Raw genomic sequence first — 208371 nt, 5'->3', positions numbered from 1 at the left:
GTGGTGACCTCATGGAAGAACACCCGGTTTAAGTCAGCACCAGCAGCAACCAGGCGCGGCTTGACTACCTGTTCAATAGAGTCTTCGGAGGCGAGGTAGACCACGTTCATTTTCTCTCCGTACTCGCCACGGGTACACCTGGCACACAGATCCGCGGCGATGGTGGATTTACCGATACCCTCACGTCCAGCCAGCAGGGAGAACATCGAGCGTGGCAACCACTGGTCAATCAACCACACCACCGCCTGCATGGTGTACTCAGTTGCCGGCTTGAACAGCACTCGTCGGCGGGCGATGGGTTCACCTACCGGAATAAGTTCCTCGATGGTCTTACCCGCTGCGATGTGATCTGAGAGATCCTTCCCAGCCGCGGCTTTCGCCATGGTGATTGATGCCGGCATATCGGCCAGGGACTGGAGGTGAGCCATAACCTTCTTGGCGCGCTTTTCTCCCGGCGCGTCATCGTCTTGGACCACGATGGCATCCCTGCCCTTGAGAGCGGACCAGTCGGCCTTCTCCGGGGAGTTAGAGGCACCACCGGCCTGTGAGACCGCGGCGACACCGCAGACGTTCTGGGCGGTGAGCTGATCGTTTTCGCCTTCCACGATGTAAACCGGGCCCGGCGCGACAAGGGAGGACAGTCCGAACAGGGCGGTTCCCTGTTTGTTGCCGTCTTGGCGGAACTTCTTGTCCACGGTGCGGAACACCACCCGGCCGTCGTCGTAGCGGTACTCAGACCCGCGTGGATGGTCAAACAGATCCCGGTGGGTGAGTCCTAGTTCGGCCAGGACGTCATCGACGTCGCCGTTGTGGCAGTAGACCAAGGTGCGGTCCTGGTTGTAAGTCGCCGATGTTCCCAGATCACGTGGTGAGTGTCCTGGTGTTTGGATACTGGCTTGTTTGCCCTGGGTGGTCTCCCTGACGGTCAGGCCGGCGCTCTCGGCGGCGTGGATGAAGCGTTGGTAGGAATTCTGGGTGTTCAACCCCATTCCCCTTTCGTGTGTGATCGTGAACGCCGGGGCACATGTCAACGCGCCCCGGCGTGTGGGTTAAAGCAGAATCAAGTTATCCAGGAGGTCCTGGGCGTCCTCGGTGAGGATGCGGTCAGCTTCTTCGAGGAGATCAGTGACCAACATGTGACCACCTCCTCATCGGGAGTTCTGCGAGGTGTTGCCACCCCAGGGCGAGGACCAGGGGCCCGATGAAGAACACCAGATGGATGATGAACTCACTCAGGGTCATGGTTTCTTTCCCAGGGTTTCCAAGACGGCATTGACCTTCTTGTCGATCTGTTCGTAGATCACCGTGGCCTGGGCGTCGAGGTCGGCGAGCTGTTCCTCGAAACCTTCTTCTTCGGTGATCCGGTCAGAGATCCTCCGGCGCAGCTCGGCGCGCTCTCTACGTTCCTCTTCTTCCCGGACTTTGCGGACCGCGGCGGACTGGGCAGCGACACACTCAGGGTTCAGTGCCACCAGCTGCGGACCATCAGCGAACATGGCCTGAGCGGCCTCGAAGGGGATGATGATGGTGATGTGGTCATCCTGTGGAATGGATTTCCTTGACCAGGTGCCGTACGTGTGGCGGGTGTTGTCGCCGTGCTTGGCGAGGTATGCTGTGGTCACTGAGTGCGCTGCAATGTGCTTAGTTCCCTCGTTGACTGTTGGCGCAGTCACGGGGGTTTTTCCGTCGTGGGTAGTCATGGCTTAGTTCTCCTCTTGAATGTCTGCGAGGTACTGGGCGGTAATTTCGATTTCGTAGTTCTGGGCCCAATGCTGAATATCAGCGGCTGTGAGATTACGAATGAGGGTGATGTGAATCTCCTCGGTTTCGGGATTCTTGACCTCAAGGGGGAGATCAAGAAAGTCGGACCAGTTCGGCGGCAACGCTCCGTGCTGGGATTGGTACCTCGCCATGTAGAGCCACGCCTCACGGCCCTGGGCGAGCTGGTCACCTGTATGAGTTGTGTTCATCATGTGGTGCTCCTATCGGAATGCGGGGTGGTTGTGGTGGCCGTCGGGGTACAGGCCGTAATGAACGTCATGCATCACCAGGCGGGTAGTTCCGTCATCCTGCGGTTCCCTCCCCGGTTCCTGCCGCACCTCACTGGTCGGGGCCCCGGTGCTGTAGGTGGTCTTGTTCCGCGCACCATGCAGGCCGGCTTCCATGCGAATCAGCTTGATCGCGGTCTGGATCATGGAGACAGCATCTTGGACATGATCGGGCAGGTCCGGGGTGTCAACCATCGACAGGGTGGAAACCCCGTGGATCTCCTCGTCGGCGGCTTCGAGCAGTCCGACGGCTTCCCGGTCCAGGAACGTCAGTGAGTCCTCGGCGGTGTGCGGGGGTTCCACCTCGTACCTGTTGAGGTCCAGGCCGGCGAGGTCTTCGAGGACTCCGGGAACAAGATCATCAGCCAGGGCCACGACTGCGAGGTCGTCATCTCCGGTGAACTCGAGAAGTGCTTCACCCATGGCTGAGACGAGATATTCCTCCAGGGTGATGCCGTCCTTCTCTTTCTCGAGGAGATCACGGGCGGCGGTAGGTGAATACTTGGACATGAGAATCAGTTCCTATCTGCGAGCTTTTCGAGCTGGCGGTCTGTGAGGATGGGGCGCTTGAGTGTGAGGGCGTAGTCATCGAGATCGAACATCGCGGCCAGGCGGGTGAAGTTCTGGGCCATGTCCGCGGCGATGAGATGAAAGTGCACATCCTCGCGGTCTGGGTACTGCCGGCGCAGATCTTTAGTGAGATGCGCGGTGAGTCGCTCCTCCGGGGTGGTGGAATGCGTGGCTGGTCGGACTTCGGTGAAGTCGAGGTTGGTCATGTCATCTTCTTCCGGTAGTAGTCCAGGTCATAGGTGCTGGCGATTTTCACCAGATCAGCGGCGAGATCCCGGGCCAACTTCCCGTAGAGCAGGGTGCGGTCCTTCGGGAGGTGGCGCCTGATCTCACAGGTGAGGTTGGCGCGGATGCGGTCCTCGGCGGTGGTAGAGAAGTCCGGGGACTGGGCGGAAAGATCAATCCCGTTAGACATCTCAGGCCACCGCCGGTTCATCATCGGTGCGGGTACGGATCTGGGATTCCTCGAAATCAAGAACATCTTGGACCCTGTACAGGACAGACTTTCCAATCTTCACGAAGCGGGGCCCATCCCCGCGGTAACGCATCTGGGCCAGGGCCTGGCGTGTCTTTCCCCAACGCTCTCCTAGCTGGTCAGGGGTGAGTAAGTCACTCATTTCTTCCTCTCTATCCACAGTGTTTCATTACTCGTAAACTGTGAATAACCCTAGATAACCATGGAGGTTGAATGTTGTCAAGCATTAATGTCTGTAAACTGTGGTCATGACAGAATCACTCATGACGTTGTCGCAGGTCATAGGTCAAAACGTCAGGAATATTCGAGCTGAGCACACACTTGAAGAACTGGCTTCACACGGGCGCGCTTTAGGGACCACTTGGTCAGCTGCAAGCATCAGCGCCATTGAACGCGGGGAGTTTAGAGCCACCATCGAAGCTGTCTCAATGCTGGCACTGTCCTTGGATCAGCTGAGAGGTGAAGGAACTCTCAAGGGCGAGGTGACCTCGCGAGATCTTTTCCAAACGGATAAACCCATTGCGCTCGGCAAAAAACTCGTTACGAGCACGGACCACCTTCTGCAATTCCTGGGTGGTGATACCTCCGGCACTGTCCTGGACACCTCGCACATGATGAAGAACATTCAGGAGGGAATGAGGGAGTGGGTCGAAGGGTACGAACGCTTAAACCTCCCGAACGACAGCATGGATCTCTACTTTCGGGTAGAGGAGTCAGGGCCTCAGACACCCGCTGAACACCGGTTGGCGAAAAAGGTTGGGATTGATGTCCAGGAACTCAGGACATGGGCCGTGCACCTATGGGGGAAATCCTTTGAAGACCACCGCGATGACATAGCTGGGCCGGACGCCACTCCCCAGAAAAAGGGCCGCGTCTCCCGTGAACTCCTCAATGAAATTGAAATTGCCATGAAGGATCGAAGCAGTGGCGACGATTGAGCCGTACGAAACTAAGGCCGGCAAGCGGTACATGGTTCGATACCGCACCCCAGACCGAAGAACCACCATGAAACGCGGCTTCACATCCAAGCGACAAGCCTCGGACTGGCTGGCTGAGAACACCGTCAAGGTCAATACCGGCGAATGGAGACCAGCGGCCGCGGGAAGAACCACCGTCAACGAGGCGGCGAAGACGTGGTTCGCGGCCAAGAAACCCACCGTGGCGGTGAAGACTGCTGCTGGTTATGAAGACTCCCTTCTCCACATCGAGAAGATAGGCACCCTGGGAAACACCCGCTTATCTGCCCTGACATCAGAGTCCATCGAGCAGTGGCTTAACGCGATGTCCCAGCACCAGACCAGGGCGGGGAAACCCCTGTCAGCCAAGACCATCAGAAACAGTTTCGCCGTTCTCAGCCAGGTTCTTAAGCGCGCCGTCCGGGACCGGCGTATCCCAGCCAACCCGTGCGACGGTGTGGATCTGCCCCGGGTGGAGAAACGCGACCAGCTCATCCTTACGGCGAGCGAGCTCGAGGCCGTGGCCACGGCGGCGGGGGAGTACCACGGGTGGCACATCAGGGCCCTGGGCATGGCTGGGTTGAGGTGGGGAGAGCTGGCAGGCCTCCAGGTCCAGGACGTCAATCTCGATTCCCGGCGGCTCCATATCCAGCATCAGATCACCGAAAGTAACGGGAAGTTGATTCATGGGCTACCGAAGTACGGGAAACGCAGGATTGTGCCCATCATCGAGCCCCTGGCGGACATCCTCGAGGAGCGCTGTCACGGGAAGGCGTCGACAGACCTGGTGTTCACCACCCCGGCCGGGGGAGTGCTGAGAAACCAGAATGCCCGGCGCGATTGGTTCGACCCCGCGGCCAAGCAGGCCGGCTTCCCGGACCTGACACCGCATGATCTCCGGCATACTTTCGCCTCGGTGGCCATCAGTGCCGGCGCGAACGTCAAGGCCCTGCAACAGGCACTTGGTCATCATTCGGCCGCGTTCACGTTGGACCAATACGGGCATCTCTTCCCCGATGATCTAGGCGGATTCACTCACGTCATGGGGCAGTCATTTTCCACCAAATGTGCTCAAAATGTGCTCACAAACAACGATCAGGGCACCCCTTCAATCTGAAAAGGTGCCCTGAACTAGTCAAACGTTGTGCCCCCAGCAGGATTCGAACCCGCGACCAACCGGGTAGAAGCCGGTTGCTCTAATCCACTGAGCTATGGAGGCATTGGGTAGTAGCCAGGACTGGAGAAAGACCCGGTCAGCGTATCCAAGAAATACACTATATAGGGTGCATTCGGCAGAAGGTTATTGACCCTCCTGTGTGAAACCCCACAAAACAGTCCGTGGTGGAACTCTAGCGCACACCCGGGTTCGGCTACCAGCCTGATCGGCCAACCTGTGGAACTAGGGATACCGGTGGGGGCGGGGTTACATTAGGGGGCATGGATGAGCAGGTCGCAGTCAGTGGCACTCCGGGGCGTCCCCAGGGTGCCTCTACCTCAAGTGCCCCTGGTGTTGGAAGTGAATTGAATCAACCCACCGTAAACCCAACCGCCGCTGATAAAGCGTCGACAAGCACCGCCCGCAACCGTCGGGTGCGGCCCACCTGGCCGCTCTACGTCCTCTTTTTTGTGGTGGCGGGCGTGGTCGGTGGCACGATCTCGTGGGGGTTCCTCTCGGATTCCCTGGCGGCCCTCGGTATTCCTGATCCGGGGTTTGTCACCACCGCTGGTCTGCCGTTCCTGCGTGCCGCGGGGTGGATGATCGCGGCGTTGTCGGTGGGTGGTTTCCTGGCGTCGACGTTCCTCATCAGCCCGCGCACCGTGGATGGGGTCAATGATCTGCGTAGGGCGGTGCTCAATGTGGATGGCACGCTGGCCGCCCGCACGGGTGCGGTCGCCGCGCTCTGTTTCGGGCTCGTGGGCATCCTCATGATCCCCCTGGTCATGTCCGATCTGTCGGGTCAACCCTTCTCGGTCGCGGTGCAGCCGGCGAACTGGCTGGTCGCCTTCGAGCAGGTGGCGGTGGCCAAGGCGTGGCTGTGGTGTTCGATCTTCGCCTTCATCACCGGTATCGCCGGGTTGCTCACCCACCGGTGGTTGGCCCAGCCGTTGTTGTTCATCGGGTCGATCGCCATGATCGTCCCGCAGGGCCTGGAGGGACACTCCGCGGCCGGCGGTAACCATGACTACGGCACCAACTCCCTGCTGTGGCACCTGCTGTTCATGGTGTTGTGGGTCGGTGGTCTGATGGCACTGATCGCGCACTGCAGGCGCCTGGGGCCGGACCTGGATCTGGCCATCAGGCGGTATTCCACCATCGCCACCTTCGCCCTGTTCGGTATCGCCGCGTCCGGTGTGGTCAACGCCGCGATCCGCATCGAATGGTCCGACTGGTTCACCACCCGTTATGGCCTCATCGTGGTGGCCAAGACCATCGGCGTGATTGTGCTGGCCGGTTTCGGTTTCCTCCACCGTGCCATGGTCCTCCCGAAGATCCGGAAGGATCCCACCAACTCCCGACTGTTCGCCAGCGTGGCCATCGTCGAGGTGCTGGTTATGGCCGCTGTCGTGGGCATCGCGATCTCCATGGGGCGCACCCCGCCACCGCCGCCACGTGATCCGAATATGTCCTACATGGCCATCGAGATGGGTTACGACCTCTATGAGGAACCCACCCTGACCTCGGTGTTCACCATGTGGCGTTTCGATATCATGCTCGGCACCATCGGCATCCTGCTCATCGCGTTCTACCTCCGTGGCCTCTGGGCGCTGCACCGCAAGGGCAAGACCTGGAACCACCTGCGCACCTTCTGGTGGATCCTGGGGTGTGTCACCCTGGTGGTCACCGTGTCCTCCGGTATCGGCATGAACATGCCGGCGACCTTCTCCATGCACATGGTCGCCCACATGCTGCTGTCGATGGTGGTGCCGGTGTTCCTCGTGCTCGGCGCCCCGCTGACCCTCATCCTCGAATCGGTGGACGCGGGCGAGCCGGGACGACCCACCATGCATGACTGGGTGAAGGCGATGGTGGACAACCCGCTGATGGACTTCATCATGCACCCGGCGGTCAACACCATCCAGTTCATCCTGATCTTCTACTTCCTCTACCTCACTCCGCTGTATGACCTCATGGTCTCCGAGCATGCGGGCCATCTGATCATGAACTTCGTGTTCGTCATCTCCGGCTATATCTACTACTGGGAGATGATCGGGCCAGACGTGACACCGGTGCAGCGCACCCACGTCTCCCGCCTGGCGTGGTTGACCTTCTCCATGCCCTTCCACCTCTTTTTCGGTGTGTACCTCATGCAGCTGCAGGAGATCCTCGCGGAGGATTTCTACACCCGCCTGGACCTGCCGTGGGAGGTCGATCTGGCCTATGACCAGCTGGTCGGTGGCGGTATCGCGTGGGCGTCGGGGTCCTTCCCGCTCATCGTGGTCTTCGGTTACCTCTTCCGCGGCTGGCTGCGTGAGGAGCGCGTCGTGGAGCAGAAATATGAGCAGCGCGCCGTGGAAACCGGGTTCGCCGATATGGAGGAGTACAACCAGATGCTCGCCCGCCTCAACCAGGGCCAGGACATGCACCAGGACTACTACGCTGCGGAATTCGAGACAGAAAACGAGCCCACCCGGGAACAGCGCAAACAACAAGAATAAAGGCGCTTGTCGACGCCTTGTCAAGCCCGCCCCACCCGCGCCGGCGTCAGCCTGTGGATAGGCCGAAACGATCCACAGGCTGACGCCTGTGGTGTTTTACGGGGTGCCTGATTGCTGCCAGACTGCGCGGTGAGAACACACACTGACAACGAAAGGCACGACAACCATGTACAACTCACCCGTCACCATCACCGGCCGCATCGTCGACGACCCCGCCTACCACCTCACCCCGGAGAAGAAGGATGGGGTCATGCGCATCCGTGTGGCCTCCTCACGCTCCTATCTCAAGGACGGTGAATGGAAGAACTCCGACATCCTCTACGTCAATGTCGAGGCCTGGGGCCGCCTCGGGGTCAACGCCCACCAGGCGCTGCTCAAGGGCACCGCCGTGATCATCCAGGGCATCCTGTACACGAATACGTGGGTGATCCAGGAGGGGAAGGACACCCCGGACGGCAAGGACGTCATCCGCCAGGACAACCGCCTGCGGGCCACCTCGATCGGCGTGGACATGAGCTTCTACAAGGTCGGTTACAAGGACGCCCGTCCGCAGCTGGCGAGCAATCTCAACGAGGTGGAGCTTGCCGACGGGACCGCTGCCCACTACCCATCCTTTGATATCCGCGGGAAGGCCGTCCAGGAGACCCCATCCTCCGAGACCGTCCCGGAGCAGGACAGTCAGGAACAGCAGGGAGACCAGCAACCCGACCAGCAGCCCGACCATGAACAGGACCGGGAGCGTGAGCTCGTCGGCGCCACAGCCGGTGCCGATCAGGAGGAGGCACCCTTCTAGACGGCACCCCCTGGCCGGCGACCCCGGGAAACCCCCACTGCGGGTTATCCGGGGCCCGGTTTCATGCCCGGTTTTATGCGAGATCACTTTCTGGGGCGCGCTCATGTAATCTGATGCGTTGAGTACTCAAACGCAATACGCATAAAAGGGGATACATTGGCCGAGTTCATCTACACGATGAGAAATGTGCGCAAGGTTATCGGTGAGAAGGTCATCCTTGACGATGTCACCATGGCTTTCTACCCGGGCGCCAAGATCGGTGTTGTCGGCCCGAACGGTGCCGGTAAGTCCTCGATCCTGAAGATCATGGCAGGCATGGACCAGCCGTCCAACGGTGATGCCTTCATTGATCCGGGTGCCACCGTAGGTATCCTGCTGCAGGAACCACCACTGAACGAAGAAAAGACCGTCCGCCAGAACGTGGAGGAGGGGCTCGGCGAGATCTTCGAGAAGAAGCAGCGCTTCGAGGCCATCGCCGAGGAGATGGCCACCAACTACACCGATGAGCTCATGGAAGAAATGGGTGTGCTCCAGGAGGCTCTCGACGCGGCTGACGCGTGGGAGATCGACTCCAAGATCGAGCAGGCCCTGGAAGCCCTGCGCTGCCCTCCGGGCGATGAGCCGGTCACCCACCTCTCCGGTGGTGAGCGTCGCCGTGTCGCACTGGCCAAGCTCCTGCTCTCCGAGCCGGATCTGCTGCTGCTCGATGAGCCCACCAACCACCTGGATGCCGAGTCCGTGCTGTGGCTGGAGAAGCACCTGGCTGACTACAAGGGTGCCGTCCTCGCGGTCACACACGACCGTTACTTCCTCGATCATGTCGCGCAGTGGATCTGTGAGGTCGACCGCGGCAAGCTGCACCCCTATGAGGGCAACTACTCCACCTACCTGGAGAAGAAGGCCGATCGTCTCGAGGTCGCCGGCAAGAAGGACCAGAAGCTGCAGAAGCGTCTGAAGGACGAACTCGCCTGGGTCCGTTCCGGTGCGAAGGCACGTCAGGCCAAGAACAAGGCCCGTCTGCAGCGCTACGAGGAGATGGTCACCGAAGCCGAGAAGTACAGGAAACTGGACTTCGAAGAGATCCAGATCCCGACCCCGCCACGCCTGGGCAACAAGGTCGTCGAGGTCGAGGACCTGTCCAAGGGCTTCGATGGTCGCACCCTCATCAAGGATCTGTCCTTCACACTGCCCCGCAACGGCATCGTCGGCGTCATCGGACCGAACGGTGTGGGTAAGACCACCCTGTTCAAGACCATCGTCGGTCTTGAGGAGCCGGATTCCGGCAAGGTCACCGTCGGTGACACCGTGAAGCTGTCGTACGTGGACCAGAACCGTGCCAACATCGACCCGGAGAAGACCGTCTGGGAGGTTGTCTCCGACGGCCTGGACTACATCATCGTCGGTCAGAACGAGATGCCGTCGCGCGCCTACCTGTCCGCCTTCGGTTTCAAGGGCGGGGATCAGCAGAAGAAGGCCAAGGTGCTCTCCGGTGGTGAGCGCAACCGCCTGAACCTGGCGCTGACCCTCAAACAGGGCGGCAACCTGATCCTGCTGGATGAGCCGACAAACGACCTCGACGTGGAAACCCTGAGCTCCCTGGAAAACGCCCTGGTCAACTTCCCGGGTTGTGCCGTGGTCATCTCGCACGACCGTTGGTTCCTGGACCGCACCTGTACCCACATTCTCGCGTGGGAGGGCAACATCGCCGAGGGCCAGTGGTACTGGTTCGAGGGTAACTTCGAGGACTACGAGAAGAACAAGGTCGAGCGCCTCGGTGCTGATGCCGCACGTCCTTCCCGTGTCACCCACCGCAAGCTGACCCGCTAGGGTCTGACCTCCGCGGTTCACACCACCCGCATCCACCTCCCCTCACCGGGGGAGTGGGGATGCGGGTGGTGGTGTTTCCGGGCCCGCCCGCCGGGCAGGCGACTATATGTCCGCGGTGAGTACCCGCTTGCCCACGCGGTCGGTAGAATGCTTCCAGACGCACGAACACCCCTATAAGAAAGAGGCCGAGGCTAAATCCATGGCAGCCAGCGAAGAGAAGAACCACAAGTCCCTCCACACCGCGGAGGTTGAGTTGCGTTGGTCTGACTTTGACCGTTTCGGGCATGTGAACAACGCCGCATTCATCGAGATCGCCCAGGAGGCGCGCCTGGCCTTCGCGGAGGATCAGTTCCGCGAGCGCGGATACGAGATCCCGGCGGTGTTTGTCCGCCACCTCGAGGTGGACTACCTGCGGGCGATCCTGCCGGACACCACCACCGCGGTCGTGGAGACCGTGGTCACCCACCTCGGCAACACCTCCTTCACCACCCGCCAGGAGGTCAAGGACCGCACCGGCCGTGTGTGCTGTGTGGTGGAGTGCGTGCAGGTCACGGTGAACATCCAGACCGCCGCGCCCCGCGCGATCAGCAAGACCGAGCGCAAGGTCCTCACCCGCGTCGCCAGCTCCGAGGTGCAGGAGAAGGAAGCACTCGAAGCCTAGTGGTTACACAGGAGACCTTCACCATCACCGCCGGCGCTGCGGGTCTGCAGGCGCTGCTCGCCCGTGCGGTCGGCATTGACTCCGGCGCGAGTGTGCGTTTCCGGCAGCTCGACCAGGACACCGTCGATGTCTTTGTCACCACCCCCTTCGATGTGACGGTGTCCAGGCGCGTGCAGGGTGTGGTCGGGCGTGACGGTGCGACCGTCGGTGCGCAGGACCTGCTGGGGGCGCTGACCGATAACCGCGCGGAGATCGGTCCGGCGCGCGACGCGAGCTGGCCGGGGTCGCTGCCCCCGGCCCACGGCTTCACGCTTGTCGACGACATCCCCGTCACCGTGGTCCGCCAGCTCGCCGACCAGGGCCAGGCCCTGGCCCGACAGTTCTCCGGACCGCTGGGCCCGCCGTCCTCACTGATGGATCAGAAGGTGATCTCGGTGGAGGGTAACGGGCAGACCGCGCAGATCCCGATGCGGACCATCTTCACATGCACCTCACTGGGCCTCATCCCGGGGTTCTCCGCACCGGATCATATTCCGCGTCACCTGCGGGTCTCGGTCAACGGCCGGTGGACCCGGGTGGATGCGCCCTTCGGCACCGTCTACCGGTCCACGGGTCTGGGCCTGAGCGTGTTCTAACCGCCTAGAGCAGTACCCACCCCGCCAGGGCCGCACCCACTGCGACGGCCCATGGTGGGGTCTTCCATTTCGCCAGGCCCAGCCAGCACACCGCGGCGATCGCCAGGGTGGGTACGCCGGTGATGCCGTGGGTGAACACCGGATCATAGAGGGCTGCAGCCAGCAGGCCGACCACACCGGCGTTGATGCCCCGCACCGCCGCCTGCAGGGTGGGCTGGGTGCGCCACTTCCCCCAGAAGTACAGGCCACCGAGCATGAGCAGCGCGCCGGGCAGGAAGATCAACACCGTCGCGATGACGGCACCCAGCACCCCACCGTGCACGGCACCGAGGTAGGTGCCAAAGGAGAACATCGGCCCGGGAACCGCCTGCGCGGCGGAGTAACCGGCGAGGAAATCCGTCTGGTTGATCCAGCCTGGCACCACCACCAGCTGCTCCAGCACGGGCAGCACCACGTGGCCACCGCCGAAGACGACGGAACCCGCCTGGAAGAAGGCGGGGTAGAAACCACCGACCACGACCGCGGCGACCAGGCCCACGGCCAACAGCACCAGCGAACCCACCCCGGCCCAGGCCGGGACCGGTCGGGTGCCGGTGGCCTGCTCCGCGGCGCCATTGGTATCTGACCGCAACAGCAGGGCACCCAGCACACCGGCGACCACGATGATGAGCAGGTGCGTGACGGTGGAGGGGACAGCCAGCACCGCGATGCCGGCGGCCACGGCGATGGTGGCGGTGATCGCGGTGGCGGCCATGGACCGGGCCATGCCGCTGACGGCGTGGAACACCACGGCGACGGCTGCCGCCAGGAGACCCTGGGTCCAGCCGGCGTCCGGCGCGTCGATAAGCATCGCGAACGCAGTCATGAGGACGGCTGCGGGCAGAGTGAAGGCGAACCATGCCGCCAGCAATCCACCGAAACCGGCGCGGTGATAACCCAGCGCCAAGCCGACCTGCGAGGACCCGGGGCCGGGCAGCAGCTGGCTGATGGCCACCACCTCGGAGTAGTCGGTGTCGCTGAGCCATTTGCGACGCACCACGAACTCCTCGCGGAAATAACCCAGGTGGGCGGTGGGCCCACCGAAGGCCGTCACACCGAGTAGCCCGAAACTACGTAGCACTTCCAGGATTCGAGTCATGATTCATGACTCTAAACCCGTTAGATCAATCCCGCTGATGGGGATCGGGATTGGAGTTGATGAGCATATCGGCCGCGCGCACCATGTGATCCCAGATGGCGGTGCGCTGGTCATCGGTGAGCATGCCCTCCTCCAGACTGTCGAGAGCCCTGGTCATCAGCTCCAACCAGCGTTCGGCGGCGGTGACCCCGATGGGGAAGTGGGCATGGCGCATGCGCAGGCGCGGATGCCCCCGCTGCTCGGCATAATCCTTCGGACCGCCCCAGTACTGGACCAGGAACATCCGCAGACGCGCCTCCGCACCCTCCCAGTCATCCTGCGGGTACATGGGCCCGAGGATGTCATCGGTGCGCACCTGCTCGTAGAAGCGGTGGACGATGAGCTTGAAGGTGCCTTCGCCGCCCACGCTGTCGTAGAAGTTCTCCGTGCTTGTCATGCCGTCAAGTCTAGGCCCGGAGCCCGCTGGCGGATCCCGCGGTGTCCGGATTGTAGGGTGGGTTCCATGCCAGTCGATGCTCAGCGAGAAAACTGCCTCGCCTTCACCAACGTGACCGTCCGCCGGGGTCCCACCCGCCTGGTGGAGGGCATCACCCTGGAGTTCCCACGGGGTTCCCACTGGGCGGTGCTGGGGCCCAACGGTGCCGGTAAGACCACCCTGGTGAAGATGGCCGGCACGCTGCTCTACCCCTCAGAGGGGACCGTCGATGTGCTCGGTCACCGGTTCGGGCGGGTGGATACCCGCATGCTGCGCCGCCACATCGGTTATGTGGATCCACGGCAGCGCCTGGATGACATCCCGGTCCATGAGGCCGTCCTGTCTGGTCTGACCGCCTCGAACGGTCTGTTGGAGCGGTGGGAACCCACCCGGGCCGAGCTGATCCGGCGTGATGAACTCCTGGCGCTGGTCGGCATGGAGGACCGCGCCGACCGTCGCTGGTCCGCGCTGAGCCAGGGGGAACGCGCCCGGACCCTGATCGCCCGCGCGCTCATCCCCTCACCCTCCCTACTGCTTCTCGACGAACCGTGCACCGGCCTCGACCTGCCCGGGAGGGAGGTTCTCCTGAGGGTCATCGACACCCTGCGCCGGGAGACGGAGGGCCTGAGCACCATCATGATCACCCACCATGTGGAGGAGATCGCGGCCACCACCACCGATGTGCTCATGATGCGTGATGGCCGGGTGCTGGCCGCCGGTCCGGTGGGGGAGATCCTCACCTCCACCAACCTCAGTGAGCTGTACGGCATGGAGGTTCACCTGGAGCAGATCCGGGGACGGTGGTTCGCGTTCGGGGCGGGGGAGGAGGCATGAATCTAATGCCCGTGGGTTTGCCCTGAAATGGACAGCTTGGTCTATTATTGCCCACAGCCCCGCAGTATATTTTTTTCAGGAGTTGATCCAGTTGTCCCACAAGCCCACCAACCAGGGTTTTTCCACCGCCTCGATTCACGCCGGATACGAGCCGGACGAATACTATGGTTCGATCAACGTCCCGATCTACGCCTCCACCACCTTCGCGCAGAACGGCCCCAATGAGCTGCGCCGTGGATATGAATACACCCGTGTGGGTAACCCCACCATCACCGTGCTGGAGCAGACCGTCGCCGCCCTCGAGGGTGCCGAGTACGGTCGTGCCTTCTCCTCCGGCATGGCGGCCACCGACATCCTGTTCCGCATCCTGCTCAAGCCAGGCGACCACATCATCCTGGGCAACGACGCCTACGGTGGCACCTTCCGGCTCATCGACACCGTCTTTGTCGCTTGGGGTGTGGAATACACCGTGGTGGACACCTCCAACGTCGATGAGGTCAAGGCCGCCATCCGCGATAACACCAAGCTGATCTGGGTGGAGACCCCCACCAACCCGGCACTGGCCATCACCGACATCGAGGCCGTAGCCAAGGCAGCTGAGGGCACCGACGCCAAGCTCGTGGTGGACAACACCTTCGCCTCCCCCTACCTGCAGCAGCCGCTGACGCTCGGTGCCTACGCCGTGCTGCACTCCACCACCAAGTACATCGGTGGACACTCCGATGTGGTCGGTGGCCTCGTGGTGACCAACGACCAGAAGCTGGATGAGGAACTGCTGTTCATGCAGGGTGGCATCGGTCCGATCCCAAGCGTGTTCGACGCCTACCTCACCGGCCGTGGCGTCAAGACCCTCGCTGTCCGCATGGACCGCCACTGCGATAACGCCGAGAAGATCGCCGAGTTCCTCGATGCCCGCCCCGAGGTGTCCACCGTGCTCTACCCGGGCCTGGAATCCCACCCGGGACACGAGGTGGCCAAGCGTCAGATGAAGCGCTTCGGCGGCATGATCTCCGTGCGCTTCGCCGGTGGTGAGGAGGCCGCGAAGAAGTTCTGCACCTCCACCAAGCTGATCTGCCTGGCGGAATCCCTCGGCGGTGTGGAATCCCTGCTGGAGCACCCCGCCACCATGACCCACCAGTCCGCTGCCGGTTCCCAGCTGGAGGTGCCCCGTGACCTGGTGCGCATCTCCATCGGCATCGAGGACATCGAGGACCTGCTTGCCGACGTCGAGCAGGCCCTGGATCAGCTGTCCCAGTAGTCCTCCGTTTGTTCCGGGAAGGGGCATGGGCGGGGCGCAACAACATTGCCCCCGCCCCCGGAACGCAGGTGGGCCGTCTGGTTCAGTTCCAGTTCTGACTCGTGCCCAGCGCTTTCACTGCCAGCGCCACGCGGGAGTCCACCTCAAATTTCCGGAGCATAGCCGACACCTGCTTTTTCACCGCAGCCTCGGAGTAGTGGAGTTTCCTGGCGATCTGCGCGTTGGTGAGTCCCTGACACAACAGGTCGAGGGTTTCCCGCTCACCCCTGCTCAACTCAACGCTGAATTCCCGGGGTCGGGGAGGTACTCCCCGCCGAATAGTCGCGTCCACCAACCGGGATGTGGATGCTGCGGAGAGCGCAGTGCCACCCTTGATCGCTTCACGGACAGCCCATATGACGGACTCCGGCGGGTCACTCTTGGCGATGTAGCCGGCGCTGCCCGCAGAGAGCACACCGAGCATGGCCCGATCCGTGTCGAAACCAGTCATCGCGATGAAAATCGGTGGGTTGTCCAGCTCCTTCACCGCTGACAACAACTCGATACCGCTCATGCCGGGCATGGAGAGATCAGACAGGATGACATTGCACGAGGTGTGCTCCATAAAGGCCAGTGCGTCCCGGCCGCTTGCCGCGGTGCCGACAACGGTGAGGTCCTCGGCCATGGTGAAGAACACCGGGAGGTTCCGGAGAATGATGGGGTCATCGTCGACGATGAGGATCCGGTGTGTCATCGGCACCAGGGGCGTTGTGGGTTCCGATCGCAGCTGAACCAGTCCCCGATGCTCTGGATGGCAGCTACGGGTTCGGTCACCACGGGAGTGGGTGCAGGGGGAGAGATAACCGTCAGGGACAGGAGGACGGGGATGAGCATGTTCATGTTTCCAGGGGGCCTTTCGCAAAAGGGGTCGAGGTAACGTCAGCGTGGTGGGGGATCACGTAGATGGAATGGAGATCACCACCGTCCACACCCGCCCGCTGTCACTGATGTGGAGATCACCACGTTCAGCGGCGAGATGACGCTGCATGGTTTCAATCCCAAGCCTGTTCGACCCGGTCCTCGACTCCTCATCAGTGTAGGAATTCTCGATGGTGATCTCTGTTCTCCGCGGTGAACAGTCCGCCACGATCCGGACCTGCTCATCTGGATCCCCATGCTTGGCGATATTCGCCAGTGCCTCGCCGAGAACCTTGTCCACTGAGGCACTGATGAGAGGAAGCTTTGTGGTGCTTCCCGATCTGATGTCACAGTTCACGTCGAAGCCCTGCCTCCGTAACGAGTCTGCACCGTGCATCAGGGAGGGAACGAGTGATGTTGTCCTGGCGTCCGCCACCGCGTCGACGGGGGAGCTGAGGTTGTCGATCAACATGCGTAACGACGCCAATGTGGTGCGCACTGCCAGCGCCGAGTCTGTCAGGTCAGCGACAAGGGCGGGATTTGTGTCGGCGGACCTGATCCCGGCGGCCTCAAGCTGAACAATGACCGAGCTCAGGCGTGTTGCGATGTCATCGTGGAGGGTATGGGACAGCTCTTCCCTCCTTTCCCGGATTCTTCTCTGTTCCGCCTCCCGGGCACGGGCTACAGCACCGAACCAGATGCCACCGCCGAGGGGAAGAAGGAACATCAGGAGGCTGATTAGGAAGGACTCGGCATCGACAACGAACCGGCCTTCAGACGGTTGATGGAAGCCGGACAGCATGGCTGTGCCCAGCGGTAGGAGTGCCCACCACCAGTGGCGTCGAAAAGCAAGGACCCCCACCACACAGGGCGCGATGAGGAACAGCAGACCCGGGCGGGCGTCGGCAGCGATCACGCAGAGATAGGCAATCGCCAGCATGACTGCGGTAGCCCGGGGGAAATGGACGGACAGCGGCAGTGAGCTCGCAATGACGAGGAACAGGATCAACTCGATGACCGACCACGTCGGATCCTCCGTGAACCATTGGAGAGCGAAAATGAGGAAGGCGAGGAGGGCGAAAGCCGCCGTGAGCGATGGCGTACCCGGAAACCGGGAAGTGGGAACGAGCCGGGACGTGCCCAGTTCTTGCATTATCGTGGTCCTCGCATCTGTTTTCACACTCCCGCTGCCGTCTGCCCTGATCAGAGTGCTGCCGTCGCGAGTGATCTGATCATCAGAAAGCGGACAACAACAAGGATAATTCCGATGATCAGCGCTATGTTACCGAGGACAGCACAGGCACCATGATGCGCGTTCAACTCGGCTCCTTCGGGTTGGTCACTCTCGCGTAGAGATACGGCATTTGAGTTTAATGCCCTGGTCCACGCCAGCAGCGGAATCGGATCGAGAAGTAGTCTTTCGGATACCGTAAGCGTAAAGGGCTGGACATATCCCCTCGAAGGGGTTAATCCTTGCGGTATAGCGCGGAACACCAGGGTGGTGCGTGTGCCATACGAGTAACAGAAGATCAACGGCTTTTACTATCCAGTAGTCGAACGGATACAGATGAGCCCCGGAAGACGACATGGCACGGTGGAAAAGCTAGGGTTAGAACTACAGGAAAACCCCGTGGCTTTAGTGCCGTCGGCAGGTGAAGAGTGCGGAGCTGGCATCTCCATACTCTCAGCCTCTGATGCCGGGGCGATGAAGAAGTTTGTTGTGGAGACCGCTGGGGATGCACTCACATGTGGCAGTGGAATCTTGAAGGAAAGGGCAGTATGTCATCGACCCACAACGTCGAACGCAGGGAACCGCACTCCTCCCGGACTCAGAAGTATTTCGGTGGTCCGGGAATCGTCGTGATGTTTCTTGCAGCAGTCGTGGTCATTGGCTCCATCATCCTCGATGCAACGACGGGCATTGAGTCTTCGAAGTACATTGCCACGGTTGTCGGCATTGTCTTTTTGGGTTCTGTGGCCTGGAAAGCGTTTCGAGCAGCTCCCAAGGCCGATCAGCGATAGCTCTCCGCCGAAGCTCAAACGTTCACGGTTACCACCTCGCCCGATGCCACAAGTGATGGGCAGCATCGGGCAAGAGACGGACATCCATCTGCCGGGACGTTGCCCGTACTGTGGCCGCGAACCAACTGAACCACGCTCTACTGGTGGGAAAGCCTAAAGCTCAGTCCGTCCCTCGAGGACCTTCTCCACATAGGCGATGCGGGCCTCCACGATGTAGTTGAACAGTTCGTCAGAGGTGGTGACGGCCTCGTCGACTGCCTTCCGGGTCAGGGGCGCATCCACATCGGGTTCCTCATCCAGCCAGGGCTGGGGGATCGGCGGGAAGGTGTGCGCCCGGGTCTCTTCATCCTGCCGGTCGTAGTTGTAGTCCGCGTTGAGGGCGAAGTTGAACAGGTCTGCCATGAGCATCTCGCGGATGACCACTGCCTGTCGTAGGGTCAGGCCGATATCGACGAAGAACTGTAGGGTTTTCTCCACCAGGCCGATACCGATGGGGGAGGTCACAGAGGTGGTGATCGTTTCGTCCTGGGCAATGAGCAACAGACGGGGGTGTTTCCGGAACTGCTGACGCAGCGATCCCCACAGCTCGTGGAAGGAGTCACGCCAGTTCTCGGGGTCGAGATCAGGGATCTCGATCGCGTCGGTGAATCGTATCCAGACGCGGTCGATGATCTCCTGACGGTTGGCCACATGGTTGTATAGGGCCCTGGGGGTCACGCCCATCTCGCGGGCGAGACGGTTCATGGTGACGGCCGCGAAGCCCTCCTGGCCGGCGATGGTGAAGGTACGGTCGATGATGGAGTCGACCGTGAGGATTCGTTGCGTTGGTCGTCCCGGGCGACGACCTGTGGAACCGGTGACGGGGGATGCAACGGGCTGTGAGTTTTCGCTTGGCATGATTCAAGAGATTACGCCGTGCATACAATTAAATCCATAGGATTGAGATAATTAATATCGCAGTTCCTACAGCTACACCTGTTTTCAGGTAGAAACTATTTCTCGAGGAGTAACCATCATGAGTGAAACAGTGGCAGTGGTCACCGGGGCGACCGGTGGAATGGGCGTGGAAATTGTCCGAGATCTATCCCGTGACCATAGGGTTTATGCACTCGGTCGTAATGTCGAGGTGCTCGCCCAGCTGGAGAAGTTGGACAATGTCGTGACGGTGGAGGCAGATATGGTCTCCGATCTCCTCCGCGGTGACGGGGCTGGAATCGACGCGCTGCGCGATCTTAAGCGTGTGGATGTCCTCGTCCATGCCGCGGCGATCGCCCACAACCGGAGCGTGGAATCCGCCACGGTGCGGGACTGGCACGACCACCTGGATCTCAACGTGGTGGTGCCGGCGGAACTGACCCGCCAGCTGCTGCCGGCGGTGCGTGAGGCACAGGGGCAGATCGTGTTCATCAACTCCGGCGCGGGCACCGGCGCCCACCCGGGCAACACCATCTACTCAGCGAGCAAGCACGCCCTGCGGGGTCTGGCCGATGCGCTGCGCAGGGAGGAATCCACCGCCGGGGTACGGGTATCCACCGTCAGCCCCGGACCGACCGACACCCCCATGCTGCGTGGCCTGGTCGAGGACAAGGGAGGCGAGTACCGGCCGGAGTGGTACATCGAGCCGGTGGAGGTGGCCCGCGCGATCCGCTTTGTGGTGGATTCGGGGGAGACCACCCAGATCACCAATGTGGATGTGCGTCCACGGGTGGAACTGGCGGACCGGGGCTGATCACGGTTCCTAACGCGCCAGGGCGAAGATTTCCGCATCCACGGCGGCGGCTGCCGCGTCGATGGCCTCCAGCAGCTGCTCCAGCTGGTCCTCGGTGGTGATCAGTGGTGGTGCGATGTGGAACCGGTGGCCGGAGACCATCGGCCACACGCCGTGTTCCTTGAGGGCGGCGGCACCGGCGGCCATGGCCTCGGCACCAGCCGGGGTCTTGGTCCCGGCGTCGCTGACGAACTCCAGGGCCCAGAAGAAACCAATGCCTCGCACATCGCCCACGGAAGCGTATTTCTGCGCGGTCTCGGCCAGGCGGGGGCCGATGAGGCTTTCGCCCAGTGAGGCCACACGCTCGAAGATCTTCTCATCCTCATAGACCTTCAGTGCGGCCAGCGCCGGGGCCACAACCAGGGGATGGCCGGAGTAGGTCAGTCCACCGGAGTAGGCCTGCTGGCCGAAGGTGTCGCGGATGGCGCGGGTCATCACCACACCACCGAGTGGGGCGTAACCGGCGTTGATGCCCTTGGCGAAGGTGATCATGTCCGGCTGGACATCCGCACCGGCGTGCTCATAGGCGAAGAACTTACCGGTACGGCCCAGACCCACCATGACCTCATCGGCGATGAGCAGGATACCGTGCTGATCACACAGCTCGCGGACACCGGCGAGGTATCCGGCCGGTGGGACGATGATGCCCGAGGAACCGACGACCGGTTCGATGACGATGGCGGCGATCATGCCCGGGCCCTCGAAAGCGATGGTCTCCGCGAGGTGTGTCAGGGCGCGCTCGCACTCCTGCTCCTCGTTGTCGGCGAAGAAGGAGGAGCGGTAGAGGAACGGAGCCCAGAAGTGGTAGATGTCGCCGTCGGTGGTGGGGTTGCCCAGGCGACGGTGCTCGCCGGTGAGCATCATCGCGGATCCGGTCGCGCCGTGGTAGCTGCGGTAGGCCGACAGGATCTTGTTACGGCCGGTGTGCAGGCGGGCCATACGGATGGCGTGTTCGATGGCGTCGGCACCGCCGTTGGTGAAGAACACGTGGGAGAATTCCCCCTGCGCGCACGCGACAATCTGGTCGGCCAGTTCGGAGCGGATGTCATTGGCGAACGCCGGGTTGAGGTTGGTGATGCGACCGGCCTGGGTGCGGATTGCCTCCACCAGCGCGGGGTGGTTGTGGCCGAGGTTGGCGCTGACCAGCTGGGATCCCATGTCGATAAAGGCCCTGCCCTCATAGTCATAGAGGAGCGCACCCTCCGCGGTGGCCCACGCCTTCGGGGTGATCTTGTCCTGGGCGGACCAGGAATGGAAGACGTGTTCCTTGTCCAGTGCGGTGGTGCGGGCCTCCTCCGCGAGGGCCTCGGGAGAACCGAATTCAATAAAGTCGCCGTTGAAATTGGTGTACCCGGTGGGTGCTGTGGACATGGCTATCACTCCTGGGGGAATCGGTTGGTTGTTTGTGAGGCTGTCTGAGGCCCAACCCCCGACTCTATCCCGGCGGTTACGCCAGGCCCACCCGGCGCAGCAGATCCACCGCTGTTTTATCTGTCTCCTGCAGCATGAGGGGATCGGTGCCGGGCATGGGGGAGATGGTGGTGTCGGCCAGCTGGGCGTAGGTGGGGATGCCGATCAGCTGCACCCGTGGATCGAGGTCGCCGTTGGGGTGGACGAGCAGGCGGGTGTCGGGGTCCACCTCGGGGGAACCGGAGGGGGCTTCGGTGCCGTCGGAGGTGTAGTTGGCAAAGGGGCGCACGCGACCGTCGGCCATGAGTGCCTGGCCGAGTGGGTCACCGGGGACGCGGATGTCTGGGCTGTGCATCCAGGCGTCGATAAGCACCCGGGAGCGCAGTGGCGTGTCGCCGGTGGTGGGGGAGGTGAGCTGCCACGTGGCCGTCTTTCCTGTGTCCCGTGCCGTCTGGACGCTGACCTGTGGGCGGGCGCCGGCGAAGGTGGCCAGGCCGGCGTCGACAAGCGCGAGCAGTTCGCGGGTGCGGAACAGTGGCGGGCCGGACCCGACCATCTGGCCGATCGCCATGACGGCGGCGAAGCGGTTGCGGCGGGATTCGAAGGTGAGACGGCCCTCCGCGCCGAGGATGCTGCTGGGTTTGCGGGACGCGGAGATCGACCACAGGGCAGATTTCAGCGGGCTGTCCCACGCCAGTTCGGCGTGCCGGACGTCCTCGGCCATGCTCGCGGCGATGCGCGCGGTGACATCCTCGACGGTGCCGTTCACCCCGGCCAGGGGGTATTCCCACGCGTGCAGGTCGAAGACGTGGTCGGGGGAGGTGACGTGCGGGCGCAGCGCGGTGGGTAGCTTGTCGACGTCCACAGCATCGATCGTCTCCGTGATGGCCTCCAGCGAGGTGGCGATGGCCTCCGGGTTCACGCGGTGGAGGTTCTCGTAGTAGGCCTCGTAGGCATCACGGGCGACCGCCGGCCACACCTCGGTGTCGTAGTTGATGGAGGCGACGCCGCGGTTCTGGGCCTTGAGCGCACTGATGACAGCCTTGAGGCGGGCGAGTTTCGCGGACGGCGGCAGCGACTTGTAATCAGATTTGGGCAGGTAGGGATAGCCACGCCCGGAGGAGATGACGAAGTGGGGTTCCCGGCCGGTGGGTTCATAGCGCAGGCCGGAACGGGTGGTGGGATCCTCGTGGAAGATGCCGCCGCGGTCAATCGTGGTCAGGGCCATGATGTCGAAGAACCCCATGCCGAGTCCGCGGACCAGCACCGTCTCCCCCTCGGGGATGTCCCGGTGGTTCTGCTCCACCGGGTTGCCCGGGCGGATCCAGATGAGCTCGGGGTGCTCCTCGACGGCCTGCGCCAGGGACTGCTCCTCGGCGTTGGGGGCCGGAGTCTGCCAACCGACGGCCAGGACGGTGGCGTCGGTGGTGACCATGCTGGCATCAGAAAGGGTGATCACATCCCGGTCACCGTCCTCGCGGATGGTCACCGCGCGGGCGTGGTGCTGCTCCACCTGCACCCAGTCCGGCAGCAGGGCGAGTGCAACATCGAAAGCCCACCGCAGGTAGGCGCCGTAGAGGGCCCGCGAAGGGTTGGACTGCGGGACGGTCTGGTCGATCTCCTCACGGAAATCCTCGGCGACCTCCGGTGCCGGGGGATGGGCGCGGAAGAGCTCGATGGCCTGTTCCGGGATATCGGTGAGGGTGTCGTCGGCGTCACCACGCAGCAGACGGATCCAGTCGTACTGGGTGGGGCCCTCCACCACCGGCGCGGTGACGGTGGATCCGGGTTCGGTGAACAGGGTGACCGCACCGGCCAGGGTGTTCATGCACAGGGTCCGGGTCTGGTCGGTGCGCCAGATGTTGCCGGCGCCCATCTGGGAGTCCTCAATGAGGTGGAGGACCAGGCCGCGCTCCGGGTCTTTCTGCGCGGAGGTTGCGGTGAGCTGGGCGGCGATCCGTTCGATGACGGAGATGCCCCGCGGGCCGACACCGATGATCGCGACCTCTGCCGGGGGCGTGTGCGGGGACTGGTTCACGGGAAACTCCTGCTCAGAAAGAAATAGTGCCTGTGCTAGACAAGTTGGTCTACTGCAATAGTACCGATCAGTCTAATTATGTGTTAACTTCTAAGTCTACTCAATGAATGACGAGGAAAGTAAATGTCGAATCCAGAAGGGAAACGCCAGTGTTAGCACAGCACATGCGGGGCCGACGCCCACTGCAGGCGAATGGACTGACCGGTCGCGGAAAGCATACCGCCCGGTTCACCAAAGTGGCGGGATCAGTCGCCGCGATGGTCACCAGCCTGGCGGTCCTGGCCGGTTGTGCCACCGCACCCGCCGAGGAGGGGGAACGCAACAGCCTCACCTACCTGGAGCCCGGATTCTTCGCCACCCTCTACCCACCGTCAGCCGGTTTCTACCCCAATGGTGCCGTGGTCAACAACATCACCGACCGCCTCCTCTACCAGGACCCCGAGACACTTGAGCTCAAGCCCTGGATCGCCACCGAACTGCCGGAGATCAACGAGGACGCCACCGAGTTCACCTTCACCATCCGCACCGATGTCACCTATTCGGATGGCACCCCCCTGACGGCCGAGAACGTGGTCAAGAACTTCGATCTCTACGGCAAGGGCGACAAGGACCGCCGCCTAACCACCTCCGAGCAGATCACCAGCTATGACTACGGCGAGGTCATCGACGAGAACACCGTCCGCTTCCACTTCACCGAACCGGCACCGGGTTTCGCCCAGGCCACCAGCTCCTTCAACGCCGGCCTCTACTCCGATGCCACCCTGGACCTGAGCACCGAGGAATTCGCGCCGGGCAACGCCGTCAACATCATCGGCTCCGGGCCCTTCGTGATCACCTCTGAGACCCTTGGCACCAACCTCACCCTTACCCGCCGTGAGGATTACAACTGGGCACCACCGTCGCGTGACCACCAGGGACCGGCCAAACTCGAGGAGATCGAGTACGTCCTGGCCGCCGAGGAGTCCGTGCGCACCGGCGCGCTGGTCTCCGGGCAGGCCGACATCGCCCGCCAGATCGAGGCACCCGTGGAGGCACACCTTATCGACGAGGGCCTCAACGTGGTCTGGAACTCCACCAGTGGTGTCAACAACGGTTACTTCTTCCGCTTCAAGCACCCCCTCCTCCAGGACATCCGCGTGCGCCAGGCACTGATCCGTGGCGTGGACCGCGAGACCATCATGGATGTGCTCTTCAGCCCCTCCTACAAGCTCGCCACCTCGACCCTGGCGTCCAACGCCCTGGGTTACAAGGAGCAGGAAGGCGCCTACGACTACGACCCGGCGGAGGCCGAACGTCTGCTCGACGACGCCGGCTGGGTCATGGGTGACAGCGGCTGGCGGGAGAAGGACGGCCAGATCCTCGAACTGACCTTCAACGAGGCCGTCCCACAGCCACGCTCCCGCGAGGTGACCACCATGGTCCAGGACCAGCTGGCCGCCATTGGTGTCAAGATCAACCTCAACCCCGGTGACCACGCCACCCAGACCGCGGACTCCCTGGACATGGACAAGATCCAGGTGCGTCACTCCATGGTCGGCCGCGCCGACTACGACGTGTTGAAGTCTAAGTTCTACTCCACCAACCGCAACGCCTTCCTCAACTTCACCACCTCCGAGGACGGCACCGAGGACATCGGCGATCCGAAGCTGGAGGAGTTGCTCTTCGCCATCGCCTCCAGCCCGAAGGAGGAGGACCGTGCCGCAGCGTCTGCCGCGGCCCAGGATTACATCACCGAACAGGCCTACGCGCTGCCCCTGTTCGAGGAACCCGTCGTCTACGGCCTGCAGCCGTATGTCCAGGGTTTCGCCCCGGAGGTCATCGGCCGACCGGACTTCTACGAGACCTACCTGGATTTCTCCGTCGAGGATGACGGAACCGGTGAGGTTGAGGGAGACACCGACACCACTGACCCTGACGGAACCGCTGATGCAGCAGCCCGCAAGAAGGAGGACTAGATGACCACCGCACAGATTCTGCGTCGCATCGGTCAGGCGGTGGTGGTGCTTCTTGTCACCTTCGTCCTGGCGTTCATCCTGCTGTCCGCGCTGCCGGGTGATGCCGTCAGCGCACGGTATGCCAGCCCCGACCTCGGTCTGTCACCTGCCCAGCTGCAGGACATCCGGGAATCCTATGGTGCCGATCAACCGCTGATCGTCCAGTTCTTCCTGGCACTGGGAGGCTTCCTCACCGGTGACTTCGGGTACTCCGTCCAGTACGGCACCCCGGTGGCCACCATGATCGCCGAGGCCTTCCCCGGCACCCTCACCCTGGCCGTCCTGGCGTTCAGTCTCGCGGTGATCCTCGCACTGGGTATCGCCATCCTGGCCACCCTCGACCGGTTCGCCTGGCTGCGTGCCTTCTTCAATGCCCTGCCCCCGTTCTTCGTCTCGCTGCCCAGCTTCTGGCTCGGCATCATGCTCATCCAGGTGGTGTCCTTCCGCCTGGGGTGGGTCCCGGTCATCGGTGCCAGCACCGGCCAGGCCCTGATCCTGCCGACCATCACCCTGGCCATCCCGATCGCAGCCCCGCTGGCCCAGGTGCTCATCCGCTCCATCGAAGAGGTGAAGAACCAGCCGTTCATCGCCGCGGTGCGCGCACGTGGTGCCAGTGAGATGTGGGTCTTCTTCCGCAATGTGCTCCGCAACGCCCTGCTGCCCACCCTGACCATGGCGGGCATCCTCTTCGGCGAACTCGTCGGCGGTGCCGTGGTCACCGAGACCGTCTTCGGTCGCGCCGGCATCGGAGCCATGACGGTCAACGCCGTGGCCAACCGTGACACCCCGGTCATGCTGGCCATCGTCGTCATCGCCGCCGCCATCTACGTCCTGATCAACCTCATCGTCGACCTGCTCTACCCGGTCCTCGATGCACGTCTGCGCCACAGGGAGAGGGCATAACCCATGAGTAACGCACAGATCCCCAAGAAGCTGGTGCTCGGCAACCCGCGCACCGGTACCGCCGATGTCGCCCGGAAACGTCGCACTGCCACCAACCCGTGGACCCGCCCCGGCGCGATCCTGTCCATCGTGGTGCTGGCCCTCGCCGTTCTCATGGCGCTGATCCCGGGCCTGTTCACCTCCCAGAGCCCGTTTGATTCCCAGACCACCGCGCTGCTGGCCCCCAGTGGTGAGCACTGGTTCGGTACCGACTCGGTGGGCCGTGACCTCTACGCCCGCGTGGTCTACGGTGCGCGTGAAACCCTGCTGGGTGCGCTCATCGCGGTGCTCGTCGGCCTGATCGTGGGCACCCTGATCGGCCTGCTGGCCGGTTCGCAGCGTGGCTGGGTGGATACCCTGCTCATGCGTTTTGTGGATGTCCTGCTGTCCATCCCGGCGCTGCTGCTGTCCCTGTCGGTGATCATCCTGCTGGGATACGGCACCATGAACGCCGCCATCGCGGTCGGTGTGACCTCCGTGGCCACCTTCGCCCGCCTGGCCCGCTCCCAGGTCATCACCGTCGCGGGTTCTGATTTCGTCGAGGCCGCCTACGGTTCCGGTGGCACCCAGGTGCAGGTGCTGTTCCGCCACATCCTGCCGAACTCCCTGACCCCGGTGCTGGCCCTGGCCGCCTTGCAGTTCGGGTCCGCCATCCTGCAGCTGTCCATCCTCGGATTCCTCGGTTACGGTGCACCGCCACCGACCCCGGAGTGGGGCCTGCTCATCTCCGATGCCCGTGACTACATGGCCACCTCCTGGTGGCTGACGGTCCTGCCAGGTCTGGTTATCATCGTCGTCGTCCTGTCCGCCAACTACCTCAGCCGCATCATCCGAAAGGAGGCGTAACCCTGATGAGTACCCCACTGTCTGCCACGAACTCCGCAGCGAGCTCCCCAGGCCAACCAGCAGGTGCCACCCAACCTCTCCTCGAGATCGAGGACCTGGTCGTCTCCTACGGCACCGCCAAGGGTGTCGTGCACGCCGTGAACAACGTCAGCCTCACCGTGCACCCGGGCCAGATCACCGCCATCGTGGGTGAGTCCGGTTCCGGTAAGTCCACCACCGCGCAGGCTGTCATCGGTCTGCTGGCCGATAACGCCGAGGTGGATTCCGGCCAGATCCGTTTCCAGGGAAAGTCCCTGGTGGGTCTGACACCGCGTGAGTGGCGGGAGATCCGCGGCACCAGGATCGGTCTGATCCCGCAGGATCCTAATAACTCCCTCAACCCGGTCAAGACGATCGGTGCGTCGGTGGGGGAGGGCCTGGACATTCACCGTCGCGGAACCACGGCGGAGCGCAGGAAGCGGGTTATTGAACTGCTGGAGCGCGTGGGTATCGACAACCCCGAGGTCCGCTACGACCAGTACCCGCATGAGCTCTCGGGCGGTATGAAACAGCGTGCACTGATCGCCGCGGCCATCGCCCTGGAACCGGACCTGATCATCGCCGATGAACCCACCTCTGCCCTGGATGTCACGGTGCAGAAGATCATCCTGGATCTGCTGGAGGAGATGCAGGCCGAACTCGGTCTGGGCATCCTGTTCATCACCCATGACCTGGCTGTCGCCGGTGACCGTGCTGATCAGATCGTCGTCATGCAGCAGGGCGAGGTCCGCGAACATGGACACGCCGCATCGGTCCTCACCGACCCCCAGCACCCGTATTCCCGGCAGCTGCTGGCGGATGCGCCATCGCTGAGCATCGGTGATATCGCCACACGTGTGCCGGCCGTCGACCCCGCTGAGGCCCGTGCCAAGGGCCCGCTGCTGGTGGTGGACAACCTCCGCAAGGAATACGCCCGCGGCAAGGACGAGGTCTTCGTCGCCGTCAACGATGTCTCCTTCGAGGTCCTGCCCGGAACCACCCACGCGGTGGTCGGCGAGTCCGGTTCCGGCAAGACCACCATCGGCCGTGCGATCTCCGGGTTCAACACACCCACCTCGGGTTCCATTACCATTGCAGGCCGTGACACCACCACGCTCAACAAGACGCAGCGTCGGGAGTTCCGCCGCGAGGTGCAGCTGGTCTACCAGAACCCGTACTCCTCCCTGGACCCGCGCCAGACCATCGGTGCCACCATCGGGGAGCCGCTGCGCAACTTCACCAAGTTGTCCAAACAGGAGATCAACGCCAAGGTCGAGCACTACCTCGACCTGGTGGCACTGGATCCCAGGATGACCTCGCGTCGCCCACGTGAGCTCTCCGGTGGCCAGCGGCAGCGTGTGGCCATCGCCCGCGCCATGATCCTGGAACCCGAGCTCGTTGTCTTCGATGAGGCGGTGTCCGCCCTCGATGTCACCGTCCAGGCGCAGATCCTGCGACTGCTCGATGATCTGCAGCGGGAACTGGGGCTGACCTATGTGTTCATCTCGCATGATCTCGCGGTGGTTCGTGAGATATCCGACACTGTTTCCGTTCTGAGCCGGGGACAACAGGTTGAATACGGTCCTACGATGGATGTGTTCAACAATCCGCAGTCCGATTTCACCCGCCAGCTCATCGACGCGATCCCGGGATCCCGGTACCGTGGCGGTGACCTCAACCTCGGCCTCTAACACGCCGTTCAACAGGAGATATTTTCATGGCAGACATCATCGACATGCTTGTCGGCACCGATCTTCCACACCTGCGTGACAACCGTCCCCAGGCGCGCGACAACGCCCAGAAGAGCTTCGAGGCACTCCTCGAGCCCATCAATCCGGGCACCTTCAGTTTCGGGGAGCGTTATGCCGTGGCCACCTACGTGGCAGGCCTGCACCAGTTCACCCCCGCGGTCGAGCTCTACTCGGATCTGCTTCTCGACGACGCCCCCACCACCCTGGCCCACGCCGTCACTGACGCCATCGACGCGACCCTGTCCGCCGGACCCTACGGCACCTACCGTGAGCCGGGCCTGGCCGCCGAATCCCAGCCGGGTGGTTCCGTGCGCACCGACGCCTCGGTGCTCGGAGAGCGCCTGGCCGCTGCCTTCGATTACGCCCATCTGCTGGTGTTCCACCCGCGTGATTCCCGCCCCGAGGTGCTCGGTCGACTCTCCGAGGCCGGTTGGAGTGCGGATGACACGGTGTCACTGTCCCAACTGATCAGCTTCCTCACCTTCCAGCTGCGCGTGGCCTACGGTCTGCGCACCCTGGGTGGCGAGGACATCAAGGTCAGGATCAAGGGACGCCTCGCCGTGCCGGAGGTCGAGTGGACCCTGTCCGACAAGGGTTTCCCTATCACCACGTATGAGGACATCAACCGCCCCGAGGCGTTTGTCAACCACGCGCTCGGCTGGAAGCCCTGGGTGGAGCCGGTGGCCAAGGCAGATCTCACCGAGGAGCAGCTCGATTCTCTTATCAAGCCTGAGCGCGCCGACATGCCGTACTTCCGTCTGCTCGCCCGCGACCCCCAGGCGCTGAAGGCCCGCACCCTGACCGACCTGGATATCTTCTACAACACCGACGGTGAGGGGGTGGGGCGCGCCGAGCGTGAGATCGCCGCCACCGTTACCTCCCGGTACAACGGCTGTGTCTACTGCGCCTCCGTGCACGCCGGCCGTTCCGTCGAGGAGGCCCCGGAGCGCCTCGATGATGTCAACGCCCTCATTGACAACGGTGTCGACGCCGATCTCGGTTCCGATCAGTGGAACGTCATCCGCGACGCCGCCCGCGCCCTGACCGCCACTCCCATGGCCTTCAACCAGCAGTCTGTGGAACAACTCCGCAGCGCCGGGTTCACCGACCTGCAGATCGTCGACCTGATCAATTCGGTCGCCTTCTTCAACTGGGCCAACCGCCTCATGCTCTCCCTCGGGGAGCCCGAGGTGCCGAAGCGCTTCCTCTAAGCGCTTATCGACGCCTTAACCCCAGTCGTACCCGGTCATCCAGGGTAGGTCTGGGGTTTGGGTTTTAGCTTTTCCGAAGCCCGCATAACTGGTTAACTTCAACGGAAGGTCTCCTCCTCCGGTGGTGAGTTGTGGATAGGGATATGAGAGATCAACAATACGGAAGTGGTCGGTTATATGGATTCACCTCGACTTACCTTGCTGTTTATATCCGAAAAGGAAACCGGGGTGGAATGCTGCGTCGGATTACTCCGCGGTACCTCGCGCATAAAGAAGCTCTTAAAATCACTCGGGAGGTTGGAGGAGCACTTCCTGGAATGGGAGGAGATCACCAGCCGGGAACCGGGACTGCAAGATGCAGCGGAGGGGGAGACGGTGCATCTCGTGTTCCATGGTGCACTCACCGATCCCGGCCCGATTTCCTTCGTGTTCCCAGGCCAGTCCCTGATTCTGGCTACGCTGGATCAGGAGATGGCACACCTGTTCCTTGAGGATGAACGGGAGAGAATCAGGCCTGAATGGGTCCAGATGTGGTCAGTACCTGTTGGATGGGAGGCCCCCGGGCTGGAGGAATTTCTGGAACAGGTACACCAGGGCGGATGAGACCCCAGTGGGTGACCACGACCATAAGTAGAGTGACCGTATGCCCCTTGGCCAGAAGATTTCCGCAACGCTCGCAGTGCTTGGGCTTCTTGTTGCCTTCCAGCTCGAAGCCCCGCATTATGTGGCGTGGTTACTCGCGGTACTCTCCGTGGTTCTGATTCTGATGCCTTTCACCAGGAGTGCCCCTCCGGGTAACCGTTGAGGAGACAACTGGGTGACTTCACTTTGATGCTCATGATAACCGTGAGTGCGTTGTGCTATTTATCTGCATGTATCGGGGCGAAACTGCGTGCAGCACGGCATTATGCGTGTGTTTATATTTGTTGAGATTATCTGTAATCGGGTTTCTTGCAATGCTCTGGGGTGGGGTCTGTTCAGCCGTGAGGCTGCTGTCATGGCGGTTATCGTTCTGGTCGCGGGGGACGGGGACACTCACCAGCCGTGTGGCCAACGTGAAAGATCGCAAAATATGTCAGAACGTTACTCACCTTTAGAGCACTTTGTCTCGGTAGTGAATCAGCCCCGGGGGCTTCATCAGTAGTCCCGGCGCCCCCTCGAAAGGACAGTAACATCTGCACCCCAGCCTCGGTGCCGGGTTCCGTTATCCTCCGGCGCGCGCAGATTAACCGGATGTTTACTCAGGGCTGGGCTCAAGGTGGATGGCCGCATGTCAGTGCCCCTGGGGTAGTGGGGCCGGGGTATCTTGACCGCACGGATGTGGGACAAGTCAGTTCATGCTTTTCACAATAACCCCAGATTGGGGTGATTTGCGTACGTCTGCAGTGTCACCACCTGCATTTTCCACAGACCATTGGACACTTGTCTAGTGATTGTGTTGAATGTGTTCCACAGCACACGCACCGATGGAGGTTTCATGGTTCACAGCAATGCAGGTTCACTCAACGGTAGGGTCGCCGTGGTCACCGGAGCAGGATCGGGCATGGGCCTGGCCACGGTGAAGGCGTTCCTCGAGCAGGGCGCGTATGTCTACGCCCTCGACATCTCGCAGGACAACCTCGAGCGCGAACTCGGTTCTGAGGACAATGTCACCGTCATCGCCCTGGATATCTCCGATTCCGCAGCGGTCAATGAGGCATTCGACAAGGTCCGCGAGAACCACGGCAAGCTGCACGCCCTGGTCAATGCGGCCGGCGTGAGTGTTCCCACCCGTCGCGCGGTGGAGTGGGTCGATGACATCAACCACCGCATGGTCGAGGCCATGAAGAAGGGCGAGCCCTTCGCACCGGAGTTCCTCAGTGAGATCCCGGATGAGGACTTCGACCGTGTCATGAAGATCAACCTCTACGGCACCTTCTACACCACCCGCGCCGCAGTGCCCCTGCTCAAGGCCGCCGGTGGGGGAGCGATCACCAACTTCGCCTCCATCGCAGGTCTGGTCTCCCTGCCGATGCCCGCCTACTACCCGGCATCCAAGGCAGCGGTGGTCGGTATGACCCGCTCCAACGCCGGCGAGCTGGCACCGTTCAACATCCGCGTCAACGCCCTGGCCCCGGCGGGCATCAACACCGCCATGATGAACCAGTCCGGTGACGACCACGTCCAGGCACTGCTCTCCCTGCAGCCCCTCAAGCGTCTGGCGGAACCCGAAGAGGTCGCCCAGACCCTCGTGTTCCTCTCCTCCGACGCCGGCGCCCACTACACCGGACAGGTCTTCTCCCCGTCCGGCGGCGCGTACCTCACCTAACAACACTCACCACAAAACATCTTCAACCCGAAGGAAACACACACCAACATGGCTTTGAACCCAGCACAGCTCAAGCGCATCGAAGAGACCATCCAGGCAGATATCGAGCGCGGCGATTACGACGGCGTCAACGTCATCATCGCCCAGCACGGTGAGATCGCACTCCAGGGAACCTACGGTTTCTCCGAGCGCGCCACCGAGCGCCCCTCCAAGCAGGATGACATCTACCGCGTCCTCTCCCTGTCCAAGGCATTCACCAATGCCCTGGCCTACCGTGCACTCGGTGAGGGCAAGCTCGCCCTGTCCACCCGCGTCGTCGAGATCGTCCCGGAGTTCCTCGGCACCGATCCCTTCCGCATGATGCGCAAAGACAAGATCAACCTGTGGAACCTGCTCACCCACACCTCCGGCATGCCGGCCACCCCGAACCCGGGCATGCCCATCCAGGATTGCGTGAAGCTCCCGGAGATCGCCACGGCCATCGGCACCGTTGATGTCATCCATGAGCCAGGCACCCAGGTCAACTACTCTCCGGCGATCAACCACGCACTCATCGGTGAGATGGTCCGTCGCGCCTACGGTTATGACAGCTTCCAGGACATGGCCCGCGAGCTCATCTTCGAACCCCTCGGCATGAAGGACACCAACTTCGGTCTGCCGAAGGAGAACGAGGACCGCGCCGTCCCGATCAAGGCCTATGTCCCTGACACCGGATTCCTGCGACCCGAGGACATCGAGGGCCTCAACGAGGTCATCACTGAAGAAGCTGAACTGCCCTGGGTCGGCGCCACCACCACGGTGGATGATGTGTTCAAGTTCGTCGAGATGCTGCGCCGCAAGGGTGAGGTCAATGGTGAGCAGCTTATCGGCAAGGCCATCATTGAGCAGGCCACCACCCTCCAGACCGGTGACATGATGAACGACCTCTACACCATGGTCAACTCCGAGATGGGCTGGGCAGCGCCGAAGGGCAACATCGGCCTCGGGGTCATCCTGTCCGGAACCGGCCCGGTCCCGAACTTCTTCGGACCGTTCACCTCCCCGAACGCCTTCGGCAACAACGGTGCCGGATCCACCCTCTTCTGGGTCGACCCGGACAACCAGGTCTCCTTCGTCTTCCTGTCCGCAGGTGTCATGGATGAAGCCAAGAACGTCGAGCGTTTCCAGCGCATCTCCACGATGATCTCCGCAGCGATCGTCTAAAAAACCACCACCCTCACACCCAAGACCCCACCCACCGTTTCCCCCGAGACCTTGAGGTGGGGTCTTGTTTCCCTACCTGAAAACTCCCCTAGAAGGACACCCCAGCCATGACTTCCACCCAGTCACCGCCCATGGGCAAGTGCCCAGTCGCCCATGACTTCAACGCCATGTCCGATGCCTACTTCCTCGATCCGGCGAAGTACATCGACCCCTTCCGCAACGACAACCCCACCTTCTTCTACCCACTCATGAACGCCTGGGTGGTCACCGGACGTGAGGACGCCATCAAGGTGCTCTCCGACTGGAAGTCATTTTCCTCCACCTCCAACTCCGCGCAGATGGATGTGCCGGAGAAGTACCGGGATGTGATCACCCCGGAACTGATGTCCCGGATCCTGCTCGGCTCCGACCCGGAGGGTCACACCAGGGCCCGCGGTGTGGCGCAGCTGGGATTCCTCGAGGAGGACATCCGTGAGCTGCAGCCGGAGATCGAGGCCCGCGCCCACCGTCTCATCGACGCCTTCGAGGAGCGCGGCGAGGCCAACCTCATCGAGGAGTACCTCATTGAGCTGACCACCCAGACCATCATGGCGCACATGGGGTTGGGCTATGAGTACACCGACTTCATCAAGCAGCTGCGCGATGACTTCTTCAGCATCCTCTCCTCCGCCCACGAGCCGGTGCCGGAAGAGGAGCTCGCGGTGGTCTGGGACCGCTATATCACCGCCAACCTGGAACTGCGTGAACTCATCGAGTCCCGCCGCGAATCAGAGGCCCGTGACCTGATCTCCATCATGGCCTCCCAGAAGGATGCCGAGGGGGAGTACATCCTCGGCTCCGATCAGATCGCCATCCACCTCACCGAGTTCGCCGCGGCCGGCACGGATACCACCGCCCAGGCCATGGCGAATGCCATCCTCTTCCTCCAGCAGAATCCGGAGGCCAAGGAGGAGGCGATCATGGAGGCCGAGCTGTGGCCACGGGTGTTCGAGGAGACCATCCGCCGCCGCAACTCCTCCACCTTCACCTCACGTCTGTCCAATGTGGACATCGAGATCGGTGGCGCGCAGATCAAGAAGGGTGACCGCATCCAGGTGTCCCTGACCTCTGCCAACACCGACCCCAACTTCGTGGACCGTCCCTTCGAGTTCGATATCCACCGCCCGGATTACCAGGACCACCTGGCCTTTTCCACCGGCCGCCACAAGTGCCTGGGCAACCCCCTGGCCCGTGTCCAGGCACCGACCGGTCTGCAGGTGCTCTTCGAGCGTCTGCCGTCGATCACCGTGACCGACCCGGATTCGGTGGACTTCCTGCCGATGGCGCTGCTGCCCGCGCGCCGCTCACTGCACGTCACCTGGGACCTGGAGGATATTGAACGGTCCAAGAGCACCACCGTGCGGACGCTGGAGCTGGTCGTCGACAAGCGCACGACCGAATCCGACGGCGTGGTCTCCCTGACGCTGGTGCACCCCGACGGCGGCGAGCTGCCCACCTGGAAACCCGGCGCGCACATCGATCTGCACCTGCCCGGTGACATTGTGCGCCAGTACTCCCTGTGCGGTGACCCATCCGACACCACCTCCTACCGCGTCGGCGTGCTGCGCGAGGTCGCCAGCCGCGGCGGGTCGGTCGCGGTCCACGACACGCTTGTCGACGGTTCCCCCATCACCGTCTCCTGGCCCCGCAACAACTTCCGCTTCACGGAGGCGGACAACTACCTATTCATCGCCGGCGGCATCGGCATCACCCCGATCCTGACGATGGTGCAGGGCGCGGAACGTCGCGGCAAGAACTGGAGGCTCATCTACGGTGGGCGCACCCGTTCCTCCATGGCTTTCCTCTCCGAACTGGAGCAGTACGGCGACCGCGTTCAGATCGTGCCGCAGGATGAACTGGGCCACCCGGACCTCAAGGGTCTGCTCACCGAGGTGCCCGAGTCCACCCTCATCTACTGCTGTGGTCCGGAAGGCCTGCTGCAGGCGGTGGAGGCGAGCTCGGCGCACTGGCCGAAGAACAGCCTGCGCCTGGAGCGCTTCGCCCCGAAGGTGGTCGAGCGTGACTACGACGACGAGCCCTTCGAGGTGGAGTTCGCTGATTCCGACACCACCGTCACGGTCGGTGCGGAGGAATCCATCCTCGATGCCGCCGCCCGCGTCGGTCTCAGCGTCATCTCCTCGTGCAAGGAGGGCACCTGCGGTACCTGTGAGACCCCGGTGGTCTCAGGCGCCGTGGATCACCGCGACTCCATCCTCACCGCCGATGAGCAGGAAGCCAATGACACCATGATGATCTGTGTGTCCCGCGCCGCCCGTGGCTGCGGGAAGATCGTCCTGCAGGCCTAGGAACTCAATGGCCGGGCTTGGGGAACAGTGCCAGCCACTGCCCGGCCAGGGAGTCGAGCATCTGGTCCTCATGTTCGGTGTGGCCCCGGCCGTAGACGAACTGGAAGGTACGGTCCAATCCCATCCACAGGGTGATGAAATGCATCCTGCGGGTGGGATTTGCTGTCAGCTCGGGCAGTGAGTGGGCGACCCGCTGCACCATGGACCACCATTCGGTGGCCACCTCCTCATCATCGCCCATGGCCTGTTCAATGGCGGAGAACTCCACTCGGCCCTCCATCCAGAGGTTCTTCATCGTGGCGAGCCACGCGAGGGCCCGCGTGTGGGTGGCGGGTGGTTCGTCGAAAAGCGTGGTGAACGGTGCTGCGAAGGTGGGCTCCAGGTCGCGCATCCGGGCGAGCACGATATCGGGTTTGTTCCTGAAGTGCAGGTACAGGTTCGCGCGGCTGCCGCCTGAGTGCCGGGCGATCTCATTCATCGAGGTTGCGCGGTACCCCTGCCGGGTGAACAGCTCGAAGGCGGAATCGATGAACCGCTGCCGGGTGTCGGCGGCCTTCCTGTCATAGACGTGCATGGTGTCCTCCCTGACTGAACACACCACACTAGTTGGAGAACGCCGTGGACACGCGCACCGCCGCCGCATCCGAGCGCAACACATCCTCGGAGTACTCCAGCACACGGTGGTTCTGCAGTTCGGTGACCCGCTGGATGCGCAGCAGCGGCATGGCGGTGCTCACGCCCAGGTGTTCCTGCTCGAAGGGGGTGGCCACGCCCGGGGCCAGGGTCTCCTCCTTGCGCGCCGGGGCCAGGGACCAGTGACGGTCCAGCAGCTCCGCCAGGGACCCGTTGAGGTCCATGCTGGCGATGCCGGGCACCAGGTGGGCGGGGAAGTGGGAATCGCTGATCAGCACCGGGGTGTCCGCCGCATGGTGGACCCGCACGATCCTCACCACCGGCTCCCGGAAGGGCACGCGCAGTTTCGCGGCGAGTGTGGCCGGGGCGTTGAATTCCTCCACCGTGAGCACCTCGGTCATCACCGCATGCCCGCGGGCATCGAGCTGGGGGAGAATACCCCGACGGTGGGTGAGTTCCACCACGGGGCGGTTGCCCAGGACGAAACTACCCCCCGAACGCCCACGTTTCCGGCCGATGACCCCATCCATCTGCAGCTGGTCCAGGGCCTGTCGCACCGTCATGCGGGCGACGCCGAACTCCTCGGCGAGGTCACGTTCCGCCGGCAACCGGTCGCCGGGGGAGAGCGCATTGGCCTCGATCCGGGCGATGATCTCAGCGGCGATCCGGGCGTAGGCGGGACCAGAACGGGAAGTCATGTTCCTTATAGTGCCGTCAACCCGGAGGTTGCGCAGCGCAAGTGGAGGGGGCGAACCCCCATCCGGCAGCCGGGTACGTTAGCTGGCGTCGACCTCCCGGTTGCGCAGCGCACGGGCGACACGGTCACGTTCCTCCGACACCACGCGCTTGAGGCCCGCGGAGTGCTCCCCGGCCAGGAAGTCATCGGCCAGGGCCAGCGCCTCGGCGGTGACATTCCACGACGGGTACAGGCCGGTGAGGATCTGCATGGCGATCTCATTGCTGAACGCCTCCCACACCGTCGGGGCGATCTCGAAATAGGTGCCGGTGTAGTTGTTGAGTAGCTCGGCGGACCCGGTGAAGGTCAGGCCCTCGATGGTGTGGCGCAGCTCCAGGTTGCTGAAGGTGTTGTCGGCGGAGACGGCCTCCCCGTAGATGCTGGCCTTGTTCTCCGCGGTGTTGACCGCGGCCCGGGCACGCAGGGCCGACAGGTTCGAGGCAGACGAACGGTCACGGGTGAGTTCCTCGGCGATGGCCGCGTCCGGATCCTCCACCGCGCCGTGGGCGATCAGGGCAGTCAGCGCCCACCAGCGCAGGTCGGAATCCACCTCGATGCCGGCCTCGGACCCGTCGAGCAGACCACGGAAGAACGCCACCGCGTCCTCGTCCAGCGCCGTCTTCGCCAGCGCCTGGATGAAGGCGAGCTGGGTGTCGGTGTTGTCACCCGCGTGGCGCACCCCATCAAGCAGGAGCTTTGCGACGACCGATTCACCCTCAGCCGTCACCCACGCCGGATCTGCATAGTTCTTCAACGCGGAGACAGCCTGGGCCAGGATGCGTTCCAGCACGGCGATCTCGGTTTCCGCGGAGGCACCACGGGCCACCAGCGCGATGAAATCACGGGCCTTCATCTGACCCGAGCGGGTCATCTCCCAGGCAGCCGACCACGCCAGGGTGCGCGGCATCGGATCGACGAACTTGTCGATGTGGTTGATCACGAAGTCCAGGGACCCCTGATCCAGATCCAGCAGCGCGTAGGTCAGATCATCATCATTGACCAGAACGACATCAGCCTGGTCCACACCGATCAGCTCCGGCACCGCGGTGGAGGCACCGTTGATGTCCAGTTCGACCTGTTTGAAGCGGGTGAGTTGGTCGTCGATAAGCGTGTAGAGCCCCACCGCGATGCGGTGGGTGCGCAGCTCACCCGCGCCGGGGACGGCACCGGTCTGCAGGACGTTGAAAGAGGTGTAGGCGCCGTCCTCGACGGTGAAGTCGGCGGAGAGGGTGTTGATGCCGGTAGTCTTGAGCCACTCGCTGGCCCATCCGGACAGGTCACGGCCCGAGGCGTGCTCGAGGGCGGACAGCAGATCATCGAAGGTGGCATTGCCCCACGCGTGGTTGGCGAAGTGGGTGCGCACACCGGCGAGGAACTCCTCCCGGCCGACATAGGCCTGCAGCTGCTTGAGCACCGACGCACCCTTGGCGTAGGTGATGCCGTCGAAGTTCTGCTCCACCGTCTCGATGTCGTGGCTGTCAGAGGACACCGGGTGGGTCGAGGGCAGCTGATCCTGCTGGTAGGCCCAGGACTTCTCCACATTGGCAAAGGTCACCCACGCGCTGGTGTACTCGGTCTCCTCTGCCTGGGAGATCACCGCGGACCAGGTGGCAAACGACTCATTGAGCCACAGATCATCCCACCAGCGCATGGTGACCAGATCCCCGAACCACATGTGTGCCAGCTCGTGCAGGATGGTCTCCGCGCGACGCTCATAGCGGTAGCGGGTGGCCTTGGAGGCGAAGACATACTCATCGCGGATGGTCACCGCACCGGCGTTCTCCATCGCACCGGCATTGAACTCCGGCACGAAGATCTGGTCATATTTGCCGAACGGATAGGCCACACCGAAGTTGCGGTGGTACCAGTCAAACCCCTGCTTGGTCTCGGTGAACAGACGCTCCGCATCCAGGTGCGGGGCCAGGGAACGACGGCAGAACAGACCCAGCGGGACGGTGAGCTCGGTGGGCTGACCGGCGGGGGTCTCGGGGTGGTGGGTGAGCTGGTCGGCCCAGGTGTCATGCACCTCGTGGTAGCGCCCGGCGCAGACAGCCACCAGGTAGGTGGAGATGGGGTAGTCCACCTCGGAGACATGGGTGTCATACTCCGGGTGCTGGGTGGACACCTCCTGCTCCGCATTGGAGATGACCTTCCAGCCCTTCGGGGTGGTGATGTGGAAATCATAGGTGGATTTCAGATCCGGCTGGTCGAAGCAGGCGAACACCCGCTTGGCATCGGCGGTTTCAAACTGGGTGTACAGGTAGACCTCATTGTCGGCCGGATCCACCATCCGGTGCAGGCCCTCACCCGTGCGGGAATAGGGGATGGTGGCTGCGACCCGCAGGGTGTGCTGACCCGGTGTGAGATCACGCAGGGCGATGCCAGGGGTCTCGTCATAGCCGTTCACACCCAGGGTGATGGCCTGATCGCGGATGTCCACCCCATCGAGATAAACCTCATCCACGCTGGCGGCACACAGATCGATGAAGGTGTCACCCGGTTCACGGACGGTGAAACTGACCACGGTGATGGAGGTGAACACATCCTCCCCGGTGAGATCCAGGGAGATGGAGTAATTTTCCACACTGAGCAGATGTGACCGCTCGGCCGCCTCGGTCCTCGTGAGATTGATTGACGTCATGTACTGCTCCTGGTGGTTGGGGAAACTTCGGGGAGGTGTCGGCGTGACGACGAGAGATGGTGTCCCATTCCCCGAATACAACCCGACATCTGTAATGACACCACGATACTTCCGGCCTAGGCTTGGGTGCCACGTACCCACGTTCTAAACAGATTGGAAGAAACCACCCATGGCTGAAAAAGTCACATTCTGGTTCGACACGAGCTGCCCCTTTGCCTGGGCCACCTCCCGCTGGATCAAGGAAGTGGAGAAGGTCCGTGACATCGAGGTCACCTGGACCCCGATGAGCCTGGCCATCCTCAACGACGGCCGTGATATCCCTGCCGAGTACGCCGACCGGATGAAGGCCAACTGGGGGCCGGCCCGCGTGTTCGCCGCAGTGGCCACCAAGGAGCCGGAGAAGGTCGGCGATCTCTACACCGCCATGGGAACCCGCGTCCATAATGAGGGCAGGCCTGAGGTGCGCAACGATTACGGTGCCTACAACGAGGTTATCGCCGAAGCTCTCGCAGAGGTCGGCCTGGATGCCTCCTACGCCGAGGTTGCCGATACCGAGGAATGGGATGACGCACTGCGCGCCTTCCACCAGTCAGCCATGGACGAGGTCGGCGATGACGTGGGCACCCCGGTTATCAAGCTGGGCGACACCGCCTTCTTCGGACCCGTGATCACCCGCATCCCGCGTGGTGAGGAAGCCGGGGAGATCTTCGACGCCTCCGTCCGCCTGGCCGCCTTCCCCTACTTCTTCGAACTCAAGCGTTCCCGCACCGAGAGCCCACAGTTCGACTAATCCATAGGTGGTCACCCACCGTGGTTGTGCTCCAGTAGACTAATCGGCATGCGCGTATACCTTGGAGCAGACCACGCTGGTTTCGAAACAAAAAATGCAATTGCAGAGCACCTCAAGGCCCACGGCCACGAGGTCATCGACTGCGGAGCCCACACCTACGACCCCGACGATGACTACCCGGCCTTCTGCATCGAAGCAGCCAACCGGACCGTCAACGACCCCGGTTCCCTCGGCATTGTGCTGGGTGGATCCGGCAACGGTGAGCAGATCGCCGCGAACAAGGTCAAGGGCGCACGCTGCGCACTGGCCTGGTCCGTGGAGACCGCCCGCCTGGCACGTGAACACAACAACGCGAACCTGATCGGCCTCGGTGGACGCATGCACTCCACCGAGGAGGCACTCGAGATCGTCGACGCCTTCCTGGATCAGGAGTGGAGCAACGCGGAGCGCCACCAGCGTCGCATCGACATCCTCTCGGATTACGAGCGCACCGGTGTGGCACCGGTTGTTCCCAACGAGTAGGAAACCGGGTAGGAAACAGGCACGACAGTTAGTCTTGGCATAGTTGAAGGCCGGAGGGAATGTTCCCTCCGGCCTTCACTTATGTGTTCGTGGCATCAACCGCGTCCCGTCGTGATGGGACGCGGGGAGTGCGGTGACAGGGCGTTAGAAATCGAAGTCGAATCCGCCGCCGTCGAAGAAGCCGCCGCCGTCGTCGCCGCCGAAGAAGCCGCCGTCACCACCCATGTCGCCACCGGCATCGCCCATGTCTCCGCCGGCATCTCCGGCGTCTCCGGCATCTCCACCGGCATCGGCCAGACCGTCTTCGTACCCTTCGCCATAACCGCTCTCGAAGGCCTGGGCTGAGTAACCAACACCAGCCATGCCACTGAACAGGGCGGAGAACATGAAGACCGAACCGGCGGTCCAGATACCCGTGCGCAGGGCGCTGGCCCACCACGGCTCCGAGTACCAGCCCGCGGGAACCGGCCGGCCTGCAACATTGCCACCCGGGTAGTAGTTCGGGGTGGCATCCGTAGCCACCGGGGACGCCGTGATGGAACGACCATCCTGCTCGATGGTGCGGGCCTCGGTCACACGGCCTGCATTGCGCTGGCCCTCCAACGGTGGCAATTCAGGCCCCGCTGGCATGCCCATGATCTCACGGGCCGCATTCATGTAATGGAGGCCCTCAAGTGCGGATTCCCTGGCCAGCTCGGCCTGGCGCACCGTCTGGGCGGTACTGATCTGGGAGGATGCGGCGTTGTAGCGCTCGGAGGCATCCGCGACGGCCTGGGTGGAGGCTGCATCACTTCCGGCGATGGTGAGCACCTGTGAACCCAGACGCTCAATCCACCGACGCGCATCAGCCTGAGCATCCTCGAACTTCTGTGCTTCCTGCTTCTTGGTGTTGTTGCCCGACATCTTGGAGGCGATAAACACACCACCACCGACGACGATTGCAATTAGGAGTAGTGCTTCCACTAATTCTTCAACTCACTCAGATCTCCTGGCCGACAGGTAAACGATCCCACATGCAACCGCACACCATCGGCGAAATGTTCTTTACACCCTGCCCAACGAAGAAAAGTACCGGATAGTTCCCTACGGTTCGCCCTGGTTCCCCCGGGTGGGGCCCACCGTGGATGCCGTGGACCGCTTATTGGCTGCGATACTGGCGGGGAGGTACTGCGGGGTCCGGGGAAGGGAAAAACCACCGCATTCACCTGGGCGAATGCGGTGGTTTGATCATGAACCCCCCGGGGGGTTCTACTGGGCGACCGAATCTTCGGAACCGACACCGACTGTGGTCAGACCCTTGTTGCCTGCAGCACGTTCGTCGACCCATTCGCGAATAGTCTGTGAATCCCACAGAGTTAAGCCGTGGAGCTTAGCGACAGGCTTAGGTGCCCGTCCGCGCCCGGCGTAACTGGTGAAGGTGCCGCGGGCGGTGCCGGAAAACTCTGCACACTCGATGGCGGTCCACAGCTCTCGTCCTGATTCAGCATCAATGATGGTTGGCTTCATGACCGATAGATTACGCCACCAATGGCCGTTGTGTCGAAAACGTGAGCGTAACGCAACAATGATGACAGTGATTGGTTTGATTATCGGTGCTACAAAGTAAATACATGGTCTGAGCAGTGAGTATAAACCGATAATAATATCCCAGTATGCGTCCAGGCTTCTAAGGTAATTTGCAGAAATGACAGTGCCGAAGGGTTGGCCTGACGTGATCTGCTCGCCTGATGGCCGTAGTGTCGGGTAGCGCACACGAAAATTGGAAAGCGGGAATGTGATCTTTGACACCGTGGGGTGGTAGGGGGTCTATGGGCTATATATGTGTGAATCTACTACCACCTTATTGGCCCTTTTGTGGTGACCCTAATCATGGGGGTTGTCCTGGTGGGGTGGTAGCAAACTTATATTCCCCAAAGAACATTTTAAGGAAATGTTGTATGTGCTTTGACAACTTCTTGTCGGCAGCTCGGGGCTCGGGCCTCCATTGCACAATGAGAGGAGGAGCCGGTGTGTTGGGGGGGGTTGCCGGCGGGGCATCACGGTGTGGCCTGCAGATTTTTACCTGCCACGATTTTGGGCTAACATGATCCCAGACCGAAACGGCTATGCCAATATTCGGTAGCGGGAATGTCGTATAATGGCTATTACCTCAGCCTTCCAAGCTGATGACGCGGGTTCGATTCCCGTCATTCCCTCAGAGTAAATCCCTCAGGTCCTCCCGGCCCGGGGGATTTCGTGTTTCCGGGGTGTGGCCGGGGCGTCCGGGTGTGATCGCCCCACTGGTGTGCTCCAGTGCAAAATCGGCCGGCGGTGCTCCCTATCTATAGGGGCCGTGCGCGCGAAGGGGTCCACTGTGGTGGTGTGGGCTCGCATTGTAGGGTCTTTTTGTGGCGTTTATGCCCTCTGAACTGCTCGTTCCTTCACTGGTGGGGGACCGTTTAGGTGAAACCAGAGGGAGCATGTAGACTTGCAAATCGAACCACGGAGCGCATCAGGGTTTACCACCGCCATGTATGGGGTGGGATTCATTGTGTGTTGTTGTGGGGAAAAGTTAATATCGGGGCGTGGCGCAGTTTGGTAGCGCACCTGCTTTGGGAGCAGGGGGTCGCAGGTTCAAATCCTGTCGCCCCGACTTGAGGACGAGCCCGGTTTCGGACGAACGCGAAGAAAATCGCAGATCGTCGGAAACCGGGCTTGTTTTTGAATTTACTGAGTTTTAATCGTATCCGACCACCCAGGAGATTTCCTCGTGAAGAGTTCCGTCGAGCAGCTGAGCGACACCCGTGTAAAGATCACCGTTGAGGTTCCCTTCGAGGAGCTCAAGTCTGAACTTGATCAGGCTTATGACGCACTCGCACAGCAGATCCAGATTCCTGGTTTCCGCAAGGGCAAGGCTCCCCGTCAGCTGATCGACGCACGCTTCGGTCGCGGTCCGGTTCTGGAGCAGGTCGTCAATGACATGCTGCCGTCCCGCTACGGCCAGGCCATCGAAGAAAACGACATCAAGGCCATCGGCCAGCCTGACGTTGAGGTCACCAAGATCGAGGACAACGAGGTCGTTGAGTTCACCGCTGAGGTTGATGTCCGTCCGGAGATCACCCTCCCCGACTTCTCCGCCATCAACGTCGAGGTCCCTGCAGTCACCGTCGATGACGCTGCTGTCGACGAGGAGCTCGAGAGCCTCCGCGCACGTTTCTCCACCCTCAAGGATCACAACCACAAGCTGAAGAAGGGTGAGTTCGTCACCCTGAATCTGTCCGCATCCGTGGACGGCGAGAAGGTTGAAGAGGCCACCACCGAGGGCCTGTCCTACGAGATCGGCTCCGGCGATCTCATCGACGGCCTCGACGATGCTCTGCTCGGCCAGAAGAAGGACGACTCCGTCGAGTTCACCACCGAGCTCGCCAACGGTGACTACCAGGGCAAGGAAGCCGTGGTCACCGCCGAGATCACCGCCACCAAGCAGCGTGAGCTGCCGGCGCTTGACGACGAGTTCGCACAGCTCGCCTCTGAGTTCGACACCATCGAGGAGCTCCGCGAGTCCACCAAGACCCAGGTCGAGTCCCGTCTGAAGAACGAGCAGGCCGCCAACATCCGCGACGAGGTTCTCAAGGCCGCACTGGAGTCCTCCGACTTCGCCCTGCCGAACTCCATCGTTGAGGAGCAGGCCCACTCCCAGCTGCACCAGCTGCTCGGTGAGCTCGCACACGACGATGCCGCACTGAACTCCGTCCTGGAGTCCCAGGGCACCACCCGTGAAGAGTTCGAGAAGCAGAACCGTGAGGATGCAGAGAAGGCCGTCCGCACCCAGTTGTTCCTCGACGTGCTCGCTGAGACCGAAGAGCCTGAGGTCTCCCAGCAGGAGCTGACCGACCACATCCTGTTCACCGCGCAGAGCTACGGCATGGACCCGAACCAGTTCATCGGCCAGCTGCAGCAGTCCGGTCAGATCGCCAACCTCTTCGCTGACGTCCGTCGTGGCAAGGCACTGGCTCAGGCCATCTGCCGTGTCAACGTCAAGGACTCCGAGGGCGCTGAGATCGATCCCAAGGCCTACTTCGGCGAGGAAGAAGTCGACGAAGAGGCCACCGAGGAAGCAGCTGACCAGGAGTAGAATCCCCCAGCTCTAAAGCCCAGCAGACTACCGTGTGCTGGGCTTTTCCCATGCCTGGATGCACCATCGGAACCACCCCAAAACGCTGTTAGCGAACAGAAGCGGTGTCCCGGAAATACGCGGGTAGTCTGGTGACATTGAAACTGACGTACCCAAAAACAATTCACTTGTAGGAGTTGACACATTCATGAGCGATAACCTCAACATGACGGCACCGGGCGCAGGGGCCGGTTACAACGGCGATATCTTCGACCGTCTGCTGCGCGAGCGCATCATCTTCCTCGGCAGCCAGGTCGACGATGAGATCGCCAACAAGCTGTGCGCCCAGATTCTGCTGCTGTCCGCCGAGGACCCGACGAGGGATATCTCGCTGTACATCAACTCCCCCGGTGGTTCTGTCACCGCCGGCATGGCCATCTACGACACGATGAAATACTCCCCGTGTGACATCGCCACCTACGGCATGGGTCTTGCTGCCTCCATGGGACAGTTCCTCCTCTCCGGTGGAACCCCGGGCAAGCGCTACGCCCTGCCGCACGCCCGCATCATGATGCACCAGCCCTCCGCCGGTGTCGGCGGTACCGCCGCGGACATCGCGATCCAGGCTGAGCAGTTCGCCCAGACCAAGCGTGAGATGGCCAAGCTCATCGCCGAGCACACCGGCCAGACCTTCGAGCAGGTCACCAAGGATTCCGACCGTGACCGCTGGTTCACCGCCGAGCAGGCGAAGGAATACGGACTCGTCGATCACGTGATCACCCTCGCCGAGGGCCCGATCAGTAACTAGGCACACGGAAACTACAAGGAGAATATTCAAATGAGCAACGGATTCCAGATGCCTTCGTCCCGTTACGTGCTGCCTTCCTTCATCGAGCAGTCCGCGTACGGCACGAAGGAGACCAACCCCTACGCCAAGCTGTTCGAGGAGCGCATCATCTTCCTGGGCACCCAGGTCGATGACACCTCCGCCAACGACATCATGGCCCAGCTGCTCGTGCTCGAGGGCATGGACCCCGATCGCGACATCACCATGTACATCAATTCCCCGGGCGGTTCCTTCACCGCGCTCATGGCGATCTATGACACCATGCAGTACGTCCGCCCGGATGTTCAGACCGTCTGCCTGGGCCAGGCGGCCTCCGCCGCGGCTGTCCTGCTGGCCGCAGGTGCACCGGGTAAGCGTGCGGCGCTGCCCAACGCCCGCGTCCTCATTCACCAGCCGGCCACCCAGGGAACGCAGGGCCAGGTGTCCGACCTGGAGATCCAGGCCGCTGAGATTGAGCGCATGCGCAAGCTGATGGAGCACACGCTGTCCCACCACACCGGCAAGACCCCGGAGCAGATCCGCATCGACACCGACCGCGACAAGATCCTCACCGCGGACGCTGCGCTTGAGTACGGCATCATCGACCAGGTCTTTGATTACCGCAAGCTCAACACCTAAAACCCCTCTCGACGAACTGCCCCCAGATGTTGGACTGAGCAATCAGACACCAACACTGGGGGCAGTTTCATGTCAACCGGTAGGTCCGGTTCCCAGGGAGGTACACCGGACAACGAGGCCCGGCCCCATGCATGTGCAGGGGGCCGGGCTTCTCATGGCTGGTCAATCAGTGTGGCAATCAGCTCTGTGGCTGGGGGGTGCGACGCGGTGCGACTGGCTCGGTGGAGGTGCTGGGCACCGTGGAGATGGTGACCTCGGCAGGGGAGCGCGGGATCAGGGCGGTGCAGATGGCACCGAGGACGGCGGCACCGGCGAAGATGAAGAAGGCGATGGTCGGTCCGAAGCCCAGACCGATGATCAGACCACCGACGGCTGGTCCGACGATGCCACCGAGGCGACCGAAGCCTGCACACCAGGCCACACCGGCGGCGCGGCAGGCGGTACCGAAGTAGTTGGAGGTGAGGCCGTAGGTGAGCACCTGGGTGCCCAGCACGCCGATGCCGGCGAGTGCGATGGCGGTGTACATGAGAGGCCAGGCGGAGATGAATGGCAGGGCGCCCAGGCAGAGTGCGGCGAGGAAGAAGGTGGAGGTGATGATGGTCTTCGCCCCGATGCGGTCGGCGAACCAGGAGGCGATCAGACCACCGACCACCGCGCCACCGTTGAGGAAGAGCAGGGAGTAGAGGGAATCGTGGGCGCTGGCGCCGTTAGACTCCATGATCTTGGGCAGCCAGGTGTTGAGGCCGTAGGTGGACAGCAGTCCGATGAAGCTCATAGCGCCGATCAGCATGGTGCCGGGCAGGTAGGCACGGGAGAAGATACCGGCGAAACCGGTGCGCTCGACTGCGACGGGGGTGACAGCTGTGGCTGCGGTCGTGGAGGAGACTGGTGCGGGGGCGACGGGGACGAAATCCGCAATGGGCAGACCCTTGCGCTCACACAGGGCGATGGCCTCTGCGCGACGGCCACGGGCTGCCAGCCAGCGTGGGGATTCCGGCAGGAAGAACAGTGCCAGTGGGAACAGGAACAGCAGTGGAGTGGCGCCGATCAGGAACAGTCCACGCCAGCCGAGGTAATCCTCGAAGAGCAGGGCGAAGATGGAGGCCATCACACCACCGGCGGGGACACCGGAGTAGACGATTGCGTTGAAGAGGTTACGGCGGTTACGTGGCGCGAATTCCGCGATGATCGCTCCACCGGTGGCGACGATCATGCCGACACCGAGGCCGGTGAGGAAGCGCAGGAAACCGAACATGACGATGGAGGTGGACATCGCGGTCAGCGCCATGCCGACGGAGAACCAGACGATCGCGGTGAGCATCACCTTGCGACGTCCGACCCGGTCGCCGATGGCGCCGGCGGTCAGGGCGCCGATCATGACACCGATCATGGCGTAGGAACCCAGGGTGCCGGCGACTGCCGGGCTGAGGGCACCGATGTGGGATGGGTCGTTCAACAGTGTGGACAGGACCGCGCCGTAGATGACGAGATCATAACCATCGAAGAGGATGGAGATGCCGACGACGGCGAGAACGAGGTAGACGGTGCGACGATGCTTTGGGCTTTGCCAGACATCGGGGGAAGAGGTGGCCATGACGCCCTCCTTTGGACTGTGAGTGATCTGATCATCACCCTGGGCAGGTGATCTGATTCACAAGTCAATCCTGTGGCACCATCTTTATAAACTAGGGAACCCCCTAAAGACTTCTAGGGGGTCATTGTCCGTTGCTGTTTTTGCTGATAGGCAGGGTGCGCAGTGTAGGTAACAGATCGTCTCCCAGCCCATTTGCGCCCGTTAACTGGGATTATCCGGCGGGATGAATGGAAAGCGGATGCGGTTGGGCGTCGATAAGCACCCGGTGCGACGACCGCCCACTAAAGGGTGGCCCGGTACTGCTCGAGGGCGTCCCGGAGCTCCATGCGGGTGCGGATCTGCAGCTTCCGGTACACGCGGGTCAGGTGATACTCCACCGTCTTGGGGGACAGGAAGAGCTCATGGGCGACCTCACGGTTGGAATTGCCATCGGCGACCAACAGCGCGATCTCATACTCCTGCGGGGTCAGACCACCGGCCTTGCCGGACCGCGGGCCGAGACCGCCGACGCGCCGTTCCCGGTTGGCCATGGACACCAGCGCATTGGCCCCCATCTCCTGGAACATCGACGACGCCCGGGCGAAGATCTCATCGGCGCGCCGACGCTGCCCCTGCCGACGCAGGGCCTGGCCGTACTCGAAGAGGATCCGCGAACGGTAGAACGGCAGGGTCAGGCCATCAAGCATGTCGAGGGCCTCCTCGAAACGCGCCAGGCCCTTGCTCACATCTCCGTGATGGATCATCAACATCGCCTCAGGGACGGCGATCTTCGCCTTGACGGACATGATGTCGGTGGTGCGGTAACTGTCGATGGTGGATTCCACCAGCTCCGTTGCACGCTCAATATTGCCCATGCGGATGAGGTTGGTGGCATGGATATCCTCCCACGGCCAGAAACCTGGCTGGCTGATGTTGTGGTTGGCGGCGATCTTCTCCAGGGTGGCGCCCGCGATCCGCGCGGCCGCCATCTCATTACGACGCGAATACACCCACATCCGGCACATGGCCGACGGGATGGACTGGACGATGAAGGAATCCTGATCAGAGCTCAACCGGCTGAGGTAATGACGCGCCAGATCGTTGTTGCCCTTAGCGGTGGCCACGGTCGCACCGGTCCACAACAACAGGGGTTCGAGGAACCGGATGCCGAACTGCTCGGCGCGGGCCAGACCCACCTCCACGGTCCGCAGGGCTGATTCCCACTCACCGAGGATGAGCTGCGCGCGGGCCAGCCACGCATCCTGCCACAGACTGATGCGCTCGGAGCCACTGATGAAGGTGCGTCGCTCCAATTTCTGGCGCGCGGTGACCGGGTTGTCATGGATCAGGTTCAACCAGCCCATGGCCATGTGCCGGCGCTGGGCATGCAGGGTGGTCTCACCGGCGATGGGTGCGTCCTCGGGGAGCTCGCCGTCGAGGATCGACTGGCCGATCAGTGAGATCGCCTGGGCCTCAACCTTCTCGCCGGCATCCTCATCAGACCAGTCGATGGCCCGGTTCGCCCAGAGCAGAAGCTCCTCGGCATCCCAGTCGAGGAGGTTGAGCAACACCTTCCTGGCCGCCAGACGGGGGCCGTGGATTGGGTCGATGGGGTCCCGCGCGAGGATCGACTTCGCGGTCCGGTCCAAAAGGCTGCGGGCCTCCGACTGCCGGCCCTCATGGATGGCGAGGTAACCCAGCATGGAATCCTGCTGGATGCCATGTTCACCCAAGTCCAACGTCGCGGCCCGGATACGCGCCTGGGGCAGGTCGGAGGCGGAGATCAACGCGTCGATAGATTCCAGCATGTAGCGGTCCGACTCGTCGGAATAGGCGGTCCGGTTCGCCGCCAGTGACAGCGCATGGGCCGCCTCCATCCACCGTCCACTGCGGCCCAGTGCCAACCCGCGTTCCGCCAGCGCCTTGACCGCCGGGCTGTCCGGTTCGGTGGCGGCGAAGGCCTCGTGCTGGAGGGCCTGGTCGATCTGGTCGAAGGAACGGTAGTACTGCGCCGCCTTCAGGTGCAGATCGGTGAGCACCTTCAACGGAGTCCTGGAACGGATCACCGCCCGGTCGGTGGGCAGCGCCAGATCCAGTGTGGGCGGACCATCGAGCGGCAGGATGGTCAGGAGGTTATGCCTGACGGCCTCATCGCAGGCGGTGCCCTCGGGATCATCGGCCAGTTTCTTGATCAGGTCGATGGTGCCACCGCCCGGCAGCACAGAGGTGGCCAGCAGCACGGGCCACAGATCCGTCCCCTCGATGCGGCGGGAGAGATTACTCCACCAGCTCTCCGGGATGGGCACATTCGGATTGGTCTGTTTCCAGTGATCGGGGGAGACGGCGTGCAGGACCTCCTGGACATACCCGAAGACACCACCGGTGATGCGCTGGATGTCCGTCGCGGTGGAGGCGGTGATACGACCACGCACGGTGGTCAGCGCCACCTGCCGGATCTCCTCGATGCTCATCGGGGGCAGAACGTAGGTGACATCGGCCAGATCCTGGAAGTTCAGGGGACTGCCGTCCAGGTTGGGGGTCTGCCCCTCCAAGCCGATGAGGATGAGGACGAACCTGCCGGAGACCATCCGGCGGCTGAACTCGATGAGTTTGTGCAGGGATTCCTGGTCCGCCCAGTGGACATCATCGACGATGACCACCGTTGACGCCCCGCGGCGATCGATCACACCGCGGATGGCATTGGACGACGAAGCCCCCAGCTTGTGTCCGATGTGGGTGAGCAATGACCGCGGGGAGTCCTGCAACCAGGACAGCGCGGACACCTTCACCACGGACCAGCCGGGGAGCAGTTCGGTGAGGCTCGTCGCGAACTCGGATTTACCCGCGCCGTGCCGACCCCCGATATAGAACAACCTGCCCTCGCAGTCCGGGAGCTTCAGGATGGCAGAGGACATCTGCTCCAGAATGATCGAACTGCGTGGCAGGAAGGTCTGGGAGAACGAGGGGGTGAACGGCACGGACGAAACCATGCCTAGATTCTAGCCCTGGTCACCTCCACCCACGGGCAGCACGCTGCCGGTGATGTAGGAGGCTTCCTCCGAGGCGAGGAAACAGATCGGTGCGGCCTGTTCCTCCAGGGTGGCGTAGCGACGCATGTGGCTGGAGCTGATCGTCTGGTCAACGATCTCCTGGTACCACTGCTGCTGCTTCTCACCCTCCGGACCCGGACCGCGCTTGACCTTGCGCTCCGGGGCCAGGGTGCCACCCGGGGCCGTGGCGACAACGCGCACATTGTGGTGCGCGGCCTCATGCGCAAGCGCCGATACGATGCCATTGACCCCACCCTTGGCTGCCGCATACGGCACCCGGTTGACACCACCGGTGGCGATGGACGAGACGTTGACGATGGTGCCACCACCATTCTTGATCAGGCACGGCAGGGTGGCACGGCACATCCACAGGGTGGGGAAGAGGCTGCGCTGGATCTCCTTGGTGATCTCCTCCTCGGTGTACTCCTCGAAGGGTTTAGCCCAGATGGTGCCACCGACATTGTTGATCACGATGTCCAGGTTCTTGAACTTCGTGCGCGCGAAGTCAATCGACTGCTGGGCCCCTTCATAGGTTTCCAGATCCGCGGTGACAGAATCCACGGTGCCCTTACCCACGCCGCGCAGCTGCTCCGCGACATCATGCACGAGCTCGGAGCGGTCGACGAGCACCAGGTTGCCGTCCTCGTAGGCGATGCGGTGGGCGACGGCGAGGCCGATGCCCTGTGCAGCACCCGTGACGATGATGCTCTGGCCGAAGAACCGCTCAGCCGTGACGTGGGTGGGCCGGCCGGAGATGCCCTGTCCTACTGGTGCGTTCATTCAGACTCCGCCTTCCGCATGGTCTCGATGCCGTGCTGGGCGTGGGTACGGATGAGCTCACGGGCCTTCTCGATGTCCTTGGCGGCGACGGCGTCGACAAGCTCAAGGTGCTCGGTGGCGATGTTGGGATCGATCCACTCCGCGCCGGGCAGGACCTTCTTCATCTCGGTGACCACGGTGAGGTTCTGGTAGGCACCCATCAGTGCGGCGTTGTCCGCACGACGGAACAGGAACTCGTGGAAGTCCGCATTCGCCTCGGTGAACTTTTCCGCGTCGATGATGCGGTCGCCATTGATGAAGGAGTTCGCGGTCTCAGCGAGGGTGCGGAAACGTTCGATGTCGCGGTCGCCCAGCTTGCGGATCGCCAGCTCCAGGGCACCCAGTTCGAGGGCCATGCGGGCCTCCAGCTGGGACTCGGAGTCCGGACGTGCCACGTGGACCTCACCGGTGGACATACCCGGGGTGGAGACCTCCACCAGGGAACGCTCCTCACCGCCACGGGGAGCCTCGACGGTCTCGGTGGTGACCTCAACCTCGGTGTTGCCCGGGGTACCGGCCGCGGAGGTGAACTTCTCATAGTAGAAGTCCAGTGGCGGGTTCTCCAGCGTTCCGAAGAACTGACGCACAGCCTCCACCATCGGTGGCGGACCACAGAGGTAGACATCGGTGTCCTCGTCCGGCTCGTACTCGCCGGTCAGGTGAGCCGGGACGAAGCCCTTGCGCTCGTGGCTGGACTCCTTGTCGGAGATGACCGTGATGTAGTCGAAGTCCTTGATCTTGTCCTTGAAGGCCTCGAGGCGCTCGAGCTCCACCAGGTCATGATCGAAGGTGGCACCGTAGACCATGCGGATCGGGACGTCGAGAAGCTCATCGGTGGCGAGCTTCTCCAGGATCGCCAGGATCGGGGCCAGGCCGGTGCCGCCGGCGAGCAGCAGGATCGGACGGACCGGCTCACGCAGGAAGAACGACCCCATCGGGCCGGTGAGCTCCAGTTTGTCGCCGACGGCGGCCTGCTCATCCAGGTAGGTGGTCATGAGACCACCCGGGGTGTTCTTGATGAGGAAGCTGACCTTGTCATCCTCGGTGGAGGAGGAGAAGGAGTAGGAACGGGTCTGGCCGGACCCCGGAACCTCGATGTTCATGTACTGACCCGGCAGGAAGGCGAGATCAGAACGGTTCTCCAGCTCGATGGTGATGCCGAAGGTGGAGTCGGACAGGCGGTTCAGTTCGACCAACTCACCGGTGAAGGTGGCGGCGCCCGTCTTCGCCAGAACCGAGGTCGTGGCGATCTGGAGGATCAGATCGGTGCGGGGGAACATCTGGCAGGGCAGGCAGTAACCCTGGTCAGCCTCGTCCTCGGAAAGGGCATCCTCGATGTAGTCGCCCTCTTCGTAGTCGCCGGACTCGCAGAACGCCTTACAGGTTCCGCAGGCGCCATCGCGACAGTCGAAGGGAATGTTGATGCGGGCCTGGTAGGCGGCATCGGCAACAGTCTGCTCGTCTTCGCATTCGATGAAACGAGTGATTCCGTCTTCGAAAGCCAGTGCAACTTGGTGGGACATGGGGTGGCTCCTAGACGTGATAGATGTCGATGACGTGGTGGATGTAGTCGTTCTGGAGAACGACCTTCTTCTTGACGATCTTCATGGACTCACCACTGGTGTCGATGGTCAGGAAGGTGTTTCCGTAGTACATATCGGTGTGGTTGTAACGGAAGTAGTTGGTGATCCAGTTGAAGCGGATATCCACCTCACCGTCACGCTGCTCCAGGATCTCCACGTTGGAGATGTTGTGCACGGTGCGTGGCTCCGGCAGGGAGGTGGCGGAGGAACGCTCGGTGCGGATACGGAACACACGGTCCTCGAGGCCACCGCGGTTCGGGTAGAAGATCAGGGAGATCTCGGACTGGGGGTCTTCGGTGATCTCACCGTTGTCGTCCCAGGCCGGCATCCAGAATTCCGCGTCCTCGCGGTAGCACTGCAGCCAGTCCTCGAAACGGCGGTCGTCGAGGAGGCGGGCTTCGTAGTAGAGGAAATCTTCAATGTCGTTGCGGGTGACCTGCGCAGCAGTGGTGGTCATGGGTTTCTCCAATGAAAGTCGGGATAAGAGAGGGGAATCAGGAAATCCGCGAGGGATTAGCCGCGGGAACGGCGGCGACGGCGGGGCTGCTCACCGGAGCTGGCCTTGGCTGCGGCCTTGGCTGCCTCACGGGCCTGGGCTGCTGCGCGGGTGACCTCGGCGGTGGCGAGGTCGTCGTTGGCTTCCTTCGCCTGGATGCTCTGGGCGTTGACGGCCTTCTGCATGAGGTCGTGCCAGTAGTGGTGCTGGATCGGGTAGAGCCCCTCATCCTCGGTACGGGCACCGGAGGAGAGCACCTCGTTCATGCCCAGGCCCTTGGCGACCTCGTTGGGGCCCTCGATCTGGTGGCCGAGTCCACGGGTCATGTCGTTCCACGGGAAACCGGTGGCCAGGTAGGTCTTCTGGCAGGAGCGGAACTCCTCCAGGTCATCCGGGGTGGCCATGCCGGTGGCGTTGAAGAAGTCCTCGTACTGGCGGATGCGGTTGGCGCGTGCCTGTGCGGACTCACCCTTGGGGGCGATGCAGTAGATGGTCACCTCGGTCTTGTCCACGGAGACGGGGCGGAAGTGGCGGATCTGGGAGGAGAACTGGTCCATGATGTAGACGTTCGGGTACAGGCACAGGTTGCGGGATGCGCCGACCATGAACTCGCCCTTCTCCTCGCCGAACTTCTCCTTGAGCTCGTCACGACGATCGAACAGTGGGCGATCCTCTGGGTTGCCCCACCACATCCAGAGCAGCATGTGGCCGTTGGGGTAGGAGAAGTAACCGCCACCCTGCTTGCCCCAGGTGCCGGCGTCCATGGCCTTGGTCTCGTTGGCGGACTCACCGGTGCCACGGCGGGAGGTGGTGGCTGCGTAGTTCCAGTGGGTGGAGGAGACGTGGTAACCGTCAGCGCCGTTCTCGGTCTGCAGCTTCCAGTTGCCGTCGTAGGTGTAGGTGGAGGAACCACGCAGCACCTCGAGGCCGTCCGGGGACTGGTCGACCAGCATGTCGATCACGGTGCGGGTGTCACCGAGGTGCTCCTCCAGGGAGACCACGTCGGGGTTGAGGGAGCCGAAGAGGAAGCCACGGTAGGACTCGAACTTGGGCACACGGCGCAGGTCGTGGGAACCGTCCTTGTTGAAGTTCTCCGGATACGCGCCGTCCTTCTCATCCTTGACCTTGAGCAGGGCACCGTCGTTGGAGAAGGTCCAGCCATGGAAGGGGCAGGTGAGGGTGGTGCGGTTGTCGGTCTTGCGGCGGCAGAGCATGGCACCACGGTGGGAGCAGGCGTTGATCAGGCAGTTGAGCTCGCCGTCCTTGGAGCGGGTGATCATGATCGGCTGGCGGCCGATGTAGGTGGTGAAGTAGTCACCCGGGTTCGGGATCTGGGACTCATGTGCCAGGTAGATCCAGTTGCCCTCGAAGATGTGGCGCATCTCCAGCTCGAAGATCTCCGGATCGGTGAAGATGTTGCGGTTGACGCGAACAATGCCCTCCTCGGGGCGGTCCTCGAGTGCGCGGTCCAGGGTGTTCTGGACGCTTTCAAGGTTAACGATAGGGGTGGACATGATGTACCTCCGTGAGTTGCTGATGAGGGGATTGCCAACCGTTTTCCCGTGTGTCGCGTCAGGCTCGTTGTCTCCAGCGGCAGGTGACGGGGTGGAAATGAAGATGGTGTTCTGGTGGCGTAGTACCCACTATGCACCACCCATGAGCTGAATCACATTAGGGGAAGACCTAGGGTTACCTCAGGCCTCGATGTTCGCATGACGAACAAGTGCGCGAAGAGCGCTTCTGCGACCAGCGATAATGTCATATAGGGCCTGTCAAATGATCTAAAAGTGTCATGTAGGGCCAAAAGTCGTCTCTTGACTCACCGCATGAATGGGGACACAGTAGTGTTATCCAGTTGAACCGATCACATGACGGGTTGAAGCGCCATGTGAAACGAAAAGGCCACTGGACCTCAACTCGCCAGGTGACTGGGCGGGAACGGATGTTAGCATCCTGCCACCCCCACCTTGCCCCCGCACTAAGGAGTATCAAGATGACTTCGGTCGAGAACCAGACTGTTGATCCCACCGCCCACGACTCGGGTAACAAGGCTACCGAGAAGTTCAAGGCAAACCGCGTTTCCTCTGACACCTCCAAGGAGCGTGCCAACGCGATCTACACCGATCTGCTGGCCGCCATCGCTGAGGTCGCCCACAAGCACGAGATCACCTACGAAGAGTACGCAGTGCTCAAGCAGTGGATGATCGACGTCGGTGAGTACGGCGAGTGGCCACTGTGGCTGGACGTCTTCGTCGAGCATGAGATCGAGGAGATCAACTACAACCGCCACGACTACACCGGCACCAAGGGTTCCATCGAGGGCCCGTACTACGTGGAGAACTCCCCGAAGCTCCCATGGGACGGCGAGATGCCGATGCGCGACAAGGACAAGGCCTGCACCCCGCTGATCTTCGAAGGCCAGGTAACCGACCTCGACGGCAACGGTCTCGGCGGCGCCGAGATCGAGCTGTGGCACGCCGATGAGGATGGCTTCTACTCCCAGTTCGCACCGGGCATCCCGGAGTGGAACCTGCGTGGCACCATCGTCACCGACGAGGAGGGTCGCTACAAGATCAAGACCCTGCAGCCTGCTCCGTACCAGATTCCCCACGACGGTCCGACCGGCTGGTTCATCGAGTCCTACGGTGGACACCCATGGCGGCCAGCCCACCTCCACCTGCGCGTCTCCCACCCGGGTTACCGCACCATCACCACCCAGCTGTACTTTGAGGGTGGCGATTACGTCGAGAACGACGTCGCCACCGCTGTGAAGCCTGAGCTCGTCCTCCACCCGGAGGCGACTGGGGACGGCAACCACGTCCACTACCCATTCGTCCTGGACAAGGAAAACTAGAACTCTCCGCCCTTGCTTTAAGTCCCGATCACCGGTTTTCTGGTGTCGGGACTTTGGCCGTAGTGAAAGTGATTTGATGGCTGACCTGACTATCAACCGAGTTGAATCCCGCATCCTCGATGTTCCCCTCATCCGTCCCCATGGTTTCGCCACCACCACCTCCACCGTGCAGCACATCCTCCTGGTGAGCGTGCACCTGGACAATGGTGTGACCGGTTACGGCGAGGGCGTTGTGCCCGGCGGCCCCTGGTGGGGCGGCGAGTCCGTTGAGACCATGAAGGCACTTGTCGACGGTTACCTCGCCCCCGTACTTGTCGGCCGCGAGGTCTCCGAGCTGGCCGGCATCATGGCCGACCTGGAGCGCGTCGTCGCCCGTGCACGGTACGCCAAGGCCGCCGTGGACGTCGCAATGCACGATGCCTGGGCACGCGCCCTGAACGTGTCCGTCCGGGACCTGCTCGGTGGCACCGTGCGCACCGAACTCGACTGCACCTGGGCACTGGGTGTCCTGCCACTTGAGGTGGCTGTCGAAGAGATCGAGGGGCGCATCGCCACCTGGGGTAACCGTTCCTTCAAGCTGAAGATGGGTGCCGGTGAGCCCGCCGAGGACACCCGCCGTGTGGCCGAGCTGGCCCGCGAGGTCGGTGACCGGGTCTCCCTGCGCATCGACATCAACGCGCGCTGGGACCGCCTCACCGCGCTGCGTTACCTGCCCGAGCTTGCCGACGCCGGCATCGAACTCTTCGAGCAGCCGACCCCCGCCGAGGACCTGGATACCCTGCGCGAGATCACCCGCCGCACCAACGTCTCCGTCATGGCGGATGAGTCCGTCTGGACCCCGGCCGAGGCACTCGCCGTGGTCAAGTCCCAGGCCGCCGACGTCATCGCCCTGAAGACCACCAAGCACGGTGGTCTCCTGGAGTCCAAGAAGATTGCCGCCATCGCCGAGGCCGGCGGACTGGCCTGCCATGGTGCCACCAGCCTCGAGGGCCCGATCGGTACCGCTGCCTCCCTGCAGTTCGCCGCCTCCACCAAGGCCGTGTCCTACGGCACCGAGCTGTTCGGTCCGCAGCTGCTCAAGGACACCTACGTGGTCCAGGACATCGAGTACCGCGATGGCCTGGTCATCGTTCCGCAGGGTCCGGGTCTGGGCGTTGAGCTGGACATGGACAAGGTCAACTTCTACACCCGTAAGTAAGGAGCTTCAATGCTGTTTCTGGCACGTATGGACGTCCACTTCCCCGAGTCGATGACCCAGGAGGTCATGGCTGATTTCCAGGTTCGGGAGAAGGCCTACTCCGGCGATCTGCAGTCCCGCGGAATCATGAAGGCCATCTGGCGCGTGGTGGGGGAGTATGCCAACTACTCCATCTTCGATGTCAGTGATCATGATGAGCTGCACTCCATCCTCAGCGGCTTCCCCATGTTCAAGTACATGGATGTCAAGATCACCCCGCTGGCCAAGCATCCCAATGCTCTGGAGTACTACCTGTTCGACTAGTTCCCGCAAGGATATGGCCGGGGGAGGTGTCACCACGTGGTGGTGGCACCTCCCCTTATCTTCTCCCTTAACCCTTATGCACACCCCTAGTTAACCCCTTGGTGTCTCGAAAGCTGCTGGTGGCCCCGGCGGGCACCTAAGCCCAGGTGTTCGACCTGCGAACCCCTTGTCTGGGCTGTGCAAACCCTCTACTTTGAGATCTACATCACTGGACAAGAAAGGCCCCCGTAATGGAGATTCCACATTTCGCGCCGACGGCCGGGCAGTACTCCCCCCTGCACTTCCCCGAGTACCGCACCACCATCAAGCGCAATCCCAGCAATGATCTGATCATGATCCCCAACCGCCTGGGTGAGTCCACCGGTCCCGTCTTCGGTGATCGTGACCTCGGTGGCATCGACAATGACATGACCAAGGTCAACGGTGGCGAGGCCATCGGCCAGCGCATCTTCGTCCACGGCCGCGTCCTCGGCTTTGACGGCAAACCCGTCCCCCACACCCTCGTGGAGGCCTGGCAGGCCAACGCTGCCGGACGCTACCGCCACAAGAACGACTCCTGGCCGGCACCCCTGGACCCACACTTCAACGGTGTGGCCCGCACCCTGACCGACAAGGACGGACGCTACAGCTTCTACACCGTCATGCCGGGCAACTACCCGTGGGGCAACCACCACAACGCGTGGCGCCCGGCGCACATCCACTTCTCCCTGTACGGACGTCAGTTCACCGAACGTCTGGTCACCCAGATGTACTTCCCGAATGATCCTCTGTTCTTCCAGGACCCGATCTACAATGCCGTGCCCAAGGGTGCCCGCGAACGCATGATTGCCGTCTTCGACTACGACGAGACCCGCGAGAACTTCGCCCTGGGATACAAGTTCGACATCGTCCTGCGTGGCCGCAACGCCACCCCCTTCGAATAGCAGCCGCCCCTTTCAACAGAAACAGGAATCACCGCAATGATTGACACCGGGAAGAACGGCGAGTTCCGTTACGAACAGTCCACCATCACCGACCAGGATGAAGCCGAGTTCGGCATCACCCCGTCCCAGACCGTCGGCCCCTACGTCCACATCGGACTCAGCCTGGAGGACTCCCACCTCATGGTCGAACCGGGCACCGAGGGCGCGATCGAACTTGAGGTCGCCGTCGTTGACGGCAACGGCGATCCCATCGCGGATGCCATGTTCGAGATCTGGCAGGCAGGTCCCGACGGGGTGCACAACTCCGACCTGGACCCCAACCGCACCACCCCGGCCACCGCCGACGGTTTCCGTGGACTCGGTCGCGCCATGGCGGATGCCAACGGTGCCGCCACCTTCACCACCCTGACCCCGGGTGCGGTGGGCGAGGAAGCCCCCCACTTCAAGGTCGGCGTGTTCGCCCGTGGCATGCTGGAGCGTCTCTACACCCGCGCCTACCTCCCGGGTGCAGACCTCAGCGCCGACCCGGTGCTGAACGCCGTGCCGGAGGATCGCCGCGACCTGCTGGTCGCCACCGAAACGGGCAACGGCTACCGTTTCGATATCACCATCCAGGCCGAACAGGGCGAAACCCCGTTCTTCGCACTCTAGGATCCGCCCTTTAGGACCCCGCAGGAGACCACCAACCCGATGACCCGCTCCCTCTACTCCGATCTCGCCGGCGAATCCGCCGCGCACCGACACCTCTCCGACGAGGCCTTCCTGACCGGTCTGCTCACCGTCGAATCAGCGTTGTCGGTGGCCGCGGCCCGCGCCGGGGCTCTCAGCGATGCCGAAGCCGCCACCGCGGTGGAGACCATCCGGAACTACCACCCCGACCTCGAGGAGATCTCGCGTCAGTCGGCGGAGGGGGCGAACCCGACCATCCCGGTGGTCAAGGCCCTGAAAGCCATTGACCCGACCGGAATCCACCCGGGTGCGACCAGCCAGGACATCATCGACACCTCCCTTATGCTGTGCCTGAGGGATGCCACCGGTGAGATCATCGCGGAGCTGGGGGAGCTTGCCGACCTGTTGGCGGAGCTGACCCGTACCCACCGTGACACCCCGATGATGGCGCACACGCTCGGGCAGCAGGCCGTGCCCACCACCGTCGGGTGCATCACCGCGGGGTGGCTCCAGGCTGTCCTGCGGTCCAGGGCGGCCCTGCAGGAGCTGCGCTTCGAGGTCTCCTACGGCGGTGCCGCCGGCACGATGACCGCCACCCACCCGCACGGGTTCGCCATCCAGGATGCGCTGGCCGCGGAACTCGGTCTGCACAATTCGGGCCTGGTCTGGCACAGTGACCGCATCCCGGTCACCACCATCGCCGCGGCCCTGGCCACCGCGGCCGGGGCCGTCCGCAAGATCGCCGGCGACGTCATCTTCCTCTCCGCCTCGGAGATCAGCGAGCTGCGCGAGGCCCAACCCGGCGGCAGCTCCGCCATGCCCCACAAGGCGAACCCGGCGGCGGCCATCGCCTGCGACGGTTACGCCCGCCGCGTCCCCGGCCTCCTGGCGACGCTTTTCGACGCCCTCGACTGCCGCCTCCAGCGCGGTACGGGAAGCTGGCATGCTGAATGGCAGACCATCCGGGAGCTCGCCGCCGCCACCGCATCCGCTGTCGGCAGGTGTCGACGCAGCATCGATGGCATCGTGGTGGACACCGACCGCATGGAACAGCACCTGACCGGCACCGATGTCGGCCATGCCCCGGAGATCGCCGACCGGGTACTTGAACTCTACGAAGGGAAATAACCGATGAGCCTGTATGACCAGGGCCGCGAGGCCGCCTACGAGACCGGGATGAAGAACCGCCGTGCCGTCCTGGGGGACGCCCACGTCGATGCCGCACTGGCGAAACAGACCGATGTCACCCGGCCGTTCCAGGATTTCATCACCCGCACCGCCTGGGGGGATGTGTGGGAACGCGAGGGCCTGGACCATACCCAGCGTCGCCTGCTCACCATCGCCATCCTCACCGCCGTGGGCAACCACGGTGAATTGGACATGCACATCCGCGCGGCACTGCGCGCCGGGGTGGATTCCGAGACCATCGGTGAGACCCTGCTGCACACCGCCATCTACGCCGGTGTGCCCAATTCCAACCACGGTTTCAAGTTGCTCAATGATGCCGTTGAGGAGCTCGGGGGCAAGTAACGCCTGACTTTTTCGACACAACCGGGCCATGGGGGAGGGGTTGTGTCGAAATAATCGCGTGTCGGCGGGGTTGGCCTTCGACTTTTTCGACACCGATGCTCCCCGGGAGCGCCGGTGTGTCGGGATCCTAGATGGCCTCCAGTGCCGTGCCCAGGGCCGCACGCCCATTGACGCCGAACTTCTTGTACACGCGTGTGAGGTGGTACTCCACGGTCTTGGTGGACAGGGAAAGTTCCCGGGCCACCTCGGCATTACTGGCACCCTCGACCACCAGGGCGGTGATCTGTTCCTCCTGCGGGGTCAGTCCCTGCGGGGAGCGGCGGCTGCCACCGAGACCACTGACCCGGCGCTCACCGGCGCAGCGTGCGGCCATGGTGACCGCGCCCATGGCGGTGAAGACCTCCTCGGCGCGGGTGAACATCTCGGCGGCCTGACTGCGCCTGCCCATCCGGCGCAGCACCAGCCCGAATTCGAAGAGGATGCGGGCCTCATAGGCGGGCATGGTCACCGAGGTGATCGCATCGACAGCCTCGGACAGCATCTTCACACCCCGGGCGGCGGCACCGCGCTGGATCTCGATGATCGCGGAGGGCACCAGGTTGCGGGCCCGCAGCGACAGGATCCCGGAGTCCTGCTGGCGCTGCGCACTCTCCTCCATCACCAGCGCCGCAGTGTCCACGCGCCCCGACCGGATCAGGGACAGCGCGTACATGTCCTCCCACGCCCAAAATCCGGGCTGTTGGGTGTCGGTGTCGTAGACGATGGAGGCCAGGTTGTCACCGGCTGTCGCGGCGGTCCGGGTGTCATAGACCATGGCGGCCACGATCATCCGGCCCATTGCGGCGGGCAGTTTCTGGATCATGAAGGCATCCCCGGGTACTGCGATCCTAGACAGGTAGTGCCGTGACAGGTTTTCCTGCCCACTCAGTGCCGCCACCTGCGCGCCGGTCCACAACAGCACCGGCTCCAGGAGTGGGGTGCCGGTGCGGTCGCCGGTGGCCAGGCTCCGTTCGACCACCGCGGCGGCCTGGGGGAATTCACCGAGCACGTAATGCGCACGGGCGAGGAAGGCGGACTGCCACAACCCGATGAGTTCGGAATCACCGTGCCGTCGGCGGGACAACAGTTGTCTGGCCTGGGTGGGATCGTCATAGACCAGCGACAACCATCCGGTGATGAAATCACGCAGCTGCTGTCCCGTGGCGGTGTGGGGTGTGGGCAGCGTGCCGACGCGTGGCCTGGTTCCGTGCTCGAGGGCGTCGGCAAGCAGTCCGAAGGTCGCGGCATCAGGGGAGCCACCATGGCTGGCGAACTCCCGGATCCCCCGGGGATCCCAGCGCGCCACGCTGTGCATGGCGGTCAGGAGTGAGGGAGGGGAACCGTCGAGAAGCTGTGCGGTGGCGCGGGATTGCCCCGCGTACAGGCGCAGCTCGGCGCGGTCGCCGGGCAGATGGTGGGCGTGGATCCGGGCCAGGGGGAGATTGCCACGGGCAATATGCTCATCCACCACGGTCTCCGAGGTACGCCACCCGCTGGTGTCCAGATGATCGGAGAGCTGACGGGCCACACCCGGTGGGGTGGCGGACCGGACCGCGGCGCGGTGTTCCGGACGGGGGAAACGGACATGATCGGAGTTCACGGTGAGCAGTCCCGCCGCCACCTGTTCATCCAGTTCGGCAGCGAGGTGGTCGGGAATCTCACCCAGCGGGGCACCGTCCAGGGGGTAGGAGGCCACCACCTGGAGTACCTCCCCGGTGTGGCGTTCCCAGTGCTCGGGGATGATGATGGCCGGTTCGTCCTGCGACCAGTGATCGACGGGGGCGGCGTCGACAAGCTCCCTAACCAGATCCGGGAGACCCCCGGAGGCGTCGTGGAGGCGGTGGGCGGTGACCGGCGTGCAGCGCCCCACGATCTGCAGCACCAGTTCGTAGACCTCATCCACCGTCAGCGGTGGCAGGGGCACCACATCGGTGGCCTCGGCCAGTCGACGTGTCGAGGTGCCCAGGATGATCACCTGCGGGGTGCCCGGATCGTGGAGCGCGGCCAGGACCTCATCGAGGTTGGTGGCGCGGTCCACATGATCCGCCACGATCACCGTGGGCGCGGCCGGGATGGTGAAACCGGTTAGCGACGGCAGCGTGAGCACCTGGTGCTCGGTCAGCTGCCGGGCCAGCTCACGGGTGAAGTGCTCCCTGTTCACACCAGCCGGGCCCGTCACCAGGATGAAACGACTGCGGTCCGAGGCCGCGATATCCGCCAGGATCCGCTGCCGCAACAGAAGACGCCTGGGGAGGAGACCGGTGGTGAGCATGAACTGGGGCACTTCCTAACTATGGAACTGGATTACTTGAAATGTGCGGCCAGCAGTGCGCTGACCTCCTCCGGACGCTCGAGGGTGGGCACGTGCGCGCCGGGGGAGAGCACCTCGGCGGTGGCGGGTCCTGAGACACCGTCGGCGATGATCTGCAGGGTCTCCGGCGGGGTGGAGGGATCATCGGCGCCGGCGATGGTGAGTACCGGAACGGTGATCTCGCCGAGGCGGTCGGTGAAGTCCCAGGTGGCCAGGGCCTCACAGGCCAGGGCGTAGCCTTCTGCGGGGGTGTCGATGATCATGTGCTCGTAGTTCTCGCGCGCAGCCGGGTGGGTCTCCAGCCAACCCGGGGAGAACCACCGCTCAATGACGGCCTGGGACAGCGACGCGGTGCCGTTCTCGCGGGTGGCGGAGGCACGGTCATACCAGCCCTGTGGCTCACCGAACTTCGCGGCGGTGCACAGGAAAGCGGCGGCGGTGACACGGTCGGAGGTGGCGGCCAGGTACTGGGCCACGGCACCGCCCAGGGACAGACCGATTACGCCGAACTTCTCCACGCCCAGGGAGTCGAGGGTCTCCAGGACGTCGGTGGCCAGGTCGGCCACGGTGGGGGTGACGTTGACCAGGGGGGAGCTGCCGTGTCCGCGGTGGTCGACGGCGATGACGTGGAAGTCCTTGTGCAGGGCATCCAGCTGCGGCACCCACATGGCGGTGGTGGACCCCAGGGAACCGATGAACACGAGGGTCTTGTCATTATCTTCGCCGTAGGCGACGTGGTGCAGGATGGTCATGTTTAGTTCTCCTTCTCAAAGACTGCTGCCAGGCCCTGTCCGCCACCGATGCACATGGTGCACAGGCCGTAACGGGTGTCCTCGCGCTGCATGCGGTGGGCGAGGGTGACCACCATGCGGGCACCGGTCGCGCCGACGGGGTGGCCCAGGGAGATGCCGGAACCCAGTGGGTTGAGGCGTTCGTCCTCCCAGGTGATGCCCCATTCATCGAGCACGGCCAGGGCCTGTGCGGCGAAGGCCTCGTTGAGTTCGATGGATCCGATGTCGTCCAGGGTCAGGCCGAGGCGGTCGAGGACCTTGCGGGTGGCGGGGACGGGGCCGATGCCCATGGTCTCCGGGGGCACGGCGGCCAGGGCCCAGCCGGCAAGGCGGATCATGGGGGTCAGGCCGAGCTCCTCGGCCTTGGCACGGGTGGTCACCACGACGGCTGCGGCGCCGTCGTTCTGGCCGGAGGCATTGCCGGCGGTGACGGTCGCGTCCTCGTCCTGGCGTCCCATGACGGGACGCAGTTTGGCGAGCTTTTCGACGGTGGTATCAGGCCGCGGGTGCTCATCCCGATCGATGACAATCGGGTCGCCCTTGCGCTGAGGGATGGTGATTGGCACGATCTCATCGGCGAAGAGGCCGTTTTCCTGTGCGGCACCGGCGCGCTGCTGGGAGGCGGCGGCCATCTGGTCCTGGGTTTCGCGGGGGATGTTGTATTCGCGGCGGAGGTTCTCGGCGGTCTCGATCATGCCACCGGGGATCGGGTGGTTGCGGCCACCGGCGGTCTCACGGGCCTCGGCGAGGCGGTCACGCAGCTGCATGTCGCCACCCTTGACGCCCCAGCGGATGTCACCGGAGACGGTGTACTCGGTGCGGCTCATGGATTCCGCGCCACCGGCGATGATCAGGTCGGCAGCACCGGCGGAGATGTGCGCGCCGGCGGTGACGATCGCCTGCAGGCCGGAACCACAGCGACGGTCCAGCTGCAGGCCGGGGACGTTCTGACCCAACTTGGAGTCCAGTGCCACGACGCGGCCCAGTGCCGGGGCGGAACCGTTGGGGGAGCCCTGGCCGAGGATCAGATCATCCACGTCATCACCGGTCAGGCCGGTCTTGTCCACGATCGCATTAACCACCGCGGTGGCCAGTTCCTGGACAGGGACGCCGGTGAAGACGCCACCGTAGCGGCCAACGGGGGTGCGCAACGGGGAACAGATGACAATATCTTGGGGATTCATGAAAAAGTATCCTTAAGGTTTTGGGTTGTCTAGATAGTTGCGGCCAGGTCCGCGGAGATGGCCCGCGCGGTGTCCAGCAGATGGGGCAGGAACTCCCGGCGGACATCCTCCACGGAGTTGGAGGCCGACTGGGTGGAGATGTTGATCGCCGCGACCGCCTCACCGTGGGCGTTGGTCACCGGCGCCGCCAGTGACCGCAGACCAGGTTCGAGTTCCTGATCCACCAGTGACCACCCTCGTTGGCGGGTCGCCTCGATCTCATCCCTGATCGTCTCCGGTGGCAGTGCCCGGGCGGTCAGCTGGAGCGGCGGTGTCCGGGTGAGGATGGATTCCATCTCCTCGGGGTCGAGTGCCGCCAGCAGCACGCGCCCCATGGAGGTGGCATAGGCCGGGAACCGGGTGCCCAGGGTGATCGATACCGTCATGATACGCCTGACCGGCACGCGGGAGACGTAGATGATGTCGGTGCCGTCCAACACCGACATGGAACTGGATTCACCGACCTCACGCGACAGCGCCTCCAAGCGGGGCTGAGCGATGGCAGGCAGGGTCAGCGCGGAGAGGTAGCTGGTGCCCAGTTCCAGCACACGGGGGGTGAGCTGGAACTGCGTACCGTTGGTGACGGCGTAGCCGAGATTCACGAGGGTGTGGAGGAAACGGCGTGCCGTCGCCCGGGAGAGCCCGGTGGCGGTAGCGACCTCGGAGAGGGATTGGGAGGGGGAATCCGCGCTGAAACTGCGGATGACGGACAGTCCTCGGGCAAATGACTGCACGAAATCCGGGGAGGTTGGGATCATTCGATCAACTCCTTCTTGTTCGCTCAGCGAACCCTTGTGCATTGAATGAACATTACGATAGCATGGTCTGCATGATTGACAAGACCTTTTCATCCACAGCTGAAGCCGTGGCCGATATCCCGGACGGTGCCTCCATCGCCGTCGGCGGGTTCGGCCTCGTCGGTATCCCCACCCTCCTCATCAACGCACTGCGTGACCAGGGCGCTGGTGAACTGACCATCATCTCCAACAACTGCGGTACCGACGGCCAGGGCCTCGGACTGCTGCTGGAGGATGGCCGGATCGTCAAGACCATCGGCTCCTACATCGGCGACAACAAGGAGTACGCACGTCGCTACCTCGAGGGTGAGCTCACCGTCGAGTTCACCCCCCAGGGCACCCTCGCCGAGCGCATGCGCGCCGGTGGCGCGGGCATCCCCGCCTTCTACACCACCGCCGGTGTGGGCACCCAGGTCGCCGAGGGCGGTCTGCCCCAGCGTTACAACAAGGACGGCTCCGTCGCCCTGGCCTCCAAGCCGAAGGAGACCCGTGAATTCAACGGGCAGCTCTACGTCATGGAGGAGGGCATCCGCGCCGACTTCGCCCTGGTTCACGCGCACAAGGCCGACCGTTTCGGCAACCTGGTCTTCCGCAAGACCGCCCGCAACTTCAACCCTGATGCCGCGATGAGCGGAAAGATCACCATCGCCCAGGTCGAGCACCTGGTCGATGACCTTGACCCCGATGAGGTGCACCTCCCGGGCATCTACGTCAACCGTGTGGTCCATGTCGGCCCACAGGAAACCGGTATTGAGAACAGGACGGTGTCTAACTAATGACTTGGGACCACAACCAGATGGCTGCCCGCGTAGCCCAGGAACTCGAAGACGGCCAGTACGTCAACCTCGGCATCGGCATGCCCACCCTCATCCCGGGCTACCTGCCCGAGGGCCTTGAGGTCATCCTCCACTCCGAGAACGGCGTCCTCGGTGTCGGACCGTACCCGACCGAGGACGAGCTCGACCCCGAGCTCATCAACGCCGGCAAGGAGACCATCACCGTCAACCCGGGTGCCTCCTACTTCTCTTCCTCCGACTCCTTCGCCATGATCCGCTCCAGGTCCATCGATGTCGCCGTCCTCGGCGTCATGGAGGTCTCCCAGTACGGTGACCTGGCGAACTGGATGATCCCCGGCAAGCTGGTCAAGGGCATGGGAGGGGCCATGGACCTGGTCCACGGTGCCTCCAAGATCATCGCCATGACCGATCACGTGACCAAGAAGGGTGCCCCCAAGATCCTGGAGGCATGCCGTCTGCCCCTGACCGGTGCCAAGTGCGTCGACATGATCGTGACCACCCACGCCGTCTTCGACGTGGATCCGGAGAAGGGTCTCACCCTGGTGGAATGTGCTGACGGTGTGACCGTGGCCGAGCTGCGTGAGATCACCGAGGCCGATTTCGCACTCGGTGAGGGCGTCACCGAATAGTCGGATGAACGTCACACGCTGGTGTGATGAACCGTCCAGTGGCCCGCACCCCTCGCCGGTTGCCCCGGCGCGATAAGATGGAACAACCCCTCGCCAATATTGTTGGTTAGAGTTGTAGGCAGTAAATCTTTCGATGTGGAAGCGGGTCACACAGTCTTATGGCACGAATGCAGGAAAGCGCCGATCTGCTCAAATGCTCTTTCTGTGGCAAGAGTCAGAAACAGGTTAAGAAGCTCATCGCGGGTGGCGCGGTCTACATCTGTGATGAGTGCATTGAGCTCTGCAACGAGATCATCGAAGAGGAGCTCGGACAGACTCAGGGGCAGGAGGAGGAGCACAGCGAACTCCCCAAGCCGTCGGAGATCTCCGCGTTTCTGGACAAGTACGTCATCGGCCAGGATCACGCGAAACGGATCCTCTCCGTGGCGGTGTACAACCACTACAAACGTCTGCGGGCACATGAGCAGATCGGTGGTCGTCGTCGCCGCGATGAGGAGGACACCGAGCTGATCAAATCCAACATCCTCCTGTTGGGCCCGACCGGTTCCGGTAAGACCTACCTCGCCCAGACGCTGGCGAAGCTTCTCGACGTCCCCTTCGCCATCGCCGACGCCACCTCCCTCACGGAGGCAGGCTACGTGGGCGAGGATGTGGAGAACATCCTGCTCAAGCTGCTGCAGGCCGCTGACTTCGATGTGGAACGCGCCCAGCGGGGCATCATCTACATCGATGAGGTGGACAAGATCTCCCGCAAGTCGGAGAACCCTTCGATCACCCGGGATGTCTCCGGTGAGGGTGTGCAGCAGGCACTGCTGAAGATCCTCGAGGGCACCGTGGCCGCGATCCCACCCCAGGGTGGGCGCAAACACCCCAACCAGGATTTCATCCAGCTGGACACCACCAACATCCTCTTCATCGTTGCGGGTGCCTTCTCCGGTCTGGAGAAGGTCATCGGTGAGCGTCGCGGTAAGAAGGGCCTCGGCTTCGGTGTGGAGGTCGCCTCGAAGAAGGATGAGGAGAAGGAGGACATCTTCAAGGATGTCCGTCCGGAGGACCTGGTGAAGTTCGGTCTGATCCCTGAATTCATTGGCCGCCTGCCGGTGGTGGCCACCGTGGCGAACCTGGATCAGAAGTCCCTGGTCAAGGTGCTCACCGAACCGCGCAATTCCCTGGTCAAGCAGTACAAGCGTCTGTTTGAGATGGATGACACCCTGCTGACCTTCACCGATGACGCCCTGGATGCGATCGCTGATCTGGCGCTGGAGCGCAAGACCGGTGCCCGTGGTCTGCGTGCCATCCTGGAAGAGATCCTCGTACCGATCATGTACGACATCCCCGACCGTGATGATGTCACCGAGGTGATCATCACCGGTGAGGTGGCCCGTGGTGAGGCGGAGCCCGAGCTGGTCATCCTGGCCGCGGAGGAGAAGACCGCCTAGGTGTTGCCCTGACGGCCGCCGGTGCAGACTTTCTGCGTCGGCGGCCGTTTCTGCGTGTCCGGGGTGCATAAATCCCGGGGTAACACCGTCTCCGACCGGGCAAACCCTGTACGGTCATACCAGTGGCATCGCCCGCCGGAACCCTGATCACCTCAGGTGGAGACCCCCGGGCGGCCCAGAGACCCCAGTGACACCGGTGTCCGGTACAGGTACAGCCCGCTATCGCGGGGTTGGTACCCCGGTCACCTGTTCCCCGCGCACGAACCCGTACGAACCCAGGAGAAACCGTTGTTAGATGTCATCACCGGATTGCCTATCCTCGCGAATTCTCACACTAGTCCAGTGTTAGTCCAGGCTGCGCTACCGTGATGAGAATGACTGGCCAGCCCGACATGTCCCGAGGATTCGGCATCGAAGACCTCGACCTGTCAAAAATCGAAGAGGCTTTGACCCCTCGGCTCAACGGTTTTATCTCCTCGGAGAACCTTTACTCGCACGAAGGGACTCGGAAAGAGCCAAAGTTCACCGTTGTCGCTATTTTCAGGCATGAACTGGCCATCGATACTGTCCTCGCCATTGAAACTGACTACGACCCAGGAATCGCATTTGCGGGTTACCAAGTGGTGGGGGCAAGAACACGTTTCCACCGTGATCTCAGTACCTCCGATCTCTACCACGCAGTCGCTGCAGAGCTGTGGGTCGATCAACTGGCAGGAGATTATCCGGTGGGTAAAGTCGATTTCGATAATCCTTGTAAGATCACCTGGCCCTTCCATGACGATCATGAAGTTCACCTAGGGACGCTGGGAGAACTAATCGAGTACAGCCAACCCCTTATCGGCAGTGACGACCTTTGGCTGAACGTCGCTTTCGTTGAAGGAAAAGCAGCACTTTTGAAAGACGATGAGTAGACAACATTGTTAAACGTCATCACCGGCTTCGCCATCATCCTCTCCGTCATTGGGGTGGGACTGCTGCTGGCCAAGGCCGGGGTCATCTCCGACGATAAACAGCGCCTGGTGCTCAACCGCATCGCCTTCTATGCCGCGACCCCGGCCCTGTTGTTCTCGGTGGTGGCCAATTCGGACCCGCAGCACCTGCTGTCGCCGGTGATCGTGGTGACGTTCATTGCCACCCTGCTCACCGCCGCCCTCTACTGCGTGATCTCCGCGGTGTTCTTCAAGAAGGATCTGGCCACCACGGCGATCGGTGCGGCGGCGGCCTCGTATGTCAACTCCAACAACATCGGGCTGCCGGTGTCCATCTACGTCCTGGGAACCGGTGCCTACGTGGCCCCGGTGCTGGTGATCCAGATGGTGATCTTCGCGCCCATGATCCTCGCGGCCCTGACCACAGGAGAGCAGGGTGGATCGCGGGGAGCGAAGATCTGGGCGGCGTTCCGCGGGTCCATACTCAGCCCCGTCGTGTTGGCGTCCATCGCGGGACTGATCGTCAGCCTGACACGGGTGGAGGTCCCGGCGGCCATCATGGAGCCTACGGTGATCCTGGGCGGGGCGTCGATCCCGTTGATTCTCATCAGCTTCGGAGCGTCCCTGCCGTCGACCAATGTATTGTCATCCCGCGCCGATCGGCCCAGCGCCATCACGGCCACCGCCATCAAGATCGTAGGCATGCCGGTGATTGCCTGGCTCGTCGGTCTTGCCTTCGGGTTGGAGGGCGATGAGATGTACGCCGCAGTCATCCTGGCTGCCCTGCCCTCAGCCCAGAATGTGTACAACTATGCGGCCACCTACCGCCGGGGTGAGATCCTGGCGCGTGACACTGTCTTCCTCACGACATTCCTGGCCCTGGGAGGCATGCTCGGGGTGGCCTTCCTCTTCGGGCGGTAATTCGCCCTATTCCTCGAACAGGTCGGTTTCGAAGGCGTAGATGTCGGTGTCCTGGGTCGGGGCGGTGGAGCTTTCGCGGGTGGTCAGGTAACTGGCTGACTCGGCATCGGGCAGGTTTGAGGTGAGGAAGGCCAGGACCGTGTCCACCACCAGGCGGCGCATGCCCTCAACATTGGATTCGCTGGTGAGGTCCACATCGTAGATCTGGTCCATGGTCAGCTGGTTGGAGATGCGGAAATACCCCAGTGAACTGATGAGGACCAGGACATCCTCGGCGGAGATGCCGGGGCGGAATGCGCCGGCATCCTGACCGAGCATGAGCAGCTTGTCCAGGTTGAGCAGGAGGTTGCTCTCATCATTGAGGGCTGCCGCGCTCTCCACACCACCGTGGTTGTGGAGGTTTTCCATGAGGATCAGGCGGATGGCCTCGGGGTTGTTGATGATGGCGTTGTAGATCGCCTCCACGATCTTGCGGACACCCTCGACCGGGACTGCGGATTCCAGCTGCATGGCCTCCGCATCGGGGCGCAGCATGTCCAGGGCGTGGGAGATGGTCTTGACGTACAGACCCTTCTTGTCACCGAAGTAGTAGTGGATCATGCGCTTGGACATTCCGGACGCCTTGGCGATCTTCTCCAGCTTGGTCTCGTTGAATCCCTGCTCGGCGAAGTGGCTCAGTGCGGTGACCACGACATCATCCGGTGTCGCCGCGTGTGCGCTGTCCGGGGTGGTGAAGTCGTGGTCATCAGCATGGGGGTCTGCTGAGCCTCGGTCGGAAACGGCCATGATCTCTTCGGTCCTTTCGGGTGACGTGGTTGAGAGTGGCCCGCGTTCAGGTAGGAATGCGGAACGGGACGTGGCAGGGTTCACGCCACTGGCGATAAAGGTCATATCTTTGAATGAAACCCAACCAACACTATCAAATGGTGCCCGAAACTCCGTCGAAATGCTCGTGTACGCCAGCGTCATCCCACTTTCCCCCGGGAATCCCCGGTACAGGGGTACAGGAAAGCGGTGAACGGGGGTGATTATCACATCAGCTTATGCGGGGTTACTGCACGCCCAAACACTGGTAGGAACCTGTAACCGTCGATAGCATGGGGGGCATGGTGATTGCCCTGACCCCCAGGGGTGTGATGTTGAAGGGAATCACTGAGAACACTGAAGGTACTGACAGTACTGATAACGCCACGTTCAACCACACAAGGATTGAGGATCATTAATGAATTCCCCCAAGAAGATCACCGTGACCGGAGCCGCCGGTCAGATTGCCTACTCACTCCTCTGGAGGATCGCCAATGGTGAGGTGTACGGCGCAGACACCCCGGTTGAACTCAACCTCCTGGAGATCCCCGACGCACTCGGCGGTGCTGAGGGGGTGGCCATGGAGCTGGCCGACTCCGCCTTCCCGCTGCTGCACAACATCAATATCACCGCGGACCTGAACGAGGCCTTCGACGGCGCGAACGCCGCCTTCCTGGTCGGCGCCAAGCCACGTGGCAAGGGTGAGGAGCGCGCTGCGCTGCTGTCCAACAACGGCAAGATCTTCGGCCCCCAGGGCAAGGCCATCAACGACCACGCCGCCCAGGACATCCGGGTGCTGGTGGTGGGCAACCCGGCCAACACCAACGCGCTGATCGCCATGTCCAACGCCCCGGACGTTCCCCAGTCCCGTTTCAACGCCATGATGCGCCTCGACCACAACCGCGCGATCTCCCAGCTGGCCACCAAGACCGGCCGTCTGTCCTCGGAGTTCCAGGATGTCGTCGTGTGGGGTAACCACTCCGCGGCACAGTTCCCGGACATCACCTACGCCACCGTCGGCGGCGAGAAGGTCGCTGACCTGGTGGATCATGACTGGTACGTCAACGAGTTCATCCCGCGCGTGGCCAAGCGTGGCGCGGAGATCATCGAGGTCCGTGGCAAGTCCTCCGCCGCTTCCGCCGCGTCCTCCGCGGTTGATCACATGCGTGACTGGATCCAGGGCACCGAGACCTGGGCCTCTGCCGCAATCCCGTCCACCGGCGCCTACGGCATCCCCGAGGGCATCATCCTCGGCCTGCCGACCGTCTCCCGCAACGGCGAGTGGGAGGTCGTCGAGGGCCTGGAGATCAACGATTTCCAGCGTGCGCGCATCGACGCCAACGTCGAGGAGCTCCAGGGCGAGCGCGAGGCCGTCAAGGACCTGCTCTAAACCTTCGTGAACTGACGTAAAGCTCAACCCCACCTCTTCGGCGAAGAGGTGGGGTTGTTGCCTTCCGCGGCCGGGGTTGCTTGTCGACGCCCGACCTACTGCAGCGCCAGCGTCACCTTGGGGGTGTGCTCGACCACCACGCCACCCTGCACCGCGATGCGGATGGAGGCGATACCGTCGGAATTGACCATCACGGTCTCCTCGATCTCCGGGCCGTCGAAGCGGGTGATCTCGACTGCATCCACATCGATGATGGAGGGGTCGAAGGGAACCTTCATCTCACCCAGCAGGGAGATGTCCCCGGGGCTGCCATCCTCCTCGTTGAAGCTGTCATATTCCACGAACCGGAACCAGCCGACATTGTGCGCGGCGCGGTAGCGGCGGGTCACCGTGATGCGACCATCCGCATCCGGCTTGGTCTCCCGAGTGATCAGCGGATCGAAGCTCACGGCACGACCGTCGTCGAATTCGCGGAACACACCGATGCCACGGGAGAGTTTGTCACGCAGGTGGAAACCCGAATCCGGGTCAGCGGCGATAGCCAGTCCCACGGCGGTGGCCCCGGCGGTGAAGGGTGCGCGGTGAACCCGTCGGCCGAAGCGTTCACGCAGCACCCGCGAGATCAGTGGCAGGGAGGATGCCCCGCCGACCAGGTAGATACCGGCGATCTCGGATTCGCGGAGATCATCGGTGCCGATGAGTGGGGTCATTACCTCGATGGTCTGTTCCACCAGTGGCATCGCGGCATCGTAGAAGTCGGTGGCCGGGACAACAACATCCTCGCCCTCGACATCGATCACCAGACGACGGGACTGGGGCACAAGGGACTCCTTGGCACTGCGGGCTTCGTCGATAAGCGTCCGGCTGGGAACGCCGGGTTTACCGGCGGCCCGGAGCGCGCACTCGGCGAGGATCACATCGAAGTCATCGCCGCCGAGGTGGGAGATGCCCAGGGATCCCATGACCTCATGGGTGGTGCCGTCGACGCGGATGAGTGAAGCGTCGAAGGTGCCGCCGCCGAGGTCATAGATGACGATGCCGGAGCGCCGGGAGTTCAGGGTGCGCGCATGGCGGTGGGTGTACTCGAAGGCCGCCGCACTCGGCTCATTGATCAGGCCCGCGACCTCCGCACCGGCCTCACTGAACGCGGAGAGGGTGAGCAGCCGCTGGGCGGTGTGGGCGTTGGCGGGGATGCCAAGCACGACCTCAATGGGGGAGGAGTTATCCAGTGTGGCCTGGAAATCGCGCAGTGTGTTCACCACGGTCTCGGCGTACACGCGCAGCACGTCGCCGAGCGGGCGGGTGGCGTGCCCGAGCTGGACCGGGGTGCCCGCGGTGACGGAGTGGTCCGACATGATCCGCTTGAAGGAACGCACCAGACTGGGGTCATCGGGCCCGAGCTTCATCGCCTCCCAACCAGCGACGAGTCGATCCCCGTCCAGTGCCACCACTGAGGGGATGTATTCCTGTGCATCGCCGAGATAGTCCTCCACGGTCACAACTGGATAGTTTCCGCGGTCGACTACGGCCGCAATTGTGCGCGTCGTTCCGACGTCGATCCCAAAACGCATGAGTATGACCCTAGCAGCATTTTCAGCTCGCGCAGGGGAAAGAAAAAGATGCTTTCCGCAATTGTTGAAATGAGATGACCGTGGACTGTCCAGGATGGACGGGCATATCAGACAACTTGAAGCAGATCCCATAGCATTGCCAATATTGCCTGCACGTTCCGGCTTTCAGCGTACTGAAGCAAGATATCCGTCCCAGCGGAAGTCGCAGAAGAGAAAACAGGACATAAAACTCAGGGAGAACCCTTCCGCAGCCAGGTACGGAGAGTCGGATGAAACCCATGGCTGCTGTGCAGAGGGGCGACGCTGCGTCCAGGGTGGGTCCGGATCTTCTCCCCATCCCGGGTTATCTGGTGGGCGACCTCAACCCTGGGACAGACCACCGTGCTTCAACTGATGGTTGTGAATGCTGAACAACACCACTTCCGGCAGCGCCATGACGATGAAGAGAAGGTAGGCATAAGCACCCCACTGGTCGCTGAGCATGAGAACCGCAAAAATAGAGGAGCCATAACCCACCGCCTGAAGCAGGATGATCGGCAGGGGCCGGTCTCGGGGAGGGCAGATGAGGGGGATACGGCGGTGGGGGTTGGCCTCCACGGTTTTCCAGGCACCGATTCCCAGCGCAACCACGCCGATGGCAGAAAACAACAGGAACGGACTCATATATTGAGCCTAGGTGCTGAACACTGGACCTGCAGTGGGAATGCGCAGGCCATCCAGGGCGGCTGCCGGGGATAAATGACAGAAACACCTGCATATAGAAAGCTGCACCCCAGGGGTTATGATGGTCTGCGTGACTGACCAGAATAATGAGAACCCAAGCCAGAACCGCGCAGACAAGCTACCCAAATCCTGGGATCCGAAAGCCGTGGAGGCGGATCTCTACCGGGGTTGGGTGGATGCCGGTTATTTCACCGCCGATCCAGCTAGCGAGAAGCCTGGCTACTCCATTGTTCTACCACCGCCTAATGTGACCGGCCAGCTGCACATGGGCCATGCACTTGACCACACCCTCATGGATGCCCTGGCGCGCCGCAAGCGCATGCAGGGGTTCGAGGTGCTGTGGCTGCCGGGCATGGACCACGCGGGCATCGCCACCCAGACCAAGGTGGAGGAGATGCTCAAGGAGACCGAGGGCAAGTCCCGCTATGACTACTCCCGCGAGGAGTTCATCGAGAAGGTCTGGGAGTGGAAGAAGGAATACGGCGGCAAGATCGGTGAGCAGATGCGCGCCATCGGTGATTCCGTCGACTGGTCCCGTGAGCGTTTCACCCTGGATGAGGGCCTGTCGCGTGCGGTGCAGACCATCTTCAAGAAGCTCTATGATTCCGGCATGATCTACCAGGCCAACCGCCTGGTCAACTGGTCCCCGGTCTTGGAAACCGCCGTGTCCGACATCGAGGTCGTGTACAAGGACGTCGAGGGTGAGCTGGTCTCCATCCGTTACGGTTCGCTTAACGACGACGAGCCACACGTGGTCGTCGCCACCACCCGCGTGGAAACCATGCTCGGCGACGTCGCCGTGGCCGTCCACCCAGAGGATGAGCGTTACCGTCATCTGGTGGGCACCACCCTGCCGCATCCGTTCCGCGATGACCTCACCCTGCAGGTGGTCGCCGATGACTATGTGGATCCGGAGTTCGGTTCCGGAGCGGTGAAGATCACCCCGGCACACGACCCCAATGACTACGCCCTGGGCCTGCGCCACAACCTGGACATGCCGACCATCATGGACAAGACCGGTCGCATCAGCGACACCGGCACGCAGTTCGACGGCATGACCCGCGAGGAAGCCCGCGTCAAGGTCCGCGAGGCACTCGCGGAGCAGGGTCGCATTGTCAAGGAGGTCCGCCCCTACGTCCACTCCGTCGGCCACTCCGAGCGTTCCGGTGAGGCCATCGAGCCACGCCTGTCCCTGCAGTGGTGGGTCAAGGTCGAGGAACTGGCCAAGATGTCCGGCGACGCCGTCCGTGCAGGCGACACCACCATCCACCCGAAGTCCCTGGAGCCACGCTACTTCGACTGGGTTGATGACATGCACGACTGGTGCATCTCGCGTCAGCTGTGGTGGGGCCACCGCATCCCGATCTGGTACGGACCGGACGGCGATGTTGTCTGCGTCGGTCCCGACGAGCAGGCACCCGAGGGCTACACCCAGGACCCGGATGTCCTGGACACCTGGTTCTCCTCCGCCCTGTGGCCGTTCTCCACGATGGGTTGGCCGGACAAGACCCCGGAGCTGGACAAGTTCTATCCCACCTCCGTGCTGGTCACCGCCTATGACATCCTGTTCTTCTGGGTTGCCCGCATGATGATGTTCGGCACCTTCGCCGCGAAGGAGACCCCGGAGTTGCTCGGTGAGGGCACCGACGGCCGCCCGCAGGTCCCGTTCACCGACCTGTTCCTCCACGGCCTGGTCCGTGATGAGCACGGCCGCAAGATGTCCAAGTCGCTCGGCAACGGCATTGATCCCATGGACTGGGTGGACAACTACGGTGCGGATGCCCTGCGCTTCACCCTTGCCCGTGGCGCCAACCCCGGCGTGGACCTGCCGGTCGGTGAGGACTCCGCACAGAGTTCCCGCAACTTCGCCACCAAGCTGTTCAACGCCACCCGTTTCGCCCTGATGAACGGTGCGGTGTCCGAGGGGCTGCCCGAGCGCGCCGAGCTGACCGACGCCGACCGCTGGATCCTCGACCGCCTCGAGGAGGTCCGCGGACACGTCGATGACTACCTGGACAACTACCAGTTCGCCAAGGCCAATGAGGAGCTCTACCACTTCGCGTGGAATGAGTTCTGTGACTGGTACCTGGAGATCGCCAAGGTCCAGATCCCCCGCGAGGGTGTCACCGAGCGCGGCCGCAACACCCAGCAGGTGCTCGGCCACGTCCTGGATGCACTGCTGCGTCTGCTGCACCCGGCCATGCCGTTTGTCACCGAGGTGCTGTGGAAGGCCCTGACCGATGGCGAGTCCATCGTCACCTCCTCCTGGCCCACCCCGGCCGACACCAACGGTGGCGCCGCCGTGGATACCGAGGCCGCCCGCCGCATCGCGGACGTCGAGAAGCTCGTCACCGAGATCCGTCGTTTCCGCTCCGACCAGGGGGTCAAGCCCTCCCAGAAGGTGCCGGCCCGCCTAGACTTCGCCGCGTGTGACCTCACCGAGCTCGAGGGTGCGGTGCGTGCCCTGGTGCGCATCGAGGAACCGGCTGAAGATTTTGAGGCGTCGGCAAGCCTGGAGATCCGCCTGAGCACCGCCACCATCACCGTGGAACTGGACACCTCCGGCACGGTGGATGTGGCCGCGGAGCGCAAGCGTCTGGAGAAGGACCTCGCCACCGCCAACAAGGAACTCGAGACCACGGCCAAGAAGCTGGGCAACGAGGCCTTTTTGGCCAAGGCGCCGGACGCGGTGGTGGAGAAGATCCGCGGCCGCCAGCAGGTGGCCCGTGAAGAAGTGGAACGCATTACCAAACGACTGGAGGAACTGGGGTAGTGGCAACACAAGATGAGCGTGAATACGGCGAATTCGGCGACGTGACGCTCAATGAGGCAGGGCTGTCCCTGCCGTTGGATCTCACAGGCGACCTCGACGAGGAACGGCAGAACCCCGCACCCCTGGAGATCACCCCGGAGGAACTGGCCGAGCTGGCGATCGTTGAGGCGGAACTCGATGAGCGCTGGCAGGAAACCAAGATCGACCCCACCTTCAGGCGCATGTCCTATGTCATGGACCTGATGGGCAAGCCACAGGACACGTTCGCCGCCATCCACATTGCGGGCACCAACGGCAAGACCTCCACCACCCGCATGGTGGAGTCGCTGCTGCGTGCCTTCCACCGGCGCACCGGCCGGACGACCAGCCCGCACCTGCAGCTGATCACCGAACGCATCGCGATCGACGGCCGTCCGATCCACCCCCGTGACTTCGTGCGCATCTACAACGAGGTCAAGCCGTACCTCGAGATGGCCGACGCGCATTCCCTCTCCGAGGGTGGCCCGCGGATGAGCAAGTTCGAGACCCTGATCACCCTGGCCTATGCCGCCTTCGCGGATGCACCGGTGGATATCGGTGTCATCGAGGTCGGCCTGGGTGGTCGCTGGGATGCCACCAACGTGATCAACGCGCAGGTCGCAGTGATCACCCCGGTGGGCATGGACCACACCGACCGCCTCGGCAACACCATCGCCGAGATCGCCGGGGAGAAGGCCGGCATCATCAAGGCCCGCCCGGCCAGCGATGATGTTAACGCCCCGGAGGAGAATGTGGTCATCGTGGGCAAACAGGACCCGGAGGCCATGCGGGTCATCCTGGAGCAGGCCGCCGAAACCGGTTCCGCCGTGGCTCGCCTGGGCATGGAGTTCGGTGTGGTGGAATCCACCATCGCTGTTGGTGGCCAACAGCTGATCCTGCGCGGTCTGGGTGGTGAGTACACCGATATCTTCCTGCCGCTGTCCGGTGCCCACCAGGCCGACAACGCCGCAACCGCACTGGCCGCCGTGGAGGCGTTCTTCGGTGCCTCCGCGGACCGCCCGCTTGATATCGACACCGTCCGCCAGGGGTTCGCCCAGGTGGAGTCACCGGGTCGTCTGGAGCGTCTGCGTTCCGCCCCGACCGTGTTCATCGACGCCGCCCACAACCCGCACGGTGCCGCGGCCCTGGGTGCGGCCCTGGACCGGGACTTCGATTTCCGCCGTCTCATCGGTGTCATCGGTGTGCTGGGGGACAAGGACGCCCGTGGCATCCTGGAGAGCCTCGAGCCGTATCTGCATGAGGTGGTGTGCACCCAGACCACCTCGGATCGTGCATTGGATGCCTATGAGCTGGCCGAGTACGCCCGCGAGATCTACGGTGATGAACGTGTGCATGTTGCTGACACCCTGCCGGGTGCGGTGGAACTGGCGATCGAACTGGCCGAGGACACCGATGTCCAGTCCGGTTCCGGAGTGGTGATCACCGGATCCATCGTCACCGCCGGTGATGCCCGCACCCTGTTCGGAAAGGAACCTGCATGAGCCCCCGCGATGAGCACCGGGACCGTGGCAAGACTGTAGAGTACGGACCCCTCGGCCCGGGCCATGAACCGGCGAAGGATCCCATGAAGGGCATCCGCGGGGTGATGGCCGGCACCCTGGTCATGGAGTCCATCACCATCGCGCTGGTGCTCACCGTGATCCTGCGTGTGGATGGTGGCGCCTACTGGACCACCTTCAACTGGGTGTACGTCACCGCCGTGGCGGTGGCCATGTTCGTGGCGGCGTTCCTCCAGCGGTTCAGCTGGTCGATCCCCCTGAACATCGCCCTCCAGGTGTTCGCCCTGGCCGGTGTGTTCATCCACTATTCCATGGGTATCGTGGCCTTCATCTTCATCCTGGTGTGGGCGTATCTGCTCTACCTGCGCAAGAACATGATCGAGCGCATGCGCCGCGGTCTGCTGCCGACGCAGCACACCTAGAACGCTGCTTTGCTGCTGCTTGACTGCTGCTTGTCGACGAACAACCCCGGCGCCCCACTTCGGTGCGCCGGGGTTGTGTCATTACTGTTAGCGCCGTGGTTAGCGCTGCATCTCCTTGACGAAGGCCTCGTCCTCCGGGGTGCCGGCGCGGTAGCCACCGTCGTAGCCGTTCTTTTCCACATATCCGCTGACGAACGGGCACACACCGACCACGACCTGGCCGGTGGGGAAGGTGTCCTCGATGGCCTCACGGATGAGGATGGACGCCAGGCCCCGTCCGCCGTAGTCCTCGTCCACCTTGGTGTGGTAGAAGATGCGGTCATTGTCATTGATCACGTAGTCGGCGAAACCGACCACCTCGTCGCTGTCGGCGTAGGTGATCTCGTAGCGGCTGTCCGCCTCGTTCCTCTTGACCCGGACCTCGTTGTCCTGCTTATCAACCAGAGTCATATTCTTGTCCTCCTTTAGTGATGTGATGGGTCCCACTGTATGGAAAAGTTTCCCGGCCCGCCGTAACGTGCTGGGTATGAAAAACCCCATGACCAATCTGGCTTTCTCGGTGGCGGCACTGTTCTGCGTGGTCGCGTTGATCACCAGGTTCGCAGGGTCCCCGGTGATCGTGCCGATCCTGTCCATCATCGTCGCGGCCATCGCCCTGGTGGTGGGCATGCGCACCCGCGCCGCCGGGCTGACCGTGGACCAGCCGGTGGTGTTCACCGCGGACCAGGTGAAAAAGATCCAGGAATTAAAGAGCCAGGGGCAAGAGGGTTCAGCCATCCGTCAGGCACAGCTGTGGAGCAGGGGAGCATCCGCGGAGGCCGTCGCCGAGGCTGTTCGTAAGCTCTAGATCACATTCGGTGACCTCGTTGCGACAGGACCGGGGTCGTTCTGTAGACTCTGCGAGCATGACTGAACGTACTCTCATCCTCATCAAGCCAGACGGCGTCACCAACGGCCACGTCGGCGAAATCATCGCACGCATCGAGCGCAAGGGCCTCAAGCTTGCCGCGCTTGACCTCCGCGTCGCTGACCGCGAGACCGCAGAGAAGCACTACGAGGAGCACGCTGACAAGCCGTTCTTCGGTGAGCTCGTCGAGTTCATCACCTCCGCACCGCTGATCGCCGGCATCGTCGAGGGCGAGCGCGCCATCGACGCATGGCGCCAGCTCGCCGGTGGCACCGACCCAGTGTCCAAGGCCACCCCGGGCACCATCCGCGGCGACTTCGCCCTGACCGTCGGCGAGAACGTCGTCCACGGTTCCGACTCCCCGGAGTCCGCTGAGCGCGAGATCTCCATCTGGTTCCCGAACCTCTAGGAATCAACGTCAAAGGCACCCACCGACCGGTGGGTGCCTTTTTTGCTTGTCGACGCAGGTTACCGCAGGCTACAGCAGCGGGTGGCCACTGGCGATCGAGATCCTGTTATAGGCGTTGATCATGATGATCGCCCACTCCAGGGCGGCGACCTGCTCCTCGGCGAACATGCTGCACGCGGTCCGCGCGGCCAGGTGGCCCTCATGGCGGTCCAGCACGGTGAGCGATTCCGCGAGCTGCAGAGCGGCCCGTTCCTCGGCGGTGTAATCCTCGACCATGCGCCAGGCCGGCAGGGCGTCGATCTTCTTCTCCGGGACACCGGCGCGCCGGGCCGCGGGAACGTGGATGCTCAGGCAGGTGCCGCAGCCGTTGATCTGGGAGACCCGGACACTGACCAGTTCGATCAGGGATTCCGGCAGGTCCACCTCGGGGTAGATCTTACGCAGGGTCTTGTTGACCTCGTTGAGCTGTTTATAGGGTTCGGGGAAGAACTTGTCGATGTAGGGTCCACGGACGGTACGCATTTAATCAATCCTCAAATCTGGTCGTGCGGTTGGTTCTGGATTCACCCTCGGCTTGATCACCGAGTTCGGCAGCTTTGGTGCCGGTAGCCGGTACAGGCCGTCGGGGTCATGGCCGATATAACCACGGGTCACGCCGAAGCGTTCGTCATGGGCCTCCCACTGCTCGCGGAACTTCTCGATCTCCGCATGGTCGCGTCCGATGAAGTTCCACCACATGACGATGTCCTCGGTGAAGGGTTCACCACCGATGAGGATCAGCAGCGCCTGAGTGTCACCGGTGTTGCGGAGGCGCAAGGTGGTCTCCCCGGTGCCGGTGTAGGCGAGTTCACGGGGTGCGACGGTGACGCCCTCGAGCTGGATGTCACCGGAATCCACCAGCAGACCGTGCTCATGGTCCGGGTTGACCTCAAGGGTCATGGTCTCGCCGGGGTTGACGCGCAGCTCGGCGGCCACCAGCGGGGTGAAGGTGGACACCGGGGAGGACTGACCCAGCAGCTCGCCCAGGAAGACGCGTGCGCGCCCGCCCTCCACGCTGATCTGCTCAGGCTCATAGTGGTCGAAGCGGCGTGGGCCGTTGCGGTCTTTATCCGGCAGGACGGTCCACAGTTGCACGCCGTGCAGGGTGGTGACCGGGGTGGCGGAGACCTCCGAGTGGCAGATGCCGGCACCGGCGGTCATGAGGTTGACCTCGCCTGGGACCACCACCGCGTGGTTGTCACCGGAATCGTGGTGGGTGACCTCGCCCTCGAAGAGCCAGGTGACGGTCTGCAGCCCGGTGTGGGGATGGGGAGGTACATCCATGCCGCCGGTGACCGAGACATCATCCGGGCCGTAGTGGTCCACGAAGCAGAAGGCCCCGATGAGGCTGCGCTGACGCTGGGGGAGGGTGCGGTAGACGGTCATGGCACGTGGTCCACCGAGCGGTACCTCACGGGCGGTGATGATCTCGACGTCGGCACCGCCCTCGCACTGCGGATTCATCGGCGTGCCGGGCTGATCACTGGGTAGGTCGTACTCAGGGGGATTGGGGTCAAGATTCGACATGGGTGTAGCTCCTGGGCTCACGGGCTGATGTGTGACACCAGTATAAACACCAAACTTGTTGATGTATCTACAAACTACCGTCCCTGGTGGAGTTCCCGCAGCAGGACCACGCCCTTCTCGGTGAGTTCCACGTAGACCTTCGCCGGATCCCCACCCGACATGATGGCAGACCGGCTGATGATGCCCCGCTGGTCCAGGGGTCGGGCGGTGGCATGGACCTGTTCCACGCTCCAGTCCAGGACCCTGGCGAGCTGACGGGCCATCACCCGTGTGCCATCGATGGCACCGTGGGCGAGCAGGCCCCTGGCCAGTGTCCGCGCCCCCGGTTGATCGAGGGCCTCCAGATCGGAGGTGGTCACCTCATCGAGGGAGGCATTCTCGACGATCTGCTGGATGAGCTCCCTCTTCCTCCGGTGGGGCAGCATGGCCTGCCGTGAGAATCCGTAGGTGACAGCAGATCCGAAAGCCACACCGTAGATCATGGTGGACCACTCAGGGGGAAGGCCGAGGAGGGAATCGCCCCCGAGGATGTCGATGGCCATCACGGTGGCTGGGGCGGCCACAGAAACCAGGGCACGGCGTTTATCCCCCTCGGTGGTGTGGATCTTCCACCCGTCGACATCCCGGGTGGTGTTCCCCGGCGGAAAGGGGAGGAAGGCGGCCAGGGCGCCGAGTATGAACAGTGGCACAGCCACCCACGGTTCAACATCCAGGAAGATCCTGCCGCTGCCCAACAGGACCGCCATGGGGATGAATTTCCAGAAATCGGGTGGTCCCGCCCCCGCACGCCGTTCAATTTCACCCATGGCCGGGATTGTACGTGGCGGGATACAAGCCTCAACCCGCGAATGTGGAACAATGGTTCACAGGGTTGTTAGAGAACCGCCCGAATATTTTTGAAAACCTGCACATAGACGTCGAGGATCGCGCCACCACCTGTGCGGCGGCGGCAGTGGAAGACCGGTTGGATGACCGGGTCACCTGCCAGCGCCCGGGTTCAGCGAGTGCGATCAAATGATAAGAAAATAGGAGTCCGCCTTGGCAAAGAAGAAGGCATCCGCAACTGCACATGACACGGACGTGTCCCCCTCGGCCGTGCTGGCCGCGGATTTTGACCGTTCGCAGTTGGGGGAGAAGACCCGTGTTCACCAGCTGGCCAAACAGCTCGGCCTGACCTCCAAGGACCTGGTGGTGGCACTGGATTCCATCGGTCTGGTCAAGGTCGCCCAGTCGACCCTGAGCCGTGAGGAGGCCACCCGTCTCCTCGATCTGCTGGCCAAGCCGGTGGAGGAGGCCCCGGCCGAGGTCGTCCCGGATGTGGAACCGGTGGAGAAGATCCGTCGCCGCGTGGAGAAGAACGTGGCCAATGAGATCCAGCAGATCGAGGAGAAGGTCGAACGCGAACTCGCCGACGCGGTGGAGGACACCTCGGAGGACTCTCCAGAGGACACCCCGGAACAGACCACTCCTGACACCGACGCTGTGGACCCATCCGAGGACGAGGAAATCCGTCGCCGCGTGGAGAAGAACGTGGCCAACGAGATCCAGCAGATCGAGGAGAAGGTCGAACGCGAACTCGCCGACGCGGTAGCCCAGGCTCAGGATGAACAGCACTCAGACGAGCCGGTTGATCTGGTGGCCGCAGCCCAGGCCGAGGCCTACGCGGAACTGCTGGAGGACATCATCCCCGAGATCACCCCACCGCCGGCGGAAGCACCGGTGTATGCACCGATCTTCGTCGCACCCGCGATGATCCCCACCGAGGACCTCAATGACACCGATGATCCGGATGCGCAGGAACGCGTGGCCCGCAAGCGCCGTGGCCGTCGTGGTACCGGACGTGGCAAGGGTACCGGGCCGGCATCGGGTTCCGATGCTGAGGCTGTTCAGCATGATGTGGAGGATGAGGCGTCGACAAGCACCGTTGACACGCCGGACACCGAGGTGGTCGACGAGCCCGTGGGCATCAAGGGCTCGACCCGCCTGGAGGCGCAGCGCCGCCGCCGCACCGAGATGCGCGAGGAGGGCCGCAACAAGAAACGCCACGTGGTGAGCACCCGCGAGTTCATCGAACGCCGTGAATCCACGGAACGCCGCATGATTGTGCGCGAACGCCAGCGCACCGACGGCACCGGTCTGGTCACCCAGGTCGGCGTGCTGGAGGATGACCTGCTGGTGGAGCAGTTCGTCACCTCCGATTCGCAGTCGTCGATGGTGGGCAACATCTACCTGGGACGCGTGCAGAACGTGCTGCCGAGCATGGAGGCCGCCTTCATTGATATCGGTAAGGGCCGCAACGGCGTGCTCTACGCCGGTGAGGTGGACTGGAAGGCCGCCGGTCTGGGAGGACGCGGAAGGCGCATCGAACAGGCCCTGAAATCCGGTCAGAAGGTCCTGGTCCAGGTGTCCAAGGACCCCGTCGGACACAAGGGTGCCCGCCTGACCACCCAGATCTCCCTGGCCGGCCGCTACCTGGTCTACGTGCCGGGCGGTCGCAGTGCCGGTATTTCCCGCAAGCTGCCCGGACCGGAGCGCAAGCGTCTGAAGGAGATCCTCGGCCGCGTCGTGCCACCGCAGGGCGGCACCATCATCCGCACCGCCGCGGAGGGCGTCTCGGAGGAGAACATCGCCGCCGACGTCAACCGCCTGCACACCCTGTGGGAGCAGATCCAGGAACGCACCAAGCAGGAGAAGAAGTCCCGCAACACCCGCCCGGTGACCATGTATGAGGAACCGGACATGCTGGTCAAGGTCATCCGTGACCTGTTCAATGAGGATTTCACCTCCCTGATCGTCGACGGCGACCGCGCCTGGAACACCGTGCGCGCCTATATCCAGTCCGTGGCACCGGACCTGGTCAGCCGCGTCGAGCACTTCGACCGCGCCGACTACAACGGCAAGGATGCGTTCGAGGCCTTCGGTCTCAACACCCAGCTGGAGGAGGCGATGTCGCGGAAGGTGAACCTGCCGTCGGGTGGTTCGCTGGTCATCGACAAGACCGAGGCCATGACCGTCATCGATGTCAACACCGGCCGGTACACCGGCAAGGGTGTGGGCAACCTCGAGGAGACCGTCACCCTCAACAACATTGAGGCCGCCGAGGAGATCGTCCGCCAGATGCGTCTGCGCGACATCGGCGGCATGATCGTCGTCGACTTCATCGACATGGTCCTGCCCGAGAACCGTGACCTGGTGCTGCGCCGCCTCACTGAGGCACTGGAAAACGACCGCACCCGCCACCAGGTCTCCGAGGTGACCTCGCTCGGCCTGGTGCAGATGACCCGCAAGCGCATCGGTGCCGGACTGCTGGAGACCTTCTCCTCCGAATGTGAGCACTGCGCCGGCCGCGGCCTGGTGATCCACGAGGACCCGGTGGACAGGGTGGAGGAGCGCGTGGAGGCCAAGGCCGAGGAACGTTCCCGCCGCCACAAGAACCAGCAGGAGGATTCCCGCCCGCAGGAACCTGTCCGGGATCCGGCGCAGCACCCGATGGTGGTGGCCATGCAGGACCTCGTCGATGATGAGGACCATGACCTGGACAAGGAATTCGAGGACCTCGCCGCATCGGTGATCATCACCGATGATGCCGAGGACACCGAACCCGAGATCACCGCCGATGAAGTCGTCTCCACCGTGGAGCCGGAGGAGGGGCCACGACGTCGTGCGCGCAGGCGCCGGGGCCGTCAGCAGGAGACCCCGGCCGAAACCACCGCCGACGACATCGCCGCGATCGCCGCCGCAGCCGTGGACATCGCCAATGCCGAGGATCCGGACGAGCCCTCGGGATCCGACTACGTGTCGGAGGCTGCGTCGGAAGGCTCCTCCTACGAGCAGGCACTCGCCGAATTCGAGGCCAACCCACGCCGTCGCCGCGCCACCCGGGGCAACTCCCGGTCCGACCACGCGCCGAAGCCGGAGGACTTCAAGTCTGAACCGGCCCGTCGTGAGGTTGAGCCGATCCCGGTGGAGGAGGTCGAGGCAGCCGAGGAGAAGCCACGCCGCCGCGACCGTGGTCGTGGACGCAGCCAGCGCCCCGCACCGGTCGTTGAGACCACCGTGGAAGCCGCCGTCGAGGAGGCCCCGGAGGAGTCACCCCGTCGTAACCGTCCGAGCGAGGTCGCAGCCAGCGCCCCATCGCGCCCGGGACGTGGGCGACGCCGCGCGGTGCGCCGGTCGAGCGGTCACATCGAGACGCTTGACGACGCAACCCCCACCCCCATCACACCGGCCCCAGCCGAGAAGGCAGGGGACGGGGAGCGGGAGGCGTCGCCAAGCGAGGGCCGTCGACGTCGCCGTCGCGCGGTCCGGGTGTCGGGTGAGGCACTCTCCCAGCCAAATGCAGAGAAGCAGCCCGAACCCGCCGCACCCACCAGCGGCGGGCGCCGACGCAGGGGAACCCGTAAACCCCAGCGCGGTTAGTGACTGGGATAGGGTATAGGCGCGGTTTGTATTTGAGCCGCGTTTAGCGGTAGTCTTGGACAGTCGCTGTTTTAGGCTATGACCGTAATGCCCATTAGCCCATTTCACGGCGAATGAGTGCGTGATATGGGCTCTTAGTTGGCCCATCATGCCTGAAACGCAATTGTAAACGTAAGTCCATTCAGGCGCTCCCCAACTATGGGAAAGCGCCTGAGCTGAGAATCAGATAAGGGGTAGCCCTCTATGTACGCGATCGTCAAGACCGGCGGAAAGCAGTACAAGGTTGCCGAAGGCGACCTCGTAAAGGTCGAGAAGATCGAGGGTGAGCCGGGTGCCTCCGTGGCTCTCACCCCGGTTCTCCTCGTCGACGGCGCCGATGTAACCACCGCTGCTGACCAGCTTGCTTCTGTGAGCGTCAACACCGAGATCGTCGAGCACACCAAGGGCCCGAAGATCAAGATCCTGAAGTACAAGAACAAGACCGGTTACAAGAAGCGCCAGGGACACCGTCAGAAGCTGACCGTCCTGAAGGTCACCGGAATCAAGTAAGCCTGTCGGCTTCCTGAGTTTTTCCTTTTGAAGGAGGGAGAATCACATGGCACATAAGAAGGGTGCATCAAGCTCCACTAACGGTCGTGACTCCGAGGCCAAGCGCCTTGGCGTGAAGCGATTCGGTGGCCAGCAGGTGAACGCAGGAGAGATCCTGGTTCGTCAGCGCGGTACCAAGTTCCACCCGGGCGAGAACGTCGGTCGCGGTGGCGACGACACCCTCTTCGCCCTGAAGACCGGAGCTGTTCAGTTCTCCACCAAGCGCAACCGTCGCCTGGTTAACATCGTCGAGAACGAAGCTGTCGACGCTTAAGTCATCCACAGCGCAGACACTGCCCGTCACTCCCAACCTGGTTGGGGGAGGCGGGCAGTTTTTGTCTGCCCTGTTGGGGGCTCAGCTGTTGGTCTGTGAGCGGCCTTGTGCTCACAGGACAACAGGTGGGGTTGCCGGGCTGGAAAGTGGCCCTGGGGTGGGCAGTTTGTTGGTCTGTGAGCGGCCTTGTGCTCACAGGACAACAGGTGGGGGTTGCAGGGCTGGAAAGTGGCCCTAGGGTGGACAGTTTGTTGGTCTGTGAGCAACCCGCGCTCACAGGACAACATCTGTCCCGCCACCCAGCCCGAAAGGACCTATGCCCCGGCCCACTGGTCCAAGCTGGGACAGCCCTATTCCTCCACGTCCGCCCACTCCCGGTCATTCCCGAAGCCCTCGGCACCGTCAAACCAGTCCCTGATCAGGCTGATGACATCCTTCGGGGTTTTCACGATGGTGCCCTGCGCGGTGCTGCCGGCGCCCGCGCGGTATTCCACCAGCCAGTTCTTCTCCCCGGGCCGGTAGAGGGTCTGGATGAAGTGGGCGTCGTCGGCCGCCCGGGTGACCCGCAGGTAGGGCACCTTCGAGTCCTTGAGGCGCAGCACCTCCAGCAGGAGGTGGGGCAGGCCGTAGGCGGAGAAACCGGGGGAGAAGAAGGAATCGGTCTGGACCACGGCGTCGGTGTCCTCGTCACCGAAGAGGAGGATGGCGTCGGAGTTCATGTCGGCGAGACCCAGGCCGTAGTCGATGGCCACGGTGGTGAGCCAGGCGGCGGTGGCATCGGCGTCGTTGTAGTTGGTGGCTACGTAGAGGCAGCGGTCGCCGGTGAGTTGGATGGGGGAGTCGTCGTCAAGCGTGATGCCGTCGGGGAGCTCGTCGGCAAGGCCCGTGGCCAGGGATTCCAGCACCGGGGTGGTGGCGGGGTCGGCGTAGTCGATGCGCTCGGTCAGCGGGGATTTGGAGATGCGGGCGTTGCCGGGGTCGCCGTCGGTTTCGAAGAGGACGAAGTCATAGCTCATGGTGTCCAAGCATAGAGCTGCCGTCGTTGGTGCCCACACCGGCCCGGCATTCGGTCATATAGTGGGGCGGATAGTTTCTGCCCGCTGATCTGAATGCAAGGAAGTACGTTATGTCGATTGTTGGTACCGGTAGTTTCTTCGGTTCGCCCGAGGAGGAGCGCGACAGGTTGATCCAGGCCCTGCAGGGCGGGAAGCGGCAGACCACGAAGCCTGCGGAGATCCCAACGGTGAGGCTGAATGACGGCAACATGATCCCGCAGCTGGGTTTCGGTGTGTTCAAGGTGGACCCGGCGGAGACGGAGCGGGTGGTCAGCGAGGCACTCGAGGCGGGCTACCGTCACATCGACACCGCGGCCTTCTACAACAATGAGGAGGGCGTTGGCCGGGCGATCGCCGCATCCGGCATTCCGCGGGAGGAATTGTTCGTCACCACCAAGCTGTGGCCGACCCGTTTCGATGACGCTGAGGCCGGTTTCAACGAGTCCCTGGAGAAGCTCGGCACGGAGTATGTCGATCTGTTCCTGCTGCACTGGCCGGCGCCGCGCAACAACAACTTCGTGCAGGCCTGGAAGGTTCTGGAGCAGCTGGGGGAGCGCTCGCGCTCGATCGGTGTGTGCAACTTCCTGCCCGAGCACCTGCGCCAGCTTATCGACGAAACAACCATCGTCCCGGCCGTCAACCAGTTCGAACTCCATCCAGCCCTGCAACAGCGGGATATCCAGGAGGCGTCGAAGGCCGCGGGCATCGCCATTGAGTCGTGGGGTCCCCTCGGTCAGGGCAAATATGACCTGTCCAAGGAGGCACCCATCGTGGCGGCCGCCCAGAACCACGGTAAGTCCCTGGCTCAGGTGGTGATCCGGTGGCATCTGCAGCACGGGTTCATCGTGTTCCCCAAGACCGTCAATCCGGATCGGATGCGCGAGAACCTTGACGTCCTCGACTTCGAACTGACGGCGGAGGAGATGGTGGCCATCGACAACCTGGAACGTGGTGCGCGGGGTGGGTCTCACCCAAATGACATCAACTAGCTCATGAAGTCGGTGTCGGTGAACTTCCGGTCGAAGGCGGTGCGGGCGGGGTTGGCGTCCTCCAGGACGATGTCGAAGCGGTCGTTGGCGATCTCGATGATCTCGCTGAGCGCCTGACGGTGTTCCTGTTCATCGGAGTTGTCCAGGCGGCGTAAGCCCTCGGCGACGACGTCATCGACGGTGTCGGTGGTGTCGAAGTACGCCACATAGGGCATGCCGAAGCGGTCGCGGTAGTTGCTGGTGACGGTGAGGAGTTTGTCGCGATCGACGTCGTCAAGCTCCTCCAGCCCGATGGAACCCCGGTCGCGGGAGATCTCGGCGGCCTCGTCCTGGTCGGCCAGCAGCAGCTGTGCCATGTCGGGGTAGTCGTGGATGAGGTCCTCGCGTGCCTCGAGCGGTGCGGTGAGCACGGAGATCTGGATGGCCTCGCGCAGCGCGGTGACGTTGGCGAACGGGCGGGATTCCCAGGCGATCTCGAGCGGCCAGGTGCGGCTGTTGAACAGCGGGGAGAGCGTGTCGACGAACTGCTCACGGTCCATCGCGTTGATCTGGTCCAGGGTCAGTTTCTCACCGGAACCCGAGGTGGCCACATTGGCCCCGGTCTGGCGGCCGATGTGGAAGAACAGCAGGTTGAGGATGATCGCGGTGATCGCACCCACGGACATGCCGGAGGAGACGAAGATCCGGGCCCACTCGGGGAAGGCCTGGGCGATGTCGGGACGGAAGGTGACCAGCATGGCCAGACCCAGCGCGGAGGTGACGATGACGGCATTGCGGCTGTCCCGCAGATCGGACTTGGCGATGGTCTGCAGACCCACCCACGCAACATTGGCGAACAGTGCCAGGGAGGCACCGCCGAGGACGGGGGAGGGGATGGACGCGACGATCGCGCCGGCCTTGGGCAGCACACCCAGGATGATCATGAACACGGCCGCGGAGGCGGCGACCCAGCGTGACTTCACCCCGGTGATGCGGACCAGGCCGACGTTCTGGGCGAAGCAGGTGTAGGGGAAGGAGTTCATGATGCCGCCGATGAAGGTGGACAGGCCGTCGGCACGCAGGGCCCGGGTGATGTCGTAGCGGCGGGTGCGTTTGCGCACGATCTCACCGGTGGCGAAGACATCGCCGGTGGTTTCCACCATGGTGATGATCATGACGATGATCATGGAGAAGATCGCCACCAGGTTGAACTCGGGCAGGCCGAAGTAGAAGGGGGTGGTGATCCCGAAGGCGTCGGCGTTGGAGACTTCGTCGAGGTTGGCGTCGCCAAGTAGCAGGGCGGTAACCGTGCCCACCACCAGACCCAACAGCACCGCCAGGGTGCCCAGGAACCCGCGCAGGAAGCGCTGCGCCAGGATGATGATCAGCAGGGTGCCGAAACCGTAGGCGAGGTCACGGGCTGCGGGCACACCGTCGGCGTAGTTGACGAAGTCATTGGCCGACACCGACAGCAGGGACGTACCCATGACCAGCAGCACGGTGCCGGTGACCACCGGTGGGAAGAAACGCAGGAAACGAGTGAACACCGGCGCGGCGAAGAAGGTGAACAGGCCGGCGACGATGACGGCACCGTAGATGGCGGGCAGGGATGCGACCCCGCCTTCCCCGTCGGTGACACCCAGTCCGATCGCGATGATGGGGGCCACCGCGGTGGTGGTCACACCCTGGACGATGGGGAGCCGCACACCGATGTGCTTGCCGATGCCGACGGACTGGATCAGCGTGGCGATGCCACAGGTGAGCAGATCGGCGTTGATGAGGTGGATGGTGGTGGCGGCATCCAGGTTCAGCGACTGCGCAATGAGCAGCGGAACGATGACCGCTCCGGCGTAGAACGCCAGAACGTGTTGCAGGCCCAGGGCGGCCAGTTTGGGTGCTGGTGGCACCTGATCAACCGGATGTACAGTCCGGGTGGGGGTTTGAGTAGTCACGGCGGTTCGGGGGTGTCCCTTCGTCCAGGTTAGGTAATTTATCCTCCGCTATTGTGCTCCCATTCGTGGGGCCAGCAAAATAACGGCCCGGGTCAGGCCTTCCTCAGCTGTTAAATGTGGTATGAGCACTGGTAGGATCGAAGAACCTTGAAGCGCAAGTTGGTCAGCACCATGCTGACGCGCTCGTTTTACCTTGATCAGGAGTGACACCGAATATATGAACCGCTTTATCGACCGCGTTGTTCTTCATCTCGCCGCAGGCGACGGAGGCAACGGCTGCGTCTCGGTGCACCGTGAGAAATTCAAGCCCCTGGGCGGCCCCGACGGCGGCAACGGTGGCCATGGTGGAGACATCATCCTCGAGGTCAGCCCCCAGGTCCACACCCTCCTCGACTTCCACTACCACCCGCATGTGAAGGCCCCGCGTGGCACCAATGGCTCCGGTGATCACCGCAGTGGTGCCCGCGGCGAGGACCTCATCCTCGAGGTGCCCGCCGGCACCGTGGTGCTCAACTCCAAGGGTGAGACCCTCGCGGACCTGACCACCGTGGGCATGAAGTTCATCGCCGCCGCCGGTGGCCAGGGTGGTCTGGGCAACGCGGCCCTGGCCTCCCGTGCCCGCAAGGCCCCGGGTTTCGCCCTCAATGGTGAGCCGGGTGAGCAGCATGACCTCATCCTGGAACTGAAGTCCATGGCCGATGTCGGCCTGGTGGGTTTCCCCTCCGCCGGCAAGTCCTCGCTCATCTCCGTGATGTCGGCGGCCAAGCCGAAGATCGGTGACTACCCCTTCACCACCCTCCAGCCGAACCTCGGCGTGGTGGAGGTCGGACACCAGACCTTCGTCATGGCCGATGTGCCCGGTCTGATCCCCGGCGCCTCCGAGGGCAAGGGCCTGGGCCTGGACTTCCTGCGCCACATCGAGCGCACCTCCGTGCTCGTGCACGTGGTGGACACCGCCTCCATGGATCCGGGCCGTGACCCGATCTCCGATATCGAGGCCCTGGAGGCGGAGCTCGCCGCCTACCAGTCCGCCCTCGATGAGGACACCGGTCTGGGGGACCTGGACAAGCGCCCCCGCGTGGTGGTGCTCAACAAGGCTGATGTCCCCGAGGCACTGGAACTGGCTGAGTTCCTCAAGGGTGATATTGAGAAGCAGTTCGGGTGGCCCGTGTTCATCGTCTCCGCGGTGGCGCAGCGTGGCCTGGACCCCCTGAAGTACCAGCTGCTGGAGATCGTCCAGAAGGCGCGTAAGAAGCGTCCGAAGGACAATCTGGCGGAGAACGTCATCATCAAGCCGAAGCCGGTGGATGGTCGTCGGCGCCGCGAGGAGTTCGAGATCAAGAAGGACCCGGACAACCCGGGTGGTTTCCTGGTTGTCGGCGACAAGCCGGAACGCTGGATCCTGCAGACCGACTTCGAGAACGACGAGGCCGTGGGCTACCTCGCCGACCGTCTGGCCAAGCTGGGTGTGGAGGACAAGCTCCGCAAGGCCGGCGCCCAGACGGGTTCCGAGGTCACCATCGGTGGCGTCACCTTCGAGTGGGAGCCGATGACCTCCGCCGGCGATACCGCCGCCTCCCCACGTGGCACCGACATCCGTCTGGAGAAGAACGAGCGTATCTCCGCGGCCGAGCGCAAGCGTGCGTCCCAGGTCCGTCGTGGGCTTATCGACGAGTTCGACTACGGCGATGGGGAAGAGGCCTCCCGCGAGCGCTGGGAGGGTTAAAACCCACTGCCCTCACTTAGCTCCGTCCGCGGGGTGCGCATTGCACCCCGGGACGGAGCTTTGTTCGTTTGTGCCCGTTTGTGTCCGTTTGGCCAGGTCGCGGGCATCCGAGGCTGAGCAGCTGGTGGGAACGTGACCGGTAGCACCTTTCATGTTCACTGATGGCGAATACGGGCAACATTATCCACAGAAACAGCCTCGGCGTGTATACGATGGAATCGCTATGAATCACGTGACATCAGCTCAGCCAGAATCCGAACCCCCCACTGACGTACCGGACGCGGTCAAGCTCCGCGATGAACTGCCCACCCCCCACCCGGTGAGTCCGGTGACGGGTCTGCCCGTCACCCCCTACAAGCAGGAGGACAGCATCGGCGCCAGTTTCCCTGCGCCGTCACCGGGGACCGAGGACAGTGCAGCCTTCGGACACGAATCGAATATGCGCGAGCGTATTGCCACGGCGAAACGTGTGGTGGTTAAAATCGGATCCTCCTCGCTGACCAGCGATGAAGATGGTCACACGGTGGATCCCAATAGCATCAACACCATCGTCAACGCACTCCAGGCCCGCATGGAGGCCGGCTCCGATGTCATCGTGGTGTCCTCGGGCTCCGTCGCCGCCGGCATGGCGCCCCTGGGCCTGACCACCCGTCCGACGGATCTGTCCATGAAGCAGGCCGCGGCCGCCGTGGGCCAGGTCCACCTCATGCACCAGTGGGGACGGTCCTTCGCCCGCTATGGGCGCCCCGTCGGGCAGGTCCTGCTCACCGCGGGTGATGCGGGCCAGCGTGACCGCGCGAGAAACGCCCAGCGCACCATCGACCGTCTGCGCATGCTGGGTGTCATCCCGATCGTCAATGAGAATGACACCGTGGCCACCACCGGTGTGAACTTCGGTGATAATGACCGCCTGGCCGCGCTTGTCTCCCACCTGGTCAGTGCCGACGCCCTGGTGCTGCTCAGTGACGTTGACGGACTCTTCGACAAGAACCCCGCGGATCCCACCGCCCGGTTCATCTCCGAGGTCCGTGACGGCAATGACCTCAAGGGTGTGCTCGCCGGCGACGGCGGCAAGGTGGGTACCGGTGGCATGGCCTCCAAGGTCTCGGCTGCGCGCCTGGCCTCCCGCAGTGGTGTGCCCGTGCTGCTGACCTCCGCGGCCAACATCGGCCCCGCCCTCGAACACGCCCAGGTGGGCACCGTGTTCCACCCCAAGGAGAACCGGCTGTCGGCCTGGAAGTTCTGGGCACTCTACGCCGCGGACACCGCCGGCAAGATCCGCCTGGACCAGGGCGCGACGGAGGCGGTGACCTCCGGTGGCAAATCCCTCCTTGCCGTGGGCATCACCGAGGTCATCGGTGACTTCCGCGCCGGGGAGATCGTGGAGATCCTCGGACCCAACGGTGAGATCCTCGGCCGTGGTGAGGTCAACTACGATTCCGAGACCCTCATGCCGATGCTGGGGATGAAAACCCAGGAACTCCCTGACGACATGCAGCGGCCCGTGGTCCACGCGGACTACCTCTCGAATTACGCCAGCCGGGCGTAGGCGGATAGGGGGTGGGGGTTCGTCGGCAAGCTCCCTTGGCTACCGTGGTGGAAACCGTAACCGCAAAGGAGTACCCCAGATGAAGTTCACCTTCGCCCCCCATGTGTGGGAGGAAACCGTCGCCGAGATCGAGGCCGCCGGGCACGAGTACGTCGACGATCTTCAGGAAGCCGAGCTGTTGTTCTACAACGGTTCCGCCCCGGAGTTCCCCGACCTGCCCGACAACATCAAGATTGTGCAGGCCTCCATGGCAGGCATCGACGCGCTCGTGCGCCGCGGCGTGGTGACCGACAAAGCGCGCTGGGCGAACGCCGGTGGCCTGTACGCCGACACCGTCGCCGAGTCCACGGTAGCGCTCCTGCTCGCGCAACTGCACCGCCACAACGTCACCGCGCGCCGGAAGACGTGGGCGCGCGGCGAGGTGCAGAGCACCAAGCAATGGCTTTACGACGGCAAGACCATTGCCATCATGGGTGCCGGAGGCATCGGGGTTCGACTCATTGAACTGCTCAAACCCTTTGGCGTGCGCATCATCGCCGTGAACAATTCCGGCCGCCCGGTCCCGGGTGCCGACGAAACCCTCCCCATGTCCGCCGCCGACCACGTCTGGTCCGAGGCCGACTACTTCGTCCTGCTCATGCCCCTGACCGAGGCCACCACCGGCATCGTCAACCGTGACACCCTGGCGAAGATGAAACCCAACGCCGTGGTGGTCAACGTCGGCCGTGGTCCCCTCGTGGTCACCGACGACCTGGTCGATGCCATCCGGAATGGCACCATCGCCGGCGCCGCCCTGGACGTCACCGACCCGGAACCCCTCCCGGACGGCCACCCACTGTGGGACCTGGAGGATGTGGTGATCACCCCGCACACCGCCAACACCTACGAACGCATCCGCTCCCTCACCGGTGCCCTGACCGTGCGCAACATCGAACTGTATGAGGCCGGTGAGCAGATGGACACCGAGGTGGATGTGGTGGCGGGATACTAACCCGCTGACCCGGTGTCGCTGTTGGCGTCCTCATCCGCCCCTGTGTTCAGGATGCCGCGGGTGCGCTCGACGGCGGGCCGGGCATGACCGGTGGCGGCTGTCGAGAGATCCTCGACCATGGTGTCCAGCAGCTTCGGAATCATCATGGAATCCGACCCATAGAAATGGATCTCACGGACCACCTCATAGAGCATGTCACCGATACGTTGCGGGTGATGCACCACCCGGACCTGACCATCGGCATCGGCGATGTAGGGGCTGGGTTCGGTGACGGTCACCAGATAGCGGAAGACCCGGTGGATCTCCTGGACACACTGGGCCGCGGTGGCCGGATCGTTGATACTCGGGGACAGGGCACGATCGGCGATGTCCACCAGCTGACGCAGCCCGAAGGCCAGGTCCTGATGGAGTTCCCGTTCCGTTCGCACCTGGACAGCGGAATGCAGAACGCGCACATCCCGGTCGCTGAGTTCCCCGTCCCACCAGACCCGCAGCAGCGGCTGGCCCTCAATGAGGAAATCACCTATCGACCGGTCGACTGTGATCACAGCCTCGTGTTCCATCGCCCAGGACAGCAGCTTCCGGTAGTTGATCCACACCAGTGAACCGTGTCTGTCCGACCGGACCTCCTGCCGCGGGTCGCCGGGTCGTGGCGACCAACCCGGTCCCTGGACCGGGCCTGTCTCACTGCTCTGCACAGGGTAGAGGCGTTCCGCCAGATCCAGTGTCTCCTCACCGATCTCGGAGATGGCGTTGGCCACCCGCATCGAATAGGTGATCAACCGGATAAACGCCAGGAATAACCCCAGACACCCCAGCACCAACAGGAACGCCACCGACACGGACGCATGGGGAACGAATCCTGTGAGGTCATCCTCATCGCTCCACACATACCGGATGACCGTCAGGGAAAACGCGAACGTTCCCAGGAACATCCCCAGAGTGGCCTGCACGATACGGTTGCGGAGAAAGCCATTGAGCATTCTCGGACTGAACTGGCTGCTGACCAGCTGCAGAACAACCAGGGTGATGGAAAAGATCAGACCGGTCACCGAGATCGTGGAGGACGCAATGGTGCTCAACACCTCGCGGGCGGCGGTGGGGCCACCGCCGAAGAAGAATCCCAATGCAGGGCTGGAGACCCCACGTTCCCAGGCGGGAAGCAGGAAGCCGAGAATCACAGCGGCCACCACACTGATGGCTGGAATCATCCAGAAGGGTCGCCAGATCCGGTCCCATAACCTCTCCCGGGGAATTTCCGGGATGGACCCGCGCACCCGGAAACTTTCGGAGGCCTTGCCATCAGTGTCATCAGGGTCGACGTTTTCGGTGCTGTGATCAGTTTTCTCCACCACCCCATTGTGGCATCGATCACTTTTTCCGGGGCGTGGCTGGCTGTCTGTTCCGGGGGACGCCTTTCACGGCTGGGTCAGCTTCGGGTCAGCCCGGCCTGACCGGGGATGGATACCCAATAGCAATCCCTACTAGTAGGCGTACACCGCTGCGTTGTTGCCACCCGTGCAGCTCATGAGGATCTGATCCAGCTGCCTACACGTCAGGTCATAGGTCAGTCCCGTTGTCGGACTGGTCACCCGGATGCGTTGTTTCAGGTGGGCGCGGAGATTGTCATACGTGGGGTTGAGACCACGGGTGAGCTCCTCATGCACCGCAATGACAAATCCACAGCTGGTCTGAGCATTACCCGCCCAGACATTGGTGCCCCACCCGTCACCGTAGATACAGACGGTGGAGGGTTCGCCGTTGATGATCACCTGCGCACCCAACGGGTCCTGAGGCAGTTCACTCCACTGCGGGACCAGAGGTGATGCGGGTGACCGCGCCGGTGGGGCAGAGGGAAGGAACCCGGAGCTCAGGTTGCTCAGATCGGTGGATGCCTGAGCGTAGTCCATCTCCGCGGTGGGGGTCGGGGTGGTGGGTTCAGCAGGTGCCGTGGACCTGGTGGCCGGTGCGATCAGGGCAATTAACAACACCGCGACCGCGATGAACACCACTGTGGCTCGGGCGATGCCGGTGCGTGTGGAGACCATGTCAGGCTCCTTCGTGAAGAGGGGCTTTCTCGACGGAATTTTTACGTATAGCTGCAGCCTAATCCACGTAAAGAAGGCATGGTAGAGGGTTACCCAACCGTGAGCGCTGTGAAACCTCGGCGCGACCTGACCCCGGTGCAGGGGCGTGTCTTTGGGTCTGTTTGTTGTTCTGTGCGCAGCTGGGTGCACCCAGGACAACAACTGTGGGGGTTTCGGGCCCAGGAGTCGTGGTTTCAGTCCCATCTGTTGTGCTGTGGGCGTCTGCCTGCTCACAGCACAACAAACAGACCAGCTGCCGTTACCATGTAAGCCACCAGCGATCCGGGTGATCGGGTGTGCTCCCGTCTGTATGCTAGGAACATATGACTGCACAGACCTCTTCAGATATAACTGACCAGAAGACCGACATGACCCGTCAGAGTGAGCGGGACGAGGTTTTAGCCAAGGCGACCCTCGCAAAGAAGGTTGCCCCGGAGATCGCCCAGCTGGGGACCGGTGTGAAGAACCAGATCCTCCTCGCTGCAGCCGAGGCACTCCTGGAGCGTTCCGCAGAGATCATCGAGGCCAACAGCCGGGACATCGCTGCTGGCAGGGAGAGCGGAATGGCGGAGTCGCTCATTGACCGCCTCGCACTCGACGAGGATCGCATCGAGGGCATCGCCGGTGGCCTGCGCCAGGTTGCGGGTCTCACGGATCCGGTGGGCGAGGTGCTGCAGGGCCGGGTCATGGAAAATGGCATCCAGATGCGCCAGATCCGCGTGCCGCTTGGTGTCATGGGCATGGTCTATGAGGCCCGCCCCAATGTCACGGTGGATGCGTTCGGCCTGGCGCTGAAGTCGGGCAATGTGGCGCTGCTGCGGGGATCGTCAACCGCGGTGCATTCCAACACCACCCTGGTGGACATCCTGCAGGATGTGCTGGCCAGCTTCGATCTGCCACGGGAGACCGTGCAGCTGCTGCCGTGTGCCACCCGCGATTCCGTCCAGGATCTCATCACCGCCCGCGGTCTGGTGGATGTGGTTATCCCCCGCGGTGGCGCGGGTCTGATCAATGCTGTGGTCATGGGTGCGACTGTCCCCACGATCGAGACCGGCACCGGCAACTGCCACTTCTACATTGATGGTGATGTGGATGTCGATTCCGCGATCGCCATGCTCATCAACGGCAAGACCCGCCGTTGCAGCGTGTGCAATGCCACGGAGACGGCGTTGATCGACAGTGCACTTCCGGACGTCGACAAGCTCAGGGTTGTGCGCGCGCTGCAGGACGCCGGGGTCACCGTGCACGGTCGCGTCGCGGAGCTCGAGGCGTTCGGTGCGACGGAGGTCGTCGAGGCCACCGAGACCGACTGGGATTCCGAGTACCTCTCCTTCGACATTGCCGTCGCGGTGGTCGACGGCGTGGATGCGGCGATCGAGCACATCGAGAAGTACAGCACCCACCACACCGAGGCCATTGCCACCAACAATGTCTTCACCGCCCAGCGCTTCGCCGACCGCGTGGATGCCGCAGCCGTCATGATCAACGCCTCCACCGCCTTCACCGACGGTGAGCAGTACGGCATGGGCGCGGAGATCGGCATCTCCACCCAGAAGCTGCACGCCCGCGGCCCGATGGCGTTGCCGGAGCTGACCTCCACCAAGTGGATCCTGCAGGGTACCGGCCACACGCGTCCGTAACACCCTGCTTATCGACGCCCCCCTCACGCCGTAGCCCTACGGTGCGGGGGGGGGTTCTTTTCTACACTGGTCGCCATGGTTAACCCCGCGCGCCTGATCGCCAGCCTGACAACCGCCGCACTTGGCTCGGCCGCCCTTGTTTCCGCCACGCTGCCGGTGGCCCACGCCGGTGATATGGGGGACTGCCCGGCCACGGTGATCGTCGCGGCGCGGGGAAATGACGCGAGTGAGACCGTCAATCCGGTTCGGTACAGCGAAGAATCCGACGCTGTCTCCAACGGCTGGGAGGGCCTCAACATCCGGGCGTTTCTGCAGTATGCGGAGCAGCGCCACCTTGACCAGCACGGTGAATCCTTACTGCGCGATATTCCGGTGCTGGGCCTGAGCGGGGAGTATCACCCGGCTGATATCCCCATCCCGGAGATCACCGACGGCGCCGGGCTGATCGACGTTCTGCCCCGGGCAGGTGAGGTGATCACCAGTACCGTGGACGGATTCAGACGCACCATCGATGTGGGGATTCCGGGGGCGCGTCTGGCCATCGAGGACTACGAGGCCGCGACCGGTTGCGCACCCCGCTACATCCTCATCGGTTACTCCCTCGGTGCCAGCATGCTGTCCCTGCAGGAGGACTGGCTGGCGCAGAAAGGCCAGCTGGGAGGCACCTTCTATTTCGGTGCCGGACACCAGTCCCCCGGGGATCCCGCGGCGGTCGGCGCCACCGTCAACGGCGGGATACTGGGGCGGCTGCCCTCCAACTCGTTGGACACCGCCCGCACCCCCAACCGGATGATCTACTGCATTCCCCACGACTTCGCCTGTGATTTCACCCCGACCGCGGTACAGGTGGGCCTGGATGAAGGCACCCAGGGACCACATGCCCGTTATTTCCTTCACCCTGACACCGAGCCCCACAGTGCAGAGGTGGCTGACCGGTTCAGCAGCTGGCTGGGGTAAGGGCAGGGCACCCGGGAGTCGGTTGCTCTGCTCCGGGGGTGTGGTGTGGGGTGTGTTTGTTGGCTTGTGAGCGGGTGGGTGCTCCCAGGCCAACAGCTGTGGTGGTTTCGGGCTCTGAGGGGATGGTGTGGGGTGCGTTTGTTGGCTTGTGAGCGGGTGGGTGCTCCCAGGCCAACAGCTGTGGGGTTTCCCAGCGCGACACCGGCCGGCAGGATAAATTAAAAGCCATGTACCGACGAGCGCGTAGGGCAAAGAAGATGGCCGCGGCTGTGGCGGCAGGTCTCATGCTGCTCAGCCCCCTGCTGGCAAGTCCAGCTGTGGCATTCAGCAGTGGCTCGTCCGGGTCTTCCGGTTCGTCGGGGTCCTCGGGCTCCTCCTCCGTGGTGGTCAGCTCCGAACCCGGGCAGCTGAGCAGTGCCGGCAGCAGCCTCATCGACCGGCTCTTTCCGGAAAGTGAGGAGGAGTTCCTGGAACGGATCACCAACCCGCTGGATCCGGATTACATCCCCCTGCACCCCGCGCTGCAGAGCGATCTCTATGAGGCGGTCGTGGATCTGCCGCAGCCCGGGGAGTGCCCGGCCGTGACTGTGGTGGCGGCGCGGGGCAGTGAGCAGAACACCCAGATCCGCCCGGCCCGGTACAGCCCGGAGGCACCGTGGACCTCCAACGGGTTTGAGGAACGGAATATCCGGATGATGTTCGGCCGTCTCGAGCAACAGCATGTCCGCGAGACCGGTGAATCGCTGATGAAGGATGTCTACGTCATGGGGCTGACCGACAATGACTATCCCGCGCTGTTGCCGTTGTCCTCCGACGGGTCCTCAGCCATCGACTTCGGTTCCTCCCTGCTTGCCGGACGCGAAGGCGTGTTGGCGGCCATCGACCGTTTCGAGGCCGAGACAGGATGCAGATCCCAGTACCTCCTGGTGGGGTACTCCCAGGGTGTGTTGGTGATTGATGGTCAGGAACAGGAACTGATTGACCGCGGCCAGTACGTCGGCTCGGTGTTCATCGCCAACCCCAGCCTCCACCCGGATGACACCACCGTCATCGGACACCAGCCGACCACCGGTGGGCTGATGAGTTCCGTGGTGCCGCCACCCCTGGTGCACCCCAACCGCATCAACTACTGCCTGCCCGGTGACATCGTGTGTGACCGGTCCGCCGAACAACTGTCCACCAGTGGATCCTCCGCCGCCTCGGCGCAGCTGAGCACCGGCAACATCCGCGCCGGGCGGATCCACTCGCAGTACTTCACCACACCCCGGGCCTGGGACGGGGAGGTGCTGTCCACCGTGGCCGGGTGGATCACCGGTGTCACCGACCCCGCCGGGGCACCTGTGGATATACTTCCCTGATATGACTGCTCCCGAGGCACGCAATCGCCAGCAAATCGGCATCATGGGTGGCACCTTCGATCCGATCCACCACGGCCACCTGGTGGCGGGATCGGAGGTGGCGGACCGGTTCGGCCTGGACATGGTGATCTATGTGCCCACAGGCCAGCCGTGGCAGAAGGCCGACCGGGTGGTCAGCCCCGCCGAGGACCGGTATCTGATGACCGTGATCGCCACCGCCTCCAACCCGCGGTTCCACGTCTCCCGGGTGGATATTGACCGTGGGGGAGACACCTACACCGTGGACACCCTCAAGGACATGCGCAACCAGTACCCGGATGCTGATCTGTTCTTCATCACCGGTGCGGATGCCCTGGCGCAGATCGTCACGTGGCGGGACTGGGAGAGCATGTTCGGCCTGGCGCACTTCGTGGGTGTCACCCGGCCGGGGTATGAACTGGATGACGATATCATCCCGGAGGTGCACAAGGACCGCATCTCACTGGTGGACATCCCCGCCATGGCGATCTCCTCGACGGATTGTCGTCAGCGTGCGGCCGAGGGCCGTCCGGTGTGGTACCTGGTGCCTGACGGGGTGGTGCAGTACATCGCCAAGCGTGGGATGTACCAGGCGCACCCCGGCAGCTAGGCTGGGGACGCGCACCCGGGTGGGCGTCGACAAGCAAGGCGACAAGCACGCTGGCGGGACGACCGTCAACTTAACCCCTAAAGTAGGTGAAACCGCCCGGTTCGTGGAAAACTGGGAGAGGTTGACGCTCAGGACGATACCTGAGCGTCGGTTCTCCCTGTTCGGGGTGGGACTACTACAGCAGTTTTAAGGATTTTTGTGTCTGCAACTAATGAGTCAATTCGCCTGGCCACCATCGCGGCCATGGCAGCCGATGAGAAGAAGGCCGAGGACATCGCTGTCCTCGATGTCTCCGACCTGCTCGCGATCACCGATGTGTTCGTGCTCGCCTCCGCCGATACGGAGCGTCAGGTGGCGGCCATCGTCGAGGAGATCGAAGCCGAGCTGACCGAGGCCGGCCTGGAGCCGAAGCGTCGTGAGGGCAACCGCGAGAACCGCTGGGTGCTGCTCGACTACGGTGTGCTCATCATCCATGTCCAGCGTCACGCCGAGCGCGATTTCTACGGTCTGGACCGTCTCTACCGCGACTGCCCGCTCATCGAGGTCGAGGGCCTGGAGACCATGCAGCGCCCCGCCTCCTGGTCGGATGAGGCGGATATCCGCACCGTGGATTCCATCGATGACCTGCCACCGGTCCCGGCAGAGTACGAACCCGATTTCGAGGACGACTAGACCACCGACCGCATCCGGCCACCAGCAGGTATGAGAGGACAATCATGACGCGACGCCTGATTCTGCTTCGCCACGGACAGACCGAATACAACGCGACCTCCCGCATGCAGGGTCAGTTGGACACCGAACTGTCCGAGGTCGGCCGACAGCAGGCGGAGGACGTCGCCCGTGTCCTCGCTGGGCAGAAGATCGTCCGGCTGATCAGCTCCGACCTCTCCCGTGCCCACAACACGGCGCTCGCGGTGGCCAGGCTTATCGACGCCGACGTGTCCACGGACCGCCGCCTGCGCGAAACCCACCTGGGCGAGTGGCAGGCGAAGACACACCAGGAGGTGGATCTCCACTATCCCGGTGCGCGCGCGAAATGGCGCCACGACCCCCAGTGGGCACCGCCGGGTGGCGAGTCGCGCATCGAGGTGGCCCGCCGGGCCAGGCAGCTTGTCGACGAGCTCATGGTCAATCTCACCGAATGGGACAACAGCACCGTCCTGCTCGTTGCCCACGGTGGCACCATCAACGCGTTGACCTCCAACCTGCTCGACCTGGATTTCCACCAGTATCCGATGTTCTCCGGCCTGGGTAACACCTGCTGGGCGCAGCTGACCGCCCGCCCGCGGTACTACCCGGGCAGTGAGAACCCGGAGGATGACCTGAAGAATTCCTCCGTCAAGACACCGGGTCCGGTGTTTGACCGTAATAATGTGGGTAACGCCCAGTGGTATCTTGACGGATGGAATATGGGCGTCACCAACAATTAACGGTGCCGGCCGGTGTGAGGTGTTAGGTGCAGGTCAACCCGAATGAAGAGGGAAGTTGAGTGTCATGGCAGTTCGCGTCATCACGGATTCATCAGCATGTCTGCCGGACACGGTCGCGGATGAACTGGACATCACCGTCCTTGACCTGCACCTGATGCAAAACGGTGAGGAACGCACCACTTCGGGGTTGTCCTCCCTGGAACTGGCCGCCGCCTACGCCCGGCAGCTCGAACGGGGTGGGGACCAGGGCGTGCTGGCCCTGCATATCACCAAGGAACTATCCTCCACCTGGTCCGCGGCGGTGGCCGCCTCCGCGGTGTTTGTCGACGGTGCTGTCCGCGTCGTGGATACCGGTTCCCTCGGCATGGCTGTGGGGGCCGCCGCCATGGCCGCAGCCAGAGTTGCCCGCGATGGTGCCTCCCTGGAGGAGTGCTATGACATCGCCGCGGACACCCTCCACCGGTCCGAGACGTGGGTCTACCTGCACCGCATTGATGAGCTGCGCCGTTCTGGGCGGATCTCCACCGCCACGGCTGTGATGTCCACCGCCCTGGCCAACCGGCCCATCATGCGGGTGAACAATGGCCGTCTGGAGATCGCAGCCAAGACCCGTACCCAGTCCAAGGCATTTGCCAAACTCGTGGAACTCGCGCAGAACCGGGCAGGCGACGCCCCTGCTTTTGTGGCCATCTCCCAGAACCAGGCCCGCGAGGCGGCGAAATCACTGGAGACCATGCTCGCCGAGGCCCTCCCGGAGGGATCCAGCTTCATGATGGTGGACCTCGATCCCACCCTCGCGGTCCACGCCGGGCCCGGCGCGATCGCGGTGTCCTGTGTGTTCGCCGACGACGGGGCCGAAGGCTAGGGACCCGTTGCCCACGGCGCGCGCGGTTTATCCGATGACGCCGCAGGCCAGTCGGCTGCCGGCATCACCGGCACCCAGGGTGTCCTCATCCGCACCATCGGGGGCGTAGCGCTCCGGGATGTTCGCGAAGTTGTCCGGGTCGGAATGGATCATCACGGCGGAACCGTCCTCATCCTCCAGGTCCGCCAGGGTGAACCGGTCGGTTTCCATGGTCATGGCGGCGGAACCGTCAGTCTTCACCAGCAGCTGCGGGAGATCACCGGGATGATCCGGGTGATCTGACTCCCCGGCCCCCAGGTGGCTTCCGGCGGACAGGAACGCACCTGTCTTGTCCGGGTTGTCGGGGGCGGTGCTGTCGGTTTCACACACTCCTATCTGATGGATGTGCAGGCCGTAGAAACCGGGTTCCATGTCGCTGAACCCGACGGTGATGCTTACCGCCCCATCCTGCTCCCGGAATTCCGCGGTGCCAACCTCGGTGCCTTCGGCGGTGGTGACGGTGGCGGTCAGGTCGGGTTCTGACCCGGCGTCCGCTCCGGCATCCCCTCCGGTGGTGGTGGTTGTGGCGGTGGCCGAGGTTGTCTCGGTGGTGATCTCCGTGGTCGTCTCGCTGGTCTGCGCGTCCTCCTCAGAGGCACACGCACTGAGGGTGAGCAGTCCGGTGGCTGCCAGGGTGGCGATCACTGCCCGTGGCAGGGTCCTGGTGAACAATGGTGTGGTTTTCATGATGTGCTCCTTCGTGTCGGACCCCGGTGCAGGGGACCGGGGGATCTTCTGGTGCTCTTCGTCATGACGTGGGTGGTGCCCGCCAGTCTACGAAGTTCCGCAGGGGGTGGGGGAGCAACCACAGCACTTATCCACAGCACGGGCTGTGGGGTGATTGTTATCCACAGGCGGGGCACCCCGCTGCTTGTCCACCGGGGACGGCCGCCTTAGCGTCAGCGGTTATGAAACCTGATATCGCAGCCAGGTTGAAGGACCTGACCCGCCCGACGGGGACGGAGGATCTGTTGGACGTGGAGTACCCCACACCCAGATTCACCATCTCCCTACGTCATGCCGCCATCGTGGCGGGCATCGCCGCGGTCGGGATGGGAGGGGTGTTCCTGTTGCAGGACGACACCCCGGACCCGGTGACGGTGACCGCCCTGGCACAACCCTCGATCACGACCACTGCCTCCGAGGCGGATGCGGGGATTGTGGTGTCGGTGATCGGGCACGTCTCCCGCCCGGGCCTGGTGACCCTGCCCTCCGGTGCCCGGGTTGCCGACGCCCTCGCCGCCGCGGGTGCCCTTCCCGATGCTGAACTGACCACCCTCAACCTGGCGCAGGTGCTGGAGGACGGGGTGCAGATCGTGGTGGTGGTTCAGGGGATGGACCCACCTGCCGCAGCGGGAGGCCTCGGTGTGCAGGGCCCGGGCGGAACACCCGGGACGGCAGGTATGACCGGTGGTGGGACGGAGGCGGGTGGTGTGATCTCGCTGAACAGTGCCACCGCCGCGGAGTTACAGACGCTGCCCGGGGTGGGGGAGAAGACGGCCCAGGCGATCATCCAGCACCGGGAGGCCACTGGTGGGTTCTCCGCAGTCGATGACCTGCTGGAGGTCAAGGGGATCGGGCCGTCGAAATTCGCGCAGATCTCCGGGGCAGTGACCCTGTGAGGGAACTGCGGCTGTTGCCTGCAGCCCTGCTGGCCTGGGTGGTGGTGTTCTCGGTGATCCTTACCCGGGGGATGGTGGTGGCAATGGTGCTGGTGGGGGCCGTGGCTGTGGTGGCGTTGATCCTCAGACAATCCGGCCAGGCGGTGACCACGGCGGCGGTGGGGATGGCGACCACGGTGGTGGCCCGGATGCGGGTCGGTCAGGCCGAGCGGTTTGTTTTCCCCGACCCGCTGACCGGGACGGTGGGATCGTTCAAACAACTGGAGGGGGACCTGGCGATCCTCCGACTGGAGGTGGAGGGGTACCCCGCCCTGGTTCCGGTCCTGCTGCACGGGGACCATGAGGTACCGCATTCCGCGCAGGTGGTGGTGGAAGGCCACCTCAAGGACAGTGACCGGCCAGGCGTGGGCACGGTGCTCGTCACCGCGGATCACCTGGAGGTGGTCGGGGAGGCCACCGGATACGCCGGTTGGGTCAACCAGGTCCGGGATGCGTTCCAGGAATCGGTGCTGGCCACGGTCGGGCCCTCCTCCCAGGGATTACTGCCCGGCATGGTGCTGGGGGACACCCGCCTGCAGGACACGGTCGAGGAACAGACCTACATCGACACCGGGTTATCGCACCTGTCCGCGGTCAGCGGGTCGAATGTCTCCATCACCACGACCTCGGTGATGGTGGTGCTGGCGTTACTCACCATCGGTCCCCGCATCCAACTGGCGGGTGCCGCCTTCGCACTGGTGGTGTTCGTGTCCCTCGTGGGCACCGAACCCAGCGTGCTGCGGGCCGCGGTGACCGGGATGGTGGGCCTGCTGGCGGTGGTGAATTCCCGACGCATGGAACCGGTCCACGGTCTGTGCCTGGCGGTGATCGGCCTGCTGCTGTGGGACCCGGACCTGGCGGTGCAGTACGGGTTCATCTTGTCGGTGGTGGCCACCGCCGGCATCGTCATGCTCTTTCCGCTGCTCTACCGGGCCCTGGCCCGAACCGGGTGGCCGGACATCCTGGTGCGTGCGGTGGCGGTGGCGGTGGCAGCCGATGTGGTGACCATGCCGGTCATCGCGGTGATGGCGGGTCAGGTGTCCATCGTGGCGGTGCTGGCCAATGTTCTGGTGGCCCCGGCGGTCGCCCCGGTGACGGTGGTGGGACTGGTCGCGGTCCTCCTCACCCTGGCCCCCGGTGGCCTGGAGATGCTGGCCTTAAGGATCTGCGAACCGTTCACCTGGTGGATCCACCAGGTCGGGTCCGTCTGCCAGGAGCTGCCCATTTCCACCGTCGGCACCGGTGGGGGGCTGCTGGGCACACTGTGGGTGCTTACCGCCTGCTGCTGGATCATCGTGGGTATCCACCGCGGCCTGGCCGCGGTGATGGCGGCGCTGTTCACCGTGCTGCTGGTATCCCACTGGTACGGTGGCCGCCTGCCACCCCGGGTGGACCCGGTGGACGTCGGGTACGTGGTCGTCGACAAGCTCCCGGGGACCGTACCCCCGGGTACGGGGTTGATCATCGTCACCGATCCGGACGGGACACCCGCCGACCGGCCCACCGCCACCCGGGAGGGGATACCGGTGATGTACCCCAACCGCGACGGGGAGGTGACCCTGCACACCGACGGTTCCCAGCACGCAGCCGACGGCCGATTCTAAAGATGAGGTGTGGCACGATGGATCCCGTGACCCCAGCATTGACCCCACCTGTACCACTGGTTCATCTCATCATCGGGGATGATGAATACCTGGCCGAACGCGCACGCCTGAGCATCACCACCCAGATCAGGGAGGCATCACCGGAGGGGGAGGCCCTGCCGGTGACGATGATGCGCGCCGGGGAGGTCTCCGAGGGTGAGCTTCTGGATCTGCTGTCACCGTCACTGTTCGGTGAGGACCGCGTCGTGGTGCTCACCCACATGGACCAGGCCGGCCAGGAACCGGCGAACCTGGTGCTCAAGGCCGCGGTGGATCCCGCACCGGGTATCCACATGATCATCATCCACTCCGGTGGGGGTCGCACCAAACAGATGGTGCCCAAACTGAAGAAGATCGCCGTGGTGCACGAGGCGGCGAAACTCAAAGACCGCGAACTACCCGCCTGGGTGATGCAGGAGTTCCGCACCCACGGGGCGAAGGTCACCCCCGATGTGGTCCACGCACTCCTGGAGGGGGTCGGCTCCGACCTGCGTGAACTCGCCTCCGCGGTGGCCCAGCTGGTGGCCGATACCGACGGCAATGTCACCGTGGAGAAGATCCGCACCTACTACCGGGGCGTGGCCGAGGTGTCCGGGTTCGACGTGGCGGATTTGGCGTGTGCGGGGCAGGTGTCCAAGGCGGTGGCCAGCACGCGCCGGGCACTCCAACTCGGGGTGAAACCGGCAGCCCTGTCCGCCGCCCTGAGCATGAAGGTGGGACAGATCGCCCGGCTGTACTCCACCCGCGGGCGGATCGACTCCGGGCGACTGGCGGGTGTCCTCGGCGTGCCACCGTTCGTGGTGGAGAAGGTGGCCAAACAGGCCCGCACCTGGTCCGGGGAGGCCGTCAGCGAGGCGGTCATCCTCATGGCTGAACTCGATGCCGCGGTCAAGGGGCAGGGCGGCGATCCGGAGTTCGCCATCGAGTTCGCCGTGCGCCGAGTCGCCGAGCTGGCGCGCAAGTAGGCGGGTAGCGCGCGGGGTGCTTATCGACGCCGACTCATGCCCGCTCCACCGGCCTCCGCGTCGCAGAGTAGGATGTCCTTCCATGACGGAATCACAACTGCCCGATGATGTCCAGGAACTGGTCAACCGCCTGTTCGGCTATGCCCGCGAGGGCGGCGAGGAAGCATCCCAGGCACTGGATGCCTACCTCCAGAACGGACTGGATCCTAACCTGAGCAACCAGGACGGCAACTCCTTGGTCATGCTCGCCGCCTATGCCGGCAACCTCGATGTGCTGGATGTGCTGATCAAGCACCGCGCCAATGTGAACAAGCTCAACAACCGCCAGCAGTCCCCGCTGGCCGGGGCGATCTTCAAGAAGGAAGATGAGATCATCGACCGCCTCCTGGCCGCCGGTGCCGATCCGACCTGGGGCACCCCCAACGCCATCGACACCGCCCGGATGTTCGGCCGTGAGGATCTCGTAGCCCGCTTCGAGTCATAGCCCGGTGGACTGGGCTGCACTGGGAACCCTGATTCTGCTCAACATCGTGGGCAGTCTGTCCCCGGGTCCCGACACCTTCTTTCTCCTGCGCCTGGCCACCCGGTCGCGGATCCACGCCATCATGGGCGTGACCGGTATCGTCACCGGCCTCACCGTCTGGGTGACCCTCACGGTGGTGGGTGCGGCCACCCTGCTGACCACCTACCCCGACATCCTCAGCGTCATCCAGCTCATCGGCGGTGCCTACCTGACCTGGATGGGGTACCGGATGGGTCGGGGAGCGGTCAGGGAGCTTCTCGACGCACGAGCCTTCCGCTTCAATTCCGCCACCCGCCCCATTCCCGATGCGGTCGCCGCGCTGGGCACCCCGGGGCAGGCCTACCGGCAGGGGGTGGCCACCAACCTGTCCAACCCCAAGGTGATCATGTACTTCGCGGCGATCCTCGCCCCGTTGATGCCGGCGAACCCGTCACTGGCGGTCGCCCTGACGATCATCATCGCGATCGTGGTGCAGACCTGGGTCGTGTTCAGCCTCATGTGCGTGATCGTTTCCACCGAGCGGATCCGCAAGGCGGTGCTGCGGGCCGGTCCGGTGTTCGACGGGGTCGCCGCGGTGGTGTTCATCGCCGTTGGTCTCACCCTTCTCTACGAGGGGACGTCCCAGCTGCTCCTGGGGTGAGCGCGAGACCCGTGATCACCGGGTATGGCCAGTGGGTGTTCTCAAGCTTCCCGGGCCCGGATCGGGTGACAACCGTCGGACGACGTCGCCCTATCGCCTCGTCGGGATGCGCAATGGTTGACCCCACCTTCAGGGGACACCGGAGATCTGGTGTTGCGACCCGCCCCGCCATGGGCGAGGGTTGAGTACAATCCGACCCAGGAACGTGACCTACACCACAAGGGAGTCCCCATGAAAATCCGTGTCTTGGCGCTCACCACCGGAATCGTCGCAGCCCTTGCTGCAGGCATTATCGCCACGCCTGTCGCCAATGCCGCGCAGCTAACCGTAGCTGGAGACAAGTGCACCATCACCTACAGCGAGAATGAGTTGAAGGCTTCGTTGAGGAGCGAAGCTGCTGCAGGGCAGGCCATCGTTGCAGAGCTGAAGAGGCTCCTGCCCGGGGCCGCAGCTGATATCAACCTGGCGCTCGACAACGGCCTCAACGACAATGCGGTCAACGCCCGTATTGAAGCTGCGGCTGTGGCTGCCGGTTTCAACGCCGGTGAGGCCTATGACCTCCTGGACCGGGCCCTGTGGGTGCGGGATGTCGACGCGCGCTATGCGGCACTGTCGGAGGGGGCGCGGACCGTCACTCTCACCAGAACTGAGGCGGCCAGACTGATTCGCGAGGCGCCCGGTTATCAGTACTGGGGCCCACGTGAAAGGGGCACGTGGTCTGTCAGGGGTAATGCCGTGCTCCGGAACTCTGAAAAGGCCGTGATTGCTTCCCAGGCACCTCATATCCCCATGCTTCAGGCATGCGTGGACGGTCGACCGGGTACCTACAACGTCACCGACCCGGGCACTGGTTCCTCCGGCTCGTCTGGTTTCTCATTCGGTTCAAGCTAACTGTCTGATAAGGCAAATCTGACTATCCGGGTAGGGTCAAACGGATGCTCATATGAGCTGTGGTGCGACACATGCCCAACGGCACCATGTGCTCCGCCAAGCCACGTTATTCACACCCGAATCATGACTGCGTCCATCGCAACAGGATGCCGGACCGCAGGCACCTGTTCGATCTCAACCTCGGAATGCAACCGATGGGCATAAACAAAAACCCAGACCGGTGAAGAGACACCGGTCTGGGTTGTTGACTGCCTGGCTTGAATTAGCCGAGCTTGTTGAGCGCACGTGCCAGGGAGGACTTCTTGTTGGCCGCGTTGTTGCGGTGGAAGACACCCTTGGTGACAGCCTTGTCCAGTGCACGGGAGGCCACGCGCAGCTGGGTCTCAGCTGCAGCCTTGTCGCCACCGTCGATTGCAGTGTGGAACTTACGGATCTCGGTGCGGACTGCGGAGCGGACAGCCTGGTTGCGCAGGCGAGCCTTCTCGTTGGTCTTGTTACGCTTGATCTGAGACTTGATGTTTGCCATCGGACTACCTCTTGAACTTTCTGATTAAAGTTGTGTACAAACCCAGGTCCGGACCCTTCTCCCACATCCACCTGATACAGGGGATATTCGACACGTCCAGCTGCGAACCCAAGGTCCTGCCCGCATGCATGCACGTGTTGTTCCGGAAATGGACAACAGCCTAAAAGGCTATCACCGCAGGTGGTAAAACTACAAAAAACGACGGCGTCGGTTGTCCTGGGGCGTCAGGCCCAGCTGAATTCATTGCGCAGGCGGTTGGCGATCCGTTCGAAACGACCCCGCGGGAGCACCACACCCTGGCGGCGGATACCCAACTCGGACACCTCGAGGATGCGATCGAGCCTGACCCAGCTCTGGCGTCCGCGGGTGTCCCACCCTCCAGCGCCGATATCAATCCAGTCGTCATCGCCCCGGTGTTCGGGGTTGGAGGAGATCAACAGCCCCAGGATGGTGGTGCGGGTGCGTCCGACGACCACCATGGCGCGTTCGCGGGGAGGGGAGCCGGGCCCGTCCGTGGGGGCCCAGATCCAGACCACCTCACCGGGATCGGCCTGACCATCCATGTCCGGGGCGTAGAACAAGGCCCGGGCCATGGATTCCGTGGGCAGGACATTGATCTCCGTCTGGATGGGCGCCGCCTGGGGGCCGATCAGAGTGGTGAGTTCCGTCTCCGCGGACGGGTCGCGGTTCTCCTCGATGCCCAGTCCGTCACGGATGATCGCCAGGCTCTCGTCCACCTTGGTCTTCTGCGGGTGCAGGATGAACCGGAAGAGGCGTGTGAGCAGGCCAGGCTCACCATCCCGGGGATCATCGCCGTCGGAATCGCGTGCGCGCGGGGAGCTCATATGTCACCTGATCTTTGTACCTGTGCTCGGGGAGGTTGAGCAATATATAACAAACTGCCAAACCCCGCCACCCATTGTGGGATTTCAGAAGAAATATCGCAAGGGCGTCGTATGTGTTACATCACACGGGGGTGGTTTTGTGTGATTGCCGGTAGGGTCGGTTTTTTTCACCCCACCTCACTCCGCATCCCGCCACGGGCCTCTGTTTTCGCAGGATGGGGCGTATTCTGGAGTTGTTCAGACGTTGTTTAACAGCAGGCCAACCCTCAGGTAGAGTATGGAACGTTATTTAATCGAAGGGACCCCTGACGCATATGGCAGAGAAATTTGCAGAAAAGACCTTTACGGATCCATCCAAGATTCGTAACTTCTGCATCATCGCCCACATTGACCACGGAAAGTCGACGCTCGCCGACCGCATCCTCCAGCTCTCGAATGTGGTGGATGCACGTGACATGCGTGCGCAGTACCTGGACAACATGGATATCGAGCGTGAGCGCGGTATCACCATCAAGGCGCAGAACGTCCGCCTGCCCTGGATCCCCCGCACCGGTGAGTACGAGGGTCAGGAGATCGTCATGCAGATGATCGACACCCCCGGTCACGTCGACTTCACCTATGAGGTCTCCCGCGCGCTCGAGGCCTGTGAGGGTGCGATCCTGCTGGTGGATGCCGCCCAGGGCATTGAGGCCCAGACCCTGGCCAACCTGTACCTGGCCATGGAGAATGATCTCGAGATCATCCCCGTCCTCAACAAGATCGACCTGCCGGCCGCTGATCCGGACAAGTACGCCCTGGAGATCGCCAACATCATCGGTTGTGAACCGGAGGATGTCCTCCGTGTCTCCGGCAAGACCGGTGTGGGTGTCCCGGAGCTGCTGGACAAGGTCGTGGAGCTCATCCCGTCCCCCTCGCCCGGCCCCGCTGCCGACGCCCCGGCCCGCGCCATGATCTTCGATTCCGTCTATGACACCTACCGCGGTGTGGTGACCTACATCCGTGTGATGGAGGGCAGGCTCACCCCTCGTCAGAAGATCAAGATGATGTCCACCGGCACCACCCATGAACTGCTGGAGATCGGCATCGTCAGCCCGACCCCGAAGAAGTGTGACGGTCTGGGTCCCGGCGAGGTGGGTTACCTGATCACGGGTGTCAAGGATGTCCGTCAGTCCAAGGTCGGTGACACCGTCACCTGGGCGCACAACGGTGCAGAGGAACCGCTCCAGGGTTACCAGGAGCCGACCCCGATGGTGTACTCCGGTCTGTTCCCGGTCTCCCAGGCGGATTTCCCCGACCTGCGTGATGCACTGGAGAAGCTGCAGCTCAACGATGCCTCCCTGACCTATGAGCCGGAGACCTCCGTGGCTCTGGGCTTCGGTTTCCGCTGTGGCTTCCTGGGCCTGCTGCACATGGAGATCACCCGCGACCGCCTGGAGCGTGAATTCGACCTGGACCTGATCTCCACGGCCCCGTCGGTGAACTACCGGGTGGTCGATGAATCCGGCCAGGAACACCGCGTGCACAACCCGTCCGACTGGCCGGGTGGCAAACTCAATGAGATCTATGAGCCGATCGTCAAGGTCACCATCATTGTGCCGAGTGAATTCGTCGGCCCGACAATGGAGCTGTGCCAGACCAAGCGTGGTCAGATGGGTGGCATGGACTACCTGTCCGAGGACCGCGTGGAGCTGCGGTACACCATGCCGTTCGGTGAGATCATCTTCGATTTCTTCGACATGCTCAAATCCCGCACCAAGGGTTACGCCTCACTCAACTACGAGGAGGCCGGTGAGCAGGAAGCCGATCTGGTCAAGGTGGATATCCTGCTGCAGGGTGAGCCGGTGGATGCGTTCTCCGCGATCGTCCACCGTGACAATGCACAGTGGTACGGCAACAAGATGACGGTGAAGCTGAAGTCGCTGATTCCCCGCCAGCAGTTCGAGGTGCCGATCCAGGCGGCCGTGGGCTCCCGGATCATCGCCCGTGAGAATATCCGCGCGCTGCGCAAGGACGTTCTGGCCAAGTGCTACGGCGGTGACATCTCCCGTAAGCGCAAGCTCCTGGAGAAGCAGAAGGCCGGTAAGAAGCGCATGAAGAACATCGGTTCCGTGGAGGTTCCACAGGAGGCCTTCGTCGCAGCGCTGTCCACCGACGAGGGGTAGCACCCGTAGAACACCTCAAGAGCTTCTCGACGCCCGTGCTCACGCACGGGAAATGTCGGGAAGCTTTTGTGTTTCCGCCGGTGCATTCTGCGCGGTTCGTCGACAAGCATCCGGACAACAACGGCGCGCCGAATGATCACATCTAACCCTGAATTGGGGTGGGGGCTGTATTAATTCAGTTTCCCCTCTGTTAACCTCTCTCTAATCAATGGTCATTCCATATCTGCATCTGTGCACGTCACGGTGTGGTTGACGTGGCAAGTAGAGCCATTGGTCCATGCGGTCATATGTTGTGGCGGGACAGGGACATGGTTGATCATCATGATCGATTCGGTGTGCACCTCCCGGTCTTCTCCCCAACATCCCCGAACGATTTGGAGAAGCCCCTATGCGAACCCGCGCTCCCGCAGTGGCCAGCCTGCTGGTGATAGCCAGCCTCGGACTGTCGTCCTGCGCAGATCTCGGTGGTCTTGATCTGGAGTCAGTTGGTGATGAGGGAAAAACCACCTACATCAAACTGGCCCTGAACCAGGCTGAGACCCACCCCAGTTACATTGCCCTGGAGAACCTCTCGAGCCGTTTCGAGGAGGCCACCGACGGCCGCTGGAAGATCGAGGTGTTCCCGAATGAACAACTCGGCTCCCAGCAGGAGGTCCTCCAGTTCGTGAAATCCGGTGCCATCGAGATGGCCATCGTGTCCGGCACGCAGCTGGAGAACATGAACAAGGACTTCCAGGTTCTCAACATGCCCACCACCTTCAGCTCCATCGACCACCAGATGACTGTCATCCGCGACCAGGACCTCATGGAACCGCTATTCCAGTCCCTGGCGGAGTCTGACAACATCTCGGTCATCGGCGGTTTCACCCAGGGCACCCGCAATCTCTACACCACCGATGGGGCAGTGGTGACCCCCGCCGACCTGTCCGGGAAGAAGGTCCGCGTCCAGGAATCGGCCATGCACATCCGCATGATCGAGCTCATGGGTGGCTCCGCCACACCATTGTCCTATGGCGAGGTCTATACCGCCATGCAGTCCGGTGTCCTTGACGGCGCGGAGAACAACGAGGTCAGTTACGTCACCCAGAACCACCACGAGGTGGCGCCCTTCCACAGCAACACCGAACACCTCGTCGGGCTCGACTACATGGTCATGCGCCACGATCTGCTCGAGGCCATGGAGGCGACTGACCGGGAGCTCTTCCTGGAGGAATGGGATGCTGCGATGATCGAACACACCGGTCTGTGGAACACCCAGACCGAGGCTGCCTTCGAGCGTGCCGAGGCCGCCGGGGTGGAATTCGTCCAGGTCGATGAACAGGCCTTCGCCGAGGCGCTCGCCCCCCTCCGCGATGAATTCCTCACCAGCGACTTCCAGCGTGACCTCTTCGAGGCCGTGCGTGCCGCCGACACCGGGGAGGAAACACCATGACCGCGCTGAAAGCCACCCTCACCAGAGTCCTCGGCGTGGTCAGTGTCATCCTCTTCGCCGTGCTGGTGTGCGTGACCGTGTGGCAGGTGTTCACCCGCCAGGTGCTCCACAGTCCCTCCACCTGGTCGGAGGAATTGTCCAAGATCCTGTTCGTGTGGCTCGCCTTCACCGGTTCCGCATTTCTCTTCGGCGAACGTGGACATATCGCCGTCGACTTCATCGCCCGCAAGCTTCCCGTCTCCGCCCAGCGGATACTGCAAGTCATCGTGCAGATCGTCATCATCGTCTTCGCGGTGCTCGCCATGATCTGGGGTGGCTACCTCGCCGCCTCCATCGCCTGGAACCAGCAGATGACGGCGCTGCCACTGACCCTGGGATGGGTCTATGTGATCATCCCGATCGCCGGTGTGTTCATCGCCTCCTTCGCGGTGGTGGATCTCATCGCCGTGGCCACCGGTCGCGAGCCCGCCTATCCGGTGATCGACGAGGGGGAGGAACCCATCCACATGGACCAACTCGCAGGGCACGACCCCGCCCACCCTGATGCCGTCTCCCCTGAGAGGAGGGACTCCTGATGCTGTCCCCAGCACTTGTGGCCGCCCTGATCCTCCTGATCGGCATCGTGGTCCTCATCATCGCCTCCGTGCCGGTGGCCATCGCCATCGGCCTGCCGTCACTGTTCGCGGCCATGGCCGTGCTCGGCCCGGAGAATGCCGCCCAGGCGGTCACCCAGCGCATGTTCACCGGCACCAACTCCTTCACCCTCCTGGCCATCCCCTTCTTCGTGCTGGCAGGATCCCTGATGAACTCCGGTGGCATCGCCACCAGGCTTATCGACGCCGCCAAGGTTCTGGTCGGTCGCATGCCCGCGTCACTGGCCAACACCAACATCGCCGCCAACGGCATGTTCGGTGCGGTCTCCGGTGCGGCCGTCGCCGCAGCCTCGGCCGTGGGTACCGTCATGACCCCACGGATGCGGGAGGAGGGCTACTCCCGGCCGTATTCGGCCGCAGTCAACGTCGCCTCCGCCCCGGCCGGGATGCTCATCCCGCCGTCCAACACCTTCATCGTCTACTCCCTGGTGTCCTCCACCTCGATCGCCGCACTGTTCATGGCCGGTGTCGGACCGGGTCTGCTGTGGCTGCTGGCCGTGGCGATCGTGGGCACGCTGCTGGCACGGAGGGAAAACTACCAGCGGGCCGTTGATCATCCAAGCTTCGCCCAGGCGATGCGGATCATCTGGCGTGCCGTTCCCTCCCTCCTGATGATCTTCATCGTTGTCGGCGGCATCCTCCTCGGTTGGTTCACCCCGACCGAATCCGCCGCCATCGCGGTGGTTTACTGCCTCGTCCTCGGTTTCGCCTACCGGGCCATCAGTGTGCGGGATCTGCCCGATATCCTGCTCAAGGCCACCCGAACCACCTCGATCGTGATGATGCTGATCGCGGTGTCCTCGGCACTGTCCTGGGTCATGGCGTTCGCCCGCATCCCTCAGATGATCTCCGAGGCGCTGCTGGCGGTGTCCGACTCGAAGGTGGTCATCCTGTTCATCATGATGGTCATCCTCATGCTGATCGGCACGGTCATGGACCCGACCCCGGCGATCCTCATCTTCGTGCCGATCTTCCTGCCGGTGGTGACGGAACTGGGCGTGGATCCGGTGCATTTCGGTGCCATGGTCGTGATGAACCTGTCGGTCGGTGTCATCACACCACCCGTGGGCAATGTGCTCTTCGTGGGTTCCCAGGTGGCGGGCCTCCGCGTGGAAACGGTTATCGGACGTCTGTGGCCGTTCTTGGGCGCGATCCTCATCGCGCTGTTCCTGGTGGTGTTCATTCCACAGATCTCCATGTGGCTGCCCACCGTCATGGGTCTGGTGAGCGCAGGATAGCCCGCACCGCACCGCCTCGCTGGTGGGTTACTTAATAGCAACTGAGGCCGGGCCTCCCGTATGGGAGGCCCGGCCTCAGTTTTGTCATGGACACCATCGCCGACCTTCGAAGGCATTGGTAGTACATGTGACGATAATCTCACAACTATATAAGAGGCAAATAAACATGGCTTTACCTGGATAAATGTTTTTCTTAGCTTGATCGAGACAGTCTATAAGACTTACTATGCTTTTACTTATACAAAACTCAGACTAGGCTTAAATTGGTTAAGGAAACATCCTCAGGAAATAAACCGAACAGGAGAAGAGCATGTTCCACTCCACAGCCAAGAAGCTCGGAGCTTTTGCCGCGACCACCCTCATCGCCGCCACCGCCATTCAGGGTGCAGTCATCGCCCCCGCACACGCCTTCAGCTCATCAGGAATGGGTACCAGTGTCATCAGGGAGGTTGCACAGCCTGTCGCCGGTGCCCCCTACGCTGAGCCGGTGCACATCTCCTCCGATGAGGCCTACGTCTTCGGATTGATCAATGACTACCGCGCCGAGAACGGTATCGGTGCCATCTCCTATGACACTGGATTCGCCAACGGTGCAGCTCAGTGGGCCCAGTACCTCGTCGACCAGGGCCGCGGACCGGCCCATCCCACCGGTACGAACTTCTTCGAGAATGTCGCCTACGCGGGCTCGCTCGATCAGGCTGTGGCCGTCTGGAAGACCTCCCCCGCCCACAATGACAACCTGCTGGACAGACGCATCACCCACGCCGGCATCGGCATCGCACAGCAGTCCAACGGCGCCTACATGGTGGTCTTCCGCGGACTGTGGGAGCCGGCCAACGCAGTGAACAGCAAGGGCGCTCCTAGCTGGTAAGCCGAGATGGGGAAACCAAGGGGTTTCTAAGAATTCTCACCCTAAGAAATGTCAGGGTCTTTCCCCAGAATCTTGCTCTGGCATCATTCTTGTCCCCGAATTATAAGAAGTTCACGTGTTCACCTATTGGTGAGGATCTCGATCCTGGGAACCGTCCTCTCCTGACATCATCCTGAGTATTTTCATTAAGCTCGCCGCAGAGATAACAATGAGCAGAGCCCCGGGCGGCCACGATTACACGTGGAGGCCCGGGGCTTCTTGCTGTGCCCGCGGGTGCTATCAGAGGCGGACGTAGGCTTTCAGCGTCGGAAAGGCAGCGAGGATCTGCTCGAGGATTCCTCCCAGGACACCGAAGATGCCCATGATGCCGAGCGCACCGGTGGTCAATGTGCCCAGGGCGCTTCCTGCGGCGAAACCGCTGGCGGAACCAGTGGAGGAACCGGTCGCGGAACCGGAAGGTGCGCGGTCCTCATCAACCGGCGCCCCGTCGGTCTCGCATTCGACCGTGTCCACGATCTCCTGCGCGGACCGCAGGCTGATGCCCTCGGAGACGGAATCGTCGGCCCACAGGTGGCTGACGTAGGTGTTTCTCACACCGTCGATGCACTCGCCATCGGCGGTGTAGGAGGCATAACCCTCGTTGGCGAAGTTACCCAGGTTGGCGGGACGGGCGTAGATGTTGTCATCCGTGGACACCAGCTCGGTGCCGTTCGAGGTGAGGAACTGTGAGGCTCCCTCACAGACCTCATCGCACAGGACATGCAGCTGGCGGGTGGTGGCGTTGTAATCCATCGCCATGACGCCCTGGAATTCAGACTGGAAGGTCTGGATGTGGGCAGGGGCCTCGGCGCCGAGATCCACGACAATGACCTCTCCGGTGCCCTCGACACCGACGGCGAAAATGGAGCCCTCCAGGTGGACGATGGTTTCCAGACCGGAGTTCGCCCCGATGACACCGGTGAACTCAGACAGGTTCCACTCGTCGGTGGCGGTGAGCAAGCCGGAGGTGCCGGTCGGTGCGTCGAAACGCAGGACGGACGGGCGGGAAGCGGTCTTGTTGTCGTTGTTGCGCTCGGTGGCCAGGTAGATGGAACCGTCGGCGGTGACGGCAATGCCCTCGCCGTCCGAGGTACCGGTGCCCTCCGGGTAGGTGACCTGCCAGTGGCCGGCCGGGGTGTAGGTGTCGGTGTCCACATCGTGGTCGAGGGCGTAGATATCGCCCGCATCATTGTTGACCACCCAGGCGCGACCGTTGGTGTCGAAATCCGCTCCCGACATGTCCTCTACAACAAAGGCCTCACCGAGCTTGAGGTCGGTGACCGGAATGGTGTGGAACGGCAGCTGGGTGGTGGCGATCTCATCGCGTTCACCTGCAGGCACGTTGATGCCGTTCCTGGTGGACTCACCGGTGACAGCCCACTCGGGGTCCTGTCCGGTGAAGCGGCCCCAGGTGGTTTCGGCATGCCCATTCCAACCGAAGGAGTCGACGATACGTCCGTCGGCGTCGAAGAGGGTGACGGAGTCGTTGCCACCCAGGCCGAAACCGCCGGTGTCCTCGGTGTAGAAGGAGATGTACCCACCGGATTCCACGATGGTGCCCGCCGGGATGTAGTACGGGGCGTGGGTCGGGTCATCATCCACGAAGGACCATCCGGAGATGTCGTAGGAGTTGACGGTGTCGGTGTTGTACAGCTCGATCCAGTCGCCGACGGGATCACCGTTGGATTCGATCTCATTGAGGATGATCGGGTGCGCACCCTCCGCCGTGGCAGCGGTGTTGGGGGCATTCCTGGTGGGCTGCCCGGTGACTGCGAACTGGCCGGTCATGTCCGGGATCCGGCCCCAGGTGGTGGCGGCGTGTCCGGACCACTCGGTGAAATCGACCTGGTTGCCATCGGCATCGAACAGCGTGATGGAATCATTCCCGCCCAGACCGAAACCGTTGTCGGGGTCGACATCGGTATAGAAGGAGAGGTAATCACCCGGCTGCAGGATGGTGTTGGCCGGAATCACCTGCGGGGCGTGGTCGGGATCGTCATCCACGAAGGACTAGCCGGAGATATCAACGGCCACCTTGCCGGTGTTGACCAGTTCAAACCAGTCACTCACCTCGTCGCCGTTGGATTCAACCTCGTTGATGACAACGGGGGAGGTTGCGCCGGCAGGCTGGGCCAGTGCGGGCAGTGGGGACACGGAGGTCAGGGTGGTAAATGCCATGGCCGTGGCCATGGTAAGGGCAATCAGGGGACGCTTGGTCACGTTCGCGCTACTTTCACAACACGCCCCTGGGAGGTTGACATGCACCCCGGGGGCCATATTTTCGTCGGACACACGAACGGTAGGTATATCAGGTGAGCGTCCCGTGAGATCAGGATGAACAGCTGATGAAAACGTCAGCCAGCCGATCTGGGGATGGTAACCGGGTGTTTCCTCATATATAAGGAGAGAAAAACCAGGGTCAGCCCGCGCTCTCATCCCCGAAGGCGGTGACCGCCACCGTGTCGCCGCGCAGCAGGTTCTCCACCTGGTGTGAGGCCTCGAGCACCACATCCCACCGGAACGCCGGTGACAGCGGGTGGGTCGAGATGTAGCTGTTGGACCAGGCGGTGTTGCCGGTGCGGTCGGGGAGTCCGAGTCGGGCGAGCGCGATGTAGGTGGCGGCCTCGGACTCCTGGATGCGCAGTTTGCCGGAGGGGACGGGGTCACCGGCCCAGAACTGCGGGTGGTAGCCGGTGAAGATCTCCGCCACGCACCTGATGATCTCCGGAACCTGGTTCTCACCGAGTTCCTCCGAGATCTGGATGTGGTACCAGCAGGTCTTCTCATCCATGAGGGGGAAGGGTTTATCCCCGGCCTCAGGCGTGTTCACCACATCGCAGAAGCCCAGTTTGCTCCGGGTGTTGCGGGTGACCACAATGCCGTTCTTCCACAGGTTGCCCAGCATCTGGATCGCGCGTTCCGCGTTGCCCGGCCCGGTGAACTCCTTATAGATGAGGGTGTCCTCCGTCGCCGAGCCCAGCCGGTTGCGCCACAGGGCCTGGTTTTCCTGGAAGTCGGGGGCGGTGGCCTCCGGATCCTCCGAGGCGACATCGGAGCGCAGGTAGAAGATCTCGATCTGGGGGATGGCCACCATGAGTGGGTGGGCGGACTCCACGGGATGGAAGCCGAAGGAGCGCCATTCCGAGTCGCTGCGCACCTCCAGGTCGGTGGCCATCTCTGCGAGCGCGTTGAAGTCCTGTGCCTGCATGACGGGGGAGCTTGTCGACGGGCTCCCCGAGGAGTCCGCGAACTGGAGGGCCTCCAGCAACTGGATGGACAGGGATGCCGCCTGCTTGGTGGTCAGGTTGGGGAGACTGCGCACAACCTCCACGATGAACTGCTCCACCCGCCCGCGGGAGGAGGGGTCCTGCTCCCGGCGGATGCGGTCGATGGTGGTTTCGAAGGCGTGCATACCATCTCCTGTCACTTAAAAAGGTCGTGGCCATCTGTCTGGCGTATTGCCAGCCAGCTTAGGTCCCACTCCCGGGAAGTGGGTTGAAACCCGTGTCAGGGCAGTAATATTCATTCCCGGGGGTGATGGTGATCACCTTACTTTGTTTTAGTGATTAGCACATCATCCCACCCACATAAAGGGGCCCTGAGCTGCATGTTTGTCTATCTAGCCATCTGAATGTTTATTTTCGAACGGCCAATAGGGAGGGGGTAGGCGGTAAATGGTCCACCCCAAACTCGCCGACAGTTCATATTCGGTTCTTGTATATTGCTCTTAGATGAACTAAAGTTAACGTTAGGTAAACAGCCGGGGGTTGGAAAGTGAACTCCCCTCGGACGAAGAAAGGATTACGACAATGGCTACCAAGACCACCGCACTCCGCGCGATCAAGACCGATCCGCTGTGGAGCGTCCGCGAGGACCTGCATGCACGCTTCGACGGCCTCGTCGAGCCTCATCTCGTCGACAGGGTTCTCGATTCAATCGCCACGAACCGTGACGCGAAGATCACGGTCTTCAGCAAGATCTTCATCGAGAGGGAGGCCACCGCCGCCCTCCAGACCATGGCGGGGACCGTCGACGGAGGCCTCCTGGACTTCATCGCCCTCAACCGTGGCGGCATGGCTGCATAGACACATACGCCACACCGACGTGGGCGGGGACACCATCATGGTGTCCCCGCCCCTTCGCGTGTCTACGCCGGTTACCGAGATGGCTAAACTGGCCACATGGTTACGACGTGGTTCACCTCCGACCTTCACCTGGGGCACCGCTTCCTCGCCGAGCTGCGCGGATTCCCCACCACGGACGCGCATGATGAGGTGGTCCTCGGCAACCTCACGGCCGCCGTGCGGCCGGGGGACACCCTCTGGGTGCTCGGGGACCTGTCCAGCGGACGGTCGGAGGCCGAGGAGCAGGCGCTGATGCTTATCGACGAACAGCTCCCCGGCATCACCAAGCACCTGGTTCCGGGTAATCACGACTCCTGCCACCCGCTCTTCCGCAACGCCTACAAACGCCAACGCCGCTTTCTTGAGGTCTTTGACTCCGTCCAGGCCTTCCAGAAGATGAGGTGGGACGGCGAGGATGTCTATCTGAGTCACTTCCCGCGTCCCGGGCAGGACCATGTGGGCATGCCCTCGCGCTATGACGATCTGCGTCTCACCGTTCCCCATCTGATCCACGGTCATCTCCACTCGACCTTCCCCGTGACGGGGCGGGGCCAGGTGGATGTGGGTGTCGAGGCATGGGGTCTGAAACCGGTGCCGCAGGAGATCCTGCAGGAAACCCTGTGGGGGTCACTGTCCCGCTTTCCTGATTGACAGTGACAACCTGCGCCATCGGAGGAGGCGTCGACAAGCCTGGGGACATGGAAACACCGCACGCCCCGCCTGCGAGGAGGTGGCGGGGCGTGCGGTGTGGAGATGGCCGGGATGCACAAAAGGAGTACTGGAGTGCAGAGCAGCGGTGCCGTCAGGCCATACGGCACCGCATCAGCTGGTTCCTAGTGGAACTGGCCCTCTTCGGTGGAACCCTTCAGCGCGGTGGTGGAGGAGTTCGGGTCAACGGTGGTGGCGATGGTGTCGAAGTAGCCGGCGCCAACCTCACGCTGGTGCTTGACGGCGGTGAAGCCGCGCTCCTCAGCTGCCTTGAACTCACGGTTCTGCAGGTCGACGAAGGCGGTCATGCCTTCACGGGCGTAGCCGTGTGCCAGATCGAACATGCCGTAGTTGAGGGAGTGGAAACCAGCCAGGGTGATGAACTGGAACTTGAAGCCCATGGCGCCCAGTTCCTTCTGGAACTTGGCGATCTCATCTGCATCCAGGTGTGCGGACCAGTTGAAGGACGGGGAGCAGTTGTAGGACAGCAGCTGGTCCGGGAACTCGCTGCGGACGCCCTCGGCGAACTTCTTGGCCAGTGCGAGGTCAGGGGTGCCGGTCTCCATCCAGATCATGTCTGCGTAGGGAGCGTAGGACTTTGCACGTGCGATGCAGGGCTCCAGGCCCGGCTTGACGTGGTAGTAACCCTCGGCGGTGCGCTCGCCGGTGATGAAGGGAACGTCGCGCTCATCAACGTCAGAGGTGATCAGGGTGGCGGCCTCTGCGTCGGTACGGGCGATGACGACGGTCGGGGTGTCGGCGACGTCAGATGCCAGGCGGGCGGAGTTCAGGGTGCGGATGTGCTGCTGGGTCGGGATGAGGACCTTGCCACCGAGGTGGCCGCACTTCTTCTCAGAGGCGAGCTGATCCTCCCAGTGGGTGCCGGCGGCACCGGCGTTGATCATGGCCTTCTGCAGCTCGTAGACGTTGAGGGCGCCACCGAAGCCGGCCTCACCGTCAGCGACGATCGGAACGAGCCAGTTCTCCACGGAGGTGTCACCCTCGACGCGGGAGATCTCGTCGGCGCGCAGCAGAGCGTTGTTGATGCGGCGGACAACGTTGGGGACGGAGTTTGCCGGGTAGAGGGACTGGTCGGGGTAGGTGTGACCGGAGAGGTTGGCGTCACCTGCGACCTGCCAACCGGACAGGTAGACAGCCTTCAGACCGGCGCGGACCTGCTGGACAGCCTGGTTGCCGGTGAGGGCGCCCAGTGCGTTGATGTAGTCGTCGCCCTCTGCGGAAACTGCATCCCAGAGGATCTCGGCGCCGCGCTTTGCGAGGGTGTGCTCCTCGACGACGTTGCCCTGGAGCTCTGCAACCTGCTCAGCGGTGTAGTCGCGGGTGATTCCGTTCCAGCGTGGGTTGGTGTCCCAATCCTGCTGGATTTCCTGTGCGGTACGTGGCGTTCCAACGTTTGACATCTAAGAGTCACTTCCTTCTTGGTGCTGTAAGGCGCATTCGGTAGAGGTGCCGTCCTGCACACTGTGTGATGTGAATCCCCCACAACGTGGTGAGTGATTCACAGCCTGTGTTCCGGTGGCGTGCTTCACACATTGCTTCATCAGGCATGGGTCCGTCAACGGATTTGGGTTTTTAAGTTTTGCGCGGGGGTAGTCACCCCTTTTGTGAAGTTTGCAAAGGATCATCTCCACAACCTTCCCCGTGATCCTCGTCACTAGTACGTTTGTACTGGGGAAACCTCCGGCGGGGAGGATTTGCCACTTCACGTGCATCTTCGGAAAAACTGTAGCGATCGAGCTGGTGTGACCAAACAAAAGCGGGGGTAGCGTCAAGGTAAAGTTCGCAAACCCATTGGCAAGGTGATGGCTATCACTTAACCTGGTCACATCGCCAGTTCCCCCCTGGGGCACAGCGAGGGCCTCCCCCGATAGGTGCCCGCATACACCCGATCTCTTGCTTCGAAGGAGCTTTGCATGAACCATCAGCAGATTGACGCCGCTGACAAGACCGAACGCGTGACCGTCGGTGGAATGCAGGTGGCGAAAGTCCTCCGCGACTTCCTCACCGAGTCCGTTCTGCCACGGGTGGGTGTGGATGCCGAGCGTTTCTGGAATGGTTTCGGGGACATCGTCCGTGACATGACCCCACGCAACCGTGAACTGCTCGCCCGCCGCGATGAGCTGCAGGCCCAGCTCGACGAGTACTACCGTGAGAACCCGGGTAAGCCGGATCCGGAGAAGTACGAAGCCTTCCTCCGCGAGATCGGCTACCTCGTCGATGAGCCCGCACCGGCTGAGATCCGCACCCAGAACATCGATTCCGAGATCGCCACCACAGCCGGCCCCCAGCTGGTGGTCCCGATCCTCAACGCCCGTTTCGCCCTCAACGCCGCCAACGCACGCTGGGGTTCCCTCTACGATGCCCTCTACGGCACCAACGCCATCCCGGACGAGGACGGCGCCGAGCGTGGCGCGGAGTACAACCCGGTCCGCGGCCAGAAGGTCATCCAGTGGGGTCGCGACTTCCTCGACGCCGTTCTGCCCCTCGACGGTGCGAGCCACGCCGACGTGGAGAAGTACAACATCACCGACGGCAAGCTGGCCGCCCATGTCAATGACGGTGTCTACCGCCTCAAGGACCGGGACGCCTACCTCGGGTTCACCGGGTACTTCCAGGACCCCACCTCCATCCTGCTGCAGAACAACGGCCTCCACATCGAGCTGCAGATCGATCCGACCCACCCCATCGGCAAGGAGGACAAGACCGGCCTGAAGGACATCATCCTCGAATCCGCCATCACCACCATCATGGACTTCGAGGACTCCATCGCGGCTGTCGACGCGGAGGACAAGACCCTCGGCTACCGCAACTGGTTCGAGCTCAACACCGGTGAACTGACCGAGGAGGTGGCCAAGGGCGACCGCACCTTCACCCGCAAGCTCAACGATGACCGCGTGTTCATCGGCAAGAACGGCGCGGAGCTCACCCTGCACGGACGTTCCCTGCTGTTTGTCCGCAATGTCGGTCACCTCATGACCAACCCCGCGATCCTCGTTGACGGTGAGGAGATCTACGAGGGCATCATGGATGCCATCATCACCACGGTCTGTGCGATCCCGGGCATCGCCCCGCAGAACAAGAGGAAGAACTCCCGCAAGGGCTCCATCTACATTGTGAAGCCGAAGCAGCACGGCCCGGAGGAGGTCGCCTTCACCAACGAGCTCTTCACCCGCGTGGAGGATCTGCTCGACCTGCCACGCCACACCCTCAAGGTCGGTGTCATGGACGAGGAGCGTCGCACCTCCGTCAACCTGGATGCCTGCATCATGGAGGTCGCCGACCGACTGGCCTTCATCAACACCGGCTTCCTGGACCGCACCGGCGATGAGATCCACACCTCCATGGAGGCCGGCGCCATGGTCCGCAAGGCCGACATGCAGACCGCACCGTGGAAGCAGGCCTACGAGGACAACAACGTCGACACCGGTATCCAGCGCGGACTCCCGGGCAAGGCGCAGATCGGCAAGGGCATGTGGGCCATGACCGAACTGATGGGGGAGATGCTGGAGAAGAAGATCGGCCAGCCCCGCGAAGGTGCCAACACCGCCTGGGTTCCGTCCCCGACGGGTGCCACCCTCCACGCCACCCACTACCACCGCGTCGATGTGTTCAAGGTTCAGGATGAGCTGCGTGCCGCCGGCCGCCGCGAGTCCCTGCGCAAGATCCTCGATGTTCCGGTCGCCGCCGACACCAACTGGACCGACGCCGAGAAGCGTGAGGAACTGGACAACAACTGTCAGTCCATCCTGGGTTATGTCGTCCGCTGGGTTGAGCAGGGCGTTGGTTGTTCCAAGGTCCCGGACATCCACGACATCGACCTCATGGAGGACCGCGCCACCCTGCGCATCTCCTCCCAGATCCTGGCCAACTGGCTGCGCCACAGTGTGGTCTCCGAGGAGCAGGTCATCGAGTCGCTGGAGCGCATGGCCGTGGTCGTCGATGAGCAGAACGCCGGTGATCCGAACTACCTGAACATGGCACCGAACTTCGCCGAGTCCATTGCCTTCCAGGCCGCCCGCGACCTGATCCTCAAGGGCACCGAGTCCCCGGCCGGTTACACCGAGCCGATCCTGCATGCCCGTCGCCGCGAGTTCAAGGAACTCCACGGCATCAAGTAAGACCTCCCAGGGCACCAGCAGTGGCGATCCCACCCCTGGTGCCCTGATGCTGTAAGGCAGACAAAGAGCAGGTGGCCACCCCACTACCCATGGGGTGGCCACCTGCTTTTCATGCCCGGAGTGGTGACTAGTTCTTCGGGGTCACCTTCACCTCCATGCCGATGCTGATGGAATCACCGGGTTCGACCTCGACACCCTTGAGGTCCTGGCCCAGCAGGGCGGGTTCGACGCAGACGAAGTCACGCCACTCGCCATCGCCCAGGTCGTCGATGGAGGCGCCCTTCTCGGCGCCGGGGTTCCACACCACCGTCGCGTCATGACCACGGCCGATGACCTCGATGGTGCGGGAGCCATCGTCGATAAGCATATCTGGTGAACCGAGCACCACGCGGTCGTACAGGCCGTCGAATGTGATGGGCCCGTCCTGGGTGGTGATCTCGTCGGTGAGGCGGTCGAGGATCTCCGTGCCCTCTGCGCCGGTGACGGTGGTCTTCTCCGCATCGGCGACGCGGAAATAGGGGTGGAAGGCGAGCTGGACGATTTCCGTCATGTCCGATTTGTTGGTCAGGCCGAGGTTCATCTCAAAACCCAGTTCGGTGCGCCAGAGCGTCAACTGCAGCTCCAGGCCCTCGTGGACCAGGCCGGCACTGATCTGGTCACCCTCCATGACCTCCCACTCGGTGGTGTGCGCCCAACCGTGCTGGGGCTCCTTGCCCAGCAGCGTGCCGAACCACGGTGCAACAAGCGGGACGCCACCACGGATGGCATTTCCCTCACCAAATTTACTTCTCGAGCTGAGGAACAAAACCTCCCCGGAGTTGAAATCAACCGAGGTCAGGTGGGCTCCCACTGGGGACAGTGTGAATGGGCCGGAAGTGATGAGATCAGTCATAGTGCCAATGGTAGACACGAATCGCCTCCGGCGTTTTGAATGACTAAACTATGTGCAGCCACACACCAGGGCAGTATTCCCCCTTTCTCTGTGCCCACCCATCAGCACGGTCTTTCCCCCTCAGAACCCATGCTTTGGAGTGGTCTTCATGACTCATGTCCCGTCCGGACACATTTCCCCCACGCCCGTCCCCGATCCCGCCGGGGAGGAGAAGGAGAACCGGTCCGCCACACTCATCGTGGTGGCGTTCCCCGCCTTCATCCTCATCGGCGCCATCGCGGCGTTCCTGTTCCCGGCGACCTTTGCGCCGCTGACGAACTACATCAATCTCTTCCTCACCATCATCATGTTCACCATGGGCCTGACCCTGACAGTCCCGGATTTCCAGATGGTGCTCAAGCGCCCGCTGCCGGTGTTCATCGGTGTGGTCGCGCAGTTTGTGATCATGCCGGTCCTGGCGGTGCTGGTGGCCAAGATGATGGGTCTGAACCCGGCGCTGGCGGTCGGACTGCTCATGCTCGGTTCGGTGCCAGGTGGTACCTCCTCCAATGTCATTGCGTTCCTGTGCCGCGGTGACGTTGCCCTGTCAGTGACCATGACGTCCGTATCCACGATGGTCTCACCGATCATGACCCCGATACTCATGCTCCTGCTCTCCGGCACCGCCACCGAGGTGGACGGCGCGGGCATGGCGTGGTCGCTGGTGCAGACCGTGTTGCTGCCGGTGATCATCGGCCTGACACTGCGCGTGTTCCTCAACCGGTGGATCAACCGCATCATGCCGGTGCTGCCGTGGCTGTCCATCCTGGGCATCGGCGGTGTTGTTTTCGGGGCGGTGGCCAACAACGCGGAGCGCCTGCTCTCCGTCGGGTTCATCGTCTTCGTCGCTGTCATTGTGCACAATGTGCTGGGGTACATGCTCGGTTACTACACCGGTCGTCTGTTCCGCTTCAGTGAGCCGGCCAACCGCACCATGGCCATTGAGATCGGTACGCAGTCCGCTGGTCTGGCCTCCGGTATGGCGGGCCGGTTCTTCAGCCCCGAGGCGGCGCTCCCCGGTGCGGTGGCCGCGGTGGTGCACAATATCACCGGCGCGGTCTACACCGCGATCGTGCGCAACCGCCCCATGGAGCCGGTTGCGGTACCCGAGAAGGTTGCGGTCGGCTGACCGGTTGCTTGTCGACGCCTCCCTCCCATCGCCATGGCCGGGGTAGTGGGTGTACAAAGACGATTTTGGGTCTATGATGATCTGCAATGATGAACGCACATGATTTCGAAGCTCAGGTCGAGTACCTGAACCAGATCTTCGAGGTGTCCGAGGAACACGTGTTATCCCCTGACATTCTTCTGCAGATCACGTCCTCCTAGCAGTCTTCCTCCCACCGGCACCCGGTGGTTCGGCACCCCGACATCCACGCATGGATGTCGGGGTGCCGTTGTTCATTTCCGGTAGATGGAACCCCCGCTATCATGGGCACATGAGACTGTTCGCCGCGATCACACCGCCCCCGGAGGTCACAGAACACCTGGTCCGGACCCTGCGTCCGCTCCACGGCGAACTCCGTTGGGGGGACCCCGACAACTGGCATATCACCCTGGCCTTCTACGGGGAGCAGCCCGATGGTGCGGTGGAGGACCTGGTTGACCACCTGAGTGTGGCCGCACGGATGAATGAGGATTTCACCATCCGGCTCAAGGGTGCGGGGTCCTTCAACAACAAGAATCTGTGGATGGGCATCGGCGGGGATACCCGCGCGCTGCGCGCACTCATGGCCGACTGTCTGCTGGACCCGTCGGAACGCAAGCGGCAACGCGCGCACCTCACCGTCGCCCGGCCCTCCCAGCGCATGCGGATCCGGGGGTGGGATCCGGTGATCCCCGACCTGGTGCGGGCCCTGGCTGTCTACGAGGGCCCCGACTGGCATGTCAGCGAGATCGAACTGGTCTCCTCGGAACTGGGCAAGGGCCGCAGTGGGGGACCCCTGCATGACACGGTGGCCACATTGTCGCTGGCATCCGCCGGGCGGTTTGTCTGACCTGGTGTTCACGGGCAGGCTTAGAGCCGGGGAACCGCCTCCAGGAGGGTCCGGGTGTAGTCATGCTGCGGATCGGCGTAGACCTCATCCACCCGTCCGCGTTCGATGATCCGGCCCTGATCCATCACCACCACGCTGGTGCACACGTGCCGGACCACGGCGAGATCATGGGAGACGAACACCAGGGTGATGCCGTATTCCGCCACAAGGTCGGCCAGGAGGTCGAGGACCTGTTTGCGCACGGAGACATCCAGGGCGGAGACGGGTTCGTCGGCAAGCAGGATCGCCGGTTTCGGGCCCAGGGCCCGGGCGATGGAGATGCGTTGACGCTGCCCACCGGAGAATTCATGCGGGTAGCGGCCCAGCACCTCCGGTCCCAGCCCCACCTCACCGAGCACCTCCACCACACGGGCATGCTTCTGTGCGGCCGACCACCCGATGAGTGGTTCGGCGACGATATCGGCAATGCGCATCCGGGGATTGAGACTGGAGAGGGGATCCTGGAACACCATCTGAGTTCCGCCCTGAACCCGGACGGTGCCGGAGGTCGGCTCATCCAGGCCGGCCAGCAGTTTCAGCAGGGTGGTTTTGCCGGAGCCGGACCCACCGACCACACCCAGCCGCTCACCGGAGCGGACCGTCACCGACACCGAGTCCAGCGCCGTCGTCTTCCGGAAGATCCTGCTGACCTCGTTGACCTCCACGACCGTCTCGCCGTAGTTCTCCACAATGACGGGGGTGTCCAGCCGGGAGGCGGACAGCAGGGTGCGGGTGTAGTCATGGGAGGGGGTCGCGAGCACCTCTGCCACCGGGCCGCGTTCGACGATCCGGCCCTGCTGCATCACCATCACCCGCTGGCAGGTGCGGGCCACCAGGCCGAGATCATGGGTGATGAACAACAGGGAGGTACCCCGCTGGTCCGCCAGGCGCAGCAACAGGTCGATGATCTGCTGCTGCACCGTGACATCGAGTGCGGTGGTGGGTTCATCGCAGATGAGCACATCCGGGTTGTTCACCATCGCCATGGCGATCAGGGCGCGCTGGCGCTGACCACCGGAGAGCTCATGCGGGTAGGCACGTAGCGCCCGCTGCGGCAGGGCCACATCCTCCACCATCCGGGCGGTGCGCTCACGCGCCTCCCGCTTGCCCACACCGTGGATGCGCATGATCTCCTCGATCTGGCGACCCACCCGCATGAGCGGATTGAGGGCGGTCATGGGTTCCTGGAAGATCATGGTGATTTTCTTCCCACGGTGGGTCCAGGAGGGGATGCCGCTAACAAGCGTAGTGCCGGACCGCGGCAGGTCGGTCAACCCCATGATCGCCAGCGCCGTCAGGGTCTTACCCGACCCGGATTCACCGATCAGGCCCACCCGTTCGCCGGGTGCGATGGTGAAGGAGACATCCTTCACCAGGCCGTCACCGATGCTCAGATCGCTCACCTCAAGCACGGCCCACCTCACGTTTCGGGTCGGTGGCGTCACGCAGACCATCACCCAGCAGGTTGAATCCCAGCACCGTCACGGCGATGGCCACACCCGGCCACACCGCCAGCATGGGCGTGACCCCCAGGGAGGCCTGCGCGGTCTGCAACATCCGGCCCCAACTGGGATCCGGGGGAGGAGTGCCCAGCCCGAGGAAACTCAAAGCCGCCTCCGCGAGGATCGCCAGGGCGAAGGCCACCGACGCCTGGACGATGAGGATGCTGGTGATATTGGGCAACACATGGCGCACCGCGATGACCGGCGACGTGATTCCCGCGCTGCGGGCCGCCAGCACGAAATCCCGGCTCATCACCTGCAGGGTGCCGGCCCGGGCCACACGGGCGAAAGCGGGAATCCCGGCGACACCGATGGCCACCATCGCACTCAGCGTGGAGGCCCCGAACACCGCCCCGGACACGATCGCCAGCAACAGGGCGGGGAAGGCGAGCATGAGATCAGCCCCCCGCATGACAAAGGTCTCCACCCAACCCCGGCGCATACCGGCGAGTATGCCCAACGGGGTGCCGAGCAGACCGGCGATCGCCACGGCGACGAGCCCGACGAACAGGGTGATCCGGGACCCCGCCATGATCTGCGAGAACACATCACGCCCATAGCGGTCCGTACCGAACAGATGCGACCACGATGATCCCGCCAGCCGTTCCGACGGGTGGACCTGGATCGGGTCATAGGGGGTCCACACCACCGACACGATGGCCATGGCCACCACCGCGGCCACAATCCCGGCACCGATCCGGCCCGACAACGGCAGACGGGTGAACAGGGAGCGGGTGTTGTCTGCCGTGTTGACTGCCGTGTTGGCTGACTGCTGTTCCATAGCCATCCCGGTCACCTCCTGATCCTCGGGTCGAGCACCTGATAGAGCAGGTCCACCACCATGTTGACCACCAGCGTGAACACCACCAGCACCATGACGATGGACTGCACAGCCGTCAGGTCCCGGTTGGACACCGACTCCAGCAGCATCGACCCGATGCCCGGAAGGACAAACACCTGCTCGATCACCACAGCGCCGATGACCAGGGAGGTCAACTGCACCCCGGTCACCGTCAGCACCGGAAGCGCGGCATTGCGCAGACCATGCACACGCAGCGCCCGGCCCAGCGACATGCCCTTGGAGCGGGCGGTGCGCATGAAATCCTCACCCATCACATCCACCACGGCGGAACGGACATAGCGGGTGAGGATGGATGCCTGCACCGCCGTCAGGGCCAGCACCGGGAGGATGAGACGCTGCAGGAACCCGTCGAAGTCCTGGTTCGGTGGTATCCACCCGTTGGCCGGCAGCCAACCCAGTCCCACCGCGAACACGGAGACCAGCAGGATACCGGCGAGGAAACTGGGGATCGCGATGCCGATCTGACTGACCGCGGAGATCACCGCGCCACCGCGCCGGGCCGCCAACACACCCAGCGGTATGGCGATGAGCAGCGACAACACGATGGAACACCCCACCAGGATGAGACTGACCTGGAGACGGTCGATGATCAGCGGGGAGATATCCTGCCCTGAGCTCAGGGACGTTCCGAAGTTACCCGTGATCATCCCACCGATCCAGGACAGGTACTGGGCCACCAGGGGGCGGTCCGTGCCCAGCTGGGTCTGGAGCTGGGCGATGGCCTCCGGGGTGGCGGTGACACCGAGAGCGACGGCAGCCGGATCCCCGGGGATGACTCGGATGAGCAGGAAGATGATGATGCTGGCGATCCAGATGGTCACCAGGTACCGCACGAGGGTGATGGTGGTGGTTCTGGCGAGCGTCACGGTTGGACCTCCGACGGTTCGCTTCCCGATGGTTGGCTTCCCGACGGTGCCCGGCCGATGCTGCCCAGCGACAATGCCCCGGAGACCACATTGGGGTCCACGCCGGTGATGGCCGGGTCCATGACCACAATATTGGCCACATTCATCAGGGTGTTGGCCGCGGCCTGCTCCATGATGTTGTCCACCGCCTGGCGCATCAGTTCCACCTCATTGTCCGACTGGTCCGCCCGTGCCAGCAGCTCCTGGGTCGGTGCGTGCGAGAACCCCAGGTAGTAACCCTCACTGAACAGGGTCGGGACATCACGGGGTTCCACATGGGCGATCAGGGACATATCGTAATCCTTCTGACCCATCACCTGAGCCAACCACACGGCCGGGAACTCCGTGGATTCGATGACCGGATCAAAACCCACCTCCCGTAATTGGGCGTAGATGATCTCCGAGGCGTTCTGGGCATAGGGCAGGCTGGGGATGGATAGGGTCACCTCCACACCCACCGCGCCGGCCTCCTCCAGCAGTGCGCGTGCCCGGTCGGGGTCGTGGGGGTACAGGTCGGATTCCTCGAACCACGGGTCGGTCGGTGGGACCGGGACTCCGCCGGTGTCGGTGCCGTAGCCCTCCATGGCGGTGTCGATGACCGCCTGCCGATTGACCGCGAACATCACCGCCTGCCGTACCCGCACATCATCGAAGGGGGCGCGCTGGTTGTTCATGGACAGCAACAGCTCACCCTGGGTGGTGCCCACCGCAACCTCGTAATCATCCAGTACAGCCAGCTGCTCCGGTGCCTGCATGGCCCAGATCAGATCCACGTCCCCGCTCTGGAGTGCGTTGGTGGTGGCGGTGGCGTCACTGAAATAGCGGATGGTGGCGGCGTCGTTGGCGGGCGCGGAGCCCCAGTAGTCCGCGCGCGCGGCGAACCCGATCGCGCGCCCCACCGACCAGTGCGTCACCGTGTAGGGGCCGGTACCCACCGGGTCGGTCGCGAGCTTGTCGACGCCATCCGGACTCATCATCGCCCCGATGGCGGTACCCATGTTCCACAACCACTGATTCGACGGGCGGGAGAGCGTGACCTCCAGGGTGTGATCGTCGAGTGCCCGGGTGTGCTCCACCACGTTCATCCCGGCTTTCAGCCCATTCGTCCAGTCGGTCTGGACCCGGTCGATGGAGAATTTCGCACTGTCGGCAGTGAACGGAGAGCCGTTGCTGAACAGGACACCCTCGCGCAGGGTGAAGGTGTAGGTCAGGCGGTCCTCGGAGATCTCCCACCCAGTGGCCAGCCACGGTTCCACCTCGCCATCGGAGGTGATGCGCACCAGTCCCTCATACACATTCGTCATCAGGGCCTGGGGGATCGCGGCACCGGAGGTGTTGGTGAAATCCAGGGATGCCGGGGCGGAGGTGGTGGCCACCACGATGGAGGACTGATCCACTTCCGGTGGCACCTGGTAAGCGGTGGACCCGGCGGAACACCCCGCGGCACCCAGGCTGAGAGCCAGAAATAGGGTCACCAGACGCAGCAATGACACCTCGGGGCGCGCTCTCCTCATGAAGCAGAGGTTAGTCGGTGGGGTGGGCGAACATGTAAGGAGACCACCCCAGGTGCGTTTCTGCGGACACCCCCGCATGCGTATTGCGCACGGAGGGGTCGCATATAACATGTCAGCCGGCCGCGTCGGCGGTTCCCGACGCGGAAGGGGGCTATACCCCTGCCGTGTGCTGCTCCCAGATGACGTCAACATCACCCTCACCGGCCTTCTCCACCGCCTGTTCAAGGAGGAGCCTGCCGGTGACCTGCAGGTGTTCCCGCATGGACGCGCGGGCGATTTCCGCGGAACCGCGGCTGATCGCCTCCAGGATCGGTTCGTGTTCACGCAGGATATCGGCCAGGGTTCGCTTGGACCCCGCGGTGGATGCCCCCAATATCCTGGTATGTCCCCGCAGTTTCTCCACCAGCCCGGCACCACGTTGGGACTGCCCCATGATCATGATCTGCTCATGGAGGATGCGGTCGTGGACGAAGAATTCCTCCTCATCCTGCTTGTTCATGGAGGCGGTCATGCGGTCAACCGTCTCGTGGGCGGCGTGTAGCTGCTCGTCTGTTCGCAACAACGCGGCCCGGTAGGCGGCCGGCGGTTCGATGCCCAGCCGGAGTGCGAAGATCTCCGCAACATCGGACGGTTTGGTTTCCACGATCTGAAAGCCCCGGTTGCGGGTGAATTGGATCAGGCCGGCCTCCTCCAGGCGGAGGAGTGCGTCGCGTACGGGGGAGCGGGAGATGCCCAGCTGTTCGCTCAGCTGGTAGACGCTGTACCACTCACCGGTCACCATTGTTTTATCGAGCGTGGCATCCCGGACATAGTCCATGACCTGTTCAGTGAGTGAACGCTCGCGAAAGACCTTCCCTGCAGACATGTTCCTCAGTATCCCACATGCCCCGACCCGACCGACTAACATGTTACTGGCAGCACCATTTTGTTCTGATCCTGCTCCGTCGCCAGCCCAGACCGCAGCGCCAACCCCAGCGAGGTACCCATGACCCACACCATCAGGTTCGACCGACTCAGCCCGGAGGTCTACGCGAAACAATCACGGGCCGGGTTGCGGACCGACATGACCACGCGTGCGGCCTACACCTCGGATGCCAGCATCTTCCGTCGGGTGCCGGCTGCGGTGGCAGAACCCCGGACGGTCGAGGACATCCGTGATGCCATCGCGGTGGCCGTGGCCAAGGGATGGCCCATCGTGGGCCGGGGTGGGGGCTCCTCGGTGGCGGGTAACGCCATCGGGGAGGGCCTGATCATTGACACCTCGCGGTATTTCAACCGCATCCTGGACATCGATCCCGAGAACCGCACCGCCACCATCGAACCCGGTGTGGTGTGTGATGCCCTCCGTGATGCCGTCGCCCCCCTCGGACTGACCTACGGGCCCGATCCCTCCACCCACAACCGGTGCACCATCGGCGGGATGGTGGCCAACAATGCGTGCGGGTCGCATTCGGTGGCCTACGGCACGTCGGCGGACAACCTCGTGGATGTCACCCTCATGCTCGCCGACGGCAGGGAGGTCACGGTGAGTGAGACCGGGTGTGATGATCCGGATATCCACGCCCAGCTCACCGCGCTGGCAGCGGATCATGCGGACCTCATCGACCGGGAACTCGGGCGTTTTCCCCGCCAGGTCTCCGGTTACGGGCTCCACTATCTGGCCACCCACATGGCCCGGGCCATCGCGGGATCCGAGGGGACAATCGGCATCATCACCCGGCTCACGGTGAAGCTGGTGCCCACCCCGAAACGCACGGCGCTGGCGGTGCTGGCCTTTGACACCGTGTTTGAGGCCGCCCGCGTCGCCCATACGCTCCGCCTACCGGGTGTGGCCACCATCGAGGGCATGGGCGGTGATCTCCTGGCGGCCCTGCGGGCCAAGCAGGGGCAGGAAGAAGCCGGTGACACCCTCCCGGGCAATCGTCGGGGTATTCCCACCGGTGGTTGGCTCTACTGCGAAACCGGTGGCGACACCCTCGAGGAGGCACTCGACCGCGCGCAGCTTGTGGTCAGCACCGCCTCAACTGCCCCCCTCATCGATCATCACGTCACCCACGACCCGGGCGAGATGCGCGAGTTGTGGCGGATCAGGGAATCGTCGGCAGGCATCGTCACCCGCCTGTCCGACGGGGGAGAGGCGTGGCCCAACTGGGAAGATTCCGCCGTGCCACCGGAGCACCTCGCTGATTACCTCCGGGATCTGTACGCGCTGATGGATAAATATGGCTACCGGGGCATCCCCTTCGGGCACTTCGGGGAAGGATGCGTCCATGTGCGGATCAGCTTCGACTTCGCCACCTCGGAGGGGGTGGTGAATTTCCACGCCTTCATGAATGAGGCCGCCGATCTGGTGACCTCCTACGGCGGAAGCCTGTCGGGTGAACACGGCGATGGCCGCGCCCGGTCCGCGCTGTTGGATCGCATGTACTCCACGGAGATGCGCGAATTATTCCAGCAGTTCAAGCTCATCTTCGATCCCGAGCGTATCTTCAACCCCGGTGTGCTGGTGTGGGCTGATCCCATCACCCGGGGTCTGCGGATGGACCCGGGGCAGCGCGCACTGGCCATCACGCCTGTTCATAAGCTCGAGCATGATCAGGGATCGCTGGTCAACGCCGTCAACCGGTGTGTGGGGGTGTCCTCCTGCCGTTCGGAATCAGGTGCCATGTGCCCGTCGTTCCAGATCACCGGCGATGAGGTGCACTCCACCCGCGGTCGGGCACGGGTGTTGTCCGAGATGTTCCGCGGTGAATCCGTCACCGGGGGATACCGCAGCGAGGAGGTCCATGAGGCCCTCGATCTCTGCCTGTCCTGTAAGGCCTGCGCCTCGGAATGCCCGGTCAATGTGGATATGGCCACCTACAAGGCCGAGTTCCTCCACCACCACTACAAGGGGCGCGTGCGCCCCGGGGCGCACTATGTGATGGGGTGGTTGCCGTTGTTGGCGCACCTCGCGCACAAGGTCCCCGGCCTGCCCACGCTTATCGACGCCTCCCTGTCCTCCCCCGTTATCACCCCGGTGATCAGACGACTCGGTGGTCTGGCGGATCGCCCACTGATCGGTTTCGCCCGCCGACCCCTGCGCAGACATCCCCGCACACAGCGCAACGGGGAGACCGTGGTGTTATGGCCGGATTCCTTCACCACCAACCTGGATACGGGACCGGGCAGGGCAGCCATCACCGTGCTGGAGTCACTCGGGTACACCGTGGTCATCCCCGATGGTTTTGTCTGCTGCGGTCTGACCTGGCATTCCACCGGGCAGCTGGGTATGACACGCCGGGTGCTGGAACACACAGCCCGCGTGATGAAACCCTATCTGGATCAGGGGTTGACCGTGATCGGTCTGGAACCATCCTGCACCGTCATGCTCACCCATGAGACCACCGGTCTGGTGGACAACCCGGACCTTGCACGTCTGGCGGAACTGACCACCTCCTTCGCCGAGTTCATCGCACCCGGGATCCGCCGGCTGGTCGAGGAAGACAAACTGCGTCCCGCGAACACCACCGCGCTGACGCAGGTCCACTGCCATGAACAGTCCCTGGGGGATCCCCACCATGCGGCCCTCCTGCTGGAGGCACTGGGGATCGATGAGGAACAGATCGCCACCGGATGCTGTGGCCTGGCCGGTAACTGGGGATTCGAAAAGGACCACACGGAGATGTCGTTCGCCCTGGGGGAGCGGGAGTTGTTCCCGAAGGTCCGACAGGCAACAGGCCATGTGATCGCCGATGGGTTCTCCTGCAGAACCCAGATCGAACAGGGCACCGGCACCACTGCCACCCACATCGCGGAGATCATCCTGGACATCCTCCGAGACAACGGCGTGGCAGAATAACCACCTATGCAACAGGTCCTGCTAGGTTTCACCGTGGTCTTCCTCGTCATCGGTGTCGGTGTCATCCTCGGCCGGACCGGTGCGCTGGGTAAGGGGGCGCAACGGCCCCTGGGCCTGTTCGTCTATTACGTGGCCACCCCGGCGCTGCTGTTCGACAAAGTCACCGAGGCTGATCCGGCGGAGATCTTCTCCGCCAACTTCGTGGTCATCGCCCTGTCCGCACTCATCGTCGGCGTCCTGTTCTTCTTGCTCATGCGGTTCATCCTGCACAGGGACACGGCGGATTCCATCGTGGGCATGCTGGCGTCCTCCTACGCCAATGCCGGTAACCTCGGTATTCCCCTGGCCGCCTATGTGCTGGATGATTTCACGGTCGTCGTGCCCGTCATCCTCTTCCAGGTGGCGTTCTACGCACCGGTGACGCTGACCGCCCTGGATCTGGTCCACGGCCCGCGCAGCACCAACCTGGTGAAGAACCTCATCCTCACCCCCTTGTCCAACACCATGGTGCTGGCGGCCATCGCCGGGATCGTGGTGTCCCTGGCACAGCTCGATGTGCCCACCGTCATTGCCCAGCCCGTGGCCATGCTGGCCGGGGCATCGGTGCCGTTGGCACTGGTGGTCTTCGGGCTGTCCCTGTCGCATGCCCGGATCCTGCAAAAGGGTGAGGTGGCGCGCCGGGATGTGTTCCTGGCGGCGGCGTTCAAGAACATCCTGCATCCCATCATCGCCTACGCCTTGGCGCGGGCCTTCGGCATGGAGGGCACTGCACTGATGGCGGCGGTGGTGCTGGGGGCACTGCCCACCGCCCAGAATGTCTACACCTACGCCCTGCGATTCCGGACCTCGGAGACGATGGCCAGGGACACAGGGGTGGTCTCCACACTGGTTTCCTTCCCCATAATGGTGATTATCTCGGTGGTTCTGGGCTGACACGGATACGATAAATCCCCATGAAGGCTGTCAAGGTCCGCACGGGCACCAGGGCGCTCCTCACGTCGAGGGCGATGATGACCTGTGTGCTGTTTGTACTCATGTGCCTGCCGTTTCTGTTGTATTTCCTCAACGGCTGGAATGAGGGGACGGGGACGATGCGCACCCTGTTCGGTATTGCAGCCGTCGCCCCGGCGTGCGGACTGGTTGCCGCCCTGGGGTCGATGCTCGTGGTGTGGTGGCGGCGTCGTAAAGCGGTGTTGGTGGTGGGGGACCAGGTCCACATCCCCCGGACCGGGGTGTCCTTCCCGATCACCGAGCTGGCCACGGTACAGCTGTGGTCCGATCGGACCCCGCGGTCCTATGTGGCGCTGCTGCCCGCGCATGTCACCGAACGCGCGGAGACCACCGGGATACGATCGATCCAGCCCTATGTGGTGGCCCTGCCCCGGGGCGTGGAACCCCCACCCTATGAGCTCGCTGACCTGCTGATGGAGCGCAACTCCGGCATCACCGTCACCCGCCTCGGCGCGTTGTCACACGGGTTGGTGAAACGGTGACATCAGTCACTGATATAGGCTTTCGGTTATCTATTTTCCTTGTCCTCTAGACGAAAACAGTGACATGAGCCAAAAAATAACGATCTCGCAGGACCCTGAAGAGAAACATTTTCTGGGTCTGAAGTCCGACCCCTTCATCTTCCTGCTGTCCGTGGGGATCATCGTGACCTTCGTGGTTGCCACCGTGATCCTGGGGGATACCGCCCGCGAGGGATTCAGTGCGGTGGCCGGATGGCTGCTGGAGAACCTCGGGTGGATGTATGTCGGTGGTGTGTCCCTCATCCTCGTCTTCCTCATCGGCATCTTCGCCTCCCGCTACGGGCGTGTGAAACTCGGCGATGATGATGATGAACCCGAGCACCGGCTGGTGGTGTGGTTCTCCATGCTGTTCGCCGGTGGTGTGGGTGCGGTGCTGATGTTCTGGGGTGTCGCCGAACCCATCAACCACGCCTTCAATGTGCCCATGGTCAATGAGGAGCCGATGAGTGAGGCTGCCATCGAGCAGGCCTTCGCGTTCACCTTCTATCACTTCGGTATCCACATGTGGGTGGTGATGACCCTGCCGGGTCTGGCGCTGGGATATTTCATCTACAAGCGCAAACTGCCGCCGCGCCTGTCGTCGGTGTTCGCGCCCCTGCTGGGTCGCCGCATCTACTCCACCCCGGGCAAACTCATCGACGTGCTCGCCATCGTGGGCACGACCTTCGGCATTGCGGTGTCGGTGGGCCTGGGTGTGCTGCAGATCAACTCCGGCATGAACAAGCTGTGGGGCACCCCGATCGCATCCTGGACCCAGATTCTGGTCATCCTGGTGATCACCATCGTGGCGTGTATCTCCGTGGCCTCCGGTCTGGAGAAGGGCATCAAACTGCTGTCCAACATCAACATCGCCGCGGCTGTGGCACTGATGGTGTTCATCCTGCTCACCGGCCCCACCCTCACCCTGATCCGGTTTGTGGTGGAGGCCTTCGGCATCTACGCCGGCTGGCTGCCGGACATTATGTTCTGGGCCGATTCCTTCCAGGACAATCCCGGGTGGCAGGGTAAGTGGACCGTATTCTACTGGGCCTGGACCATCTGTTGGTCACCCTATGTGGGCATGTTCATCGCCCGCATCTCCCGTGGCCGCACCGTCCGTGAATTCATCGGTGGTGCCTTGGCGCTGCCCGCCATCTTCGGCGTGATCTGGTTCGCCATCTTCGGGCGCGCGGGCATCGAGCTGGAGCTGAACAACCCCGGTTACCTCACCCAACCGGTCGTGGTGGAGGGTGACGTGCCGGCCGCGCTGTTCAACCTCCTGGCCGCCTATCCGCTGACGGGTATCGTGTCCGCGTTCGCGCTCATGATCATCGTGATCTTCTTCATCACCTCCATCGACTCCGCGGCCCTGGTCAATGACATGTTCGCCACCGGTGAGGAGAACAAGACCCCCACCAGTTACCGCATCATGTGGGCCTGCACCATCGGCGCGGTGGCCGGATCCCTGTTGATCATCTCGCCGGAATCCGGCATCGCCACCCTGCAGGAGGTGGTGATCATCGTCGCCTTCCCGTTCTTCCTGGTGCAGTTCATCATGATGTACTCCCTGCTCAAGGGCATGAGTGAGGATGCCGCGGCCACCCGTCGTGTGCAGACCCGTAAGTGGGAGAAGACCGACACCCCGGAGAAACTCGAGGAGCATCAGTCCCGCCCCGCGCCGGGGTATGACGAGGACGGCAACCCGCTGCCGATCCCGGCCCTCGAGCACGACGAGGACGGCAATATCCGCATCCCGGGCAATGTGGTCATCGGTGGTGATCTCGGTGTCGTGGGTGATGTGGTCGACGATCCCGATGATGCCCAGGACATGGAGGACCGCTTCAAGATCGTCGAGCAGACCCGTCCGCTGTCCCGGGACGACTACAAGGGCTAAATGCCCGCAACACGCTTGTCGATGCCCCGCCGCCACCCACCGTGGCAGCGGGGATTTTCGTACCACGAACTATTTATTGATAGTAACTATTTCAGTAAATTGTTACGCTGGTCATGCCGTGACAGTGACGCCTGGGGCGCATGAGAACCTGCTTCACCTCGCGGCATGTGCCTCGTCACTGATGCGCGAATCGATCCTCCGTCGAATCCGCGGTCGGCCGACACGAAAGGTACAGACATGTCAATACCTACCCAGTCCGACACACGCACTACCGCCACCTCCGCCAAGCGCACCCCCGTCCAAATCGCCGCCCTCGTTGTGGGAGTTCTCTTCCTCCTGGTCGGCATCGCCGGTTTCATTCCCGGCCTGACCCAGAACCTGGGTGACCTGCAGTTCGCAGGCCACGAGGGCCATGCCATGCTCCTGGGTATCTTCCACGTGTCCATCCTCCACAACATCGTGCACCTGCTCTTCGGCGTCGCCGGCGTGGCCCTGGCCCGCACCCCGAACGCCGCCCGTCAGTTCCTGCTGTGGGGTGGCGTCATCTACCTGGGCCTGTTCGTCTACGGCCTGATCATCGACTTCGATTCCGCCGCCAACTTCGTACCTCTGAGCGATGCCAACAATTGGCTGCACCTCGCCCTCGGCCTGGCCATGGTGGCACTGTCCTTCCTTCCCCGCCACCGCGATCGCGTCTGACCGCGCTTATCGACGCCCCGACCCCCGCCACCACGCACCGTGGCAGCGGGGGTCGCGGTTGTCTGTGGGGGACTAGCAGGCGCGGGTGTCATGCAGCCCGCACTGCGGGATACCGATTGCAGAGGAGAGGATCGAGCTGCCGATCACCGGAACTGCGAAGAGGAGCCAGAGGGCGCTCTGGATGGGTTCCGGCAGGACGGAGGAGAGCATCTCCGTGGTGAACTGGGGTGCGGGGACTTCTGACTGTGCCTGGGCTGGTGTGGCTATGACACCGCTGAGCAGGGCTGCGGTGGACAGGGCCACCACGGCAGAACGGAATCGATGGGACATGGGGTCCTCCTTGAGATGCGTTGAGGTGCTATTACCCTCAAACCTATCAGTGCAATAGGCGCGATGGTATGGGTACTCCCTCGCTGAAACAGGGCCACCGCCGTGGTCGCGGGACCACGGCGGTGGGAAAGTGAGCTGGAGGGTGAGGTTAGCTGCTGTTCCTATTCAAGAAGGAGGTGATCCAGTCGAAGAAGATCTTGAACACGCCACCGATGCCGGATATCACACTCACGATGCCATCAAGGACTGAGCTGCCGGTTGAGGAACCCCCGGGCTCGGGCTGGGGCGTGGGGTCCGGGTCTGGATCTGGGTCTGGATCTGGGTCGGGGCCGGGATCCGTAGAGTACAGGGTCAGGACGAGATCAAGGTGCTCCGGCGGAACGGGCAGGACATCTGTCCAGGCCAGTTCACTGCCGTCCTCCGCGAGGTAACCCGGAGCAGAGGCACTCACTCGGTAGTAACCGGGGACGGTGTCCCAGGAGAAACGTCCCTGGGCATCGGTGCGGTCGGGGTTGGTGCGGTTACTCGGTGAGAGCAGTGCACTGCCGTCAGGGATCTGTTCGAAGGGCCCGTCCGGGTTGTCGGAACGGTAGATGATCACCTCGGCCTCAGCGATGGGTCGTCCGTTCTGGTCGACCACAGTTCCGGCAGGGTCGATGTAGATATCAAAGGTGAGCGCAACACCATTGACGTAGATGACCACCTGTGCCAGACCCGACTGCGCGCTCGCGGCCAACAGGCTGGAGACCGTGGCGGTGAACAGTCTGGGCTGGGTTGAGCTCTCTGCGAAGTCGCCGGCGAGCAGAACAGTGCCATCCTGGACGATCTCGAAGGTGACGGTTGCCCCGGGAGCTGCGGTGTGGGTGATCTCGAAGGGGTCATCCCAGTAGATCGAAGGAATGCCGGATGTCTGTTCCACACCCTGATCAATGACCGTGCCCGCAGGGATGGTCCGCGGTCCGCTGAGAGTGAAGTTCACTGTCAGTGGGGTGCCGATGGCGGTGGTCACTGACCGCGCCGGCGCATCCAAAGCGCTATCGCTCGGTGGGCTCACACGGACCGTGGCTGGCCCTGCACCCAGGCCACTGAGGGCATAGGACCCATTGGGGCCGGTAATGGTGTTGGAGCTCCAGGATCCGTCCTGGGCGATGATGGAGACAATCGCACCGGCGATGGGCTGCTCCGAATCGTCGGTGACGGTGCCCGTGACGTTACCTGCAATGACATCGGGGCCCTCGGAACGGATGGGGAAGGTATAACGGCCCGGGGTACTCAGGGACCCAATGCTGTTGGTGAACAGTGCGCGTTCCCCGCCATCGGTGAGGGCGGTGCTCACACCGGATCCCGCGAGTTCGAAGAAGGTGCCCTCGACGCCGGTACCCAGGGAGTACCCGACGCGGACGGGATTACCACCGAATCCGTCGGTGCCACCGGAGGCACTGCCGGTTTCCCATCCGATGGAGCCGTAGTTGAAGGTGATGTCGAAGTCACCCTCCCGGTAGGCGGGCCCCGAGCGTTCGGTCAGAACAAGCTGGGCAGAGATCAGCTTATCGCTTTGGGAATTGTAATAACCGACATCAATCCAGTTGACCACGAACTGGCTGCCATCGGGGCTGGCACCATAGGTGACCAGAGCGGAATTCGCTCCGCGGGTGTCGATGTCGGCGAAGAACGGAGCGATAATGGGAATGTTGGTACTACCAGTCAGTGCGAAGGGGGTGTAGGTACTCATCGGCTGATTGAAGGTGACATTGCCGTTGTTGTTCACATAGAGGGCGGAGTAGTGATTGCCGAAGAAGTTGATGGGAAACGGCAGTGTAACCAGCGGCGAAGAACCATCATCATTGCGGCGGACCTCATCGAGAACCCAGCCGTCGGTGGACACCAGGGCAGGGGCTTCCGGCCGGGCCTGGGCCACCGCAAAGGTGGACATCATGTCGGTTTCAGGAGCTGGCCCTCCGAAGGCCTCCAATTCCTTGGGCGTCACGACATTAATGGTGGCTGGGGGAGAAACCTCATCCTCCTGGGCCACGGCAGGAGACGCTCCGGAGAGGATGAGGGCAACGATGGCGATGAGAGCGGTGATGACCGCAGCGAGGGAAGTGCGGAGGGGTGATGAGGGGGATTGTTGTATCAGATTGGGCGAGGGTGGGGGATACACAGGGAATCCTTACTGTGAAGGCGCTGGCAAAAATGCGCGAGACAAGGGAAGAACTCTGAAAATAATCACGCAATACCCAGGCAGGACTATCGCTGTGCATTGCCCTGCTTTTCTGGCTTGCTTCAATAGTAGGTTCCTGTTGTCGAGCCCCAGCCAACTATCAACTTCACTACACCCGTATATATCTGCAGGTGGGAACGTTTTATGAAGGTCTGTTCCCCCGGCCCGCTGCTCTCTTAGGGGATTCTCAGTATTGAAAACGGCGCTCCCCGCTGTCCGGGCATCCCTAGCTGGGATAAGGAAAGGTGGGGAACCGATGGGGAAAATTCCGGGAAAAGACTGAATTTAAGCTGTGTTTTCAGTACGTTTGTCCTGGTGGGGGGATGGTTAGGCCCGGAACCATGCCTCCGCGAGAATCTCCATGCTGCGCGAGGTCGCCTCGGTGCCGGGGGACTGCAGGGAAATCATGAGCTCATCGGCTTGGGCTGTCTTGGTGAAGTCATCAAGGAAATCCCCGACCTCGGTTCCGGTGCCGATGGCGGTGTAACGGAGCATGTCCACGATCTGTCGACCCGAGGGGGAATCCATGATGGCATCCAGCTGCTCATCAGTGATGGTGGCGCGTCCGCGGACCGCCATGCTGCGCACCCTGGCCCGTGCCACGGTGGCGAAATGCTCCCGGGCAAGTTCGACGGTATCCGCGGCGGTCACGTTGACCGCGGCGATGACATACGGCTCCGGGTGCTGCTCCGAGGGCTGGTAGTTCTCCCGGTAGGTGGACACCGCCTGCTCCAGATGGGTGGGGGCGAAGTGGGACGCAAAGGAGTACGGCATGCCGAGCTGGGCAGCCAGCTGCGCGCCGAAGAGGGAGGAACCCAGGATGTAGAGCGGCACATTGGTGCCCTTGCCGGGGATCGCCTCCACACCGGGCAGACGGGAGCGGCCGGCCAGGTAGGACTGCAGCTCGACGACATCCTGCGGGAAGTATTCGGCGGAGGAGGGTTCGCGTCGCAAAGCGCGCAGGGTGTTCATGTCCGTGCCCGGGGCACGGCCCAGGCCGAGATCAATGCGGTCCGGGTAGAGCTCCGCGAGGGTGCCGAACTGCTCCGCGATCACGTAGGGGGAGTGGTTGGGCAACATGACACCACCCGCACCGAGACGGATGGTGTTAGTGTGCGCGCCGATGTGAGAGATGAGCACCGCAGGAGCCGAGGAAGAGATGGTGGGCATGTTGTGGTGCTCGGCGTACCAGATGCGCTTGAAGCCCAGGGCTTCCGCTTTCTGTGCCATGGCGACGGAGCGTTTGAAACTGTCACCGGGGCGTTCACCTTCGAAGATGGTGGCAAAGTCGATGAGTGAAAGTGGCACAGACATTAATCGTTCCTTCTCAGTCTAGGTATTTACTGCAGCCTTCTCTTCAACCGGGGTGCGTGTCCTGTTATTCCAATCCGCGACCATGCCCAGAACGGACATGAGAGCAACGGGGACAACCCAGCCCAGCTGCACGCTGTGCAGTGGTGCCCATTCGATGAAGGGGATCAGGGCGGGCACGCTCATGAAGAACGCCCACACCACGGAGGTCCAGATGCCCAGCAGGAAGGTGTAGTGGAAACGGAACAGCAGCGGTTCCAGCAGTGTGAGTACCACCAGGGTGATGGCGGCGGGGTAGATAAACGTGATGATCGGAGCTGCGATGGACAGGACCGTCTCCAGGCCCAGGGTGGCAACAGCGAAGGAGATCACCGCGAACAGCACAGCCCACACGTGATAACGGATACCCGGCAGCAGGGAATTGAAGAACTCCGAGGTGGCGGTGATCAGACCAATGGCCGTGGTCAGGCAGGCCAGCACCACGATGACGGCGAACACCCACTGGCCGGTTCCTCCCATGGTCTGCTCGGCGGCGTGGTTGAGGATGGCGGTGCCGTCGGCGTGGTTACCACCGGCGACACGACCCACCGCCCCGAGTCCCAAATAGACCGCGGCCAGCAAGCCACCTGCGATGAGGGCCGCGTACACCGTTGCTGTGCGGACCTTCTTCACCTTCTGATACTTGAAGGCGGAGATAACCACGATGCCGAAGGCCAGGGCGGCAATCGAATCCATCGTCATGTAACCCTCGAACAATCCGGCACCGACGGCCTGCTCCGCGTAGGCCCCGCGTGGCTCAGCAGGCGTACCGGTCAGCATGGACAGTGACAGGACCACCAGCAGCAGGATGAGGAGCAGCAGGGCAGGGGTGAGCCACTTGCCCAGTTTGTTGGCGACCCCGTTCGGGTTCCAAGACAGTGCCAGTGCGACACCGAAGAAGACGAAGTTGAAGATGCCCGAGTAGAGAATGCTGTCGGCACCGACGGCGGTGGAGTAACTCACCGCACCGGTGCGGGGCAGCGCATAAAATGCGCCGATGGACAGGTAGGCCAGGATGGGGAAAGCAAGCCCGAACACCTTACCGGCGCGTGAGGCCATGTCCCGGACATCATTTCCGGAGACCACCACCGCGATGATGGCGACCACCGGAAGCAGAACGCCCGTGGACAGGAAGCCAATGATCGCAGGAAGGTACGCCATACCTGATTCCTGTCCGAGCATGGGCGGGAAGATGAGGTTTCCAGCTCCGAAGAACATGGAAAACAACATCAGTGATGTGACAAGTACGGCTTTTTTCATTTAGAGAACGCTGGCGATACGGCGTAGACCCTCCTCAAGGGTTTCACGGGAACATGCAAAATTGAGGCGCGCGCAGTTTGTAAAATCGCCGAAAGCTGCACCGTCATTCAGCATGACTTTACCCTCTTCCCGCAAAATGATAGAAGGGCTCTCTGAAATCTCAGTCCCTGAGAAGTCCAACCACATCAGATAGGTAGCATCAGGAACATATACCTTGACACCCAGTTTTTCCAGCTCAGCGGCCGCATAGTCCCTGTTTTCCCGGAGGTATTTCAGGGATTCATCGAGGTAGGGTTCGCCCTCGTTGTAGACCGTTTCAGCGGCGATCAAACCGAGAATGGACACGCCATCGCGGGTGATACCGGACAGTTTCTTCCACGTCTTCACATCATTTTTATTGGTGAAGAAGATCTGGGCACACTTCAGGCCGGCGGTATTCCAGGCCTTGGAGGTGGCGGTGATGGTGATGCACGCCTCCGCTGCATTGTCAGATACACCGGCGGCCACCACGTGGGTTCCTTCAAAGACCAGTGGTGCATGGATCTCATCCACGATCACGCGGGCCTCGTATTTCACCGCCAGGTCGGTGAGCTCACGGATGAACTCCTCACCGAAGACGGTGCCCAGTGGGTTGTGCGGATTGCAGAAGAGAATGGATCCCGCGCCGTCGGCGAACGCCTCCTCGATCTCATTGAGGTTGAACTTGTAGGCATCCAGGTAGATGACCTTGCGGCCGGTGACCTTGGGCAGCTCGATGAAGGGAGGGTAGGCGGGGATGGGAACGATGACGGCGGAACCCGGTTTGGTGAAGTGCTCGATGGCCAACTGCAGACCACGCACCACGTCCGGGATGGCGAATACATGGTTCGGTTTCGGGGCGAAACCGTACCGGCGTTCATAGAAACCCACTAACGCCTCGGGTAGGCCGGTGCGGTCTGGGGGATAGCCGAAGACTTCACGCTCGACGGCATCGGCGAGAGCCTCCTTGAGGGGTGGGCAAGTACCGAAATCGCTCTCGGCAACCCACAGGGGCAGCACGTCTTCGTCATAACGGGTCCATTTGAGGGTGCGGCGATTTTGCAATTCTTGGAGTTCTGGGAAGCGCATAGGCTCTAGGCTAGTAAACTTTCCAAAAGTATCGATGAATTCTAAGGAGCCCGAAGTGAAGTTGAGGATTATTCCAGTGCTTGCAGCAACTGCACTTTTGGCAGGTTGCTCCGGGGATAGCGCTGGTGAGGGGGGAGCTGTGACCCCCACTGAATCAATTGTCGTGACCACTTCGGAGACCCCCACCTTTGAACCGCAGCAGGTAGATCCTGTGTTAATGGATGAGGGGGAGGATGTTGCCGAAGACCCCGGTTTGAACATCCGCGTCCATTTCCAGGGCACCGGTTACGGTACCAACGGCGGTTCTGTCATCTACGTGGCCGTCACCAACCTCAACGAGGTTCCCCTCCCCACCGACGCATTCGAACGCCCCGTATTGAAGATCGTCGACTACGACGGTGATCTCATGGAGATCGAACCCATCGAAGGCGACGACAACATTCCCCTCGATCTACCCCTGGGGGCAGGCGCCACCACCAACCTGCAGTGGGCCTACAACACCTCCAACGGATCCCTCTGGGCTGCTCAGTTCCAGATCGGCAACGTCATCTTCGACGGCAACCTGAACAACCTCTAGAAAAACTTTTCTCCCCCAGGGAACCTTCCCCCGAGTTCCGCAGTCTAAGTCACTGAGTACCTTCACCGTACTCACTCACAGACCACGAAACTCTGGGGGTTTTCCCATGCACCGAACCGGCCCGATCCTCCTGGCCGCTGTTGCCCTACTCACAGGTTGTTCACCGGGGAGCAGCACACCAGCCACCGTCACCGTTCCCTCCCCGGCACCCGCCGCAGCAACCTCATCCGCCGAATCCACCACCCCTACCGACCCAGGCATCTTCGCCAGCCAGTTCCACCCCTGCGAGGTATTCACCGAAGAGCAATTCGCAGAGGCGGGGTTGGGCGTGCGATCTCGGGCCGCTGAAGACCCCCAAAGTGTTGTTAAGTCATGTGGCTTCGGACTGCCGGGACCTAACGATGTCGGTGGCAATGTCTTGGTGGCTACCGACCGGATCAGCTGGTCAGAAGTAGCAGCGCAAGGGTTGGAGCCGGAATATTGGTCGGAAACCGAAATCGAAGGGGTGTATACCCACAAGATGCCAGGCCAAATCCGGCGGTGCGGGGCGGCTATAGACGTTGAATGGGGTCGCTTATTGATCAGTTACCAAGAGTTTGGTGAAGGCTGGGATCGAAGCAAACTGTGTTCGCATCCTGTCGAAATTCTGAAATATTTAATAACTCAATCTGGGGGAATTGATGCAGCTCAAAGTAGATAAGAGTGCAATTGACAATGTTCTTGATGAACTAGAGGTGCTATTTGCTAATACAGCTACCGCTACGAACGTTGCGTCAGCAAACGTTCTTAGCAGTGGATACTCCACCGTTTCAGGCCTAGACCAGCTCGGCGCCAACCATGGCAATGTGCTCAATGGGGGAGCAGGGTCAGCGGAGGTTGTTCTGACGTCTTACGCGGAACAGATCCAGTGGCTCCGCAATGCGCTCAAGGCCTCGGTGGAGGCTCTGAACAGCCAGGATGAGATATTCGCACGGGGGATGGACATTGCAGATATAGGTGGGCATGTGGGGGAGGAGGCGGTGTCGTTTCCTGAACGGCCGGCACCGAGGTTTGATTCTTTCTCATTCACACCACCTGTGGTGGTCGCACCGAATTCGCTTGATCAGCTGTGCAGTGACTTTTCCGGAACCAACTCGGGGGCGGTTTCGGCGGCACAGAGTTCGTGGACCACGATGGCGTCCACGATCTCGGAGGTGTCTGCGTCATTGGATCGCGTGGCGGGTGAACTGTTGGCGAGCAATGCGGGGGAGGTGTTCGAGCAGGCGTCGGCACGCATAGCGGAGGTGGCGGAAGCCGGGTCGGTGTTCTCCCAGAACGCGCGGGAGATGTCCCGGTCGGTGGGGACGCTGAACCAGATCTACATGGGGCACAAGATGAGCGTGTTCATGGCGGCGGCGTCGATAGCCATGATCAAGGAACCGGCCGAGCGTGCCGCCGCGGAGAGCGCCTACCTGGCGTCGTTCCAGTCCGCGTTCCAGGGGGATGTCCGGGCGGGTGTGCCGGGTATTGACAATCTGATGCGCGTCAAGGGTGCCGACGGAAGCGGCGGGGGACTCGCCCTGGGGATGTCGGATATCGCGGGCAGTGGCACCGGGTTCACCACCCACGGTCTGACCCCTCAGGGGTTCTCGGCAGCCACTGGTGGTGGAACAGCAGCTGCCCATTCCGTGGGCGCGGGTGATTTCGGGGCTGTGGCTGACAACCTCGGTGGCATGGAGGTCGGTGATCTGCAGACATCGACCGCATCGGTGGGGGCCGCCGGGTCCACGTTGAGCAACGCCTCCGGTATGTCCGGTGTCGGTGCCCTGAACTCCCCCGCAGGTGGTGGGGCCATGGCTGCCGCACCCTTCATGGGGATGAACGGGCGCCATGGTGCAAACGCCGGGCAGCGGTTCTCCAACGCGGGTCTCAACCCGATGAACTCCCGTACCCAGAGTGCATCGGCAATGGGGCCGATGGGCCCCATGATGGGCTCGGCGGGTGCAGGTGGCGGGGCAGGTGTCGGCGGTGTGGGTGCTGCGGGAAGTAACACCCACCGCGGCGGGATGCGGCAGGCCCTGACGCCACAATCCGGTAATTCCGCCTCCGCTGCGGGGGCGCAGACCCCCTCCGGGATAATGACGGGTGGGGTGGGTAAGGCGTCGCAAAGCACCGCGCGCCCGATGATGCCGATGATGCCCATGGGCGGTGCGGGAGGCGCACAACCCAAGAACACCGGGAAGGTGAAAACGGTGACGTCCGCGGTGGAGCAGGACGCCAATCTGGCGGCGCTGCTCGGGGACCGGGGGCCGGTTGTGCCCGGCGTCATTGGCGATTGGGTGAGGCGCTGACTTCAGGGTTGCTAAGCTGGTGGGCATGACAAATGAGGAAGAACTGGTCGTGCTTGCCGACGAGGAGGGCAACGCCATCGGCACCGCCCCGAAGGCAACGGTTCATACTACTGATACCCCCCTGCATTTCGCGTTCTCCAGCTACATCCTCAACCCACGGGGTGAACTGCTGGTGACCCGGCGAGCACTGAGCAAGAAGACCTGGCCCGGTGTGTGGACCAACTCCATGTGTGGTCACCCGGCACCGGATGAGACGAATGCGGATGCGATCCGTCGTCGCGGCGTGTCCGAGCTCGGCCTGGACTTCGGATCCTTCCTGGATATTCAGGCTGTTCTCACCGACTACCGTTACCGTGCCGAGGATTCCACCGGCATCGTGGAATGGGAGATCTGCCCCGTCCATCTGGTGCGTCTCGCCGTGGGTGAATTCGTTGAGCCCCTGCCCGACGAGGTGGAGGAGTTCGCCTGGGAGGAGCCGCAGAAGGTCTTCGATGCGGTGGATGCCACCCCGTTCGTCTTCTCCCCCTGGATGGTGGACCAGCTTTCCCACCCTGAACTGCGTCAGGCCATCCTGGAGGCCTTCGACCCGGAGGCATAGAGGCCGGTAAAGCAACAGATGGGCCCGGGGTCGGTGTATGTACGCACCGGCCCCGGGCCCATCGCTGTCCTGCAGGTGGCGGTTTCTAGCCCAGCACCTGCTTCACCGCCGCGAGTGGGATATGCACCCAGTCGGGGCGGTTGTTGATTTCGTAGGCCACCTCGTAGAGTGCCTTGTCCAGGATGTAGACATCGAGAAGCTGCTGGTCCAGCTCCATCGTGCCGTAACCCTCGAGGAAGGCGATTGTGGCCTCGGCACCCCACTGCTCGTGGGTGCCGTCGAAGTGGGCGGCGTAGTCGATGGACCGCAGCATGCCCGCCACATCGCGCAGCGGGGAGTCTGGGAGTTTACGTTCCGCCAGGGGGCGGGCGGGTTCACCCTCGAAATCGATGAGGATGTAGCGGTCCGCGGTGCGCAGTGTCTGGCCCAGGTGCAGGTCACCGTGGATGCGCTGGAGATCGATCTCCCCGCGCAGCTCCCGGTACACCGCTGCCGCTGCCTCCCGGTATTCGGCCAGCTCCGGGGCCTGTTTGATCAGCCCGTCGAGGCGGGCGGTCAACCCGTCGGCCACTGTCTCCGCGGGGACGGATGAGGTGCCGAACTCCCTGGCCAGCGCCATGTGGACCGACGCGGTGGCCTCGCCCAGCATGCGGGCGTCCTCGGCGAAGCTGCCGGTCACGGTAGTGAGGGCATGTTTCCAGCCGTCGGTGCCCGGGATGAACTGCTGGGTCATCACCAGGGTGTGCTCCTCACCATCGAGCTCGGTGGAGGCGTACCCCAGCACCGGGGCCACATGTGGGCAGTCGGGGATCCGGCCGAGCAGTTCCACATCGGGGTTGAGGCCGGGTTCGATCTTGCGGAAGTACTTGACCATCACATCGCCTGCCACCAGGGAGGTGTTGGACTGCTCTCCGCGCAGCGGCTTGTAGGGACCTTCAGGGAAGGGGGCCTCGGAGTGCCAGACACCCAGGCCCTCGCGGATCTCGTCGACGTGATCGGCGAGTCGGTCGCGCCCCTCGGAGTCCACGAAGAGCTGATACAGGACGTCATTGACTCGGGCGAGCACGAGCGTGTGCTCGCCGTATTCCTTCTCCAGGACGATATCCACATCGGTGATGGTCTGGGATTTCGCACCGTAGAAGCGTTCATTCACAATGTGTTCTGCAATGCTCATTCCTCCTCCTCACCCGTGAGATCGAGCCAGAAGAACCCATGCGGTGCCAGGGTGAACACGCACTGGCGTTCGCCGATGGTGGGGAAGTACTGTCCACCGGAGACCTCACGCGGGGTGATGCCGGCGAATTCGCTGAGGTCCAGGGCCACCGCCTGCGGCAGCTTCGACATGTTGTTCACACACAGAATGGTCTGGCCCTTGTACTCACGCAGGAAGGTCAGCACCGCCTCGTTGGTGGAGTCGATCTCCCGGTAGGTGCCCTTGCCGAAGGCCCGGTACTGCTTACGGATCATGATCTGGTTGCGGATCCACTGCAGCAGGGAGTTCTCCTGCTTGAGCTGGGTCTCCACGTTGACCTGGGCGTAGCCGAAGCGGTCATTCTGGATCGCCGGAAGATAGAGACGCTCCGGATCCGCCTTGGAGAAACCACCGTTGCGGTCATTGGACCACTGCATGGGGGTGCGCACGCCATCGCGGTCCGGCAGCCAGATGTTGTCGCCCATGCCGATCTCATCGCCGTAGTACAACACGGGGGAACCGGGCAGGGACAGCAACAGGCCGTGCAGCAGTTCGAGCTGGTTGCGGTCGCCGTCGACAAGCGTTGCTAGTCGACGCCTGATACCCACGTTCGCGCGCATGCGGGGCTCGGGGGCGAACTGCTGGTACATGTAGGCGCGCTCCTCCTCGGACACCATCTCGAGGGTCAACTCGTCATGGTTGCGCAGGAAGATACCCCACTGGGCGGTCTTGGGGATGTCCGGGGTGTGCTCGAGGATCTCACTGACCGGGGTACGCGAACCCTGGCGCACACCCATGAAGATGCGGGGCATGAGGGGGAAATGGAAGGCCATGTGGCACTCATCGCCCTTCTCCTTCTCACCGAAGTACTCGACCACGTCATGGGGCCACTGGTTGGCCTCTGCCAGGACGATGCGACCTGGGTACTCCTCATCGATCACCTGACGGCAGCGCTTGAGGAAGTCATGGGTCTCCGGCAGGTTCTCGCCGTTGGTGCCCTCGCGCTCGAACAGGTAGGGCACGGCATCCAGGCGGAAACCGTCCAGACCCAGGTCCAGCCAGAAGCGCAGTACATCAATCATCGCCTCCTGCACCGCCGGGTTGTCATAGTTCAGGTCCGGCTGGTGGGAGAAGAAACGGTGCCAGTAGTACTGCTTGCGCACCGGATCATAGGTCCAGTTGGATTCCTCCGTGTCGACGAAGATGATGCGGGCTTCCTTGTACATCTCCGGATCATCACCCCAGACATAGAAGTCACCGTAGGGGCCGTCCGGATCCGTCCGGGACTGCTGAAACCACGGATGCTGATCGGAGGTGTGGTTCATCACCAGGTCGGTGATCACACGCAGACCACGGCGGTGGGCCTGGTCGACCAGCTCAACGAAATCATCCACCGTGCCGAACTCCGGCAGGATCTCACGGAAATTGCGGATGTCATACCCGCCATCACGCAGGGGTGAGTCGTAGAAGGGCGGCACCCAGATGCAGTCCACACCCAACCACTGGATGTAATCGAGCTTCTCCGTCAGACCCTTCAGGGTTCCGGAACCGGTGTTGTCCGGGTCGTAGAAGGCGCGCACCAGCACCTCATAGAACACGGCGTCCTTGTACCATTCGCGGTCATGTTTCTCCCAGGGCTGTTCACCGGGGGCCGGGGTGGGAGTGTGGAACTCCTCCGACTCATGCTCAATGATGAAGCCCTCGGCATCGACTACCGGGCGGGCGGTGCTCTCTGGGATCAGGTCCGAACTCAAGGGGGTAGTGTCAGTCATACCCACTAGGGTAGAGACATTTTCAGCCTCTCGTCGACCCGCTGTTTTGTGCTATAAGAACGCCCCAGCCCGCCTACAGCACCCGGCCACCGAGCCCCTCCACAGGTGTTTCCCGCTGCGGCAGGAACGAGGTACGCACCAGGTTCAACGGGTCGCGCACCACCTCCGGTTCGCCATCAACCAGCGACAACGCCGCCCGATCCTCCGGCGAGTACTGCGGCCACGACGGCGTTTCACCACGGGCGAAGGATGCGATGATGCGGTGGGCCGCGGTGTCACGGACGAAGATCTCCGCGAGATCATCACAGTGCCTGCCCGGGAATTCAATCCACCAGCCCTTCTCCGTCTGGGCCACATAACTCCGGATCATGGAATCACCGATCATGCGGCCAACCACACGGTCATCGATGCGCCGCGCCCGGCTGATATACGACTCCGGAACCGAAACCCCCAACATCCGCGCCGCCAGGCGGGGCCCGAACCGCCTGCGATCCAGGGAAATGCCCGTGGCATGGTTGTACATCTCATCCCGGGTGGAGGTGATGATCAGATCAATGTCGGCGAGTTCATCAGGGTCATAACCGGTGGGGCCGAGCGCCAGGTCGTAGAAATAACGACGGGCGAAACGCTGATAGGCACGATCCAGTCGCTGGGGATCAATTTTCGCCAGGGCATCACGGGTGACGGGGCGGCCGAGGGTGCGTCGTAAAGCTCCCTTACGTTTGGCGAACGACCCGCGCGGGAAGCTCGGCGACAACGCCACCACCCGTCGGAACGCCCCGCGGTAATGATCGCGCCGGGCCAACCACAGCACCATGCCCCCGCCGGCGGACTGGCCCATCAGCGTCACACTTGTGGGATCACCGCCGAAATGCTCAATATTCTTCTGCACCCACTCCAAGGCCAGCACACAGTCATCGGTGCCGCGGTAATGATTCGGCTCATCATCATGGAAAGGCACAAACCCCTCCAACCCCAGACGGTAGGAGATCTCCACCACCACAAACCCACGGCTGGTGAAAAACAACGGATCATGCCGCGGATCAAAACGCGTGCCCGAGTGATACCCACCGCCGTGGATGAACACGATCACCGGGTAATCCGCCCCGAACCTGACCTCCGGCGTGGACACCGTCAGGTGCAGACCATCATGGGTGCCCGTGGCATCGATCCGCAACGGCTCGAGGCGCTGCGCATCCTGGAAACGCTCAGCCCGGGCATAGGGGATCGAGCGGAAGTAGGGGATGCTGTGGGTGCCACCGCGGGGATCATCCAGTGCTGTGAAGGAGACGAGTTCACCGGTGATGGTGCCAGCGGGGCAGGAGACCGTAACAGACATGGGTCCAACCCTAGCAACTGGCTGCGCGGGGGAGCGGGGTGTCGGCCTGGCCTCCTGTTTGGGCCTGTTGCGGGGTGGGGGTTCGACTTTTTCGACACAGCGCGGGTGTTTGCGGGTGGCTGTGTCGATTTTTTCATGATTCCCCGGCACCCGGGTTCGACTTTTTCGACACGCTGGCCCCTCCGCCGGTGGTGTGTGTCGAAAAATGCTAACCCCGCACCAGAAGCCGCCCAACCGCCCCGGAAAAGCGTCCTCCCAGGTTCCCGTTTAAGCCCCTGGCAAACGCTCAGGCAGGGTAGAGGTCATCCAGCCCCGTCCGAGGCCTGTGATCGCCTGTGCGGAGCAGTTGCGGGGTGGGGGTTCGACTTTTTCGACACAGCGCGGGTGTTTGCGGGTGGCTGTGTCGATTTTTTCATGATTCCCCGGCACCCGGGTTCGACTTTTTCGACACGCTGGCCCCTCCGCCGGTGGTGTGTGTCGAAAAATGCTAACCCCGCACCAGAAGCCGCCCAACCGCCCCGGAAAAGCGTCCTCCCAGGTTCCCGTTTAAGCCCCTGGCAAACGCTCAGGCAGGGTAGAGGTCATCCAGCCCCGTCCGAGGCCTGTGATCGCCTGTGCGGAGCAGTTGCGGGGTGGGGGTTCGACTTTTTCGACACAGCGCGGGTGTTTGCGGGTGGCTGTGTCGATTTTTTTACGCTTCCCTGGCACCCTGGTTCGACTTTTTCGACACGCTGGCCCCTCCGCCGGTGGTGTGTGTCGGAAAATGCTAACCCCGCACCAGAAGCCCCCCAACCGCCCCGGAAAAGTGCCCTCCCAGATTCCCGTTTAAGCCCCTGGCAAACGCTCAGGCAGGGTAGAGGTCATCCAGCCATATCCAGCGCCTCTGATCGCCTTGTGCGCCCACATCGTCTGCCCCCGCCCCCAACGCAGCTAGGATCGAGCCCTATGAGTGTTGATGCCCTGCTGACCGCAAGTACCCTGCCCTACCAGCTGCCTGATTTCGCCGCGATCGAGACCGCTGATTTCCTCCCCGCCTTCGAGATCGCCCTGGCCGAACACAAGGCGGAGATCGAGGGCATTACCGCAACCCCGGAGCCCGCGACCTGGGAAAACACCATTGAGGCGCTGGAGCGGGCGGGCCAGCCGCTCAACCGTGTGGCCGCGGTGTTCTTCAACCTGCAGGGCACCGATTCCTCCGATGAGATGGATGCCATCGCCCAGGAGATCGCCCCGAAGCTGGCGGCGCACTATGACGCGATCTACCACAATTCCGCGCTGTTCCAGCGCCTCGAGTCCCTGACAGCCCCGGCCGATGAGGAGTCCGAGCGCCTGCTGGCGCACACCCTGCGTGCTTTTCGACGCCGCGGTGCCGCCCTCGACGCCCCCGGCAAGGCCCGCCTGTCGGAGATCAACCAACGCCTTTCCACCCTCTCCGAACAGTTCGGCCGGAACCTGCTGAAGGACACCCGTGATCTGGCGGTCTCCTTCGACGACTCCGAGCTGGATGGTTTCAGCCCATCCCGGGTGGAGGCGGCCGCAGCCTACGCCGGGAACCTTGGTCGTGAGGGGTATGTGGTTCCCCTGGAGCTGCCCACCGTGCAGGCCGAGCAGGCGGTCCTGACCTCACCTGATGCCCGCGCGAAACTCTATGAGGCCTCCCAGAAGCGGGGGCAGGAATCCAACACCGAGGTGCTCCTGGAGACCGTCCGTCTGCGTGCCGAGCGTGCCCAGCTGCTGGGTTATCACACGCATGCTGATTACGTCATCGAGGAGGAGACCGCCGATGATGTCGATGCCGTGCGCGGACTCCTCTATGACCTCGCACCCAGCGCCGCCTCCAACGCGCGGGCGGAGTACAAGCTGTCCGCCGAGGAGGCGGAGGCCACCGGGCAGAAGGTGGAGGCCGCGGACTGGCCGTTCTGGGAGGCTCGGGTGCGCGAACGCGATTACGCCCTTGATGATGCCGAGTTGCGCAACTACTTCCCTCTGTCCCGCGTGCTGGAGGATGGCGTGTTCTACTCAGCCAACCGGCTCTACGGCATCAGCGTCGAAAAGCGCCCCGACCTGCAGGGATACGCCGAGGGCGTGGACGTGTGGGAGGTGAAGGACCACGACGGTTCCGGCATCGGCCTGCTGCTCACCGACTATTTCGGTCGCCCATCCAAGCGTGGTGGCGCCTGGATGAGCAGCTTCGTGGACCAGTCCCGTCTGCTGGGCACCAAACCGGTGGTGGTCAATGTCATGGGCATCACCAAGCCGACCTCCGGGGAGGCACTGCTGTCCCTGGATGAGGTGACCACCCTGTTCCATGAATTCGGTCATGGTCTGCACGGGCTGCTCTCCGATGTGCGCTACCCGAGCTTCTCTGGCACCTCGGTGCCCCGGGATTATGTGGAGTTCCCCTCCCAGATCAACGAGAACTGGGCTTTCGACCCGGCTGTGGTGCGCAACTACGCCCACCACCACGAGACCGGCGAGGTCATCCCCGATGAGATGCTCGCGGCCATCGAGGCCTCCCGTCAGTTCGGGCAGGGGTTCGCCACGTCCGAATACCTGGCTGCCTCCATCATCGATCTGGCCTGGCACTCCCTGACCCCGGAGGAGGCAGCCGCGGTCACCGACATTGAACAGTTCGAGCAAGATGCCCTGCAGCGTGCCGGCCTGGACGTGGACAATGTCGCCCCGCGCTACCGTTCGACCTACTTCAACCACATCTTCGCCGGTGGTTACTCCGCTGGCTACTACTCCTATCTGTGGGCTGAGGCCCTGGATGCGGACGGTTTCGACTGGTTCACCGAGACCGGTGCAGCAGGGGAGCAGGCATCGCAGGCCACCGCCCGCGAAGCCGGTCAGAAGTTCCGTGATCTGGTGCTCTCCCGTGGTGCGGCCGCCGACTACACCCGTTCCTTCGAGACCCTGCGCGGCCGGGCCAAGGACATTCAGCCGTTGCTGCGTCGCCGTGGCCTGGCAGGTGCGATCTAGACTCCCGGGATGCTGTTTGGGCGGTGTATGGTTTTAAGCCATGACCGCCTTCCTCGACTGGATCTCCCAGCACCTGACCACGGCACCGCTGTGGATCCAGTCGCCGATCGTGATCCTGGGTGCGGTGCTGGTCTGTGCGCTGCTGTCCGTGCCATTGCTCGGAGGTGTGGATTTCCTCTGGGCCTGGACGGTGCGTATCGCCAGCGGAGACAGAACACAAAGGCCACACCGGGGGCAGGGCCCGCGCAGGAAGCCCGGCGGAACACACATCATCAGCGAAACCCGACCTACCTAAAGGACATCAGAGAAACTCATGGCTAACCCAGAAGAGCTCCGCAAGCGCGACCAGGAGCTGCCGAAGCGTAAGCGCAAGTACCCGCAGTCGCGCGTGACCCAGGCGCTCGTGCTCCTGCTGGCCATCGTGATCATCGCCTGGCTGGTGTCCCTGTTCTAACCACCACGCTTATCGACGCCCGGCCCCGCCCCACATCCGTACCGGATGCAGGGCGGGGCCGGTTCCTTTATGCGGAAGCCCGTAGTTGATAATGAACGAGTCTCAATATTTCACTAGATCTTGATTTCAGGCGTAGGAGAGATCCCTGCCAGTGACATCAGGTGCCACGCGGAGTTTCCGGGACAACCGTTGCCACTGTTAAGTCCCGAAAGGAATCGCTCTCCGTGAAGCTCCGAACCTATCTTCTTTCCTTTGTCGCCCTTGGATCCTTGTGCATCTCAGCCTGTTCCAATACGACTGCAGAAGACACCTCTGATCCCACGTCTAGCGCCCCTGCTACCTCCAGCAGCATGATCCCGTCTGCCACGGAACCCAGTCCAACCGTGGTGGACTCCACGTCAGAGACAATCCCGATTGTGAGCACTTCCCCTGATCCTTCTCCCGTTCCTGTTCTAGAACCACAAACCACCACTGCACCATCGGCATCCTCGACTACCTGGTTCCCCGAGCCTGACAGTCCTTTTGGGGCAGAGTGTTTCTCCGGATCATCTGAGCTGTGGCCAGCGAATGTCGACCAGCGCAGCGGGTGCCGTCCGATTCTGGGCAAACACGCCTTGGCGGAGTCTCTAGAGTTTTCCGTTGAAGTGGAAATATCAGTGGAACCTCATGCGGTTGAATGTCTAAGCGGAACTCCCGGGCCCACTCTGATGTCCGATGGCAGCGTTCAGCACACCGAAGACTGCTATCAGCAGGGCATCTCAGCTCCTGGATATGCGGATGAGGGGGAGCTCGTCAACAGGTACTGGCAGTGCATGGAGAACGGGGGAGAAACAGAAGTCTGCCGGGAGTGGGCGCATTCCTTTTAATATTCGCGACCACCGCCAAAACACGATGGTGAGTCGCATGGGGCTCAGGACTCCAGGCCGGTGACCAGTTCGAGGAATTCCTCGGCGTATCCGAGTTGCTTGAGTAGCTTCTCGTAGCGGTTGCGGGTCTCCTCGCGGATGTCGGCCAGGGTGGTCTCCGCCTGTTTCCGTTCGGCGGCAGGAATGCCGTCGGGGTTCTGGATGATTTCGGCGGCGTCGAGGAACTCACGCATCTGATCGAGGGTGAAGCCCAGCGGTTTCATGCGTCGAACCAGCAGGATCCGGCGGAGGTCGTCCTGGCTGTAGAGGCGGAAGCCTCCGGGGCTGCGGGCGGAGGAGGTGATCAGGCCGTGGCTGTCGTAGTGGCGCAGGGTGGTGGCGGACAGTCCCGTGAGTTCGGTGACCTCACCGATCTTCAAGCCGTTGTCGTCCATGACTGTTCTCCTCCACTGTGGCCCTGGTCATAAAACCGGGTTGGTGCTTTGACGGGTAAACGGGCTCCCGCTACGGTATTCACGGTCACCAACCTTCAAGTTACTAGAGGGTTGGATTTCCCCTTCGGGCGTTGTGCCCTCCATATTCTCATGATCGGATACCCATGACTGAAACTAACACGGCGGGTTCGAGACCCACACCCGCCTCCTCGGAAGCGCTGCCGCCAAACGGGGTGGTGGCATCCTTCCGCTATGCCTTTTCTTCGATGACCCGGTTGCGCACTGAGGTGTTCGCCGGCCTGGCGGTGTCCCTGGCACTGATCCCGGAGGCGATCGCCTTTTCCATCCTCGCCGGAGTGGACGCCTCACTGGGGTTGTTTGCCTCGGTGATCATGGCGGTTGTCATCTCCTTCACCGGTGGCAGGCCCGCGATGATCACGGCGGCCACCGGTGCCGTCGCACTGGTCATTGCACCGGTGGTCCGGGATCACGGCGTCAACTACTTCATTGCCACGGTCCTGTTGGCGGGGGTGTTCCAGATCGTGTTGGCCCTTTTGGGGGTGGCCAAACTCCAACGCTTCATCCCGCGGTCGGTGATGCTCGGTTTCGTCAACGCCCTGGGCATCCTCATCTTCGTCGCCCAGCTTGAACATCTCATTGATGTGCCCTGGTTGGTCTACCCGCTGTTCGCCCTGGGCCTGGTAATCATGGTCTTCTTCCCCAAACTCACCTCGATCGTGCCCGCCCCGCTGATCACCATCGTGGTGCTCACCGCTCTGGTGGTGGCGGCGGGGTTCACCGTGCCCACCGTGTCAGACACCGGTGAGATGCCAGATTCCCTGCCGTCGTTGTTGATCCCCGATGTTCCCTACACGGTGGAAACCCTGCAGATCATCGCACCCTATGCGCTCGGCATGGCGATTGTCGGCCTCATGGAATCACTGATGACCGCCAAGCTTGTCGACGACATCACCGACACCCATTCAGACAAGACCCGGGAATCCTGGGGCCAGGGTGTGGCCAATATCGTCTCTGGTCTCTTCGGCGGCATGGGTGGGTGCGCCATGATCGGCCAGACCATGATCAACGTCCGCGAGTCCGGGGCCCGCACCCGGTTGTCCACCCTGCTGTCCGGGGTGTTCCTGCTCATCTTCATCGTGGTCCTGGGTGATATCGTCGGAATGATCCCCATGGCCGCCCTGGTGGCCATCATGGTCATCGTGTCCCTGGGCACCATCGACTGGCATTCCATCCACCCACGCACCCTGAAGTTCATGCCGCTGTCCGAGACCACCGTCATGGTCGTGACCGTGGTCGCCACCCTGGCCACCAACAACCTGGCCATCGGCGTGGTGCTGGGCGTGGTGACCGCGATGATCATGTTCGCCCGTCGGGTGGCACACCTGGCGCACATCGAGATGGTGGAGGCACTCGATGTGGACAAGGACGGCACCATTGACATCCGCACCTACCGCGTGTACGGCCAGCTGTTCTGGGCATCGTCCAATGACCTGGTCTACCAGTTCGACTACAACGACGAGGCCGACCACATCATCATCGACATGGCCGCGGCGGAGATCTGGGATGCCTCCACGGTGGCCACCCTGGATTCCATCACCCAGAAATTCCAGGATCGCGGCAAGACGGTGGAGATCATCGGACTGGACGGCCCGAGTAGGGAACGTCTGGCGAAGCTCTCCGGCAAACTGAACTAGCTTCTACACCTCGAAATATAGCGGGGCGTGCAGGAAACAACCCGGGTTGAACAGGTGGTCACAGGCCGGGCAGGCCGATGCCTGCGAATACACGTGGTAGCCCATGACGTGTCCGCAGGCACCACACAGCACCGAATCTGGGGCATCGGTGCTCATCTGCCCGAAGGGGTGATCGGCTAGTTCATCATGGCAGCGGTGGCAGGCGAAGAAACCACCGCAGGTGGCACACCGGTTGGCGACCACATCGCGGGCACCACCGTAATGGGCGCAGCGGCCGCGGGCGTCGATAAGCACACCGTGAATCCTGCTCATGCGGTCACAGCCTACCGTGCGAACAGACTACGTAGCTTGCCGAAGACCATGCTGGCCGGACGGGCGGCCTGACCACCGAGGCGCCGTGCAGAGGGCAGCAGTGCGCGCTTATTCTTCGGAATCGCCCGCAGGACATCATCCTCGGGGAGGAGATCGGCGTCGGCACGTGGTGGGTGCAGGGTGGAGACCACCTGATGCGGGCCGTCGGTGCTGGGTCGGATGTCGAAGTCGAAGATATCCGTGGGGAGATAGAGCGTGGCGCAGGCATTGGGGATGTCCACCACACTCGACAGATGCGCCTCGATGGGGGCCGCACCCAGCAGAAGGTAGGCCTGTTCGCGGGAGTAACCGAAAGCGGTCAGGTAGTCGATCGCGTGCAAACATGCCCGCTGGTAGGCCAGGTAAGGGTCGAGATAATGCTGCTTGTCATCCTCGGTGACGGAGATCCCGGAAAACGAGATCCAATCCTCGTGGCGGGGTGCCTCTGTGCCGGGGACGAAGATGGCATTCTCAGTGATGTTGTAGGTTTCCATGCCACCCGGGATGATGTCGACGTGCAGGTCAATGTGACCGCCCATTTCGATGGCACCACACAGGGTGATCTCACCGTCGCCCTGCGAGAAGTGCAGGTCACCCACCGAGAGGTTCGCGCCCGCGACGAAGACGGGGTAGAAGACACGGCTGCCGCGGGTGAGATCCTTGATGTCCTGGTTGCCGCCGTTCTCCCTCGGCGGGGTGGTCTGCGCGGCCACGCTGGCCACCAGAGCCGCCTTGGCATCCGAGAGCTGTCCCAGCAGCGCCCCCTTCGGCAGCGGAGGCAGTGCATAGGGTGGCACCCGCAACGGACGCCGGGCCACCAGCGTTGCCTCCCGCTTATTCCACCTCGCCAGCAGCTCAGGCGAGGGGGCCGTGCCCATCACACCGGGGTGGGGCGCGCCCTGGAAAGACACCCCGGGGATGTGACGTGAGGTGGCGCGTCCATCCCGGAAATCCCAGATCGCCTTGTGGGCATCAGGGAAATGCTCGTGGAGGAAACCACCACCGTGGGAAGGTGCGAAGATGCCGGTATACCCCCATCCCTGGCCGGCCAGATCCCCTGGCTCCTCGGCTCCCGACATCGGAGCCACATCGACGATATCCACAACCAGGAGATCCCCGGGTTTGGCACCCTCCACGCGGAACGGTCCCGAAAGGGGGTGACCGATGTGGAAGGGGGCAGTGAGGACGTCCTCGGCGGATTCGTCGTTACGCACCGCGCCGTCGAACCAGTCGCGACAGTCGACGCGGAAGGTCTCCCCGGGCCGGATGGTCTCCACCGGGGGGATCTCCGGATGCCACCGGTTATGGCCCAGGTGATCCTGATGATGGAAGGGTTTGGATGGGTCCAGTTGGAAGAGTGGCTTGGTCATGGGACCCATAATAGAGACCGCATGTGACCTGGGGCACCCGACTGGGGAGTCTGCCACCCTCCAGCGGTTACCAACCGTGGTGTGTCAGTCCGTCTCCTCCACCGGCGCATCCCCGGTGAAACCGAAGGACCGCAGGCGCTCACGGTCGGCCTCGGCGGTGGACTGGGTCAGGCGCAGCAGTTCGGCGTAGATACCACCGGAGACCGCCAGTTCGGCGGGGGAGCCGATCTCATCAACTGCACCGTCGCGGATGGTCACGATGGTGTCCACATCGGCGATGGTGGACAGGCGGTGGGCGATCATGAGGGTGGTGCGGTTGGCCATCAGCTGTTCCAGACCCGCCTGCACGGCGCGTTCGGATTTGGTGTCCAGGGCGGAGGTCGCCTCATCCAGCACCAGCACCGGGGCGTCCTTGAGCATGGCGCGCGCCACGGCCACGCGCTGTTTCTGCCCACCGGACAGCTTCAGGCCACGCTCTCCGATGACGGTGTCATAACCGTCGGGGAAGGCCTCGATGAACTCATGGGCGTTGGCCTTCTTCGCCACAGCCACAATTTCATCCAGGCTGGCACCGGGCCGTCCGTAGGCGATGTTCTCCGCGATCGAACCGGAGAACAGGCTGGCATCCTGGAACACCACGCCCACCGAGGCGCGCAGTTTCTCGGTGGTCAGGGATGCAACATCCTCACCACAGACCATCATCCGACCGGCACTGGGTTCATAGAGCCCCAGCAGGAGGTTGACCAGTGTGGATTTACCACCACCGGATTCACCAACGAGTGCGATGCGTTCGCCGTGCCGGGCCTGGATGGTGACATCCCGGATCACCGGTTTGTTCTCCTCATAGGCGAAGGTGATGTTCTCGAATTTCAGGGCGGGCTCAGCCGGGGGCAGAGGCTCCGGCACCGTCAGAGTCAGGGCCGGGGTATCGGAGGTTTCCGTCGTGCGCACCAGTTCCTTATTGGCGGTGGGTTCGACCGGCTCGCTCATGACATCGAAGTAGTCCCTGGAACCGGCGACGGCACGCTGCGCGGCATCGACGATGAAGCTCATCATGAACACCGGCTGCTTGGCCATGTTGACCAGCTGGATGAGCAGGACCATATCACCCAGGGAGAAAAAACCGTTGAGGGTGCGGTAGAAGAGCATGAGGTAGATGCCCAGGAAGATGAGGTTCAGCGCCGCACCACGCAGGAAGTCCATGCGGTGCCACCAGTTGGACTGCGGGCGCGCAACGGTGACCACCGTGCCATACCGGCTGCCGAAATCATCCAGTTCACGGGTCTCGGAGACAAAGCTCTTGACCACCTTCATCTGACCGACCACCTCGGCGAAGCGGCCGTTGGCCAGGTCGATCTGGGCGTTCTTCTCCCGCTCCATCTTCTGCCAGCGCACCGAGGTCAGCGCCGTCACCCACATGTAGATGGGAAACAGCAGGGCCAGCAGGACGGTCAGCGGCCAGTAGAACACGGCGGTGATGATCAACACCGCCACCATGGTGATGATCATGGGGAAGAAGTTATTGGAAAACCCCTTCATGAACTGGGTGATGCCCGTGATGGAGCGGTCCAGGCGGGCGATGATGGTGCCGGTGACCTGGTTGTCGAAGTACTTCTGCGGCAGCGCCAGCAGCTTGGCGTAGTAACGGGTGGACAGGATCTGCCGCATCCGCTCGGACATGATGTCACCGAGGTAGCCACCCACATTGGACATCAGGGTGTTGAGGATATCGGCCACGAAGAGGGCAACCGCCAGCACCAGGATGGTCTGCGTGACGGACTCCACCGTGACATCACCCCGCAATGCGGAGACGATCGTGTCGGTGGCCTCACGGAGAATGAACGGGGAGACCAGCGACAGACCGGCCACCACGATGGAGGCCAGCACGATGCCGAGGTAGTAGGGCCACAGGGCGGACGTGGATTTGAGGATGCGTCCAAGCAGTCGCATGACAGGCAGGCCTTCTTCTTTTCAATTCTTCTTCAATTCGATCAAACAGTCGATCTCATTGTTTATCACACACCCGGGGATCACAAGACGGCGGCGCCCAACGCGAAACGCCCGGGAGGAGATCACCCCGGGCGTCGATAAGCGTTCGTTGAGCGGTTCCTAGTGGCGCTCGGCCGCATCTGAGACGACGCGGTAGAGCGGGTGCTCACGCAGCGCCTCGATGGTGACCGGGGTGCCCTCGTTGTCACACAGCGGAATGCACCAGTTGGGGTACATGTCGCGGGTGGTGCCGGGCTGGTTCTGGGCGCGCTTGTCACCGACCATGTCCACCAGTGACACACAGGTCAGAGCCGACGGGGTGCCGGCCACGAAGCGGTGCAGGCCCGCCAGCAGCTCCGCGAGCTCACCACGTTCGGTGCGCTCCAGGCCCACATAGGTGCCGCCCTCAGCCACGGGCAGCGCACCGGCGGCTGCGACCACGTCGAGGATCTCCGCCTGCCACTGCAGGTCCTCCTCGTGCTCAACGGCCGGGTCGCGGGTGAGCACGCCGAGGCGGTCACGCAGGTCGATGTGCTCACCGGCGAGGTAACCCGCGGTGGGCGGCAGATCATGGGTGGTCACCGAGGTCAGTGCCAGCGGACGGTACTCCTCCTGATGACGGGGACCGGTGTGCTTCGCGGAATGCTCGAACCACAGGATGGAGGTGCCCATGATGCCACGGCTGGCCAGCACGTCCTGGACCCATGGTTCGAAGGTACCCAGGTCCTCGCCGATGACGACGGCGTCGGCAAGCTCGGCCTCCAGGGCCAGGATGCCCACCAGTGCGTCATGGTCGAAGTTGAGGTAGGTGCCGGTCGCGGGCGATTCCATGCGGGGCATGACAAACAGGCGGAAAAGGCCCAGGATGTGGTCCACGCGGATGCCGCCGGAATGGCGCAGCACGGTGCGCAGCAGGTTACGCCACGGGATGTAGCCCTCCTCGGCGAGCCTGGTCGGGTTCCATGGTGGCTGGGACCAGTCCTGGCCCTGCTGGTTGTAGCCGTCCGGCGGGGCGCCCACCGAGATGTCCGGCGCGAGCACATGGGCGAGGTTCTGGGAATCCGCGCCACCGGGGTGCACGCCGACGGCCAGGTCGGCCATGATGCCAATTGACATACCGGAGTCCACCGCGCGCTTCTGGGCGGCGGCCAGCTGCTCATCGCACAACCACTGCAGCCACATGTAGAACGTGGTCAGTTCATCTCGGTCCGGTTCGGCGCGGTGCGCGGAGGCCAGCTGGGTGGCTTCCCGCTCAGCGCACCAGGACGCGAAATCAACCAGTCCCTGACCCTCCTGCTCCACGAAGTCGCGGAAGGCCCGGTCGCGTTCGGGGGAGCGCTCGATGCGGAAGATCTCGTGCAGCACCTGCAGCTTCGCCTCGAAGATCGGGTTGCGCTCGATGATGTCGGGGGTGAAGTTCTCCTCGCGGAACTCGTCGGCAAGCTCGGCGACCTCATCCCGCAGATCGACCGGGAGCTGGTTGAACTCCGGGATGTCCTCCACGCGGAGGTAGATCGGGTTGATGAACCGGCGGGTGGTGGGCAGGTACGGGGAATCCTCGGTGGGTGGCAGGGGTTCCGCGGCGTGGAGCGGGTTGATGAGGAGGAAATCGGTGCCGTCGACGGCCAGCACGCTGGCGAGGTGACCCAGGTCGTTGAAATCACCCATGCTCCACGACAGGTTGGAGCGCACGGAGTAGATCTGCGCCATGACGCCGGTGCGGGGTGATTCCAGGTACTTGTCCGCGGTGGACAGACGCTCCGGGGTGATGATCAGCCCGCAGGTCGCGGTCTGCTCCCCGGAGGTCAGACGCAGCTGGTGCCAGCCGAGCGGCAGGTCAGCGGGGAGCTTGAAGCTCGCCTCGCCCCAGGTGGTGCCGTCCACCTCGCGCGGCGGCGTCCAGTTGTCCACCTGGTGTGCTTCTCGACGCTCGCCCGATTCAAACTCAATGTGCACCTCTGCGGGCGCACCCTCGTGCACATGGACGGGGAAGACCACCTCATCACCCTGCACCGCCACCACACACGGCGGCAGGGGACGGGAGAACTCCCTGTCGTGGAATCGTTCGATGGCGGCGTTGATGGTCCCATCCGACGGCTCCCCCTCACCCAGATCCACGTCAAGGGCGCGGAGAACCTTGATCAGTGTGTCATCACTGACCGCAATGTCGGCGCCCTTGTAATCCGTGTATGAGGTGGAGATGCCGTACAGGCCGGCCAGGTCTTGTAAAGGTCCTCGTGCAGTCACAAGTTAACATCATGCCACTCAAATCCACTTTCGACAGCTTAACGGCTTTGAAATGACCATTGTTGTCCTAAACTGCTGTTCAGGTCCTGCTGGAAGTGAAAGGAAACGGGTAGATTTGGGGACAAACCAATACGGTGCCGGTCGTTCAACGAGGTGACCCTGGTTGTCCCTGCCGGAGCTGGTACTGAAACACTATGGATTAATGAACCAATAGGCCTGGGGGAGCACACCTCCGGGCGGAGGCCGGGGCCCACACACCCCAGGGACTCCGGTGCCCGGTTGCATCCGGGGTGACCCAACAACACACGGAAGGCGAGAACACGAAATGACTTCAGCGTCCCAACCCAGGGAATTCACGGTCGAGGCCGAATACACCATCGGGGAGAACGAGACCTGTCTGACCGCCCTCATCGACCAGGTCAAGACCCGCCCCTACGGTGTGTTGTTCACCCGGCCCGCGAACTTCGAGTGGGTCAATGTCACCGCCCAGGAATTCCTCGACGAGGTCTTCGCCGTGGCCAAGGGCATCATCGCCACCGGCGTGGAACAGGGCGACCGCGTGGCCCTACTCGCCGACACCCGCTACGAGTGGTCCGTTCTCGACTACGCCATCTGGGCCGCCGGCGCCGTCAGCGTCCCGATCTACAGCTCCTCCTCCCTGTCCCAGGTGCAGTGGATCATCGAGGACTCCGGTGCATCCCTGGCGATCACCGAGACCCCCGATCACACCGACCTGATGAAACACCTCGTACTCACCGAGGACGGCACCCCGGCGCTCAAGGGGTCCACCTCCAGGCTGCGCCGCATCCTGGAGATCAACTCCTCCGCACTGGACACCCTCAGGTTCGAGGGCCGCGAGCTTGCCGACGACCTGGTCCACGAACGCATTGCAGCCACCCGGTCCTCCGACCTGGCCTCCCTGGTGTACACCTCCGGCACCACCGGGCGCCCCAAGGGCTGCGAACTGACCCACCACAACTGGCTGGCCGAGGTCCGGGCCCTGCTGACCCACCCGGTCGGTGCCATCGCGGTGCCCGGGTCCCGGGTACTCACCTTCCTGCCATTGGCCCACGTGCTGGCGCGTGCGGTGTCCCTGGCGTTCACCATCGGCGGCGCCACCCAGTCCCACTGGTCCGATTTCTCCACCCTGGCACTGGAACTGCAGCGTGCCCGCCCGAACCTGATCCTCGGTGTGCCGCGTGTGTTCGAGAAGGTCCGCAACTCCGCTGCGGCCAATGCTGCCGACGGTGGCCCGATCAAGGCCGCGCTGTTCGCCCGCGCGGAGAAGGCCGCCATCGACTACTCCCGTGCACAGGACACCGAGGAGGGCCCCGGCCGCGCACTGTCCGCCGCCCACAAGGTCTTCGATCGTCTCATCTACGCCAAGATCCGCGCCGCCGTGGGTAACTCCGTGCACTACGCCGTGACCGGTGGCTCCGCCATGAGCCATGATCTCCTGCACTTCTACCGTGGCATCGGCATCCCGATCTATGAGGGCTACGGTCTGACGGAGACCGCCGCGGCCGCCGCGATCGACTTCGAGGACCAGAAGATCGGCACCGTGGGCAAGCCCCTGCCGGGCATGACCGTCCGCATCAACGACGAGGGCGAGATCCTGCTCAATGGACAGATGCTCTTCCGCGGGTACTGGAACAACCCGAAGGCCACCGCGGAATCCATCATCGATGGTTGGTTCAACACCGGTGACCTGGGTGAACTGCTCGACTCCGGGCATCTGGTGATCACCGGACGCAAGAAGGACCTCATCGTCACCGCCGGCGGCAAGAATGTCTCACCCGGGCCACTGGAGGACATCATCCGGGCCCACCCGCTGATCAGCCAGGCGATGGTTGTCGGCGACGGCAAACCCTTCGTGGGCCTGCTGGTCACCCTTGATCCCGATGCGCTCAAGCGGTGGAAACTCAACCGCAACATCCCCGAGTCCCGGACCATCGAGGAGCTGGCCACCGAGCCGGCCCTGCGCGGTGAGATCCAGGATGCCATCAACAACGCCAACGCCACCGTCTCCCACTCCGAGGCCATCAAGCGGTTCTACATCCTCGACCGCGACCTCACCGAGGAAGACGATGAGCTGACCCCGACCCTCAAGGTCAAGCGCAATGTGGTCTACCGCCGCTACGCCGACGCCATCGAACACATCTACCGCGGAAAGTAGAGGATCGACCACAGTGGATGAGATCCAGTTCAACTGGGATGGTGCCGCCTGGCAGCAGGCGGAGGTGGGCTCGGAGCCGGAACGGTTCGCCCTCGGAATCATGGACGAGTTCGCCTATATCGCCGCCACCGGTTCCGCAGGGGATCCTGAGTTCTTCACCCTCGGTTCCAACCCCGGTCTGGCCTTCGGGGATCCCGAATGGCTGTTCGCCCAGGATAATCCCGCCTATGTGGTGGACTGCCTCGGGTTGGGGGAGGAGCGACGGGACGCGGTGCTCCCGGTGGTGGAGCGGTATCTGTCCCGGCTGGATGACACCGAGCCCCGGGGTGAACCCCGGGAGATTCTCGCTCAGCTGGTGGCTGCGATGGGGCTGCCCGCGCTGCCCAGGTAGCGGCCGGATGGTGGCCGGGTGGTTCAGCTGACGGCGGAGTTGCGGACGGATGAGGATTTCTCGGCGTGCCTGCCGACAATTCCAAGCCAATTCACATAGAGTCAAAACCCGTTAGAGAAACTCTCAAGTGTTACTTGAGAGTCTCGTGTGATTCCTGAGGCTGAATGCAAGAAAGGATGTGTGCTGGACACCATGGGCACCACCACCGCGCAACTGCGCCACCGCGAACTCACCCAGGAGATCTACAACATCGGCGATGAGGTCGCCGACTACATCGAACACATCATGGAGGCCATCTCGGACTGGGATGATGAACTGGTCGATGACTGCCTCGCCGAATTCGAGGAGATCATCGCCGAGGCCCGTGATGATTCCCGAACCGTGGTGGCGGAACTGCTGGGACTGCGCCACGCACTGACCTCAGGTCTGCGTCAGGGCACCGTAAGTGCCCGCTCAGCAGTCCGGGTGGGGCTCACCCAGCCGGAGCGCATCACCGCCTCCCAGCTGGAGGACACCCACCCCATCGGTGAGATCGTCATGGTCGGTGACATGGCGGCCGCGCTCAACGCCCGCACCGAGGCGATCGTCGCGCACCTGGAACAGGTGGTGGACTGGGTTCTGGCGCAGACCGCCTGCGCGGCCGATGATCTCGATGCGGTGTCACTGCCCATGGTCTACGGACGGGTGGCCGATGATGTGTGCACCTCCACCCGCGCCTGGCTGGACGTGGTCGCCGATGCGCACCCTGACTATGTCTGGACCAAGCGGGGATGCAATCCTCCCTCGTTCCTCCTGGAACGCGCCCGCATCGATTCGGTGGTGGCGCGTGTGGCGGAGCGGATGCAGGACAAACGCGGACAGGTCTCCTAGGGCTCGAACACATAAAGCCACATCCCCGATCAGGGATGTGGCTTTATGCGTTTTCTACAGGCCCTCAGGATTTGAACAGGTGGGTCATGAACGGCAGCTGGGGCAGGCGGAAGGCGATGTCGGAGATCAGGCGTGCCAGCGGGGAGGCGGGCTCAGCCTCCGTTGTGCCGGAACGCGGATACTCCACGGTGACGGAGAAGCTGTCCAGCTGACCGTGCGCATCGGAGATGGTGAAGACCGGGCTGATGGTGGCACCCGTGGTGAAATCAGACGGCACGAATACGATGATCGACTGATCCTGCAGGATCACGGTGTCGAAGGTGGCGAACTGGGCGGGGGTCTCAATGGTGAGATCCCGGTAGACGCGGTCACCCTCGAATTTCACGTGAAGAGTCTGCCCGGGTTCCGCCACGACATCACGCCACATGCCACGGTCAGTGGCACCCTTATCCGTGCCGGTGCTGTCAGCAACCTGAGCACCGTTGGTGGGACGCGGGGCTGCTTCCGCCTCGGAGGTCGGGGTTGGGGTGGCTGAGGAACTGGCCTCGGCTGCAGCATCCGCCACGGCATCCGCAACGGACCGCGAGGACGGATTCACACCGGCCGGACTGATCGTGGTGCTGTGAGCTGCGGTTTCAATGGTGACGGGGGACGCTGCTTCATGCGCAGAGCAGGGGGCGACACCCGCCAGCAAAGCTATTGTGAGTGTCGCGACCACCGTCATCCGTTTCATGCTCTGCACTTTACTACTTTCTTGGCAATTTCGTATAGCCCAGCTTGGTTCCGCCTGTAGATTCTGCCGAAAAAGGCCCACCCACTACTGTTGGGTGCTATGTCAGTTCCTCGCTCAGTCTTCGGTGTCTATATCCATGTCCCCTTCTGTTCCACCCGGTGCGGGTACTGCGATTTCAACACCTACACGGCGGGCGAACTGGGCAGCACCGCCGGGCCGGATACCTATCTTGATGCCCTCGAGGTGGAACTGGAGATGGCCGTCGCCCGGCTCGCCGCAGCTCATGAGGCCGATCCCGCGCAACCGGGCCCCCGCCCCGCGGAGACCGTCTTCATTGGCGGTGGCACACCCTCACTGATCGGGGCGGACGGGCTCACCCGGGTGCTCTCCGGCATCCGCAACACCTTCGGCCTGGCCCCGGGTGCGGAGATCACCACCGAATCCAACCCGGAGTCCACCTCGCCTGAGTTTTTCGAGGCCCTGCGTGAGTCCGGGTACAACCGTATTTCGCTGGGGATGCAGTCGGCGTCGTCAAGCGTGCTTAGGGTGCTGGACCGCCAGCACACCCCGGGCAGGCCGGTGGACGCCGCGAAGGAGGCCCGCGCGGCCGGTTTCGACCACGTCAACCTCGACATGATCTACGGCACCCCCACCGAAACCGACGATGATGTGCGCAAAACCCTCGACGCCGTGCTCGAGGCGGACGTGGATCATGTCTCCGCCTACTCCCTCATCGTGGAGGACGGCACCGCCATGGCCCGCAAGGTCCGCCGCGGCGAGCTGCCCGCCCCCGACGACGATGTCTACGCCGACCGCTACGAGATGATCGACCAGCGCCTCCGCGCCAACGGCTTCGACTGGTACGAGGTGTCCAACTGGGCGAAACCCGGCGGGGAATGCCGCCACAACATGGGGTACTGGGTCGACGGCGACTGGTGGGGTGCCGGCCCCGGCGCGCATTCGCACATCGGCGACCACCGTTTCTACAACGTCAAACACCCCGCCAGGTACTCCGCGCAGATCGCGGGCGGGGAGCTGCCGATCATGGATTCCGAACTCCTCACCGCCGAGGACCACCACACCGAACGCGTCATGCTGGGGCTGCGCCTCAAGCAGGGGCTGCCCGCCGGGATCTTCTCCCCGGCAGCCCACCAGGTCATCGATCGTTACATCGAGCGTGGTCTGCTGCACCGGGTGGGCGGCAACGTTGCGGTCACCGACGCCGGGCGCCTGCTTGCCGACGGCATCATCGCCGACATCCTCCTCGCCGAGGACGATGACCTTACCGTCTCCTGAGTGGGTGCGGATTTAAGACGCTGGGGATCGCCATATGGGCGCGGTTATGGCCAGGCGCCGTTCGACCGCTCAGGCGGCAATGTGGGGCGTTGGTTTTTCCGTCGGTTTTCTCGGGGTGGTGAGGCCTGTTCGACTTTTTCGACACACCGGGTCCGGTGCGTGGCTCCTGTGTCGGAATAGTCGAACCCGGGGACCGCGTGCACGCGATTATTTCGACACACCCCACCCGGATGCCCGTGCCCGTGTCGAAAAAGTCGAACCCGCCCACCTGCCACCCCATTTCAGTGCACGGCACCCCACCGCGGAGCGGATTTAACGCGTCGAGCATTGCCTGATGGGTTCGGACATGGCCGGGCGCACTTCAACCGCTCAGGCGGCGATCTGGGAGGGCGACTTTTCCGGCCACCCGCCGAAGAAAACCGGGTGCCTTCTAATTTTTCGACACAATCCCGCGGCCACAGTGCCCCTGTGTCGGAATAGTCGAACTCCACCTCCGCCCACACGCGATTTTCTCGACACACCCCACCCGGATGCCCATGCCTGTGTCGAAAAAGTCGAACCCCGCCCACCTGCCACCGCCCAGCCGGGGTTCTCTCGACGGACTCTCATTAATAATGAGCAAGTCCAGTAAGGTACTGGATATGGCTAGTGCAACGGAGAAACGCAGATATGAGGTCCTGCGGGCCATCGTCGCCGACTACATCGAATCCCAGGAGCCTGTGGGTTCCAAGGCGCTGTTGGAGCGCCACAAGCTCAATGTCAGTTCTGCGACGATCCGCAATGACATGTCGGTTCTTGAATCAGACGGTTATATCGTGCAGGAGCATTCCAGCTCAGGCCGCGTGCCCACGGAGAAGGGCTACCGTCTGTTTGTGAACTCCATCCACGACATCAAGCCGCTGTCGTTGGCGGAGCGTCGCGCGATCCTCGGTTTCCTCGAGGGGGGAGTGGATCTGGAGGATGTGCTGCGGCGGTCGGTGCAGCTGTTGTCGCAGTTGACTCACCAGGCGGCGGTGGTGCAGCTACCCACGTTGAAAACCTCCCGGGTGAAGCACTGTGAGGTGGTGCCGCTGTCGCCGGTGCGTCTGTTGTTGGTGCTGATCACGGATACCGGTCGTGTGGATCAGCGCAATGTGGAGCTCGATGAGCCGCTGGAGGCCGATAAGGTCACGGTGCTCAAGGATCTGCTTAATGGTGCGTTGGCGGAGAAGACCCTCACGGATGCCTCGGAGGCCCTGCAGGAGCTCAGCCACAACGCCCCCTCGGATATCCGCAGCACCATGGAGAAATGCAGTGGTGTCCTGGTGGCGACGCTGGTGGAGCAGCCCTCCGACCGGCTCATTCTCGCCGGTGCCAGCAACCTCACGCGCCTGACGCGGGAAACCGCCGCGAGTGTGCCGATGGTGCTGGAGGCGCTGGAGGAACAGGTGGTCATGTTGAAGCTGTTGTCCAATGTCACGGATCTGGATCATGTCACGGTGCACATCGGTGAGGAGAATGAGGATGTGCAGCTGCGCAGCGCCTCGGTGGTGACCACGGGGTATGGTTCCCCGGGTAACACCCTGGGTGGTCTGGGAGTGGTGGGGCCCACATACATGGACTATCCGGGAACAATCTCGAAGGTGTCGGCCGTTGCTAAATATGTCGGTCGGGTACTGGCGGGCGAATAAGCCCGCTATACTAGGCCATTTGTTCACCTATTCGCGATAAATCTTCACTCATAAGGGAGAATCACCGACAGTGGCACGTGACTATTACGGCATCCTCGGAGTTGACCGCAACGCAACCGACTCTGAAATCAAGAAGGCGTACCGCAAGCTTGCCCGCAAATACCACCCTGATGTGAACCCCGGTGAGGAGGCGGCGGAGAAGTTCCGCGAGGCCTCCGTGGCCCATGAGGTGCTCACCGATCCGGATAAGCGCCGGATCGTGGATATGGGTGGCGATCCCATGGAGCAGGGCGGCGGTGCCGGCCACCCGGGTGGTTTCGGCGGTGGCGGTCTCGGTGACATCTTCGATGCCTTCTTCGGCGGTGGCGCGGGTTCCCGTGGTCCACGGTCGCGTGTGCAGCCCGGAAGTGACACCCTGTGGCGTGCCTCCATCACCCTGGAGGAGGCCTACACCGGTGTGAAGAAGGAGCTCACCCTTGATACCGCTGTGCTGTGTACCAAGTGTCACGGTTCGGGTTCCGCCTCCAACGCCAAGCCGAATACCTGTGGCACCTGCCATGGTTCCGGTGAGATCCAGGAGGTGCAGCGCAGCTTCCTGGGCAATGTCATGACCTCGCGTCCCTGCCACACCTGTAACGGCACCGGTGAGGTTATCCCGGATCCGTGTGATGAGTGTGCCGGTGATGGTCGTGTGCGTGCGCGCCGGGACATCGTGGCCAACATCCCGGCCGGTATCCAGACGGGCATGCGCATCCGCATGGCCGGTCAGGGTGAGGTCGGTGCCGGTGGTGGACCCGCCGGTGACCTCTACATCGAGGTCATGGTCCGTCCGCATGTGGTGTTCACCCGCGACGGCGATGATCTCCACGCCAGCATCCGCGTGCCCATGATCGATGCGGCGCTGGGTTCGGAGCTCCAGGTGGAGTCGCTGACCGGCGAGGAGGTCACCGTGGTGATCCCGGCGGGCACCCAGCCCAATGAGGTCATCACGCTTGAGGGCGAGGGCATGCCACGTCTGCGTGCCGAGGGCCGCGGCGATCTCATGGCCCACGTGGACCTGTTCGTCCCGACCGAGATCGATGAGCACACCCGTGAACTCCTGGAGCAGATCCGGGATCACCGCAGGGACAATTCCTCGGTGCACCGCGAGGGCGAGGAGCACGGCGGGCTGTTCGACAAGCTCAAGAACAAGTTCCGTAACCGCTGATGTCGCTTCCCGTCTTCATCTCCGACACGGTTGCCACCGCCGGTGAGCATGTCACCGTCACCGGCCCGGAGGGGCGCCACGCGGTCACCGTCAAGCGCATCAGTCCAGGTGAGCGCGTGATGCTTATCGACGGCCACGGCACCGCCCGCACCTGTCAGGTCACCGCGGTCAGTGGCAGGGACCGCATGGATGTGGTGGTGGAGAGCGTCGAGGAGATCCCACCGGCCGACCCCCGGGTCACCATCGTCCAGGCCATCCCGAAGTCCGAGCGCTCCGAGCTGACCGTTGACCTGCTCACCCAGGCGGGTGCGGATCGCATCGTGGCGTGGCAGTCACAGCGCACCATCGCCAAGTGGGCGGGCAAGGAGGAGAAATCACTGGCGAAGTGGCAGGCGGCCGCGGAGGCGGCCGCGAAACAGTCGCGGCGCGCAACCATCCCCGAGGTGGTCGGGGTGGTGGATACGGCGGGCGTCGACAAGCTCATTGCGGACGCGGACCTGGCGATCATCCTGCACGAGGAGGCCAGCAAGCCGTTCCGGGAATTGAATTTCACCGGCGATGTTGTAGTGATTATCGGGCCTGAGGGTGGGGTGTCGCCGGAGGAGATCCACCGGTTCACCGCCGCCGGGGCCCACACTGTGAAACTGGGCCCCGAGGTGCTCCGGACCGCATCCGCGGGAATGGTTGCCCTCGCGGCGATCGGCGTGCTGTCAGACCGCTGGTAAAGTTCTCGCTAATGACCCGAATCTCCTCCCCTGACCACACCAGAAAGCAGGCAGATACAGCACTGTGACTACCCCGCGAAGCACACGCACCGACGTTGTGTCCACCGTCTACAACCTCCAGCGCGATCTGGCGCCCACGGTTCTCGGCGTCACCGACGACAACCTGAGGGTGTTGGACAATCAGGTGGATGCTGATTTCCACGCCCGGGGTAGCCGCATCGAGCTGACCGGACCGGCCCATGAGGTCTCCCGCGCCGGGCGGATCCTCGATGAGCTTCAGGCCATCGCCCGCCGTGGCCATGTGATCAGCACGGATACCGTCAAGAACGTCATCAGCATGATCAATGTGGAGACCCCGCAGTCGGTGTCCGAGATCCTCACCGGTGACATCATCGCCCGCCGCGGCAAGGTCATCCGCGCCAAGACCCTCGGTCAGAAGGAATACGTCGACGCCATCGATGAGAACACCATCGTGTTCGGTGTGGGTCCCGCCGGTTCCGGCAAGACCTACCTGGCGATGGCCAAGGCCGTGGCGGCGCTGCAGTCCAAGCAGGTCAGCCGCATCATCCTGACCCGCCCGGCCGTGGAGGCGGGGGAGAAGCTGGGGTTCCTGCCCGGTACCCTCAATGAGAAGATCGACCCGTACCTGCGCCCCCTCCATGACGCCCTGCGCGACATGGTGGAGCCCGAGGTCATCCCGAAGCTGATGGAAGCCGGGATCGTCGAGGTCGCCCCGCTGGCCTATATGCGTGGCCGCACCCTCAACGATGCGTTCGTCATCCTCGATGAGGCCCAGAACACCACCCCGGCGCAGATGAAGATGTTCCTCACCCGCCTGGGATTCGGGTCCAAGATGGTGGTCACCGGTGACATCACCCAGGTTGACCTCCCCGGTGGGCAGAAGTCCGGTCTGCGCCTGGTGCGTCACATCCTGCGTGATGTGCCGGATGTGCACTTCACCGAGCTGACCTCCGAGGACGTGGTGCGCCACCAGCTGGTCGGCCACATCGTCAACGCCTATGACGAGTACGAGGAGCTGCAGGAAAAGCGCGAGAACGAGCGCCGCCGTGCCCGCGAGGAACGCGAGGAAGCTTTACGACGCGCTGTCGAGGGCGAAGCACGCGAACAGGAGGGTCTCCAGTCATGAGCATTGAGGTTTTCAACGAATCCGGTTACGACGGCGTGAATGAGGAGATGCTCATCGACGTCCTCTCCTTCGCCCTCGGCGAGATGGATATCCACCCCGACGCGGAGGCCTCCATCCACATCGTGGACTCCGCCACCATCGCGGAACTGCACGTCAAATGGCTGGACCTGGAGGGCCCGACCGACGTGATGAGCTTCCCCATGGATGAGCTCACCCCCGGTTACTCCCGCCCCGACGGCGCGACCCCCGGCCCGGCCATGCTCGGGGATATCGTGCTGTGCCCGGAGTTTGCGGAGAAGCAGGCCACCAAGGCGGGACATGACCTGCCCCACGAGCTGGCACTGCTCACCGTCCATGGGTGCCTGCACCTGTTGGGGTACGACCATGTGGAACCCGCGCAGGAACGCGAGATGTTCGCCCTGCAGAATGAACTGCTGGCCGACTGGTATGACGACGTGGACCGGCGTGGGGTGGTCTACCAGCCGAAACCCACCGGCCCCGGTGCCTTCCCGACCGCGGCCGACCGCCTGGAACTCGATCAGACCATGATTGCCGATGAGCAGGGCGAATCCGGCGAACCTGGCGAACCTGGCACCTCCGCCCGTTAACCGACCGCGGATGGAGAACCAGGAAAATCTATGATCACCGCTGAGATGGATGAAACCGTCCTATGGCTGGGGTTGGCCACCGTCGTCTCCCTGTTGCTGTCCGGACTGCTCGGGGCAATTGAATCCGCCGTCTCCACTGTCTCCCGCGCCCGCGTGGAGCAGATGCACAAGGATGACGTCGCCGGATCGGCGGCCCTGCTGCATGTCATCGACAACCGGGCCACCAACATCAACATCCTGGTGATGCTGCGCACCCTGCTGGATACCTCCGCGGCGGTGCTGGCCGGTGTCATCGCGGTCCATCTGGTCACCAGCGATGCCTGGGCGATCTTCCTGGCCATCGTGGTGGTTTCCCTCATCACCTTCGGTGTGGTGGGTGTGTTCGGCCGGACCGTGGGGCGGAAGAACCCCTATACCGTCTCCCTGCGCAGTGCGGTTGTCCTCACCGGCGTGGAGAAGGTGCTCGGCCCCCTGGCCAAACTGATCATCTGGGTGGGCAATGTCATCGCCCCGGGCCCGGGGTTGCGCAACGGCCCCTATGCCACCGAGGTGGAGCTGCGCGAGATGGTCGACATCGCCCAGGAACACGGGATCGTGGAGCTGGAGGAACGCCGCATGATCCAGTCGGTGTTCGACCTCGCCTCCACCACGGTGCGGCAGGTGATGGTGCCCCGACCTGAGATGATCTGGATCGAATCCGGCAAGAGCGCAGGCCAGGCCACCGCCCTGTGCGTGCGCTCCGGGCATTCCCGCATCCCGGTCATCGGTGAGAATGTCGATGACATCATCGGTGTGGTCTACCTGAAGGACCTGGTCAAGCAGACGTACTACGCCACCGACGGCGGCCGTTCCGTCACCGTCGACGAGGTCATGCGTCCGGCCAAGTTTATCCCCGACTCCCGCCCCCTGGATGCCCTGCTGCAGGAGATGCAGGAGGAACAGAACCACATCGCCATCCTCATCGACGAATACGGTGGCGTGGCCGGGTTGATCTCCATTGAGGACATCCTGGAGGAGATCGTCGGTGAGATCGCCGATGAGTACGACAATGACGAGGTCGCCCCGATTGAACAGATCGCCGAGCGTACCTACCGGGTGATGTCGCGACTGTCCCTCGAGGACCTGCGGGACCACCTGGAGGAGGAACTCGAGGTGGACCTCGACTTCTCCGATGACATCGATGATCAGGTGGACACCGTCGGCGGTCTCATCGCCTTCGAACTGGGCCGTGTGCCACTGCCCGGGGCCACCGTCGAGACCTCCGGGCTCCGGCTGACCGCGGAGGGCAAACGCAACCGCCGTGGCCGGTTGCGCATGCATTCGGCCGTGGTCGAGGTCCTGCCCGCGGTGGAGCAGGCGGAGAGCTGACGTCGGGTCGTCGCAAAGCGGCACTGCCGGATAACTACAACCGGGCCGGGTGGGACTATGCTGGTTAGTCATACTTCCCACGAGAGACCCAGTTAGAGGATCAATGAGCTTTACCGACACCCCGGAAGGTTTCCGTTCAGGCTTCGTCAGCTTCGTCGGCCGCCCCAACACAGGCAAATCCACACTGACCAACGCCCTGGTGGGTGAGAAGATCGCCATCACGGCCGATCAGCCTGAAACCACCCGCCACCCGATCCGCGGCCTGGTGCACCGGGATGACGCACAGATCATCGTCGTGGACACCCCCGGCCTGCACCGCCCGCGCACCCTCCTGGGTGAGCGCCTCAATGAATCAGTCAAGGACACCTACTCCGATGTGGACCTCATCGGTCTGACCATCCCGGCCACCGACAAGATCGGTCCCGGTGACCGCTGGATCCTCGACGCCGTGCGCACCGCCGTACCGAAGACCCCCATCGTGGGTATCGTCACCAAGATTGACAAGGCATCCCGCGACCAGGTGGCCGCCCAGCTCATGGCGCTTCATGAACTGCTCGGGGGCACAAGCGAGGTGGTCCCGGTGTCCTCGGCCTCGGGTGAGAACATCGACACCCTCGCCGGTGTCATCGCCGGTCTCCTCCCTGAGGGCCCGAAGTACTACCCGGATGACCACATCACCGATGAGGACACCGAGACCCGCATGTCGGAACTGATCCGTGAGGCGGCCCTGTCCGGCCTCAAGGATGAACTGCCGCACTCCATCGCCGTGGAGATCGACGAGGTCCTCCCGGATGAGTCCCGCCCCGGCACCCTCACCGTCCATGCGATCATCTACGTGGAACGCCCGGGCCAGAAGGACATCATCATGGGCCACAACAACCAGCGCATGGGCCGGATCATCCACAATTCCCGCCAGCAGCTGACGAAGCTGCTCGGCAAGAACATCTACCTGGATCTGCGCATCAAGATCCTCAAGAACTGGCAGTCCGATCCCAAGGCGCTCAACCGCCTGGGCTTCTAGACCCCCGCCGGCGAGGATTGGTGTAACCGGTGCGCAGGGAGAGTTACCGGGACCGTGCACTGGTGGTGCGGACCCACGACTTCGGGGAGGCCGACCGCATCGTCGTCCTGCTCACCCGTGATCACGGCATCGTCCGAGGGGTGGCCAAGGGGGTGAGGCGGTCGAAATCCCGGTTCGGGTCCCGCCTCCAGCTGTTCGTGGAACTGGACGTCCAGCTGTATCCGGGGCGCAACCTGTCCACGATCTCCGGTGCGGACACCGTGGGGTACTACGCCTCCGGCATCATCGATGATTTCAAACGCTATTCCGCGGCGTCGGCCATCCTGGAGATCGCCTCCAGCATCGCACCGATGGAGCAGGGACCGTACCTGTTCGACGCCACCACCTCCGCATTACAACGCATGCAGAACGCGGAGCACCCGGTATTGCTCCTGGATGAGTACATGCTCCGGGCAATGGACCATGCGGGCTGGGCCCCCAGCCTCTTCGACTGCGCCCAGTGCGGACGCCCCGGGCCGCACACCGCCTTCCACCCCGGCGCCGGCGGGGCGGTGTGTCTCTACTGCCGCCCCCAGGGCAGCGCGGAGGTGTCTGCCGAAACCCTGCACATGATGTGGCTGCTCGCCAGGGGCCAGGGTGGGCGGGTGCTGGCGGAGCACCCCGGGCTGACCGGCGCCATCCACCGGCTGGCCACCGCACACCTGCAGTGGCATCTGGAATGCAAACTTCCGACCCTGGAGGTCCTGGATCAGGTGTGAGACCGGGTGTGAGACCGGGTGCGGGACCGGGTGCGGGACCGGGTGCGGGACCGGGGTTAGGCCGGGTGTTGGTCCGGGTCTGGCCGGTGGGCGTGGCACAATGATGGATTGTGAGTGAACTTGTACCCCCCAACATCCCTGCTGAATTCCTGCCCCGGCACATCGCGCTGGTGATGGACGGAAACGGCCGCTGGGCCACGGAAAAGGGCATGAAACGCACCGAGGGCCACCGGCGTGGTGAGGCGGTGCTGCTCGATGTCGTGGATGCCTGCCTGGCACTCGGCGTGCCGTACCTGTCCGCGTATGCCTTCTCCACGGAGAACTGGCGCCGCTCCACCGATGAGGTCCGTTTCCTCATGGGGTTCAACCGCGATGTGCTGCGTCGTCAGCGGGACGGCCTGCACGAGAAGGGCGTCCGCGTCCGGTGGGTGGGGCGTCGTCCACGTCTGTGGCGCTCGGTGATCCGCGAGCTGGAGGCCGCGGAGGAACTGACCAAGGACAACACCAACATGACCCTGGCGATGTGTGTGAACTACGGTGGCCGCGCCGAGATCATCGACGCCGCCCGGGAGATCGCCCGGCAGGCGGCCGCGGGACAGTTGCGGCCCGAGCAGATCAACGAGAAGACCTTCCCGGATTTCCTCGATGAGCCCGATATGCCGGATGTGGACCTCTTCCTGCGCCCCTCGGGGGAGAAGCGCACCTCCAACTTCCTGCTGTGGCAGTCGGCATATGCTGAGATGGTGTACCAGGACAAGCTCTTCCCTGATTTCACCCCGCAGGATCTCTTCAACGCGGTGGAGGAATACGCCCGCCGCGACCGCCGGTTCGGCACCGCCTGATTCTCTGTGGGACATGACATGAGCGAGGATCCCGGTGCCGACCAGCCGGACATAGACCGGCACGCCACAGACAGGTATGCCACGACGCCGCCCACCCCGGATCAGCTCCGGCGGTGGCAGCGCTACCTGGCCAATGAGCGCGCCGAGGCGCAGGTCTACCGGGAGCTCGCCCGGAAACGCACCGGGGAGGAACGCGAGATCCTGCTGAAACTCGCGGAGGCGGAATCCCGCCATGAGGCCCACTGGCGCGGGCTGCTCGGTGATGCGGGCACGGGCCCACACAAACCGGATCTGCGCACCAGGATCCTGGGGGTGCTGGCGCGGCGTTTCGGGTCGGTGTTCTCCCTGGCGCTGATGCAGTCGGCGGAGTCCCGCAGCCCCTACAGCTTCGATGATGATGCCACGGAGCAGATGAGTGCGGATGAGCGCATCCACGCCGAGGTCATCCGTGGTCTGGCCACCCGCGGCCGGGAACGGATGAGCGGTAATTTCCGTGCCACGGTCTTCGGCATCAACGATGGGCTGGTCTCCAACCTCGCACTGGTCATCGGCGTGATGGCCAGCGGTGTCGCACCGCAGATCGTGCTCCTCACCGGCCTGTCCGGCCTGCTGTCCGGGGCGTTGTCCATGGCGGCCGGCGAGTACATCTCCGTGCGCTCCCAGCTGGAGCTTCTCGAGGCCTCCACCCCCGATCCGGAGACCCGCACCGCGATCTCCGAGCTTGACGTGGACGCCAATGAGCTCGAGCTGGTCTACCGCGCCCGCGGAATGACTGAGCACGAGGCGGCAGCCAGGGCTGCGGCCGTCTTCACCGCGCTGGTCTCCAGCAGGGGGGAGCTTGACGACGCCCATCTCATTCCGACCACTGATCGTGAGGAGACCGGCTCCGCCCGATCCGCGGCCCTGTTCAGCTTCCTCAGTTTCTCCGTGGGGGCCTTCATCCCCATCATCCCGCTGCTCTTCGGCCTGGGTGGGGTGGTGGCGGGAATTGTGGCCCTGGTGCTGGTGGGTGTCTCCCTGATGTTCACCGGTGGTCTCACCGGGGTCCTGTCCGGCAAACCACCGTTGTACCGGGCGCTCCGCCAGCTGCTGGTGGGATTGGGTGCCGCGTCGATCACCTACACCCTGGGGCTGGCCTTCGGCACGATACTCTAGGGAATCAGGCCTTCGCCTCCTCGGCATCCGTGCGGCACGTGGGGCACAGCCCGAAGATCTCCGCCTCGTGGCTGGTCATGCTGAACCCGTGGGTCCGGGCGATCTCCCCGGCCCAGGCCTCCACCGGGCCACCATCGATCTCCTCGGTGCGACCGCACTGGGTGCACACGAGGTGATGGTGATGTCCCTCATCGTGGCACTGACGGTAGAGGGTTTCACCGCCGGCGACGGTGAGTACATCCACGGCGTTGATCTCAGCCAGTGACTGGAGGGTGCGGTACACGGTGGTCAACCCCACGGAATGCTCCCGGGCGTTGAGTTCCGCGTGGATGGCCTTGGCGGAGGCGAAGTTGTCGATCTCCTCCAGGATGTCCACCACCGCCTTGCGCTGCCGGGTGCTGCGCACCCCGAGCTTGGGTGTGGACTTCTCTCCATGGCGGTTCAGGCCCATGCCACCCTCCTGAGAATCTGGGAAACAGTGGTTATTGTTCCTGATCCTACTCCGAAGTGGTCTCGGCGGTTTTTTCCGCAACCCGCAGTGCGAGCTTGAGGATGTCGATGATCGCCGGTTGCGCAAGCGAGTAGGACATCTGCCGGCCACGACGGTCGGCGTGCACCAGCTCAGCGGCTTTGAGCACCTTGAGGTGCTGGCTGACCAGTGGCTGCGAGCTACCTACCAGGGAGACGAGTTCGGAGACGTAGTGTGGTCGCTCATGCAATGCCACCAGCATGCGGATCCGGAGTGGGGAATCCACGGCACGGATGACGGCGCTCAGGGCGGCTATGTTGTCGGCGACGCTGAGCTCAGCGGAATCCACGACCTTATCGGGGGATAGGTGGATGGCTGTGGACGGATCCTCGTCATCGTGTGGGGGCGTGATCATCCTGTTAGTGACGTCCTGGACCACGAGACGCCTCCTTCCTGTTTCAAGACCGGGGGACTTCTCCTCCGGCATGTTTAGCACAAATGCTAGAATAGCCCCTTTTGGCTCTTCTGATGCGGTATTTGCGAAAATAAAAGAAATATTCTATATGTGATTTCTGCCCGATTTACCGTTAGGTATATCTCAATATCTAATGTTAATAGTTGGTTATAACATTTGATTAACTAATCGAGTGTGACCTTGGATAAACAGGCCCAGGGCAAACCGGCTTGTCAGGTGGGCTAGGATTGGAAAGGTCTGTCCTTAATCTTGGGACTAGTGAACTGCCAATCGACCTGGAGGAGAGCATCCGACGTGGCTCAGCAATCGATCATCGACACTGTTGTGAACCTGTGTAAACGACGTGGACTGGTGTACCCCTGTGGTGAGATCTACGGCGGCACCCGCTCGGCCTGGGATTACGGTCCGCTTGGCGTGGAGCTGAAGGAAAACATCAAGCGCCAGTGGTGGCGCACCATGGTGACCTCCCGACCCGATGTGGTCGGTGTGGACACCTCCGTCATCCTGCCGCGACAGGTCTGGGTCACCTCCGGACACGTCGAGGTCTTCACCGATCCGCTGGTGGAGTCCCTCCACACCCATAAGCGCTACCGCGCCGACCACCTGCTCGAGGCCTATGAGGAGAAGCACGGCCACCCGCCGGTCAACGGCCTCGCTGACATCAACGATCCGGAGACCGGCCAGCCGGGTAACTGGACCGAGCCGAAGGCCTTCTCCGGTCTGCTCAAGACCTTCCTGGGCCCCGTGGATGACCAGGAGGGTCTGCACTACCTCCGTCCGGAGACCGCGCAGGGCATCTTCGTCAACTTCAAGAACGTGATGAACTCCTCGCGCATGAAGCCTCCGTTCGGCATCGCCAACATCGGTAAGTCCTTCCGCAACGAGATCACCCCGGGTAACTTCATCTTCCGCACCCGCGAGTTCGAGCAGATGGAGATGGAATTCTTCGTCAAGCCGGGCGAGGACGAAGAGTGGCACCAGTACTGGATCGATACCCGCCACCAGTGGTACCTCGATCTCGGTGTGAACCCGGACAACCTGCGTCTCTACGAGCACCCGCAGGAGAAGCTGTCCCACTACTCCAAGCGCACCGTGGACATCGAGTACGCCTTCAACTTCGCCAACACCAAGTGGGGTGAGCTGGAGGGTATCGCCAACCGCACCGACTACGATCTGCGCGTCCACTCCGAGGGCTCCGGCGAAGACCTGTCCTACTTCGACCAGGAGACCGGCGAGCGGTGGATCCCGTACGTCATCGAACCGGCTGCCGGCCTGGGTCGTGCCATGATGGTCTTCCTCATGGACGCCTACCACGAGGACGAGGCACCGAACTCCAAGGGCGGCGTCGACAAGCGCGTCGTGCTCAAGCTGGACCGTCGCCTAGCGCCGGTCAAGGTCGCCGTCCTGCCGCTGTCGAAGAAGCCCGAGCTGTCCGGCCCGGCGGAGAAGCTGGCCGCCGAGCTGCGTCAGTTCTGGAATGTCGATTACGACACCTCCGGTGCCATCGGTCGTCGTTACCGCCGTCAGGATGAGATCGGTACCCCGTTCTGCGTCACCGTCGACTTCGACACCCTCGAGGACAACGCGGTCACCGTCCGTGAGCGTGACACCATGGAGCAGATCCGTGTGCCACTGGATGAGCTCCCGGGCTACCTGGCCCAGCAGCTCATCGGCTGCTAGGTAGCACAGCTGCCGCGGTGGATCGCGGCATATGAGGGGTAGCACCGGTTGGAAACGACCGGTGCTATTCTTATGTCCATGACCACGAAGGATCTCGCCGTGACCGAGTACACCTCCTGGGGCAAGCGCACCAGGACCGAGGGCCAGATATCCACCGACCTGCTGCGCGGGGAGGAACAGGAACGGATCGCCACCTTCGGTGATTCCACCTCCAAGGCCTTCACCTCCACCGCCACGGTGGGGGACCGGGAGTGGCAGCTGTCCTTTGATATCGATGGCACCGCCTCCGCGACCCTGCCCGATGGCAGGGTATTCACCGCCGACCCGGGGGAGAAGGGGTTCTCCAAGGCGAAGAACATCCTGATCGACATGGACGGCACCCAGATGGAAGCCATCCATGAAGGCAAGGGCAATTGGATCATCGATGATGCCGCATCCCAGAAGGTGGCACAGTTCACCGGGGTGAACAACGGTATGCGTCGGGCGATCCTGGAGTTTGAGAAGGGTATGCAACTGCCGGTGGATCAGGAGGTGTTCCTTTCCTGGACCACCCGCAAGACCCTGGAATCCAGGATGTTGGGTACCAGCTGGGCGCTGACGATCTTCCTGGTGATCCTCACCCCGATCATCGTCTACCTCATGTTCACGTAAGGCACCCGCCGAGTATGTCAGTTCCCCGAGGTAGATGAAGCCACAGGATTCCGATATGGACAGCAGTAAACGCCCGAAGGCGGGAATCTTCGGAGACCACACCCGCGAGACGTGGGTGTGGTTGGGTAATGAGCTTTTCGACGAAAGCGGCGAGATCATCGCCGATGTCCGGTCTGATGTTCTCTACGTCGCCAATGAGCGGCTGCTCATTGAATCAACGCCGGGAACCATGCGGTTCCGGTGTCGGGCCACCACCTCCGATGGGTCGGTGTTCACCATCAACCAGCAGTCCTTCTCCGTGAGTGAACTGGTGGCACGGTGCGGGCCGCGGCGGTATGAGCTCCGTCGGGTCTCCCCGTGGCGCAAGGAACGGGTGATCCTCAACGGTGGGGTGGAGGTGGCCCGCATGCGCCCCATGACCAGCGGGCGGGTGGAGTTCCACGTCGGCACCGCCGATGGGGATAAACTCCCCTTCGTGGATGCGGTCTTCCTCAGCTGGGGATGTGTCCTGGTGGATTCCGCGGTGCGCCGACCGCGGATCTAGAACCGGGCCGGTGGTTAGAAGCGACCCCCGCGGAAGCCACCACCACCGAAACCGCCGCCTCCGCCGAAGCCACCTCCGCGGAAACCACCACCACCGAAACCGCCACCTCCACCTCCGAAACCGCCACCGAAGCCTCCGCCACGACCACCACTGCTGAGGATGGAGTTGATGACCATGCCAGCCACGAGTGCCCCACCGGCACCGCCACCGGGCCTGTGCTGGCTGTTCATGCGGTTCTGGTAGTCGTTGATGTCGGACTGCGCGGCGGAGCTGGCACGTTTGCCCGCCACCGCGGCCTGACGTGCGTAATCGATGGCGGCCGGGGTATCGGAGGTCCGGTGCTGGGTGGCCATGGCGTGCAGCCGCTTGGCGTTGGCAAGGTGGGTGCGGGCATCGGATTTCACGATGCGACCACGGGTGGAGATCAGGTCCTCGGCTGCCTGGATCTGGCTTGCCGCTGCACGCAGCTGCTGATCGAAGACACGCAGCTGACGCTGCTGGTCGGCGGCGGTGGACCGTACCGCATCCAGCTGGGTGTCCAGGGCGGAATCGATGTCGGTGAGTTCCGTGTAGGTGCCCAGGGGATCCCTTTCTGCGTCGGCACGCGCGGTGGACAGTGCCTCGACGGCGCGTCGGACCGCCTCATCGAGAGCATTCCAGTCCGCCCGGGTGCCGTCACGCCCCGCCTGATTCTTCAGCTGTGCGGCCTCAGCGACCTCCTCCTCGATCTCGGTGATCAGGTCGGCGACATTGGCGCGGGCCACAGTAATGTTCTCATCGGCGTGTTCGATGCCCTCCAGCAGGCGGTCCGCGGTGGCCACGGCATGTTCCGCCTCCCGGATGACCTCGACCAGACCACCCTGCTGGCCGGCGGGTTTGGCCTGCAGCTCACGCGCATGGGACAACACTTTCTCGGATTCCTCGAGCGCGGCGGTGGCCAGTTCCGCATTGTTGTCGATGCTCTCCAGAACGGTGCTGCCGTAACGGGCGCGCAGGTCCGCCAGGGTCTGCTCCACGCGGGGCAGACGGGTGCGGACATCGACGGTCTTCTGGGTGATCTCATCCAACCTGGAGTCCGCATTGACCAGCAGGTTGCGCATCTCCGCGAAGTTCTCGGCCTCCGCGTCGAGGGCATCGTCGGCCTGCCCACAGGAGGAGACGATCTGCACCAACATGGCGCGTTTCTCGGCCTCAGTCTCGGGAATGGAGTCATTGAGGCGTTGCTGCAGTTCAAAGGCCTTCTGCAGGGTGGTCTGGGAGTGGTTCATCGCCCGGGTGAAGCTGCGGGTGCGTTCCGGCCCGAATTCCGCCATGGCGATATCGAGTTCCTCCCGACCCCGTCGGATGGATTCATCGGTGGAGGACAGCTCTTCCTCCGCTAGGGCTTCCAGGGTTTCAATGGGCAACTGCATGAGACGGTTGGTATCGCGTGGGTCGATGTTGCGGGCATCGGACAGGGTCTCGGCATTCTGCTTCTTCTGACGCTTCCGGTTGAATGCCCACAGGCCACCACCAGCGGCCACGGCGCCCACTCCGGCAACACCCAACCAGGCGGCGCTGGTGCCGGAATCCCCGTCGGAATCCCCACCATCGCCTGCGCCACCACCTGCACCCGCTCCACCGGCACCACCGGAGACGGACGCTGCCAGGTCAATCGCGGACTGGGCGAGATCGCCCCGGACCAGTTGGGCGTAGGCAGCCTCGTAGGCAGCATCCAGCTGGGGGCCGGTCCACGCGGAACCACCCTGGACACCGAAGAGGCCTTCTTCCGGGGACACGGCATAGATGAGGACGTTGCCGCCGCCGTTGGCCGCCAGGGCCTGCTGGGTCCAGGCGTCGGGATCAACACCGTCGAAGGAGTTGAGGAAGACCACGAAGATCTCGCGCTGTTTCTCCACCCGTGTCTGGTTGATCGCCTCCTCGATCGCGGAAATCTCGGAGGAGGACAACGTCCCGGTGTAATCGGTCACGCGGTCGGCGTACAGTTCCGGGGCCTCTGCCACCACCATCGTTGCCGGGGTAGTGGTGGCCAGCGCTGTGCTGACAGGGAAGGCACCCACCAGCAGCACACCGCCGGTACCCACAGCGAGGGCAGCCGCGGAACGGGCCATGAATGTCCGGATATTGTGCACACGCGTGTTCATGGGCACCACAATACCGGCACAATCCCCCTGAGCCCTGGCACACTGGTGAAGGTGAGGAAAATGTCCAGAGTGCCTGTGTACACCGCTACCGTCATGGGGGTGGTGGCGCAACCGGTCCTCCGCAGCCTGCTGTACTCCCTGTGGCGCCCCGGGAATGACCGGAGGGTGATCGATTCGATCCTGGTGCTCGGCACCGCGCAGTATGACGGTCGTCCGTCCCGGCAGTTCGCGGCCCGCCTGCGGCACACCGCGCAGCTGTGGCGGCAGCACGAGACCCAGCGGGTGTATGTCGTCGGCGGGAAACTGCCCGGTGACCGCTTCACCGAGGCGGAGGTGGCCCGGGAGTACCTGATCCGGGAGGGCGTGGAACCGGATCTGATCATCTCCCAGCCCACCGGCAATGACACCCGTGGTTCCTATGCCCCGCTTGATCCGGCGGATGTGGGACGTGTTTTGATTGTCACAGACCCCAACCACTCCTACCGGGCGGTGCGGATCGCGCGTCGCATGGGGTTCGACGCGTACCCGTCCCCGACGCCGTATACGCCGGCCACCTTCCCGTCGAAAAGCTTTTTCACCACGCTGTCCCACGAGTGGGGCGGGGTGCTGGTGCTGGATATCGTCGCGGTGGCGGGGGAGCGGGCGGCGGAGCGCGTGGAGGATGTCATGAGAGCGGTGCAGGGGTGGTTGCGGCCGTCGCGGCGCGCCCGGCACGAGGAACTGCGGAGGTTGAGGAAATAAGATGTACCCCTATTCGGAGCCCGATGCGCAGCGCCTGCACCAGGAGGCGCCCAAGGCCAGCCAGCTGGCCCACAGCGAGGTGGATCTGCGCAGCGACTTCTCCCGCGACCGTGCGCGCGTGCTGCACTCAGCTGCTTTGCGACGCCTCGCCGACAAGACCCAGGTCGTCGGCCCTCGCGACGGGGACACCCCGCGCACCCGGCTGACGCACTCCCTCGAGGTGGCGCAGATCGCGCGCGGCATGGGCAGCGGACTCGGCCTGGATCCGGAACTCTCGGAACTGGCAGGGCTGTGCCATGACATCGGTCATCCCCCCTACGGCCACAACGGTGAGAAGGCCCTCAACGAGGTCGCCGCGGCCTGCGGCGGCTTCGAGGGCAACGCCCAGACACTGCGCATCCTCACCCGCCTGGAACCGAAGGTCGTGTCCGCCGACGGCACCAGCTTCGGTCTCAACCTCACCCGGGCAGCCCTGGACGCAGCCTGCAAATACCCCTGGACCAAAACCAGCCCGGATGGCACCATCAACCGGAAATACGGTGCCTACGACGAGGATGCCCACCTCCTGGAGTGGGTGCGTCGGGGACACACGGACCTGCGCCCCAGCCTGGAGGCGCAGACCATGGACTTCTCCGATGACATCGCCTACTCCGTCCATGATGTGGAGGATGGCATCGTCGCCGGGCGCATTGATCTCAAGGTGCTGTGGGATCTGGTGGAGCTGGCGGCCCTGGCACAGAAGGGCGCCCGCGCCTTCGGTGGTGACCCGGAGGAACTCATCGAGGGTGCCGCCACCCTGCGGGAACTGCCCGTGGTGGCCGCCGCCGCGGATTTCGATGCCTCCCTGAGCTCCTACGCCGCACTGAAGGCCATGACCTCCGAACTGGTGGGCCGGTATGTCGGATCCACCATCGCCGCCACCCGCGCCGCCGCCCGCCTGGGGGAGTATGAGTTCGGACGCATGCACGGTGAACTTGTGATCCGCCCCGAGGCCGACCGCGAGGTGCGCCTGCTCAAGACCCTCGCGGTGCTCTACGTCATGGATGACCCCGGGCACCTCGCCCGCCAGGACCGCCAACGCGACCGCATCTTCCGGGTCTTCGACTACCTCACCCTCGGCGCGCCCGGATCCCTCGACCCGATGTACCGGCAGTGGTTCCTTGAGGCCGATGATGATGCCGGGCGTGCGCGCGTGGTGGTGGATCAGATCGCCTCCATGACGGAATCACGCCTGGAACGCCTGGCCCGCAATGCCTCCGGGATCTCGGGATTCCTGGGGTAGCCCACCGGCTGGACAACCATGCCGGAACGGGTCGGGTTTTCTCCGTGGAAACCCGCTGATTTCTTTCCAACAACAGGTGCTATTTGAGCAGATAGACATGTGTTTGCGGTGGTCAGAAACATGAGGAAAAAAACTGCGCAATTCAGGTGGTGTAGCAGATAAAACCTGATGTACAGTTTCGGGAATGTGTGGAATTGTCGGATACATTGGCCAAGCGGGTGACACCCGCAATTACTATGCGCTGGACGTGGTTCTGGAAGGACTGCGTCGCCTGGAATACCGCGGGTATGACTCCGCCGGTGTCGCGGTGTACGCGGACGGGGAGATCAGCTTCCGCAAGAAGGCAGGCAAGGTCGCAGCCCTGGAGGCGGAGATCGCCCGCGCGCCCCTGCCGGATTCGATCCTCGGCATCGGACACACCCGGTGGGCCACCCACGGTGGTCCCACCGACGTCAACGCGCACCCGCATGTGGTGGCCGGGGGCCGGCTCGCCGTAGTTCACAACGGCATCATCGAGAACTTCTCCGAGCTTCGTGCCGAGCTGACCGCCAAGGGCTACAACTTCGTCTCCTCCACCGACACCGAGGTGGCCGCCACCCTGCTGGGTGAGATTTACAAGACCGAGGCCGAGGGCGATCTGACCCGGGCCATGCAGCTGACCGGTCAGCGCCTGGACGGTGCCTTCACCCTCCTGGCCATCCAGGTCGACCACCCCGACCGCATCGTGGCCGCCCGCCGCAACTCCCCGCTGGTCATTGGACTGGGCGAGGGGGAGAACTTCCTCGGCTCCGATGTCTCCGGGTTCATCGACTACACCCGCAGTGCGGTGGAATTGTCCAATGACCAGGTGGTCACCATCACCGCCGAGTCCTATGAGATCACCGACTTCGACGGCACCCCGTCGGCAGGCAAGCCCTTCGCTGTCGAGTGGGACGCCGCCGCCGCCGAGAAGGGTGGCTTCCACTCCTTCATGGACAAGGAGATCCACGACCAGCCGGCCGCCGTCCGTGACACCCTGCTGGGGCGCATGGATGAAGACGGCAAGTTGACGCTCGATGAGCTGCGCATCGATGAATCCATTCTGCGTTCGGTGGACAAGATCATCGTGGTGGCCTGTGGCACCGCGGCCTATGCCGGTCAGGTGGCCCGCTACGCCATTGAGCACTGGTGCCGCATCCCGACCGAGGTCGAGCTGGCCCATGAGTTCCGCTACCGCGATCCCATCGTCAACGAGAAGACCCTGGTGGTGGCACTGTCCCAGTCCGGTGAGACCATGGACACCCTCATGGCGGTGCGCCATGCCCGTGAGCAGGGCGCGAAGGTGGTGGCCATCTGCAACACCGTCGGATCCACCCTGCCGCGCGAGGCCGATGCCTGCCTGTACACCTACGCCGGTCCGGAGATCGCCGTGGCCTCCACCAAGGCCTTCCTGGCGCAGATCACCGCGTCCTACCTGCTGGGTCTGTACCTGGCGCAGCTGCGGGGCAACAAGTTCGCCGATGAGGTCCGTGTCATCCTGGACTCCCTGCGCGAGATGCCGGCGAAGATCCAGGAGGTCATCGACAATGAGGAGCAGGTCAAGCAGCTCGGCCGCAGCATGGTTGATGCCAAGTCGGTGCTCTTCCTCGGCCGCCACGTCGGTTACCCGGTGGCACTCGAGGGCGCACTGAAGCTCAAGGAGATCGCCTACCTGCACGCCGAGGGGTTCGCCGCCGGCGAGCTCAAGCACGGTCCCATCGCGCTCGTGGAGGACGGCCAGCCCGTTTTCGTCATCGTGCCGTCCCCACGCGGTCGTGACTCCCTGCACGCCAAGGTGGTGTCCAACATCCAGGAGATCCGCGCCCGTGGTGCGGTCACCATTGTCATCGCCGAGGAGGGGGACACGGCTGTTGATGAGCACGCCAACTACATCATCCGCATCCCGCAGGCCCCGACCCTGATGCAGCCACTGCTGGCCACCGTGCCACTGCAGATCTTCGCCTGCGCCGTGGCCACCGAGAAGGGCTTTGACGTGGATCAGCCTCGTAACCTGGCCAAGTCCGTCACCGTGGAGTAGAGAGCTTTACGACGCTTCACGGCACCGGGTCAGTCCCGGCCGGCAGCCTCAGCGACACACCGAGATCCCCACAGATCCGGTTGATCGCCGAGGCTGTTTTCTCGTCCACCGCCCAGATGCCCTGGATGGTGATGCTGCGCAGGCCGGTCTCCTTGATCAGGTCGGCCAGCCCGTCGAGGTTGGTGGGCCCGGGTCGGTCGATGCCCCAGGCGGCGCGGCCGATGAGCGCCAGGACATCCGCCCGGGTGTGGAAGGAGCCACGGATCACGATGTGCATGGTCTAGCCTTCCGCATCCGTGAGCTCGTCCGTGATCTCACAGAAGGACTCGTAGTGGTCCCCGGTGAAGTACCAGACATCGGGATCGGTCTCGGTGCTGCCACCGGTGACGATGCGCAGCGGACCACGGTGGTTCAGCCCGGGGGTGTCCACGGTGTATTCCCGGTAGTAGCCTGCGGGCTCCTCGGGCAGGATGCCCTCATAGTTGCCGAAGCGGGTGCCGTCATTGTCCGGGTAGGCGAAGGGACCGCCGGTCAGGATGTCCTCCACCACCGGTTCGGTCTGATCGGGCAGGCTCTCCAGGGAGCAGGCGGGCAGGCCACTGGTGGTGCGTAGTGGGGCCACGGTGCTGGTTGCGCTGGTGGCTGTCGTTGCTGTGGTGTCCGCCTGGTCCTCACCGGAGGCATTGATCCCCAACCAGGTGGCTGCGGCGATCAGCGCCACCCCGAGCACACCGGTGATTTTCTTGTTACCGCTTCTCTGCATGGGGTCAATACTCTCACATTCTGTGGATGGGAATCATGTCCCGGCAAGGGGCTAGAGTGTTCACCATGACAAAGGGACGCATACCGGAAAGCGATATCCAGGCAATCCGTGAACGAACCCCGATCGAGGAGATCGTGGGTGACTACGTGCAGCTCAAGAGCGCCGGCGCGGATTCACTCAAGGGACTCAGCCCCTTCAAGGACGAGAAGACCCCGTCGTTCCATGTCCGCCCCAACCGCGGGTACTACCACTGTTTCTCCACCGGCAAGGGCGGGGATGTGTATTCCTTCCTCATGGAGATGGAACACATCTCCTTCCCCGAGGCGGTGGAGGTCTGCGCGGAGAAGATCGGTTACCAGATCAACTACCAGGGTGGTGGCCCAGGTCGGCGTGAGGAACCCGGTACCCGTCAGCGTCTGGTCGCCGCGAACAAGGCGGCGCACCAGTTCTACCGGGAGCAGCTGGAGACCCCCGAGGCCCAGCCCGGGCGGGATTTCCTCCTGCAGCGTGGTTTCAGCCAGGAGCACATCTACCATTTCGAATGCGGTTACGCCCCGGCCGGATGGGACACCCTGACCAAGCACCTGCTGAAGAAGGGCTTCGAATTCAAGGAACTTGAGGCCGCCGGATTGTCCAAGATGGGCAGGCGGGGACCCATCGACCAGTTCCAGCGTCGTCTGCTGTGGCCCATCAAGAACCTCTCCGGTGATGTCATCGGTTTCGGCGCCCGCAAGCTTTTCGACGATGACAAGATGGGCAAGTACATGAACACGCCCGAGACCCTGCTGTACAAGAAATCCAAGGTGCTCTTCGGCCTGGACACCGCCAAGCGGACCATCGCGCAGAGCCACCAGGCCGTGGTGGTGGAGGGGTACACCGATGTCATGGCCATGTACGCCGCCGGCATCAACACCGCCGTGGCCTCCTGTGGCACCGCCTTCGGTGATGAGCACCTCCAGATGCTGCGCCGGTTGATGTTGGATGACAATTACTTCCGCGGGGAACTCATCTACACCTTCGACGGTGATGAGGCCGGCCAGAAGGCCGCCATGCGTGCCTTCGAGGGTGATCAGAAATTCACCGGCCAGTCCTATGTGGCCGTGGCACCGAAGGGGATGGATCCCTGCGACCTGCGTCTGGAGCGTGGGGATGCGGCCGTGCGGGATCTGGTGGCCAGCCGGATACCCATGTTCGAGTTCGTCATCCAGTCCATCATCAGTGAATATCCCCTGGACACGGTGGAGGGACGGCTCAATGCGCTGCGCCGTGCGGTGCCGATCGTCGCGGGTATCCGCGACCGGACCCTCCAGTCGGAGTATGCCCGGCTGCTCGCCGGTTGGGTGGGGTGGCCCGACCCCGCGGAGGTGCTCCAGCAGGTGCACGAGGAGGTCCGTCGACCCAAACCGCAGAAGAGGCAGATGCGGGCCACCCGTTTCGATGCGCAGAACCTGGAGGATCAGAGCACCCGCCCCCAGATGGTCATGCCCGATCCGCGTAACCCCGCCCTGTGGCAGGAACGTGAATCCCTCAAGATCGCCCTCCAGCACCCGGAACTGGCGGGATCCTATTTCGATGGTCTGGCGGTGGATTGTTTCACCAACCCCGCCTATCGCATGGTCCGGGATGCCATCACCGCGGCCGGTGGGTGCGAACAGACCACCGGTGGGGTGGACTGGTTGCCGCGGGTGTCCGAGAACATGGCGGATATCCTGGGCACCTCGCTGGTGTCCGAACTGGCCATGGAACCCATCGAGGTGGAGGCCCAGGACCTCGAGTCCTACACCGATGGGGTGTTATCCCGACTCCAGGAGACACGGGTGGGCAACCAGATCGCGGTGCTCAAGAGCCAGCTGCAGCGCATGCGCCCCTCCGATGATGAGCAGGCCTACAACTCCCTGTTCTCCGACCTGGTGGCCCTGGAACAGGCCCGGCGGGAACTGATGGCGCGGGCGTTCCGGGGCTGAACCGGTCTCTGACTAATCCTCATCCGGCTCGAGGACGCTGTGGCCGTCGTCGGTACGCAGATTACGTACCTCCTTCATCCGCGGTTCCGGGTCGAGCTTGTTGGCGATGGCGCGGCGGGTGGCATTCACCGCGGCCTTGGTCGCCGGGGAGTTGATGGCGGTTTCATATCCCTTTTTGATCTGGTGGTATCGCTTACGCCCGGCCTTGGTGCCTAACACGTACCCGGCGGCGGCGCCGATAACAAGCTGGATCATGGGTGGATGGTCTCCCTAGGAAATCGGATGTAGTCGACAGTTATTACCGATAGCCTACCTGGTCCGGGCGTTCTCAAAATTGATGGCGCGGGCCGCGCGGACCAGACCGATGTGGGAAAACGCCTGCGGGAAGTTGCCCGCCAGACGCCCGTGGGTGGGGGAGTACTCCTCGGCGAGCAGCCCCAGGGGACTCTGGATGGACAGCACGCGTTCCATCATCTCCTTGGCCTCCTCGAGTCGTCCCGACAGTGCGTATTGTTCGATGAGCCAGAAGGAACAGATGAGGAACGGGTACTCATCACCCTCCAGACCATCGGACCCATCGGTGAGGTAACGGTGGAGGAAGCCCTGCGCATCGAGCAGTTCCTCCTCGATGCGGGCGACGGTGCTGAGCATCTTCGGATCCGTGGGGGAGATGAACCCCATCTGCACGATGTGCAGCAGGGAGGCATCCACCTGGGTGTTGTCGTAACACTGGGTGAAGGACTGGATCTCCTCGTTGTACCCACACTCCATGATCTCCTCACGGAGACGGCCACGAAGTTCGCGCCACCGGTCCGCGGGGCCGTCCAGGCCGTATTCCTCGACAGCCTTGACCCCACGGTCGAACGCCGCCCACATGGCCACCCTGCCGTGGGTGAAGTGCTTCGGTTCGGAGCGCATCTCCCAGATGCCGTGATCCTTGCGGTTGTAGTGAAGTTCCTGGAATTCCAACATGGCTTTCTGCATGCCCCAGGAGAACTCATCCTCCCGGCATCCCGCACGTCGGATGGTTTCCAATGCGACCATGACCTCGCCGACCACATCGGCCTGGTACTGTTCGGCCGCGCCGTTACCCACGCGCACGGGAACGGAGTTCTCATACCCGCGGAGGTGGGGAAGTTCGCGTTCCGGGAGGTGGCGTTCGCCACCGAGTCCGTACATGATGCGCAGTTTCTCCGGGTCACCGGCGATCGCGCGCAGCAACCAGGCACGCCACTGCAGGGCGGCCTGGGAGAAACCGTATTCCACGAGCGATTCAATGGTGAAGGCGGAATCCCGCAGCCAGACATAGCGGTAGTCCCAGTTGCGCACCCCACCGAATTCCTCCGGCAGGGAGGTGGTGGGGGCGGCGACAATGCCACCTGTCTTCAGGTCGGTCAGGGCCCGCAGGACGAGCATGGAGCGGCGCACCTCGTCGTCGTAAAGCTCCTGCTGCGGTAGCGCATCCACCCAGTGCGACCAGAACCCCACCGTCTGCTCGAAGGAGCTGGAGTAATCTGGTAACGGTGGATGCTCCTCGAAGGATGGGGACCAGGTGAGCACCCAGTTCAGGGAATCCCCCGCCGTCAGCGTGAAGGTGCCGCTATGGCAATCGGAGCTCGGCCGGTGGGGCATCTTCGGTCCGCGGACATAGACCGCATTGGGGCCGGCCACCGCCTGGATCACGCTGTGGTCGCCGTGATCCGCCGAACGGAAATACGGGATGGATTCGCCGTAGTCGAACCGCAGACGCAATATCGCCTCCACGTCGATCTCCCCGTCGATGCAGTGCACGGTGCGCACCAGATCCGTGAGGGAATCCGTCTGGTCGTGGATCGGCATGAAATCCACCACCCGGGCGAGACCCGTGGGGGAACGCCAGACGGTCTGCACCACGAAGGAATCACCCAGATAGGTCTGGCTGATCACCTCACCATCCGGGACGTGGATACGCCAGTGCCCATGATCATGATCACCGAGCAGACGGGTGAACACCGCCTCGGAGTCGAACCTGGGTAGGCACAACCAGTCGATGCTGCCATGCCTGGACAGCAACGCCGCTGTGTGGGTGTCTGACAGCAGGGCGTAATCCTCCAGAGGTGTATCCAATGGGACAGATGGTGCTGTACTCGCGGTGTTCTCCATGCGTGCCAGGGTAGAGCGGTTCACAGTGTGGTGACAATCAAAGTGACAATCAGTCTCACCCTGCCGGTTGGTCCACCGCTTCATTGTGGACGGTGGTCGTGGCTTCGATGCCGTGGGTGAGTGATCTCTTCACCGTGCATAATGTGCCCACGGAACGCTCCGCAGCCTGAATGAGTTTCTCGATTCTCTCCGCCGACAGGGAGGCCATGTCGGTGGTGATGGTGTTGCTCAGGTGGGTGATCCGGTTGGTGTCGGGGGCGTAGGTGGCCTGCGCCGTGGAGGAGACGGACGCATCGGCGCCGAGCTTGTCCACCAGCTGGGCTTCCGCGGACAGCGCCGCACACCCGGCGAGTGCGGCCTGGAGCAGTTCGACGGGGGAGAAGCTGCCTTCGGCACCTTCCATGCCAATGGTGAGCGTGGCACCCCGGCGATTATCGACGGACAACGTCCACGGCCCGGTGCGGGTGGCGGTAATGGGTGCGGTGAGGGACGTCGCGTGGGAAGCGGGATCTGTGGCCATGGCTCCCAGGCTACGTCGACCGACCCCAGGTGCAGGGGTGTGTGATCATTTTCGTTGGTTTGCGCGGGACAACAGCCGGATTGGGTTGCCTGGGGGCACAAATCAACGAAATCGTTCAGCGGCACTTCCGGGTTAAACCCTAAAAAGTGTGTCCGGATTCCAGGCTTCCCAGGACAAAGCAAAAAACCCACCGAATAATTTCGGTGGGTTTTATTTCTGCTCCTCCAACTGGGCTCGAACCAGTGACCCTTCGATTAACAGTCGAATGCTCTGCCAACTGAGCTATGGAGGAATACTCTTGTTGTTTGGGCAGTGGCTGTGTGCCGCTTCCCTGCAACGAGAATTAACTATAGCCCGAGGCTTTCACAACACACAAATCGCCAGCTCAGGATGTAAATCCGGTGCCGTAAACCCAGTCCAGGGCCACCGCCGGGGCGACCGGGGAGTCGGGCAGGGTGATGTCGGCGACCCGCAGCCAGCGCCGCTGCACGGACTCCGGCCCAAGGGTGGCGATGGCGTACCCGTGGGCATCCAGATCCACATGGCGCACATGTGGGGCGTTGGCACGGATGAAGCCCTCACTGCCGTGGCTGACGGGGTTGTCCTCAGGTAATCCGAGGAAATCGTTGACATTGGCGGAGGTGATGGAACTGCCGACCAGTTCCACCCCGATGTGCCGGTCGCCGTGGCGCAGGGTGCTACCCCACTCGGAGTGGATGTCCCCGGTCAGGAAGAGGGAGGGGCGGCCGGTGTCCGCGAGGACGGAGAGCAGACGGTCGCGTTCGCGGGAGTACCCGTCCCACTGGTCGAGATTGGCGGGCAGGGGATCCGGCAGTTGGATGTGGGGGCCGCCGGTGACCTGCATGGGGGCGAACATCACCGAGCTGCCGATGATGTTCCACCGGGCGGTGGTGTTATCGATCTGGGTTTTCAACCAGTCGAACTGTGCGGTCCCCATCATAGTGGTCCCGCGCATCCCACCCAGCCACTGCTGGTGGGTGGGCGGGATGTCGCGGAAACTGCGCAGATCCAGCATGGACAGCTGTCCCAGGGTGCCGAAGGTGAATGAGCGGTAGAGGAGGTCGCTGGAGCCCGCGCGGATCGGCAGCCACTCCAGGTAGGCCTGCCGTGCCGCCTGTTTGCGGTCGTGCCAGGGTCCTTCATGGGGCTGGTGGTTCTGTGCGCCGTCCCGCCAGGAATTGTTGGCGGTTTCGTGGTCATCCCACATCACGATCCACGGCAGGGCGGCGTGGGCGGCCTGCAGGTCCGGGTCGGTGCGGTGCAGACCGTAGCGTGTACGGTACTGGTCGAGGCGGATGGTCTCCTCGGCGGGTTCGGTGGCGCGCACCATTCCGGCCCCGCCGATGAATGTGCCACGCGCGTATTCGTAGATGTAGTCCCCGAGGAATACCACCAGGTCCAGCTCACCGGCGCGCCGGGCGATGTCACCGAACGCCGCGAAGTGGCCGGCCTCCCAGTTGGCGCACGAGGCCACGGCGAGGGTGAGGGAGGACAGTGGGGCGTCGATAAGCGGAAGCGTCGTGGTGGTCCCCACCGGTGACCGCTCGCCATCCGGCGCGGTGAACCGGTAGTAGTAGCGGGTTGCGGGCTCCAGCCCGCCCGGGTCGACGTGGACGGTGTGGTCGCGTTCCGGCCCCGTCACCACGGTGCCGCGCGCCACGACGGTGCTTATCGACGCCTCCCTCGCCACCTCCCACACCACCCCGACGGACTCACCCACCCCGCTGCCCGGGGTTGCCTCCGGCGTGGGGGTGACACGCGTCCACAGGATCACCGAGCCCGGTGTGGGGTCCCCCGATGCGACCCCGTGCTGAAACCAACGGTGCGGGTCTGCGGCGTGCGCTGTTCTTGTCCCACCGACGGTGACCGCTGCCGCCGTCGCTGTGAGGGCCGTGCCCTGGAGGAAACGGCGACGGGGGATGTGTGCTGCCTGCATGGTGAGCTCCTCGGCGCGGGAGGGGAATAGGTCCTCATGATAATGCGACACGAACCGGGGGTTGGCACGTTGAGGGAAAAGGTGATGGGTATAATAAGCGCGTTGTCTGATAAGGCAACGATGGACGGGGGCTATAGCTCAGTCGGTTAGAGCTACGGACTCATAATCCGTTGGTCGCGGGTTCGAGCCCCGCTGGCCCCACCGAGTCCGTGATCAGAGGCCGTCATGCGCATATGCATGACGGCCTCTGTCATCTTTTCCGGTTCCTCCGGCCCCGCCTCAGGGGTTCGGGGTCGGGGAGTTGCTAGGGTCGGTGTCCATGGAGAGCTTGAACGCACTTGACTCATGGCCGGTGGACAACGTCGCAGCAAGCATCATCGCCGACGGCACCGTTACCACCCACGGCGATGTCGACCATGTCTTTGAGATCATGAGCGTGACCAAACTGGTCACCGCCTACGCCTTTCACATCGCCATCGAGGAGGGTGCCTTCGAGCTCGACACCCCGCTCGGTCCGGAGGGTGCCACGGTGCGACACCTGCTGGCCCACGCCTCGGGTCTGGCCTTCGGCTCCCCTGTGGTGGAGCGGCCGGTGGGGGAGCGTCGGATCTACTCCTCTGCCGGGTTCGACGTTCTGGCCCGTGCTGTGGAGGAGGAGGCCGAGATGTCGTTCGCGGAGTACCTGCGCGAGGCGGTGTTGATGCCTCTGGGCATGGAGTCCTCTGAGCTGCACGGATCCGCCGGGCATGCGATGCGCTCCACGGTGGCGGACCTGACCAGGTTCGCCGGGGAACTGCTGGATCCGACGCTGTTGGCGCGCCAGACCCTCGATGAGGCATTCACGGTGCAGTACCCGGACCTGATCGGCACCGTTCCCGGGTATGGAATGCAGAAACCGTGTCCGTGGGGGCTGGGTTTTGAGATCAGGGGCACCAAGTCACCGCACTGGACCGGTACGACCATGCCGGAGAACACCATCGGACACTTTGGTTATTCCGGAACCTTCCTCTGGGTCGCACCCGGAACCGGGCGGGCGGGTGTGGTGCTGACGGACCGCTATTTCGATGCCTGGGCCAAACCGCTCTGGACGGATTTCAATGATGCGGTGTGGGCGGAACTCGAGCGTGGGGTCTGACCGGTTGGGATTCCCGGGCGCATTTTTTCTAGCACGGGTGTTCGCATAGTTCCAGTGTCACCGCTGTGTTTCTCGTCGCCGATCCCTGCGACCTGCCTATGGACGAGGTCGATCGGGACGCTATTGGGGAAGATTAGTGCCCTGAACTGGGTTGATAGGAATATCCTCGCATCCATAACGGGGAGTCTAAAGTTGAACTTCAGCTTTAATGATCGGGGGTTAAAGTGTTGGTTCAGGGTTGCTGGTCCCGGGGGAGTTCACCACAATCGCCTGTAGCACGTCGTTAAAGGACGAATGACGCACACGCGAGGCCGTTGGGGAAGACGATCCTCGTCTTACAACACGCGGCACTGGGTTGACCAGGGTCGGGGGTTGTCAGGTGTTGCCTAAGGAATCCGACATGACGAACAAAGCATTAACCGTGCCCACCCGGAGCCGTCATCAGGCGGACCTGCTCACGGCAGACTTCTGGGAGGACATGGGGTTACCACAACTGAAAACCTCCATTGCACCTTCATTTTTGGATGTAGCCGAACCGGCACAAACCGCTGTTCTCACGATCAGCGGAATGCCCCGCACGCTGCGCCCGACGGTGGAGACCACAATGGTGGTGTGCATCCCCAGCCCCTCGGAGCTCGTTGCTTCGGGTGCTGATCTGCTCACCGCACGGTGGTTCACGGCCTGGCGTCGCGATCCGTTCGAACTCGGCCTGGTCGAGTGCCGTGAGGTGATCACCGGAGCACCATGTGAGCTCTCGCGTCTGCGGGATCTGCTGGTGAATCTGGCGGATGAACACATGTTTGATGTTGAACTGCGCATCGTTGATTAGACGACGGCGGGTGAGGATCCACCTGGATCCGGGGGACAACCAATCCTGCGGCCCCTCCCTGGAGGAGGGAGTCACCGCAGGATTTCTGCATTTCCGGAGCTAACCCACGTGGTCCTGTTCATCCAGGGGGAACGGTTGGGTTCGGTAGTTACGCAGCAGCTCATGCCCGTCACTCCCATGCACCGCGGGGACACCCTGTCCGCCGTTGGTGGTGATGGTGGTCAGCGCGCCCGTGGTGCCGTGGGACAACACATGCTCCCCGGGGGAGAGCTCACGGATGGCCACACCCGCGATCCTGTCCGGGTGTTCCGCGACGGCCTCACCGTAGATCAGTGGATCATGCTGGCCGTCATCGCCCACCAGGATCCACTTGATATCGGGGTAGTCGATGATGAGGTTCCTCAGCTGCACCTTCTTGTGTTCCTGACCGGACCGGAACATTCCGGTCGGGGTGGGGCCCCAGTCGGTCAGCAGCATCGGGCCGTCGGGCAGGTTGTACCGTTTCAGGAAGGCGCTGAGGGTTTCAAAGGTGTTCCATGCGCCCGTGGACAGATAGAACACCGGGGCATTCGGGTCGGTGCGCAGCAGCTCCGCATAGAACTCCCCCATGCCGGGCACCGGTTTGCGGGTATCGGTGTGGCGGATCCACGAGTTCCACGCCGCCAGCAGGGCCCGGGGGAGCCAGGTAACCATGATGGTGTCATCGATATCGGAGATCAACCCCAGCCGCGCGGACTGGTCAACGATGAGGACCCTGGCGCTGGTGGGTGTCGCTCCCTCGGCCTCGACGGAGACCTCATGCCATCCGGCATCCAACCCGTGGTCCTCCACGAGCAGGTCGAGGTACCCGTTGCCGTCCGTGGTGGTCTCCACCGTCTTGTCACCGACAAGCACCCGGACGGGGTGGTTGGGCACCTGGATGGTGAAGAACTGTCGCCAACCCCGCTGAGCCTGCTCGCCCAGCGACATCTGGCCCTCCTCACTGCCTTCCAGGGGATCCTGCGGAACATCAGGATTGGTCATGAGGACCCGGGCAAGCACCCGGACCCGTCGCTGTGAACCGTAACCCGAGAACCCGGTGACCTCGGGGGTCCAGCCCCTGCGGATGGACCGTTTCAGGGTGGCCCGGTTCGCCCAGTTTTCGCCTTTGCGTGCAATGTCAGAAATCGCCATGTCCACGACAGTAGACATCTGACCGTCCGCGTGCAGGACGGGGACCGGGGAGGTGGAGTCCTAGTTTTGTTCGGTGTTCTGTTCAGCGTGATCCGGGACGTTGAAGGATCCATCCCCGAACGGGTCATCCCACCTCTGTGCGATGTCGGCGATGGAGTCCACGACCATGGTCGGACG

The 208371-nt window shown here is 63.1% G+C and carries 187 protein-coding genes and 5 tRNA genes (1 of these 192 cut by a window edge); 112 read left to right on the top strand and 80 right to left on the bottom strand.

Annotated elements, in window-relative coordinates; translation table 11 throughout:
• The 7 genes from H9627_RS02535 to H9627_RS02505 form a co-directional block, all read right to left on the bottom strand.
• The coding region (locus H9627_RS02535; protein ID WP_191732432.1) for an AAA family ATPase at nt 1-983 on the bottom strand (983 nt) is incomplete at its 3' end.
• A 255-nt stretch (nt 984-1238) separates the two neighbouring features.
• Complete coding sequence (locus tag H9627_RS02530) at nt 1239-1622, bottom strand: hypothetical protein (RefSeq protein ID WP_191732431.1); 384 nt, start codon at nt 1620-1622, stop codon at nt 1239-1241.
• A gap of 81 nt (nt 1623-1703) precedes the next feature.
• The gene (locus tag H9627_RS02525) at nt 1704-1973 is read right to left on the bottom strand and encodes a hypothetical protein (RefSeq protein ID WP_191732430.1); all 270 of its coding nucleotides are present in this window, start codon (nt 1971-1973) and stop codon (nt 1704-1706) included.
• A gap of 9 nt (nt 1974-1982) precedes the next feature.
• On the bottom strand, nt 1983-2558 hold the full coding sequence (locus H9627_RS02520; protein ID WP_191732429.1) for a hypothetical protein: 576 nt from the start codon (nt 2556-2558) through the stop codon (nt 1983-1985).
• Nucleotides 2559-2563: 5 nt separating this feature from the next.
• Nucleotides 2564-2824, bottom strand: coding sequence for a hypothetical protein (locus H9627_RS02515; RefSeq protein ID WP_191732428.1), 261 nt, complete (start codon nt 2822-2824; stop codon nt 2564-2566).
• Nucleotides 2821-3033: a hypothetical protein gene (locus H9627_RS02510; protein ID WP_191732427.1), complete on the bottom strand. Its 213-nt coding sequence runs from the start codon at nt 3031-3033 to the stop codon at nt 2821-2823. Before H9627_RS02510 ends, H9627_RS02515 begins: the two co-directional genes overlap by 4 nt.
• Before the next feature lies 1 nt (nt 3034).
• Nucleotides 3035-3235, bottom strand: coding sequence for a helix-turn-helix transcriptional regulator (locus H9627_RS02505; RefSeq protein WP_191732426.1), 201 nt, complete (start codon nt 3233-3235; stop codon nt 3035-3037).
• A gap of 106 nt (nt 3236-3341) precedes the next feature.
• Between H9627_RS02505 and H9627_RS14160 the strand changes: the two genes are divergently transcribed.
• A complete protein-coding gene (locus tag H9627_RS14160) occupies nt 3342-4031 on the top strand; it encodes a helix-turn-helix domain-containing protein (protein WP_225213361.1) in 690 nt (229 codons plus the stop codon).
• Between the two features lie 67 nt (nt 4032-4098).
• Nucleotides 4099-5166, top strand: a complete 1068-nt coding sequence (locus H9627_RS02495) for a tyrosine-type recombinase/integrase (protein WP_191732425.1) — start codon at nt 4099-4101, stop codon at nt 5164-5166.
• Nucleotides 5167-5194: 28 nt separating this feature from the next.
• Here H9627_RS02495 and H9627_RS02490 read toward each other — a convergent pair.
• Nucleotides 5195-5268 (bottom strand) — tRNA-Arg (locus H9627_RS02490).
• Nucleotides 5269-5486: 218 nt separating this feature from the next.
• Between H9627_RS02490 and H9627_RS02485 the strand changes: the two genes are divergently transcribed.
• The 5 genes from H9627_RS02485 to H9627_RS02465 all read left to right on the top strand — a co-directional run bounded on the left by H9627_RS02485 (nt 5487) and on the right by H9627_RS02465 (nt 11622).
• Complete coding sequence (locus H9627_RS02485; RefSeq protein WP_225213360.1) at nt 5487-7706, top strand: cytochrome c oxidase assembly protein; 2220 nt, start codon at nt 5487-5489, stop codon at nt 7704-7706.
• A 166-nt stretch (nt 7707-7872) separates the two neighbouring features.
• Nucleotides 7873-8499, top strand: a complete 627-nt coding sequence (locus tag H9627_RS02480) for a single-stranded DNA-binding protein (RefSeq protein ID WP_191732424.1) — start codon at nt 7873-7875, stop codon at nt 8497-8499.
• Between the two features lie 156 nt (nt 8500-8655).
• Nucleotides 8656-10326, top strand: a complete 1671-nt coding sequence (gene ettA / locus H9627_RS02475) for an energy-dependent translational throttle protein EttA (protein WP_191732423.1) — start codon at nt 8656-8658, stop codon at nt 10324-10326.
• Nucleotides 10327-10525: 199 nt separating this feature from the next.
• Nucleotides 10526-10987 carry an acyl-CoA thioesterase gene (locus H9627_RS02470; RefSeq protein WP_404826184.1) on the top strand — a complete coding sequence of 154 codons (462 nt, stop codon included), beginning with the start codon at nt 10526-10528 and terminating at the stop codon, nt 10985-10987.
• Nucleotides 10987-11622: a hypothetical protein gene (locus H9627_RS02465; protein WP_191732421.1), complete on the top strand. Its 636-nt coding sequence runs from the start codon at nt 10987-10989 to the stop codon at nt 11620-11622. Before H9627_RS02470 ends, H9627_RS02465 begins: the two co-directional genes overlap by 1 nt.
• 4 nt (nt 11623-11626) lie before the next feature.
• On the opposite strand, the gene chrA is transcribed toward H9627_RS02465, so the two are convergent.
• Together chrA and H9627_RS02455 are read right to left on the bottom strand one after the other, a co-directional pair.
• The gene (gene chrA, locus H9627_RS02460; RefSeq protein WP_191732420.1) at nt 11627-12760 is read right to left on the bottom strand and encodes a chromate efflux transporter; all 1134 of its coding nucleotides are present in this window, start codon (nt 12758-12760) and stop codon (nt 11627-11629) included.
• 25 nt (nt 12761-12785) lie between these two features.
• Nucleotides 12786-13196 carry a globin gene (locus tag H9627_RS02455; protein ID WP_191732419.1) on the bottom strand — a complete coding sequence of 137 codons (411 nt, stop codon included), beginning with the start codon at nt 13194-13196 and terminating at the stop codon, nt 12786-12788.
• A 66-nt stretch (nt 13197-13262) separates the two neighbouring features.
• Between H9627_RS02455 and H9627_RS02450 the strand changes: the two genes are divergently transcribed.
• Entirely contained in the window at nt 13263-14069 is an 807-nt protein-coding gene (locus H9627_RS02450) for an ABC transporter ATP-binding protein (RefSeq protein ID WP_191732418.1), read from the top strand.
• Nucleotides 14070-14160: 91 nt separating this feature from the next.
• Complete coding sequence (locus tag H9627_RS02445) at nt 14161-15327, top strand: cystathionine gamma-synthase (protein WP_191732417.1); 1167 nt, start codon at nt 14161-14163, stop codon at nt 15325-15327.
• 82 nt (nt 15328-15409) lie between these two features.
• Here the strand turns inward: H9627_RS02445 and H9627_RS02440 are convergent, their stop codons facing one another.
• Together H9627_RS02440 and H9627_RS02435 are read right to left on the bottom strand one after the other, a co-directional pair.
• The gene (locus H9627_RS02440) at nt 15410-16060 is read right to left on the bottom strand and encodes a response regulator (protein ID WP_191732476.1); all 651 of its coding nucleotides are present in this window, start codon (nt 16058-16060) and stop codon (nt 15410-15412) included.
• Nucleotides 16061-16261: 201 nt separating this feature from the next.
• Complete coding sequence (locus tag H9627_RS02435) at nt 16262-17377, bottom strand: sensor histidine kinase (protein ID WP_191732416.1); 1116 nt, start codon at nt 17375-17377, stop codon at nt 16262-16264.
• A 626-nt stretch (nt 17378-18003) separates the two neighbouring features.
• Here H9627_RS02435 and H9627_RS02430 point away from each other — a divergent pair.
• Nucleotides 18004-18246, top strand: a complete 243-nt coding sequence (locus H9627_RS02430; RefSeq protein WP_191732415.1) for a hypothetical protein — start codon at nt 18004-18006, stop codon at nt 18244-18246.
• Nucleotides 18247-18399: 153 nt separating this feature from the next.
• Here H9627_RS02430 and H9627_RS02425 read toward each other — a convergent pair whose 3' ends face one another.
• A complete protein-coding gene (locus H9627_RS02425) occupies nt 18400-19143 on the bottom strand; it encodes a TetR/AcrR family transcriptional regulator (RefSeq protein ID WP_191732414.1) in 744 nt (247 codons plus the stop codon).
• A 118-nt stretch (nt 19144-19261) separates the two neighbouring features.
• Here H9627_RS02425 and H9627_RS02420 point away from each other — a divergent pair, with 118 nt between their 5' ends.
• Nucleotides 19262-19975, top strand: a complete 714-nt coding sequence (locus tag H9627_RS02420; RefSeq protein ID WP_191732413.1) for an SDR family oxidoreductase — start codon at nt 19262-19264, stop codon at nt 19973-19975.
• A 9-nt stretch (nt 19976-19984) separates the two neighbouring features.
• Here H9627_RS02420 and H9627_RS02415 read toward each other — a convergent pair whose 3' ends face one another.
• Both H9627_RS02415 and H9627_RS02410 read right to left on the bottom strand, forming a co-directional pair.
• Nucleotides 19985-21385 carry an aspartate aminotransferase family protein gene (locus H9627_RS02415; RefSeq protein WP_191732412.1) on the bottom strand — a complete coding sequence of 467 codons (1401 nt, stop codon included), beginning with the start codon at nt 21383-21385 and terminating at the stop codon, nt 19985-19987.
• A gap of 76 nt (nt 21386-21461) precedes the next feature.
• Complete coding sequence (locus tag H9627_RS02410) at nt 21462-23462, bottom strand: FAD/NAD(P)-binding protein (RefSeq protein WP_191732411.1); 2001 nt, start codon at nt 23460-23462, stop codon at nt 21462-21464.
• Between the two features lie 257 nt (nt 23463-23719).
• On the opposite strand from H9627_RS02410, the gene H9627_RS02405 reads away from it, so the two are divergent.
• From H9627_RS02405 to H9627_RS02365, 9 genes are all read left to right on the top strand, one after another.
• Entirely contained in the window at nt 23720-25417 is a 1698-nt protein-coding gene (locus H9627_RS02405) for a TIGR04028 family ABC transporter substrate-binding protein (RefSeq protein WP_191732475.1), read from the top strand.
• Nucleotides 25418-26359 (top strand): ABC transporter permease, encoded by a 942-nt coding sequence (locus H9627_RS02400; RefSeq protein ID WP_191732410.1) that lies wholly within the window; start codon nt 25418-25420, stop codon nt 26357-26359.
• A gap of 3 nt (nt 26360-26362) precedes the next feature.
• Complete coding sequence (locus tag H9627_RS02395; RefSeq protein ID WP_191732409.1) at nt 26363-27244, top strand: ABC transporter permease; 882 nt, start codon at nt 26363-26365, stop codon at nt 27242-27244.
• A gap of 5 nt (nt 27245-27249) precedes the next feature.
• Nucleotides 27250-28953, top strand: coding sequence for a dipeptide ABC transporter ATP-binding protein (locus tag H9627_RS02390; RefSeq protein ID WP_225213359.1), 1704 nt, complete (start codon nt 27250-27252; stop codon nt 28951-28953).
• A 26-nt stretch (nt 28954-28979) separates the two neighbouring features.
• Nucleotides 28980-30224 carry an alkylhydroperoxidase domain protein gene (locus H9627_RS02385; protein ID WP_191732408.1) on the top strand — a complete coding sequence of 415 codons (1245 nt, stop codon included), beginning with the start codon at nt 28980-28982 and terminating at the stop codon, nt 30222-30224.
• Between the two features lie 177 nt (nt 30225-30401).
• Nucleotides 30402-30827 carry a hypothetical protein gene (locus H9627_RS02380; protein WP_191732407.1) on the top strand — a complete coding sequence of 142 codons (426 nt, stop codon included), beginning with the start codon at nt 30402-30404 and terminating at the stop codon, nt 30825-30827.
• Between the two features lie 874 nt (nt 30828-31701).
• The gene (locus H9627_RS02375; protein ID WP_191732406.1) at nt 31702-32532 is read left to right on the top strand and encodes an SDR family NAD(P)-dependent oxidoreductase; all 831 of its coding nucleotides are present in this window, start codon (nt 31702-31704) and stop codon (nt 32530-32532) included.
• Between the two features lie 48 nt (nt 32533-32580).
• On the top strand, nt 32581-33735 hold the full coding sequence (locus tag H9627_RS02370) for a serine hydrolase domain-containing protein (RefSeq protein ID WP_191732405.1): 1155 nt from the start codon (nt 32581-32583) through the stop codon (nt 33733-33735).
• A gap of 107 nt (nt 33736-33842) precedes the next feature.
• Nucleotides 33843-36080 (top strand): cytochrome P450, encoded by a 2238-nt coding sequence (locus H9627_RS02365; RefSeq protein ID WP_191732404.1) that lies wholly within the window; start codon nt 33843-33845, stop codon nt 36078-36080.
• A gap of 4 nt (nt 36081-36084) precedes the next feature.
• On the opposite strand, the gene H9627_RS02360 is transcribed toward H9627_RS02365, so the two are convergent.
• The 3 genes from H9627_RS02360 to pepN form a co-directional block, all read right to left on the bottom strand.
• Entirely contained in the window at nt 36085-36654 is a 570-nt protein-coding gene (locus tag H9627_RS02360) for a TetR/AcrR family transcriptional regulator (RefSeq protein WP_191732403.1), read from the bottom strand.
• Nucleotides 36655-36682: 28 nt separating this feature from the next.
• Nucleotides 36683-37411, bottom strand: coding sequence for a GntR family transcriptional regulator (locus tag H9627_RS02355; RefSeq protein ID WP_191732402.1), 729 nt, complete (start codon nt 37409-37411; stop codon nt 36683-36685).
• 78 nt (nt 37412-37489) lie between these two features.
• Nucleotides 37490-40090, bottom strand: a complete 2601-nt coding sequence (gene pepN / locus H9627_RS02350) for an aminopeptidase N (protein ID WP_191732401.1) — start codon at nt 40088-40090, stop codon at nt 37490-37492.
• A 169-nt stretch (nt 40091-40259) separates the two neighbouring features.
• Between pepN and H9627_RS02345 the strand changes: the two genes are divergently transcribed.
• Both H9627_RS02345 and H9627_RS02340 read left to right on the top strand, forming a co-directional pair.
• A complete protein-coding gene (locus H9627_RS02345) occupies nt 40260-40880 on the top strand; it encodes a mycothiol-dependent nitroreductase Rv2466c family protein (protein WP_191732400.1) in 621 nt (206 codons plus the stop codon).
• A 48-nt stretch (nt 40881-40928) separates the two neighbouring features.
• Entirely contained in the window at nt 40929-41402 is a 474-nt protein-coding gene (locus H9627_RS02340; protein WP_191732399.1) for a ribose-5-phosphate isomerase, read from the top strand.
• Between the two features lie 144 nt (nt 41403-41546).
• On the opposite strand, the gene H9627_RS02335 is transcribed toward H9627_RS02340, so the two are convergent.
• Together H9627_RS02335 and H9627_RS02330 are read right to left on the bottom strand one after the other, a co-directional pair.
• The gene (locus tag H9627_RS02335; RefSeq protein ID WP_191732398.1) at nt 41547-42365 is read right to left on the bottom strand and encodes a DUF1542 domain-containing protein; all 819 of its coding nucleotides are present in this window, start codon (nt 42363-42365) and stop codon (nt 41547-41549) included.
• A gap of 285 nt (nt 42366-42650) precedes the next feature.
• Nucleotides 42651-42908, bottom strand: coding sequence for a helix-turn-helix transcriptional regulator (locus H9627_RS02330; RefSeq protein ID WP_191732473.1), 258 nt, complete (start codon nt 42906-42908; stop codon nt 42651-42653).
• 617 nt (nt 42909-43525) lie between these two features.
• On the opposite strand from H9627_RS02330, the gene H9627_RS02325 reads away from it, so the two are divergent.
• The 5 genes from H9627_RS02325 (at nt 43526) to H9627_RS02305 (ending at nt 46960) form a co-directional block, all read left to right on the top strand.
• Nucleotides 43526-43597: transfer RNA gene (locus tag H9627_RS02325), tRNA-Gly, on the top strand.
• 363 nt (nt 43598-43960) lie between these two features.
• Nucleotides 43961-44034: transfer RNA gene (locus tag H9627_RS02320), tRNA-Pro, on the top strand.
• 117 nt (nt 44035-44151) lie between these two features.
• A complete protein-coding gene (gene tig, locus H9627_RS02315) occupies nt 44152-45516 on the top strand; it encodes a trigger factor (protein WP_191732397.1) in 1365 nt (454 codons plus the stop codon).
• A gap of 205 nt (nt 45517-45721) precedes the next feature.
• Nucleotides 45722-46303 (top strand): ATP-dependent Clp protease proteolytic subunit, encoded by a 582-nt coding sequence (locus tag H9627_RS02310; RefSeq protein WP_404826187.1) that lies wholly within the window; start codon nt 45722-45724, stop codon nt 46301-46303.
• 30 nt (nt 46304-46333) lie between these two features.
• The gene (locus H9627_RS02305; protein WP_191732395.1) at nt 46334-46960 is read left to right on the top strand and encodes an ATP-dependent Clp protease proteolytic subunit; all 627 of its coding nucleotides are present in this window, start codon (nt 46334-46336) and stop codon (nt 46958-46960) included.
• 178 nt (nt 46961-47138) lie between these two features.
• On the opposite strand, the gene H9627_RS02300 is transcribed toward H9627_RS02305, so the two are convergent.
• From H9627_RS02300 to benA, 6 genes are all read right to left on the bottom strand, one after another.
• Complete coding sequence (locus H9627_RS02300) at nt 47139-48554, bottom strand: MFS transporter (protein WP_191732394.1); 1416 nt, start codon at nt 48552-48554, stop codon at nt 47139-47141.
• A 281-nt stretch (nt 48555-48835) separates the two neighbouring features.
• Nucleotides 48836-51523, bottom strand: coding sequence for a helix-turn-helix transcriptional regulator (locus tag H9627_RS02295; RefSeq protein ID WP_191732393.1), 2688 nt, complete (start codon nt 51521-51523; stop codon nt 48836-48838).
• A gap of 9 nt (nt 51524-51532) precedes the next feature.
• Nucleotides 51533-52363 carry a 1,6-dihydroxycyclohexa-2,4-diene-1-carboxylate dehydrogenase gene (locus H9627_RS02290; RefSeq protein ID WP_191732392.1) on the bottom strand — a complete coding sequence of 277 codons (831 nt, stop codon included), beginning with the start codon at nt 52361-52363 and terminating at the stop codon, nt 51533-51535.
• A complete protein-coding gene (benC, locus tag H9627_RS02285; RefSeq protein ID WP_191732391.1) occupies nt 52360-53925 on the bottom strand; it encodes a benzoate 1,2-dioxygenase electron transfer component BenC in 1566 nt (521 codons plus the stop codon). Before benC ends, H9627_RS02290 begins: the two co-directional genes overlap by 4 nt.
• Before the next feature lie 10 nt (nt 53926-53935).
• A complete protein-coding gene (gene benB, locus H9627_RS02280; protein ID WP_191732390.1) occupies nt 53936-54442 on the bottom strand; it encodes a benzoate 1,2-dioxygenase small subunit in 507 nt (168 codons plus the stop codon).
• A gap of 56 nt (nt 54443-54498) precedes the next feature.
• A complete protein-coding gene (gene benA / locus H9627_RS02275; protein ID WP_191732389.1) occupies nt 54499-55995 on the bottom strand; it encodes a benzoate 1,2-dioxygenase large subunit in 1497 nt (498 codons plus the stop codon).
• A gap of 479 nt (nt 55996-56474) precedes the next feature.
• Between benA and catA the strand changes: the two genes are divergently transcribed.
• From catA to pcaC, 7 genes are all read left to right on the top strand, one after another.
• Entirely contained in the window at nt 56475-57335 is an 861-nt protein-coding gene (catA, locus tag H9627_RS02270; protein WP_191732388.1) for a catechol 1,2-dioxygenase, read from the top strand.
• Nucleotides 57336-57411: 76 nt separating this feature from the next.
• Complete coding sequence (locus tag H9627_RS02265; RefSeq protein ID WP_191732387.1) at nt 57412-58533, top strand: muconate/chloromuconate family cycloisomerase; 1122 nt, start codon at nt 57412-57414, stop codon at nt 58531-58533.
• Between the two features lie 9 nt (nt 58534-58542).
• Nucleotides 58543-58836, top strand: a complete 294-nt coding sequence (gene catC / locus H9627_RS02260; protein ID WP_191732386.1) for a muconolactone Delta-isomerase — start codon at nt 58543-58545, stop codon at nt 58834-58836.
• Between the two features lie 230 nt (nt 58837-59066).
• Nucleotides 59067-59759 carry a protocatechuate 3,4-dioxygenase subunit beta gene (gene pcaH / locus H9627_RS02255; protein ID WP_191732385.1) on the top strand — a complete coding sequence of 231 codons (693 nt, stop codon included), beginning with the start codon at nt 59067-59069 and terminating at the stop codon, nt 59757-59759.
• A 36-nt stretch (nt 59760-59795) separates the two neighbouring features.
• The gene (pcaG, locus tag H9627_RS02250) at nt 59796-60410 is read left to right on the top strand and encodes a protocatechuate 3,4-dioxygenase subunit alpha (protein ID WP_191732384.1); all 615 of its coding nucleotides are present in this window, start codon (nt 59796-59798) and stop codon (nt 60408-60410) included.
• Nucleotides 60411-60449: 39 nt separating this feature from the next.
• On the top strand, nt 60450-61556 hold the full coding sequence (gene pcaB, locus H9627_RS02245) for a 3-carboxy-cis,cis-muconate cycloisomerase (protein ID WP_191732383.1): 1107 nt from the start codon (nt 60450-60452) through the stop codon (nt 61554-61556).
• Nucleotides 61557-61559: 3 nt separating this feature from the next.
• Nucleotides 61560-61958 (top strand): 4-carboxymuconolactone decarboxylase, encoded by a 399-nt coding sequence (pcaC, locus tag H9627_RS02240; RefSeq protein WP_191732382.1) that lies wholly within the window; start codon nt 61560-61562, stop codon nt 61956-61958.
• A 127-nt stretch (nt 61959-62085) separates the two neighbouring features.
• Here the strand turns inward: pcaC and H9627_RS02235 are convergent, their stop codons facing one another.
• Genes H9627_RS02235 through H9627_RS02220 form a run of 4 tightly spaced genes read right to left on the bottom strand, consistent with a single transcriptional unit; the run spans nt 62086 to nt 67080 of the window.
• Nucleotides 62086-64269 carry a helix-turn-helix transcriptional regulator gene (locus H9627_RS02235; protein WP_191732381.1) on the bottom strand — a complete coding sequence of 728 codons (2184 nt, stop codon included), beginning with the start codon at nt 64267-64269 and terminating at the stop codon, nt 62086-62088.
• A 32-nt stretch (nt 64270-64301) separates the two neighbouring features.
• A complete protein-coding gene (pcaD, locus tag H9627_RS02230; RefSeq protein WP_191732380.1) occupies nt 64302-65060 on the bottom strand; it encodes a 3-oxoadipate enol-lactonase in 759 nt (252 codons plus the stop codon).
• Between the two features lie 2 nt (nt 65061-65062).
• On the bottom strand, nt 65063-66283 hold the full coding sequence (locus H9627_RS02225; RefSeq protein ID WP_191732379.1) for an acetyl-CoA C-acetyltransferase: 1221 nt from the start codon (nt 66281-66283) through the stop codon (nt 65063-65065).
• A 29-nt stretch (nt 66284-66312) separates the two neighbouring features.
• Entirely contained in the window at nt 66313-67080 is a 768-nt protein-coding gene (locus H9627_RS02220; RefSeq protein ID WP_191732378.1) for an IclR family transcriptional regulator domain-containing protein, read from the bottom strand.
• Nucleotides 67081-67151: 71 nt separating this feature from the next.
• Here H9627_RS02220 and H9627_RS02215 point away from each other — a divergent pair, with 71 nt between their 5' ends.
• From H9627_RS02215 to H9627_RS02195, 5 genes are all read left to right on the top strand, one after another.
• Nucleotides 67152-67895, top strand: coding sequence for a CoA transferase subunit A (locus H9627_RS02215; RefSeq protein WP_191732377.1), 744 nt, complete (start codon nt 67152-67154; stop codon nt 67893-67895).
• Nucleotides 67895-68545, top strand: coding sequence for a CoA transferase subunit B (locus H9627_RS02210; RefSeq protein ID WP_191732376.1), 651 nt, complete (start codon nt 67895-67897; stop codon nt 68543-68545). Before H9627_RS02215 ends, H9627_RS02210 begins: the two co-directional genes overlap by 1 nt.
• A gap of 158 nt (nt 68546-68703) precedes the next feature.
• Nucleotides 68704-69984, top strand: coding sequence for an ATP-dependent Clp protease ATP-binding subunit ClpX (gene clpX / locus H9627_RS02205; protein ID WP_191732375.1), 1281 nt, complete (start codon nt 68704-68706; stop codon nt 69982-69984).
• Between the two features lie 374 nt (nt 69985-70358).
• Nucleotides 70359-70895 carry a hypothetical protein gene (locus H9627_RS02200; protein ID WP_225213358.1) on the top strand — a complete coding sequence of 179 codons (537 nt, stop codon included), beginning with the start codon at nt 70359-70361 and terminating at the stop codon, nt 70893-70895.
• A gap of 6 nt (nt 70896-70901) precedes the next feature.
• A complete protein-coding gene (locus tag H9627_RS02195) occupies nt 70902-71834 on the top strand; it encodes an AEC family transporter (RefSeq protein WP_191732374.1) in 933 nt (310 codons plus the stop codon).
• A gap of 6 nt (nt 71835-71840) precedes the next feature.
• On the opposite strand, the gene H9627_RS02190 is transcribed toward H9627_RS02195, so the two are convergent.
• Entirely contained in the window at nt 71841-72620 is a 780-nt protein-coding gene (locus tag H9627_RS02190; RefSeq protein WP_191732373.1) for a TetR/AcrR family transcriptional regulator, read from the bottom strand.
• Nucleotides 72621-73056: 436 nt separating this feature from the next.
• On the opposite strand from H9627_RS02190, the gene H9627_RS02185 reads away from it, so the two are divergent.
• Complete coding sequence (locus H9627_RS02185) at nt 73057-74028, top strand: malate dehydrogenase (RefSeq protein ID WP_191732372.1); 972 nt, start codon at nt 73057-73059, stop codon at nt 74026-74028.
• A 95-nt stretch (nt 74029-74123) separates the two neighbouring features.
• Here the strand turns inward: H9627_RS02185 and H9627_RS02180 are convergent, their stop codons facing one another.
• Together H9627_RS02180 and H9627_RS02175 are read right to left on the bottom strand one after the other, a co-directional pair.
• Nucleotides 74124-75599, bottom strand: coding sequence for an Hsp70 family protein (locus tag H9627_RS02180; protein WP_191732371.1), 1476 nt, complete (start codon nt 75597-75599; stop codon nt 74124-74126).
• Nucleotides 75600-75959: 360 nt separating this feature from the next.
• On the bottom strand, nt 75960-76262 hold the full coding sequence (locus H9627_RS02175) for a hypothetical protein (protein ID WP_191732370.1): 303 nt from the start codon (nt 76260-76262) through the stop codon (nt 75960-75962).
• A 121-nt stretch (nt 76263-76383) separates the two neighbouring features.
• Between H9627_RS02175 and H9627_RS02170 the strand changes: the two genes are divergently transcribed.
• The 3 genes from H9627_RS02170 to H9627_RS02160 are packed head-to-tail and all read left to right on the top strand — an operon-like array spanning nt 76384 to nt 81055.
• Nucleotides 76384-79095 (top strand): valine--tRNA ligase, encoded by a 2712-nt coding sequence (locus tag H9627_RS02170; protein WP_191732369.1) that lies wholly within the window; start codon nt 76384-76386, stop codon nt 79093-79095.
• Nucleotides 79095-80615 carry a bifunctional tetrahydrofolate synthase/dihydrofolate synthase gene (gene folC / locus H9627_RS02165; RefSeq protein WP_318247741.1) on the top strand — a complete coding sequence of 507 codons (1521 nt, stop codon included), beginning with the start codon at nt 79095-79097 and terminating at the stop codon, nt 80613-80615. Before H9627_RS02170 ends, folC begins: the two co-directional genes overlap by 1 nt.
• Complete coding sequence (locus H9627_RS02160) at nt 80612-81055, top strand: DUF4233 domain-containing protein (RefSeq protein ID WP_191732368.1); 444 nt, start codon at nt 80612-80614, stop codon at nt 81053-81055. The genes folC and H9627_RS02160 overlap by 4 nt, the downstream gene beginning before the upstream one ends.
• A 99-nt stretch (nt 81056-81154) precedes the next feature.
• Here H9627_RS02160 and H9627_RS02155 read toward each other — a convergent pair whose 3' ends face one another.
• On the bottom strand, nt 81155-81505 hold the full coding sequence (locus H9627_RS02155; RefSeq protein ID WP_225213357.1) for a GNAT family N-acetyltransferase: 351 nt from the start codon (nt 81503-81505) through the stop codon (nt 81155-81157).
• 88 nt (nt 81506-81593) lie between these two features.
• On the opposite strand from H9627_RS02155, the gene H9627_RS02150 reads away from it, so the two are divergent.
• A complete protein-coding gene (locus H9627_RS02150) occupies nt 81594-81902 on the top strand; it encodes a hypothetical protein (protein ID WP_225213356.1) in 309 nt (102 codons plus the stop codon).
• Nucleotides 81903-81960: 58 nt separating this feature from the next.
• Entirely contained in the window at nt 81961-82371 is a 411-nt protein-coding gene (ndk, locus tag H9627_RS02145; RefSeq protein ID WP_006768281.1) for a nucleoside-diphosphate kinase, read from the top strand.
• Nucleotides 82372-82440: 69 nt separating this feature from the next.
• On the opposite strand, the gene H9627_RS02140 is transcribed toward ndk, so the two are convergent.
• From H9627_RS02140 to H9627_RS02130, 3 genes are all read right to left on the bottom strand, one after another.
• Nucleotides 82441-82893 (bottom strand): carboxymuconolactone decarboxylase family protein, encoded by a 453-nt coding sequence (locus H9627_RS02140; RefSeq protein ID WP_191732365.1) that lies wholly within the window; start codon nt 82891-82893, stop codon nt 82441-82443.
• A complete protein-coding gene (locus H9627_RS02135) occupies nt 82894-83937 on the bottom strand; it encodes a pirin family protein (protein ID WP_191732364.1) in 1044 nt (347 codons plus the stop codon). It lies immediately after the preceding gene.
• A 74-nt stretch (nt 83938-84011) separates the two neighbouring features.
• Complete coding sequence (locus H9627_RS02130) at nt 84012-84743, bottom strand: hypothetical protein (RefSeq protein ID WP_191732363.1); 732 nt, start codon at nt 84741-84743, stop codon at nt 84012-84014.
• Between the two features lie 232 nt (nt 84744-84975).
• Between H9627_RS02130 and H9627_RS02125 the strand changes: the two genes are divergently transcribed.
• The 3 genes from H9627_RS02125 (at nt 84976) to rpmA (ending at nt 89218) form a co-directional block, all read left to right on the top strand.
• A complete protein-coding gene (locus tag H9627_RS02125; RefSeq protein ID WP_191732362.1) occupies nt 84976-88356 on the top strand; it encodes a translation initiation factor IF-2 N-terminal domain-containing protein in 3381 nt (1126 codons plus the stop codon).
• Nucleotides 88357-88599: 243 nt separating this feature from the next.
• Complete coding sequence (rplU, locus tag H9627_RS02120; protein ID WP_191732361.1) at nt 88600-88905, top strand: 50S ribosomal protein L21; 306 nt, start codon at nt 88600-88602, stop codon at nt 88903-88905.
• 46 nt (nt 88906-88951) lie between these two features.
• Nucleotides 88952-89218 carry a 50S ribosomal protein L27 gene (rpmA, locus tag H9627_RS02115; RefSeq protein ID WP_191732360.1) on the top strand — a complete coding sequence of 89 codons (267 nt, stop codon included), beginning with the start codon at nt 88952-88954 and terminating at the stop codon, nt 89216-89218.
• 350 nt (nt 89219-89568) lie between these two features.
• On the opposite strand, the gene H9627_RS02110 is transcribed toward rpmA, so the two are convergent.
• A complete protein-coding gene (locus H9627_RS02110; protein WP_191732359.1) occupies nt 89569-90234 on the bottom strand; it encodes a hypothetical protein in 666 nt (221 codons plus the stop codon).
• A gap of 110 nt (nt 90235-90344) precedes the next feature.
• Between H9627_RS02110 and H9627_RS02105 the strand changes: the two genes are divergently transcribed.
• Complete coding sequence (locus H9627_RS02105) at nt 90345-91262, top strand: aldo/keto reductase (protein WP_191732358.1); 918 nt, start codon at nt 90345-90347, stop codon at nt 91260-91262.
• On the opposite strand, the gene H9627_RS02100 is transcribed toward H9627_RS02105, so the two are convergent.
• On the bottom strand, nt 91259-93193 hold the full coding sequence (locus H9627_RS02100) for a solute carrier family 23 protein (protein ID WP_191732357.1): 1935 nt from the start codon (nt 93191-93193) through the stop codon (nt 91259-91261). The two genes, H9627_RS02105 and H9627_RS02100, sit on opposite strands and share 4 nt — an antisense overlap.
• 217 nt (nt 93194-93410) lie before the next feature.
• On the opposite strand from H9627_RS02100, the gene obgE reads away from it, so the two are divergent.
• From obgE to H9627_RS02085, 3 genes are all read left to right on the top strand, one after another.
• Nucleotides 93411-94919 (top strand): GTPase ObgE, encoded by a 1509-nt coding sequence (obgE, locus tag H9627_RS02095; RefSeq protein WP_191732356.1) that lies wholly within the window; start codon nt 93411-93413, stop codon nt 94917-94919.
• A 439-nt stretch (nt 94920-95358) separates the two neighbouring features.
• A complete protein-coding gene (proB, locus tag H9627_RS02090) occupies nt 95359-96468 on the top strand; it encodes a glutamate 5-kinase (RefSeq protein WP_191732470.1) in 1110 nt (369 codons plus the stop codon).
• Nucleotides 96469-96547: 79 nt separating this feature from the next.
• Nucleotides 96548-97459, top strand: a complete 912-nt coding sequence (locus tag H9627_RS02085) for a D-isomer specific 2-hydroxyacid dehydrogenase family protein (protein ID WP_191732355.1) — start codon at nt 96548-96550, stop codon at nt 97457-97459.
• On the opposite strand, the gene H9627_RS02080 is transcribed toward H9627_RS02085, so the two are convergent.
• The gene (locus tag H9627_RS02080; protein ID WP_318247740.1) at nt 97456-98811 is read right to left on the bottom strand and encodes a DUF2254 domain-containing protein; all 1356 of its coding nucleotides are present in this window, start codon (nt 98809-98811) and stop codon (nt 97456-97458) included. The two genes, H9627_RS02085 and H9627_RS02080, sit on opposite strands and share 4 nt — an antisense overlap.
• Nucleotides 98812-98943: 132 nt before the next feature.
• Entirely contained in the window at nt 98944-99507 is a 564-nt protein-coding gene (locus H9627_RS02075; RefSeq protein ID WP_225213355.1) for a hypothetical protein, read from the bottom strand.
• Between the two features lie 362 nt (nt 99508-99869).
• Here H9627_RS02075 and H9627_RS02070 point away from each other — a divergent pair, with 362 nt between their 5' ends.
• The 7 genes from H9627_RS02070 to H9627_RS02040 all read left to right on the top strand — a co-directional run bounded on the left by H9627_RS02070 (nt 99870) and on the right by H9627_RS02040 (nt 106424).
• Nucleotides 99870-101186 carry a glutamate-5-semialdehyde dehydrogenase gene (locus tag H9627_RS02070; protein ID WP_191732354.1) on the top strand — a complete coding sequence of 439 codons (1317 nt, stop codon included), beginning with the start codon at nt 99870-99872 and terminating at the stop codon, nt 101184-101186.
• Between the two features lie 75 nt (nt 101187-101261).
• Nucleotides 101262-102143 carry a hypothetical protein gene (locus H9627_RS02065; RefSeq protein WP_191732353.1) on the top strand — a complete coding sequence of 294 codons (882 nt, stop codon included), beginning with the start codon at nt 101262-101264 and terminating at the stop codon, nt 102141-102143.
• A 227-nt stretch (nt 102144-102370) separates the two neighbouring features.
• Complete coding sequence (locus H9627_RS02060) at nt 102371-103501, top strand: cutinase family protein (protein ID WP_225213354.1); 1131 nt, start codon at nt 102371-102373, stop codon at nt 103499-103501.
• A 1-nt stretch (nt 103502) separates the two neighbouring features.
• Nucleotides 103503-104129, top strand: coding sequence for a nicotinate-nucleotide adenylyltransferase (gene nadD / locus H9627_RS02055; RefSeq protein ID WP_191732352.1), 627 nt, complete (start codon nt 103503-103505; stop codon nt 104127-104129).
• A 198-nt stretch (nt 104130-104327) separates the two neighbouring features.
• Complete coding sequence (gene rsfS, locus H9627_RS02050) at nt 104328-104801, top strand: ribosome silencing factor (RefSeq protein ID WP_191732351.1); 474 nt, start codon at nt 104328-104330, stop codon at nt 104799-104801.
• A 44-nt stretch (nt 104802-104845) separates the two neighbouring features.
• Nucleotides 104846-105559, top strand: a complete 714-nt coding sequence (locus H9627_RS02045) for a histidine phosphatase family protein (protein WP_191732350.1) — start codon at nt 104846-104848, stop codon at nt 105557-105559.
• Between the two features lie 64 nt (nt 105560-105623).
• Nucleotides 105624-106424: a DegV family protein gene (locus H9627_RS02040; protein WP_191732349.1), complete on the top strand. Its 801-nt coding sequence runs from the start codon at nt 105624-105626 to the stop codon at nt 106422-106424.
• A gap of 27 nt (nt 106425-106451) precedes the next feature.
• Here the strand turns inward: H9627_RS02040 and H9627_RS02035 are convergent, their stop codons facing one another.
• Nucleotides 106452-107150 (bottom strand): superoxide dismutase family protein, encoded by a 699-nt coding sequence (locus H9627_RS02035; RefSeq protein ID WP_191732348.1) that lies wholly within the window; start codon nt 107148-107150, stop codon nt 106452-106454.
• 221 nt (nt 107151-107371) lie between these two features.
• On the opposite strand from H9627_RS02035, the gene H9627_RS02030 reads away from it, so the two are divergent.
• The 6 genes from H9627_RS02030 to H9627_RS02005 all read left to right on the top strand — a co-directional run bounded on the left by H9627_RS02030 (nt 107372) and on the right by H9627_RS02005 (nt 112786).
• Complete coding sequence (locus H9627_RS02030; protein WP_191732347.1) at nt 107372-108085, top strand: ComEA family DNA-binding protein; 714 nt, start codon at nt 107372-107374, stop codon at nt 108083-108085.
• Complete coding sequence (locus tag H9627_RS02025; RefSeq protein WP_191732346.1) at nt 108082-109728, top strand: ComEC/Rec2 family competence protein; 1647 nt, start codon at nt 108082-108084, stop codon at nt 109726-109728. The genes H9627_RS02030 and H9627_RS02025 overlap by 4 nt, the downstream gene beginning before the upstream one ends.
• Nucleotides 109729-109745: 17 nt before the next feature.
• Entirely contained in the window at nt 109746-110732 is a 987-nt protein-coding gene (holA, locus tag H9627_RS02020; RefSeq protein WP_191732345.1) for a DNA polymerase III subunit delta, read from the top strand.
• A gap of 82 nt (nt 110733-110814) precedes the next feature.
• Nucleotides 110815-111216 (top strand): ankyrin repeat domain-containing protein, encoded by a 402-nt coding sequence (locus tag H9627_RS02015; protein ID WP_191732344.1) that lies wholly within the window; start codon nt 110815-110817, stop codon nt 111214-111216.
• Between the two features lie 4 nt (nt 111217-111220).
• Nucleotides 111221-111895: a LysE family translocator gene (locus H9627_RS02010; protein ID WP_191732343.1), complete on the top strand. Its 675-nt coding sequence runs from the start codon at nt 111221-111223 to the stop codon at nt 111893-111895.
• 231 nt (nt 111896-112126) lie between these two features.
• Nucleotides 112127-112786 carry a hypothetical protein gene (locus H9627_RS02005; protein ID WP_191732342.1) on the top strand — a complete coding sequence of 220 codons (660 nt, stop codon included), beginning with the start codon at nt 112127-112129 and terminating at the stop codon, nt 112784-112786.
• A gap of 262 nt (nt 112787-113048) precedes the next feature.
• Here H9627_RS02005 and rpsT read toward each other — a convergent pair whose 3' ends face one another.
• The gene (gene rpsT, locus H9627_RS02000; RefSeq protein ID WP_191732341.1) at nt 113049-113312 is read right to left on the bottom strand and encodes a 30S ribosomal protein S20; all 264 of its coding nucleotides are present in this window, start codon (nt 113310-113312) and stop codon (nt 113049-113051) included.
• 224 nt (nt 113313-113536) lie between these two features.
• Nucleotides 113537-114157: a type II toxin-antitoxin system PemK/MazF family toxin gene (locus H9627_RS01995; protein ID WP_191732340.1), complete on the bottom strand. Its 621-nt coding sequence runs from the start codon at nt 114155-114157 to the stop codon at nt 113537-113539.
• A 314-nt stretch (nt 114158-114471) separates the two neighbouring features.
• On the opposite strand from H9627_RS01995, the gene lepA reads away from it, so the two are divergent.
• From lepA to H9627_RS01970, 5 genes are all read left to right on the top strand, one after another.
• Entirely contained in the window at nt 114472-116319 is a 1848-nt protein-coding gene (gene lepA, locus H9627_RS01990; RefSeq protein ID WP_191732339.1) for a translation elongation factor 4, read from the top strand.
• 388 nt (nt 116320-116707) lie between these two features.
• On the top strand, nt 116708-117751 hold the full coding sequence (locus H9627_RS01985) for a TRAP transporter substrate-binding protein (RefSeq protein ID WP_191732338.1): 1044 nt from the start codon (nt 116708-116710) through the stop codon (nt 117749-117751).
• Nucleotides 117748-118326 carry a TRAP transporter small permease gene (locus H9627_RS01980; protein WP_191732337.1) on the top strand — a complete coding sequence of 193 codons (579 nt, stop codon included), beginning with the start codon at nt 117748-117750 and terminating at the stop codon, nt 118324-118326. The genes H9627_RS01985 and H9627_RS01980 overlap by 4 nt, the downstream gene beginning before the upstream one ends.
• Nucleotides 118326-119642, top strand: coding sequence for a TRAP transporter large permease (locus tag H9627_RS01975; protein ID WP_191732336.1), 1317 nt, complete (start codon nt 118326-118328; stop codon nt 119640-119642). Before H9627_RS01980 ends, H9627_RS01975 begins: the two co-directional genes overlap by 1 nt.
• A 310-nt stretch (nt 119643-119952) precedes the next feature.
• Entirely contained in the window at nt 119953-120513 is a 561-nt protein-coding gene (locus H9627_RS01970) for a CAP domain-containing protein (protein ID WP_191732335.1), read from the top strand.
• 279 nt (nt 120514-120792) lie between these two features.
• Here H9627_RS01970 and H9627_RS01965 read toward each other — a convergent pair whose 3' ends face one another.
• From H9627_RS01965 to H9627_RS01960, 3 genes are all read right to left on the bottom strand, one after another.
• The gene (locus H9627_RS01965; protein WP_318247739.1) at nt 120793-122556 is read right to left on the bottom strand and encodes a lamin tail domain-containing protein; all 1764 of its coding nucleotides are present in this window, start codon (nt 122554-122556) and stop codon (nt 120793-120795) included.
• 6 nt (nt 122557-122562) lie between these two features.
• On the bottom strand, nt 122563-122772 hold the full coding sequence (locus tag H9627_RS14150) for a lamin tail domain-containing protein (protein ID WP_225213353.1): 210 nt from the start codon (nt 122770-122772) through the stop codon (nt 122563-122565).
• A 199-nt stretch (nt 122773-122971) separates the two neighbouring features.
• Nucleotides 122972-123964 carry a hypothetical protein gene (locus tag H9627_RS01960; RefSeq protein ID WP_191732334.1) on the bottom strand — a complete coding sequence of 331 codons (993 nt, stop codon included), beginning with the start codon at nt 123962-123964 and terminating at the stop codon, nt 122972-122974.
• A 397-nt stretch (nt 123965-124361) separates the two neighbouring features.
• Here H9627_RS01960 and H9627_RS01955 point away from each other — a divergent pair, with 397 nt between their 5' ends.
• Both H9627_RS01955 and H9627_RS01950 read left to right on the top strand, forming a co-directional pair.
• A complete protein-coding gene (locus H9627_RS01955) occupies nt 124362-124637 on the top strand; it encodes a three-helix bundle dimerization domain-containing protein (RefSeq protein WP_191732333.1) in 276 nt (91 codons plus the stop codon).
• A 96-nt stretch (nt 124638-124733) separates the two neighbouring features.
• Nucleotides 124734-125327, top strand: a complete 594-nt coding sequence (locus tag H9627_RS01950) for a metallophosphoesterase (protein ID WP_191732332.1) — start codon at nt 124734-124736, stop codon at nt 125325-125327.
• Nucleotides 125328-125509: 182 nt separating this feature from the next.
• Here the strand turns inward: H9627_RS01950 and aceA are convergent, their stop codons facing one another.
• Nucleotides 125510-126805, bottom strand: coding sequence for an isocitrate lyase (gene aceA, locus H9627_RS01945; RefSeq protein ID WP_191732331.1), 1296 nt, complete (start codon nt 126803-126805; stop codon nt 125510-125512).
• Nucleotides 126806-127318: 513 nt separating this feature from the next.
• Between aceA and glcB the strand changes: the two genes are divergently transcribed.
• Entirely contained in the window at nt 127319-129523 is a 2205-nt protein-coding gene (gene glcB, locus H9627_RS01940; RefSeq protein WP_191732330.1) for a malate synthase G, read from the top strand.
• A 127-nt stretch (nt 129524-129650) separates the two neighbouring features.
• Here the strand turns inward: glcB and H9627_RS01935 are convergent, their stop codons facing one another.
• Nucleotides 129651-130415, bottom strand: a complete 765-nt coding sequence (locus tag H9627_RS01935) for an aldose epimerase family protein (RefSeq protein ID WP_191732329.1) — start codon at nt 130413-130415, stop codon at nt 129651-129653.
• A gap of 148 nt (nt 130416-130563) precedes the next feature.
• Here H9627_RS01935 and H9627_RS01930 point away from each other — a divergent pair, with 148 nt between their 5' ends.
• Nucleotides 130564-131583: a bile acid:sodium symporter family protein gene (locus H9627_RS01930; protein WP_191732328.1), complete on the top strand. Its 1020-nt coding sequence runs from the start codon at nt 130564-130566 to the stop codon at nt 131581-131583.
• Between the two features lie 310 nt (nt 131584-131893).
• On the top strand, nt 131894-132451 hold the full coding sequence (thpR, locus tag H9627_RS01925; RefSeq protein ID WP_191732327.1) for an RNA 2',3'-cyclic phosphodiesterase: 558 nt from the start codon (nt 131894-131896) through the stop codon (nt 132449-132451).
• A gap of 20 nt (nt 132452-132471) precedes the next feature.
• On the opposite strand, the gene H9627_RS01920 is transcribed toward thpR, so the two are convergent.
• From H9627_RS01920 to H9627_RS01900, 5 genes are all read right to left on the bottom strand, one after another.
• Nucleotides 132472-133944, bottom strand: a complete 1473-nt coding sequence (locus H9627_RS01920; RefSeq protein ID WP_191732326.1) for a dipeptide ABC transporter ATP-binding protein — start codon at nt 133942-133944, stop codon at nt 132472-132474.
• Nucleotides 133895-134656 carry an ABC transporter permease gene (locus H9627_RS01915; protein ID WP_225213413.1) on the bottom strand — a complete coding sequence of 254 codons (762 nt, stop codon included), beginning with the start codon at nt 134654-134656 and terminating at the stop codon, nt 133895-133897. Before H9627_RS01915 ends, H9627_RS01920 begins: the two co-directional genes overlap by 50 nt.
• A 128-nt stretch (nt 134657-134784) precedes the next feature.
• Nucleotides 134785-135720, bottom strand: a complete 936-nt coding sequence (locus H9627_RS01910; protein WP_191732325.1) for an ABC transporter permease — start codon at nt 135718-135720, stop codon at nt 134785-134787.
• A complete protein-coding gene (locus H9627_RS01905; RefSeq protein WP_191732324.1) occupies nt 135717-137273 on the bottom strand; it encodes an ABC transporter substrate-binding protein in 1557 nt (518 codons plus the stop codon). The genes H9627_RS01910 and H9627_RS01905 overlap by 4 nt, the downstream gene beginning before the upstream one ends.
• A 151-nt stretch (nt 137274-137424) precedes the next feature.
• A complete protein-coding gene (locus tag H9627_RS01900) occupies nt 137425-138138 on the bottom strand; it encodes a GntR family transcriptional regulator (RefSeq protein ID WP_191732323.1) in 714 nt (237 codons plus the stop codon).
• Between the two features lie 120 nt (nt 138139-138258).
• On the opposite strand from H9627_RS01900, the gene H9627_RS01895 reads away from it, so the two are divergent.
• The 5 genes from H9627_RS01895 (at nt 138259) to H9627_RS01875 (ending at nt 145218) form a co-directional block, all read left to right on the top strand.
• Nucleotides 138259-141114: an FAD-binding and (Fe-S)-binding domain-containing protein gene (locus H9627_RS01895; protein ID WP_191732322.1), complete on the top strand. Its 2856-nt coding sequence runs from the start codon at nt 138259-138261 to the stop codon at nt 141112-141114.
• A gap of 6 nt (nt 141115-141120) precedes the next feature.
• Nucleotides 141121-142047, top strand: a complete 927-nt coding sequence (locus H9627_RS01890) for an AEC family transporter (RefSeq protein WP_191732321.1) — start codon at nt 141121-141123, stop codon at nt 142045-142047.
• A 20-nt stretch (nt 142048-142067) separates the two neighbouring features.
• A complete protein-coding gene (locus tag H9627_RS01885; protein WP_225213352.1) occupies nt 142068-142607 on the top strand; it encodes a hypothetical protein in 540 nt (179 codons plus the stop codon).
• 64 nt (nt 142608-142671) lie between these two features.
• Nucleotides 142672-144519, top strand: coding sequence for a BCCT family transporter (locus H9627_RS01880; RefSeq protein WP_191732320.1), 1848 nt, complete (start codon nt 142672-142674; stop codon nt 144517-144519).
• 237 nt (nt 144520-144756) lie between these two features.
• Nucleotides 144757-145218, top strand: a complete 462-nt coding sequence (locus H9627_RS01875; RefSeq protein ID WP_191732319.1) for a DUF4383 domain-containing protein — start codon at nt 144757-144759, stop codon at nt 145216-145218.
• Nucleotides 145219-145290: 72 nt separating this feature from the next.
• On the opposite strand, the gene H9627_RS01870 is transcribed toward H9627_RS01875, so the two are convergent.
• The 5 genes from H9627_RS01870 to H9627_RS01850 all read right to left on the bottom strand — a co-directional run bounded on the left by H9627_RS01870 (nt 145291) and on the right by H9627_RS01850 (nt 151486).
• The gene (locus H9627_RS01870) at nt 145291-145548 is read right to left on the bottom strand and encodes a hypothetical protein (protein WP_191732318.1); all 258 of its coding nucleotides are present in this window, start codon (nt 145546-145548) and stop codon (nt 145291-145293) included.
• Between the two features lie 148 nt (nt 145549-145696).
• The gene (locus H9627_RS01865) at nt 145697-147709 is read right to left on the bottom strand and encodes a nidogen-like domain-containing protein (protein WP_191732317.1); all 2013 of its coding nucleotides are present in this window, start codon (nt 147707-147709) and stop codon (nt 145697-145699) included.
• A gap of 387 nt (nt 147710-148096) precedes the next feature.
• Entirely contained in the window at nt 148097-149083 is a 987-nt protein-coding gene (locus tag H9627_RS01860) for an LLM class flavin-dependent oxidoreductase (protein ID WP_191732316.1), read from the bottom strand.
• An 18-nt stretch (nt 149084-149101) separates the two neighbouring features.
• Nucleotides 149102-150379: a branched-chain amino acid transport system II carrier protein gene (gene brnQ, locus H9627_RS01855; RefSeq protein WP_191732315.1), complete on the bottom strand. Its 1278-nt coding sequence runs from the start codon at nt 150377-150379 to the stop codon at nt 149102-149104.
• On the bottom strand, nt 150380-151486 hold the full coding sequence (locus H9627_RS01850; protein ID WP_191732314.1) for a MalY/PatB family protein: 1107 nt from the start codon (nt 151484-151486) through the stop codon (nt 150380-150382). It lies immediately after the preceding gene.
• A gap of 217 nt (nt 151487-151703) precedes the next feature.
• Between H9627_RS01850 and H9627_RS01845 the strand changes: the two genes are divergently transcribed.
• The 4 genes from H9627_RS01845 (at nt 151704) to idi (ending at nt 154991) form a co-directional block, all read left to right on the top strand.
• The gene (locus tag H9627_RS01845) at nt 151704-152063 is read left to right on the top strand and encodes a hypothetical protein (protein WP_225213351.1); all 360 of its coding nucleotides are present in this window, start codon (nt 151704-151706) and stop codon (nt 152061-152063) included.
• A gap of 106 nt (nt 152064-152169) precedes the next feature.
• On the top strand, nt 152170-152763 hold the full coding sequence (locus H9627_RS01840) for a DUF3558 family protein (RefSeq protein ID WP_191732312.1): 594 nt from the start codon (nt 152170-152172) through the stop codon (nt 152761-152763).
• A gap of 493 nt (nt 152764-153256) precedes the next feature.
• The gene (locus tag H9627_RS01835; RefSeq protein ID WP_225213350.1) at nt 153257-154393 is read left to right on the top strand and encodes a hypothetical protein; all 1137 of its coding nucleotides are present in this window, start codon (nt 153257-153259) and stop codon (nt 154391-154393) included.
• 25 nt (nt 154394-154418) lie between these two features.
• Complete coding sequence (gene idi, locus H9627_RS01830) at nt 154419-154991, top strand: isopentenyl-diphosphate Delta-isomerase (protein ID WP_191732310.1); 573 nt, start codon at nt 154419-154421, stop codon at nt 154989-154991.
• 85 nt (nt 154992-155076) lie between these two features.
• Here idi and H9627_RS01825 read toward each other — a convergent pair whose 3' ends face one another.
• From H9627_RS01825 to H9627_RS01815, 3 genes are all read right to left on the bottom strand, one after another.
• Entirely contained in the window at nt 155077-156165 is a 1089-nt protein-coding gene (locus H9627_RS01825; RefSeq protein WP_191732309.1) for a phosphotransferase, read from the bottom strand.
• Nucleotides 156162-157955 (bottom strand): maltose alpha-D-glucosyltransferase, encoded by a 1794-nt coding sequence (gene treS, locus H9627_RS01820; protein WP_191732308.1) that lies wholly within the window; start codon nt 157953-157955, stop codon nt 156162-156164. Before treS ends, H9627_RS01825 begins: the two co-directional genes overlap by 4 nt.
• Before the next feature lie 73 nt (nt 157956-158028).
• Nucleotides 158029-159294, bottom strand: coding sequence for a carboxylesterase family protein (locus H9627_RS01815; protein ID WP_191732307.1), 1266 nt, complete (start codon nt 159292-159294; stop codon nt 158029-158031).
• Nucleotides 159295-160239: 945 nt separating this feature from the next.
• On the opposite strand from H9627_RS01815, the gene H9627_RS01810 reads away from it, so the two are divergent.
• From H9627_RS01810 to H9627_RS01800, 3 genes are read left to right on the top strand one after another with little or no spacing between them, the layout of a single operon-like run.
• Nucleotides 160240-162276, top strand: a complete 2037-nt coding sequence (locus H9627_RS01810) for a M3 family metallopeptidase (protein ID WP_191732306.1) — start codon at nt 160240-160242, stop codon at nt 162274-162276.
• Between the two features lie 40 nt (nt 162277-162316).
• Nucleotides 162317-162571 (top strand): hypothetical protein, encoded by a 255-nt coding sequence (locus tag H9627_RS01805; protein WP_191732305.1) that lies wholly within the window; start codon nt 162317-162319, stop codon nt 162569-162571.
• 18 nt (nt 162572-162589) lie between these two features.
• Nucleotides 162590-162730 carry a hypothetical protein gene (locus H9627_RS01800; RefSeq protein ID WP_191732304.1) on the top strand — a complete coding sequence of 47 codons (141 nt, stop codon included), beginning with the start codon at nt 162590-162592 and terminating at the stop codon, nt 162728-162730.
• A 910-nt stretch (nt 162731-163640) separates the two neighbouring features.
• Here the strand turns inward: H9627_RS01800 and H9627_RS01795 are convergent.
• Nucleotides 163641-164030, bottom strand: a complete 390-nt coding sequence (locus tag H9627_RS01795; RefSeq protein ID WP_191732303.1) for a MerR family transcriptional regulator — start codon at nt 164028-164030, stop codon at nt 163641-163643.
• 164 nt (nt 164031-164194) lie between these two features.
• Between H9627_RS01795 and H9627_RS01790 the strand changes: the two genes are divergently transcribed.
• A complete protein-coding gene (locus tag H9627_RS01790) occupies nt 164195-165745 on the top strand; it encodes a SulP family inorganic anion transporter (RefSeq protein ID WP_191732302.1) in 1551 nt (516 codons plus the stop codon).
• Nucleotides 165746-165748: 3 nt separating this feature from the next.
• Here H9627_RS01790 and H9627_RS01785 read toward each other — a convergent pair whose 3' ends face one another.
• The 4 genes from H9627_RS01785 to malQ form a co-directional block, all read right to left on the bottom strand.
• Nucleotides 165749-166057 (bottom strand): CHY zinc finger protein, encoded by a 309-nt coding sequence (locus H9627_RS01785; RefSeq protein ID WP_191732301.1) that lies wholly within the window; start codon nt 166055-166057, stop codon nt 165749-165751.
• Nucleotides 166058-166068: 11 nt separating this feature from the next.
• The gene (gene fmdA, locus H9627_RS01780) at nt 166069-167466 is read right to left on the bottom strand and encodes a formamidase (protein ID WP_191732300.1); all 1398 of its coding nucleotides are present in this window, start codon (nt 167464-167466) and stop codon (nt 166069-166071) included.
• 84 nt (nt 167467-167550) lie between these two features.
• Complete coding sequence (locus tag H9627_RS01775; RefSeq protein ID WP_191732299.1) at nt 167551-169416, bottom strand: ABC transporter ATP-binding protein; 1866 nt, start codon at nt 169414-169416, stop codon at nt 167551-167553.
• 159 nt (nt 169417-169575) lie between these two features.
• The gene (malQ, locus tag H9627_RS01770; RefSeq protein ID WP_191732298.1) at nt 169576-171702 is read right to left on the bottom strand and encodes a 4-alpha-glucanotransferase; all 2127 of its coding nucleotides are present in this window, start codon (nt 171700-171702) and stop codon (nt 169576-169578) included.
• Nucleotides 171703-172027: 325 nt separating this feature from the next.
• Between malQ and H9627_RS01765 the strand changes: the two genes are divergently transcribed.
• From H9627_RS01765 to H9627_RS01755, 3 genes are all read left to right on the top strand, one after another.
• On the top strand, nt 172028-173878 hold the full coding sequence (locus H9627_RS01765) for an AMP-dependent synthetase/ligase (protein ID WP_191732297.1): 1851 nt from the start codon (nt 172028-172030) through the stop codon (nt 173876-173878).
• 13 nt (nt 173879-173891) lie between these two features.
• Nucleotides 173892-174269: a hypothetical protein gene (locus tag H9627_RS01760; protein ID WP_191732296.1), complete on the top strand. Its 378-nt coding sequence runs from the start codon at nt 173892-173894 to the stop codon at nt 174267-174269.
• A gap of 192 nt (nt 174270-174461) precedes the next feature.
• Entirely contained in the window at nt 174462-175139 is a 678-nt protein-coding gene (locus tag H9627_RS01755; RefSeq protein WP_191732464.1) for a hypothetical protein, read from the top strand.
• Nucleotides 175140-175203: 64 nt separating this feature from the next.
• On the opposite strand, the gene H9627_RS01750 is transcribed toward H9627_RS01755, so the two are convergent.
• Nucleotides 175204-175872, bottom strand: coding sequence for a hypothetical protein (locus H9627_RS01750; protein ID WP_225213349.1), 669 nt, complete (start codon nt 175870-175872; stop codon nt 175204-175206).
• 99 nt (nt 175873-175971) lie between these two features.
• On the opposite strand from H9627_RS01750, the gene hemW reads away from it, so the two are divergent.
• The 11 genes from hemW (at nt 175972) to H9627_RS01695 (ending at nt 187669) form a co-directional block, all read left to right on the top strand.
• Nucleotides 175972-177168 carry a radical SAM family heme chaperone HemW gene (hemW, locus tag H9627_RS01745; protein ID WP_191732294.1) on the top strand — a complete coding sequence of 399 codons (1197 nt, stop codon included), beginning with the start codon at nt 175972-175974 and terminating at the stop codon, nt 177166-177168.
• Nucleotides 177169-177809: 641 nt separating this feature from the next.
• Entirely contained in the window at nt 177810-178838 is a 1029-nt protein-coding gene (gene hrcA, locus H9627_RS01740) for a heat-inducible transcriptional repressor HrcA (protein ID WP_191732293.1), read from the top strand.
• Between the two features lie 70 nt (nt 178839-178908).
• The gene (gene dnaJ, locus H9627_RS01735; protein ID WP_191732292.1) at nt 178909-180045 is read left to right on the top strand and encodes a molecular chaperone DnaJ; all 1137 of its coding nucleotides are present in this window, start codon (nt 178909-178911) and stop codon (nt 180043-180045) included.
• The gene (locus H9627_RS01730; protein WP_191732291.1) at nt 180045-180770 is read left to right on the top strand and encodes a 16S rRNA (uracil(1498)-N(3))-methyltransferase; all 726 of its coding nucleotides are present in this window, start codon (nt 180045-180047) and stop codon (nt 180768-180770) included. Before dnaJ ends, H9627_RS01730 begins: the two co-directional genes overlap by 1 nt.
• Before the next feature lie 97 nt (nt 180771-180867).
• Entirely contained in the window at nt 180868-181917 is a 1050-nt protein-coding gene (locus tag H9627_RS01725) for a PhoH family protein (RefSeq protein ID WP_318247744.1), read from the top strand.
• Nucleotides 181914-182525 carry an rRNA maturation RNase YbeY gene (gene ybeY, locus H9627_RS01720; RefSeq protein ID WP_191732289.1) on the top strand — a complete coding sequence of 204 codons (612 nt, stop codon included), beginning with the start codon at nt 181914-181916 and terminating at the stop codon, nt 182523-182525. The genes H9627_RS01725 and ybeY overlap by 4 nt, the downstream gene beginning before the upstream one ends.
• Before the next feature lie 45 nt (nt 182526-182570).
• Nucleotides 182571-183893, top strand: coding sequence for a hemolysin family protein (locus tag H9627_RS01715; protein WP_191732463.1), 1323 nt, complete (start codon nt 182571-182573; stop codon nt 183891-183893).
• 103 nt (nt 183894-183996) lie between these two features.
• On the top strand, nt 183997-184914 hold the full coding sequence (gene era, locus H9627_RS01710; RefSeq protein WP_191732288.1) for a GTPase Era: 918 nt from the start codon (nt 183997-183999) through the stop codon (nt 184912-184914).
• 29 nt (nt 184915-184943) lie between these two features.
• A complete protein-coding gene (recO, locus tag H9627_RS01705) occupies nt 184944-185672 on the top strand; it encodes a DNA repair protein RecO (protein WP_191732287.1) in 729 nt (242 codons plus the stop codon).
• A gap of 107 nt (nt 185673-185779) precedes the next feature.
• On the top strand, nt 185780-186514 hold the full coding sequence (locus H9627_RS01700) for an isoprenyl transferase (protein ID WP_191732462.1): 735 nt from the start codon (nt 185780-185782) through the stop codon (nt 186512-186514).
• 18 nt (nt 186515-186532) lie between these two features.
• On the top strand, nt 186533-187669 hold the full coding sequence (locus H9627_RS01695; protein WP_225213348.1) for a VIT1/CCC1 transporter family protein: 1137 nt from the start codon (nt 186533-186535) through the stop codon (nt 187667-187669).
• A gap of 4 nt (nt 187670-187673) precedes the next feature.
• On the opposite strand, the gene H9627_RS01690 is transcribed toward H9627_RS01695, so the two are convergent.
• Nucleotides 187674-188120, bottom strand: coding sequence for a Fur family transcriptional regulator (locus H9627_RS01690; RefSeq protein ID WP_191732286.1), 447 nt, complete (start codon nt 188118-188120; stop codon nt 187674-187676).
• A gap of 46 nt (nt 188121-188166) precedes the next feature.
• Entirely contained in the window at nt 188167-188577 is a 411-nt protein-coding gene (locus H9627_RS01685) for an ArsR/SmtB family transcription factor (RefSeq protein ID WP_191732285.1), read from the bottom strand.
• A gap of 330 nt (nt 188578-188907) precedes the next feature.
• Here H9627_RS01685 and H9627_RS01680 point away from each other — a divergent pair, with 330 nt between their 5' ends.
• The 3 genes from H9627_RS01680 to H9627_RS01670 all read left to right on the top strand — a co-directional run bounded on the left by H9627_RS01680 (nt 188908) and on the right by H9627_RS01670 (nt 191488).
• Nucleotides 188908-190293 carry a glycine--tRNA ligase gene (locus tag H9627_RS01680; RefSeq protein WP_191732284.1) on the top strand — a complete coding sequence of 462 codons (1386 nt, stop codon included), beginning with the start codon at nt 188908-188910 and terminating at the stop codon, nt 190291-190293.
• Between the two features lie 78 nt (nt 190294-190371).
• Nucleotides 190372-190944 (top strand): hypothetical protein, encoded by a 573-nt coding sequence (locus H9627_RS01675; RefSeq protein ID WP_191732283.1) that lies wholly within the window; start codon nt 190372-190374, stop codon nt 190942-190944.
• Between the two features lie 55 nt (nt 190945-190999).
• On the top strand, nt 191000-191488 hold the full coding sequence (locus H9627_RS01670) for a hypothetical protein (protein WP_191732282.1): 489 nt from the start codon (nt 191000-191002) through the stop codon (nt 191486-191488).
• A 14-nt stretch (nt 191489-191502) separates the two neighbouring features.
• On the opposite strand, the gene H9627_RS01665 is transcribed toward H9627_RS01670, so the two are convergent.
• The gene (locus H9627_RS01665) at nt 191503-193632 is read right to left on the bottom strand and encodes a TPM domain-containing protein (RefSeq protein ID WP_191732281.1); all 2130 of its coding nucleotides are present in this window, start codon (nt 193630-193632) and stop codon (nt 191503-191505) included.
• Nucleotides 193633-193725: 93 nt separating this feature from the next.
• Between H9627_RS01665 and H9627_RS01660 the strand changes: the two genes are divergently transcribed.
• The 3 genes from H9627_RS01660 to glmS all read left to right on the top strand — a co-directional run bounded on the left by H9627_RS01660 (nt 193726) and on the right by glmS (nt 197711).
• The gene (locus H9627_RS01660) at nt 193726-194373 is read left to right on the top strand and encodes a YdcF family protein (RefSeq protein ID WP_404826186.1); all 648 of its coding nucleotides are present in this window, start codon (nt 193726-193728) and stop codon (nt 194371-194373) included.
• A gap of 1 nt (nt 194374) precedes the next feature.
• Nucleotides 194375-195655, top strand: coding sequence for a deoxyguanosinetriphosphate triphosphohydrolase (locus tag H9627_RS01655; protein WP_191732280.1), 1281 nt, complete (start codon nt 194375-194377; stop codon nt 195653-195655).
• A 184-nt stretch (nt 195656-195839) separates the two neighbouring features.
• Nucleotides 195840-197711 carry a glutamine--fructose-6-phosphate transaminase (isomerizing) gene (glmS, locus tag H9627_RS01650; RefSeq protein WP_191732279.1) on the top strand — a complete coding sequence of 624 codons (1872 nt, stop codon included), beginning with the start codon at nt 195840-195842 and terminating at the stop codon, nt 197709-197711.
• Nucleotides 197712-197727: 16 nt separating this feature from the next.
• Here glmS and H9627_RS01645 read toward each other — a convergent pair whose 3' ends face one another.
• Together H9627_RS01645 and H9627_RS01640 are read right to left on the bottom strand one after the other, a co-directional pair.
• Entirely contained in the window at nt 197728-197988 is a 261-nt protein-coding gene (locus H9627_RS01645) for a hypothetical protein (RefSeq protein WP_191732278.1), read from the bottom strand.
• Between the two features lie 3 nt (nt 197989-197991).
• Entirely contained in the window at nt 197992-198474 is a 483-nt protein-coding gene (locus tag H9627_RS01640) for a ribonuclease domain-containing protein (protein WP_191732277.1), read from the bottom strand.
• A 65-nt stretch (nt 198475-198539) separates the two neighbouring features.
• Between H9627_RS01640 and dnaG the strand changes: the two genes are divergently transcribed.
• Nucleotides 198540-200438 carry a DNA primase gene (gene dnaG, locus H9627_RS01635; protein ID WP_191732276.1) on the top strand — a complete coding sequence of 633 codons (1899 nt, stop codon included), beginning with the start codon at nt 198540-198542 and terminating at the stop codon, nt 200436-200438.
• A gap of 12 nt (nt 200439-200450) precedes the next feature.
• Here dnaG and H9627_RS01630 read toward each other — a convergent pair whose 3' ends face one another.
• From H9627_RS01630 to H9627_RS01610, 5 genes are all read right to left on the bottom strand, one after another.
• Nucleotides 200451-200693 carry a hypothetical protein gene (locus tag H9627_RS01630; protein ID WP_006768171.1) on the bottom strand — a complete coding sequence of 81 codons (243 nt, stop codon included), beginning with the start codon at nt 200691-200693 and terminating at the stop codon, nt 200451-200453.
• 54 nt (nt 200694-200747) lie between these two features.
• Nucleotides 200748-202580, bottom strand: a complete 1833-nt coding sequence (locus tag H9627_RS01625; protein ID WP_191732275.1) for a glycoside hydrolase family 15 protein — start codon at nt 202578-202580, stop codon at nt 200748-200750.
• A 55-nt stretch (nt 202581-202635) separates the two neighbouring features.
• Entirely contained in the window at nt 202636-203100 is a 465-nt protein-coding gene (locus H9627_RS01620) for an OsmC family protein (RefSeq protein WP_191732274.1), read from the bottom strand.
• A 219-nt stretch (nt 203101-203319) separates the two neighbouring features.
• A tRNA-Asn gene (locus H9627_RS01615) sits at nt 203320-203392 on the bottom strand.
• 93 nt (nt 203393-203485) lie between these two features.
• Nucleotides 203486-205057, bottom strand: a complete 1572-nt coding sequence (locus H9627_RS01610; protein ID WP_191732459.1) for an alkaline phosphatase D family protein — start codon at nt 205055-205057, stop codon at nt 203486-203488.
• A gap of 127 nt (nt 205058-205184) precedes the next feature.
• Here H9627_RS01610 and H9627_RS01605 point away from each other — a divergent pair.
• The 3 genes from H9627_RS01605 to H9627_RS01595 all read left to right on the top strand — a co-directional run bounded on the left by H9627_RS01605 (nt 205185) and on the right by H9627_RS01595 (nt 207021).
• Nucleotides 205185-205258, top strand: a tRNA-Ile gene (locus tag H9627_RS01605).
• A gap of 118 nt (nt 205259-205376) precedes the next feature.
• Nucleotides 205377-206192, top strand: coding sequence for a serine hydrolase domain-containing protein (locus tag H9627_RS01600; protein ID WP_191732273.1), 816 nt, complete (start codon nt 205377-205379; stop codon nt 206190-206192).
• A gap of 400 nt (nt 206193-206592) precedes the next feature.
• The gene (locus H9627_RS01595; RefSeq protein WP_191732272.1) at nt 206593-207021 is read left to right on the top strand and encodes a hypothetical protein; all 429 of its coding nucleotides are present in this window, start codon (nt 206593-206595) and stop codon (nt 207019-207021) included.
• Between the two features lie 99 nt (nt 207022-207120).
• Here H9627_RS01595 and H9627_RS01590 read toward each other — a convergent pair whose 3' ends face one another.
• Complete coding sequence (locus H9627_RS01590) at nt 207121-208194, bottom strand: App1 family protein (protein ID WP_191732271.1); 1074 nt, start codon at nt 208192-208194, stop codon at nt 207121-207123.
• A 60-nt stretch (nt 208195-208254) separates the two neighbouring features.
• Nucleotides 208255-208371: the 3' portion of an HAD-IIA family hydrolase gene (locus H9627_RS01585; RefSeq protein ID WP_191732270.1), read on the bottom strand. The gene runs 720 nt beyond the window's last position; 117 of the gene's 837 nt are visible here — the last part of the coding sequence; the start codon falls outside the window, past its right edge; its stop codon occupies nt 208255-208257.

It is taken from the genome of Corynebacterium gallinarum (assembly GCF_014837045.1).
Lineage (GTDB): Bacteria > Actinomycetota > Actinomycetes > Mycobacteriales > Mycobacteriaceae > Corynebacterium > Corynebacterium gallinarum.
Note: the sequence above shows the minus strand (reverse complement) of the source record. Positions and strands in the feature narration are given on the sequence as shown.

What these genes read in the sequence shown, in the direction of transcription:
- H9627_RS02290 (WP_191732392.1), bottom strand. Translation starts at nt 52,363, where the DNA reads ATGAACGCACCAGTAGGACAGGGCATCTCCGGCCGGCCCACCCACGTC.
- catC (WP_191732386.1), top strand. Translation starts at nt 58,543, where the DNA reads ATGCTGTTTCTGGCACGTATGGACGTCCACTTCCCCGAGTCGATGACC.
- H9627_RS01960 (WP_191732334.1), bottom strand. Translation starts at nt 123,964, where the DNA reads ATGCACGCCTTCGAAACCACCATCGACCGCATCCGCCGGGAGCAGGAC.
- H9627_RS02235 (WP_191732381.1), bottom strand. Translation starts at nt 64,269, where the DNA reads ATGCTCACCACCGGTCTCCTCCCCAGGCGTCTTCTGTTGCGGCAGCGG.
- H9627_RS01950 (WP_191732332.1), top strand. Translation starts at nt 124,734, where the DNA reads ATGGTTACGACGTGGTTCACCTCCGACCTTCACCTGGGGCACCGCTTC.
- H9627_RS01980 (WP_191732337.1), top strand. Translation starts at nt 117,748, where the DNA reads ATGACCGCGCTGAAAGCCACCCTCACCAGAGTCCTCGGCGTGGTCAGT.
- dnaG (WP_191732276.1), top strand. Translation starts at nt 198,540, where the DNA reads ATGACAAAGGGACGCATACCGGAAAGCGATATCCAGGCAATCCGTGAA.
- H9627_RS01640 (WP_191732277.1), bottom strand. Translation starts at nt 198,474, where the DNA reads ATGCAGAGAAGCGGTAACAAGAAAATCACCGGTGTGCTCGGGGTGGCG.
- H9627_RS02510 (WP_191732427.1), bottom strand. Translation starts at nt 3,033, where the DNA reads ATGTCTAACGGGATTGATCTTTCCGCCCAGTCCCCGGACTTCTCTACC.
- H9627_RS01825 (WP_191732309.1), bottom strand. Translation starts at nt 156,165, where the DNA reads ATGAGCATTGCAGAACACATTGTGAATGAACGCTTCTACGGTGCGAAA.
- brnQ (WP_191732315.1), bottom strand. Translation starts at nt 150,379, where the DNA reads ATGAAAAAAGCCGTACTTGTCACATCACTGATGTTGTTTTCCATGTTC.
- H9627_RS02110 (WP_191732359.1), bottom strand. Translation starts at nt 90,234, where the DNA reads ATGAGCTATGACTTCGTCCTCTTCGAAACCGACGGCGACCCCGGCAAC.
- H9627_RS02425 (WP_191732414.1), bottom strand. Translation starts at nt 19,143, where the DNA reads ATGCCAAGCGAAAACTCACAGCCCGTTGCATCCCCCGTCACCGGTTCC.
- ybeY (WP_191732289.1), top strand. Translation starts at nt 181,914, where the DNA reads ATGAGCATTGAGGTTTTCAACGAATCCGGTTACGACGGCGTGAATGAG.
- H9627_RS02190 (WP_191732373.1), bottom strand. Translation starts at nt 72,620, where the DNA reads ATGGCCGTTTCCGACCGAGGCTCAGCAGACCCCCATGCTGATGACCAC.
- H9627_RS02045 (WP_191732350.1), top strand. Translation starts at nt 104,846, where the DNA reads ATGACGCGACGCCTGATTCTGCTTCGCCACGGACAGACCGAATACAAC.
- H9627_RS02380 (WP_191732407.1), top strand. Translation starts at nt 30,402, where the DNA reads ATGGATTCACCTCGACTTACCTTGCTGTTTATATCCGAAAAGGAAACC.
- H9627_RS02070 (WP_191732354.1), top strand. Translation starts at nt 99,870, where the DNA reads ATGACTGCACAGACCTCTTCAGATATAACTGACCAGAAGACCGACATG.
- H9627_RS01655 (WP_191732280.1), top strand. Translation starts at nt 194,375, where the DNA reads ATGTACCCCTATTCGGAGCCCGATGCGCAGCGCCTGCACCAGGAGGCG.
- H9627_RS02525 (WP_191732430.1), bottom strand. Translation starts at nt 1,973, where the DNA reads ATGATGAACACAACTCATACAGGTGACCAGCTCGCCCAGGGCCGTGAG.
- H9627_RS02330 (WP_191732473.1), bottom strand. Translation starts at nt 42,908, where the DNA reads ATGAAGCCAACCATCATTGATGCTGAATCAGGACGAGAGCTGTGGACC.
- H9627_RS02040 (WP_191732349.1), top strand. Translation starts at nt 105,624, where the DNA reads ATGGCAGTTCGCGTCATCACGGATTCATCAGCATGTCTGCCGGACACG.
- H9627_RS02155 (WP_225213357.1), bottom strand. Translation starts at nt 81,505, where the DNA reads ATGACTCTGGTTGATAAGCAGGACAACGAGGTCCGGGTCAAGAGGAAC.
- H9627_RS02505 (WP_191732426.1), bottom strand. Translation starts at nt 3,235, where the DNA reads ATGAGTGACTTACTCACCCCTGACCAGCTAGGAGAGCGTTGGGGAAAG.
- H9627_RS01775 (WP_191732299.1), bottom strand. Translation starts at nt 169,416, where the DNA reads ATGCGACTGCTTGGACGCATCCTCAAATCCACGTCCGCCCTGTGGCCC.
- H9627_RS01840 (WP_191732312.1), top strand. Translation starts at nt 152,170, where the DNA reads ATGCACCGAACCGGCCCGATCCTCCTGGCCGCTGTTGCCCTACTCACA.
- H9627_RS02515 (WP_191732428.1), bottom strand. Translation starts at nt 2,824, where the DNA reads ATGACCAACCTCGACTTCACCGAAGTCCGACCAGCCACGCATTCCACC.
- H9627_RS01620 (WP_191732274.1), bottom strand. Translation starts at nt 203,100, where the DNA reads ATGGCCACAGATCCCGCTTCCCACGCGACGTCCCTCACCGCACCCATT.
- H9627_RS02175 (WP_191732370.1), bottom strand. Translation starts at nt 76,262, where the DNA reads ATGAGTCCGTTCCTGTTGTTTTCTGCCATCGGCGTGGTTGCGCTGGGA.
- H9627_RS01975 (WP_191732336.1), top strand. Translation starts at nt 118,326, where the DNA reads ATGCTGTCCCCAGCACTTGTGGCCGCCCTGATCCTCCTGATCGGCATC.
- rplU (WP_191732361.1), top strand. Translation starts at nt 88,600, where the DNA reads ATGTACGCGATCGTCAAGACCGGCGGAAAGCAGTACAAGGTTGCCGAA.
- H9627_RS02435 (WP_191732416.1), bottom strand. Translation starts at nt 17,377, where the DNA reads ATGCAAGAACTGGGCACGTCCCGGCTCGTTCCCACTTCCCGGTTTCCG.
- H9627_RS02060 (WP_225213354.1), top strand. Translation starts at nt 102,371, where the DNA reads ATGTACCGACGAGCGCGTAGGGCAAAGAAGATGGCCGCGGCTGTGGCG.
- H9627_RS02495 (WP_191732425.1), top strand. Translation starts at nt 4,099, where the DNA reads ATGAAACGCGGCTTCACATCCAAGCGACAAGCCTCGGACTGGCTGGCT.
- glcB (WP_191732330.1), top strand. Translation starts at nt 127,319, where the DNA reads ATGAACCATCAGCAGATTGACGCCGCTGACAAGACCGAACGCGTGACC.
- H9627_RS02450 (WP_191732418.1), top strand. Translation starts at nt 13,263, where the DNA reads ATGCCAGTCGATGCTCAGCGAGAAAACTGCCTCGCCTTCACCAACGTG.
- nadD (WP_191732352.1), top strand. Translation starts at nt 103,503, where the DNA reads ATGACTGCTCCCGAGGCACGCAATCGCCAGCAAATCGGCATCATGGGT.
- H9627_RS02400 (WP_191732410.1), top strand. Translation starts at nt 25,418, where the DNA reads ATGACCACCGCACAGATTCTGCGTCGCATCGGTCAGGCGGTGGTGGTG.
- H9627_RS01905 (WP_191732324.1), bottom strand. Translation starts at nt 137,273, where the DNA reads ATGAGGAGAGCGCGCCCCGAGGTGTCATTGCTGCGTCTGGTGACCCTA.
- H9627_RS02220 (WP_191732378.1), bottom strand. Translation starts at nt 67,080, where the DNA reads ATGATCCCAACCTCCCCGGATTTCGTGCAGTCATTTGCCCGAGGACTG.
- H9627_RS02150 (WP_225213356.1), top strand. Translation starts at nt 81,594, where the DNA reads ATGACCAATCTGGCTTTCTCGGTGGCGGCACTGTTCTGCGTGGTCGCG.
- H9627_RS01935 (WP_191732329.1), bottom strand. Translation starts at nt 130,415, where the DNA reads ATGACTGATCTCATCACTTCCGGCCCATTCACACTGTCCCCAGTGGGA.
- H9627_RS01890 (WP_191732321.1), top strand. Translation starts at nt 141,121, where the DNA reads ATGCAACAGGTCCTGCTAGGTTTCACCGTGGTCTTCCTCGTCATCGGT.
- benA (WP_191732389.1), bottom strand. Translation starts at nt 55,995, where the DNA reads ATGTCCACCCCTATCGTTAACCTTGAAAGCGTCCAGAACACCCTGGAC.
- H9627_RS02520 (WP_191732429.1), bottom strand. Translation starts at nt 2,558, where the DNA reads ATGTCCAAGTATTCACCTACCGCCGCCCGTGATCTCCTCGAGAAAGAG.
- H9627_RS02360 (WP_191732403.1), bottom strand. Translation starts at nt 36,654, where the DNA reads ATGCACGTCTATGACAGGAAGGCCGCCGACACCCGGCAGCGGTTCATC.
- H9627_RS01610 (WP_191732459.1), bottom strand. Translation starts at nt 205,057, where the DNA reads ATGCAGGCAGCACACATCCCCCGTCGCCGTTTCCTCCAGGGCACGGCC.
- H9627_RS02370 (WP_191732405.1), top strand. Translation starts at nt 32,581, where the DNA reads ATGGCTTTGAACCCAGCACAGCTCAAGCGCATCGAAGAGACCATCCAG.
- H9627_RS02210 (WP_191732376.1), top strand. Translation starts at nt 67,895, where the DNA reads ATGACTTGGGACCACAACCAGATGGCTGCCCGCGTAGCCCAGGAACTC.
- H9627_RS02035 (WP_191732348.1), bottom strand. Translation starts at nt 107,150, where the DNA reads ATGAAAACCACACCATTGTTCACCAGGACCCTGCCACGGGCAGTGATC.
- treS (WP_191732308.1), bottom strand. Translation starts at nt 157,955, where the DNA reads ATGACTGACACTACCCCCTTGAGTTCGGACCTGATCCCAGAGAGCACC.
- H9627_RS02415 (WP_191732412.1), bottom strand. Translation starts at nt 21,385, where the DNA reads ATGTCCACAGCACCCACCGGGTACACCAATTTCAACGGCGACTTTATT.
- H9627_RS02345 (WP_191732400.1), top strand. Translation starts at nt 40,260, where the DNA reads ATGGCTGAAAAAGTCACATTCTGGTTCGACACGAGCTGCCCCTTTGCC.
- H9627_RS01790 (WP_191732302.1), top strand. Translation starts at nt 164,195, where the DNA reads ATGACTGAAACTAACACGGCGGGTTCGAGACCCACACCCGCCTCCTCG.
- H9627_RS01800 (WP_191732304.1), top strand. Translation starts at nt 162,590, where the DNA reads ATGGCTAACCCAGAAGAGCTCCGCAAGCGCGACCAGGAGCTGCCGAAG.
- H9627_RS01955 (WP_191732333.1), top strand. Translation starts at nt 124,362, where the DNA reads ATGGCTACCAAGACCACCGCACTCCGCGCGATCAAGACCGATCCGCTG.
- H9627_RS02135 (WP_191732364.1), bottom strand. Translation starts at nt 83,937, where the DNA reads ATGTCGAATCTTGACCCCAATCCCCCTGAGTACGACCTACCCAGTGAT.
- H9627_RS01630 (WP_006768171.1), bottom strand. Translation starts at nt 200,693, where the DNA reads ATGATCCAGCTTGTTATCGGCGCCGCCGCCGGGTACGTGTTAGGCACC.
- H9627_RS02455 (WP_191732419.1), bottom strand. Translation starts at nt 13,196, where the DNA reads ATGACAAGCACGGAGAACTTCTACGACAGCGTGGGCGGCGAAGGCACC.
- pcaC (WP_191732382.1), top strand. Translation starts at nt 61,560, where the DNA reads ATGAGCCTGTATGACCAGGGCCGCGAGGCCGCCTACGAGACCGGGATG.
- H9627_RS01690 (WP_191732286.1), bottom strand. Translation starts at nt 188,120, where the DNA reads ATGGGCCTGAACCGCCATGGAGAGAAGTCCACACCCAAGCTCGGGGTG.
- H9627_RS01920 (WP_191732326.1), bottom strand. Translation starts at nt 133,944, where the DNA reads ATGGTCTGCGTGACGCCACCGACCCGAAACGTGAGGTGGGCCGTGCTT.
- H9627_RS02170 (WP_191732369.1), top strand. Translation starts at nt 76,384, where the DNA reads ATGGTCTGCGTGACTGACCAGAATAATGAGAACCCAAGCCAGAACCGC.
- obgE (WP_191732356.1), top strand. Translation starts at nt 93,411, where the DNA reads ATGAACCGCTTTATCGACCGCGTTGTTCTTCATCTCGCCGCAGGCGAC.
- H9627_RS02005 (WP_191732342.1), top strand. Translation starts at nt 112,127, where the DNA reads ATGAAAATCCGTGTCTTGGCGCTCACCACCGGAATCGTCGCAGCCCTT.
- H9627_RS02440 (WP_191732476.1), bottom strand. Translation starts at nt 16,060, where the DNA reads ATGACACACCGGATCCTCATCGTCGACGATGACCCCATCATTCTCCGG.
- H9627_RS01885 (WP_225213352.1), top strand. Translation starts at nt 142,068, where the DNA reads ATGAAGGCTGTCAAGGTCCGCACGGGCACCAGGGCGCTCCTCACGTCG.
- H9627_RS01765 (WP_191732297.1), top strand. Translation starts at nt 172,028, where the DNA reads ATGACTTCAGCGTCCCAACCCAGGGAATTCACGGTCGAGGCCGAATAC.
- H9627_RS02390 (WP_225213359.1), top strand. Translation starts at nt 27,250, where the DNA reads ATGAGTACCCCACTGTCTGCCACGAACTCCGCAGCGAGCTCCCCAGGC.
- pepN (WP_191732401.1), bottom strand. Translation starts at nt 40,090, where the DNA reads ATGACGTCAATCAATCTCACGAGGACCGAGGCGGCCGAGCGGTCACAT.
- benC (WP_191732391.1), bottom strand. Translation starts at nt 53,925, where the DNA reads ATGTCCCACCAAGTTGCACTGGCTTTCGAAGACGGAATCACTCGTTTC.
- H9627_RS01595 (WP_191732272.1), top strand. Translation starts at nt 206,593, where the DNA reads ATGACGAACAAAGCATTAACCGTGCCCACCCGGAGCCGTCATCAGGCG.
- H9627_RS01715 (WP_191732463.1), top strand. Translation starts at nt 182,571, where the DNA reads ATGGATGAAACCGTCCTATGGCTGGGGTTGGCCACCGTCGTCTCCCTG.
- H9627_RS02420 (WP_191732413.1), top strand. Translation starts at nt 19,262, where the DNA reads ATGAGTGAAACAGTGGCAGTGGTCACCGGGGCGACCGGTGGAATGGGC.
- H9627_RS02355 (WP_191732402.1), bottom strand. Translation starts at nt 37,411, where the DNA reads ATGACTTCCCGTTCTGGTCCCGCCTACGCCCGGATCGCCGCTGAGATC.
- era (WP_191732288.1), top strand. Translation starts at nt 183,997, where the DNA reads ATGAGCTTTACCGACACCCCGGAAGGTTTCCGTTCAGGCTTCGTCAGC.
- H9627_RS02485 (WP_225213360.1), top strand. Translation starts at nt 5,487, where the DNA reads ATGGATGAGCAGGTCGCAGTCAGTGGCACTCCGGGGCGTCCCCAGGGT.
- H9627_RS01895 (WP_191732322.1), top strand. Translation starts at nt 138,259, where the DNA reads ATGACCCACACCATCAGGTTCGACCGACTCAGCCCGGAGGTCTACGCG.
- H9627_RS01660 (WP_404826186.1), top strand. Translation starts at nt 193,726, where the DNA reads ATGGGGGTGGTGGCGCAACCGGTCCTCCGCAGCCTGCTGTACTCCCTG.
- H9627_RS02340 (WP_191732399.1), top strand. Translation starts at nt 40,929, where the DNA reads ATGCGCGTATACCTTGGAGCAGACCACGCTGGTTTCGAAACAAAAAAT.
- H9627_RS02405 (WP_191732475.1), top strand. Translation starts at nt 23,720, where the DNA reads ATGGTCACCAGCCTGGCGGTCCTGGCCGGTTGTGCCACCGCACCCGCC.
- H9627_RS02130 (WP_191732363.1), bottom strand. Translation starts at nt 84,743, where the DNA reads ATGGGTGAAATTGAACGGCGTGCGGGGGCGGGACCACCCGATTTCTGG.
- H9627_RS01900 (WP_191732323.1), bottom strand. Translation starts at nt 138,138, where the DNA reads ATGTCTGCAGGGAAGGTCTTTCGCGAGCGTTCACTCACTGAACAGGTC.
- H9627_RS02160 (WP_191732368.1), top strand. Translation starts at nt 80,612, where the DNA reads ATGAGCCCCCGCGATGAGCACCGGGACCGTGGCAAGACTGTAGAGTAC.
- H9627_RS02140 (WP_191732365.1), bottom strand. Translation starts at nt 82,893, where the DNA reads ATGCGTACCGTCCGTGGACCCTACATCGACAAGTTCTTCCCCGAACCC.
- clpX (WP_191732375.1), top strand. Translation starts at nt 68,704, where the DNA reads ATGGCACGAATGCAGGAAAGCGCCGATCTGCTCAAATGCTCTTTCTGT.
- benB (WP_191732390.1), bottom strand. Translation starts at nt 54,442, where the DNA reads ATGACCACCACTGCTGCGCAGGTCACCCGCAACGACATTGAAGATTTC.
- H9627_RS02185 (WP_191732372.1), top strand. Translation starts at nt 73,057, where the DNA reads ATGAATTCCCCCAAGAAGATCACCGTGACCGGAGCCGCCGGTCAGATT.
- H9627_RS01695 (WP_225213348.1), top strand. Translation starts at nt 186,533, where the DNA reads ATGAGCGAGGATCCCGGTGCCGACCAGCCGGACATAGACCGGCACGCC.
- H9627_RS02300 (WP_191732394.1), bottom strand. Translation starts at nt 48,554, where the DNA reads ATGGCCACCTCTTCCCCCGATGTCTGGCAAAGCCCAAAGCATCGTCGC.
- H9627_RS01625 (WP_191732275.1), bottom strand. Translation starts at nt 202,580, where the DNA reads ATGGAGAACACCGCGAGTACAGCACCATCTGTCCCATTGGATACACCT.
- H9627_RS01930 (WP_191732328.1), top strand. Translation starts at nt 130,564, where the DNA reads ATGACTCATGTCCCGTCCGGACACATTTCCCCCACGCCCGTCCCCGAT.
- H9627_RS01645 (WP_191732278.1), bottom strand. Translation starts at nt 197,988, where the DNA reads ATGCACATCGTGATCCGTGGCTCCTTCCACACCCGGGCGGATGTCCTG.
- pcaD (WP_191732380.1), bottom strand. Translation starts at nt 65,060, where the DNA reads ATGACCATCCTGCACCACGTCGCCTACGGCGAAGATAATGACAAGACC.
- H9627_RS02015 (WP_191732344.1), top strand. Translation starts at nt 110,815, where the DNA reads ATGACGGAATCACAACTGCCCGATGATGTCCAGGAACTGGTCAACCGC.
- H9627_RS01870 (WP_191732318.1), bottom strand. Translation starts at nt 145,548, where the DNA reads ATGTCCCATCGATTCCGTTCTGCCGTGGTGGCCCTGTCCACCGCAGCC.
- hrcA (WP_191732293.1), top strand. Translation starts at nt 177,810, where the DNA reads ATGGCTAGTGCAACGGAGAAACGCAGATATGAGGTCCTGCGGGCCATC.
- H9627_RS02030 (WP_191732347.1), top strand. Translation starts at nt 107,372, where the DNA reads ATGAAACCTGATATCGCAGCCAGGTTGAAGGACCTGACCCGCCCGACG.
- H9627_RS01985 (WP_191732338.1), top strand. Translation starts at nt 116,708, where the DNA reads ATGCGAACCCGCGCTCCCGCAGTGGCCAGCCTGCTGGTGATAGCCAGC.
- H9627_RS02265 (WP_191732387.1), top strand. Translation starts at nt 57,412, where the DNA reads ATGGCTGACCTGACTATCAACCGAGTTGAATCCCGCATCCTCGATGTT.
- H9627_RS02310 (WP_404826187.1), top strand. Translation starts at nt 45,722, where the DNA reads ATGACGGCACCGGGCGCAGGGGCCGGTTACAACGGCGATATCTTCGAC.
- aceA (WP_191732331.1), bottom strand. Translation starts at nt 126,805, where the DNA reads ATGTCAAACGTTGGAACGCCACGTACCGCACAGGAAATCCAGCAGGAT.
- H9627_RS01880 (WP_191732320.1), top strand. Translation starts at nt 142,672, where the DNA reads ATGAGCCAAAAAATAACGATCTCGCAGGACCCTGAAGAGAAACATTTT.
- glmS (WP_191732279.1), top strand. Translation starts at nt 195,840, where the DNA reads ATGTGTGGAATTGTCGGATACATTGGCCAAGCGGGTGACACCCGCAAT.
- lepA (WP_191732339.1), top strand. Translation starts at nt 114,472, where the DNA reads ATGGCAGAGAAATTTGCAGAAAAGACCTTTACGGATCCATCCAAGATT.
- H9627_RS02395 (WP_191732409.1), top strand. Translation starts at nt 26,363, where the DNA reads ATGAGTAACGCACAGATCCCCAAGAAGCTGGTGCTCGGCAACCCGCGC.
- chrA (WP_191732420.1), bottom strand. Translation starts at nt 12,760, where the DNA reads ATGACTCGAATCCTGGAAGTGCTACGTAGTTTCGGGCTACTCGGTGTG.
- H9627_RS01785 (WP_191732301.1), bottom strand. Translation starts at nt 166,057, where the DNA reads ATGAGCAGGATTCACGGTGTGCTTATCGACGCCCGCGGCCGCTGCGCC.
- H9627_RS01795 (WP_191732303.1), bottom strand. Translation starts at nt 164,030, where the DNA reads ATGGACGACAACGGCTTGAAGATCGGTGAGGTCACCGAACTCACGGGA.
- catA (WP_191732388.1), top strand. Translation starts at nt 56,475, where the DNA reads ATGACTTCGGTCGAGAACCAGACTGTTGATCCCACCGCCCACGACTCG.
- H9627_RS01755 (WP_191732464.1), top strand. Translation starts at nt 174,462, where the DNA reads ATGGGCACCACCACCGCGCAACTGCGCCACCGCGAACTCACCCAGGAG.
- H9627_RS01810 (WP_191732306.1), top strand. Translation starts at nt 160,240, where the DNA reads ATGAGTGTTGATGCCCTGCTGACCGCAAGTACCCTGCCCTACCAGCTG.
- H9627_RS02085 (WP_191732355.1), top strand. Translation starts at nt 96,548, where the DNA reads ATGAAGTTCACCTTCGCCCCCCATGTGTGGGAGGAAACCGTCGCCGAG.
- H9627_RS01670 (WP_191732282.1), top strand. Translation starts at nt 191,000, where the DNA reads ATGGACAGCAGTAAACGCCCGAAGGCGGGAATCTTCGGAGACCACACC.
- proB (WP_191732470.1), top strand. Translation starts at nt 95,359, where the DNA reads ATGCGCGAGCGTATTGCCACGGCGAAACGTGTGGTGGTTAAAATCGGA.
- H9627_RS01970 (WP_191732335.1), top strand. Translation starts at nt 119,953, where the DNA reads ATGTTCCACTCCACAGCCAAGAAGCTCGGAGCTTTTGCCGCGACCACC.
- pcaB (WP_191732383.1), top strand. Translation starts at nt 60,450, where the DNA reads ATGACCCGCTCCCTCTACTCCGATCTCGCCGGCGAATCCGCCGCGCAC.
- H9627_RS02200 (WP_225213358.1), top strand. Translation starts at nt 70,359, where the DNA reads ATGACTGGCCAGCCCGACATGTCCCGAGGATTCGGCATCGAAGACCTC.
- H9627_RS02295 (WP_191732393.1), bottom strand. Translation starts at nt 51,523, where the DNA reads ATGGTTTCGTCCGTGCCGTTCACCCCCTCGTTCTCCCAGACCTTCCTG.
- H9627_RS01805 (WP_191732305.1), top strand. Translation starts at nt 162,317, where the DNA reads ATGACCGCCTTCCTCGACTGGATCTCCCAGCACCTGACCACGGCACCG.
- H9627_RS02065 (WP_191732353.1), top strand. Translation starts at nt 101,262, where the DNA reads ATGGTTAACCCCGCGCGCCTGATCGCCAGCCTGACAACCGCCGCACTT.
- rpsT (WP_191732341.1), bottom strand. Translation starts at nt 113,312, where the DNA reads ATGGCAAACATCAAGTCTCAGATCAAGCGTAACAAGACCAACGAGAAG.
- H9627_RS02225 (WP_191732379.1), bottom strand. Translation starts at nt 66,283, where the DNA reads ATGAATCCCCAAGATATTGTCATCTGTTCCCCGTTGCGCACCCCCGTT.
- H9627_RS01850 (WP_191732314.1), bottom strand. Translation starts at nt 151,486, where the DNA reads ATGCGCTTCCCAGAACTCCAAGAATTGCAAAATCGCCGCACCCTCAAA.
- H9627_RS02215 (WP_191732377.1), top strand. Translation starts at nt 67,152, where the DNA reads ATGATTGACAAGACCTTTTCATCCACAGCTGAAGCCGTGGCCGATATC.
- H9627_RS02375 (WP_191732406.1), top strand. Translation starts at nt 31,702, where the DNA reads ATGGTTCACAGCAATGCAGGTTCACTCAACGGTAGGGTCGCCGTGGTC.
- H9627_RS01860 (WP_191732316.1), bottom strand. Translation starts at nt 149,083, where the DNA reads ATGTCTGTGCCACTTTCACTCATCGACTTTGCCACCATCTTCGAAGGT.
- H9627_RS02075 (WP_225213355.1), bottom strand. Translation starts at nt 99,507, where the DNA reads ATGGTCTCCACACGCACCGGCATCGCCCGAGCCACAGTGGTGTTCATC.
- pcaG (WP_191732384.1), top strand. Translation starts at nt 59,796, where the DNA reads ATGATTGACACCGGGAAGAACGGCGAGTTCCGTTACGAACAGTCCACC.
- H9627_RS01730 (WP_191732291.1), top strand. Translation starts at nt 180,045, where the DNA reads ATGTCGCTTCCCGTCTTCATCTCCGACACGGTTGCCACCGCCGGTGAG.
- H9627_RS01845 (WP_225213351.1), top strand. Translation starts at nt 151,704, where the DNA reads ATGGATGAGGGGGAGGATGTTGCCGAAGACCCCGGTTTGAACATCCGC.
- H9627_RS01875 (WP_191732319.1), top strand. Translation starts at nt 144,757, where the DNA reads ATGTCAATACCTACCCAGTCCGACACACGCACTACCGCCACCTCCGCC.
- holA (WP_191732345.1), top strand. Translation starts at nt 109,746, where the DNA reads ATGGATCCCGTGACCCCAGCATTGACCCCACCTGTACCACTGGTTCAT.
- hemW (WP_191732294.1), top strand. Translation starts at nt 175,972, where the DNA reads ATGTCAGTTCCTCGCTCAGTCTTCGGTGTCTATATCCATGTCCCCTTC.
- ndk (WP_006768281.1), top strand. Translation starts at nt 81,961, where the DNA reads ATGACTGAACGTACTCTCATCCTCATCAAGCCAGACGGCGTCACCAAC.
- H9627_RS14160 (WP_225213361.1), top strand. Translation starts at nt 3,342, where the DNA reads ATGACAGAATCACTCATGACGTTGTCGCAGGTCATAGGTCAAAACGTC.
- H9627_RS01995 (WP_191732340.1), bottom strand. Translation starts at nt 114,157, where the DNA reads ATGAGCTCCCCGCGCGCACGCGATTCCGACGGCGATGATCCCCGGGAT.
- H9627_RS01665 (WP_191732281.1), bottom strand. Translation starts at nt 193,632, where the DNA reads ATGAACACGCGTGTGCACAATATCCGGACATTCATGGCCCGTTCCGCG.
- H9627_RS02305 (WP_191732395.1), top strand. Translation starts at nt 46,334, where the DNA reads ATGAGCAACGGATTCCAGATGCCTTCGTCCCGTTACGTGCTGCCTTCC.
- idi (WP_191732310.1), top strand. Translation starts at nt 154,419, where the DNA reads ATGACAAATGAGGAAGAACTGGTCGTGCTTGCCGACGAGGAGGGCAAC.
- fmdA (WP_191732300.1), bottom strand. Translation starts at nt 167,466, where the DNA reads ATGACCAAGCCACTCTTCCAACTGGACCCATCCAAACCCTTCCATCAT.
- H9627_RS02365 (WP_191732404.1), top strand. Translation starts at nt 33,843, where the DNA reads ATGACTTCCACCCAGTCACCGCCCATGGGCAAGTGCCCAGTCGCCCAT.
- thpR (WP_191732327.1), top strand. Translation starts at nt 131,894, where the DNA reads ATGAGACTGTTCGCCGCGATCACACCGCCCCCGGAGGTCACAGAACAC.
- H9627_RS02470 (WP_404826184.1), top strand. Translation starts at nt 10,526, where the DNA reads ATGGCAGCCAGCGAAGAGAAGAACCACAAGTCCCTCCACACCGCGGAG.
- H9627_RS02105 (WP_191732358.1), top strand. Translation starts at nt 90,345, where the DNA reads ATGTCGATTGTTGGTACCGGTAGTTTCTTCGGTTCGCCCGAGGAGGAG.
- H9627_RS01600 (WP_191732273.1), top strand. Translation starts at nt 205,377, where the DNA reads ATGGAGAGCTTGAACGCACTTGACTCATGGCCGGTGGACAACGTCGCA.
- H9627_RS01675 (WP_191732283.1), top strand. Translation starts at nt 190,372, where the DNA reads ATGACCACGAAGGATCTCGCCGTGACCGAGTACACCTCCTGGGGCAAG.
- H9627_RS02385 (WP_191732408.1), top strand. Translation starts at nt 28,980, where the DNA reads ATGGCAGACATCATCGACATGCTTGTCGGCACCGATCTTCCACACCTG.
- H9627_RS01915 (WP_225213413.1), bottom strand. Translation starts at nt 134,656, where the DNA reads ATGGCCATCGTGTCGGTGGTGTGGACCCCCTATGACCCGATCCAGGTC.
- H9627_RS01815 (WP_191732307.1), bottom strand. Translation starts at nt 159,294, where the DNA reads ATGTCTGTTACGGTCTCCTGCCCCGCTGGCACCATCACCGGTGAACTC.
- rpmA (WP_191732360.1), top strand. Translation starts at nt 88,952, where the DNA reads ATGGCACATAAGAAGGGTGCATCAAGCTCCACTAACGGTCGTGACTCC.
- H9627_RS02430 (WP_191732415.1), top strand. Translation starts at nt 18,004, where the DNA reads ATGTCATCGACCCACAACGTCGAACGCAGGGAACCGCACTCCTCCCGG.
- pcaH (WP_191732385.1), top strand. Translation starts at nt 59,067, where the DNA reads ATGGAGATTCCACATTTCGCGCCGACGGCCGGGCAGTACTCCCCCCTG.
- H9627_RS02480 (WP_191732424.1), top strand. Translation starts at nt 7,873, where the DNA reads ATGTACAACTCACCCGTCACCATCACCGGCCGCATCGTCGACGACCCC.
- H9627_RS01750 (WP_225213349.1), bottom strand. Translation starts at nt 175,872, where the DNA reads ATGAAACGGATGACGGTGGTCGCGACACTCACAATAGCTTTGCTGGCG.
- H9627_RS01590 (WP_191732271.1), bottom strand. Translation starts at nt 208,194, where the DNA reads ATGGCGATTTCTGACATTGCACGCAAAGGCGAAAACTGGGCGAACCGG.
- H9627_RS02180 (WP_191732371.1), bottom strand. Translation starts at nt 75,599, where the DNA reads ATGCGTTTTGGGATCGACGTCGGAACGACGCGCACAATTGCGGCCGTA.